Origin of the sequence: Paraburkholderia sp. J63, from assembly GCF_905220245.1 — a bacterium.
GTDB lineage: Bacteria > Pseudomonadota > Gammaproteobacteria > Burkholderiales > Burkholderiaceae > Paraburkholderia.
Genome location: NZ_CAJMZF010000013.1, coordinates 1 through 199,985, shown reverse-complemented (window position 1 = coordinate 199,985; position 199,985 = coordinate 1). Strand labels below are relative to the sequence as shown.

General features: G+C 64.2%; 200 protein-coding genes, 6 tRNA genes, 2 pseudogenes and 1 riboswitch. Of the genes and pseudogenes, 58 read left to right on the top strand and 150 right to left on the bottom strand.

The features are described from left to right. Positions 1 to 42 precede the first annotated feature (42 nt). On the bottom strand, positions 43 to 819 hold the full coding sequence (locus tag U5775_RS16955; RefSeq protein ID WP_322059235.1) for an enoyl-CoA hydratase: 777 nt from the start codon (positions 817 to 819) through the stop codon (positions 43 to 45). Positions 820 to 958: 139 nt separating this feature from the next. Here U5775_RS16955 and paaN point away from each other — a divergent pair, with 139 nt between their 5' ends. The 5 genes from paaN (at position 959) to paaK (ending at position 6,705) form a co-directional block, all read left to right on the top strand. Next, positions 959 to 2,659, top strand: a complete 1,701-nt coding sequence (gene paaN / locus U5775_RS16950) for a phenylacetic acid degradation protein PaaN (RefSeq protein ID WP_322059234.1) — start codon at positions 959 to 961, stop codon at positions 2,657 to 2,659. Positions 2,660 to 2,756: 97 nt separating this feature from the next. Next, positions 2,757 to 3,959, top strand: a complete 1,203-nt coding sequence (gene pcaF / locus U5775_RS16945) for a 3-oxoadipyl-CoA thiolase (protein WP_322059233.1) — start codon at positions 2,757 to 2,759, stop codon at positions 3,957 to 3,959. Between the two features lie 112 nt (positions 3,960 to 4,071). Continuing rightward, a complete protein-coding gene (gene paaG, locus U5775_RS16940) occupies positions 4,072 to 4,863 on the top strand; it encodes a 2-(1,2-epoxy-1,2-dihydrophenyl)acetyl-CoA isomerase PaaG (RefSeq protein ID WP_322059232.1) in 792 nt (263 codons plus the stop codon). A gap of 13 nt (positions 4,864 to 4,876) precedes the next feature. Next, on the top strand, positions 4,877 to 5,338 hold the full coding sequence (gene paaI, locus U5775_RS16935) for a hydroxyphenylacetyl-CoA thioesterase PaaI (protein WP_322059231.1): 462 nt from the start codon (positions 4,877 to 4,879) through the stop codon (positions 5,336 to 5,338). Positions 5,339 to 5,406: 68 nt separating this feature from the next. After that, positions 5,407 to 6,705, top strand: a complete 1,299-nt coding sequence (paaK, locus tag U5775_RS16930) for a phenylacetate--CoA ligase PaaK (RefSeq protein WP_322059230.1) — start codon at positions 5,407 to 5,409, stop codon at positions 6,703 to 6,705. 167 nt (positions 6,706 to 6,872) lie between these two features. Here paaK and U5775_RS16925 read toward each other — a convergent pair whose 3' ends face one another. Next, complete coding sequence (locus tag U5775_RS16925) at positions 6,873 to 7,991, bottom strand: murein transglycosylase A (RefSeq protein WP_322059229.1); 1,119 nt, start codon at positions 7,989 to 7,991, stop codon at positions 6,873 to 6,875. Between the two features lie 223 nt (positions 7,992 to 8,214). Between U5775_RS16925 and U5775_RS16920 the strand changes: the two genes are divergently transcribed. Further along, on the top strand, positions 8,215 to 8,355 hold the full coding sequence (locus U5775_RS16920; protein WP_322059228.1) for a hypothetical protein: 141 nt from the start codon (positions 8,215 to 8,217) through the stop codon (positions 8,353 to 8,355). 34 nt (positions 8,356 to 8,389) lie between these two features. Here U5775_RS16920 and apaG read toward each other — a convergent pair whose 3' ends face one another. Continuing rightward, entirely contained in the window at positions 8,390 to 8,764 is a 375-nt protein-coding gene (gene apaG, locus U5775_RS16915; protein ID WP_028208771.1) for a Co2+/Mg2+ efflux protein ApaG, read from the bottom strand. Positions 8,765 to 9,043: 279 nt separating this feature from the next. Between apaG and rpe the strand changes: the two genes are divergently transcribed. The 8 genes from rpe (at position 9,044) to U5775_RS16875 (ending at position 16,652) form a co-directional block, all read left to right on the top strand. Next, complete coding sequence (rpe, locus tag U5775_RS16910) at positions 9,044 to 9,745, top strand: ribulose-phosphate 3-epimerase (RefSeq protein WP_322059245.1); 702 nt, start codon at positions 9,044 to 9,046, stop codon at positions 9,743 to 9,745. After that, positions 9,742 to 10,449, top strand: a complete 708-nt coding sequence (locus U5775_RS16905) for a phosphoglycolate phosphatase (RefSeq protein ID WP_322059227.1) — start codon at positions 9,742 to 9,744, stop codon at positions 10,447 to 10,449. Before rpe ends, U5775_RS16905 begins: the two co-directional genes overlap by 4 nt. A gap of 531 nt (positions 10,450 to 10,980) precedes the next feature. Further along, the gene (gene trpE, locus U5775_RS16900) at positions 10,981 to 12,474 is read left to right on the top strand and encodes an anthranilate synthase component I (protein ID WP_322059226.1); all 1,494 of its coding nucleotides are present in this window, start codon (positions 10,981 to 10,983) and stop codon (positions 12,472 to 12,474) included. A 14-nt stretch (positions 12,475 to 12,488) separates the two neighbouring features. Continuing rightward, entirely contained in the window at positions 12,489 to 13,070 is a 582-nt protein-coding gene (locus U5775_RS16895; RefSeq protein ID WP_322059225.1) for an aminodeoxychorismate/anthranilate synthase component II, read from the top strand. A gap of 22 nt (positions 13,071 to 13,092) precedes the next feature. Then, complete coding sequence (gene trpD, locus U5775_RS16890) at positions 13,093 to 14,124, top strand: anthranilate phosphoribosyltransferase (protein WP_322059224.1); 1,032 nt, start codon at positions 13,093 to 13,095, stop codon at positions 14,122 to 14,124. A 47-nt stretch (positions 14,125 to 14,171) separates the two neighbouring features. Next, on the top strand, positions 14,172 to 14,957 hold the full coding sequence (gene trpC / locus U5775_RS16885; protein ID WP_322059223.1) for an indole-3-glycerol phosphate synthase TrpC: 786 nt from the start codon (positions 14,172 to 14,174) through the stop codon (positions 14,955 to 14,957). A 12-nt stretch (positions 14,958 to 14,969) separates the two neighbouring features. Beyond that, entirely contained in the window at positions 14,970 to 15,596 is a 627-nt protein-coding gene (locus U5775_RS16880) for a CYTH domain-containing protein (protein ID WP_322059222.1), read from the top strand. A 303-nt stretch (positions 15,597 to 15,899) separates the two neighbouring features. After that, positions 15,900 to 16,652: a uracil-DNA glycosylase gene (locus U5775_RS16875; RefSeq protein WP_322059244.1), complete on the top strand. Its 753-nt coding sequence runs from the start codon at positions 15,900 to 15,902 to the stop codon at positions 16,650 to 16,652. A gap of 126 nt (positions 16,653 to 16,778) precedes the next feature. Here U5775_RS16875 and U5775_RS16870 read toward each other — a convergent pair whose 3' ends face one another. From U5775_RS16870 to U5775_RS16855, 4 genes are all read right to left on the bottom strand, one after another. Next, positions 16,779 to 17,375: an FMN-dependent NADH-azoreductase gene (locus tag U5775_RS16870; protein ID WP_322059221.1), complete on the bottom strand. Its 597-nt coding sequence runs from the start codon at positions 17,373 to 17,375 to the stop codon at positions 16,779 to 16,781. Positions 17,376 to 17,596: 221 nt separating this feature from the next. After that, positions 17,597 to 19,387, bottom strand: coding sequence for a PDZ domain-containing protein (locus U5775_RS16865; protein WP_322059220.1), 1,791 nt, complete (start codon positions 19,385 to 19,387; stop codon positions 17,597 to 17,599). 166 nt (positions 19,388 to 19,553) lie between these two features. After that, positions 19,554 to 20,285: a DsbC family protein gene (locus tag U5775_RS16860; RefSeq protein ID WP_322059219.1), complete on the bottom strand. Its 732-nt coding sequence runs from the start codon at positions 20,283 to 20,285 to the stop codon at positions 19,554 to 19,556. A gap of 226 nt (positions 20,286 to 20,511) precedes the next feature. Further along, positions 20,512 to 21,684, bottom strand: a complete 1,173-nt coding sequence (locus tag U5775_RS16855) for a UbiH/UbiF family hydroxylase (RefSeq protein WP_322059218.1) — start codon at positions 21,682 to 21,684, stop codon at positions 20,512 to 20,514. A gap of 331 nt (positions 21,685 to 22,015) precedes the next feature. Between U5775_RS16855 and ychF the strand changes: the two genes are divergently transcribed. From ychF to U5775_RS16835, 4 genes are all read left to right on the top strand, one after another. Next, positions 22,016 to 23,110, top strand: a complete 1,095-nt coding sequence (gene ychF / locus U5775_RS16850) for a redox-regulated ATPase YchF (RefSeq protein WP_322059217.1) — start codon at positions 22,016 to 22,018, stop codon at positions 23,108 to 23,110. Between the two features lie 115 nt (positions 23,111 to 23,225). Continuing rightward, positions 23,226 to 23,558: a DUF3761 domain-containing protein gene (locus U5775_RS16845; RefSeq protein ID WP_415913591.1), complete on the top strand. Its 333-nt coding sequence runs from the start codon at positions 23,226 to 23,228 to the stop codon at positions 23,556 to 23,558. Positions 23,559 to 23,698: 140 nt separating this feature from the next. Continuing rightward, on the top strand, positions 23,699 to 25,363 hold the full coding sequence (ettA, locus tag U5775_RS16840) for an energy-dependent translational throttle protein EttA (RefSeq protein ID WP_322059216.1): 1,665 nt from the start codon (positions 23,699 to 23,701) through the stop codon (positions 25,361 to 25,363). Between the two features lie 182 nt (positions 25,364 to 25,545). Next, positions 25,546 to 26,715 (top strand): DUF748 domain-containing protein, encoded by a 1,170-nt coding sequence (locus tag U5775_RS16835; RefSeq protein ID WP_322059242.1) that lies wholly within the window; start codon positions 25,546 to 25,548, stop codon positions 26,713 to 26,715. A 33-nt stretch (positions 26,716 to 26,748) separates the two neighbouring features. Here the strand turns inward: U5775_RS16835 and U5775_RS16830 are convergent, their stop codons facing one another. From U5775_RS16830 to U5775_RS16820, 3 genes are all read right to left on the bottom strand, one after another. Continuing rightward, positions 26,749 to 27,372 carry an HAD family phosphatase gene (locus U5775_RS16830; RefSeq protein WP_322059215.1) on the bottom strand — a complete coding sequence of 208 codons (624 nt, stop codon included), beginning with the start codon at positions 27,370 to 27,372 and terminating at the stop codon, positions 26,749 to 26,751. Positions 27,373 to 27,441: 69 nt separating this feature from the next. Beyond that, positions 27,442 to 29,256: an aminopeptidase P family protein gene (locus U5775_RS16825; protein WP_322059214.1), complete on the bottom strand. Its 1,815-nt coding sequence runs from the start codon at positions 29,254 to 29,256 to the stop codon at positions 27,442 to 27,444. Between the two features lie 105 nt (positions 29,257 to 29,361). Next, on the bottom strand, positions 29,362 to 29,631 hold the full coding sequence (locus tag U5775_RS16820; protein WP_322059241.1) for a hypothetical protein: 270 nt from the start codon (positions 29,629 to 29,631) through the stop codon (positions 29,362 to 29,364). Between the two features lie 197 nt (positions 29,632 to 29,828). On the opposite strand from U5775_RS16820, the gene U5775_RS16815 reads away from it, so the two are divergent. The 7 genes and pseudogenes from U5775_RS16815 (at position 29,829) to U5775_RS16785 (ending at position 36,090) form a co-directional block, all read left to right on the top strand. After that, complete coding sequence (locus tag U5775_RS16815; protein WP_322059213.1) at positions 29,829 to 30,575, top strand: response regulator transcription factor; 747 nt, start codon at positions 29,829 to 29,831, stop codon at positions 30,573 to 30,575. A 27-nt stretch (positions 30,576 to 30,602) separates the two neighbouring features. After that, a pseudogene (gene hemA / locus U5775_RS16810) lies at positions 30,603 to 31,871 on the top strand (glutamyl-tRNA reductase); the annotation flags it as partial. Positions 31,872 to 32,112: 241 nt separating this feature from the next. Next, positions 32,113 to 33,195: a peptide chain release factor 1 gene (gene prfA / locus U5775_RS16805; protein WP_322059212.1), complete on the top strand. Its 1,083-nt coding sequence runs from the start codon at positions 32,113 to 32,115 to the stop codon at positions 33,193 to 33,195. A 23-nt stretch (positions 33,196 to 33,218) separates the two neighbouring features. Beyond that, positions 33,219 to 34,067, top strand: a complete 849-nt coding sequence (gene prmC / locus U5775_RS16800) for a peptide chain release factor N(5)-glutamine methyltransferase (protein ID WP_322059211.1) — start codon at positions 33,219 to 33,221, stop codon at positions 34,065 to 34,067. Positions 34,068 to 34,196: 129 nt separating this feature from the next. Next, on the top strand, positions 34,197 to 34,508 hold the full coding sequence (gene grxD, locus U5775_RS16795) for a Grx4 family monothiol glutaredoxin (RefSeq protein WP_322059210.1): 312 nt from the start codon (positions 34,197 to 34,199) through the stop codon (positions 34,506 to 34,508). A gap of 8 nt (positions 34,509 to 34,516) precedes the next feature. Continuing rightward, positions 34,517 to 35,140, top strand: a complete 624-nt coding sequence (locus U5775_RS16790; RefSeq protein WP_322059209.1) for a UbiX family flavin prenyltransferase — start codon at positions 34,517 to 34,519, stop codon at positions 35,138 to 35,140. A gap of 155 nt (positions 35,141 to 35,295) precedes the next feature. Further along, positions 35,296 to 36,090: a class III extradiol ring-cleavage dioxygenase gene (locus tag U5775_RS16785; protein WP_322059208.1), complete on the top strand. Its 795-nt coding sequence runs from the start codon at positions 35,296 to 35,298 to the stop codon at positions 36,088 to 36,090. A gap of 107 nt (positions 36,091 to 36,197) precedes the next feature. On the opposite strand, the gene U5775_RS16780 is transcribed toward U5775_RS16785, so the two are convergent. Continuing rightward, complete coding sequence (locus U5775_RS16780) at positions 36,198 to 37,793, bottom strand: APC family permease (RefSeq protein WP_322059207.1); 1,596 nt, start codon at positions 37,791 to 37,793, stop codon at positions 36,198 to 36,200. A gap of 435 nt (positions 37,794 to 38,228) precedes the next feature. On the opposite strand from U5775_RS16780, the gene U5775_RS16775 reads away from it, so the two are divergent. After that, the gene (locus U5775_RS16775) at positions 38,229 to 38,432 is read left to right on the top strand and encodes a cold-shock protein (protein WP_027797379.1); all 204 of its coding nucleotides are present in this window, start codon (positions 38,229 to 38,231) and stop codon (positions 38,430 to 38,432) included. Positions 38,433 to 38,560: 128 nt separating this feature from the next. On the opposite strand, the gene U5775_RS16770 is transcribed toward U5775_RS16775, so the two are convergent. The 3 genes from U5775_RS16770 to U5775_RS16760 form a co-directional block, all read right to left on the bottom strand. Then, positions 38,561 to 39,823 carry an Hsp70 family protein gene (locus U5775_RS16770; RefSeq protein ID WP_322059206.1) on the bottom strand — a complete coding sequence of 421 codons (1,263 nt, stop codon included), beginning with the start codon at positions 39,821 to 39,823 and terminating at the stop codon, positions 38,561 to 38,563. Between the two features lie 174 nt (positions 39,824 to 39,997). Then, positions 39,998 to 40,600, bottom strand: coding sequence for a nitroreductase family protein (locus U5775_RS16765; RefSeq protein WP_322059205.1), 603 nt, complete (start codon positions 40,598 to 40,600; stop codon positions 39,998 to 40,000). 110 nt (positions 40,601 to 40,710) lie between these two features. Beyond that, positions 40,711 to 41,997: an MFS transporter gene (locus U5775_RS16760; RefSeq protein WP_322059204.1), complete on the bottom strand. Its 1,287-nt coding sequence runs from the start codon at positions 41,995 to 41,997 to the stop codon at positions 40,711 to 40,713. 218 nt (positions 41,998 to 42,215) lie between these two features. Here U5775_RS16760 and U5775_RS16755 point away from each other — a divergent pair, with 218 nt between their 5' ends. Next, entirely contained in the window at positions 42,216 to 42,923 is a 708-nt protein-coding gene (locus U5775_RS16755) for a TetR/AcrR family transcriptional regulator (protein ID WP_322059203.1), read from the top strand. 125 nt (positions 42,924 to 43,048) lie between these two features. After that, positions 43,049 to 43,648: a DUF1415 domain-containing protein gene (locus U5775_RS16750; protein WP_322059202.1), complete on the top strand. Its 600-nt coding sequence runs from the start codon at positions 43,049 to 43,051 to the stop codon at positions 43,646 to 43,648. Between the two features lie 49 nt (positions 43,649 to 43,697). Here the strand turns inward: U5775_RS16750 and U5775_RS16745 are convergent, their stop codons facing one another. Beyond that, complete coding sequence (locus U5775_RS16745) at positions 43,698 to 44,603, bottom strand: SAM-dependent methyltransferase (protein WP_322059201.1); 906 nt, start codon at positions 44,601 to 44,603, stop codon at positions 43,698 to 43,700. 388 nt (positions 44,604 to 44,991) lie between these two features. Here U5775_RS16745 and U5775_RS16740 point away from each other — a divergent pair, with 388 nt between their 5' ends. Then, positions 44,992 to 45,312: a DNA-binding protein gene (locus U5775_RS16740; protein ID WP_322059200.1), complete on the top strand. Its 321-nt coding sequence runs from the start codon at positions 44,992 to 44,994 to the stop codon at positions 45,310 to 45,312. Positions 45,313 to 45,483: 171 nt separating this feature from the next. Here the strand turns inward: U5775_RS16740 and U5775_RS16735 are convergent, their stop codons facing one another. Further along, positions 45,484 to 46,647: a class I SAM-dependent methyltransferase gene (locus tag U5775_RS16735; protein ID WP_322059199.1), complete on the bottom strand. Its 1,164-nt coding sequence runs from the start codon at positions 46,645 to 46,647 to the stop codon at positions 45,484 to 45,486. 226 nt (positions 46,648 to 46,873) lie between these two features. Between U5775_RS16735 and U5775_RS16730 the strand changes: the two genes are divergently transcribed. Continuing rightward, positions 46,874 to 49,504: an Eco57I restriction-modification methylase domain-containing protein gene (locus U5775_RS16730; RefSeq protein ID WP_322059198.1), complete on the top strand. Its 2,631-nt coding sequence runs from the start codon at positions 46,874 to 46,876 to the stop codon at positions 49,502 to 49,504. 9 nt (positions 49,505 to 49,513) lie between these two features. Here U5775_RS16730 and U5775_RS16725 read toward each other — a convergent pair whose 3' ends face one another. From U5775_RS16725 to U5775_RS16700, 6 genes are all read right to left on the bottom strand, one after another. Continuing rightward, positions 49,514 to 51,739: a phospholipase effector Tle1 domain-containing protein gene (locus U5775_RS16725; RefSeq protein WP_322059197.1), complete on the bottom strand. Its 2,226-nt coding sequence runs from the start codon at positions 51,737 to 51,739 to the stop codon at positions 49,514 to 49,516. Next, on the bottom strand, positions 51,732 to 52,559 hold the full coding sequence (locus U5775_RS16720; RefSeq protein ID WP_322059196.1) for a hypothetical protein: 828 nt from the start codon (positions 52,557 to 52,559) through the stop codon (positions 51,732 to 51,734). The genes U5775_RS16725 and U5775_RS16720 overlap by 8 nt, the downstream gene beginning before the upstream one ends. Then, a complete protein-coding gene (locus U5775_RS16715) occupies positions 52,552 to 53,403 on the bottom strand; it encodes a hypothetical protein (protein WP_322059195.1) in 852 nt (283 codons plus the stop codon). The genes U5775_RS16720 and U5775_RS16715 overlap by 8 nt, the downstream gene beginning before the upstream one ends. Beyond that, positions 53,396 to 54,409: a DUF4123 domain-containing protein gene (locus tag U5775_RS16710; RefSeq protein WP_322059194.1), complete on the bottom strand. Its 1,014-nt coding sequence runs from the start codon at positions 54,407 to 54,409 to the stop codon at positions 53,396 to 53,398. The genes U5775_RS16715 and U5775_RS16710 overlap by 8 nt, the downstream gene beginning before the upstream one ends. Next, positions 54,361 to 56,919 (bottom strand): type VI secretion system Vgr family protein, encoded by a 2,559-nt coding sequence (locus U5775_RS16705; RefSeq protein ID WP_322059193.1) that lies wholly within the window; start codon positions 56,917 to 56,919, stop codon positions 54,361 to 54,363. The genes U5775_RS16710 and U5775_RS16705 overlap by 49 nt, the downstream gene beginning before the upstream one ends. Positions 56,920 to 57,202: 283 nt before the next feature. Beyond that, positions 57,203 to 57,294 (bottom strand) — tRNA-Ser (locus tag U5775_RS16700). Positions 57,295 to 57,434: 140 nt separating this feature from the next. On the opposite strand from U5775_RS16700, the gene U5775_RS16695 reads away from it, so the two are divergent. From U5775_RS16695 to U5775_RS16635, 13 genes are all read left to right on the top strand, one after another. Next, positions 57,435 to 58,826 carry an integrase family protein gene (locus U5775_RS16695; protein WP_322059192.1) on the top strand — a complete coding sequence of 464 codons (1,392 nt, stop codon included), beginning with the start codon at positions 57,435 to 57,437 and terminating at the stop codon, positions 58,824 to 58,826. A gap of 85 nt (positions 58,827 to 58,911) precedes the next feature. Next, complete coding sequence (locus tag U5775_RS16690; RefSeq protein WP_322059191.1) at positions 58,912 to 59,187, top strand: hypothetical protein; 276 nt, start codon at positions 58,912 to 58,914, stop codon at positions 59,185 to 59,187. After that, on the top strand, positions 59,180 to 59,449 hold the full coding sequence (locus tag U5775_RS16685) for a hypothetical protein (RefSeq protein WP_322059190.1): 270 nt from the start codon (positions 59,180 to 59,182) through the stop codon (positions 59,447 to 59,449). Before U5775_RS16690 ends, U5775_RS16685 begins: the two co-directional genes overlap by 8 nt. Further along, positions 59,442 to 59,804 (top strand): hypothetical protein, encoded by a 363-nt coding sequence (locus U5775_RS16680; protein WP_322059189.1) that lies wholly within the window; start codon positions 59,442 to 59,444, stop codon positions 59,802 to 59,804. Before U5775_RS16685 ends, U5775_RS16680 begins: the two co-directional genes overlap by 8 nt. Positions 59,805 to 59,887: 83 nt before the next feature. Further along, positions 59,888 to 60,355, top strand: coding sequence for a hypothetical protein (locus U5775_RS16675; RefSeq protein WP_322059188.1), 468 nt, complete (start codon positions 59,888 to 59,890; stop codon positions 60,353 to 60,355). Between the two features lie 121 nt (positions 60,356 to 60,476). After that, positions 60,477 to 62,006 (top strand): hypothetical protein, encoded by a 1,530-nt coding sequence (locus U5775_RS16670; protein WP_322059187.1) that lies wholly within the window; start codon positions 60,477 to 60,479, stop codon positions 62,004 to 62,006. A gap of 106 nt (positions 62,007 to 62,112) precedes the next feature. Further along, positions 62,113 to 62,325: a DNA-binding protein gene (locus U5775_RS16665; RefSeq protein WP_322059186.1), complete on the top strand. Its 213-nt coding sequence runs from the start codon at positions 62,113 to 62,115 to the stop codon at positions 62,323 to 62,325. Beyond that, positions 62,325 to 62,660 carry a hypothetical protein gene (locus U5775_RS16660; protein WP_322059185.1) on the top strand — a complete coding sequence of 112 codons (336 nt, stop codon included), beginning with the start codon at positions 62,325 to 62,327 and terminating at the stop codon, positions 62,658 to 62,660. The genes U5775_RS16665 and U5775_RS16660 overlap by 1 nt, the downstream gene beginning before the upstream one ends. Next, the gene (locus U5775_RS16655) at positions 62,654 to 64,633 is read left to right on the top strand and encodes an AAA family ATPase (protein WP_322059184.1); all 1,980 of its coding nucleotides are present in this window, start codon (positions 62,654 to 62,656) and stop codon (positions 64,631 to 64,633) included. Before U5775_RS16660 ends, U5775_RS16655 begins: the two co-directional genes overlap by 7 nt. Positions 64,634 to 64,779: 146 nt before the next feature. After that, complete coding sequence (locus U5775_RS16650) at positions 64,780 to 65,175, top strand: hypothetical protein (protein WP_322059183.1); 396 nt, start codon at positions 64,780 to 64,782, stop codon at positions 65,173 to 65,175. Beyond that, entirely contained in the window at positions 65,168 to 65,590 is a 423-nt protein-coding gene (locus tag U5775_RS16645) for a single-stranded DNA-binding protein (RefSeq protein WP_322059182.1), read from the top strand. Before U5775_RS16650 ends, U5775_RS16645 begins: the two co-directional genes overlap by 8 nt. Next, positions 65,553 to 66,257: a hypothetical protein gene (locus U5775_RS16640; protein WP_322059181.1), complete on the top strand. Its 705-nt coding sequence runs from the start codon at positions 65,553 to 65,555 to the stop codon at positions 66,255 to 66,257. The genes U5775_RS16645 and U5775_RS16640 overlap by 38 nt, the downstream gene beginning before the upstream one ends. Positions 66,258 to 66,433: 176 nt before the next feature. Continuing rightward, entirely contained in the window at positions 66,434 to 66,913 is a 480-nt protein-coding gene (locus U5775_RS16635) for a hypothetical protein (RefSeq protein ID WP_322059180.1), read from the top strand. 36 nt (positions 66,914 to 66,949) lie between these two features. On the opposite strand, the gene U5775_RS16630 is transcribed toward U5775_RS16635, so the two are convergent. From U5775_RS16630 to U5775_RS16590, 9 genes are all read right to left on the bottom strand, one after another. Then, positions 66,950 to 67,810 (bottom strand): hypothetical protein, encoded by an 861-nt coding sequence (locus U5775_RS16630; protein ID WP_322059179.1) that lies wholly within the window; start codon positions 67,808 to 67,810, stop codon positions 66,950 to 66,952. 161 nt (positions 67,811 to 67,971) lie between these two features. Further along, on the bottom strand, positions 67,972 to 68,511 hold the full coding sequence (locus U5775_RS16625) for a DUF4760 domain-containing protein (protein ID WP_322059178.1): 540 nt from the start codon (positions 68,509 to 68,511) through the stop codon (positions 67,972 to 67,974). A 360-nt stretch (positions 68,512 to 68,871) separates the two neighbouring features. After that, positions 68,872 to 68,947, bottom strand: a tRNA-Thr gene (locus U5775_RS16620). An 18-nt stretch (positions 68,948 to 68,965) separates the two neighbouring features. Further along, on the bottom strand, positions 68,966 to 69,466 hold the full coding sequence (locus tag U5775_RS16615) for a ClpXP protease specificity-enhancing factor (RefSeq protein WP_322059177.1): 501 nt from the start codon (positions 69,464 to 69,466) through the stop codon (positions 68,966 to 68,968). A 91-nt stretch (positions 69,467 to 69,557) separates the two neighbouring features. Then, positions 69,558 to 70,169 (bottom strand): glutathione S-transferase N-terminal domain-containing protein, encoded by a 612-nt coding sequence (locus tag U5775_RS16610; RefSeq protein WP_027797364.1) that lies wholly within the window; start codon positions 70,167 to 70,169, stop codon positions 69,558 to 69,560. A 114-nt stretch (positions 70,170 to 70,283) separates the two neighbouring features. Further along, positions 70,284 to 71,066, bottom strand: coding sequence for a cytochrome c1 (locus U5775_RS16605; protein ID WP_322059240.1), 783 nt, complete (start codon positions 71,064 to 71,066; stop codon positions 70,284 to 70,286). A gap of 24 nt (positions 71,067 to 71,090) precedes the next feature. After that, positions 71,091 to 72,476: a cytochrome bc complex cytochrome b subunit gene (locus U5775_RS16600; RefSeq protein ID WP_322059176.1), complete on the bottom strand. Its 1,386-nt coding sequence runs from the start codon at positions 72,474 to 72,476 to the stop codon at positions 71,091 to 71,093. Next, positions 72,476 to 73,096 carry a ubiquinol-cytochrome c reductase iron-sulfur subunit gene (gene petA / locus U5775_RS16595; RefSeq protein ID WP_322059239.1) on the bottom strand — a complete coding sequence of 207 codons (621 nt, stop codon included), beginning with the start codon at positions 73,094 to 73,096 and terminating at the stop codon, positions 72,476 to 72,478. Before petA ends, U5775_RS16600 begins: the two co-directional genes overlap by 1 nt. 296 nt (positions 73,097 to 73,392) lie before the next feature. Further along, the gene (locus tag U5775_RS16590; RefSeq protein WP_322059175.1) at positions 73,393 to 74,139 is read right to left on the bottom strand and encodes a Nif3-like dinuclear metal center hexameric protein; all 747 of its coding nucleotides are present in this window, start codon (positions 74,137 to 74,139) and stop codon (positions 73,393 to 73,395) included. A 19-nt stretch (positions 74,140 to 74,158) separates the two neighbouring features. On the opposite strand from U5775_RS16590, the gene U5775_RS16585 reads away from it, so the two are divergent. Continuing rightward, complete coding sequence (locus U5775_RS16585; protein WP_322059174.1) at positions 74,159 to 75,376, top strand: Do family serine endopeptidase; 1,218 nt, start codon at positions 74,159 to 74,161, stop codon at positions 75,374 to 75,376. A gap of 94 nt (positions 75,377 to 75,470) precedes the next feature. On the opposite strand, the gene tatC is transcribed toward U5775_RS16585, so the two are convergent. From tatC to U5775_RS16445, 28 genes are all read right to left on the bottom strand, one after another. After that, positions 75,471 to 76,253 (bottom strand): twin-arginine translocase subunit TatC, encoded by a 783-nt coding sequence (tatC, locus tag U5775_RS16580; RefSeq protein ID WP_322059173.1) that lies wholly within the window; start codon positions 76,251 to 76,253, stop codon positions 75,471 to 75,473. A gap of 57 nt (positions 76,254 to 76,310) precedes the next feature. Further along, a complete protein-coding gene (gene tatB / locus U5775_RS16575) occupies positions 76,311 to 76,880 on the bottom strand; it encodes a Sec-independent protein translocase protein TatB (protein WP_322059172.1) in 570 nt (189 codons plus the stop codon). Between the two features lie 49 nt (positions 76,881 to 76,929). Further along, complete coding sequence (gene tatA / locus U5775_RS16570) at positions 76,930 to 77,175, bottom strand: Sec-independent protein translocase subunit TatA (RefSeq protein ID WP_322059171.1); 246 nt, start codon at positions 77,173 to 77,175, stop codon at positions 76,930 to 76,932. A gap of 286 nt (positions 77,176 to 77,461) precedes the next feature. Then, positions 77,462 to 77,830: a histidine triad nucleotide-binding protein gene (locus U5775_RS16565; protein WP_322059170.1), complete on the bottom strand. Its 369-nt coding sequence runs from the start codon at positions 77,828 to 77,830 to the stop codon at positions 77,462 to 77,464. Positions 77,831 to 77,900: 70 nt separating this feature from the next. Beyond that, positions 77,901 to 78,305 (bottom strand): hypothetical protein, encoded by a 405-nt coding sequence (locus tag U5775_RS16560; protein ID WP_322059169.1) that lies wholly within the window; start codon positions 78,303 to 78,305, stop codon positions 77,901 to 77,903. Between the two features lie 20 nt (positions 78,306 to 78,325). Continuing rightward, positions 78,326 to 78,694, bottom strand: coding sequence for a phosphoribosyl-ATP diphosphatase (locus tag U5775_RS16555; protein WP_110388464.1), 369 nt, complete (start codon positions 78,692 to 78,694; stop codon positions 78,326 to 78,328). Further along, the gene (gene hisI / locus U5775_RS16550; RefSeq protein WP_322059168.1) at positions 78,691 to 79,116 is read right to left on the bottom strand and encodes a phosphoribosyl-AMP cyclohydrolase; all 426 of its coding nucleotides are present in this window, start codon (positions 79,114 to 79,116) and stop codon (positions 78,691 to 78,693) included. Before hisI ends, U5775_RS16555 begins: the two co-directional genes overlap by 4 nt. Before the next feature lie 4 nt (positions 79,117 to 79,120). Further along, positions 79,121 to 79,894 (bottom strand): imidazole glycerol phosphate synthase subunit HisF, encoded by a 774-nt coding sequence (gene hisF / locus U5775_RS16545; protein ID WP_322059167.1) that lies wholly within the window; start codon positions 79,892 to 79,894, stop codon positions 79,121 to 79,123. A gap of 131 nt (positions 79,895 to 80,025) precedes the next feature. Continuing rightward, positions 80,026 to 80,778, bottom strand: coding sequence for a 1-(5-phosphoribosyl)-5-[(5-phosphoribosylamino)methylideneamino]imidazole-4-carboxamide isomerase (gene hisA / locus U5775_RS16540; protein WP_322059166.1), 753 nt, complete (start codon positions 80,776 to 80,778; stop codon positions 80,026 to 80,028). Positions 80,779 to 80,949: 171 nt separating this feature from the next. Then, a complete protein-coding gene (gene hisH / locus U5775_RS16535; protein ID WP_322059165.1) occupies positions 80,950 to 81,591 on the bottom strand; it encodes an imidazole glycerol phosphate synthase subunit HisH in 642 nt (213 codons plus the stop codon). Positions 81,592 to 81,606: 15 nt separating this feature from the next. Next, positions 81,607 to 82,194, bottom strand: coding sequence for an imidazoleglycerol-phosphate dehydratase HisB (gene hisB, locus U5775_RS16530; RefSeq protein WP_028218451.1), 588 nt, complete (start codon positions 82,192 to 82,194; stop codon positions 81,607 to 81,609). Between the two features lie 86 nt (positions 82,195 to 82,280). Next, positions 82,281 to 83,357, bottom strand: coding sequence for a histidinol-phosphate transaminase (gene hisC, locus U5775_RS16525; RefSeq protein WP_322059238.1), 1,077 nt, complete (start codon positions 83,355 to 83,357; stop codon positions 82,281 to 82,283). A gap of 259 nt (positions 83,358 to 83,616) precedes the next feature. Continuing rightward, entirely contained in the window at positions 83,617 to 84,936 is a 1,320-nt protein-coding gene (hisD, locus tag U5775_RS16520) for a histidinol dehydrogenase (RefSeq protein ID WP_322059164.1), read from the bottom strand. A gap of 61 nt (positions 84,937 to 84,997) precedes the next feature. Next, on the bottom strand, positions 84,998 to 85,696 hold the full coding sequence (hisG, locus tag U5775_RS16515) for an ATP phosphoribosyltransferase (protein WP_322059163.1): 699 nt from the start codon (positions 85,694 to 85,696) through the stop codon (positions 84,998 to 85,000). Next, on the bottom strand, positions 85,693 to 86,955 hold the full coding sequence (gene murA, locus U5775_RS16510) for a UDP-N-acetylglucosamine 1-carboxyvinyltransferase (RefSeq protein WP_322059162.1): 1,263 nt from the start codon (positions 86,953 to 86,955) through the stop codon (positions 85,693 to 85,695). Before murA ends, hisG begins: the two co-directional genes overlap by 4 nt. Before the next feature lie 108 nt (positions 86,956 to 87,063). Continuing rightward, complete coding sequence (locus U5775_RS16505; RefSeq protein WP_028213298.1) at positions 87,064 to 87,303, bottom strand: BolA family protein; 240 nt, start codon at positions 87,301 to 87,303, stop codon at positions 87,064 to 87,066. A gap of 27 nt (positions 87,304 to 87,330) precedes the next feature. Further along, positions 87,331 to 88,086: an ABC transporter permease gene (locus U5775_RS16500; protein ID WP_322059161.1), complete on the bottom strand. Its 756-nt coding sequence runs from the start codon at positions 88,084 to 88,086 to the stop codon at positions 87,331 to 87,333. Continuing rightward, on the bottom strand, positions 88,083 to 89,009 hold the full coding sequence (locus tag U5775_RS16495; protein ID WP_322059160.1) for an ABC transporter ATP-binding protein: 927 nt from the start codon (positions 89,007 to 89,009) through the stop codon (positions 88,083 to 88,085). The genes U5775_RS16500 and U5775_RS16495 overlap by 4 nt, the downstream gene beginning before the upstream one ends. A 281-nt stretch (positions 89,010 to 89,290) precedes the next feature. Continuing rightward, on the bottom strand, positions 89,291 to 89,536 hold the full coding sequence (locus U5775_RS16490) for a lipid asymmetry maintenance protein MlaB (protein WP_322059237.1): 246 nt from the start codon (positions 89,534 to 89,536) through the stop codon (positions 89,291 to 89,293). Between the two features lie 23 nt (positions 89,537 to 89,559). Then, positions 89,560 to 90,192, bottom strand: a complete 633-nt coding sequence (locus U5775_RS16485) for an ABC transporter substrate-binding protein (RefSeq protein WP_322059159.1) — start codon at positions 90,190 to 90,192, stop codon at positions 89,560 to 89,562. A gap of 178 nt (positions 90,193 to 90,370) precedes the next feature. Further along, on the bottom strand, positions 90,371 to 91,363 hold the full coding sequence (locus tag U5775_RS16480) for a VacJ family lipoprotein (RefSeq protein WP_322059158.1): 993 nt from the start codon (positions 91,361 to 91,363) through the stop codon (positions 90,371 to 90,373). 13 nt (positions 91,364 to 91,376) lie between these two features. Then, positions 91,377 to 91,931, bottom strand: coding sequence for an outer membrane lipid asymmetry maintenance protein MlaD (gene mlaD / locus U5775_RS16475; RefSeq protein WP_322059157.1), 555 nt, complete (start codon positions 91,929 to 91,931; stop codon positions 91,377 to 91,379). 107 nt (positions 91,932 to 92,038) lie between these two features. After that, positions 92,039 to 92,815, bottom strand: a complete 777-nt coding sequence (gene mlaE, locus U5775_RS16470) for a lipid asymmetry maintenance ABC transporter permease subunit MlaE (protein WP_322059156.1) — start codon at positions 92,813 to 92,815, stop codon at positions 92,039 to 92,041. Continuing rightward, positions 92,812 to 93,633, bottom strand: a complete 822-nt coding sequence (locus U5775_RS16465) for an ABC transporter ATP-binding protein (protein WP_322059155.1) — start codon at positions 93,631 to 93,633, stop codon at positions 92,812 to 92,814. Before U5775_RS16465 ends, mlaE begins: the two co-directional genes overlap by 4 nt. Positions 93,634 to 93,801: 168 nt before the next feature. Continuing rightward, entirely contained in the window at positions 93,802 to 94,899 is a 1,098-nt protein-coding gene (thiE, locus tag U5775_RS16460; protein WP_322059154.1) for a thiamine phosphate synthase, read from the bottom strand. Next, the gene (locus tag U5775_RS16455; protein ID WP_322059153.1) at positions 94,896 to 95,711 is read right to left on the bottom strand and encodes a thiazole synthase; all 816 of its coding nucleotides are present in this window, start codon (positions 95,709 to 95,711) and stop codon (positions 94,896 to 94,898) included. The genes thiE and U5775_RS16455 overlap by 4 nt, the downstream gene beginning before the upstream one ends. Before the next feature lie 96 nt (positions 95,712 to 95,807). After that, entirely contained in the window at positions 95,808 to 96,005 is a 198-nt protein-coding gene (thiS, locus tag U5775_RS16450) for a sulfur carrier protein ThiS (RefSeq protein ID WP_028218467.1), read from the bottom strand. Between the two features lie 85 nt (positions 96,006 to 96,090). Then, a complete protein-coding gene (locus U5775_RS16445) occupies positions 96,091 to 97,248 on the bottom strand; it encodes an FAD-dependent oxidoreductase (RefSeq protein WP_322059152.1) in 1,158 nt (385 codons plus the stop codon). Between the two features lie 253 nt (positions 97,249 to 97,501). Next, positions 97,502 to 97,615, bottom strand: a riboswitch (TPP riboswitch). A 292-nt stretch (positions 97,616 to 97,907) separates the two neighbouring features. On the opposite strand from U5775_RS16445, the gene U5775_RS16440 reads away from it, so the two are divergent. The 6 genes from U5775_RS16440 to U5775_RS16415 all read left to right on the top strand — a co-directional run bounded on the left by U5775_RS16440 (position 97,908) and on the right by U5775_RS16415 (position 104,591). Continuing rightward, on the top strand, positions 97,908 to 99,665 hold the full coding sequence (locus U5775_RS16440; protein WP_322059151.1) for an ABC transporter ATP-binding protein/permease: 1,758 nt from the start codon (positions 97,908 to 97,910) through the stop codon (positions 99,663 to 99,665). Beyond that, positions 99,662 to 100,444 carry an SDR family NAD(P)-dependent oxidoreductase gene (locus U5775_RS16435; protein ID WP_322059150.1) on the top strand — a complete coding sequence of 261 codons (783 nt, stop codon included), beginning with the start codon at positions 99,662 to 99,664 and terminating at the stop codon, positions 100,442 to 100,444. Before U5775_RS16440 ends, U5775_RS16435 begins: the two co-directional genes overlap by 4 nt. A 377-nt stretch (positions 100,445 to 100,821) precedes the next feature. After that, a complete protein-coding gene (locus U5775_RS16430; RefSeq protein ID WP_322059149.1) occupies positions 100,822 to 102,129 on the top strand; it encodes an MFS transporter in 1,308 nt (435 codons plus the stop codon). Positions 102,130 to 102,181: 52 nt separating this feature from the next. After that, complete coding sequence (locus U5775_RS16425) at positions 102,182 to 103,564, top strand: D-amino acid dehydrogenase (protein WP_322059148.1); 1,383 nt, start codon at positions 102,182 to 102,184, stop codon at positions 103,562 to 103,564. 126 nt (positions 103,565 to 103,690) lie between these two features. Further along, positions 103,691 to 104,155: a hypothetical protein gene (locus U5775_RS16420; RefSeq protein WP_322059147.1), complete on the top strand. Its 465-nt coding sequence runs from the start codon at positions 103,691 to 103,693 to the stop codon at positions 104,153 to 104,155. Then, positions 104,148 to 104,591, top strand: a complete 444-nt coding sequence (locus U5775_RS16415) for a hypothetical protein (protein WP_322059146.1) — start codon at positions 104,148 to 104,150, stop codon at positions 104,589 to 104,591. The genes U5775_RS16420 and U5775_RS16415 overlap by 8 nt, the downstream gene beginning before the upstream one ends. Here the strand turns inward: U5775_RS16415 and U5775_RS16410 are convergent. The 6 genes and pseudogenes from U5775_RS16410 to U5775_RS16385 form a co-directional block, all read right to left on the bottom strand. Beyond that, on the bottom strand, positions 104,585 to 105,052 hold the full coding sequence (locus tag U5775_RS16410; protein WP_322059145.1) for a type VI secretion system amidase immunity protein Tai4: 468 nt from the start codon (positions 105,050 to 105,052) through the stop codon (positions 104,585 to 104,587). The genes U5775_RS16415 and U5775_RS16410 overlap by 7 nt on opposite strands. Then, entirely contained in the window at positions 105,049 to 105,495 is a 447-nt protein-coding gene (locus tag U5775_RS16405; protein WP_322059144.1) for a type VI secretion system amidase effector protein Tae4, read from the bottom strand. Before U5775_RS16405 ends, U5775_RS16410 begins: the two co-directional genes overlap by 4 nt. A 138-nt stretch (positions 105,496 to 105,633) precedes the next feature. Beyond that, the gene (gene thpR, locus U5775_RS16400; protein ID WP_322059143.1) at positions 105,634 to 106,182 is read right to left on the bottom strand and encodes an RNA 2',3'-cyclic phosphodiesterase; all 549 of its coding nucleotides are present in this window, start codon (positions 106,180 to 106,182) and stop codon (positions 105,634 to 105,636) included. Positions 106,183 to 106,478: 296 nt separating this feature from the next. Continuing rightward, positions 106,479 to 107,945, bottom strand: coding sequence for a glutamate synthase subunit beta (locus U5775_RS16395; RefSeq protein WP_322059142.1), 1,467 nt, complete (start codon positions 107,943 to 107,945; stop codon positions 106,479 to 106,481). Positions 107,946 to 108,056: 111 nt separating this feature from the next. Then, positions 108,057 to 112,757: a glutamate synthase-related protein gene (locus U5775_RS16390; protein WP_322059141.1), complete on the bottom strand. Its 4,701-nt coding sequence runs from the start codon at positions 112,755 to 112,757 to the stop codon at positions 108,057 to 108,059. A gap of 637 nt (positions 112,758 to 113,394) precedes the next feature. Further along, a pseudogene (locus U5775_RS16385) lies at positions 113,395 to 114,084 on the bottom strand (transposase); the annotation flags it as partial. Between the two features lie 188 nt (positions 114,085 to 114,272). Here U5775_RS16385 and U5775_RS16380 point away from each other — a divergent pair. Continuing rightward, positions 114,273 to 114,992 carry an OmpW/AlkL family protein gene (locus tag U5775_RS16380; RefSeq protein WP_322059140.1) on the top strand — a complete coding sequence of 240 codons (720 nt, stop codon included), beginning with the start codon at positions 114,273 to 114,275 and terminating at the stop codon, positions 114,990 to 114,992. Between the two features lie 424 nt (positions 114,993 to 115,416). After that, positions 115,417 to 115,794: a glycine zipper domain-containing protein gene (locus tag U5775_RS16375; protein WP_322059139.1), complete on the top strand. Its 378-nt coding sequence runs from the start codon at positions 115,417 to 115,419 to the stop codon at positions 115,792 to 115,794. A gap of 108 nt (positions 115,795 to 115,902) precedes the next feature. Here U5775_RS16375 and ugpQ read toward each other — a convergent pair whose 3' ends face one another. The 8 genes from ugpQ to pilM form a co-directional block, all read right to left on the bottom strand. Beyond that, entirely contained in the window at positions 115,903 to 116,649 is a 747-nt protein-coding gene (gene ugpQ, locus U5775_RS16370; RefSeq protein WP_322059138.1) for a glycerophosphodiester phosphodiesterase, read from the bottom strand. A gap of 52 nt (positions 116,650 to 116,701) precedes the next feature. Continuing rightward, complete coding sequence (locus tag U5775_RS16365) at positions 116,702 to 117,847, bottom strand: deoxyguanosinetriphosphate triphosphohydrolase (protein WP_415913592.1); 1,146 nt, start codon at positions 117,845 to 117,847, stop codon at positions 116,702 to 116,704. Between the two features lie 274 nt (positions 117,848 to 118,121). Then, positions 118,122 to 119,204: a 3-dehydroquinate synthase gene (aroB, locus tag U5775_RS16360; protein ID WP_322059137.1), complete on the bottom strand. Its 1,083-nt coding sequence runs from the start codon at positions 119,202 to 119,204 to the stop codon at positions 118,122 to 118,124. A gap of 42 nt (positions 119,205 to 119,246) precedes the next feature. Beyond that, positions 119,247 to 119,801 (bottom strand): shikimate kinase, encoded by a 555-nt coding sequence (locus tag U5775_RS16355; RefSeq protein ID WP_322059236.1) that lies wholly within the window; start codon positions 119,799 to 119,801, stop codon positions 119,247 to 119,249. A 152-nt stretch (positions 119,802 to 119,953) separates the two neighbouring features. Then, on the bottom strand, positions 119,954 to 121,681 hold the full coding sequence (locus U5775_RS16350; RefSeq protein WP_322059136.1) for a type IV pilus secretin PilQ: 1,728 nt from the start codon (positions 121,679 to 121,681) through the stop codon (positions 119,954 to 119,956). After that, on the bottom strand, positions 121,678 to 122,490 hold the full coding sequence (locus U5775_RS16345) for a hypothetical protein (protein ID WP_322059135.1): 813 nt from the start codon (positions 122,488 to 122,490) through the stop codon (positions 121,678 to 121,680). The genes U5775_RS16350 and U5775_RS16345 overlap by 4 nt, the downstream gene beginning before the upstream one ends. A gap of 86 nt (positions 122,491 to 122,576) precedes the next feature. Continuing rightward, positions 122,577 to 123,287, bottom strand: a complete 711-nt coding sequence (locus U5775_RS16340) for a PilN domain-containing protein (RefSeq protein ID WP_322059134.1) — start codon at positions 123,285 to 123,287, stop codon at positions 122,577 to 122,579. Then, positions 123,284 to 124,291: a pilus assembly protein PilM gene (gene pilM / locus U5775_RS16335; protein ID WP_322059133.1), complete on the bottom strand. Its 1,008-nt coding sequence runs from the start codon at positions 124,289 to 124,291 to the stop codon at positions 123,284 to 123,286. Before pilM ends, U5775_RS16340 begins: the two co-directional genes overlap by 4 nt. A 321-nt stretch (positions 124,292 to 124,612) precedes the next feature. Between pilM and U5775_RS16330 the strand changes: the two genes are divergently transcribed. Beyond that, a complete protein-coding gene (locus U5775_RS16330; protein WP_322059132.1) occupies positions 124,613 to 127,045 on the top strand; it encodes a penicillin-binding protein 1A in 2,433 nt (810 codons plus the stop codon). Positions 127,046 to 127,141: 96 nt separating this feature from the next. Here the strand turns inward: U5775_RS16330 and cyaY are convergent, their stop codons facing one another. Then, positions 127,142 to 127,459, bottom strand: coding sequence for an iron donor protein CyaY (cyaY, locus tag U5775_RS16325; protein WP_322059131.1), 318 nt, complete (start codon positions 127,457 to 127,459; stop codon positions 127,142 to 127,144). 53 nt (positions 127,460 to 127,512) lie between these two features. Between cyaY and lptM the strand changes: the two genes are divergently transcribed. Further along, the gene (gene lptM / locus U5775_RS16320; RefSeq protein WP_322059130.1) at positions 127,513 to 127,860 is read left to right on the top strand and encodes an LPS translocon maturation chaperone LptM; all 348 of its coding nucleotides are present in this window, start codon (positions 127,513 to 127,515) and stop codon (positions 127,858 to 127,860) included. Positions 127,861 to 127,896: 36 nt separating this feature from the next. Further along, complete coding sequence (gene lysA / locus U5775_RS16315; RefSeq protein WP_322059129.1) at positions 127,897 to 129,180, top strand: diaminopimelate decarboxylase; 1,284 nt, start codon at positions 127,897 to 127,899, stop codon at positions 129,178 to 129,180. Positions 129,181 to 129,284: 104 nt separating this feature from the next. Here lysA and msrQ read toward each other — a convergent pair whose 3' ends face one another. The 5 genes from msrQ to U5775_RS16290 form a co-directional block, all read right to left on the bottom strand. After that, positions 129,285 to 130,064 carry a protein-methionine-sulfoxide reductase heme-binding subunit MsrQ gene (gene msrQ / locus U5775_RS16310; RefSeq protein ID WP_322059128.1) on the bottom strand — a complete coding sequence of 260 codons (780 nt, stop codon included), beginning with the start codon at positions 130,062 to 130,064 and terminating at the stop codon, positions 129,285 to 129,287. Between the two features lie 26 nt (positions 130,065 to 130,090). Next, positions 130,091 to 131,092 (bottom strand): protein-methionine-sulfoxide reductase catalytic subunit MsrP, encoded by a 1,002-nt coding sequence (gene msrP / locus U5775_RS16305; RefSeq protein WP_322059127.1) that lies wholly within the window; start codon positions 131,090 to 131,092, stop codon positions 130,091 to 130,093. Between the two features lie 253 nt (positions 131,093 to 131,345). Next, positions 131,346 to 132,581 carry a c-type cytochrome biogenesis protein CcsB gene (ccsB, locus tag U5775_RS16300; RefSeq protein WP_322059126.1) on the bottom strand — a complete coding sequence of 412 codons (1,236 nt, stop codon included), beginning with the start codon at positions 132,579 to 132,581 and terminating at the stop codon, positions 131,346 to 131,348. Positions 132,582 to 132,637: 56 nt separating this feature from the next. Further along, positions 132,638 to 134,842 carry a cytochrome c biogenesis protein ResB gene (locus tag U5775_RS16295; RefSeq protein ID WP_322059125.1) on the bottom strand — a complete coding sequence of 735 codons (2,205 nt, stop codon included), beginning with the start codon at positions 134,840 to 134,842 and terminating at the stop codon, positions 132,638 to 132,640. Between the two features lie 135 nt (positions 134,843 to 134,977). Then, complete coding sequence (locus tag U5775_RS16290) at positions 134,978 to 135,649, bottom strand: c-type cytochrome (protein WP_322059124.1); 672 nt, start codon at positions 135,647 to 135,649, stop codon at positions 134,978 to 134,980. Between the two features lie 235 nt (positions 135,650 to 135,884). On the opposite strand from U5775_RS16290, the gene yihA reads away from it, so the two are divergent. Both yihA and hemB read left to right on the top strand, forming a co-directional pair. After that, complete coding sequence (gene yihA, locus U5775_RS16285; RefSeq protein WP_322059123.1) at positions 135,885 to 136,550, top strand: ribosome biogenesis GTP-binding protein YihA/YsxC; 666 nt, start codon at positions 135,885 to 135,887, stop codon at positions 136,548 to 136,550. Between the two features lie 297 nt (positions 136,551 to 136,847). Further along, the gene (gene hemB, locus U5775_RS16280) at positions 136,848 to 137,846 is read left to right on the top strand and encodes a porphobilinogen synthase (RefSeq protein ID WP_322059122.1); all 999 of its coding nucleotides are present in this window, start codon (positions 136,848 to 136,850) and stop codon (positions 137,844 to 137,846) included. A gap of 120 nt (positions 137,847 to 137,966) precedes the next feature. Here hemB and dsbD read toward each other — a convergent pair whose 3' ends face one another. From dsbD to rpoB, 60 genes are all read right to left on the bottom strand, one after another. Next, on the bottom strand, positions 137,967 to 139,928 hold the full coding sequence (gene dsbD / locus U5775_RS16275) for a protein-disulfide reductase DsbD (protein ID WP_322059121.1): 1,962 nt from the start codon (positions 139,926 to 139,928) through the stop codon (positions 137,967 to 137,969). Beyond that, positions 139,921 to 140,268 (bottom strand): divalent-cation tolerance protein CutA, encoded by a 348-nt coding sequence (gene cutA / locus U5775_RS16270; protein WP_322059120.1) that lies wholly within the window; start codon positions 140,266 to 140,268, stop codon positions 139,921 to 139,923. Before cutA ends, dsbD begins: the two co-directional genes overlap by 8 nt. Before the next feature lie 221 nt (positions 140,269 to 140,489). Next, a complete protein-coding gene (gene rplQ / locus U5775_RS16265) occupies positions 140,490 to 140,882 on the bottom strand; it encodes a 50S ribosomal protein L17 (protein ID WP_027797304.1) in 393 nt (130 codons plus the stop codon). Positions 140,883 to 141,020: 138 nt separating this feature from the next. Then, a complete protein-coding gene (locus U5775_RS16260; protein ID WP_028222614.1) occupies positions 141,021 to 141,998 on the bottom strand; it encodes a DNA-directed RNA polymerase subunit alpha in 978 nt (325 codons plus the stop codon). Positions 141,999 to 142,124: 126 nt separating this feature from the next. Further along, positions 142,125 to 142,748: a 30S ribosomal protein S4 gene (gene rpsD / locus U5775_RS16255; protein ID WP_322059119.1), complete on the bottom strand. Its 624-nt coding sequence runs from the start codon at positions 142,746 to 142,748 to the stop codon at positions 142,125 to 142,127. A gap of 162 nt (positions 142,749 to 142,910) precedes the next feature. Continuing rightward, the gene (gene rpsK / locus U5775_RS16250; protein ID WP_006052224.1) at positions 142,911 to 143,315 is read right to left on the bottom strand and encodes a 30S ribosomal protein S11; all 405 of its coding nucleotides are present in this window, start codon (positions 143,313 to 143,315) and stop codon (positions 142,911 to 142,913) included. A 28-nt stretch (positions 143,316 to 143,343) separates the two neighbouring features. Next, on the bottom strand, positions 143,344 to 143,709 hold the full coding sequence (gene rpsM, locus U5775_RS16245) for a 30S ribosomal protein S13 (RefSeq protein WP_027797301.1): 366 nt from the start codon (positions 143,707 to 143,709) through the stop codon (positions 143,344 to 143,346). 35 nt (positions 143,710 to 143,744) lie between these two features. Further along, complete coding sequence (gene rpmJ, locus U5775_RS16240; RefSeq protein ID WP_027819338.1) at positions 143,745 to 143,861, bottom strand: 50S ribosomal protein L36; 117 nt, start codon at positions 143,859 to 143,861, stop codon at positions 143,745 to 143,747. A 20-nt stretch (positions 143,862 to 143,881) separates the two neighbouring features. Next, positions 143,882 to 144,100 (bottom strand): translation initiation factor IF-1, encoded by a 219-nt coding sequence (infA, locus tag U5775_RS16235; protein ID WP_004521905.1) that lies wholly within the window; start codon positions 144,098 to 144,100, stop codon positions 143,882 to 143,884. A gap of 6 nt (positions 144,101 to 144,106) precedes the next feature. Then, on the bottom strand, positions 144,107 to 145,453 hold the full coding sequence (gene secY / locus U5775_RS16230) for a preprotein translocase subunit SecY (protein ID WP_028222617.1): 1,347 nt from the start codon (positions 145,451 to 145,453) through the stop codon (positions 144,107 to 144,109). Between the two features lie 59 nt (positions 145,454 to 145,512). Next, on the bottom strand, positions 145,513 to 145,947 hold the full coding sequence (rplO, locus tag U5775_RS16225; protein WP_028222618.1) for a 50S ribosomal protein L15: 435 nt from the start codon (positions 145,945 to 145,947) through the stop codon (positions 145,513 to 145,515). A gap of 29 nt (positions 145,948 to 145,976) precedes the next feature. Beyond that, a complete protein-coding gene (gene rpmD / locus U5775_RS16220; RefSeq protein ID WP_007730608.1) occupies positions 145,977 to 146,159 on the bottom strand; it encodes a 50S ribosomal protein L30 in 183 nt (60 codons plus the stop codon). Between the two features lie 11 nt (positions 146,160 to 146,170). Next, positions 146,171 to 146,689, bottom strand: a complete 519-nt coding sequence (gene rpsE / locus U5775_RS16215) for a 30S ribosomal protein S5 (protein ID WP_028206522.1) — start codon at positions 146,687 to 146,689, stop codon at positions 146,171 to 146,173. Positions 146,690 to 146,703: 14 nt separating this feature from the next. Then, the gene (gene rplR / locus U5775_RS16210) at positions 146,704 to 147,069 is read right to left on the bottom strand and encodes a 50S ribosomal protein L18 (RefSeq protein ID WP_027819343.1); all 366 of its coding nucleotides are present in this window, start codon (positions 147,067 to 147,069) and stop codon (positions 146,704 to 146,706) included. A gap of 12 nt (positions 147,070 to 147,081) precedes the next feature. Then, complete coding sequence (gene rplF / locus U5775_RS16205; RefSeq protein ID WP_322059118.1) at positions 147,082 to 147,612, bottom strand: 50S ribosomal protein L6; 531 nt, start codon at positions 147,610 to 147,612, stop codon at positions 147,082 to 147,084. An 18-nt stretch (positions 147,613 to 147,630) separates the two neighbouring features. Beyond that, positions 147,631 to 148,026: a 30S ribosomal protein S8 gene (rpsH, locus tag U5775_RS16200; RefSeq protein ID WP_124152991.1), complete on the bottom strand. Its 396-nt coding sequence runs from the start codon at positions 148,024 to 148,026 to the stop codon at positions 147,631 to 147,633. A 14-nt stretch (positions 148,027 to 148,040) separates the two neighbouring features. Next, positions 148,041 to 148,346 (bottom strand): 30S ribosomal protein S14, encoded by a 306-nt coding sequence (rpsN, locus tag U5775_RS16195; protein WP_035531713.1) that lies wholly within the window; start codon positions 148,344 to 148,346, stop codon positions 148,041 to 148,043. A 7-nt stretch (positions 148,347 to 148,353) separates the two neighbouring features. Next, positions 148,354 to 148,893, bottom strand: a complete 540-nt coding sequence (rplE, locus tag U5775_RS16190) for a 50S ribosomal protein L5 (RefSeq protein WP_069268213.1) — start codon at positions 148,891 to 148,893, stop codon at positions 148,354 to 148,356. 16 nt (positions 148,894 to 148,909) lie between these two features. Further along, complete coding sequence (gene rplX, locus U5775_RS16185; protein WP_322059117.1) at positions 148,910 to 149,221, bottom strand: 50S ribosomal protein L24; 312 nt, start codon at positions 149,219 to 149,221, stop codon at positions 148,910 to 148,912. Between the two features lie 9 nt (positions 149,222 to 149,230). Beyond that, on the bottom strand, positions 149,231 to 149,599 hold the full coding sequence (gene rplN, locus U5775_RS16180) for a 50S ribosomal protein L14 (RefSeq protein WP_027797290.1): 369 nt from the start codon (positions 149,597 to 149,599) through the stop codon (positions 149,231 to 149,233). Positions 149,600 to 149,943: 344 nt separating this feature from the next. Then, positions 149,944 to 150,216, bottom strand: a complete 273-nt coding sequence (rpsQ, locus tag U5775_RS16175) for a 30S ribosomal protein S17 (protein ID WP_322059116.1) — start codon at positions 150,214 to 150,216, stop codon at positions 149,944 to 149,946. Next, positions 150,213 to 150,407: a 50S ribosomal protein L29 gene (rpmC, locus tag U5775_RS16170; RefSeq protein ID WP_027819350.1), complete on the bottom strand. Its 195-nt coding sequence runs from the start codon at positions 150,405 to 150,407 to the stop codon at positions 150,213 to 150,215. Before rpmC ends, rpsQ begins: the two co-directional genes overlap by 4 nt. 10 nt (positions 150,408 to 150,417) lie before the next feature. Continuing rightward, positions 150,418 to 150,834, bottom strand: coding sequence for a 50S ribosomal protein L16 (gene rplP, locus U5775_RS16165; protein WP_027797288.1), 417 nt, complete (start codon positions 150,832 to 150,834; stop codon positions 150,418 to 150,420). A 2-nt stretch (positions 150,835 to 150,836) separates the two neighbouring features. Continuing rightward, on the bottom strand, positions 150,837 to 151,631 hold the full coding sequence (gene rpsC, locus U5775_RS16160; RefSeq protein ID WP_028213348.1) for a 30S ribosomal protein S3: 795 nt from the start codon (positions 151,629 to 151,631) through the stop codon (positions 150,837 to 150,839). A gap of 11 nt (positions 151,632 to 151,642) precedes the next feature. Continuing rightward, on the bottom strand, positions 151,643 to 151,972 hold the full coding sequence (rplV, locus tag U5775_RS16155; RefSeq protein ID WP_004199272.1) for a 50S ribosomal protein L22: 330 nt from the start codon (positions 151,970 to 151,972) through the stop codon (positions 151,643 to 151,645). 12 nt (positions 151,973 to 151,984) lie between these two features. Then, positions 151,985 to 152,260, bottom strand: a complete 276-nt coding sequence (gene rpsS / locus U5775_RS16150; protein WP_027797286.1) for a 30S ribosomal protein S19 — start codon at positions 152,258 to 152,260, stop codon at positions 151,985 to 151,987. 10 nt (positions 152,261 to 152,270) lie between these two features. Continuing rightward, positions 152,271 to 153,098 (bottom strand): 50S ribosomal protein L2, encoded by an 828-nt coding sequence (gene rplB / locus U5775_RS16145; protein ID WP_322059115.1) that lies wholly within the window; start codon positions 153,096 to 153,098, stop codon positions 152,271 to 152,273. Between the two features lie 2 nt (positions 153,099 to 153,100). Then, positions 153,101 to 153,415 carry a 50S ribosomal protein L23 gene (rplW, locus tag U5775_RS16140; RefSeq protein ID WP_028206513.1) on the bottom strand — a complete coding sequence of 105 codons (315 nt, stop codon included), beginning with the start codon at positions 153,413 to 153,415 and terminating at the stop codon, positions 153,101 to 153,103. Then, positions 153,412 to 154,032 (bottom strand): 50S ribosomal protein L4, encoded by a 621-nt coding sequence (gene rplD, locus U5775_RS16135; protein ID WP_028213350.1) that lies wholly within the window; start codon positions 154,030 to 154,032, stop codon positions 153,412 to 153,414. Before rplD ends, rplW begins: the two co-directional genes overlap by 4 nt. Further along, complete coding sequence (gene rplC / locus U5775_RS16130) at positions 154,032 to 154,691, bottom strand: 50S ribosomal protein L3 (protein ID WP_028206511.1); 660 nt, start codon at positions 154,689 to 154,691, stop codon at positions 154,032 to 154,034. Before rplC ends, rplD begins: the two co-directional genes overlap by 1 nt. 209 nt (positions 154,692 to 154,900) lie before the next feature. Beyond that, positions 154,901 to 155,212, bottom strand: a complete 312-nt coding sequence (rpsJ, locus tag U5775_RS16125; protein WP_017777154.1) for a 30S ribosomal protein S10 — start codon at positions 155,210 to 155,212, stop codon at positions 154,901 to 154,903. 138 nt (positions 155,213 to 155,350) lie between these two features. Then, entirely contained in the window at positions 155,351 to 156,541 is a 1,191-nt protein-coding gene (gene tuf / locus U5775_RS16120) for an elongation factor Tu (protein ID WP_129563002.1), read from the bottom strand. A gap of 96 nt (positions 156,542 to 156,637) precedes the next feature. Continuing rightward, positions 156,638 to 158,740 (bottom strand): elongation factor G, encoded by a 2,103-nt coding sequence (gene fusA / locus U5775_RS16115; protein WP_322059114.1) that lies wholly within the window; start codon positions 158,738 to 158,740, stop codon positions 156,638 to 156,640. A gap of 150 nt (positions 158,741 to 158,890) precedes the next feature. Continuing rightward, a complete protein-coding gene (rpsG, locus tag U5775_RS16110) occupies positions 158,891 to 159,361 on the bottom strand; it encodes a 30S ribosomal protein S7 (protein WP_006053291.1) in 471 nt (156 codons plus the stop codon). Positions 159,362 to 159,546: 185 nt separating this feature from the next. Continuing rightward, positions 159,547 to 159,927 (bottom strand): 30S ribosomal protein S12, encoded by a 381-nt coding sequence (rpsL, locus tag U5775_RS16105; RefSeq protein WP_027797953.1) that lies wholly within the window; start codon positions 159,925 to 159,927, stop codon positions 159,547 to 159,549. A gap of 301 nt (positions 159,928 to 160,228) precedes the next feature. Further along, a complete protein-coding gene (gene recQ, locus U5775_RS16100; protein WP_322059113.1) occupies positions 160,229 to 162,076 on the bottom strand; it encodes a DNA helicase RecQ in 1,848 nt (615 codons plus the stop codon). A 135-nt stretch (positions 162,077 to 162,211) separates the two neighbouring features. Continuing rightward, on the bottom strand, positions 162,212 to 163,273 hold the full coding sequence (locus tag U5775_RS16095; RefSeq protein WP_322059112.1) for a hypothetical protein: 1,062 nt from the start codon (positions 163,271 to 163,273) through the stop codon (positions 162,212 to 162,214). A gap of 11 nt (positions 163,274 to 163,284) precedes the next feature. Continuing rightward, a complete protein-coding gene (locus tag U5775_RS16090) occupies positions 163,285 to 164,259 on the bottom strand; it encodes an ACP S-malonyltransferase (RefSeq protein WP_322059111.1) in 975 nt (324 codons plus the stop codon). Next, on the bottom strand, positions 164,234 to 165,625 hold the full coding sequence (locus tag U5775_RS16085; RefSeq protein WP_322059110.1) for a hypothetical protein: 1,392 nt from the start codon (positions 165,623 to 165,625) through the stop codon (positions 164,234 to 164,236). Before U5775_RS16085 ends, U5775_RS16090 begins: the two co-directional genes overlap by 26 nt. Before the next feature lie 79 nt (positions 165,626 to 165,704). Then, the gene (locus U5775_RS16080; RefSeq protein WP_322059109.1) at positions 165,705 to 166,556 is read right to left on the bottom strand and encodes an outer membrane lipoprotein-sorting protein; all 852 of its coding nucleotides are present in this window, start codon (positions 166,554 to 166,556) and stop codon (positions 165,705 to 165,707) included. A 10-nt stretch (positions 166,557 to 166,566) separates the two neighbouring features. Next, positions 166,567 to 167,325 (bottom strand): SDR family oxidoreductase, encoded by a 759-nt coding sequence (locus tag U5775_RS16075; RefSeq protein ID WP_322059108.1) that lies wholly within the window; start codon positions 167,323 to 167,325, stop codon positions 166,567 to 166,569. A 40-nt stretch (positions 167,326 to 167,365) separates the two neighbouring features. After that, on the bottom strand, positions 167,366 to 168,694 hold the full coding sequence (locus U5775_RS16070) for an ABC transporter permease (protein WP_322059107.1): 1,329 nt from the start codon (positions 168,692 to 168,694) through the stop codon (positions 167,366 to 167,368). Continuing rightward, complete coding sequence (locus U5775_RS16065; RefSeq protein ID WP_322059106.1) at positions 168,691 to 169,308, bottom strand: hypothetical protein; 618 nt, start codon at positions 169,306 to 169,308, stop codon at positions 168,691 to 168,693. Before U5775_RS16065 ends, U5775_RS16070 begins: the two co-directional genes overlap by 4 nt. Positions 169,309 to 169,360: 52 nt before the next feature. Next, entirely contained in the window at positions 169,361 to 170,068 is a 708-nt protein-coding gene (locus tag U5775_RS16060; protein ID WP_322059105.1) for an ABC transporter ATP-binding protein, read from the bottom strand. 88 nt (positions 170,069 to 170,156) lie between these two features. Further along, positions 170,157 to 171,224, bottom strand: a complete 1,068-nt coding sequence (locus tag U5775_RS16055; protein ID WP_322059104.1) for a hypothetical protein — start codon at positions 171,222 to 171,224, stop codon at positions 170,157 to 170,159. After that, positions 171,205 to 172,479 (bottom strand): beta-ketoacyl synthase N-terminal-like domain-containing protein, encoded by a 1,275-nt coding sequence (locus U5775_RS16050; protein ID WP_322059103.1) that lies wholly within the window; start codon positions 172,477 to 172,479, stop codon positions 171,205 to 171,207. Before U5775_RS16050 ends, U5775_RS16055 begins: the two co-directional genes overlap by 20 nt. Beyond that, positions 172,479 to 175,037 (bottom strand): beta-ketoacyl-[acyl-carrier-protein] synthase family protein, encoded by a 2,559-nt coding sequence (locus U5775_RS16045; RefSeq protein ID WP_322059102.1) that lies wholly within the window; start codon positions 175,035 to 175,037, stop codon positions 172,479 to 172,481. Before U5775_RS16045 ends, U5775_RS16050 begins: the two co-directional genes overlap by 1 nt. Before the next feature lie 200 nt (positions 175,038 to 175,237). Continuing rightward, entirely contained in the window at positions 175,238 to 176,437 is a 1,200-nt protein-coding gene (locus U5775_RS16040) for a hypothetical protein (RefSeq protein WP_322059101.1), read from the bottom strand. 41 nt (positions 176,438 to 176,478) lie between these two features. Next, positions 176,479 to 176,784 (bottom strand): acyl carrier protein, encoded by a 306-nt coding sequence (locus tag U5775_RS16035; protein ID WP_322059100.1) that lies wholly within the window; start codon positions 176,782 to 176,784, stop codon positions 176,479 to 176,481. Between the two features lie 11 nt (positions 176,785 to 176,795). Next, a complete protein-coding gene (locus U5775_RS16030; protein ID WP_322059099.1) occupies positions 176,796 to 177,392 on the bottom strand; it encodes a 3-hydroxyacyl-ACP dehydratase FabZ family protein in 597 nt (198 codons plus the stop codon). A gap of 16 nt (positions 177,393 to 177,408) precedes the next feature. Beyond that, positions 177,409 to 178,164: a 3-oxoacyl-ACP reductase FabG gene (fabG, locus tag U5775_RS16025; protein ID WP_322059098.1), complete on the bottom strand. Its 756-nt coding sequence runs from the start codon at positions 178,162 to 178,164 to the stop codon at positions 177,409 to 177,411. A 21-nt stretch (positions 178,165 to 178,185) separates the two neighbouring features. After that, the gene (gene acpS, locus U5775_RS16020) at positions 178,186 to 178,614 is read right to left on the bottom strand and encodes a holo-ACP synthase (protein WP_322059097.1); all 429 of its coding nucleotides are present in this window, start codon (positions 178,612 to 178,614) and stop codon (positions 178,186 to 178,188) included. 395 nt (positions 178,615 to 179,009) lie between these two features. Beyond that, positions 179,010 to 179,309, bottom strand: a complete 300-nt coding sequence (locus tag U5775_RS16015; RefSeq protein ID WP_322059096.1) for a hypothetical protein — start codon at positions 179,307 to 179,309, stop codon at positions 179,010 to 179,012. Positions 179,310 to 179,780: 471 nt separating this feature from the next. Next, on the bottom strand, positions 179,781 to 180,125 hold the full coding sequence (locus U5775_RS16005; protein WP_322059095.1) for a hypothetical protein: 345 nt from the start codon (positions 180,123 to 180,125) through the stop codon (positions 179,781 to 179,783). Between the two features lie 45 nt (positions 180,126 to 180,170). Beyond that, on the bottom strand, positions 180,171 to 182,231 hold the full coding sequence (locus U5775_RS16000; RefSeq protein WP_322059094.1) for a patatin-like phospholipase family protein: 2,061 nt from the start codon (positions 182,229 to 182,231) through the stop codon (positions 180,171 to 180,173). Then, the gene (locus tag U5775_RS15995) at positions 182,219 to 182,485 is read right to left on the bottom strand and encodes a hypothetical protein (protein ID WP_322059093.1); all 267 of its coding nucleotides are present in this window, start codon (positions 182,483 to 182,485) and stop codon (positions 182,219 to 182,221) included. The genes U5775_RS16000 and U5775_RS15995 overlap by 13 nt, the downstream gene beginning before the upstream one ends. Before the next feature lie 4 nt (positions 182,486 to 182,489). Next, on the bottom strand, positions 182,490 to 184,013 hold the full coding sequence (locus tag U5775_RS15990) for an acyl-CoA-binding protein (protein WP_322059092.1): 1,524 nt from the start codon (positions 184,011 to 184,013) through the stop codon (positions 182,490 to 182,492). Positions 184,014 to 184,016: 3 nt separating this feature from the next. Next, positions 184,017 to 185,291, bottom strand: a complete 1,275-nt coding sequence (locus U5775_RS15985) for an MASE1 domain-containing protein (protein ID WP_322059091.1) — start codon at positions 185,289 to 185,291, stop codon at positions 184,017 to 184,019. Positions 185,292 to 185,741: 450 nt separating this feature from the next. After that, positions 185,742 to 190,001 (bottom strand): DNA-directed RNA polymerase subunit beta', encoded by a 4,260-nt coding sequence (gene rpoC / locus U5775_RS15980; RefSeq protein ID WP_322059090.1) that lies wholly within the window; start codon positions 189,999 to 190,001, stop codon positions 185,742 to 185,744. Positions 190,002 to 190,022: 21 nt separating this feature from the next. Beyond that, complete coding sequence (gene rpoB / locus U5775_RS15975) at positions 190,023 to 194,129, bottom strand: DNA-directed RNA polymerase subunit beta (RefSeq protein ID WP_322059089.1); 4,107 nt, start codon at positions 194,127 to 194,129, stop codon at positions 190,023 to 190,025. A gap of 82 nt (positions 194,130 to 194,211) precedes the next feature. Here rpoB and U5775_RS15970 point away from each other — a divergent pair, with 82 nt between their 5' ends. After that, complete coding sequence (locus U5775_RS15970; protein ID WP_322059088.1) at positions 194,212 to 194,499, top strand: hypothetical protein; 288 nt, start codon at positions 194,212 to 194,214, stop codon at positions 194,497 to 194,499. A gap of 3 nt (positions 194,500 to 194,502) precedes the next feature. On the opposite strand, the gene rplL is transcribed toward U5775_RS15970, so the two are convergent. From rplL to U5775_RS15915, 11 genes are all read right to left on the bottom strand, one after another. Further along, positions 194,503 to 194,877 carry a 50S ribosomal protein L7/L12 gene (gene rplL / locus U5775_RS15965; protein WP_027821097.1) on the bottom strand — a complete coding sequence of 125 codons (375 nt, stop codon included), beginning with the start codon at positions 194,875 to 194,877 and terminating at the stop codon, positions 194,503 to 194,505. A 63-nt stretch (positions 194,878 to 194,940) separates the two neighbouring features. After that, complete coding sequence (gene rplJ, locus U5775_RS15960) at positions 194,941 to 195,438, bottom strand: 50S ribosomal protein L10 (protein ID WP_028222172.1); 498 nt, start codon at positions 195,436 to 195,438, stop codon at positions 194,941 to 194,943. Positions 195,439 to 195,782: 344 nt separating this feature from the next. Next, positions 195,783 to 196,478, bottom strand: coding sequence for a 50S ribosomal protein L1 (gene rplA / locus U5775_RS15955; protein WP_322059087.1), 696 nt, complete (start codon positions 196,476 to 196,478; stop codon positions 195,783 to 195,785). Beyond that, on the bottom strand, positions 196,479 to 196,910 hold the full coding sequence (rplK, locus tag U5775_RS15950) for a 50S ribosomal protein L11 (RefSeq protein ID WP_027821100.1): 432 nt from the start codon (positions 196,908 to 196,910) through the stop codon (positions 196,479 to 196,481). A gap of 191 nt (positions 196,911 to 197,101) precedes the next feature. Next, the gene (gene nusG, locus U5775_RS15945) at positions 197,102 to 197,659 is read right to left on the bottom strand and encodes a transcription termination/antitermination protein NusG (RefSeq protein WP_322059086.1); all 558 of its coding nucleotides are present in this window, start codon (positions 197,657 to 197,659) and stop codon (positions 197,102 to 197,104) included. 1 nt (position 197,660) lies between these two features. Next, a complete protein-coding gene (secE, locus tag U5775_RS15940; RefSeq protein WP_322059085.1) occupies positions 197,661 to 198,041 on the bottom strand; it encodes a preprotein translocase subunit SecE in 381 nt (126 codons plus the stop codon). A 38-nt stretch (positions 198,042 to 198,079) separates the two neighbouring features. After that, positions 198,080 to 198,155: transfer RNA gene (locus tag U5775_RS15935), tRNA-Trp, on the bottom strand. A 71-nt stretch (positions 198,156 to 198,226) separates the two neighbouring features. Further along, complete coding sequence (gene tuf / locus U5775_RS15930) at positions 198,227 to 199,417, bottom strand: elongation factor Tu (RefSeq protein ID WP_322059084.1); 1,191 nt, start codon at positions 199,415 to 199,417, stop codon at positions 198,227 to 198,229. A 109-nt stretch (positions 199,418 to 199,526) separates the two neighbouring features. Next, positions 199,527 to 199,601 (bottom strand) — tRNA-Thr (locus tag U5775_RS15925). 33 nt (positions 199,602 to 199,634) lie between these two features. Then, positions 199,635 to 199,708, bottom strand: a tRNA-Gly gene (locus tag U5775_RS15920). 50 nt (positions 199,709 to 199,758) lie between these two features. Then, a tRNA-Tyr gene (locus U5775_RS15915) sits at positions 199,759 to 199,844 on the bottom strand. Between the last annotated feature and the right edge of the window lie 141 nt (positions 199,845 to 199,985).

Sequence of the window (199,985 nt, the reverse complement as noted above, 5' to 3'; positions counted from 1 at the left end):
ATTGCCGCCCGCTCACGCCGGCGGCGCCCACGCTATCGCTACTTACTTGTTCTTGAATACAGGCTTGCGCTTCTCCACGAAGGCCGCCATCCCCTCCTTCTGATCCTCGGTCGCAAAGAGCGAGTGGAACATACGGCGCTCGAAGTGCACCCCTTCGGCGAGCGTCGTTTCGTACGCACGATTCACCGCCTCCTTGGCCATCATGACAGCGGGCAGCGAGTACTCGCTGATCGTCGTGGCCGCGGCAAGCGCTTCGTTCAGGAGATCCGCCGCAGGAATCACGCGCGACACCAACCCCGCACGCTCCGCCTCCGCCGCATCCATCATGCGCGCGGTCAGACACAGATCCATCGCCTTGGCCTTCGATACCGCGCGCGGCAGGCGCTGCGTGCCGCCCGCGCCCGGAATCACGCCCAGCTTGATTTCAGGCTGCCCAAACTTCGCGGTGTCCGCGGCAAGGATGATGTCGCACATCATCGCCAGCTCGCAGCCGCCACCCAGCGCAAAGCCCGCGACGGCGGCAATGATCGGCTTGCGGATCGTGCGGATCGTCTCCCAGTTACGCGTGATGTAGTCGCCCTTGTAGACATCCATGAAGCTGTAGCTCGCCATCATGCCGATGTCGGCGCCCGCCGCGAACGCTTTCTCGCTGCCAGTAATGACGATCGCACCGATGCCCTCGTCCGCATCGAACGCCTTCAGCGCCGCGCCCACTTCGTCGATCAACGCATCGTTCAGCGCGTTGAGCGCCTTCGGGCGGTTCAACGTGATCAGGCCGACTTTGCCGCGCGTCTCGACCAGGATGTTTTCGTACCCCATACGTCCTCCTTCCATCAAAGAAAAGTCCCTAAAAAAATTTTTTACGCCGAAGTTTGACTAATGCTAACATTCACCAACCAACCGGTCGGTCAATTAATTGACACGGGCCTCCTCCAAACCTCTCAATCAACGTTGCGCCATGACACATCCGTTGTTCGCCAAGCACGAAGCCGTGCTGCAAAAAGCGCTTGCCGCTATCGAGACGCGTGGCTACTGGAGCCCGTTCGCCGAAATGCCGAGCCCCAAAGTGTACGGTGAATCTGCGAGCGCAGATGGTGAAGCCGCGTTCAAGGCACACCTGAATCGCACCTTCGAACTCGACCAGCCGGGCACCGGCGAAACCGTAGGCAGCGAGAGCTCGCCGTTCGGCTTCGCGCTCGGTGCCCGCTATCCGAAGTCGACGCCCGATCAACTCATCGAAGCCGCCCAAAAGGCGCAGCGCGACTGGCGCGCCGCTGGCCCGCAGGCGTGGGTGGGCGTGAGCCTCGAAATCCTCGAACGCCTGAACCGCGCGAGCTTCGAAATTGCCTTCAGCGTGATGCACACGACGGGCCAGGCGTTCATGATGGCCTTCCAGGCAGGCGGCCCGCACGCCCAGGACCGCGCGCTCGAGGCCGTGACCTACGCGTGGGACCAGCTGCGCCGCATTCCCGCCGACGCGCACTGGGAAAAACCGCAAGGCAAGAATCCGCCGCTCGCGATGCAAAAGCGCTTCACCGTCGTGCCGCGCGGCACCGGTCTCGTGCTCGGCTGCTGCACATTCCCGACCTGGAACGGCTACCCCGGCCTGTTCGCCGATCTGGCGACGGGCAACACGGTCATCGTCAAGCCGCACCCGGGCGCGATCCTGCCGCTCGCCGTCACCGTGCGCATCGCGCGCGAGGTGCTGCGCGAAGCCGGTTTCGATCCGAACGTGGTCACGCTGCTCGCCACCGATCCCAACGACGGCGCGCTCGTTCAGCAGCTCGCGCTGCGCCCCGAGATCAAGCTGATCGACTTCACCGGCAGCACGCAGAACGGCGACTGGCTCGAACAGCACGCGCACCAGGCGCAGGTCTACACCGAAAAGGCCGGCGTGAACCAGATCGTGATCGATTCCGTGGCCGACCTGAAGGCCGCCGCGCGCAACATCGCGTTCTCGCTCTCGCTCTATTCGGGCCAGATGTGTACGGCGCCGCAGAACATCTATGTGCCGCGCGACGGTATTCAGACCGCCGAAGGTCACGTGAGCTTCGAGGCCGTCGCGCAGATGATCGCCGGCGCCGTGCAGAAGTTCGTGGCCGATCCCGCCCGCGCCGTGGAAGTGCTCGGCGCGATCCAGAACGACGGCGTCACGGCGCGTATCGCCGAAGCGCGCAAGCTGGGCACCGTGCTGGCCGACAGCCAGTCGCTCGAACATCCGCAATTCGCCGGTGCACGCGTGCGCACGCCGCTCGTGCTCTCGCTCGATGCCGCGCGCGACGCCGTCTCGTTCACGCGCGAATGGTTCGGCCCGATCTCGTTCGTGATCGCCACCGACTCGACGGCGCAGTCGCTCGATCTGGCCGGCGTGACCGCACGCGACCACGGCGCGCTCACGCTCTCGGTCTACAGCACCGACGACGCCGTGATCGAAGCCGCCCACGAAGCCGCGATCACCGGCGGCGTGGCGCTCTCGATCAACCTCACGGGCGGCGTGTTCGTGAACCAGTCCGCCGCTTTCTCGGATTTCCACGGCACCGGCGCGAACCCGGCCGCAAACGCCGCGCTGGCCGACGCCGCATTCGTGGCGAACCGCTTCCGCGTCGTTCAGAGCCGCGTTCATGTTGAACCGAAAGCGGCTCCGGTTGCAGTCGGCTAAACGGTCTATGCCGTTTGGCCGAATGGCGCCCCACTCCCCGTCCCTCTAGCATGTTCGGCACGAGCGCAATTCCGCGCTCGTGCAGCAGGAATCCGAGATGACCGAAGCCTATATCTGCGACGCGGTTCGCACTCCGTTTGGCCGCTACGGCGGCGCCCTGAAAGACGTGCGCGCCGACGACCTCGCCGCCGTGCCCATTCGCGCGCTCGTCGAGCGCAATCCCGACGTGGACTGGAGCGCGCTCGACGACGTGCTCTATGGCTGCGCCAACCAGGCCGGCGAAGACAATCGCAACGTCGCGCGCATGGCCGCACTGCTCGCGGGCCTGCCCACTGAGGCGCCCGGCGGCACGCTCAACCGCCTGTGCGGCTCGGGCCTCGACGCCATCGGCAGCGCCGCGCGCGCCATCAAGGCCGGCGAAGCGCGCCTGATGATCGCGGGCGGCGTGGAAAGCATGACGCGCGCGCCGTTCGTGATGGGCAAGGCCGCATCGGCGTTCTCGCGCGACGCCGCCGTCTACGACACCACGATCGGCTGGCGTTTCGTGAACAAGCTGATGAAGCAGCAATACGGCATCGATTCGATGCCCGAAACTGCGGAAAACGTCGCGGTCGAGTTCGACATCAGCCGCGCCGATCAGGATGCGTTTGCGCTGCGCAGCCAGCAGAAGGCCGCCCGGGCGCAGAAAGACGGCACGCTCGCCCAGGAAATCGTCGCGGTCGAGATCGCGCAAAAGAAAGGCGATCCTGTGCGCGTGACGCTCGACGAGCATCCGCGCGAAACGTCGCTCGAAGCGCTCGGCAAGCTCAAAGGCGTAGTGAAGCCCGACGGCACGGTCACGGCCGGCAATGCTTCGGGCGTCAACGACGGCGCCTGCGCGCTGCTGCTCGCGAACGAAGAAGCCGCGACCCAGTACGGCCTGCGCCGCCGCGCACGCGTGCTCGGCATGACGACGGCCGGCGTCGCGCCGCGCATCATGGGCTTCGGTCCCGCGCCCGCCGTGCAAAAGCTGCTCAAGCAGCTGGGCATGACGCTCGACCAGTTCGACGTGATCGAGCTCAACGAAGCATTTGCGTCGCAAGGCCTCGCGGTCCTGCGCGCACTCGGTATCGCCGACGACGATCCGCGCGTGAACCCGAACGGCGGCGCCATTGCGCTGGGCCATCCGCTCGGCGCATCGGGCGCGCGGCTCGTCACGACGGCGCTGCATCAGCTCGAACGCACCCAGGGGCGCTACGCGCTTTGCACGATGTGCATCGGTGTCGGCCAGGGCATTGCGCTGGCGATCGAGCGCGTCTGAGCAGCGCGCCGGGGAACGGCGCAATGACCCGCCGCGCCAGGTGCGGCCGACAGCTTTGCATGGGGCCACGCCAGGCAATACAGCGCCTGGCATGGCCAACAAGGAGACAACGATGCCCTACGATGCGATCCGCGTCGAAATCGACGCACCCACGCGCGTGGCCACGATCACGCTGAACCGCCCGGACAAGCTCAACAGCTTCACGCGCGCCATGCACCGCGAACTCGCCGCGGCGCTCGACGAAGTGGCCGCAGCCGGCGCGCGCGCGCTGGTGCTGACCGGCGCGGGCCGCAGCTTCTGTGCCGGCCAGGATCTCGCCGACCTCGATTTCACGCCCGGCGCAATGACCGACCTGGGCGCGCTGATCGACGAGCATTTCAACCCGCTGATCAAGCGCCTGCAAGCGCTGCCGATGCCCATCATCGCCGCCGTCAACGGCACGGCGGCGGGCGCGGGCGCGAATCTCGCGTTCGCCTGCGACCTGGTGCTCGCCGCGCGTTCCGCCAGCTTCATTCAGGCGTTCGTGAAGATCGGCCTCGTGCCCGACTCGGGCGGCACGTGGTTCCTGCCGAAGCGCGTGGGCATGGCGCGCGCGCTCGGCCTCGCCATGACGGGCGAGAAGCTCGGCGCCGAAAAAGCCGAAAGCTGGGGCCTCGTCTGGCAGGTGACGGACGACGCCGAGCTCGCCACGACGGCCACGGCGCTCGCCGCGCAACTCGCGAAGCAGCCCACACGCGCCATCGTCGCCACGCGCGAAGCGTTGCGCGCCTCGGCCACGAATACGCTCGATGCGCAACTCGATCTCGAGCGCGACCTGCAGCGCGAGCTGGGCGCCTCGCATGACTACGCAGAAGGCGTGCAGGCCTTCATCGAAAAGCGCGCGCCGCGCTTCGAGGGCCGTTGATATGAACGCATCGATGTCAACGCCCGCCACGGCGCTCGCCAGCATGACGCCCGACGAACTCGCCCGCGCCACGGCGCAAGCCATGTACGAAGCGGACGGCTGCAGCCGCGCGCTCGGCATGGAACTGCTCGAAGTGCGCGCGGGCTACGCGCGCCTCTCCATGGCCGTGCGCCCCGAGTTCCTCAATGGTCATCAGATCTGCCACGGCGGCCTGATCTTCACGCTCGCCGACTCGACCTTCGCATTCGCCTGTAACTCGTACAACGTGAACACCGTCGCCGCGGGTTGCTCGATCGAATTCCTGCGGCCGGTTCAGCCCGACGACGTGCTCACCGCCGAAGCCGTCGAGCAGGTGCTTTCGGGACGCAACGGCATCTACGACATCCGCGTAACGAACCGCGCAGGCGAAGCCGTCGCCATGTTCAGAGGCAAGTCCGCGCAGATTCGCGGCAACGTGATTCCCGTTGCGGAGTAACGCGGCGCACCGCGATCCGCATGACCCGCATTCCATCAGTGAAATCAGTGAAGTTTCAGGAGACATCGATGACTACCACGCTGCCGCTCGAGCCCATCGAAACGGCCAGCCGCGACGAACTCGCGGCGCTTCAGCTCGAACGGCTGAAATGGTCGATCAATCACGCGTACGAGAATTCGCCCGTCTATCGCCGCAAGTTCGACGAAGCCGGCGTGCATCCATCCGAACTGAAGTCGCTCGCCGACCTCGCGCGCTTCCCGTTCACGACCAAGAAGGATTTGCGCGACAGCTATCCGTTCGGGATGTTCGCGGTGCCACAGGACCAGATCTCGCGCATTCACGCGTCGTCGGGCACGACCGGCAAGCCGACCGTCGTCGCCTACACGGCGCGCGACATCGACACCTGGGCGAATCTCGTCGCGCGTTCGGTGCGCGCGGCGGGGGCGCGTCGCGGCGACAAGGTGCACATCAGCTACGGCTACGGTCTCTTTACGGGCGGTCTCGGCGCGCACTACGGCGCGGAGCGCGCGGGCCTCACGGTGATCCCGTTCGGCGGCGGCCAGACCGAAAAGCAGGTCCAGCTGATCCAGGACTTCCGCCCCGACATCATCATGGTCACGCCGAGCTACATGCTCGCCATCGCCGACGAAATGGAGCGCCAGGGCATCGATCCGGCCACGTGCTCGTTGCGCATCGGCATTTTCGGCGCGGAGCCGTGGACCAACGACATGCGCACGGCCATCGAGCAGCGCATGGGCATCACGGCAGTCGACATCTACGGTCTCTCCGAAGTGATGGGTCCTGGCGTGGCCTCCGAGTGCGCGGAAACCAAGGACGGTCCGACGATCTGGGAAGACCACTTCTATCCCGAGATCATCAATCCGGAGACGGGCGAAGTGCTGCCCGACGGCGAGTTCGGCGAACTGGTCTTCACCTCGCTCACGAAAGAAGCGCTGCCCATCGTCCGCTATCGCACGCGCGACCTCACGCGTCTGCTGCCCGGCACGGCGCGCACCATGCGCCGCATGGAAAAGATCACGGGCCGCTCGGACGACATGCTCATCATCCGCGGCGTGAACGTGTTCCCCACGCAGATCGAGGAGCTGCTGCTCAAGCAGTCCGCGCTCGCGCCGCACTATCAGATCGTCCTGACCAAGGAAGGTCCGATGGACGTCATGACGCTCAACGTCGAGCCGTGTCCCGAAACCGCGCCCGACTATGGCGCGCTCGACGCAGCCAGCAAGGCGCTTGCCTATGACATCAAGGCGCTGATCGGCGTGACCGCGAAGATCCAGGTGCTCGATGTGAACGGCATCGAGCGCTCGGTGGGCAAGGCGAGGCGCGTGATCGACAAGCGGCCGAAGTAAGTCGCCTCGAAGTACGTCGCCTGTGTGCGCGCTCCGTGCAGGAGGTCGCGCGTCGATCGACCAATTGCACGGATTGCGCTGAAAACCCGCAATCGGCGCGCGAAAATGAAAAAGCCGGCGTCTGTTCAGATCGCCGGCTTTTTCACGTCCTCACCTCGGCGCAACGCTTACGAGTTCGGGAACAGCAGCCACATGCGGCCGCCCTGCTTCATCTTGCCGGCCAGATCGCCGGCGTCGTCGCCGAGTCCCCAGAAATAGTCGGCGCGCACACCGCCCTTGATCGCCGTGCCCGTGTCCTGCGCGAACACGAGCCGGTTGAGCGGCGTGTTCGTGAGCGGGCGCGTGGTCTGAAGAAAGACCGGCGTGCCGAGCGGAATCGACGACGGGTCGACCGCGATCGAGCGCTCCGGCGTGAGCGGCACGCCCAGCGCGCCGATCGGGCCATCGGCGCCGCCTTGCGGTGCGCTTTCGCCGGACGGCATCTCGCGGAAGAACACGAAGCGCGGATTGGTGTCGAGCAGCGCATCGACGCGTGTCGGATTCGCGCGCGCCCATGCCTTGATGCCCTGCATGGTGGCCTGGGCGGGCGTGAGCTCGCCGCGATCGAGCAGCCAGCGGCCGATCGATTTGTACGGCTGATTGTTGGTGCCGCCGAAGCCCACGCGCATCACGCTGCCATCTTCCATGACGACGCGGCCCGACCCTTGCACTTGCAGGAAGAACGCCTCGATCGGATCGTCGACCCATACGAGTTCGTTGCCGTTCAGCAGACCCGAGCGCTCGAGCTGCGCGCGCGGCGGCAGCGCGGCGCCCGCGCGATAGCCCGAAGGCCAGCGATACAGCGCCGTCTGATAGACGCCGTGACGCGTGCGCGAGCCGTGCAACAGCGGCTCGTAGTAGCCGGTCACGAGACCATCCAGCGTGCCGTCATTGTTGGCGAATTGATAGGGCGTGAAGTAGGTCTCGAAAAAGGTCCGGGTGCCGGAAGCGTCGAGATCGTCGAGTTGCGAGGCCGCCGCGCACGCGCGCTGCCAGCGCGGCTCGCGCGCGAGCCGCGTGCAGTTCTCGCGCAGCGCCGCCGTGGCACCGATCAGCGAATCGTCCTGCCAGCCCGGCACCTGCTGCCACGCAACGGGCGTGAGGCGCGCGGCGGCGATCTGCCCCGGCAGCGTGGGCGTGCCCTTGGGCGCGGTGGTGCGCACGTAGCTCGGGCCGCCGCACGCTGCGAGCAATGCCGCCAGCGAAAGCGCGCCGATCCAACCGGGAACCCGGCCGCGAAGCTGCATCGCACCGTGTCCCGCGCGAATTGCGAAAAGGCGGTGCGCACCCTCGCGCACAACCCCGCGCACGACCGTTAATCCCGGCATCACGCCGAAATGACGGGGCGATTCTGGCGCACAATCTGACGCCAACGCGCGCGCCGGCGAATGTGCCGACGCCGCGCTCATGCCAGGCCCCCGTTTGCGTCCCGAACGCCGCCGGGAATCATTGTTTTCGATGGATGCCACCATGTCAGATCTGCTCGACCAATACCCGATGCTCATATTTGGGCTGGAAGCGCTGCTCGCGCTGTTCCTGTTGATTTTCATCGTTGTGTGGACCGCGTCAGGCAGGAAAAAGCGAGCCCCGCACGACCGGCGTCAGGACTAGCAGACCGCGAATACGGGTAACGGTTCAAAGAGGTTCAGTGCAGCGTGCGCGGCATGCGCAGGACGAACTCGGGTACGGGCGCCTCGAAGCGCTCGGCGTCCTCGGCCACGCAGAAGTACTCGCCGCGCATGGTGCCCACGGGCGTGGCGATCACGGCCCAGCTCGTGTACTCGAACTGCTCGCCCGGCTTCAGAAGCGGCTGATGCCCGACGACGCCGAGCCCCTTCACTTCCTGCACGTGATTTTCGCTGTCGGTGATGACCCAGTGCCGCGCGATGAGCTGTGCGCTCACCTGGCCCGTGTTGCGAATGGTCAGCGTGTACGCGAAGGCGTATTGCCTGCGCTCCGGGTCCGATTCTTCGGGCAGGTAGCGCACCTGCGAGGTCACGCTGAATTCGTACTGGCTCATCCTTGTTCCAGGTGCCTGGCCTTTCGGCCGGTATCACGGTCGTCTGCCACGCGCACGGCGCACGCGTAGCCATCATCGTCGAGACGCCCTCCGTGCAAGGCACCGGGGCGCGCAATCCCGCCACGCGGGACATATGGAAGTGCATTCTGCTTCATGCGGACAGCACCCGCAACCCGGCACAGCCCGGGCGAACCGCGCACGAAACTGCCGCGCAGCGCCCAGCCGCCCGCCTGCCTGACGGTAAAATACGGTTTTTCCGTCAGTTTTCCGATTCCCGCCGTGACGCAATTCCGCATCGCCCCCAGCATCCTTTCCGCCGACTTCGCGCGTCTTGGCGAGGAAGTCCGCAACGTCGTCGCCGCCGGCGCCGACTGGATCCACTTCGACGTGATGGACAATCATTACGTGCCGAACCTTACGATCGGCCCGCTCGTGTGCGAGGCGATCCGGCCACACGTGAACGTGCCCATCGACGTGCATCTGATGGTGCGCCCCGTCGACCGCATCGTGCCCGACTTCGCCAAGGCCGGCGCGAACCTGATCAGCTTTCACCCCGAAGGCTCGGATCACATCGACCGCACGCTCTCGCTGATCCGCGACCACGGCTGCAAGGCCGGCCTCGTGTTCAACCCGGCCACGCCGCTGAACTACCTCGACCACGTGATGGACAAGCTCGACCTCGTCCTGATCATGTCGGTGAACCCGGGCTTCGGCGGCCAGTCGTTCATTCCCGAAGCGCTCAACAAGCTGCGCGAGGCGCGCGCGAAGATCGACGCCTACACGGCGCGCACGGGCCGCGAGATCCATCTCGAAGTCGACGGCGGCGTGAAGGTCGACAACATCGCCGAAATCGCGGCCGCGGGCGCGGACACCTTCGTAGCGGGCTCGGCGATCTTCGGCAAGCCCGACTACAAGGCCGTGATCGACCAGATGCGCGCGCAGCTCGCGAGCGTGAACGCCCCCGCCGGCAACGCGCAATGAGTGCGCCGATCCGGTTCAATGCGCCGCGCATCGAAGCGGCGCTGATCGACCTCGACGGCACCATGGTCGACACCGCCGACGACTTCGCCGCGGGCCTGAACGGCATGCTCGCGCAGCTCGACGCCGAAGAAACCACGCGCGAGGAAGTGATGGGCTACGTGGGCAAGGGCTCGGAGCATCTGATCCGCAGCGTGCTCGCGCCGCGCTTTCACGCCGGGCACGCCGAGGCGCGCTTCGACGAAGCGCTCGCGCTCTATCAGGACGAGTACGCGAAGATCAACGGCCGCCACACGCGTCTGTATCCGGGCGTGGAGGCGGGTCTTGCCGCGCTGCGCGACGCGGGCATCAAGCTCGCGTGCGTGACCAACAAGCCGCATCGCTTCGCGGTCGAGCTGCTGCAGCAATACGGTCTCGTGCAGTACTTCGAGGTCGTGCTGGGCGGCGACAGCCTGCCGAAGAAAAAGCCCGACCCGCTGCCCATGCTCACCGCGTGCGAGCGTCTCTCCGTGCCGCCGCAAGCGGCGGTGGCCATCGGCGATTCGGAGAACGATGCGCTTGCGGGCCGTGCGGCCGGCATGGCCACGCTCACGGTGCCGTACGGCTACAATCACGGCCAGCCTGTACAAAAAATTGAGTCGGATGGTATAGTTGCCACGCTGCTCGACGCCGCCAAGGCTGTCGCAGCGCACAATCTTCTGACCTGAGTCCCGTACTTACCGTCACCTTACCCTCATGTTTCTGAATAAAAAACGGAGTCTGAGCAGCATCGACCGGGGAGCCTGGCCCTGGCGTCGCTGGTCGCGCTAACCTCTCCCGAGGTTCGCTGAAGTTTCGCTGCCCTCGCGCAAGCCCTTCTTCAGCTCCGTTTTTTACTTCGCTGCGCGTTTCGCGCGTGTCTCGACTCTATAAATTGTTGCGCTAACCCGTCGGCGGGTCCGGCCGTGGTGCTTCGCTGTCCTTGCGTGTGGTTTCGTCGTTCGTAAGTTGTCCTCGACGCCGCCCACCTGCCAGGGCACGCTAACGCCTGGGCCTCGCACCCGTCGCCGCGATGCCGCAACTGGCCTGGCAAGCGCGTTTGCGATGCCGGGCAGCATGAGCAACGAGCGAGCCGCAAACGATCGCCAGCGCAATCAAGCACTCAAAACAGACGCCATCGCGCACACGCCGCGCCCCTTTTTGAGCCGCACTGGGCCCGCACCCGACGTCGCGACCGGCAGCACGCACAGGATCGGAACATGACCGAACTCGAATTCCAGTCCCTCGCCAACGAGGGCTACAACCGCATCCCGCTGATCGCCGAAGCGCTCGCCGATCTCGAAACGCCGCTCTCGCTGTATCTGAAGCTCGCGCAGCCCGAGCGCGGCGGGGCCAACTCGTTCCTGCTCGAATCCGTGGTGGGCGGCGAGCGTTTCGGGCGCTACTCGTTCATCGGCCTGCCCGCGCGCTCGCTGATCCGCACGCGCAATGGCGTCTCGGAAGTCGTGCGCGACGGCCAGGTCACGGAAACCCACGACGGCGATCCGCTCGAATTCATCGCGCAATACCAGGCGCGCTTCAAGGTCGCGCAGCGCCCCGGCCTGCCGCGCTTCTGCGGCGGCCTCGCGGGCTACTTCGGCTACGACGCGGTGCGCTACATCGAGAAAAAGCTCGCCGATACCTGCCCGCCCGACGACCTCGGCCTGCCCGATATCCAGCTGCTGCTGACCGAAGAAGTCGCGGTCATCGACAATCTCGCGGGCAAGCTTTACCTGATCGTCTACGCCGATCCTCAGACGCCCGAGGCCTACACGAAGGCCAGGCACCGCCTGCGCGAACTCAAGCAACGCCTGCGCACGACGGTGCAGCCGCCGGTTACGTCGGCGAGCGTGCGCACCGAGACCTATCGCGAGTTCAAGAAGGACGATTACCTCGCCGCCGTGCGCAAGGCGAAGGAATACGTCGCCGCGGGCGAGCTGATGCAGGTGCAGGTCGGCCAGCGCATCAGCAAGCCGTATCGCGACAATCCGCTGTCGCTCTATCGCGCGCTGCGTTCGCTGAACCCGTCGCCGTACATGTACTACTACAACTTCGGCGACTTCCACGTGGTGGGCGCCTCGCCCGAGATCCTGGTGCGCCAGGAGCAGCGCGGCGAGGACCGCATCGTGACGATCCGTCCGCTCGCGGGCACGCGTCCGCGCGGCAACACGCCCGAGCGCGACGCCGAGCTCGCGACCGAGCTGCTCAACGATCCGAAGGAGATCGCCGAGCACGTGATGCTGATCGACCTCGCGCGCAACGACGTGGGCCGCATCGCCGAGATCGGTTCGGTGGCCGTGACCGATCAGATGGTCATCGAAAAATACTCGCACGTGCAGCACATCGTGAGTTCCGTCGAAGGCAAGCTCAAGCCCGGCATGAACAACTTCGACGTGCTGCGCGCGACCTTCCCGGCCGGCACGCTCTCGGGTGCGCCCAAGGTGCGCGCGATGGAACTGATCGACGAGCTCGAACCGGTCAAGCGCGGTCTCTACGGCGGCGCGGTCGGCTATCTCTCGTTCAACGGCGAGATGGATCTCGCGATTGCGATCCGCACCGGCCTCATTCACAACGGCAATCTGTACGTGCAGGCCGCGGCGGGCATCGTCGCCGATTCGGTGCCCGAGTCCGAATGGCTGGAAACCGAGAACAAGGCGCGCGCGGTGCTGCGCGCCGCCGAGCAGGTGCAGGACGGCCTCGACAGCGACTTCTGAGCGGAGACAAGACCATGTTGCTCATGATCGACAATTACGATTCGTTTACCTACAACATCGTCCAGTACTTCGGCGAGCTTGGCGAAGACGTCCACACGTATCGCAACGACGAAATCACGCTCGACGAAATCCGCAAGCTCAACCCGGAGCGCATCTGCCTCTCGCCCGGACCGAGCAACCCGCAGCACGCGGGCATCACACTCGACGTGCTGCGCGAATTCGCAGGCAAGACGCCGATTCTCGGCGTGTGCCTCGGCCATCAGGCCATCGGCGAGGCGTTCGGCGGGCGCGTCGTGCGCGCGAAGACCATCATGCACGGCAAGGTGAGCCAGATCGAAACCGACTGCAAGGGCGTGTTCGCCGACCTGCCGAAGCATTTCAACGTGACACGCTATCACTCGCTAGCGATCGAGCGCGAGTCGCTGCCCGACTGCCTCGAAGTCTCGGCATGGACCGACGACGGCGAGATCATGGGCGTACGTCACCGCGAGCTTGCAGTGGAAGGCGTGCAGTTCCATCCGGAATCGATCCTCTCCGAGCACGGCCACGCGCTCTTCGAGAACTTCCTGAAGCAGTCGAAGGCGCGCAGCGCATAACCGGAGCAAAGGAGCCACGGCCATGTCCATTACCCCGCAAGAAGCGCTGCAACGCACGATCGAGCACCGCGAAATCTTCCACGACGAGATGCTGCACCTCATGCGCATGATCATGCGCGGCGAGCTCTCGCCCGTGCTCTCGGCGGCCATCATCACGGGCTTGCGCGTGAAGAAGGAAACCATCGGCGAGATCGCGGCGGCCGCGACCGTGATGCGCGAATTCGCGAATCACGTCGAGGTGAAGGACAACTCGAACTTCATCGACATCGTCGGCACCGGCGGCGATGGTTCGCACACCTTCAATATTTCCACGGCGTCGATGTTCGTCGTGGCAGCGGCGGGCGCGAAGGTCGCCAAGCACGGCAACCGCGGCGTCTCGAGCAAGTCGGGCAGCGCGGACGTGCTCGAAGCGCTCGGCGTGAACATCGACCTGCAGCCCGACCAGGTGGCCGCGTCGATCGCCGAAACGGGCATGGGCTTCATGTTCGCGCCCAATCATCATCCCGCGATGAAGAACATCGCCGCCGTGCGCCGCGAGCTGGGCGTGCGCACGATCTTCAACATCCTCGGGCCGCTCACGAATCCGGCCGGCGCGCCCAATCAGCTGATGGGCGTGTTCCACCCCGACCTCGTCGGCATCCAGGTGCGCGTGATGCAGCGTCTCGGCGCCAGGCACGTGCTCGTGGTGTACGGCAAGGACGGCATGGACGAAGTCTCGCTCGGCGCGGCCACGCTCGTGGGCGAACTCAAGGACGGCCAGATCCGCGAGTACGAGATCCATCCCGAAGACTTCGGCATGCAAATGGTCTCGAACCGTTCGCTCAAGGTCGAAAACGCCGACGAATCGAAGGCGATGCTGCTCGGCGCGCTTTCGAACGAGCCGGGCACGGCGCGCGAGATCGTCACGCTCAATGCGGGCACGGCGCTCTATTCGGCCAACGTCGCGAACTCGATCGCCGACGGCATCGCGCTCGCGCGCGAAACCCTCGCAAGCGGCCGCGCGCGCGCCAAAGTCGACGAACTGGTACGCTTCACGCAACAGTTCAAGCGCTGATCCGCCTGTGATCCAGCACCGTTTTTGCCCGATTTTTGCATAACACCATGAGCGACATCCTCGAAAAAATCATTGCGGTGAAGCGCGAAGAAGTGCGCGCCGCCGAGCAGAGCGCACCGCTCGAAGAACTGCGTCTGGAGGCGAGCGCGCGCGACCTGCGCGATTTCGTCGGCGCATTGCGCGCGAAGCACGACAACGGCCAGGCGGCCGTGATCGCCGAAGTGAAGAAGGCGAGCCCATCGAAGGGCGTGCTGCGCGAAAACTTCGAGCCCGCCGAAATCGCGCGCTCGTATGCCGAACACGGCGCCGCGTGCCTTTCCGTGCTCACCGACGTGCAGTTCTTCCAGGGCAGCGCCGCGTATCTCGAAGCCGCGCGCGCCGCATGCAAGCTGCCGGTGCTGCGCAAGGACTTCATCGTCGATCCGTATCAGATCCTCGAAGCGCGCGCGATGGGCGCCGACGCGATCCTGCTGATCGCCGCCGCGCTCGAACCGGGCCAGATGCGCGACCTCGAAGCGTTCGCGCATTCGCTGGGCCTCGCGGTGCTCGTCGAAGTGCACGATCGCGAAGAGCTCGAGCATGCGCTCACGTTGAAGACGCCGCTCATCGGCATCAACAACCGCAATCTGCGCACTTTCGAGACCACGCTGCAAACCACCATCGACATGCTCGACGACGTGCCCGAAGACCGCATCGTCGTGACCGAGTCGGGCATTCTCTCGCGCGCCGACGTCGAGAAGATGCGCGCGCTCTCCGTGCACACGTTCCTCGTGGGCGAGGCGTTCATGCGCGCGGAGCAGCCCGGCGCGGAACTCGCGCGCATGTTCTTCTGATCGGGCGGCGCGATGGCCATCGAACGCGAAATCAAGCTCGCGCTGCCGCGCGACCAGGTGGACGCGGCGCTGCGTCTGTTCGAGACGCGCGCCGGCGCGCCGGGCCGCGCCATCAGGCTGGAGAACATTTACTTCGACACGCCGTCGCTCGCGCTCGCACGCGCGAAAAGCGCGCTGCGGCTGCGCCGCGCGCCCGAAGGCTGGCTGCAGACGTTCAAGACCGTGGGCGCGGCGCAAAGCGGGCTGCACGAGCGCCACGAGTGGGAAATGCCCGTGGCGGGCGAGGCGCTCGAGATCGGGCGGCTGTTGCAGGAATGCGATGAGGCGGGCGTCTCGACGGCGCTCACGCAAGCTGCCGCCACGCTGATTCCCCTCTTTCGCACCGATTTCACGCGCACGCTGTGGACGCTCGAAGTCGATGGCGCGCAGGTGGAAGCGGCCGTCGATCAAGGCGAGATCACCGCGGACGTGAACGGCGAAATGCGCCGCGCGCCGATCTGCGAAATCGAGCTCGAACTCAAAGGCGGCGACGAGGCCGCGCTGCACACGCTCGCCGACGTGCTGACGAAAGCGCTGCCGGGCCTCGCCCCCGACGACATCAGCAAGGCGCAACGCGGCTACAAGCTGCGCGAAGGCTGAACGCGACGCGGCGCGCGCCGCCGTTCGCGAGCCGAGCCGAACCAAGCCCAGCCCGATTGAATCGCCGCGCGATTCTTGCGACACTTGCCGCCCATGACCTCCACGAAACACACGCGCGCCGCGCCGCCGGTGCAAGCCTCGCTCTTCGACGACGAACCGTTGGAAGCGGCGCTAGCCACGCTCGACGAAACGTCCGCGCCCGAAGTCGATCCGCGCCAGATCACGATCTTCTCGCTGTTCGACGACGACGAATTCCCCGCATCCGTAGCCAGCCCGATGTCCGCCAGCCCATCCGCAGCCGTCATGTCCTCCGAAAAGCCCGCATCGAGCGCCGCGATCACGCGTCTCGAAGACCAGTTCGCCGCGCTGCCCGCCGCGTGGCGCGAATTGCTCTCGCCGTTCGTCGCGAGCGACGCCTACGCGCCGCTATGCCGGTTCGTCGACGACGAGCGTGCCGCGGGCAAGACCGTCTATCCCGCCGATGTATTCCGCGCGCTGCGCCTCACCTCGCCCGACGAAGTGAAAGTGGTGATCCTCGGCCAGGATCCGTATCACGGCGAGGACCGCGGCACGCCGCAGGCGCATGGCCTCGCGTTCTCGGTGCCGCCCGCGGTGCGCCCGCCGCCCTCGCTGCGCAACATCTTCAAGGAGATCGCGGCAAGCCTCGGCATCGCGGCGCCCGCTCACGGCTGTCTCGATGCGTGGGCGCGCCAGGGCGTGCTGCTGCTCAACACGGTGCTCACCGTCGAGCGTGCGAACGCCGCGAGCCATGCGAAGCGCGGCTGGGAGCGCTGCACCGACACGCTGATCCACGAGCTCGCGACGCGTCACGAGCATCTCGTTTTCATGCTCTGGGGCGCCCATGCGCAGAACAAGCGCGCGCTCCTCGGCACGGGCGAACATTGCGTCCTGGAGGCACCGCATCCGTCGCCGCTCTCGGCGCATCGCGGCTTCCTCGGCTGCGGACACTTTGCGCAGGCCAACGACTATCTGACGGCGCATGGCCGCGCGCCGATCGACTGGCGCCTGCCGGACACCGCCGAAGTGCTGGCCTGAAGCGCCGCGCCCGCACACCATTCCCGCACAATAAAAAACGCCACGAAGCGATCTTCGTGGCGTTTTTTATTTACAGCATGCGATGCGGCACAACTAAACACCGCATCACAGGCAATATGCAGCCGCTTAAGCCGCCGCAATCGCCTCACGCGCGCTCGCGAGCGCTGCGCTGGCTGCCTCCGGCCCCATGTTCAGGCCTTCGGCATAGATGAAGTTCACGTCGGTCATGCCGAGGAAGCCGAGGAACGACTTCAGGTACGGCGTCTGGCTGTCGTGCGGGGTGCCATGATACTTGCCTCCGCGTGCCGAGACCACGAACACCTTCTTGCCCTTCACGAGGCCTTCCGGGCCGTTCGCCGTGTACTGGAACGTGATGCCGGCGCGTGCGATCCAGTCGAAGTACGTCTTCAGCTGCGACGAGATGCCGAAGTTATAGAGCGGCGCGCCAATCACGATGACGTCCGCGGCTTGCAGTTCGGCGATCAGCGCTTCGCTGCGCGCGGCAATGGCTTGCTGCTCCGGCGTACGCTGCTCGGCCGGCGTGAAGAACGCGCCGAGCACGGCGTCGTCGAGGTGGGGCAGCGGATCGGCTTGCAGGTTGCGCGTAACGACCTTCGCGCCCGGATTCGATTGTTGCAGCCGGCTCGTCAATTCGTTGACGAGCAGCGTCGACTGGGCGCCTTGCGAGCGGGCGGCGGAATTGATTTGCAGGATGGTGGTCATGGTGGCTCCTTCGGGTCTCAGTTGCGCAACGTTGCGCGAGTGAAGGCATTGTGATTTTTTGCCGCGCGCCGAAAAAGTAGGCCGCCGGTGACGGATTGTTGCAGCGATAGAACAATCGCGAAGCCCCCCAAAAAACCAAGGCGGCGGGGCCGGATCGCCGCGCCGCCTTTGCTGATTCCTGCTAGCCGGAAGCGGGCCGCGCGCGCCCGCCTCGCCTGCGATCAGACCGCCAGCCAGCGCTCGCGCAGCGCGCGCGGCGCCGGGCGCTTGTCGGCGACGCTGAGCTTGTAGCGCGCGATCTCGGGCGCGTCGAGCGTCAGGCGCGCGATGCGCAGCTCGTCGCGCCGGAACGCGTGGATTTCCACTTTGGCGCCCGGCTGATAGCGCGCGAGCAGCGTGTCGAGATTCGCGCCGGTCACGCGCAGGCCGTCGAGCGCGACGAGCGCGTCGCCGGCCGAGAGTCCCGCCTTTTGCGCCGCGCCGCCCTCGTAGACCACGGCGAGCGTCGCCTCGGCGCCGCCGCGCAGGCGCGCGCCCAGCGACGGCTTCGCGCCCCGTTCAGGCTCGCCGTCGAGCTTCACGCCGAACGGCTCGAACAGCGTCGCGAGCGGCAGGTCGCGCGTGCCGCGCACCGCATCGGCGAACAGGCCGCCCAGCTCCACGCCCGTCGCTTCGGCGATCAGCGCCTCGACGTCGTCCTCGCCCACGCCCACCGGCTTGCCGCGATAGAAGTCGCGGCCATAGCGCTGCCACAGGAGACGCATCACGTCATCGAGTGACTTGCGGCCGCTGGTCTCCGCGCGGATCGCGAGATCGAACGCGAGCGCGACCAGCGAGCCCTTCGTGTAGTAGCTCACGATCGCATTCGACGCGTTCTCGTCCTGGCGGTAGTACTTGACCCATGCGTCGAACGAGCTTTCGGCGACGCTCTGCTTCAGGCGCCCCGCACCGCGCAGCACGCCGCCGACGGTCTTGCCGAGGAGGCCGAAGTAATCGTCGACGGAAATCAGGCCGCTACGCACCAGCATCAGGTCGTCGTAGTACGAGGTGAAGCCCTCGAAGAGCCACAGCAGCGAGGTGTAGTCCTCGCGCGTGAGGTCGTACGGCGCGAACGCGGCGGGCTTGATGCGCTTCACGTTCCACGTATGGAAATACTCGTGGCTGCACAGGCCGAGATAGGTGCGATAGCCGTCCGTCAGCTCGGGCTTGCCCTTCACGGGCAGATCGGTGCGGTTGCAGATGAGCGCCGTGGACGCGCGGTGCTCGAGCCCGCCATAGCCGTCGCTCACGGCCTGCGTCATGAACACGTAGCGCTCCATCGGCGCGCGCTTCGTGCGCGGCTCGAACAGCGCGATCTGCGCCTCGCAGATCTTCTTGAGATCGGCGGCGAGCCGTTCGGTATCGAGCGCCACCACGCGGCCCGCGATCACGATGTCGTGCGGCACGCCATGCGCCTTGAAGCTCGCGAGCGTGAATTCGCCGAGCGTGACGGGATGGTCGATCAGCTCGTCGTAGCCCGACGCCGTGTATTCGCCGAAGCCGTAGCGCTTGGTGCCGCGCGCCTCCGCGAGCGCGGTGCCGACGCGCCAGTGGCGATACGCATGGCCGTCGGGGCGCTGGATGTCGACCACGTGCTGCGCGCCCTCGTGGCCGAGCGCCGCGAGAAACACGCTGGTGCCGTTGAAGAAGCCGACCGTGTCGTCCAGATGCGCCGCCCGCACCGACATGTCCCACGCGTAGACCTCATAGCGCAGCGTGAGCGCGCCCTTCACCGGCGCGGCTTGCCACGTGTGCTTGTCGGTCTTGCCGATACGCACCCGCCGGCCCGCTTCGTTGGTGGCGCGCACCGTGACGATGTTGCGCGCGAACTCGCGCACCATGTAGCTGCCCGGAATCCAGACGGGCAGCATGAAGCGCTGGCCGTCCGGCGCGGGATCCTCGACGGTGAGCGTCACTTCGAACAGGTGCGCGGCGGGGTTCTTCGGGACGATGGTGTATCGGATCGGCTTCATCGGCAGGATCGGTGACGGGTTCGGTGAGCGATTGCCCCGCGCGCGGCGCGTCGGGTGGCAGTGCCCGTGCGGCGCTCGCATGCGCGGCAATCGCGAACATCTGGGAAAAATCGGCTGGCAAAAAAGGCACCGGCCGCAGAAGCGGCCGGCAGGTTCGGTCAGGGCTTCAGCGCGCGGCGCTCAAGGCGCTTTCGAGCCGGTCGGCGCTAACCGCGCCCGGCAGGCGCGTGCCGTCGGCAAGGATCACGGTGGGCGTGCCGGTCACGTTCATCTTCGCGCCGAGCTTCAGGTTGCTGTCGATCGCGGCCGTGTTGCAGGTGCCCGAGGCGGTGGGCGCCTTGCGCTCGACCATCCACGACTCCCACGCCTTCGCGCGGTCGGTCGAGCACCAGATCGACTTCGCCTTCGCCGTGGAGTCTTCGGACAGCACCGGGTAGAGGAAGGTGTAGACCGTCACGTTGTCGATGGACTTGAGCGTGCTTTCGAGCTGATGGCAGTACGGGCAGTTCGGATCCGAGAACACGGCCATCTGGCGCTTGCCGTTGCCCTTCACGACCTTCACCGCGTTTTCGAGCGGCAGCTTCGCGAAGTCGACCTTGTTGAGCTCGGCGAGGCGCGCTTCGGTGAGGTTGCGGTGCGCCTTGGTATCGACGAGATCGCCCGTGAGCACGTAATCGCCGTTGGCGTCGCTGTAGATGATCTGCGTGCCGAGGTTCACCTCGTAGAGGCCGGCCATCGGCGCCTTGGTGATGCCCTTGATGTCGCTGCCGTCCACGCCGAGACGCGACTGCAGCGCCGCCTTGATCTTGTCGGTGGTCTGGTCGGCCTGCGCCGAGCAGCCGAGCACCGAGGCGGCCGCCGCGAGAACGATCGCGGCAATGCGGATACGCTTTTGCATGTGATGCTTTCCTGATTCTGGGATGCTTCGCGCAGGTTGCGCACGAAGCGTTCCGGGTGAAATTCGGGCGTGGCCTGCGGCCAGATATGTCCATTCTAAGCCGCCTGGAACGGAAGCGACCGAAATACCGGCTGTGATTACCGGCTGTGATTACCGGCTGTGACACGCGCTGCGCCGACGTTGGCAAACCTCGACGGCGCGATGCCGCGAGAACCCGCGCCGTCGCTCAGCCGAGCGCCGACGCCACCAGCCAGCGCTTGACGAGCGGCTGCGCCCCGACGAACGCCATGCCCGTGTTGCGCAGCACGCGTGCGAGCGTGCCGGGCACCGAGAAGAGCCGCTGCAAACCGTCCGTGGCGACCACGAGCTTCTGGATGTCTTCGCGGCGGCCGCGCTCGTAACGGCGCAGCAGCACGGTGTCGCCAATGTCGCGGAATGCTTCCTTTTGCGCGATCACGTCGACGAGCGCGGCCACGTCGCGCAGGCCCAGGTTCACGCCCTGCCCCGCGAGCGGGTGAATGAGATGCGCGGCGTCGCCGACCAGCGCGACACGCGGCGCGATCAGGCGGTCGACGGTCTGCAGGGCGAGCGGGAAGCCGCGCGCGGGCGTCACGCATTCGAGCGCGCCGTGCAGCTTCTGCGTCACGCGCTCGACTTCGGCGGCGAGCTGCTGCGGATCGAGCTTGAGCAGCGCATCGGCATGCTCCGTCTGCGCCGACCAGACCAGCGAGACGTGCTGATCCGGCAGCGGCAGCAGCGCGACGATCTCGCCGTCGCGGAACCATTGATACGCGCATTCGCCATGCGGACGTTCGGCGCGGAAGTTGGCCACCACGCCGGTCTGCCGGTAATCGCGCCGCTCGACCTTCGAGCCGATCTGCGCCCGCACCCACGAATGCGCGCCGTCGGCGCCCACGGCGAGATCGGCCTCGATCGTGCGGCCGTTCGCGAGACCGATCACGGCGGCGTCGGGCTTCACGTCGAGCGTCTGCGCGCGCGAGTCGATCCACGTGAGATTGGGCTGGAAATGCAGCGCGGCGTCGAGCGCGCGCTCCACCAGCGACGATTCGGCAATCCAGGCGAGTTGCGCCACCGACGCCTGATACGCGGAAAAATGCAGCTCTGCCGCGGCGTCGCCGAACACGCGCATGTCGTAGACGGGCGTGAGACGCGCGGCGTCGACCGCCTGCCAGACCCGCAGCCGCTCGAACAGCGCGTGCGAGCTGCGCGAGAAGGCGTAGACGCGCGCGTCGAAAACGGCGCCGGCGGGCAGCGGCGCGCACGGCTGCGCGAGCAGCGCCACGCGCAGGCCGCCCTGAGTCAGCGCGAGCGCCGCCGCCTTGCCCACGAGCCCGCCGCCGATCACGGCAACGTCAAAGGTCTGGTTGGTTGAAGTCATCCGCGCATTATAGCTGCGGGGGTTGATCTGACAGGGCCGGATGGGCGCCCGATTGCGGTGCGGCAAGGGCGTGGTGAGCTGTCGCAGGCCGGCCGAGACCGGCTGCATTCTCGAACGCGCCGAATGCGCCTCGCCCCAGGCGATCGGCGCCTCCGAAAGCGTTACAATTGCCACTTTTCGAGCACAAAATCCGTACGAAATCCTTGGGTTTCAGGGCCGTACGCTTTGTCTCGTCCCCGAATTCACCTTGCGGCTGTCGCGTTCCGGCCATCGCCGGACCATCAACGACACGACGACCAGCCGTAACCAACTGATTCAACAAAGGTTTCTCATGAGCCTCCAATGCGGCATCGTCGGCTTGCCCAACGTCGGCAAGTCCACCCTGTTCAACGCGCTGACCAAGGCCGGCATCGCGGCTGAAAACTATCCGTTCTGCACGATCGAGCCGAACGTCGGCGTGGTCGAAGTGCCGGATCAGCGCCTGAAGGCGCTCTCCGAGATCGTCAAGCCCGAGCGCGTCGTGCCGGCCGTGGTCGAGTTCGTCGACATCGCGGGTCTGGTCGCGGGCGCGAGCAAGGGCGAAGGCCTCGGCAACCAGTTCCTCGCGAACATCCGCGAAACCGACGCCATCACGCACGTCGTGCGCTGCTTCGAGGACGAAAACGTGATCCACGTCGCGGGCAAGATCGATCCGCTCGCCGACATCGAAGTCATCAACACCGAACTCGCGCTCGCCGACCTCGGCACCGTCGAAAAGGCGCTCACGCGCTACTCGAAGGCCGCGAAATCGGGCAACGACAAGGAAGCCGCGAAGCTCGTCGCCGTGCTCGAAAAAGTGCGCGCGCAGCTCGACCAGGCGAAGCCCGTGCGCGGGCTCGCGCTGAGCGATGACGAACAGGCGCTCATCAAGCCGTTCTGCCTGATCACCGCGAAAAAGACCATGTACGTCGCAAACGTGAAGGAAGACGGCTTCGAAAACAACCCGCACCTCGAAGCCGTGCGCAAGTACGCCGAAGCCGAGAACTCGCCGGTGGTGGCCGTGTGCGCCGCGATCGAAGCCGAAATCGCCGACCTCGAAGACGAAGACAAGGCCGCGTTCCTCGCCGACATGGGCATGGAAGAGCCGGGCCTCGACCGCGTGATCCGTGCGGGCTTCAAACTGCTCGGCCTGCAGACGTACTTCACGGCGGGCGTGAAGGAAGTGCGCGCATGGACGATCCACGTCGGCGACACCGCTCCGCAAGCAGCCGGCGTGATCCACACCGACTTCGAGCGCGGCTTCATCCGCGCGCAGACCATCGCCTTCAACGATTACATCCAGTACAAGGGCGAAACCGGCGCGAAGGAAGCCGGCAAGATGCGCGCCGAAGGCAAGGAATATGTCGTGCATGACGGCGACGTGTTGAACTTTTTGTTCAACGTTTAAGCCGCCAAACGTTCCGCCGCGCTTCGCGCAGCATGAGGGCCCGCTTTCGAGCGGGCTTTTTTTGCGGCCGCGGCCGAATAGCGACACCAGAACAACAACACGGGAGACCACAACAATGACGACGAGACTCACAGCGATTCCCCGCGCCATCCGCGCAATGGCCGCCGCGCTGCTGATGGGTGGCCTGACCTGTTGCCTGACCGCTCCGGCACCCGCCTTCGCGTTCCAGCCCTCGCCGGGCACCTACGCCACACCCGACGAAAACGACCTCGACAACCACAACGGCTACGTGAACCGCGACGGCCAGGCCGTCCACTCGCCCGCCCATTCACGCTCGGGCCGCGTGCCCGAAGGCGCGAGCGCGCGATGCCGCGACGGCACCTACAGCTTCAGCCGCCACCACAGCGGCACCTGCTCGCGCCACGGCGGCGTCGCGCAATGGCTATGATCCGGCATCGTCGCCACGCGTCACGCCCTCACCACCGGCGCCCCGTACAATAGCGGTTTGCGCATCACCCCCAATTCGCGGTTCCGACGCGGCGCACGCCGCGTCCCGCCCCTTTTTCCCCGTTTCTACGAAAAATTCTCATGGCCCAATACGTCTTCACCATGAACCGGGTCGGCAAGATCGTGCCGCCCAAGCGCCAGATCCTGAAGGACATCTCGCTGTCGTTCTTCCCCGGCGCGAAGATCGGTCTGCTCGGCCTGAACGGCTCGGGCAAGTCCACGCTCATCAAGATCATGGCCGGCGTCGACAAGGACATCGAAGGCGAAGCCACGCCGATGCCGAACCTGAACATCGGCTATCTGCCGCAGGAGCCGCAGCTCGATCCTGAAAAGACCGTGCGCGAAGCGGTCGAGGAAGGCCTCGGCGACGTATTCAACGCGCAGAAGAAGCTCGACGAGATCTACGCGGCCTATGCGGAGCCCGACGCCGACTTCGACGCGCTCGCCGCCGAGCAGGCGAAGTACGAAGCGATCCTCGCCACGACCGATGGCAGCGCCGAGCAGCAGATCGAAATCGCCGCCGACGCGCTGCGCCTGCCCGCGTGGGACGCGAAGATCGGCAACCTCTCGGGCGGTGAAAAGCGCCGCGTGGCGCTCTGCAAGCTGCTGCTCGAAAAGCCCGACATGCTCCTGCTCGACGAGCCGACCAACCACCTCGACGCCGAATCGGTCGAGTGGCTCGAGCAGTTCCTCACGCGCTTCCCGGGCACCGTGGTCGCCGTGACCCACGACCGCTACTTCCTCGACAACGCCGCCGAGTGGATTCTCGAACTCGACCGCGGCCACGGCATTCCCTGGAAGGGCAACTATTCGAGCTGGCTCGACCAGAAGGAAGAGCGCCTGAAGCAGGAAGAGTCGTCGGAATCGGCGCGCCAGAAGGCCATCAAGAAGGAACTGGAGTGGGTGCGCCAGAACCCGAAGGGCCGCCAGGCGAAGTCGAAGGCGCGTATCGCGCGCTTCGAGGAACTGTCGAGCCAGGAATACCAGAAGCGCAACGAAACGCAGGAAATCTTCATTCCGGCGGGCGAGCGTCTCGGTAACGAGGTCATCGAGTTCAAGAACGTCAGCAAGTCTTATGGCGACCGTCTGCTCATCGACGACCTGAGCTTCAAGATTCCCGCGGGCGCGATCGTCGGCATCATCGGGCCGAACGGCGCGGGCAAGTCGACGCTGTTCCGCATGCTCACAGGCAAGGAGCAGCCCGATTCGGGCGAAATCGTGCAGGGTCCGACCGTCAAGCTCGCTTACGTCGACCAGAGCCGCGACGCGCTGGTCGCCGATAAGACCGTGTTCGAGGAAATCTCGGGCGGCGCGGACGTGCTGACAGTTGGCAAGTACGAAACGCCTTCGCGCGCCTACATCGGCCGCTTCAACTTCAAGGGCGGCGACCAGCAGAAGATCGTCGGCAACCTCTCGGGCGGCGAGCGCGGGCGTCTGCATCTCGCGAAGACGCTGATCTCGGGCGGCAACGTCCTGCTGCTCGACGAACCGTCGAACGACCTCGACGTCGAAACGCTGCGCGCGCTCGAAGACGCGCTGCTCGAATTCGCGGGCTCGGTGATGGTGATTTCGCACGATCGCTGGTTCCTCGACCGGATCGCGACGCACATCCTCGCGTTCGAAGGCGACTCGCAGGTCACGTTCTTCGACGGCAACTATCAGGAATACGAGGCCGACAAGATCAAGCGCCTCGGCGAAGAAGCGGCGCGTCCGAAGCGTCTGCGCTACAAGCCGATCAGCCGGTAATCGGCCGGGCGCGCCAGCGCATCAGGCGATTCGATCTGGCGAAGGAAAGGAACGGCGGCCCACGGTGTGAACGGGCCGCCGTTCTGCTTTACGGCCCGCACGGCATGGCGGTTGCTCGAAAGCGTCTGCGTTAGTCTTGCACCGGTCCTTGCCCGTCCTTTCGTCCCCACCACCGCGAGGAGATCCCCATGGCGCGTCATCGGACTCTGTTGATCGCGGCGGTTGCCGTCGTGCTCCTCCTGCTGCTCGCGGCGCTCGGCACGCTCTATGCGCTCCAGCGCGAGGCCAAGTCCTACGTCGAGCACGCACTCGCGCCCGTCGGCACGGCGGCGCGCATCAAGGTGGCTTTCGATCTCAGTTCCGTCGAGTTGACCGACGTGCATCTGACACCACCGCCCCACTGGCCCACCGCCGACACGCTCCACGCCGCGCGCATCACGATCACGCCCGACCTGCGCGCGCTGCTCGCGCATCGCGTGCATATCCGCGACATCACCGTGCGCGATTTCACGATGACGGTGTTGCGCCGCGCGAGCGGCTCGATCCTGATCCTGCCGAATCTGCGCGAAGCGATGGCGCAAGGCGCCGCGCCCGCGTCGGGCGCAAGCGGCACGGCGCCCGGGACCAGCCTGCCGCGCGAGAAGGTCATCGACCATATCGGCTTCGAAAACGGCGTGTTCGAGTTCTACGATCGCTCGGTGAGCACCCCGGCGTGGCACGTGACGGTGAACCGCGCGCAGGCCAGCGTCGACAACATCCATCTGCCCGCGCTCACGGATCCCGCGCGCGTCTCGGTCACGGGCGACGTGGTCGGTCCCACGCATACGGGCCAGGTCAGCTTCGACGGCTGGGTGCAGATCGCGAGCAAGGACTCGCAGACGCACACGACGCTGCGCGGCGTCGACATCCGGACGATCGATCCCTACCTGCTGAAAAAGGCCGGCGCGCAGGCCAATGTGACGGGCGGCACGCTCGACCTCGATCTGACCTCGACCGTGCGCGGCTATCGCCTGCACGCGCCGGGCACGGTCACGCTGCACAATCTGCAGCTCTCGGAAAGCGCCAATCCCGTCGACACCTTCCTGTCGATCCCGACGCGCGCCGCCGTGGCCGCGCTCAAAGCGCACAAGGGCGACATCACGCTCCATTTCGTGCTCGACGGGAATTTGCGCGACCCGAAGTTCAAGCTCAACGAGAGCCTGATGACGGAGCTGCGCGCGGGCTTCGCCCAGGCGCTGGGCGTGAGCGCGGAGGGCGTCGCGAAGGGCGCGGGGCAGACCGCGAAGGGCATCGCCGACGCGTTGCGCAGCCTGCTCGGGCAACCGGCGGCGCCGGCGCCCGCATCGAAATAGGCGGCATGCGCGCGTGAGGGAACGGGCGGCGCCTTAGACCGGCAGGCCGAGCTCGCGCAGCTTCGCGTCGGTGGCCGCGTTGCTCGTGTGATGCACGCCGTGCCAGCCGAGCGCCGTCGCGGCCTGGGCGTTGTGCGCGTTGTCGTCGATGAAGACGATTTCTCCGGGCTGCACGCCCGGCAACTGCGCCTCGATGCGCCGGAACATTTGGTGGAAGATCGCCGGATTTGGCTTCACGAGCTTCACGCGCCCCGAGACGACGACGTCGCGACAGCGCCGCAAGATGCCGAAGCGCTCCCACGCCCACGGAAACGTCTCCGCCGACCAGTTCGTGAGACCGAAGATCGGCACGTTGGCCGCCTCCAGGCGCTCGAAGGTCGCCACGCCGCCTTCGAGCAGCCCGCCGATCATCTCGTGCCAGCGCTCGTAGAACGCGCGAATGAGGGCCTCGTGCTCCGGGAATCGCGCGACCAGTTCCTCGGTGCCGACGGCGATCGGCTCGCCGCCGTCCTGGCGGACCACCCAGTCCATCGCGCAAACATGGGTGAGGAACCAGCGGCGTTCGTCATCGTCGGGGATCAGCTTGCGATAGAGATACTCGGGGCTCCAGTCCACCAGCACCCCGCCGAAGTCGAACACCACTGCCTTGATCGCCATGCGTTTGCGCTCCGCTTTGCGTTCCCTTGGATGGCGCCCGTTGCCGTTGCGTCCAGGCGCCTGCACCGATCAGATCGGCTGCGTGCGCTTTTCGAGCCACGCCAGCGCATCACCCGAAACGTGCGGCGCAACGCGCACGCGCACCGTCTGGTGATACGCGTTGAGCCACTCGCGCTCGTCTTCGCGCAGGAGCGTCAGGTCGATGCAGCGCGTGTCGATCGGGCACAGCGTGAGCGTCTCGAAGTTCAGGAAATCGCCGAATTCGGTCGTTTCGGCGCTCTGGTTCAGCACGAGGTTCTCGATGCGCACGCCCCACTTGCCCGGCCGGTAGATGCCCGGCTCGACCGAGGTGATCATGCCCTCCTCCATCGCCGTCCACGGCTCAGCGGGCGCGTAGTGCGAGATGACCTGCGGGCCTTCGTGCACGTTCAGGAAATAGCCCACGCCGTGCCCCGTGCCGTGACCGTAGTCGGCGCCCGCTTCCCAGATCGGCGCACGCGCGATCGCGTCGAGCATCGGCGAGCGGATGCCGCGCGGAAACTGCGCGCGCGAGAGCGCCATCATGCCCTTGAGGACGATCGTGAAATCGCGCTTTTGCTCGGCGCTCGGCGTGCCCACGGGCACCACGCGCGTGATGTCGGTCGTGCCGTCCAGATACTGGCCGCCCGAGTCGATCAGCAGCAAGCCATTGCCTTCGATCACGCTGTGCGATTCGGGCGTGGCGCGGTAATGCGGCATCGCGCCGTTCGCGTTGAAACCCGCGATCGTCGCGAACGAGAGCGAGACGAAGCCCGGACGCCGCTTGCGCGCAGCCGTGAGCTTTTCGTCGATGGTGAGCTCGGTGATGGCCTCGCGGCCCAGCGCCGCTTCGAACCAAGCGAAGAATTCGGCGAGCGCCGCGCCGTCCTGCTCCATCGTCGCGCGCACGTGCCGCGCTTCCGTGGCCGTTTTGCGCGACTTGAAGAAGGTGCTCGGATTGATCGCCTCCACGAGCTTCACCGCCGAGGACACTGCCTGCAGCAGCCCGAACGTCACGCGGCGCGGGTCGACCAGTAAGTGCTCGCCCGCGGGCAGTGCCGCGAGCGCGCCCGCGGCCTCGCCGTAGGGCGCGACGCGCACGTTGTCGCGCGCGAGCGATTGTTCGAGCGCGGCCGGCACCTTGCCGTCGGCGACGAAGAGCGTCGCGTGATCCGGCCCGATCAGCGCATGCGCGACGAACACCGGGTTGTAGTTCACGTCGGCGCCGCGCAGGTTGAAGAGCCACGCGAGGTCGTCGAGCGTCGAAATAAAGTGCCACTGCGCGCCCTTCTCCTGCATCGCGCCGCGCACCTGCGCGAGCTTGCCGGCGCGCTGCGCGTCGGCGTGCGGCGCGACGTGCTCGTAGACCGGCTCGAGCGGCAGCGCGGGACGACCGCTCCAGACGGCGTCGAGCAGGTCGAGATCGGTGCGCAGCTTCACGCCGCGCGCGTCGAGCGCCTCGGCCAGCGCACGCGCCGACGCCACGCCGAGCACCGCGCCGTCCACGGCGACGGTGCCGCCCGCCGGCACGTTGCGCGCGAGCCAGTCGATGTGCGGCGCGCTCTGCTGGCCGCCCATCATCTTCATGAGCTCGATGCCGGTGCCCGCGAGCTGCTGCTCGGCCTGGACCCAATAGCGGCTGTCCACCCACACGCCCGCGAAATCTCTCGTCACGACGAGCGTGCCCACCGAGCCCGTGAAGCCCGAGAGCCATTCGCGCCCCTGCCAGCGGCGCGGCAGGTATTCGGACAGATGCGGATCGGCGGACGGCACGAGGGCCGCATCGGCGCCCGCGCTCGCCATCGCGGCGCGCAGCGCGGCAATGCGTTCGGGAATCGTGGAGGTTTCGGGGAGTCGGGCGTTCATGTTTTCACCTGCGAGAGAAAGAGGCGCGCCTTGTGGGAGCGCTCCATTGCGAGAACGGGTTGGTCGTTCCCGGTGGGTCATTCCGCGTGGGTCATTCCGGGCCGGTCATTCCTGGCAACGCGCGCGGAGTGCGACCGACACGGCGACAAAGACAAACGCGACCGCCGTGCAAACGGGCCATTCGAGCAGTTCGCCGTCGTAGAAGAAGCCGGTGGCGCGGCCCGCGGCCTTCGCCAGCGCCGCCCCCAACAGCGCAGCCGCGACGGCGAGCGCAAGGCCGCTGCCAGCGGGGCCGGACGCGCGGCGCAGGGGATGGAAAAGCCATCCCGCGCAGCCGATCGCGAGGCCGAGCACGACGATGCCTGGCCAGCCCATCAGCACCCAGTCCTAAGGATTTTCGGAGGAGTCCGATAGGCCTGTGGCGACGCGGCAGCTAACATTGTTTTGTCTCATTAACAACAGTTTTTTTACTGGAAAACGGTCGGCTCGGCGCTTCCCGCGTAGCGGTTGAGTGTAGGGGGCGGGGTGGCGCAAGGCAAGCGCAGCCCGGCCCCGGCGGCTGGACACTCTTTATGCGAATCGCACTTGTCGAACCGGACGCACGTCAGGCCGAAATCATCGAGCGTCTGCTCATTTCGGGCGGCCACGCGTGCCGGCATTTCCCCCATGGCACCCCTCTTGTCGAAGCCCTCGAAGACGACGCCTTCGACCTGCTGATGGCCGCCTCGTGGTGCGGCGACCAGGGCGGGGACGAACTCATCCCGCGGGCGCGCCGCCTGCTGCCGGGCCTGCCCGCCATCGTGCTGATGGCCTCGCCGCACGAAAGCGAGATCGTCGCGAGCCTGCAAGCGGGCGCCGACGACTGCATCGCCAAGCCCGTGCGCGGTCCCGAAATGCTCGCCCGCATTGACGCCCTGCTGCGCCGCGCCGGCGTGCGCCGTCCGCGCAACCGCGCGCGCCACGGCTTCGGCGAATATCTGTTCGATTCGGCGCGCTACGAAGTGTCGTTCAGGGGCCAGTCCGTCACGCTCACGCCGAAGGAATTCCACTTCGCGCTGCTGCTGTTCACCAACGCATCGCGCCCCGTTTCCAGGGCGCGCATTCTCGAAACCGTCTGGAATCTGAACCGCGACGTTCGGTCGCGCACGCTCGATACGCATGCCTCGCGGCTGCGCAGCAAATTGCAGCTCGGGCCCGAGCACGGCTGGCGTCTGACAACGCTGTACGGTTACGGCTACCAACTTGAGCGGTTACCTATAACAAACGAGGGGGAGGCTGACATGGCCGACGCGAATGTCAGAAGCGCGGAAAAGTTATAATATCCGCCTAAATCATCGCCCCACGGTATGCAGCTTCTAACGATCGGAATCAATCACCACACCGCGCCCGTCGCCTTGCGCGAACGCGTGGCGTTTCCGCTCGAACAGATCAAGCCCGCCCTCGCGCTGTTCAAGGACGCGTGGTCCGGCGGGCGGCGCAGCCTGAACGCCCCCGAAGCCGCCATCCTCTCCACCTGCAACCGCACCGAGCTCTACTGCGCGACCGACGCGCACAGCTCGCGCGATTCCGCCGTGGAATGGCTCTCGCATTACCACGGCCTGCGCACCGAAGAACTCGCGCCCCACGTCTACACGCTGCCGCAGTCCGAGGCCGTGCGCCATGCGTTCCGCGTGGCGTCGGGGCTCGACTCGATGGTGCTCGGCGAAACCCAGATCGTCGGCCAGATGAAGACTGCGGTCCGCACCGCGACCGAGGCCGGCGCGCTCGGGACCTATTTGAACCAGCTGTTCCAGCGCACCTTCGCGGTGGCCAAGGAAGTGCGCAGCACGACCGAAATCGGCGCGCAATCGGTTTCCATGGCCGCCGCTGCCGTGCGCCTCGCACAGCGCATCTTCGACAAGATCGCCAACCAGCGCGTGCTGTTCATCGGCGCGGGCGAGATGATCGAACTGTGCGCCGCGCACTTCGCGGCCCAGCAGCCGCGCGAGCTCGTGGTGGCCAACCGCACGGCCGAGCGCGGCAAATACGTTGCCGAACGTTTCGGCGGCCATGCCATTCCGCTCTCCGATCTGCCCACGCGCATGCACGAATTCGACATCATCGTGTCGTGCACGGCGTCCACGCTGCCGATCATCGGTCTGGGCGCCGTCGAGCGCGCAGTGAAAGCGCGCCGTCACCGCCCGATCTTCATGGTCGACCTCGCGGTGCCGCGCGACATCGAACCCGAAGTCGGCCAGCTCGAAGACGTGTTCCTCTATACCGTCGACGATCTCGGCACGATCGTGCGCGAAGGCAACGCCTCGCGCCAGGCCGCCGTGGCGCAGGCCGAGACCATCATCGAAACGCGCGTGGCGAACTTCATGCAGTGGCTCGACTCGCGCAGCATCGTGCCGGTCATCCGCCACATGCACACCCAGGCCGACGCCCTGCGCCGCGCCGAACTCGAGCGCGCGCGCAAGCTGCTCGCGCGCGGCGACGACCCGGCGGCGGTGCTCGAAGCGCTCTCGCAGTCGCTCACCAACAAGCTGATTCATGGCCCGACGCACGCGCTCAACACCTCGAGCGGCGATCAACGCGATTCGCTCATCGAGCTGATGAGCGGCTTCTACCGCCATGGCCAGCCCGCCAGGGGCGGCGATGCGGCGTCCAGCCCTGCGGAATCAAGCGCAGCGAACGCAGCGCACGAATCAAACGCAGAGAACACGCCGGACGCCTCCGAGGGCTCCGCCGACCGTTAGCGGCGGCTCCCGCCGCCCGCGCCCACCGCGCACGCTTCGTGCGCACCCGCAAGTCTGGGTTATCATCCCGCCGCCCCCTGTCCCGCAGTCCTTTCCGGAGTCCGCTCCGTACCGCCCGATGAAAACGAGCATGCAATCGAAGCTCGACCAGTTGACTACGCGCCTGGCCGAGCTGAACGACCTGTTGAGCCGTCCCGACGTGACGTCGAACCGCGACCAGTACCGCAAGCTCACGCGCGAGCATGCGGAATTGGGGCCGGTGGTCGAACACTACGCGCAGTGGCGAGGTGCGCTCGCCGACGAAACGGCGGCCAAGGAGCTGCTTTCCGATGCGTCGATGCGCGACTTCGCCGAAGACGAGGTGAAGGCGGCGCGCGAGCGCATGGTGCAATTGCAGCACGAGCTGCAGATGATGCTGCTGCCCAAGGACCCCAACGACGAGCGCAACGTGTTCCTCGAAATCCGCGCGGGCACGGGCGGCGACGAGTCGGCGCTGTTCGCCGGCGACCTGCTGCGCATGTATCTGCGCTACGCGGAGCGCAACCGCTGGCAGATCGAGATGATGTCGGCGAGCGAGTCGGACCTCGGCGGCTACAAGGAAGTGATCGTGCGCCTCGCGGGCGAGGCCGCGTATTCGAAGCTCAAGTTCGAATCGGGCGGCCACCGCGTGCAGCGCGTGCCCGCGACCGAAACGCAGGGCCGCATCCACACCTCGGCATGCACAGTCGCGGTGATGCCCGAAGCCGACGAGATCGGCGAAGTCGAGATCAATCCCGCCGACCTGCGCATCGACACGTTCCGCGCCTCGGGCGCGGGCGGCCAGCACATCAACAAGACCGATTCGGCCGTGCGCGTGACGCACTTGCCGACCGGCATCGTGGTCGAGTGTCAGGACGACCGCTCGCAGCACAAGAACAAGGACCGCGCGCTCAAGGTGCTCGCCGCGCGCATCAAGGACAAGCAGTATCAGGAGCAGCACGCGAAGGAAGCGGCCACGCGCAAGAGCCTCGTGGGCTCGGGCGACCGCTCGGAGCGCATCCGCACCTACAACTTTCCGCAGGGGCGTCTCACCGATCACCGCATCAATCTGACGCTCTATCGCCTCGAAGCGATCATGGACGGCGACCTCGACGAGCTGATCGGCGCACTGGTTTCCGAGCATCAGGCCGAGCAGCTGGCCTCGCTCGGCGACGCCGATTAACGCGCGATGAGCACGAACGCATCGTGAGCGCCCCCGCCCTGACCGCCGATACCCTGCTGCGCGCCTCGCCGCTGCCCGCGCTCGAGGCGCGCGTGCTGCTCATGCACGTACTGGGCTGGCGCCGCACCGAGCTGATCACGCGCGGCGAGCGTCCGCTCGAAGCCGCTCAGATCGACGCATATCGCGTGCTCGAAGCGCGCCGCGCAGAGGGCGAGCCCATCGCGCAACTCGTGGGCGCGCGCGAGTTCTACGGCCTGAACTTCGAGGTCACGCCCGACGTGCTGATTCCACGCCCCGAAACCGAGCTCCTCGTCGAAACGGCGCTGGCCGCGCTGGAAGGCCTCGCGCAGCCGCTCGTGCTCGACCTGGGCACGGGCAGCGGCGCGATCGCCGTGGCCATCGCCTCGGCGCGGCCCGATGCGCGCGTGTGGGCCGTCGACCGCTCGCAGGCCGCGCTCGACGTGGCCGCGCGCAACGCCGGCAAGCTGCTCGACGCGCGGCGCCCCGGCGGCGCGCTCACCTTCGTGGCCGCGAGCTGGTACGACGCGCTCGATCCCGCGCTGCGCTTCGAAGTCATCGTGAGCAATCCGCCCTATATCGCGAGCGGCGACCCGCATCTCGCCCAGGGCGACCTGCGCTTCGAGCCGCGCGGCGCGCTCACCGACGAAGCCGACGGCCTCACGGCGTTGCGCGCGATCGTCGCCGGCGCCCCGGCGCGCCTCGTGCCGGGCGGCATGCTCTGGATGGAGCACGGCTACGACCAGGCGGCGGCGGTGCGCGCGCTGCTCGACGCACAAGGTTTCGCCGATGTCGGCTCAAAAACAGATCTCGCCGGCATCGAGCGCATCAGCGGCGGGCGCCGGGCGAGCTAGCGCGAAGGCCGACGGGACGCGACGAAGCGGCGGCGGCCGCCTTGGCGCGCCCCGCCCGCGCAGGCGAAATCCGCTATCATTTCACTCTGCATTCATCGTTTTCAGCATCTATCAATCCCAAGGTCAGACATGGACACCCAACAGCGCATCAAGCAGATCGTCGACGAAAACGCCGTCGTCCTTTTCATGAAGGGCAACGCGCAGTTTCCGATGTGCGGTTTCTCCGGCCGCGCCGTGCAGATCCTGAAAGCCTGCGGCGTCGAGCAGTTCAAGACCGTCAACGTGCTCGAGGACGACGCGATCCGCCAGGGCATCAAGGAATTCTCGAACTGGCCGACCATTCCGCAGCTCTACGTGAAGGGCGAATTCGTCGGCGGCTCGGACATCATGATGGAGATGTACCAGAACGGCGAACTGCAGCAATTGTTCGCCGCGGCTTAACGCCCTTCGTGAACGCCACGCCTCCCGCCCCGCCCTCACAGCCGCAGAACGCGCAGCGCCGCCTGATCGTCGCGATCACCGGCGCCACGGGCGCCCTCTACGGCGTGCGCATCCTCGACACGTTGCGGCGCCTCGGCGGCGTGGAAACGCATCTGCTGATTTCGCCGGCGGGCTGGCTCAATATCCAGCACGAGCTGCAGCTCGCGAAGGAAGACCTCCACGCGCGCGCCGACGTCGTGCATTCGGTGCGCGATGTGGGCGCCACGATCGCCTCGGGCTCGTTCGCGACCGACGGCATGATCGTCGCGCCCTGCTCGATGAAGACGCTCGCGAGCATCGCGCACGGCCTCTCCGACAACCTGATCGCGCGCGCCGCCGACGTCACGCTCAAGGAGCGCCGCCGCCTCGTGCTGCTCGTGCGCGAAACGCCGTTCAACCTCGCGCATCTGCGCAACATGACCGCCGTGACCGAGATGGGCGGCGTGATCTTTCCGCCGCTGCCGGCGTTCTACAACCAGCCCGCCAGCATCGACGAGATGGTCGATCACACGGTCGCGCGCGTGCTCGATCTGTTCGCGCTCGGCCCGGCGCTCTCACCCGCGTGGCCGGGCCTGCGCGGCGGCGCCGACTGACTGTCGCGCAGCGCTTTGATATCGGCGCCAGGGCGGGTCGATTATCAATGTCTGCGACACAATCAATTCTCCTACGCCCCGTTTAATTCTCGACGGTAGGGTCTTATATTGATCGCAATCCCAAATTTTCAGGCCGCCTCACGCGGCCCGCGATCATGACCACCCGTACGCCCACCCTGTTCCTCTCGCACGGCGCGCCCACGCTGCCGATCGACCCGTCGCTGCCGTCCGGCGGCTTTGCAACGCTCGCGCAGCACCTGCCGCGTCCGAAGTCGGTGCTGATGCTCTCGGCGCACTGGAACACGCACCGGCCCACCGTGAGCACGGCGGAGCAGCCCGAGACCATCCACGACTTCTACGGCTTTCCGCGCGCGCTCTACGAGATCCGCTATCCCGCGCCCGGCGCGCCCGAGACCGCGCAGCGCGCGGCAGCGCTGCTGCGCGCGCAAGGCGTGCCCGTGGACGAAGAGGCGCACGGCCTCGACCATGGCGCCTGGGTGCCGATGCTGCTGATGTTTCCGGAAGCCGACGTGCCCGTGGCGCAGCTCTCGATCCAGCCGCACGCCGACGCCGCCCACCACTTCGCGCTCGGCCGCGCGCTGCGCGAGTTGCGCGAGGAAGGCGTGATGGTGATCGGCTCGGGCCAGATCACCCATAACCTGCGTGCCGCGGACTTCTCGGCGCGCCCCGAAGACGCCGATCCGCGCGTGGCCGAATTCACCGACTGGTTCGAGGCGCGTCTCGCCGCGCGCGACATCGACGCCTTGCTCGATTACCGCCACCAGGCGCCGCACGCGGTGCTCATGCACCCCACCGACGAGCATCTGCTGCCGGTCTTCGCCGCGCTCGGCGCCGCCGACGACGACTACACGCTGGGCGTCCAGTCGCTCGGCACCTACCAGCGCGCGCTGGCCATGACGAACTACGTGTTCGGCTCAGCGCCCCAATAACACTCGCAGCACCATGCAACAAGGCCCGCCTGAATCGCTTCAGGCGGGCCTTGTGTTTTGTGGCGGCGCCGCTTCAGCAGGCCGCTCAAGCTGGCATGGTGCGCTGCTTAATGCGCGCCGATGCCTTCGAGCACTTCGTCGTGCTCCGTGCGCTCTTCCAGATACGGCGTGCGATAGCCCGAGTTCACGCCCCAGTAGTAGAAGCCGAGCGAGATGATCGCGACCACCAGCATGTCCCAGCCATACGGAAGGATGTTGTAGCCGCCGAATTGCTTGCTGCCGATCAGCGAGAGGATAGCCATCGTCGGCAGGTACGCACACAGCCACCATGCGGCCTTCAGGTCCTGGCCCCAGCCCGCCCAGCCTTCCTTGCCCTGGAAGTAGAAGTACACCGGCAACGCGACAATCATCAGCAGGATGATTTCGCCGGTCAGCGGCCACTTCGCCCAGTACAGGATCATCGACGCGCACACGAACGCGAACGGTGCGATCACGCGCATGAACGGCACCGAGAGCGGACGCTCGAGATCCGTCGCGGCGCGCTTGAGCGCCATCAGGGCGATCGGGCCGGTGAGGTACGAGATGACCGTCGCCACCGAGATCACCGCCGCGAGCGAGCTCCAGCCGCGGAAGAAGAACATGAAGATGAACGAGACGAGCAGGTTGAACCACATCGCCTGGCGCGGCACGCCGTAGAACGGGTGCACGTTGCCGAACATCTTCGGCATCGTGTTGTTGCGCTCCATCGCGTAGATCATGCGCGAGGTCGTGGCCATGTAGGTCGTGCCGGTGCCGCTCGGGCTCACGAACGCGTCCACGTAGAGCAGGATCGCCAGCCAGTTCAGGTTCAGCGCGATCGCGAGCTCGGCGAACGGCGACTTGAAGTTGAAGGTGTTCCAGCCCTTCATGACGTCGGCCGGGCTAACCGCGCCGATGTACGCGATCTGCAGCAGCACGTAGATCACGAGCGCGCAGAGGATCGAGCCGATCACCGCGAACGGCACGCTCTTCGATGGATTGCGCGCCTCGCCGGCGAGGTTGATCGGACTCTGGAAGCCGTTGAACGCGAACACGATGCCGCTCGTCGCAACCGCCGTGAACACCGCCGACCAGCCATAGGGCGCGAAGTCGGTCGACTGGCCGAAGTTCTCGTGGTGGAAGCCCGTCGCCATCAAGCCGGCGATCGTGAGACCGGGGATGATGAACTTGAAGATCGTGATGGCGCTGTTGGCTCGCGCGAAGAGCGTCACGCCCCAGTAATTGAGCATGAAGTAAATGATCACGAGCAGCGCCGAGAGGAATAACCCTGAATGCGTGAGGGATCCATCAACGAACAATGCGTGCGCCCAGGGATAGGGCCAGGTGCTCATGTACTGGATCGAGGCTTCGGCTTCGATCGGAATGACCGAAACGATGGCGATCCAGTTGGCCCAGGCGCTGATGAAGCCCACCAGCGCGCCGTGCGAGTAACGCGCGTAGCGGACCATGCCGCCCGATTCGGGGAACATTGCGCCGAGCTCGGCGTAGGTCAGCGCAATGGCAAGAATGACCACGGCGCCGATGATCCAGGCGCAAATGGCGGCGGGACCGGCAATCTTGGCAGCCTTCCACGCGCCGAACAGCCAGCCCGAACCGATGATCGAGCCGAGGCCGGTAAACATCAGCGCGAAGGGCCCGATGTTCCGTTGAATAGAACTTTTCACGTCTTCTCCTGTTTCAAGAGCAGTTCAACACCGCTTGCCCCGTCTGTTGTGCGGGCAGGGCTCGGGCGGCAGTCGCACCTGCGCGCAGTCGGATTGCGCCCGAAGGCGCAACTCCTGCGCGGCGCGTAGTTTAACGGTTGCACCATCAAAAGGCGTCAAAAATCTTTACTCGCACTACAAAAAAAACAATTATTTAGCAAGCTTTGTAAGGATTTGTTTCGACCCCGTTGTAAAAATATATGGAGATTCCCTGGGTCCTAGTTGACCTTCCTTCCGATTCGCCGTATAAAGTTCGAGCAGGATTTCAAGCGGCGAGTGTGAATAGGTCTTTCGTAGTTCGCCCATCAACGGTACTCCGGCTGGTCCCATACCCCTTCCTTGATTTTCGTGCACCTCTTTTTGGCTTCGGCCTTCATTCATTTTTAGGAAAGTAATATGGAAACCGGTACCGTCAAGTGGTTCAATGACGCTAAGGGCTTTGGCTTTATCACCCCGGACGGCGGTGGCGAAGATCTGTTCGCACACTTCTCGGAAATCAAGGTTGACGGCTTCAAGACGCTGCAAGAGAACCAAAAGGTTCAATTTGAAGTGCGCACGGGCCCGAAGGGCAAGCAAGCTGCAAACATCAAGCCGGTCTAAGGATCTGCTCTGACCGTCGGGACTCCAACCTCTGGTCCTGACTGGCAAGCTTACCGAAAAACCCCACGCTTCTCCTCGAAGGTGGGGTTTTTTATCGCCTGCTGCTTTTGCGCCGTCGCGCGGGCCATTTAGCCGAACAGACGTTGCGCGTGAATGCCGAGTCCGGTCGCCACGCTGGCGAGGCGATCGCCGAAAACCGGCTGCGCCTGCGGGAAGGCTTCGGCGAGCGCCTGGGTCAGGAACCGCAAGCCTGTGGAGCCGCCCGTGAAGTACAGCGCGTTCACCGCGCCCGGCGCCACGCCGGCCGCCTGGACGGTATCGCGCGCGGCCTGCACGATGCGGCGCGTTTCCTCGCGGCCGGCATCGATCAGTTGCGCGTCGTCGAACGCGAGACGCAGGTCGGCTTCCACCTGCTCCAGATCGATCATCGTTTCCCCGCCCGCCGACACACCGATCTTCGCTTCCTCCGCATGCGCGGCCAGCGCGTGGCCCAGACGCCATTCGACCACGCGTATCAGACGGTCGTGATACGCGGTGTCGCAGTACAGATGGCGCATGAGCTTGAGCTCGGCCGCGCGCTTGGGCGTATAGACCGTGTTGATGAGGTGCCAGGTCGCCAGATCGAAATAGACGCGGTTCGGCACTTCGCGCCCTTCCGGGTCGAGCGACTGGTAGCCGAGCTCGCGCAGGATCGTCACCAGCTCGACGCGGCGGTCGAAATCGGTGCCCGCCACGTGCACGCCATGGTGGGCGAGCACGTCGTCCTTGCGCTCGAGGCGCGTCATGCGCTGCGGCCCGACGCGCACCAGCGAAAAGTCCGACGTACCGCCGCCAATGTCGGCCACGAGCACGAGGCCCTCGTCGGTCAGGCGCGACTCGTAGTCGAACGCCGCCGCAATCGGCTCGTACTGGAACTCGATCTCCTGAAAACCCACCGAGCGTGCGGCCGCTTCGAGCTGATCCTGGGCGAGCTGGTCCGCGCGCGGATCTTCGTCGACGAAGAACACCGGGCGCCCCAGCACCGCGCGCGTGATGGATGCGCCCGCGCACCGCTCGGCGCTGCGCTTCAGGTGATCGAGAAAGATCGCGATGATTTCCGTGTAGCGGATTGCGCTGCCGTCGCCGAGATCGGTCGTGCTTTCCGCGAGCGGCGAGCCGAGGATGCTTTTCATCGAGCGCATCAGGCGCCCGTCAAAGCCGTCGATATAGGACGCGAGCGCGGCGCGGCCGAATTCGCGGGTGTGCTCGTCGGTATTGAAGAACACCGAGGTGGGCAGCGTGGTGTGCGTGCCTTCCACGGGCGCGAGGCGCATGGCCTCGCCCGGTGCGGCGCCTGGCAGCGCCACGGCCGAATTGGAAGTACCGAAGTCGATCGCGCAAAACGGGGTCATGGCAATGACGCGCAGCGGACGCGCGCGAGGAGGAAGGCTGGGAGGACCGGCTTTGTATCACGAAAGCGCGGCGCGGGGCAACCGAAGGGAGGGGATGCGGCCCCCGCCAGGAAAAACGCGCGGGCTGTGCCGCGCGTCTCGTTTGCTGCCGGGCTCAAGGCCGGCTTTGACGCATCAGCCCTTGAACGGCTGCTTCCAGGCGTTCGCGTAAGCGATGTCGCCCACGGCCGAGCGCGTGCGCTCCGCCTTCTCGCGGTCGCGCAGCACCGGATCGAGCTTTTCGGATTCGCCGTAATGGCCGATCGAGATGATCGCGAGCGGCTCCACGTCGTTCGGCAGCGCGAACTCCTTGCGGAACGCGTTCACGTCGAAGCCGCTCATCTGGTGCGCGGCCAGTCCCAGCGCATGGGCCTGCAGCACCAGCGACATCGCCGCCGCGCCTGCGTCGTACTGCGCCGTGCGGTTCACTTCGCCCTTGGCGTTGAGCGTCTGCGCCGTGACCGCGATCAGGATCGGCGCGGGCGCATTCCATTGCTGGTTGAACGGCACGAGCGTCGAGAAGGCGCGCTTGAACGCGACTTCGTCGGCCGTGCGGTCGAATACGATGAAGCGCCACGGCTGGAGGTTGTAGCCCGACGGCGCCCAGCGCGCAGCCTCGATCACGGCGTGCAGCGCCTCGCGCGAGACCGGCTCGCTCGAATACGCGCGCGGGCTCCAGCGGCCAGCGATCAGTTCGTGGATGGGCACGGCTGTCGGTGCGGGTTTGTGCTTCGTCATGCCTTGTCTGTCCTTGAGGGTTGCGGGCGCTCGCCCGGGCCCAACAGCATACCCGCGCCCGGTGAAACGCGCTTAAGCAAAGAAAGTGCCGCCCGAGCCGCCAGCGCCGCTCAAGCCGCCGTCTGCACGCCAACTGCGCGCGGCCCGCGGTTGATGCGCAGCACGAGGAACGAGGCGATCAGGCAGAGCCCGCCCGAGATCATCGAGGCCACCGTGTACGTGCCGAGGCTCGAGCGCAGCAGCCCTGCGCCAAACGCAGCAAACGCCGCGCCCAGTTGATGGCCCGCGACCACCCAGCCGAAGATGATCGGCGCGCGCTCCTTGCCATAGACGTCGGTGGCAAGCCGCACGGTCGGCGGCACGGTGGCGATCCAGTCGAGCCCGTAGAACACGGCGAAGATAGGCAATCCAAAGAAGTCGATGCCGAAGGCGTGCGGCAGATAGATCAGCGACAGGCCGCGCAGCCCGTAGTACCAGAACAGCAGTACGCGAGCGTTGAAGCGGTCGGAGAGCCAGCCCGAGAGCGTCGTGCCGAACAGGTCGAAGATGCCCATCGTCGCGAGCAGCGAAGCGCCCTGCACTTCCGTCATGCCGTAGTCGCCGCACATGGCGATCAGGTGCGTGCCGACATAGCCGTTCGTGCTCGCGCCGCAAATGAAAAAGCTGAAGAACAGCAGCCAGAAGTCGCGCGTGCGGCTGGCCGACGTGAGTGCGCCGAACGCGAGCTTGATGGGATTTTCCTGCGGCGCGGGCGGCGCGATGGGCGCGTCATGCGGCTCGCCGTACGGGCGCAGCTCCATGCTGGCCGGCCGCTCCGGCAACAGGAACGCCACCAGCGGCAGCACCACGGCGGCCGCCAGCGCGACCACGAGCACCACGGGCTGCCAGCCGTGCTTTTCGGCGATCGCCGCAAGGAAAGGCAGAAACACGAGCTGCCCCGTGGCCGAGCTCGCGGTGAGCACGCCCATCGCGAGGCCGCGATGCGTGGTGAACCAGCGCGTGACGACCGTCGCCGAAAGCGAGAGCGCCGCGACACCCGTTGCGCCGCCCACCATCACGCCCCAGATCAGGATCATCTGCCACGGATGCGTCATCAGCGCGGACAGCGCCACGCCCGCCGCCATCGTACCGAGCGCCGCGAGCAGCGTGGGCCGCACGCCGAAGCGCTGCATCGCCGCCGCCGCGAACGGGCCCATGAGCCCGTACAGCGCGATGTTCACCGAAATCGCCAGCGAGATCGTCGCGCGGCTCCAGCCGAATTGATGCTCGAGCGGCACCATCATCACGCTTGGCGTCGCGCGCGTGCCGGCCGCGGCCAGCAGCACGAGAAACACCACCGCCACGACGATCCACGCGTAGTGAAAACGCCCGCCGACCATCCTCGCTGCCCAGTTCATCCGTGCTCCTTGTCGATCCCGAGTTAGCTCGCGGATCCCATGCATTCTGGTTGCCGGCTCCGTCTGGAGCCAGCTTCGTTGACGTTCTTCTGCCGTGCCTTTCGTCCCTGCCAACCCGCGGATCACACGGATTGTTACCGATCGGTCACAAGTGTGTTGCGATAGTAGTGACCGCTCGGTAACATGTCAAGCGTAACCCCGATGACGAGATGCCTACCATGTCCAACCTGCCCAAACGCGAGGACGACGCCCCAACCCAACCCGCCGCGCCGGCCACCGCGCGCCCGAGCCGCGCGCGCACCCAGACGGCCGGCCCGCGCGCCCACGAGCATCTGCTGCGTGCCGCCGATGAGCTGTTCTATCGCGAAGGCGTGCGCGCGGTGGGCATCGAAGCCGTGGTCGAGCGCGCGGGCGTCAACAAGATGAGCCTGTACCGGCAATTCTCGTCGAAGGACGATCTGGTGGTCGCGTATCTGAAGCGCTGCGACGAGCGCTTCTTCGACCGCCTCGAGGCGAGCATCGCGAAGCATCCCGGCAATCCCGCAAGGCAACTGGTCCAGTATTTCGAGGATCTCGCGCAGCGCGCGTCGGCACCCGATTATCGGGGCTGCCCGTTCGTCAACGTCGCGGCCGAGTTTCCGGACGCCACGCATCCGGCGCGGCAAAGCGTGATCGACAACAAGTCGAAGCTGATCGCGCGGCTGAACGAGCTCGCGCGCGCCGCCAACGCAGCCGACCCCGCAGCGCTCGCCGACGAACTCGCCTTGCTGATCGAAGGCATCTACGCGGCAAGTCAGACCTACGGGCCCGGCTGCGGGCCGATACTCGCGGCGCCGCGCATGGCGAAACTGCTGATCGACGCCGCGTGCGGGGCGCCGGGTATCGCCGCAGGTGGTGCTGCACACGCGAACGAGGGCGCGGCCTGAGGATAGTTCTGCGCAGACGAATCAGGACACGGCCCGAGCCCACGCATGCCCCACGTTACCCACGCGCCGATACACCGCGCACGACGCCTGCGTGGGCCGCGCCGGCGCACCGGTAAAATGCCGCCATGACCGACACCGCCGCTCCCCGCGCCCCAGGCGCCCAGCCCGAACACGCCGAGATCCTCGCCGCCACCCGCCACTGGCTCACGCGGGCCGTGATCGGCCTGAACCTCTGCCCGTTCGCGAAGAGCGTGCATGTGAAGGGCCAGATTCGTTATGCGATCAGCGAGGCAACCGACCTCGAAGGCGTGCTCGCCGATCTGGAAACCGAACTGCGCACCCTCGCCGATGCCGACCCGGAACAGATCGACACGACGCTGCTGATCCTCCCGCACGCATTCGCCGACTTCCTCGACTACAACGACGCGCTCCATTTCGCCGACTTGCTGCTCGCCCAGTTGCGTCTCGAAGGCACGCTGCAGATTGCGAGCTTCCACCCGCACTATCGGTTCGAAGGCACCGAGCCCGACGACATCGAGAACTACACGAACCGCGCGCCGTATCCGATCCTGCATCTGCTGCGCGAGGCCAGCATCGAGCGCGCCGTGGACGCGTTCCCCGACGCCGCCGATATCTACGAACGCAATCAGGAAACGTTGCGGCGCCTCGGCCTCGAAGGCTGGCGCGCGTGGATGGCAAAGCGCGACGAGGGCGACGAGGATTGAGCCTCGCCGCGTGATTGATGGTCGCCTGAAGAACGTTTAGTCGGCGCGCTTAGCCGGCTTTCGAAGGATCGGCCGGCTCGCCCGCATCGACAGAGCCCACGGGCGCGACCTGATCGGCTTGATCGACCTGATCGACGAAAAAGCGCTCACGCATCTCGGCCAGCCCGAACGTATCGAGAATTTCATTGAGCCGCTCCGTAGGCCGGCGCCGCGGCAAATTCTTGTACTGGGCGATGATGAGCTCGTTCTTCATCGAGTGCTCCCAGCCCACCAGCTCCGTCACGCTCACCTGATAACCGTGCGCCTCCAGTTGCAGGCAGCGCAGCACGTTGGTGATCTGGCTGCCGAACTCGCGCGTATGCAGCGGATGGCGCCAGATTTCCGTGAGCGCCTGACCGAGCGACTTGCCCTTGTTCCGGCGCAGCACGCCCGCCACTTCAGCCTGACAGCACGGCACCACGACGATATAGCGCGCGTGCTTCTTGAGCGCGAAGCGCAGGGCGTCGTCGGTGGCGGTATCGCACGCGTGCAGCGCCGTCACGATATCGACCGTGGGCGGCAGTTGCCCCGACGTAATCGAATCGGCCACCGAAAGATTGAGAAACGACATGCCGGGAAAGCCAAGCCGCTGCGCCAGCTCGCGCGAGCGCTGCACGAGCTCGTCACGCGTCTCGATGCCGAAGATGCGCGACTGGTCCTTCAGCTCCTTGAAAAAGAGGTCGTAGAGGATAAAACCAAGATACGACTTGCCCGCGCCGTGGTCGACGAGCGTCACGTCGTGGCCGTCCTCCTTGAGATCCTTGAGCAGCGGCTCGATGAACTGGAACAGGTGATAGACCTGCTTGAGCTTGCGGCGGCTGTCCTGGTTCATCTTGCCGTCGCGCGTCAGGATATGGAGCTCCTTCAGGAGTTCGATCGACTGGTTCGGGCGGATTTCGTAAGTCTTGCTTGACATCGGGGCGGCACACAAATGAGGCGTCAATTACCGCGAAACGTGCGGCAGGCGACGGAACGGGGCAGATGGATATGACATTTTACGGAAAAAGCTGAAAGAGGCCGCAGTCCTGAGGGGACGGCCCGATTGTCTGACCGTTGAAAGGCTCAAGCGCCCGGATCACTGACCCACGTCCGGACGGCAGGGAGGGGTTGATTAAAAGAGACGCGGCAGCGCAGTGCTGCCGCTGTCCAGAAAGGACCAATTTGGGGCGCGACTCACCGGCGACGTACCGGGAAAGCGCGCATGGGAGGTCGCTCCGGGTTCACAGGAAGCGATGACAAAGGTACGGCGCAGACCCCGCTGCGCGATGACGCACGGTGCTGCGCGACCCTGCATGGGGCATGCAATGAACACGATACCGGACGGTAATGCGGAACAAAAATTCCAGGCACTGCTTGCCAAGCTCATAGAAGTACCCGAGTGGACGGAAAAGCAGCAACTGGAGCTGGAGATGGCCCGCGACATCTCGGTCGAGATGCTGCGGCTTGCCGAGGAAATGCGCGATGGCGCGGCGGATCTGGAGAGCTGCCTGATCTTGCTGAAGTACGCCAAAGTGCTCGATTTCGTGATGTCCGCGCTGGCAGCGCGCAGGGACATCAAGCCACAAACGCTCAGAGTGATCTTCAAGCTAGCCGGCCTGAGAGTCGATGAGGCTTATCCAGGCTAGTCCGGCCAATCCGGCTAGCCGCCGCTGAGATGGCTTTCGGGCAGGCGCTGCCGCCTGCCCCCCAGTTGGGCCCGGCACCTCGCCGGGCCACCTCCTTTTTTGCCGCCGCAATATGCCACCCCGATTGACGGCTCGCATGCGCCACCCGAGGCGCAGGCGACAGGTTGCCTTTTACGACCCGGCGCGCGGCTTCAGGCGCCACAACGAGGTGAGTTCCGCCGCGCGGGCCCGGTGCAGCGGGTCGGCGGGATCGCTCGCCTTCGGATGGCGCGGCCGGATGTCTTCGCGCCCGGCCACTTCGAGCCCCGCCTGCACGATCATCTCTATCAGCGCCTCGCGCGTGCGCAGGCCCAGATGCTCCGCAAAATCGGAGAGGATCAGCCAGCCCTCGCCGCCCGGCTCCAGATGGTCCTTCAAACCGGCGAGAAAGCCGCGCAACATGCGGCTGTCGGGATCGAACACGGCATATTCGATGGGCGACGCCGGCCGCGCCGGCACCCAGGGCGGATTGCAGACCACGAGCGGCGCGCGCCCCGGCGGGAACAGGTCGGCCTCGACCACCTCCACGCGTTCGCCATAGCCGAGTTGCGCAAGGTTCTCGCGCGCGCAGGCGAGCGCCCGCGCATCCTGATCGGTGGCGACGACGTGCTTCACGCCGCGCGCAGCCAGCACGGCGGCAATCACGCCCGTGCCCGTGCCGATATCGAACGCGCGCTCGAGCGACGGCAACGGCACGCGCGCCACCAGATCGAGGTACTCGCCGCGCACCGGCGAAAACACGCCGTAGTACGGATGAATGTGCGCGCCGTCGAGCGCGGGAATCTCCACGCCCTTCTTGCGCCACTCATACGCGCCGACCAAGCCGAGGATCTCGCGCAGCGACACCGCCGACGGCTCACCGTCGGCCGCCCCCCATGCCTGCTCGCACGCGAGCTTGACATCGGGCGCGCGGCGCAACGGGATCGAATAATCGCCTTCGAGCGGCAGCAGAATCATGCCGAGCGTGCGCGCACGCTGCGCCTGCGCCTGGCGATGCAGATGAAACGCCTCGAGCGGCGTAGCCACCGGCTTCGGCGTGGCGGAGGCCTTGCGCGACTTGCCCGAGGGACGATCGGCGCGCCGCGCCATGGCCAGCAGCAATTGCCGCGCATTCTGATAGTCGCCGCGCCACAGCAGTGCGGTGCCTTCGCAGGCGAGATGGTAGGCCGTGTCGGCCGTGGTGCGGTCATCGGCAACCACGACACGCTTCGGCGCCGGCACGCCCGCCTCCGAACGCCAGCGGACGGTGCGCGGGCCGTCCGTGTCGGGCCAGCTCAAGGTGGGAAAGTCGGTCATAGGATTCGAGTGCTTGACGGCTCGCCGTGACGGCGCGCCTCGATATGCGGCGCCATGATATAGCAGAGCATGGCCATACGCCGCGCCGGGACGCCCATCGTGCCGGCATGACGGCATCATCGCGCACCGCCGCCCGAACGTCGACCCGTCCGGATGGCATAGGCCGAATGGCAGCGCGCGGCCAGTAAAATGAGCGGCAATCCGCGCAGGGGCGCACAACCAGAACATGGCAGAGACGAATCAGACGAGTCGTGCAAAACGCGCAGGCGGCGCCGGCACGCGACGCGCCCGCGCGAGGCGCGATGGACTCGACGCGGGCTTCTATGCCGGGTTGCTGCATATCGCCGGCCTGCGGGAAAGCGTGGCGGGCGGCAAGACCGTCGTTGCGCGCTGTGCGCCGGATGAACGTAGACCCAGCGCGCTTGTCGAGCTCGTAATCGCCTGCATGAAGGGGTGCGAAACGCCTGCGCTGAATGCGCTCGATCAGTCCTGCCCACCTGATCTGGAAGCGCTCGCTTTTCGCACAGCGCTGCAGCTTTGCATCGCCTGGATCGGCCGCGTCATGTTCCTCAAGCTGCTCGAAGCGCGCCTCCTCGTGCTGCACGAGCGCGATCCGGCTTATGCCTTCCTGCGCAGCGAGCGCATCCGCACTTTCGCCGAGCTCGATGCGCTCTGCCGCGAAGTCCTCGGCAATGGTCCTGCCAAAGCCGGATCTGCGCGCCGCTACCCGCATTTGCCGCGCTTCGACGGCTCCATGTTCGAGCCCGCCGATCTCGTGGGGCACGCGATCACACTCGGCTCGCTGGATTCCGCGCAGGCGCCGCACGCGCGCAATACGGTCAGCGATCTGCTCGACTTCCTCGATGCGTTCGAATTCGGATTCGACGCCAATGAAGACGCAAACGCGCGCGCGGAAAAAAGGCGCGTCGACGCCGCGACGCTCGGCCTCGTCTTCGAAAAACTCAACGGCTATCGCGACGGCGCATGGTATACGCCGGGCAGCGTGGCCACGTTTCTCGCGCGCGAGGCCATCGCGGGCGCGGTGCTCGGACGCTTCAATCACATCAAGGGTTGGCAGTGCACGACTATCGATCAGTTATCCAAAACAATTGCTGACCGCGAAGAAGCACGCACGATACTAGCCACACTGCGCGTGTGCGATCCGGCGGTGGGCACCGGACATCTGCTCGCCTCCGCGCTTGACGAACTGCTCGCGATAAAGTCGCGCCTCAGATTATTCGACGATCAGGAAAATCACGCTCTCGCGGGATTGCGCGTCGAAGCGATGGAGGACCGCCTCGTCATCGAAGGCACGAAGGATCTCGCGCGCACGCAGCAACAACACATCGACACCGCGCTTTATCGCGAGAAGCGCGCGATCGTCGAACGCAATCTCTTCGGCGTGGACATCGATGCTCAGGCGCTGGGCCTGGCACGCCTGCGCCTTGCGTTTGAATTGCTCGCCCACTCAGGGTACGACGACCAAGGCGTCTTCGCCACGCTACCGGATTTCACGGTCCATCTGAAGCAAGGCAATGCGGCGCTCAGCGACATCGCCTTAGACGCAAAGCAGAACGAAACAATAATTGCCCACGCCGATGCTTTCGACTGGCGCCACGAATTCCCCGAGATTTACGCTGGCGATAACGCGTCCGCAGGCTTCGATGTCGTCATTGCCAACCCGCCGTATATCGATTCCGAGCGCATGATCAACGAAGGCCAGAAGCCGCTGCGCGAAGCGCTCGCGCAACGCTGGCCGAGCGCGCGTGGCAACTGGGACCTTTACATCGTCTTCATGGAGCTTGGCCTCGCGCTTACCGCACAGCACGGAACGATGGCCTTCCTCACGCCCGACAAATGGCTCGCGAAGCCCTTCGGCGCCGCGTTCCGCTCGCATCATCTCGACAAGATCGCGCGTATCGTCGTGCTGGGCCGCGACGTGTTCGAGCGCGCGCAGGTCGATTCGATCGTGACGGTTTATCGCAAGTCCTGCACAGACTGTATCGAAACGGCTCGCCTCGATGGCACAGCACTGACACAGCTCGCGCGCGTGCACAAGCGCGACATCGAAGCGCCATGGACGCTCGATGCGCTGCTCTCGCCGCACTATGCGTTCGTGCAGCGGCTCATGCGCGGGCATCCAGCGCTGGGCTCGCTGCTGCGCTGCGAGAACGCGTGCGCGACTTCGGACGCCTACCGGCTCGCGCCGTTGATCGACGAAGCGCAGGACGGCTTCGACGCGCATCGTCACTATCGCGTGGTCAACACCGGCACGCTGGGCCCTTATGCTTCGCGCTGGAACAGCAAGCCCATGACCTATCTCGGACGCCGCTACGCGCAGCCCGTGGTCGAGAGAGCGCGTTTCACGGGGACGTTTTCGAACAGCTACCGCGCCAAGGCGGATGCGAAAAAAGTGATCGTGAAAGGCCTCACGCATCTGCACGCGACGCTTGATCTCGCCGGCGACACGATACCCGGCAAGACGACACTAATCCTGCGTTCCGACGATGAAGACCTGCTGAAATTCGCGGCCGCGGTACTCAACTGTCCGCTCGCGGGGTTCGTTACGCGCGCGCGCTATGGGGCATCGAGCTATAACGGTGGCGTGGCATTCACGAAGGCGATGATCGACGCATTACCGGTGCCTGCGGATGCGGCCGTGCGCATGGAGATCGCGCGCATGGTGGACGCGTTGCTGCGGTTAAAGCGGGCGGGCGTTGAAGAAGCGCAATGCGAGGCGCTTGCAAGGGAGATCGATTTCGCACTTTATGCGGCGTATGGGCTGGGGCACGCAGAGATCGCGTTGATGGACGAACGCGCGCCATGGCCATTGGAATATGAAGGCATGACGCGTTGACCTGAAGTGTCACGCGCCCGGACGCGCGGTCGGCAATGCGGAATTAGCGGACTGATTCATGCTGTCGATCCGTTTCGCCACGCGATCATCGTGAATGTGCTGCTTCTTCTCCGCCGCAAAATCCGTCGTGCCGAACGAATCGGTCGCGCGCGTCTGGAAGTACAGCGGCCCGGACAGCAAGTGATCGTGCCAGCTCGTCAGCATCGTGTCGTGGACGAGGAAATCGAACAACGCCATGACCTCGGCGGGCAGCGGATTCTTGCCGGCCGAGGCGTCGCTCCAGGTCTTCGCGAGCGCGAGCTGATCCGCTGGCAGCATCGACTCCTCGATCACCCGAACGCTCGTGTCCAGGTCCGTTCCCCACGGCTGGATGCTCTGCTTCTTCACCCTCTCCTCGGTATGCTTGAGGCTGTCCTGCCGCGCCGCGCGCTGGGTCATCCCGGCCGACTCGTTCTGGAGCCGCTCCCATACGCTCTCGGTTGGCCTGGAGAGTTCGAGACGCGTCTTGCGCAGCGCCTCGTCCTCGGCCTCGCTCGCGTTGTCGAGCCGGATCTTCGCTTCGGCAAGCTGCCTTGTAGTGCTGAAGAACCGGTTTCGTACCGCATCGTAGTTTGCCTGCGCGTCCTGCTTCTCCTTCAACAAGCGCTGATGCTCGGCCTTGAACCGGTCGCCCGCGCGCATGACCGAAGCGCGGAACGCCGGCGACTGGTAGCGTACGGCCAGCCATCGGATAAATATCTGCATGTGGGACACGAAATCCAGTCCCTGCTTGTATGGCACGAGCTTTTGATAAGCCTTGATGAGGTCGGGCATCGTGTAGGCGCCGGTGCCTTCGGTGATGCGTCGGGCCAGCGAAAATTTGGCAAACGTATCGCGCTTGTATTTGGCCATCTGCTCCATTGCGTCGATGGCTACGCCAGCTGCATAGGCCGCGTTGAGCATGTCGCGAAGCGGAATGCGCTGCAGTTCGGACCGGGCGCCGAGCGACCCGGGCGGTGAACCGCCCGTCACGTCCTCGCTCGTCCCCGGATACAGGTATTGCTCGCCGCGTGTCTTCTCGAGACTGTCGAGCCGCTGATAGAAACGCAATTCGTGTCCCGCCGCCAAGTGAACACAACGCTGCACAGCCTCCGGCACGGCAAGATTCAGATCGCCGAAGTTCTGCTTGAGCAGATCGAAAACCGGCAGTGCGCTCAACAGCTTGTTTTCCTCCATGATCGACGACACCGCATCGAACAACCCCATGAACTTGATCTCGATTGGCACGCCCTGCACTACGAGATCGGTCGCGTCGCGTCGCTTGTATTTGTTGACCAGTTCGTTGGCGAACACGCGCGCGATGACCGCGCCTCGATCGGCGCCGAAGATCGATACTTGAATACGTTGCAGTTTGTCGCGTGCCGACATCGCGTCCTTGAACGCATTCTCGAACTGTCGCAGTGCTGCATCGACCCGGTCCTGCACGCCGGTTCCCATCAACGCCGCCACGGCGCGATTGTCGCGACACCACGGAATCGTATCTAGCGCATAGCCCACTGCCACGCCCTTGATGACCTCCCAGCCGGCTTTCCACGGATGGGTAGCGGCTTCGTAGAGCGTCGATCGCAATACGGCACGACCGCGTCGCACGAGCCGGTCACCCGAAACGATCCGATACATGCGCACCGCTTCTTCTGGCATCTTTTCGGCGGCTTTCATGATGTCATTGAAGGCCTGCACCACCGGCCTGACCGAAAACTCCGTGAGGCTCTGCTTGATGCCATCCTGAACCTTCTTCTCGGGATCGAGCTTAAGGCGGTCGGCGCCCGTGATCTTGCCGGGCAGATCCTTCAGTTTGTCGCCTGCGGCGCCCATCGTCGTCTTCAGCGCTTTCATGCCGGCGCCCTGGATTGCGCCTGTTTTTGCTTCCTCGTTCAGCTCGGTACCAAGGCCGGAGTAGTAAAACGGATACCAGAGCTGATTTTCATAATTTGACGTTCGCCGACGCCCATCCCTGTTATCGCGATGTGCCTCCCACAAGCGGCAAATATTTGAATATCGCGACGTGGCTGGATCGTCGTAGTGACGATGGCGGCCGAAGCCATCGAAAAAGAATCCCATATGTACGATTCCGCCGCACGGAATGCAGTGGTCTTTCGGATAGGCGTTTTCGCTTTTCCCGCGTGCGGTCTGGATCATGACGGGCGTCCGGTCAACCGGATCCATCTTGCTGTTGTCGATCACCTCATCATCCATGGCTGGCCTCCTCATGCTCCGGACGGAAACGTTTGATCTCGTCCACGACGTTCGGCGGCAGCTTTTGCATCGCCTTACCGAATGCGTCCGGCTTGTCCTGAGTTTCGGCGAGGATCTTTTGAACCGCAGGGTACGCATCGAAATGCGGATTCACGACCAGCGCATAGTAGACGTACTGCTCCATGTCCTTCACGCTCGTCAGGCGGTACTTCTTCCATCCATCCGCAGCAATGCGAGCAGTAAGGCGGAAAGACTGCGCGTCGTCGAAGTTCGACGGAAAAGCCTCCTTGCGATAGTTATTCCAAAGCCAACCAAAGACCTCAGAATAATCAATCCGCGATCCGTGCAGATCATGTCTGAACTCGAACTCAACGTGATCGTCGGGGTAAAAATGGAGGCCCAGCACCACATCACCCGCTTCGCCTGTGACTTCGGTGGGCGGCAGATGCACCTGCGCGGTCTTCCTGATTTTCTTGAGCGGAGCGTAAAGATCGGGGTTGTCGTCGATATCGTAGACTTCCCAATCAACCGTGAAGTCAGTCCCCTTGAGCTTGTAGCAGCAACTCAGTCGCCCCTCCCCAGCACCTGGCATCAGGTCACCACCACCGCTTGCCGTATTTCCGTATTTGTCATGCACCACGAAGTACGTGAGGTTGTACGGCATATAGTTGAATCCCTCGACGCTCAAGCCGCTGTACACCGGCTCCGAAGACAACTTGTTGCACCCCGACAGTACGATGACCGTAGCAATCGTCATCGCGACATGGGCTCGGCGCATGATTCGCGCGACCGACGCGAAGGTCATGAATTCGTTAGCCATTCTTTGAAATTTCCCGGGTGTTGGTTTCCGCCTGTTGAGGACAGAAGTGCTTGATCTCATTTACGACGCTCGGCGGCAGTCTCTGCATCGCCTCACCGAATGCGTCCGGCTTGCCTTTGGTTTCGGCGAGAATCTTTTGAACTGCTGGATACGCGTCGAATTGGGGATTCACGATCAGCGTGTAATAGACGTACTGCTTCATGTCCTTCACGCTCGTCAGGCGATATTTCTTCCACCCATCCGCACCAATGCGGGCAGTCAGGCGAAAAGCCTGGGCGTCGTCGAGGTTCGACGGAAAAGCCTGCTTGCGGTAATTATTCCAAAGCCAACCGAAGACCTCCGAATAATCAATCCGCGAGCCGTGCAGGTCATGCCTGAACTCGAACTCGATGTGATCGTCGGGGTAGAAATGCAAGCCCAGTACCACATCGCCCGCTTCGCCAGTAACCTTGGTGGGCGGCAGATGCACATGCGTCGTCTTGTGAATTTCCTCGATGGGTGCGTACGGTCCCGAGCGCGCGTCCATATCATAGACTTCCCAATCGACCGTGAAGTCCGTCCCCTTGAGCTTATAGCAGCAACTCAAACTGCCCTCCCCCGCTCCCGGCATCAAATCACCGCCACCACCCGCCGTATTACCGTATTTATCGCGCACCACGAATCGATCGAGGTTGTACGGCGTGTAATTGAAACCTTCCATGCTCAAGCCGCCATACACCGGCTCCGACGACAACTTGCTGCACGCAGGCAGCAACGCGAGAGCCAGCGCCACGGCGCAAATCGGCGCCCGACCTGTCGAGAACGAGAACAAGAGCGGCACAAACGTTTCGAAGTATTTACCCATTACCCGTCAACTCGTCCACATGTTGCTCGACTGCCACCTCAACCGCATCGATCACCGCTGACGCATCCCCCCCGTCAGCCAGTCGCCGCAAGACCGGCTGCACGGCCGGATGCTCGTCGAATGTCTGCGAGACCAGCACTCCCAGCGTCGTATATCGCGCGAGCGCCCGTTCGTCCTTGAACCCATAAGCCTGCGCACGCGCGAGCTGCACCTCGACGCGCTCGATCCAGTCCGCTTCCGGTACTTCATCGTCGTCCACGTCGCAAATCCGTCTGATCTGCATCGCGAGCTTGTCTGGATAGCCCACTGCGAGCAGCCGTTCATACTGCGCGTCGCTCAACTTCAGCGGCGCCGGATCGGCTGCGTACGACGGCGGCAGCGGATTGCGCCACACCACCGGCCGGTTCCGGCGATCGCGAGTACTCAGCGCGTAACACGGCGCGATGAACGCCTGCCACAGCGCCGGCTCGAATCCCTGGTGCAGGCGCGTCAGCACACGGTTGTCGCAAAAGTGCAGATAGAAGAGCCGCGACGCCGAATTGCGAAACGTACAGAAATGCTGAAAGTGCTGCGCAAGCGCATCCAGCCCGAACGGCGAGGCGGCCCACGTCAACATCGGACGATCAGCCGTATCCGCCCACAACTCTCGGAGCAGTGTGTGACGGCTATCGGTGCCCTCGAGAACGCCGGGCTCGATCGCGATCAGGTAGGGCGCAATGTCGTGATAAGACGACGTCGAGAGGTTCTCCCACAACGATACGTACCGCCAGCCACGATCGTCGGCCCATCGCTTGTGCAGGTCCGGTTCGCCGCGCGTATCGATCAGCAGATAAAGAAACCGCTCGCGCTCGCCCGGTGGCGCAAGCAGCGACGCGCGAAGCTGCGCGACGTGCTGCGCCCAAGGATCGACGGCATCGACGGCATCGGCCTGTGCGCCAGTTCGCATCTCGTTCATCGTCAGGCCCCCGTGAACATGTCCTGACCGTGATAGGCGCCGAGCAGACATTCCTTGTAGACGCTATTGGGCAACTGCGGCATCGGATACGGCAGACTCGTGGGGCCCGAAAAATTGTGCTGTGCGCCCTTCACGTCGATCTTGCCCGGCGCGTGAATTTCGATGTTGCCGTCCTTGAGGCGGATATAGGCGCCGCCCGAAGTCAGCAGGATTTCCTGCTTCGCGGCGGCCTCAATGTTTTCTGTCGCCGAGATGAGCTTGACGCTCTTTTGCGCGGTCGCTTCGATGTTGTCGGTGTGCGCCTGGATCTCCACTTTGCCGTTGCCCGCGAACAGCTTCATGCCGGCGTTCTGGACGAAGAGGCTCAGCTTCTGCGCCGCGCTCACGATCAGCGACTTGCCCGTCGCCACGTATGTGTTTTGCCCGCTAACGAGGTTGATCTGTTCGTTGGCCGCGATGTGCGTCGACTGCTGCGTCGAGAGCGCGAGGCCAGAAGGACTCGCCATCAGCATCACGGGCTCGCTGAACGCATTCACTTTGCCGGTGCCGCCGCCTGCGGTATTACCGCCGCTCGCCGCCGCGCCCTGCGCAATCGATTGCGTTGCACTCGCGAATGTTTTGAGCGCATCGCCGCCGTCCTTCAACGATTCGGCCTGATGCGTTTCGCTCGCCTGCGAGAGCGCGTCCAGCGCATCCTGCGCGCCGGTGAGTTGCGCATGCGCTTCGCTCACGTCGAGCTGCTGGCTCGCTGCGCCCTTCGCATAGGTGCTGACATAAAGCCCCTGGCCCGCGCGGATCGCGCCATACGCATCCGACTTCAGGTCAAAGCCGCTGCCCAGATATGCGCCGCGCGCATTCGCGTTTTGCGCGATCAGATAGCCCAGATGAAGCTGTGAATTCGCGCTCGTGCTGTAGAGCTGCATGCGGTTCTGGCCGGTGGCGTCGTCCATCACCATCTGGTTGTAGCCGCTGCCGCCGTATTCCTTCGACTTGTAGCCCGAAAGAATGCCGTTCGAGTGCCAGTGCGGATTCGTCGAGCTGTTGTAGGCACGTCCGGTCACGATGGGCCGGTCGCAGTCGCCGCCGAGCCAGTTCACGATCACTTCCTCGCCCACGCGCGGCACGTGCACGCCACCGTATCCGCCACCCGTATCGGACATCGCCACGCGCACCCAGCACGAGGCTTTTTCGTCGCCGGCATTCAGGCGGTCCCAGTGGAATCGCACCTTGATGCGGTTCAGCGAATCGGTATAGACCTCTTCGTTCGCCGGGCCGACCACGATCGCCGTCTGCATCTGCATTTCCGGCTTGTGATGCTCGAACGGGCTGCGGTACGGCACGGCTTTGCGCTGCGCCTCGATCTGCACGAGGAGGAAGCCTTCGCTGCCGTCCAGGCCCGTGACGGTCAGCGCATCGCGTTCGCCCTGATGCGACGCCCTGATCGCCGCCAGCTTGCCCTCCAGACTGTAGGGAAACGCCTGCTGCATAGCCGAGACGGGCAAATTGTTCTCGATGAACCACTGCGCCTCGATCACCGCGAACTGGCGGTTCTGCGCGCTGTCCGTATCGTGTTCCGGGTGTCCATCGAGCTCGAACGAGTAGCCTGCATCGAGGCGGCGCGCCGCGCCCGCGCCTTCGAAACGCTTGGCGCGCGACTCCCACTCCTCCATGCGGATTTCCGAGAGCGCGTCGCCGCGCGACTGGTCATCGTGGGTGTAGGCGCCCGTGTATTCGTAGACTTCCGCCTGCTGCGGCAGGTCGCCCTGGGTCGCGAGCGTGGAAACCGAGGTGCCTTTTGGATTGGCGGCGGTCGAAGGGGATTTGTAGTCGAACGTACGCGTGGTCAGCGCGACGCTCTGCAAAGTGCGCGTGCCACTCCATTGCACGAGCGCATCGGTTTCGCTATTGACACCCGATCGGTAAAAATTAACCGCCTGCGGATTTAATGCGGGCAATGAATCGATATTATCGGTAATAACGACCGCGTGTGATTTACCGTCCTCTGCCTGTTCGAAATAACTGAATAAACCCTCGGACTCCATAATCCGCTGGCAGAAATTCCAGTCGTCTTCGTATTGCATGCAGAACGAGCGCTGTGGCAAAGCATTTTGAATCGCAAATCGAAATGCGCCCTGCGCTTGCGGATGGGCGTTGAAGACGTCGGTGAGAATGGTGTCGGCGGACTTGTCCTGCCAGATGCGGGCGTCCTTGCGGAATCGCAGGAAGTGCAGCCACGAGGCGAACTGAAGCTGGTAGCTCGTAAGGCCGCCATCGGCGCCCAGGCGCCGCGCCGTATGGACGTAGCCGTGATGCGGGAGATACGATCGGTCGGTCTGCTGGAGCCAGAGCGTGACTGGCTGCGCGATGAGTTGCTTCAGCTCGATATGGTCGTCGGTGGAAACGGCGTCGAGCGTAAAGCCATAATCGCGGCCAATACGTGAGTGGCCAATTACGCGTTGCGGCAACAGGACATTATCGCCGAACGGTGTATCGAGTTTGAGCAGTCGATCGGTCTGTGCAAGGCCCCCGGTGATGGCCGTTATCAGATCCTGCGCCCCCATTTTCAATCCTTTTATCGTTTCGCTTTAGTACTTGCTTTAGTCATCGGCGATATTCTACCTATCTTCCCAGGCGGGCATGGCATTTTGGCGTAAATACCGGATTTATGCGTCGCGCATTTAGAGTCGCATTAATTAAATGGAGGGCGGGCGCAAGCTGGGGGCGTGGAGGGGACAACGGCGCGAGAAACCGCCAATGGACAAATGCCGGCGCAAAACGAAGTTTTCACCGCCCCAAAACGCACAAGGGGTTACGTGAGAATCTCACGTAACCCCTTGGTCTGACTGGTGCCGGCTGCAGGACTCGAACCCGCCACCTGATGATTACAAATCATCGAAAGTCGGCATTTTTCGGCGTTGACCGAAATTTACTCCAGCCAGAAAAATTCAATATATACAGCAGCTTGGAGTGAAAACCCAATAGATTGACGTTGACATAGATTGGTCTACGGTTACACAATCGGGTTACATGGTGGTTACACGAATGGCCGTGTAACCCCTGCTCGAAGGTGGGAACTGTGGCCAAGGTCAATTTCACGGCGGGACGGGTCAACGGGCATCGATGCCCTGCTGGCAAGTCTCAAGCCTTTCTCTGGGATAGCGGTGCGTCCGGCCTTGGCGTTCGAGCCACGGCAGCGGGTGCGCTGGCCTATATCTATCAGGGCAAGCTGAACGGGGCGACGGTGCGCGTCACGATTGGTGCACCGAAGGATTGGGGCATTGATGACGCGCGTGACGAAGCGCGCCGCCTGCAGCGCCTAATTGATGCCGGCAAGGATCCGCGCGAGGAGGCCGCCGAGCAGCGTGCAGCCGGAGCCGCTCGAAAGGCCGAAGCGGTGCGTCAGAACGTGATTTTTGCCGAGGCATGGGCGGCTTACCTGACAGACCTCGAAACGAAACCCTCTCCGAAAACGAAGCGTCCCCGGAGCGCCCAGTACATTGAGGACCACCACAAATTGGCCGCCCCCGGTGGTGCGAAGAAGAAGCGCGGAAAGGGACTGACTAGCCAAGGTCCGCTGTATGCGCTTATGCCGGTGAAACTGCCCGATATGACCGGCGACCGCGTTGCCGACTGGATGGAGGATGAGGTTGCCGAGCGACCAACTAGCATCGCCTACGCGTACCGGATGTTCAAGGCCTTCGCCGGCTGGTGCGAGGGTCAGCCCAGATTCAAGGGACTTCTGCCGGACGATTGCCATTCATCCCCGAAGGTCACAGCCCTGCTGCCAAGTGTGAATACGCCTGAAGGCGATTGCCTCGAACGCGAGCAACTGTCGGCATGGTTCAAAGCGGTGCGCGCCCTGTCCAATCCTGTGGTGTCTGCCTATCTGCAAGGTGTTCTCATCACCGGCCCACGCCGTGAGGAGCTGGCTGAGCTTCGCTGGGACAATGTCGACTTGCGCTGGAACAAGGTGAAGCTGCGCGACAAGATAGAAGGTACCCGCACCATTCCACTGACGCCCTACTTCAAGTCGCTGCTGCTCGAACTGAAGCGCATCAACGACACGCCACCGAACGTCACGCAACTGCAGACAATGAAAGCAGCCGGCACGCCGTGGCAACCATCGCCATGGGTGTTTCCGAGCAGTGCATCGGAGAGCGGGCACATTGAGGAACCGCGCTACGCACACGGGGCTGCTATTGAAGAAGCAGGCCTGCCCCATGTGACGCTGCAGGGTCTGCGCCGCTCGTTCGGCACGCTCGCGGAATGGCTGGAAGTACCAGCCGGTATCGTGGCTCAAATTCAAGGGCACAAGCCGAGCGCGCTGGCCGAGAAGCACTACCGCCGCCGCCCGCTTGACCTGCTGCGCCAGTGGCACACCCGAATCGAAGCGTGGATGCTGGAAGAAGCTGGAATTGAGTTTAAGGCCGAGGAAGCGTCCGGCCCGAAGGAGGCAACCGCTGCCTGACGGCTTCAGGCAGAAGCGGCGGCCAGGGTGCTACCAACACCGTGACCGCCTGACCGAAACACGACCTGTTATGGAGGTTCGTATCATGGCTACAGTCGATTTTACCGAACGCATCCTCATAGACGGATTTCAGCCCGTTTCCGTCGATGACATCGAAGGCATCGCAAACATCACCTACGAGCAGGCTGAGGCGATGAGTGCAATCTTTCGCAGCATTTCTCGGCTGACGGACGACCGCGACATCAAGGCGCTATGTGAGCATGGCGCTTTGCAAGCTGACCTACAAGCGAACGACATCGATGTGATTCGCGAGAGAGCAGTAAAAGCGGGTCTCGACGCACGCGGGGTTCGTCATGGCTAACGCCAATTCTACCCGGGCCGCAGAGGCCCCCAAGGACGCGGCTTGTGTGCTGGAGCGAGTCGAGGCTTTGCTAAACCAAAAGGCGTCTCTCGCGTGGAGGGTTTATAACACGCTGGCGTTTATGGTCGAGGCGGTGCCGTATGACGACCCTGAAGACCCCAGAGGATTGCCGGTGCATTGCACGCTTATTGATTTGAAGGCGGATATGGACAATCTGGCTACCAGCCTTGGGGCCCTGGTGCACGAGGCACGCCATGAATAGCGCACAGGTCCTGACGCACCCGGCTTTTGACCGGCCGCCCGTGCTGAATGCCAGACGCCATGGGCCGACCCCGCGCGGCGTTCCTATGCTCAGCACGGTGCGCCACTCGCGTCGTGACGATGAGGCGAACTTGCGGGCCTGGGCGCGCGAGCACGCCAACGCATATTGGACCCTCGACCAGATACGTCGAGCGAAGCAATGGAGCGACGCGAAAGACCTGCTTGAGAAGCGCAATGACGCCATCTGGCAGGAGGTCGAGCAGTTACAGGAGGATGCCGCTGCACTCCTCCATGAGGCATCCCGGTTGAAATGTCTGCTAGTCGAGCGGCAACTCGGCGAGCTTGCGCACGAATGATGGAACTCAACACTCGTCCCCATAACATGACCTGAAATCACCGCGCGCCGCGCCGCCGTCGCGCTCTTACCTTGGAGCTGACTATGAGGCTCGAACAATACGACGTGCGCGACCGCGCCTATGGAGCTTGGCATCGAGCGCCCTCGATTCGCAGATATTTGCATGCGACGCAGGCTGAATCTCTGACGATGGTGGACCTCGATTCTGTCCTGTTCACCGAATACGACCATGGCGCCAAGGTTCCGCTGGCGCTGGTTGAAGTGGCGATGGATATTGGCCAGGAGAAGCCCGCAGGGGTATTGCAGCAGCTCGCGAGGCTGGCGGACGTACCGGCGTATGTTGCCTTGTACACGCCCGCGGCGTCCGACAATCCGGCGAACCCCAATTGGGCGGACATTGAGTCCTTTCGGGTAAAGCGGATGTGGCCACGGCCGGAATTTGGCTGGCGGATCCTCACGCCGACGCAATGGGCGCGTGCGCTTGTCCAGATTCGCGGCTGGCAGATGCGACGGTTCGAGGCCCGAGAGGCGGCGAACGACGCCCGTTATTGATTGGCGCGTTGGCTGTAGCATCGTGGTTTGCTCCTGCCTAGCTCGACGGGGCGAAGAGCCGGACACCTTCACCGGCCTGGCAGGGGCTCCAGATTGAAGGTTTGCGCTTGAAGGCGTGCAAATGGCTGATAGGGTCAGTTTTTGGTCCGACGACGGGCATTCGCCCATCAACTGCGAAGAATTCATTGCGGCGCTGGTTCGCGAAAAATATAAGGACGGTCTGGACCTGGCGCCCGAAGAAAACGAAGCAATTCGTATCGACCGTGCAGAAGTTCTCCGGCGCTTTGTTGAAGCGGCTTGCCAAGCCGGGAAGCTGATACCGCGTGGACGTGACTTCCTCCCGATTAGCAGCATTCCAACGCGGGATACTTTTGAACCGTTCCACGCCCTTTTTTTCGAGCGCCAGTCATTTCTCGCATTCGCTGAGGATACATGGCTCGTGAGTCCAGCCCCGGACGAGGCTCCTGAGCAAGCGCAGCGCATCACCATTGAAGACCTGGCGTGGATGATTGCGGTACAGCGTGCCGACCAGGGCATCAATCACGCGCACGGCCTTGACGAGCGGGACGGTCTGCGCCGCACAATCGAAATTGCCCTGCATGTACGAGGATGGTCCCCCGATGGCATTCCCGGCGTTATTCCACAGATAGCCGAAATGGCCCGAGCCAAACAAATCACTTTGCACGGTCCTATCGAAGCCGAAGTGCCAGAGGCCCATGAGATTTCAGCTTCCCCGGCTGCCTGGTCGCTTACTGCCGACGACGCACAAAGAGTGCTGGCTTCCTTGTGCCACTCCGTTCGCCGCTATACGGCCGCGGACGCTGCGGACATCCTTGCCAAGCTGGCTCACCCGAACGATTACATCGCCGAGTACGCACTGAAGACCTCGCTGATTGCGCGCATGGAAGGCGCCATGCAGAAAGACGAGTTGGTTCCGAACGAGCGGCGAAAAGACGGTGAGGTGCTGCTGAACGAGTACAGCATTGACGAGTGGCTGGCGCGCGAACAGATACCAATGCGCCTGAACCCGGCCACGCAGGCGAATTGCGAGCAGGCCGAGATGGAAGCCGCGGGCCGGCGCCTGATTGATGAGGTGGTCGGGATCCTCGCCAAGGAGACAGGCACCGAGGCGGCGCGCTGGGAGTCCACGCTTGTGGCCGAAATCAAGGGCGGCGCTCTGCCATTGAAGAATCCGCGCGACCTTGGGGACTTCCTGCCATACGCCGTGCCAAAGAACCTCCGCACGTTCTATGACCGTGTGGACATTGCCGACGTTAACAAGCTGCTCGACTCGCATCCTGATTGGCGCGTGACATATCGCTTTCCAGTTGAGCCGCCGCCAGCATTGCCGGAAGAGCCAGACCGCCGGCTTAACGGCGCGGGTGCGCTCAACGCCACGAAACACTCCCTTGGAACGCGCAGCAATCCGCTCAAGGCAGTCATCGACAAGGCAAAGTCCTTGGCGGAAGACCCGAGCGACACCCATTCGGTTTGGGCGGCGCTCTCGAAATTGGCGCAGGAGATTAGTCGACCGGCTCCATTGCTAGGCTATGCCGAGGCCGAGGGAGTCAAGTGGGACGATAACGGGACCGTCAAATTCTTCACGAAGAAGAACCTCACCGACCGCCTGCGGCGCGCGAACACTCGTTAATGCGCGCCAAGGCTCGCTAAGGCGCGCGTCTATCGGATAACGCAAAGACACGCCAAAAAATCCGTATCACCTCAATTCAACGCCGCACGGCGGGAAGGTGATACACATGACCACGCAGCAAGTTACGGCGGTGCCTGCGAGCCGCCAATTCATCACGACCGAAGAACTCGCATCGGCGCTGTCCCTGCGCCCGCAGAGCATCCGCAAGCGCTACATGGAGACCGGCAGCTACCACGGCGTGCGCCCCGTGAAATTGCCGAACCGCTTTCTCGCGTGGCCGGCTGACGCGGTCCAGCAGTTGATGCGCGGAGTGGCGTAATGAAAAAGAAAAACGCCCGCCAGCCGGAGCAGACGAGCGCGAACAAGCAACGCCATTTTGCCGGAACCGACAATCCGCGTCATCTGCGCGTCCTTCAAGCACTCATGCGGCGCTCGATGCCGCGCGAGGAAGTTGACCGCGTGGCCGGCGCGTCGAATGGCCCTGACTTGATTTTCGACCTGCGCGGCAAGGGGTTGGAAATCCCGTGCGCCAAGGTGCCTTGCATCGACCGTGACGGTATCGAGGTCGAACGCGGCATCTACGCCCTCAGCGCGCTCGACCGTCGCCAGATTGCACGCTGGCTCGCGAAGCGCAGCAAGGGGGTCGCATGGTAAACGGTCACGACGCCGCGCGTGCCCGTGACGCCTTGTTTGCGCTCGACGCCGGTTGCCCGCGCAATGAGTGGGTGAGCGCCGGCATGGCTGCGAAGGCGGCGGGCCTGTCCGAGGATGATTTTCTTGAGTGGTCGGCCGGCGGCGCCAACTACGGCGGTGAGCGCGACGCCCGTTCAGTATGGCGCAGCATCAAGCCGGAAGGGGGCATCGGGTCGGGCACGCTGTTCAGGATGGCGATGGATGTTGGTTGGCGCGATCCACGCGCGCGCAACGGCACGCCGGCTGCGCGGGTGCCCGTCGCGAAATCGCCGAAGGCTGACGCGCCTCGGAAGCCGCGCACCGACTTGGCCGCGACGTTCGATGGCTATCCGGCCGCCAGCGCCGACCATCCCTACATCGTGGCGAAGCGCGGAAGCCCTGATGGCCTGCGTGTGGTGCCAGTCGATGACGCGTTGACCATCGGCGGCGAACGCGTGTCAGGCTGGCTCGCGGTGCCGGTGCGTTCGTTCGATGGGATGTTCTGCACGGTGCAATTCGTCCCGCCGCCGGGTGCCGGGAAGAAGCTCAACGCTCCGGGAGCATCGTTCAATGATGGCCTGTTCGTGGTCGGGGACATTACGGCCGACGGCACGCTATACGTCTGCGAGGGAATCGGGCAGGCGTGGGCGTGCGCCAAGGCCGACTATCACGCCGCCGCGGTGGTCACGTTCGGCGCCGGCCGTACTCGCGCCATCGCAAAGGTGCTGCGCAAGCGGTTTCCGGCCGCGCGCATCGTCATCGTGCCCGACTGCGGCAAGGAGACGGACGCCGAAGACATTGCCCGCGAAATCGCGGGCGCGTGGGCCGAACTGCCCGCCAGCAAGCCGGCGAACTATGACGCCAACGACTACGAGGCCGAGCACGGCACCGAAGCGCTGGCGGACCTGCTGCGGGCCGCGAGGACGCCGCCCATGCGCTACCGGCTGCAATCGGCCGCTGACTTGCTGGGCGCGCCGCCACTGCGCTGGATGGTGCACGGCGTGTTGCCCGTTTCCGGCTTTGCTGCCATCTACGGACCGTCAGGCTCGGGGAAGTCGTTTCTGATGCTCGACCTTTGCGCCGCCATCGCGGGCGGCTCCGAATGGTTCGGCAGGCGTGTGCACGCCGCCCCTGTGACCTATGTGTGTCTCGAAGGCGAAGCGGGCCTCGGCAAGCGCGCGAAGGCGTGGAGCATCCGCCAGCGGTGCAATCTGCCGGAGAGGCTGCGCTTTGTCACGCAACCGCTCGACCTGCAACAGCCGGAAGACGTGGCCGACTTGTGCGCGGCGGTGCTGGCGGCCGGCGGTCGCGACGGACTGCTTGTCATCGACACGCTCAACCGCGCTGCGCCGGGCACTGATGAAAACTCCAGCGCGGACATGGGCCAGCTCATCAAGGCGTGCAAGGAGCTACAGCGCCGCGTTGGCGGTCTGGTGCTGTTGGTCTCGCACACGGGGAAAGATAGCGCAAGGGGCCTGCGCGGCCATAGCAGCCTGTACGCCGCGCTCGACGCCGCTATTGAAGTCACACGCAGTGACGCGCGCCGCGAATGGAGCGTCGCAAAGAGCAAGGACGATGCAGACGGCGGGCGCCATGCCTTCGCGCTGCGCGTTGTCGAACTCGAGGACGGCGAGCTTGGCGAGCCGGTGACTTCGTGTGTCGTGGAGCCGGACGACAGCGCCGGCGAGGTGCGACGCGTGAAGCTCCCGCAGGGCGGCAATCAGCGTATCGCGCTCGATGCACTCGCCGAGCCGCTGCGCCAGTCTCGCGACTTCGGCAAGGGTGACGCTGCGCCGAACCAGCCATGCCTCGAAATTGAGACCGCTGTACGGGTCGTCGCCTCGTGCCTGACCTGTGAGCCGCGGAAGCGAAACGAGCGTGCCAGGGCGGCCGTAACCGGCCTCGTTGCCAACGGTGTGTACGGTTCCAAGGACGGCTGGCTATGGCGCAAGTAACCCACTTCCCACCCATCCCGGAGTCCCTCCCGTTCCCGCCCGTATCTATATATACGGAGCGGGAGAAAACGGGACCCAGAAGCTCCCGAAACGGGAGGAAACGGGACAAAACGGGACACCGACCGAAGCATACCGAGAGGGCTTGCATGGGACTGAAATCGAGAACGAAGGGCAACGTGGGCGAGCGCGAGATTGCTGCTCTGGTACGCGAGCTGACCGGCTGGGACGTAAAGCGCCGTGTCCGCCAGCACGACGGCGACGCTGACCTCGATGGTGTGCCGGGGTGGTGCGCCGAGGTGAAGCGGTACGCAACGGCAACGCGCGGCGACATTCGCGAGTGGTATGCACAGGCGGCTCGCCAGGCAACGGCGGAAAGCAAGCTGCCGGTGCTGTTCTATCGCCGTGACCGCGACGAATGGCGCGCCGTGTGGCCGCTGGCGGTGCAGCACGGTTGCATGTGGAGCGGGTACGAGTGGACCTGTGAGGGTTCGATTGAAGCCTGGGCGGCGGTCGCTGCCGATTGCGAGGTGAAACATGATTGACGGACTTGTGAGCGGAAAGCTGTACGGCACGGCGACGAGCCGGACGAGTCAGAACGGCAAGACGTTCGTGACCGCCAAGGTACGCGCGGCGGCAGGCGATGGCGAAGCGCTGTTCGTGAACGTGATTGCGTTCAGCACGACGGCCGGCGAGGCGTTGCTCGCACTCGCTGACGGCGATTCCGTGGCGCTGGCGGGCACGCTGACGCCGAAGGCATGGGTGGATCGCTCAGGCGATGCAAAGCCCGCTCTCGACCTGGTAGCGCACGCAGTGCTAACCGCGTACCACGTGAAGCGCAAGCGCGCCGCGGTGCAGGGCGAAGGTAATAGCGCAGAGCGTAGCGGCAGCCGTCCCGCGAACGGTGGCCGACAGGGGGCGCATGAGCCTGCGTTCGCCGATGACGACATTGCATTTTGAGGCTGCCATGACCGAGAAAACGAAACGCCAGTCAAAAGCACCGGAATCGGGCAATGGCAACAGGGTCATGAATGTCCCGCAGTTGCCTGGAGAGACGGACGACACAAGTATCGCGCGGGAAATTACCAGACCCGAAGTCGGTGCCGCTGCAACCGCCAGCTACTTCATGCCGCTTGCAAAAGGCGCTGACATCAATGCGCTTGCAGACGAGCTGAAACGTCAATCGACGTTCGCGAACGACGGCAACCTTGACCGTGCAGAGGCGATGCTCATGAGTCAGGCGCATTCGCTGGACGCCATGTTCAACGAGTTCGCCCGGCGTGCCGCGCTCAACATGGGCGAATACCTCACGGCAACCGAGACCTACATGCGCATGGCCCTGAAGGCTCAGGGCCAGTGCCGGGCCACGTTGCAGACGCTGGGTGAACTCAAGGCGCCGCGCTCAATCGCGTTCATCCGGCAGGCCAATGTCGCGAATGGGCCGCAGCAGGTCAATAACTGCCCTGCGCCGGTTGCGCGCGAGAAAACGCCGGATTCAACGAACGAACTTTTGGAGGCGAGCAATGGCGAATGGCTGGACGCCGGAACGGCGGGCGCGTCAGGCGCAGTTGATTCAGCAATGGCAACCGTGGGCAACGTCGACGGGGCCGAGGACCGAAGAGGGTAAGCGCGCGGCCTCGCGCAACGCCTTGAAGCATGGAATGCGCTCGGCGCAATGGGAAGCCGAGCGGCGAGCCGTAACCGAGGCGTTTCGGGAGCTGCGGGGTTACCGTCGTGAGTTGCCTACCGCTTAATGTCAGTGACTTAACTTCGTCGGCAACGACATTCACAGGAGTAGATGAAATGGCAGTCTTTGGCTTTGGAAGCGACCCAAACAGTGGTCCGGGCGTTGGCGGGCTCAACGGATTCTTCAACGGCCCTGCGGCCTACGGATATTCGGGCATGACGGGAGGCGTTACGCCGAACGGCTCGGGGCTCAACTCGGGGATGGCGGGCAATCTCGGCGGCGCGTTCGGCTTTTCGCCTACGGGCATGTTCAGCGGCCTGCAGCCCGGCGGTGGGATGACAGGAACGCAAAGCGGCCCACTCGGTGGCGGTCTCTCGGGTGCAGTGAATGGCGCTGCCCCGATTGGGGGCGCAACGATGGGCGGGTTCGACTGGGCGCCCTGGGCGCTGGGTGCCGGCGCCGCCCTGCTCGCGAAGAGGGGAAATCAGCAGGGCACGATGGGCGGTGACCCGGTGCCGCATTTTGGCTTCGGCAATCCTTCCGTGAAGTTCGCGCCGCCGCAGAACCAACTTCCTTACATGCACATTGGAGGATGAGCGCCCGGCTTTGCTAAAGGAGTGGGCTCGCCGGGCTCACTTTTTGGAGTTGGCGATGATGAGCGCGCCGATGATGATTGCGGCGCCGGTGGGAATCCCCGCGAGCATACCGGCGACCGCCCACACGATGCCTCCAACGATTGCGGCGAGGATCAGCGCTCCGGTCAATTCGCGGGCTAGAGCTGCGGCGATGACGACTGCCGCTGCGGCGAACCATCCACCGTGCTGGACATTGGCCTGTGTGACAAGGTAATACGCACCGTAGAGCGCGAGCGCCGCGGCGGGATAGCGGACGAAGGGCGATTCCAGCTGCTTGTCTGTCGCTGCACTGCGCGCCGCCTGAACGCTTCGTTTCGCGGCGTCGTCCCGCTTCATTGCTTCGCTGGCTGCGGGTGAAGGCACCGTCGAATAGCGCACGAGATAGAGGCAGAAGCCGATAACGAACAACGGGGTAGCTGGCCACGCCTGCCACCAATACGCGGCGAACGGTTCCCCTTGTGGTTGGGTCTGCCAGATGACCGCTACCACTGCCGCGCCAACCAGCCACCAGACGGCGAGAATGGCCAGCCGTCGGCGTCGGCTGTATTCGAGTTTCCTCGTGGCGTAATGACGGACGCTGTCTTTCTGATACGCGAGCCAGCCGAACAGGCAACCGACGAGCATCGGTGCGGTTCCTGCGGCCAGAGCACCAACGCTGACGTTGGTGCTGCCCACGCATTGCATTGTCCAGATGACGATGGAGAGCAGAAGTCCAGCGCCGGCGCGCCACATGAACGCCTCGCGCCGCTTCGATTGAGGAACGGCCTCCAGCCATCTCGCTGACGCGCTGTCATCGTTTGTGTCGGACAGTCCGCTGAGTTGCCGCGCCTCAGGTCCACCAGGGCGCTCAAGTGACATGGCGTCACCCCCTTGTGTCGTTCGTCTTTTACGCGGATGGTAGCGGATAGCGAGCGCGTTGCGTCGATAGCATCGGCGACCTCTCCGACGTTAGAGAAGAGTCATGCAGGGTGCTTGAGTAGTCCGATTTCAATGACTGGCGAAGGCAGCCGGTTTCATGCTCAGTGGAGTTTGTTGAGATGCCTCAATGCAATCTTGAGGCGACGCAAGTTTCGTGCATCACCATCTCCGTTTCGCCGAATCATCCAGCGGATAGCCAGCCAATCGAAGTTCATATAGAGGCGAGGATTTTTCGCCTGACGCTTTCGCATATAGGGAACCATCGACTTCCACATCCAGATAACCGATGTCCCGTAGGCGTTGTATAGCAAGTTCTCGTCGTAAACCTTTCGCCTCACTGCAATTGACGCCCGCTCCCAAGTATTCAGCATCTCCCGAATATGGCCGACCATCTCATGCTCGGCTGTATCCGCCAAGGCTTCGGTCGCAGCCCAACCTGGATTCTGCTCCATCCACAACAGCATGGCCTTCATCGCGCCGCTGAGTTTCTCTGACTGGTGGTATGACGATTCAAAGTCAATAGAGTGCTTGGACCGCGTCAAATGACGTGTGGTGTAAAACCCGATGAGTGCCACGATGGCAGACGCCAGCACAACTGGAAACGTGGGGTTCTTCAGCAACCAGCAAACCAATGGCGACATAAAAAAAGCGCCCTAATGGGCGCTCCAGTTAAAAGTTCAGTGGTCGAGATTAGACGCCGAGGTCTTCTTCGCTGGCAGAAAACATACGAACATTCATCATTGTTCCCCCTTTATAACGAAGTTTCCAAGAAGCACTGTAAAGATATGGTTAGCGTAACAACTCTTCAAGGACTATCTATGACTTTTCGCTATCGAACCAACAGAGCACTTAGAGTCCCTATCAGACGATGCATCGAAGTCACGCACTTTCATCTCGGCCCCCGCCAAACCAAATTGAGCCAATCTGGTTACACAGCGGTTACATGAAGCCAATAGTGAAAAGTGGTCACAAGAAAATTTTCTGTAACCCCTTGATTTTATTGGTGCCGGCTGCAGGACTCGAACCCGCCACCTGATGATTACAAATCAACTGCTCTACCAGATGAGCTAAGCCGGCGTAGCCCGCTATTCTACTTCATTTCACGATCTTGAGGTGGCCCTTTCCGCCCTTCGCGGCGCCGTCGTCGCCCTTGTCCTTCTCGGGAGCAGCGACTGCCGGCTCCGGCGCCGATGCCTCATGCGCCGCACCCGCATCAACGGGCGCCGCCTCTTCGTCATGCCCTTCCTGCGCCGAGGGCAGCACGTCGTCGGCATCGCCCGGCGGGGCGTCGACGGGAAACGCCATGCCCTGGCCGTTCTCGCGCGCGTAGATCGCGAGCACGTTCGAGATGGGCACCTCGATCTTGTGCGACTTGCCGGAGAAACGGGCGTGGAACTCGATCATCTCGTTGCCCATCTGCAACTGGCTCGTGGCCTCGAAGCTGATGTTCAGCACGATCTCGCCGTCGCGCACGAACTGGCGCGGCACGCGCGTCCGGTTGTCGACCCGCACCGCGATATGCGGCGTGAAGCCGTTGTCGGTGCACCACTCGTACAGCGCGCGCAGCAGGTACGGCTTGGTGGAAATCTCTTGCATCAACAATCCTCTGACGAGGCGGCACGCCCAACTGCCAGTAATTGAACCGGCCATTCAGCCAGCGCCGGCCGCCTCCTGTTACAACACCGGCTTAGCGGCGCATCACCTTTTCCGAAGGCGTCAGCGCTTCGATATAGGCCGGACGGCTGAAGATACGCTCGGCGTACTTCATGAGCGGCGCGGCGTTCTTCGACAGCTCGATCCCGTAATGATCCAGACGCCACAGCAGCGGCGCGATCGCGACGTCGAGCATCGAGAACTCTTCGCCGAGCATGTACTTGTTCTTCAGGAAGATCGGCGCGAGCTGCGTGAGGCGGTCGCGAATCGCGAGGCGCGCCTTCTCGTGGTTCTTCTCGGCCGCCTTGCCCTTCTCGTTTTCGAGCGTGCTCACGTGCACGAACAGTTCCTTCTCGAAGTTGAGCAGGAACAGGCGCGCGCGGGCGCGCTGGACCGGATCGGCCGGCATCAGCTGCGGGTGCGGGAAGCGCTCGTCGATGTACTCGTTGATGATGTTCGACTCGTACAGAATCAGGTCGCGCTCGACCAGAATCGGCACCTGACCGTACGGATTCATCACGGCGATGTCTTCCGGTTTGTTGAACAGGTCGACGTCGCGGATTTCGAAGTCCATGCCCTTTTCGAACAACACCAGCCGGCAGCGCTGGGAGAACGGGCAGGTAGTGCCGGAGTACAGAACCATCATGATTTACATTTCCTCAATAAACCCAAAAGGCCGGCGGGCAAAAACACCGTCTGACGGTCGCTGGACTGTCAGGCGGAGTCTCGTCTCACCGGCCCCACGTCGGTCAGGACGTGATTATTTGATATCTTTCCAGTACGCAGCGTTCAGTCGCCACGCGAAAAAGCTCAGCACGCCAAGGAACAGGAGCACCCAGACGCCAAGCTGCTTGCGGGTTTTCTGCTCCGGCTCGGCCATCCAGCCAAGGTAGGCAACCAGGTCGGCCACGTCAGAATCATAATCCACCGGTGAAAGCTGTCCCGGTGTGACCTGTTGGTACCCCACAAAACGGTGGACCTTCTCCCCCGTTTCCTCGTCCACCGTGTCCTCGAACTTCGCCGTGCGCACGCCCTGCAATTGCCAGAGCACGTTGGGCATGCTCACGTTCTCGAACACCATGTTGTTCCAGCCGGTCGGACGCGTGTCGTCGCGGTAGAAGCTGCGCAGATACGTGTACAGCCAGTCGCGCCCTTTCGCGCGCGCTTCCACGGAGAGGTCCGGCGGCGCCACGCCGAACCACGCCTTGGCGTCGTCCGGGCGCATCGCGATGGACATCGTGTTGCCGACTTTGTCGGTCGTGAACAGGAGATTATCTTCGATCTGCTTCTGCGGGATGCCAATAGCTTCCAGCCGGCTGTACCGCATCAGGTTCGCGCTATGGCAATTCAGGCAGTAGTTTACAAACAACTGCGCGCCATGTTGCAGCGAAGCAAGATTTTCCCCGTTATCGGGTGCGCGGTCGAGCGGAATGTTTTCCTGCGCCGCCGCCGATCCCGCCCCCAATCCCAGTGCGCATGCCAGCGCCAGGCCGGCGACACCCGTACCGGTTGCCCGTGCGAGCGTCGAAAAGAGAGATTTCATCATCATGTCTTCCTCGCTCGCTGATTAATGGGGCTTGAACCGCACGCGTTCGGGCGGCTGCTTGAAGGTGCCAAGCCGCGTCCAGAACGGCATGCCGAGGAAGAATGCGAAATAGACGAGCGCGCAGATCTGGGCGATCAGCGTCGCCGCCGGTGACGGTGGGCGGGTGCCGAGGAAGCCGAGCGTCAGGAACGCGAGCACGAAGATCCCAAGAAACACTTTGTGGAACAGCGGCCGGTAGCGGATCGACTTCACCGGCGCGCGGTCGAGCCACGGCAGAAAGAAGAGCGAGATCACCGCCGTGCCCATCACCACGACGCCCCAGAACTTCGACTCGGTGAAGAACATGGCGAGGATCACGAGTATCGCCAGCACCGGGAGCCCTGCCTTCCACTTGCCGCGCGCGCGCACGAGCGCGAGCAGGCCGAGCAGCGCGATCACGATCATCAGGACGATCTTGAACGGGTCCGTGGTGGCGCGCAGCATCGCGTAGAACGCGGTGAAGTACCAGACCGGCGCGATCTCGGGCGGCGTCTGCAGCGGGTTGGCCGGGATGAAGTTGTTCGCTTCGAGGAAGTAGCCGCCCATTTCCGGCGCGAAGAAGATGATCGCCGCGAAGATCATCAGGAAGATGCACACGCCCATGAAGTCGTGCACGGAGTAGTACGGATGAAACGGGATGCCGTCGAGCGGAATGCCGTCCGCATCCTTTTTCTCCTTGATCTCGATGCCATCGGGGTTGTTCGAGCCCACTTCATGGAGCGCCACGACGTGCGCGATCACGAGCCCGATCAGCACGAGCGGGATCGCGATCACGTGGAACGCGAAGAAGCGGTTGAGCGTGACGTCCGAGACCACGTAGTCGCCGCGAATCCACAGCGAAAGATCCGGGCCGATGAAGGGAATCGCCGAGAACAGGTTCACGATCACCTGCGCGCCCCAGAACGACATCTGGCCCCACGGCAGCAGATAGCCGAAGAACGCTTCGGCCATCAGGCACAGGAAGATCGCGCAGCCGAAGATCCAGACGAGTTCGCGCGGCTTGCGGTATGAACCGTACAGAAGCCCGCGGAACATGTGCAGATAGACGACCACGAAGAACATCGAGGCGCCCGTGGAGTGCATGTAGCGGATCAGCCAGCCCCACGGCACCTCGCGCATGATGTACTCGACCGACGCGAACGCGAGCGTCGAGTCGGGCTTGTAGTTCATGGTGAGGAAGATGCCGGTGACGATCTGGTTCACCAGCACCAGCAGCGCGAGCGAGCCGAAGAAGTACCAGAAGTTGAAATTCTTCGGCGCGTAGTATTCGGAGACGTGCGCTTTCCAGGTCGACGTCATCGGAAAGCGCTTGTCGATCCAGCCGGCCAGACCCGTCGTCGTGACCTCTTTGTCGTGTCCCGTGGCCATCACGCTTCTCCTTTTTCGTCCTTGCCGATCACGATCTGCGTCGGGGACGTGAACATGTAGCGGGGGATGTCGAGGTTCTGCGGCGCGGGCTTGTTCTTGAACACGCGGCCGGCGAGATCGTAGGTGGAGCCGTGGCACGGGCACAGGAATCCGCCGGGCCAGTCGTCGGGCAGGTTGGGCTGCGGACCCTCCTGGAAGCGCGGCGTGGGCGTGCAGCCCAGATGGGTGCAGACGGCCACCGCCACGAGGATGTTCTGGTGCTCGGCGCGCGAGCGGTATTCGTTCTTGCAGTAATCCGGCATCGGCATGGAGAACGGATGCTCGGAGTTCGGGTCCGCCAGCTCGGGGTCGGCCTTCTTGCAGTCGGCCAGCATGCGCTCGGTGCGGTTCAGGATCCACACGGGCTTGCCGCGCCAGGCCACGGTCATCATCGAGCCGGGTGCGAGCCCGGTGATGTCGACTGCGACCGGCGCGCCGGCGGCGCGGGCTTTTTCGGATGGTGCAAACGAAGCTACGAACGGTACGACAGTGGCTACGCCTCCTATGCCACCTGCTACGGACGTCGCAATCAGCCAGGTACGGCGGCTGCCATCGACGCGGTCGTTCTCATTGTCTCGCATCACATCGCCCCACTTCTGAGTTGGATTTTTCCGTCACGCCAGCTTACCCGCGGTGCTGCCGAACGCTAGTTTGCGCGAATGGAGTTGGCATTTACAAGGGGCGTTTGCCCAAAAGCGCGCGAAGTCCTTGATAACTCGGGGTTTTCCCCCAGAAAACGGGGTCATTTTCTTTTCGTTTTTTAAATACCCGTTGAACAAGTTGAGCCGATGCGCGTCGTCGCGCATCGTTCGGGCAAAGCGAAAAAGGCGGCCGCTTGCTCAAGCCGGCCGCCTGCTGGATGAGCGATGAGGCTCGCTCAAACCGGATTGTGGATATCAATGAAAAGATGCTCGATGTCGAACGCCTCCGCGAGATGCGCGCCCACCGCCTGCACGCCAAAGCGCTCGGTCGCGTGGTGGCCCGCGGCAAGGAACGCCACGCCGCTTTCGGCTGAGGTATGCGTGGTCGGCTCGGAAATCTCGCCGGTCAGGAAGACGTCGGCGCCCGCCTCGATCGCCGCGTCGAAGAGGCCTTGCGCCGCACCCGTGCACCAGGCCACGTGGCGCAGCTCCCAGTCGGGGTCGCCGAGCACGAGCGGCGTGCGGCCCAGCGTCTGCTCAACTTGCGCCGTGAAGTGCGCGAGCGTGATGGGCATCGGCAGCGTGGTCATCCAGCCGAGATCCTGGTCGCCGAAGCGTTTTTCGCCGATCCAGCCGAGCTTGGCGCCCAACTGCGCGTTATTGCCGAACTCGGGATGGCTGTCGAGCGGCAGATGGTAGGCAAAGAGATTGAGGTCGTTCGCCATCAGCGCTTTCATGCGGTGGTACTTGCGCCCCGTGATCTGGGGCGGCTCGTTGCGCCAGAAATAACCGTGGTGAACCAGTACGGCGTCGGCGCCCCATTCCAGCGCCGCCTCGAGGAACGCGAGCGAGGCCGTCACGCCGGTCGCGATTTTCTCCACGCGCCGCCGGCCCTCGACTTGCAGGCCATTCGGACAGTAGTCCTTGAACCGCGCGGATTCCAGAAGATTGTTCAGATACAATTCCAATTCGATCCGATCCATATAATCCTCTAATCTTCAGATGCTTAGACGCTTTTGGCTGTTCTTCGCCCAGGCGGTGACGGTCCTGCTGGCGTTGATGTTCATCATCGCGACGCTCAAGCCGCAATGGCTCCAGCATCAGGGGCAACTCGGCAAGCAACTCGCGGAGCCGATCGTTGCGCTGCGCGAGGTGGCGCCGGGCATCGGCGGCGGTCCCGCCCAGGGGTCCTATGCGGACGCCGCCCAGAAGGCCATGCCCGCGGTCGTCAACGTGTTCTCGAGCAAGGACGGGTCGCTGCCGCCCGATCCGCGCCAGAACGACCCGCTATTTCGCTACTTCTTCGGCAATCCCAACAACAACCGCAAGCAGCAGGAGCAGCCTGCCGCGAACCTGGGCTCGGGCGTGATTGTCAGCCCGGATGGTTACATTCTAACGAACCAGCACGTGATCGACGGCGCGGATCAGATCGAAATCGCGCTCTCCGACGGCCGCACCACCAACGCGAAGGTGATCGGCATCGACCCGGAGACCGATCTCGCCGTGCTCAAGATCAACCTGCCGAACCTGCCCACCATCACGCTCGGACGCATGGACCAGGCGCGCGTGGGCGACGTCGTGCTCGCGATCGGCAACCCGTTCGGCGTGGGCCAGACCGTCACGATGGGGATCATCAGCGCGCTCGGGCGCAATCATCTCGGCATCAACACGTTCGAGAACTTCATCCAGACCGATGCGCCCATCAACCCGGGCAACTCAGGCGGCGCGCTCGTGGACGTGAACGGCAACCTGCTCGGCATCAACACGGCCATCTATTCGCGCTCGGGCGGCTCGCTCGGCATCGGCTTCGCCATTCCCGTCTCCACGGCGCGTAGCGTGCTGGAGAGCATCATCACGACGGGCTCGGTCACGCGCGGCTGGATCGGCGTGGAGCCGCAGGACGTGACGCCCGAGATCGCCGAATCGTTCGGGCTGAACCAGAAGCAAGGCGCGATCGTCGCCGGCGTGCTTCAGGGCGGTCCCGCCGACAAGGCCGGCATCAAGCCCGGTGACGTCCTGACCGCGGTGAACGGCGAGGAGATCACCGACACCACGCGTCTCCTGAACGTCATCGCGCAGATCAAGCCGGGCACCAGCGCCAAGGTCCACCTCGTGCGCAAGAACAAGGACATGGACCTCGACGTGATGATCGGCAAGCGCCCGCCGCCGCCGAAGCAGCCCGCGAACCAGGACGACGAAGGCGACGACGACGGAGGCTGAGCCTTCACGAATACACAGTCCCCAGAAGCGCAAAAGGCCGCGAACGTCACCGTTCGCGGCCTTTTCTTTCGGTCTTTGGTTTAGGAGCGTGGCTTCAGCTAGTTGCCTCGCTCTCGTCGCTGGCTTTCTTCTCGCCGCTCCCGACGAACAATCGCGCCGCAATAATCCCCGCCTCGTACAGCACGATCAGCGGCAGCGCGAGAATGAGCTGCGAGAACACGTCCGGCGGCGTGACGACGGCGGCAACAATGAACGCGCCAACGATCACATAAGGACGAATCTCCTTGAGCTTCTTCACCGTGAGCACGCCCATGCGCACGAGCAGCACGACGATGATCGGCACCTCGAAGGTCACGCCGAACGCCAGGAACATCGTGAGCACGAAGCTCAGGTAATTGTCGATATCGGTCGTCATCTCCGCGCCGAGCGGCGCGTTGTAATGCGCCATCACGCGGAAGATGGTCGGAAACACGACGAAGTACGCGAACGCCATGCCGCACAGGAACAGCGTGTAGCTGCTCCCCACCAGCGGCGCGACGAGCTTCTTTTCGTGCTGATAGAGGCCCGGCGCCACGAACGCCCAGATCTGGTAGAGCACGAATGGCAGCGCGATCACGAAGGCGACGAGCATCGTCACTTTCATCGGCACGAAGAACGAGCCGGTCACGTCGGTGACGATCATCTTGCCGTCGCGCGGCAGGTTCTGCATCAACGGGCGCGCGAGCAGCCTGAAGATGTCCGGCGCCCAGTACACGAGCCCGACGAACACGACGATCACGGAAATGCCCGCGCGAATGATGCGGTCGCGCAGCTCGACGAGGTGCGAGATGAAGGTCTCTTCAGTGCCCTCGTCCTGTGTTTGTTGGGGGTCGCTCACACCGGCCCTCGGGGGTTGGAGATGGACAAGTTCACACTCGACTGCGGTATGGGGGCATCAGAAGAAGCGCGTAGGCCGGCGCAGGCTGGCCGGCGTATGCTGCGCGACGCGCGCGGCGCCAGATTGCACGCGCGTGCGCCGCAGCGTTGCACGCTTGTACCATGTGGGCGTTGCCGTTTGCTTCACGCGCCAGTTCTTGCGTTTGACGCCTGCCGCGCCCGCGTTGCCCGTGCGCCATGACGTGACGCCCGAACCGTCGGCAATGCCGGACGCGTCCGGCACAGCGCCCGGCGCTCCATCGGCACCTGCGACGCCGCCCGCGATGCTGGGCGCCCCGCCCATACCCACGTTCCAGGCCTCGTTCAGCTCGGTTTCCTGCTTGCGCAGGTTGTCGTGCACGGTCTTCTCGACGTTATGCGCGGCCTGTTCGAATTCGCCCTTCATGCGGCGCAACTCGTCCAGTTCGATCTCGCGCGTGACTTCCGCCTTGACGTCGTTGATATAGCGCTGCGCGCGGCCGAACAGGGCGCCGGCCGTGCGCGCGACGCGCGGCAGCCGCTCCGGTCCGAGAACGACCAGCGCGACGACGCCGATCAGCGCCATCTTGGTTAGACCCAGATCGAGCATGAATGGAGCTTTCCGTCAGCCTTGGGGCGGGAAATGACGACTGCCGCGCTTAGCGGTAGTCGTTCGAACGCGGGGTCTTGTCCTTGGCGTCGACATCGACCGTGCCGCCGTTCTTCGGCAGTTCGCGCTTTTGCGTATCGGCGCCGGCGGACTCTTCGCCTTCGCGCATGCCTTCCTTGAAGCCCTTCACCGCACCGCCCAGATCGCTGCCGATATTGCGCAGCTTCTTCGTGCCGAAGACAAGCGCCACGATCAACAACACGATCAGCCAGTGCCAGATGCTCAACGAACCCATGATCAAAACTCTCCTTAACCCCGTTGCCGCGCCTCATGCGCGGCGAATAAACATTGGCGCGCGACCGCGCGTCATGACGCCCCTGCCCGCCGGTCGTATCGACCATGTCGACCGCATCGGCTGGTCCGGCGCGGCGCCATGCTTGTGGTGCCAGCCGGGTTGCCGGACTGTGTGCCCGGTATGCTACCTGTAAGGTATGGCGGCTGCGTGGCAATGCGCCCTTTTTTCAGCCGCCCCTTCGTGTTCCGCCGTCTTGCCGTGCAAGCGCCCGGCCTGGCTCACCCCACTACCCCATGCGCTGCCACGGACGCGGTCCGGCCAGCAAATGCGCATGCAGGTGATAGACCTCCTGGCCGCCGCCGGGCCCCGTGTTCACCACGGTGCGGTAGCCGGTCTCGCCGCCCGTGTACGACACGCCCAGCTCCCTCGCCAGCCGCGCAACCAATACAAACATTCTACCAAGCAGCGGGGCCTCGTTTTCACCGCAGTCCGCGAGGGTGGGTATATGTCGGCGCGGAATAACCAGCACATGAGTTTGCGCCGCGGGCCGGATGTCCCGGAACGCGACGAACTCGTCGTCTTCGTAGACGCGCGTGCTGGGAATCAGGCCGTCGGCGATCTTGCAAAAGAGACAGGTGCTGCGGTCGTGACTCATGGTGCTCCTGGGCAGCCGTACGAGGAGAGAGCGTACCGGGTTCCGCGCGCGGTTCCGGTGCGCCGCAGCGTCAGAGCCAGGCGCGCGGATCGGCGAGCGGCTTGTTGTCGTGCAGGTACAGCCAGCCTTTAATGATACGGTACAACGTCCAGATTGCGACAGCCCACAAAATCGGAATGCCGATCACCAGAAGAAACAGCGCGATGCCGATCAGATGCCCGGCCAGCCCGAGCCAGAACGTGCGGATCTGCCACGTGAAATGCTGCTCGTAGGGCGTGCCCGCCGCTTCGTCGCGCTTCACGTAATTGATGATGATCGCTATGAGCACGGTCACGCCGCCCGTGAGCCAGTAGAACGCGTAGAGCCCGTAAAGGACGTGCGTGAGGGTGCGCAGGCTGCGCAGACGATCCGCGTCGAGCGGATCGCGCTCCGGCGTGCGGCAGGCAGGAGGCGGATAACCGTCGGGCGTGGACATGGGGGGCGCCTCCCTGAGGCTCAGTCGCCGTTCTCTTCGCGCTCGCGGCTCTTGCGCAGTGCCTTCTCTTCGAGGCCCGAGAGCCCTTCGCGGCGCTCCAGTTCCGCCAGCACGTCGGCGGGGCTCAGGTCGAAGTGCGAGAGCGTCACGAGGCAGTGAAACCACAGATCGGCCATTTCGCCGACCAGCGCCTTGGGCGCGCCGCCCTGACGCACGTCCTTCGCGGCCAGCACGACTTCGGTCGCCTCTTCGCCCACCTTCTTGAGCACGGCGTCATCGCCCTTGTGAAACAGGCGCGCGACGTAGGAAGCGTCCGGGTCGCCGCCCTTGCGGCTGTCGATCACCGCCGCGAGGCGCAGCAGGGTGTCGTTGGTGTTCAGTTGCGTCATTTGTAGATGTGTTCGGGGTCTTTCAGCACGGGATCGACGGTGACCCAGCGGCCTTCGTCGACGGTGCCTTCGAATTGCTGGAAAAAGCACGAGTGACGGCCCGTGTGGCAGGCGATGCCCGATACCTGCTCGACCTTGAGCAGCACGACGTCTTCGTCGCAGTCGAGGCGGATGTCATGCACGTGCTGCACGTGGCCCGACTCCTCGCCCTTGAACCACAGGCGCTGACGCGAGCGCGAAAAATACACGGCGCGGCGCAGCTCCACGGTCTTGGCAAGCGCTTCGCGGTTCATCCACGCGAACATCAGCACGTCGCCGGTGTTGAATTCCTGGGCGATCACGGGCACGAGGCCGTTGGCGTCCCAGTTGACCTGGTCGAGCCAGCCGGCCTTGGCAAGATCGTTCGTTTCAGCGTTGCTCATGGCCTCAGATCCTCACCGAAATGCCCTGGTCGGCCATGAAGCGCTTGGCCTCGCCGACGGTGTGCTCGCCGTAGTGGAAAATGCTCGCCGCCAGCACGGCGTCGGCGTGGCCCTTGACGATGCCGTCCGCGAGATCCTGCAGGCCGCCCACGCCGCCCGAGGCGATCACGGGAACCGACACCGCGTCGGACACCGCGCGCGTGAGATCGAGATCGAAGCCGCTCCTGGTGCCGTCGCGGTCCATGCTCGTGAGCAGGATCTCGCCCGCGCCGAGCTCGGCCATCTTGCGCGCCCATTCGATGGCGTCGATGCCGGTGGCCTTGCGCCCGCCGTGCGTGAAGACTTCCCAGCGCGCGGTTTCGCCCGGCGCCGAGGTGCGCTTCGCGTCGATCGCGACGACGATGCACTGCGAGCCGTATTTGTCGGCGGAATCGCGCACGAGCTGCGGATTGGCGACCGCCGACGAGTTCATGCTGACCTTGTCGGCGCCCGCGTTGAGCAGGCGCCGCACGTCGGGCACGGCGCGCACGCCGCCGCCCACCGTCAGCGGAATGAAGACCTGCGAGGCCACCGCTTCGATGATCGGCAGGATCAGGTCGCGCTGGTCCGAGGTGGCCGTGATGTCGAGAAAGGTGAGCTCGTCGGCGCCCTGGTCGTCGTAGCGGCGCGCGATTTCGACGGGGTCGCCCGCGTCGCGCAGCTCGACGAAGTTGACACCCTTGACGACCCGTCCGGCCGTCACGTCGAGACAGGGAATGATGCGTTTGGGTAGAGCCATGATCTTGCCGATATTGCCGATGTTCCGGGGCGTGCCGGGGCCGCAAGCTACGCCCATTGTCGCGCGATAGCGGTTATCGCGAAATTAGCCGGCGAACGAACCGCCGGGAGCGGCGGCTCGCCGCCCGACGCTTACGCGTCGTCCGATTCGCGCAGGCTGTCCGCGTGCGTTTGCGCCTGGGCGAAATCGAGGTCGCCCGAGTAGATCGCGCGGCCGCAGATCACGCCTTCGATGCCTTCGTCCTCGACTTCGCAGAGCGCGTCGATATCGGCGAGATTCGAGAGGCCGCCGCTCGCGATGACCGGAATCTTCACCGCGCGCGCGAGGCGCACCGTGGCTTCGATGTTGATGCCCTGGAGCATGCCGTCGCGGCCGATGTCGGTGTAGATGATCGACTCGGCGCCGTAGTCCTCGAACTTGCGCGCGAGATCCACGACTTCGTGGCCCGTGAGCTTGCTCCAGCCGTCGGTGGCCACCTTGCCGTCCTTCGCGTCGAGTCCGACGATGATATGGCCCCCGAACGCCGTGCAGGCTTCCTGGAGGAAGCCCGGGTTCTTGACCGCCGCCGTGCCGATAATCACGTACGAGAGGCCGTCGTCGAGATAGCGCTCGATGGTGTCGAGGTCGCGGATGCCGCCGCCAAGCTGCACGGGGATCTGGTCGCCCACTTCGCGGATGATCTCGCGAATCGCGTCTTCGTTCTTCGGCTTGCCTGCGAACGCGCCGTTCAGGTCGACGAGGTGCAGACGCCGCGCGCCGCGCTCGACCCAATGTCGGGCCATGGCCGCCGGTTCCTCGGAGAAAATCGTCGCCTGGTCCATATCGCCTTGTTTGAGGCGTACGCAGTGACCGTCTTTGAGATCGATGGCCGGAATCAGCAGCATAGCAATCGGGTGATGTCTGGGAAGGGGTTGAAATCAGCCGGCAACGATCGGGAAATGCCCTCGATCCGACGCCGTTTCGCTAGTTTAGTACAACTCTTTCGGCGGCCTTGCTGATGTAAATCGGCTGGGGCACACATGCGCGTGAGCCCTGCCGGCAACGCCGCGCGTGAATTACGGGTTCCAGTGGACGAAGTTGCGATAGACGCGCAAACCCGCCGCGGCGCTTTTTTCCGGGTGGAATTGGGTGGCGAAGATGTTATCCCGCGCCACCGCCGAGGTAAAGGCCGCGCCGTAAGGCGTTTCGCCCACCGTGTGGGCCGCGTCGGCCGGCACCACGTAGTAGCTGTGCACGAAGTAAAAGAAGCTTTCGTCGGGCACGCCGTCCCACAGCGCGTGCGCGCGCGACTGGCGCACGCGGTTCCAGCCCATCTGCGGCACCTTGAAGCGCGAGCCGTCGTCCTGGAGCCGGCCTTCGAGCTCGAAGCGCACGACCTTGCCCGGCAGGAGGCCCAAGCCCTTCGTGTCGCCCTCGGCGCTCCAGTCGAACAGCATCTGCTCGCCCACGCACACGCCCATCAGCGGCTTGGTGCGCGAAGCTTCGAGCACGGCGTCCTGCAGGCCCGATTCGGCGAGGCTGCGCATGCAGTCGGGCATCGCGCCCTGGCCCGGCAGCACGACGCGGTCGGCTGCGCGGATCGCCTCCGGACGCTCGACGATCTGCACGTCGGCTTCGGGCGCGGCCTGCTTCAGCGCCTGGGCCACCGAACGCAGGTTGCCCATCCCATAATCCACAATCGCAATTGAAGTTTTCATCTCGATAAGCGCCGCTTACAGGCTGCCCTTCGTCGACGGAATCTTGCCCGCCTGACGCTCGTCCAGCTCGGCGGCCTGACGCAGCGCGCGGCCGAAAGCCTTGAACACGGTTTCCATCTGATGATGCGCGTTCAGGCCGCGCAGATTGTCGATATGGAGCGTCACGCCCGCGTGATTGACGAAGCCGCGGAAGAATTCGATCGAGAGGTCGACGTCGAACGTGCCGATGCGCGCGCGCGTGAACGGCACGTGGAACTCGAGGCCCGGACGGCCCGAGAAGTCGATCACCACGCGCGAGAGCGCCTCGTCGAGCGGCACGTAGGCATGGCCGTAGCGGCGGATGCCCTTCTTGTCGCCGATCGCCTGCGCGACCGCCTGGCCCAGCGTGATGCCGACATCTTCCACCGTATGGTGGTCGTCGATATGGGTATCGCCATGCGCCTCGACTTCCAGATCGATCAGACCGTGTCGCGCGATCTGGTCGAGCATGTGGTCGAGAAACGGCACGCCGGTCGCGAGCTTTTGCTCGCCGGTGCCGTCCAGATTGAGTTTCACGCGGATTTGCGTTTCGCTGGTGTTGCGAACGACTTGCGCGACGCGCATGGCAATTTCCTTCAAACAGCCCGTAACAGGAGGGTTTTAGACAACGAAGTCCGAAGCGCTGCACGCTTCGGACCGGCAGGGACGATTCACTTGAGCACGAGCTTCAGCGCGGCGAGCAATTGCGCGTTTTCGTCGGGGGTCCCGACGGTCAGGCGCACGCAATTCGTCAGCAATGGGTGCATTTTACTCACGTTTTTGATCAAAACCCGCGCCGTCAACAGCGTATCGAACACGGCGGAGGCATCGGGCACGCGCACCAGCAGGAAGTTGCCGGCGCTTTCGAACACTTCGGCGCCCGGCAATTTCGCCACGGCGGCGGCCAGCAGCGCCCGATCAGCGCGCAACTGGGCGGCCTGCGCGTCGAGCACGTCGATGTGATCGAGCAGGAAATCGGCGGCCGCCTGGGTGAGCACATTCACGTTATACGGCGGGCGCACCTTGTCGAATTCGTTGAGCCAGGCGGTGCGGCCCGCGAGGTAGCCCAGGCGGATGCCCGCGAGCCCGAGCTTGGACATCGTGCGCATCACGACCACGTTGTCGAACGCGCCCGCGCGCGGCATCCAGCTCGCCTGCGCGAACGGCTGATAGGCCTCGTCGATCACGACGAGGCCGCCCACGGCGCCCGCGGCTTCGATGATGCGTTCGATGTCGGCGTCGGCGAACAGCGTGCCGGTCGGGTTGTTCGGATACGCGAGCCAGATCACGGCCGGCTTGTGCGCGGCGACGGCGGCCAGCATGGCCTCGGTGTCGAGCGCGAAATCGGCCTTGAGCGGCACGCCGACGAACTCCAGCTGCGCGAATTTCGCCGCCATCGCATACATCACGAAACCCGGCACCGGCGCGAGTACCTTCGCGCCCGGCTTCGCGCACGCCGTCGTGATCATGCTGATGATTTCGTCCGAGCCGTTGCCGAGCAGCACGTCACACTCGGGCGGCACGCCCATCGCGGTCTTGAGCTTCGCCATGAGCGCCTCGGGGCGCGGCGCGGGATAGCGGTTGAGCGCCACGCCCGCGAGATGCTCGCCCAGTTGCGCCGCGAGCCCGGCGGGCAGCGAGTACGGGTTCTCCATGGCGTCGAGCTTCACGAAGCCGGCGGCGTCGGGGACCGGATAGCTCGTCATGGCGAGCACATCGGGGCGGATGATGTCTTGTGGTGTCGTCATTGTCGATGGGCTCGCGCGCGAGGCGCGGAGCCGGCACGGACGGCCCGCGGGACCGGGGCGCGAGGGCCACAGGGCTGCGGGACCGTCCTGGTTGGCGCCCGTTTCGGTGTCGGGCGCTCGGGTTACTTCGGTGTTCCAGGCATCGGGCTCTGGCGTGCGGCGCGGCGCGCGCTCGCCTTCCTTCTGCATCGATGCCTGCAAACGTCTCCTCAGGGGGTGCGGCGCACACGAAGCTGCGCCGCCGCGTCTCCGTTCTGCTTCAGCCCTGCTTCATGCGGTACTCGGCGCTGCGCGCGTGGGCCTGGAGGCCTTCGCCGTAGGCGAGTTCCGCGGCGATCTCGCCGAGCGTCTGCGCGCCTTCCGCGCTCACCTCGATGAGGCTCGATCGCTTGATGAAATCATAGACGCCGAGCGGCGATGAGAAACGTGCGGTACGAGACGTAGGCAGCACGTGATTCGGTCCCGCGCAGTAGTCGCCGAGGCTCTCGCTCGTATAGCGGCCGAGGAAGATCGCGCCCGCGTGGCGGATTTCGGCGCCCCACTTCTGCGGCTCGAGCGCCGAGATTTCGAGGTGCTCGGGCGCGATGTCGTTGGCGATCGCGCAGGCTTCGGCCATGTCGCGCACCTTCACGAGCGCGCCGCGGTTCGTGAGCGAGGTGGCGATGACTTCGGCGCGCGGCATGCTGGGCAGGAGTTCCTGGATGGCGTCTTCCACGCGCTTGATGAACGCTTCGTCGGGGCACAGCAGGATCGATTGCGCGAGCTCGTCGTGCTCGGCCTGCGAGAACAGGTCCATCGCGACCCAGCGCGGATCGGTCGTGCCGTCGCACAGCACGAGGATTTCGGAGGGACCGGCGATCATGTCGATGCCGACCGTGCCGAACACGCGCCGCTTGGCCGAGGCCACATAGGCGTTGCCGGGGCCGCAGATCTTGTCGACGGCCGGAATCGTGCGGGTGCCGTAGGCGAGCGCTGCAACGGCCTGCGCGCCGCCGATCGTGAACACGCGGTCGACGCCGCCGAGCAGCGCCGCGGCCAGCACGAGCGGGTTCTTCACGCCGTCGGGCGTGGGCACGACCATGATGATCTCGCGCACGCCCGCGACGCGCGCGGGGATCGCGTTCATCAGCACGGAAGACGGATACGCGGCCTTGCCGCCGGGCACGTAGAGACCCACGCGGTCGAGCGGCGTGACCTTCTGGCCGAGCACGGTGCCGTCGGCTTCGGTGTACTGCCAGCTATGCGAGCCGCACTCGATGCGCTGCTTCTCGTGGTAGCCGCGCACACGCGCGGCCGCCGCTTCGAGCGCCGCGCGCTGCTTCGGTTCGAGACTTTCCAGCGCCGCCTCGAGTTCGCTGATCGGCAGCTCCAGCGCATCGACGCTCGTGGCGTTCAGGCGGTCGAAGCGGTTCGTGTAGTCGAGCACGGCGGCGTCGCCGCGCGCCTTCACATCGGCGAGGATTTGCGCGACCGAGCGCTCGATGGCCTCGTCTTCGCTCGCCTCGAAGGCGAGTACAGCGTGCAGCGCCGCCTTGAAGCCTGCGGCGCTGGAGTCGAGTTTGCGCATCGTGATAGCCATGCTGATATCCATCCGTAACGGTTGTGTGCGCGGCGCATCGGGCGCCGCGCGGGCGCATCGATCACGCCGACTGCATGCCTCGCGACGCGCGTTCGAACGCGTCGAGGAACGGCCGCAGCGCGGCGCGCTTCAACTTGAGCGCCGCCTGGTTCACGACGAGGCGCGAGGAAATCTCCATGATCTCCTCGACCTCGACCAGATTGTTCGCGCGCAGCGTGCCGCCCGTGCTGACGAGGTCGACGATCGCATCGGCAAGGCCGACGAGCGGCGCGAGCTCCATCGAGCCATAGAGCTTGATGAGGTCGACGTGCACACCCTTGGCCGCGAAGTGCTGGCGCGCGGCTTCCGTGTACTTGGTCGCCACGCGCAGGCGCGCGCCCTGGCGCACGGCGTTCGCGTAGTCGAAGCCCGACTTCACGGCCACCGAGAGACGGCAGCGCGCGATGTCGAGATCGATCGGCTGATAGAGCCCGCCGCCGCCGTGTTCGAGCAGCACGTCCTTGCCCGCCACGCCGAAGTCGGCCGCGCCGTACTCCACATAGGTGGGCACGTCGGTCGCGCGCACGATGATGACGCGCAGGTTCGGGTCGGTCGTCGGCAGGATCAGCTTGCGCGAGGTTTCCGGGTCTTCGGTCACTTCGACGCCCGCGGCCGCGAGCAGCGGCATCGTCTCTTCGAAGATGCGGCCTTTCGAAAGCGCCAGCGTGAGCGGCGCACCGGCGGCGGCGGCCGGCGTGGGCCTGGATTCGACCGTGCTCATGCCGCGTTCCCCTTGATGCGCTTCACGTTGGCGCCGAGCTTGTTGAGCTTCGCTTCCATACGGTCGTAGCCGCGATCGAGGTGATAGATGCGGTCGATCAGCGTCTCGCCTTCGGCGCACAGGCCGGCGATCACGAGGCTCGCCGAAGCGCGCAGATCGGTGGCCATCACCTTCGCGCCCGAGAGCTTCTCGACGCCAGCAACCAGCGCCGTCTTGCCGTCGATCGTGATGTGGGCGCCCAGGCGGTTGAGCTCCTGCACGTGCATGAAGCGGTTCTCGAAGATCGTCTCGACGACCTGCGAGGTGCCGTCCGCGATCGCGTTGAGCGCCATGAACTGCGCCTGCATGTCGGTCGGGAACGCCGGATATTCCGCGGTGCGCAGATTCACGGCGCGCGCGCGCTCGTGCATGCGCACGCGCATCCAGTCGTCGCCCTCTTCGATCGTCACGCCCGCTTCGCGCAGCTTGTCCGTGACGGCGTCGAGAGTGTGCGGGCGCACGTGGCGCAGCGTAACGTCGCCGCCCGCGGCCGCGACCGCGCACAGGAACGTGCCCGCTTCGATACGGTCGGGAATCACGGTATGCGTCGCGCCGTGGAGCTTGTCCACGCCCTGGATCACGAGGCGGTCGGTGCCGATGCCTTCGATCTTCGCGCCCATCGCGACGAGCAGATGCGCGAGGTCGCCCACTTCGGGCTCGCGCGCGGCGTTCTCGATCACCGTTTCGCCTTCAGCGAGCACGGCGGCCATCAGCAGGTTTTCCGTGCCGGTGACCGTGATCATGTCGGTGACGATGCGCGCGCCCTTCAGGCGCTTCGCGCGCGCCTCGATGAAGCCGTGCTCGATGTTGATCTCGGCGCCCATCGCCTGCAGGCCCTTGATGTGCTGATCCACGGGACGCGCGCCGATCGCGCAGCCGCCCGGCAGCGACACCTTTGCCTCGCCGAAGCGCGCGACGAGCGGCCCGAGCACGAGGATCGACGCGCGCATGGTCTTCACGAGCTCATAAGGCGCGACGAGGTTGTCGACCTTCGAGGCGTCGAGCTGCACGCGGTTGCCGTCCTGCTCGCTGCGCACACCCATCTGGCCCAGCAGCTTGAGCGTGGTGCGCACGTCCTGGAGGTCGGGCACGTTGTCCAGATGAACGGGCTCCGCGCTCAAGAGGCCGGCGCAGAGAATGGGCAGCGCCGCGTTCTTCGCACCGGAAACGGTCACTTCCCCCGCGAGCTGCTGCCCGCCGACGATGACGAGTTTATCCATGCCTGAGGTTTCCTGATCGGTGCGGCCGGCTTGCGGGGTCGCGTCGTGTTGAGGGGCGCCGCTCGCGGCGGCGCCATTGTCCTGGGTGATTCGCACTGAGATTCCAGATTATGCGTTCTGCCATTCGGCGGGCGTGAGCGTCTTCATGCTGAGCGCGTGGATTTCCTCGCGCATGCGCTCGCCGAGCGCCGCATAGACGAGCTGATGGCGCTGGATCAGGCGCTTGCCGTCGAACGCCGACGAGACGATCGTCGCGAAGAAGTGCTGACCGTCGCCCTCGACTTCGAGATGCTCGCACGCGAGTCCTGCCGAGATGTACTGCTTGACCTGTTCCGGAGTCGGCAACATGGTGTGGGGCTCCTGCCTGAATTGCATTTAGTGGCGCAGCTTGTAGCCGCTCGCGAGCAGACGCATCGCGATAACGGCCAGCACCACGAAAAAGACGAAAACGATCGCGAGACTTGCGAACGGATTAATGTCGGACAAGCCGAAAAAACCGTAGCGGAAGCCGTCGATCATGTAGAAGAACGGGTTCAGCCGCGACACCTCGCGCCACACCGGCGGCAGCGTATGCGTCGAATAGAACACGCCCGAAAGGAACGTGAGCGGCATGATGAGGAAGTTCTGAAACGCCGCGAGCTGGTCGAACTTCTCGGCCCAGATCCCGGCGATCAGGCCGAGCGTGCCGAGGATCGCCGAGCCCAGCACCGCGAAGCCGATGATGTAGAGCGGCGCGGCGAAGCTCATCGGGATGAACCAGATCGTCACGACGAACACGCCCGCGCCAACGGCGAGGCCGCGCACGATCGAAGCGAGCACGTAGGCTCCAAACATCTCCCAGGCGGCCAGCGGCGGCAATAGAACGAATACGAGATTGCCCGTGATCTTCGACTGAATGAGCGACGACGACGAGTTCGCGAACGCGTTCTGCAGCACGCTCATCATGACGAGGCCCGGAATCAGGAAGCTCGTGTACTCGACGCCCGGATACACCTCGACGTGGCCGCGCAGCGCGTGGCCGAAGATCGTCAGATAGAGCAGCGCGGTAATGACCGGCGCGAGCACGGTCTGGAAGGCGACCTTCCAGAAACGCAGCACTTCCTTGTAAAACAGCGTACGGAAGCCGCTCATGCAAGCCCCTCGATCACTTCAGGACCATTCATCACCTGCACGAAGACATCCTCCAGATCGGCCTTGCGCACTTCCATTTCTTCCAGTTTGCAGCCGTTCGCGCGGCACAGCGCGAGGATACGCTCGACGTCGTCGTAGCTCGCGAGGCGCAGCAGATGGTGGCGCTCATTGACGTTCGACGGATCGACTTCGAGCGCGCGCAGCTCGGCCGGCAGCACGCCTTCCGAGAAACGCACGAAGAGCTGCGTGCCCGCGAAGCGCTGCAAGAGCGTGCTGGTGCGCTCGAGCGCCACCACCTCGCCGCGCCTGAGCATGGCGATGCGGTCGCACAGCTCCTCGGCTTCTTCGAGGTAGTGCGTCGTGAGCACGATGGTGTGGCCTTCGCGGTTCAGGCGCGCGATGAACTTCCAGAGCGTCTGGCGCAGCTCGACGTCCACGCCGGCGGTGGGCTCGTCGAGCACGATCACGGGCGGGCGATGCACGAGCGCCTGCGCGACCAGCACGCGGCGCTTCATGCCGCCCGAGAGCGCGCGCATGTTCACGTCGGCTTTTTCGGTGAGGTCGAGATTGGCCATGACCTCGTCGATCCACGCGTCGTTGTTGCGCAGACCGAAATAGCCCGACTGGATGCGCAGCGTCTCGCGCACCGTGAAAAACGGATCGAACACGAGTTCCTGCGGGACGACGCCGAGATTGCGGCGCGCGTTGCGATAGTCGCGGACGACGTCGTGGCCGCGCACTTCGATCGAGCCTTCGTCGGCTCGCGCGAGGCCGGCGAGAGCGCTGATGAGCGTCGTCTTGCCCGCGCCGTTCGGGCCGAGCAGCCCGAAGAACTCGCCTTCTTCGACCGTGAAGCTGACGCCCTTGAGCGCCTGGAGCTCTTTATAGCGCTTCTTGACGTTACGGATTTCTATGGCTGGCATGACTCGGGCGCCGCCCGTCATGGACGGCGCGGCGGATAAATGCATCAATGCTGCGGGGAGGACCGGAATTTGGGGACGGCTCGTACCGCCTTCGAAGCCCCCGAAAACCGGGGCAACGCCAAAAAACGTTTGATTATAGGCCAAGTCGCAAAGCCCGGCCTGGGCTCAGTCTGGACTTGAAAGCGGAAGCGGCGGCGTGCGGCGATCGGGCCCGAGCGGCGGCGCTCGACGGACGGGGTCCGGTGTTGTGGCCGCGGTGTAGCCGTGAAGGCCGCCGCGCGTCAATGTCGCTCGTGAAGGAGCGATTCGACGCCGTAAGCGCGCGCGAGGGACGCGAGCGCGGCAGGAAGATTGAGCACGCTGAGGGTGACGCCGCGCTCGTGCGCGGCGCGCTGCCAGGCGATCAGCACGGCAAGCGCCGAGGAGTCGAACTGCGTGAGCGCCGCGCAATCGACGGCGCTGGCACCCGCCGAGATCTGCGCGAGCCCCGCCGAGAGCGCGGCCGTCGCGCTCTCGTGGGTCAGCATGGCGCCGGTGGCGAAGCGCTCGCTCACGAAGCAGCCTTGCCTGCGGCGAGCTGCTGGTTACGCTGCGTGAGGAAGGTGATGAGGCCCTGCACGCCGCCCTGCTGGATCTTTTCCTGGAATTGCTGCTGGTACGCCTGGATCAGCCATGCGCCGAGCACGTTGATGTCATAAACGCGCCAGCCTTGCGGCGTCTTGTACAGACGGTAGTCGAGCTCGATCGGCTGGCCGTTGTTCGTGACCGTCGAACGGACCACGACATCCGTGTCGTCCGGGTTCGCGCGGAACGGCTTGTACTGGATCTGCTGGTCGCGCACCTGGGCGAGCGCGCCCGAGTACGTGCGGATCAGCAGCGTCTTGAACTGCTCGATGACCTGCTGCTGCTGCTCAGGCGTGGCCGTGCGCCAGTTGCGGCCCATGGCGAGCTGCGTCGTGCGGCGGAAGTCGGTGTACGGCAGGATCTTTTCGTTGACGAGATCGGTGATCCGGTTGATGTCGCCGGACTGGATCGACTTGTCGCCCTTGATCTGGTCCATGACCTGCTGCGTGATCGTTTTGATCATCGCGTCGGGATTGCTGGTGTCGACCGTTTGCGCGGAGGCTGCACCGGCAAACGCAAAAAACATGGCAAAAATCGGGAACAGAAAGAATTTTTTCATAGCGAGTCCTGCAAGTTGGGGAACAACGCCCCGTTGGAGGTCAACGATATCACGCGAGCCCCGGCACACCGAGTCAAAGAATGCCAGGAAACTGCGACAAGCGTTTCAGCTTGTTACGTCAGATTTAAGCGCCGTCGAAGTCCCGGCGCAGCGTCACGCGCCGCGCCGGATAGCACGATCAATGCAAACGCAGCAGCCCAGGAGCGCCGATACCGATACGCGCCGGCGGAACGTACTGCTCGCCCGGCACGGCGGTCTCGGACGCACCGGCCGGAGCCGTGGCGCCGGCCGGGCCTTCGAGCGTGGCCGGGGCGGACGCCGCTCCGCTGGGATACGCCGGCGCCATGCTGGCCGCAGTTGGGGCACCCGCATGCGCAGTGCCTGATGCAGCAGCCGCGCCGCCAGCGGCCGCTGCCGCGCCCTCTTCGGGCTCGCCGTAGTTCGGCGGCGGCGCGCCTTCGCCGTAATCGGGCAGGTTGTTCGACGCGTGGCCGTCCGAAAGCTGGTACTGGCGGCGCTGCAGGTAGGCGTTACGCACGAACGAGTACTTGTCGATCGCCGCGCCTTCGAGCAGATTGCTCGCGCCCAGCAGGTTCGCACGCGTGCTGACGACGTTCAGCCCATAGAGGCCCCAGGACACGGCCGCCGGGTCCACATAGGTGAGCGGATTGATGAAGTAGTTGCCGAGCAGGCCAACGCCGTCGCGCACCGTGCTCGGACCGAACAACGGCAGCACGAGGTACGGACCGGGCGGCACGCCGTAGTGGCCGAGCGTGAGGCCGAAGTCCTGGTCGTGCTTGGGCAGCTTCGCGAGCGTCGCCACGTCGAACAGGCCGCCCACACCGAAGACCGTGTTGATCACGATCCGCATGATGTCCTCGACGCCGTCGGCGATCTTCAACTGCAGCAGGTTGTTGGCCGCGTTGTAGACGTCGCCGATGTTCGCGAAGAAGTTCGTCACACTGTCGCGCACCGGCTGCGGCGTGACCTTGACGTAGCCCTGCGCAACCGGCTTGAGCGCGTACTGGTCGACCTTGTCGTTGAAGGTGTAGACGGTGCGGTTGAAGCCTTCCCACGGATCGTCCTTCGACGGGGTCTGTACCGTCGAGCACGCCGTGAGCGCGAGCGCCGCAACCCCGACGGTTATGGCCCGCATGCGAGTGGTCATCATCTTTTTTTTCTCCTTATTGCGCCGCCGCGCCCGAGCCGGCCGCGGCCGGTGCGGGTGCCGGGGCCGGCGCGGCGCTCCCGCCGCCCGCGCCGCTGCCGGACTTCGCGGCGCCCGAATCGGCCGCCTTGCTATAGAGGAACTGGCCGATCAGGTTTTCGAGCACGATCGCCGACTGCGTCATGGAAATGGTGTCGCCGGCCTTGAGCATTTCGGTGTCGCCGCCCGGCTCCAGCCCGATGTACTGCTCGCCGAGCAGGCCCGAGGTCAGGATCTTCGCCGACGTGTCCTTCGGAAACTGGTACTGCTGGTCGAGGTTGATCGTGACGAGCGCCTGATAGGTGTTCGTGTCGAAGCCGATCGACGCCACCCGGCCCACGGTCACGCCCGCGCTCTTCACGGGCGCACGCGGCTTGAGGCCGCCGATATCGTCGAATTTGAGCTTGACCGGATAGGTCGCCTGGAACGAAAGCGAACTCATGTTGCCGGCCTTCAGCGCGAGAAACAGCAGCGCAATGAAGCCCAGCACCACGAACAGGCCGACCCAGAAGTCGAGAGCAGTCTTTTTCATCGTCATCCCAATGAGAATCCATTGCGGCGGCGCCCTGCACGAGGCGCCTGCCGCGCGGCCCGGATGCCGCGCCCGCCGTTGCTCCGGCGGGCACCCGGGCTCAATCCTTAGCTGAACATCAGCGCGGTGAGCAGGAAGTCGAGGCCCAGCACCGCGAGCGATGCGTACACGACCGTCTTCGTGGTCGCGCGCGATACGCCTTCGGGCGTGGGCTTGGCTTCATAGCCCTGGTACAGCGCGGTGAACGTCACGGCGAAGCCGAACACGATGCTCTTGATCACGCCATTGCCCACGTCGGTCCAGACATCGACGCCGCCTTGCATCTGCGACCAGAACGCGCCCGCGTCCACGCCAATCAGCAGCACGCCCACCACGTAGCCGCCCAGAATGCCGACCGCGCTGAAGATGGCCGCCAGAATGGGCATGGCGATCACGCCCGCCCACATGCGCGGCGCCACGACGATGCGCACCGGGTCGACCGCCATCATTTCCATGGCCGTGAGCTGCTCGCCCGCCTTCATGAGGCCGATTTCGGCCGTGAGCGAGGTGCCCGCGCGGCCCGCGAACAGCAGCGCCGTGACGACGGGGCCGAGCTCGCGCACGAGCGAGAGCGCGACCAGCAGCCCGAGCGCCTGCTCGGAGCCGTAGCGGTTGAGCGTGTAGTAGCCCTGCAAGCCCAGCACGAAGCCGACGAACAGGCCCGACACCGCAATGATCAGCAGCGAATAATTGCCGACGAAGTGGATCTGCTTCGTGACAAGGCGCGGGCGGCGCAGCAGCGGGAAGAATTCCAGCACAAGGCGCACGAAGAAGCGCGTGGCGTGGCCCGCGCGCGCGATCGCGTCGAGCACCGCGCGGCCGAGCGAACTGATGGCGCCGGTCATGAGCGGCCTCCGCCAATGCCGAAGTCCGCGTCGAGCGGCACCTTCGTCGGATAGTGAAAGCGGAACGGGCCGTCCGGCGCGCCGTCGATGAACTGGCGCACGATCGGGTCGGTCGAGGCGCGCAGCTCGGCGGGCGTGCCTTCCGCCTGCACGCGGCCGTTCGCGAGGAAATAGACGTAGTCGGCGATCGCGAACGATTCGGGCACGTCGTGCGTGACGAGAATCGAGGTGGCGCCGAGCGCGTCGTTCAGCGTGCGGATCAGGTTCGCGGTGATGCCGAGGGAAATGGGGTCGAGACCGGCAAACGGCTCGTCGTACATCATGAGCTCGGGGTCGAGCGCGATGGCGCGCGCGAGCGCCACGCGCCGCGCCATCCCGCCCGAGATCTCCGAAGGCGCGAGGTCGCGCGCGCCGCGCAGGCCCACGGCATTGAGCTTCATGAGCACGAGGTCGCGGACCAGCTCTTCGGGCAGATCGGTGTGCTCGCGCAGCGCGAAGGCGACGTTCTCGAACACCGACATGTCGGTGAAAAGCGCGCCGAACTGGAACAGCATGCCCATCTTCCGGCGCAGCGCGTAAAGGCCTTCGCGCGATTGCGCGCCGACGTCCTGCCCATGAAACAGCAGCTGGCCACGCCGGGCATGCACGAGACCGCCGATCAGGCGCAGCACCGTGGTCTTGCCGCCGCCCGAGCCGCCCATGACCGCGACGACCTGACCGCGCCGAAAGCGCATGTTCAGGCCGGACAGGACGAGCTGGTCGCTATAGCCGAAGTCGACGTCGCGCAGCTCCAGAAGGGTCTCAGAGTTCGAGGGCACGTGGCAGACAGTCCATTTACACGAAGGCGGGATTATAGGGCCATCGTGAGAATGCTGCCGTGACACGCCCAGGCCCCTTGACGCAAGTCGGGCAATCCCGGGGGGGCTCCGCGGCTCGCGCCTCGCCCCCAGTCGCGCTGGGGCGCGACCAAAGGCGAGGCGGGCTAATTATTGCGTAAACGCGTTGCGCAACGCAGCAGCCGCGGCAGCCGGCTCGGCGGCCTCGGTGATGGCGCGCACGACGGCCGCGCTGGGCGCGCCCGTCGCGAGCACTTCGGGCAGCACGGCAAGATCGATGCCGCCGATCGCGACCATCGGCACCACGCCGTCGAGCAGCTTCACGTAGCGCGCGAGGCGCGCGAGGCCCTGCGGCGCGGTCGGCATGGTCTTGGTCGTGGTGGCGAACACGGCGCCGCACGCGATATAGCTCGGCCGGAAATGCAGCGCGGTCAGCATCTCGAAGTAGCCGTGGGTCGAAAGGCCGAGGCGGATGCCCGACGCGGCAAGCGCGTTCAGATCCGCCTCGCGCAGGTCCTCCTGGCCCAGATGCACGCCGTACGCGCCCGCGGCCATCGCGGCCTGCCAGTGATCGTTGATGAAAAGCCGCGCGTCGTGCTTGCGGCCCGCCGCGACAGAGCGCTCGATCTCCTCAGTGAGCGCTGCCGATTCCGGCTGCTTGCTGCGCAGCTGCACGGTCTTCACGCCGTAGTCGAGCACGCGCTCGACCCAGTCGGCGGTGGGCAGCACGGGGTAGAGGCCGAGCTTCGCGGGACACGGCGCGAACGGCTGCGCGGGCGCTGCCGGCAAGCCGAGCACGCGCGGAAAGCGTGCGATGTCGACGGGCCACGCGTCGGCCTGCTGCTCATCGCCGTCGCGCCAGGCGAGCGCGAGCACCAGCGCGTCGTGCGGGTCGAAGCCGCAGTCGAGGAACGCGGCCAGCGCCGGGATCCAGTCTTCGGCGAGCGTGCCTTCGAGCGCATAGCGCTCGCCGCCCAGATGCAGCGTCGCGCGGCCCGCCGCGGCCTCGACCACGCCGGCGCCATCGGTCATCCAGCGCGCGATGTTCGCGAGATGCGGTCCCGCGTCGGTCACGACGATCAGGTCGCCGCCATTGGGCGTATCGGGCGGCGTCAGGCAGATCCGCCACGGCGCATGCGTGGGCTGCCAGTCGCCGAGGCTTGCGCGAATGCGCTCCGCCGTTTCGGTGAGCTCGTCGGCGGGCGGCCAGAACAGCTCGCGGTCCTTGAGTCGTAGCGTTTGGGTCATTGCTTGCCTCCGTCCTGGTGCCAGAACGGCATGCCGACCACGGGCGTGCTCGCCACGGCCGCCTCGCGCTCGGCCATCGGCCCGGCGAGAAATGCGGCGCGGCCCGCCTCGACGCCCAGCGCGAACGCGCGCGCCATCGCCTCGGGGTGCGTGGCCTGCGCCACGGCCGTGTTCAGCAGCACGCCGTCGAAACCCCATTCCATCACTTGCGCCGCGTGTGACGGGAGACCGAGGCCCGCGTCGACGATCAGCGGCACGTCGGGCAGCCGCTCGCGCAGCACGCGCAGGCCGTACGGATTGATCACGCCCTTGCCCGTGCCGATGGGCGCGCCCCACGGCATCAGCGCCTCGCAGCCCGCGTCGAGCAGACGGCGGCCGATCACGAGGTCCTCGGTGCAGTACGGCAGCACCTTGAAGCCGTCGTTCACGAGGCGCGAGGCCGCTTCGATGAGGCCGACCGGGTCGGGCTGCAGCGTGTAGTCGTCGCCGATCAGCTCGAGCTTGATCCAGTCGGTCTCGAAGACTTCGCGCGCCATGTGCGCGGTCGTCACCGCCTCGTTGACGGTGAGGCAGCCCGCCGTGTTCGGCAGGAACGGCACGCCGTGGCGCTTGAGCAAATCGAAGAAGCCGGCAACCGCCGTGCCGTCGTTCATCTGGCGGCGCAGCGCGACCGTGATCATGCCGGGGCGCGCGGCTTCCATCGAACCGGAAAGCGCTTGCAGCGACGGATAGCGCGAGGTGCCGAGCAGCACACGGCTCGCGAAGGTTTCGCCGTAGAGCGTGAGGGCATCGGCGGTCTGGGTGGTAGTCATGGCATGAGTCCTGATCGGGTGGCGACGGTCGGGCGGCACGTGGTAACTAAAGCTGCGACAAAAGCCGCGAGCAAAGCGGACGGATCGCGCATGCGATCAGCCGCCGGCCACCGGGCTGACGACGTCGAGGCGGTCACCCGCCGAAAGCGTGCGCGCGCCGTGCTGGGTGCGCGTCACGAAATCGCCGTTCACGGCGACGGCAAACGGCGGACGCGCGCCGAATGCGGCGAGCGCATCGGCGACGGTCGCGCCTTCGGGCAGCGTGAGCGGCTTCTGGTTGATCTGAATATCCATGGCAATTCGTCTGACTACGTTGTTTCCGGCAAGGCGTAAACGGTGCGCCTCGTCTCCTGTTTGGGGTGTCGTGCTCGCGGCCCGGTCAAGCGGGCTCGTGCGCGCCTTGCGTGTGGCCGGCGTGCAGCATCGAAGCCCAGCGCGATTGCTGGCGCAGCGACTCGAAGCTGTCGGCATCGGTGAGATGGCCCGCCAGCAGCGCCTCTGCTACGCGCACCGCCTCGTCGGCCACGGCGGGCGCGATCATGAAGCCGTGGCGATAGAGGCCGTTCACGCGCAGCGTGTGGCCGGCACCGTGACCGTCACCCTGGCCGCCGTCCCAGATGAGCGCGGGACGATGGTCGGGCAGCGTCGGTCGGCACTGCGAATTAAGTTCCAGAATGCGCGCCTCGCCGAACGCCGGATGCACCGCGAACGCGGCGCTCAGCAATTCGAGCGCCGAGCGCACACTCACGGGCGAGCGGTCTTCGCCCTCGATCTCGGTCGCGCCGATCACGTAGACGTCGTTCTGTTTCGGCGCGATATAGAGCGGATAGCGCGGATGCAGCAGGCGCACGGGGCGCGTGAGGCCGATGCCCGGCGCGTGCACGCGGGCCACTTCCCCGCGAATGCCGCGCAGCGCCGGCAGCGCGGGCTTGGCGCCGAGGCCGCGGCAGTCGATCGTCACGCGGGCGCGCGGCGGGTTCGCGTCGTCGACGCTCGTGTGCCAGTGCGTTTCCACGCCGCGCTGCGCGAGGCCCGCGGCCAGCGCCGCCAGCGCCTGGCGGTTGTCGAGCTGGCCTTCGCCGGCGAGCAGCCAGCCGCGCGCGAAGCGCCCGGCGAGCGCCGGCTCGGCGGCGTCGAGCTGCGCGCCCTGCAGCGTCGTGAAGTTGGCTTCGGCCAGCTCGCGCGGCGCGTTCGCGCGCACGCGGCGCTCGAACAAGGGAGCCTCGGTGCGGTCGGCGTGATGCCAGACCACGAGCGTGCCGTTGCGCTGGAAAAACACGGGCTCGGGCAGCTCGGCTAGCATTTGCGGCCAGGTCTCGAGCGAGGCGACGCCCAGCTCGGTAATCAGCAATTCGGCGACGGCGGCCTCGGCGAGCGGCGCGAGCATGGCCGCCGCGATCCAGGCGGCCGATTCCTCGCCTTCGGGCCCACCACGCTCGTAGAGCGCCACGCGATGGCCCGCGCCCGCGAGGCGCCACGCGACGAGGCGCCCGCATAGGCCGCCGCCGATTACGGCGAAATCGGGCATCGCGGACATGGCGCGCGTAGGCGCCTGAGCGCCGGCCGAAACCGGGGAATGATCTGAATAAGGTGCAGAAGAGACGGTCATCGTATCCTTTCCGTACGGCAAACAAGCATGCGTACCCAAGGACGAAACCGGCTGGCAAGGCCGGCCGTGCAAACGACGTGAAGCGCAAATTCGACATGCGCCGCACATGCTGCCCGGCGGGAATCTGGACGCCCGAACGAATTCAGCCGAATCGACTGAACAATATGAACTGTGGCGCCAGCAAGACTTTCCGGAAACTTCCCGCGCCGGTATTACCCGGATCGGGTGCGAAGGGTCTCTCTCAGCCTCACTTTGGCATGCCCGGCATACCGGTGAAGCACCCCTGTTTCGTCAGCGGTCATTAGACCACAAAAGACGCGCGGGCCGCAAACCGCGGCGGCGGCGCGTAATTTCTGCTCTGGCACAATGCCCGGACGGAGAGCGAGCCGCCCGGTGCGCGCGGGCAGTGAGACAATGTCGCACCCCACACGCAGTCGCTTGCAAGACCTCGCGCAAGGCGCCCGAACGCCACGCGCGGCCCATTAAGTCTCGCTTAAGCGGTTCGGACCACAATCGCAGCGCCACGGCGCCGCAAACGGCGGGTATCGTCTATTCCGGCCGCGGGCCGGCACAACATCAGGACGCACATGACCAACCTCACTCCCCGCGCCACGCCGGATCAGAACGAGCATCACAAGATCACGGCCTGGAGTCTGATCAAGCCCTACTGGGTGTCCGAGGAACGCTGGATCGCCTGGGGCTTGCTCGTCACGATCATCGCGATGAATCTCGCCGTCGTCTGGATCAACGTGCGGCTCAACAGCTGGAACGCGGACTTCTACAATGCCCTGCAAAGCAAGGACGTCAAACAGTTTCCGCACCTCTTGATGATCTTCACCGTGCTCGCGTTCGGCTTCATCATTCTCGCGGTGTACGGGCGGTATCTGCGCCAGATGCTCGGCTTTCGCTGGCGCCAGTGGCTCACCACGCGCTTCCTGAGCGAATGGCTCGGCCATGGCGCGTTCTACCGCATCGAGCGCGACCGCCTCGCCGACAACCCCGACCAGCGGATCAGCGACGACCTGCAATCGTTCGCCACCACCACGCTCTCGCTCACGCTCGACCTGCTCTCGACGGTCGTCACGCTGGTCTCGTTCATCACGATCCTGTGGTCGCTCGCGGGCGCGCTCACCTTCGCAGTGGGCGGCACGCCCATCACGATTCCGGGCTACATGGTCTGGGCCGCCGCGCTCTACGCCGTGTTCGGCTCGCTCGTGATCCAGAAGGTCGGCCATCCGCTCGTGTCGATCAATTACCAGCAACAGAAAGTGGAGGCCGACTTCCGCTTCGGCCTCATCCGCCTGCGCGAGAACGCCGAGCAGATCGCCCTCTACGACGGCATGGACACCGAGCGCAGCAACACGCAGGGCCTGTTCCAGCACATCCGCGACAACTGGTGGCGCGTGATGAAGTACACGAAGCGCCTCACCTTCGTGCTGAGCTTCTATGGCCAGATCGCCATCATCTTCCCGCTCGTGGTGGCCGCGCCGCGCTACTTCGCGGGCGCCTTCACGTTCGGCGTGCTGATGCAGATCTCGCAGGCGTTCGGCACCGTGAGCGACTCGTTCTCGTGGTTCATCAACAGTTACGCCACCCTCGTCGAATGGCGCGCCACGATCAACCGTCTGCGCGAATTCGTGCGTGTGGTGCAGTCGCCGCGTCTGAAAGAGTCGGTCTCGCCCGCCACCGAGCACGGCGGCATCAATCTGCACTACATCGACAACAATGCCCTCTCCACCGCGCATCTGAAGCTCGCGCTGCCCAACGGCACGCCGCTCTCCGAGGTGCGCGACATCGCCATCAAGCCCGGCTCGCGCTGGCTCGTGCGCGGGCCGTCGGGCGCGGGCAAGAGCACGCTGATACGCGCGCTCGCGGGCCTCTGGCCGTTCGGCGAGGGCTCGATCGACGCGCCCGTGGACGCGCGCATGATGTTCATTCCGCAGCAGAGCTATCTGCCGATCGGCACGCTCAAGGCCGCGCTCACCTACCCCTCGCCCGCCGACGACTACAGCGACGAAGACTGCCGCGAAGCGCTGCGCGCGTGCCGCCTCGAAGACTACGCGGACCGCCTGCACGAGTCGGCGCACTGGACGCGCGTGCTCTCGCCGGGCGAGCAGCAGCGGCTTGCGGGCGCGCGCGTGCTGCTGCACAAGCCCGACTACCTGTTCCTCGACGAAGCGACGAGCGCGCTCGACCCCGACAACGAAAGCCGTCTCTACAAGCTCTTCATGGAGCGCCTGCCGAAGGCGGCGATCGTGAGCGTGGCGCACCGCGAGTCGCTTGCGGCGTACCACCACGAGACGCTCGAGATCGCGCGCATGCCTGAAGAGCGGGTCGCGGCGTGAGCGCGGGCCGCGGTGCCGATGCCGGGCGCGTTGTCTTGATCACGGGCGCGGGCTCCGGCATCGGCGCGGCGCTGGCCCGGCGCCTGGCGGCCCCCGGCGTCGCGCTGATGCTCCACGCGCGCGGCGCCGACGAGGCGGCGCGCTCGCGCCTCGCCGCCGTCGCGGCCGCGTGCGAGGCGCAAGGCGCCACCTGCGCGACGGCTTGTGCCGATCTGGCCAAAGCGGGCGCAGCCGCGCAGCTCGTTCAAACCACGCTCGCGCGTTTTTCCACGCTCGATCAACTGGTCGCCAACGCCGGACACGCGCAGCGCCAGGCGCTCGCGGCGCTCGAGCCCGAAACGCTTGCCGCCACCTTCGCCGCGATGCCTGCCGCATTTGCGGCGCTCGTGCGGCAGGCCCAGCCCGCGCTCACGCGCTCGGCGCACGCGCGCGTGGTGGCGGTGAGTTCGTTCGTCGCGCACCGCTACCGTGCCGACGCGCCGTTCGCGGCCACCGCGGCCGCCAAGGCCGCGCTCGAGTCGCTCGCGAAAAGCGCCGCCGCCGAGCTCGCGCCGCACGGCGTCACGGTGAACTGCGTGGCGCCCGGCTACACGCGCAAGGACCAGGGGCCGACGCCCGAAAACGCGCCCGCGTGGGCGCGCGCCGCCGAGGCGACGCCGCTTGGCCGCGTGGCCGAGCCCGCCGACATCGCCGAGCTCATCGCCTTTTTGCTGTCCGATGCCGCGCGCCACATCACCGGCCAGACGATCCATGTCGACGGCGGCCTGACGCTGGGCTGAGCGCCAGCGAAACGAGCGCGAGCGAGTTCGCAAACCAGCCGCAAGGCGCACCAGACCGCGCGCGCCGAAGCCCCTCCGAAGCACAGAACGGCGCACGCCCAGGCGGGCATCGCCTGCCTCACGACAGGCCCAGCTTTCATCTTCCCTGGCCGCAGCGGCGCATCGCAACGTAAAATAGCGCGGTTCGAGCGCCTGCAGCGGCGCCCCACGCGGGCCGGAACAGGCCCCGGCGGGCCCAGGCGTGCCTCACAGGCACGTCGTGCACGTTGTTGCACCGTGTGCACCACCCCTCCCCGCTGCCCGAGCTGCCGGACACCGCATGCGCGACCCGCTGTTTCATGGGTCGTTGCGCGCACAACAAACATGGGGACGACGCGATGGGATCTTTTCAGTGGTTCAGGGAGCTCAACGAGCGCGAGCGGCGCACGCTCTACGCCGGCTTCGGCGGCTATGCGGTCGACGCCTTCGACTTCATGATCTACTCGTTCCTGATCCCGACGCTCATTGCCGTCTGGGGCATGAGCAAGAGCGAAGCGGGCATGATCGCGACGAGCTCGCTGATCTCCTCGGCGCTCGGCGGCTGGCTCGCGGGCATCCTCGCCGACCGTTACGGCCGCGTGCGCGTGCTGCAGTGGACCATCGCCACCTTCGCGGTCTTCACCTGCCTGTCCGGCTTCACGCACTCGTTCTGGCAACTGCTCGCCACGCGCACGCTGCAGGGCATCGGCTTCGGCGGCGAATGGTCGGTCGTCACGATCATGATGGCCGAGACGATCCGCTCGCCGCAGCACCGCGCGAAAGCCGTGGGCACCGTGCAGAGCAGCTGGTCGTTCGGCTGGGGCGCCGCCGCCATTCTCTACTGGGCGTTCTTCGCGCTGCTGCCCGAGCAGTACGCGTGGCGCGCGTGCTTCTGGATCGGCATTCTGCCCGCGCTGTGGATTCTCTATGTGCGCCGCAATGTGAGCGATCCCGAAGTCTTCCTGCAGACGCGCCGCGCCCGCGAGCGCGGTGAAATGCACGGCCATTTCCTGCAGATCTTCGCGCCCGCGCACCTCGCCACGACGCTGCTCGGCAGCGCGTTGTGCACCGGCATGCTGGGCGGCTATTACGCGATCACCACCTGGCTGCCCACCTATCTGAAAACCGTGCGCCATCTCTCGGTGTTCAACACGAGCGGCTATCTGATCGTGCTGATCGTCGGCTCGTTCACGGGCTATATCGTCGGCGCGATCCTCTGCGACAAGATCGGGCGGCGCGCGTCGTTCATCCTGTTCGCCATCGGCTCGTTCGCGCTCGGCATGGCCTACACCATGCTGCCCATCACCGACGCCGCCATGCTGCTGCTCGGCTTTCCGCTCGGCATCGTCGTGCAGGGCATTTTCGCGGGCGTCGGCGCCTATCTCTCGGAGCTCTACCCAAATGCGATCCGCGGCTCGGGCCAGGGCTTCTGCTACAACCTCGGGCGCGGCCTCGGCTCGTTCTTTCCGATCCTCGTGGGCACGCTCGCGCAGACCACGACGCTCGTGAAGGCGATCGGCGCCGTGGCCGGCGCGGGCTATCTGCTCGTGATCGTTTCCGCGCTGTGCCTGCCCGAAACCAAAGGCAAGGTGCTGGCCGACGCCGATGCAACGGCGGCGACAGGCGGCGCGCCTGCCCGCCCCTCTGCGGACTCCACTGCACAATGAACCCGAACGTGCTGCAATACCGACCGTCCCCGTCTCACTCACTACGACCGGCATGAAAACGATCGTCCTCGGCGCCGGTGTGATCGGCGTCGCTACTGCGTATTACCTGAGCGAACGGGGCTGCGACGTCACGGTCATCGAGCGCGAGCCCGGCGTCGCGCTGGGCACGAGCTTCGGCAACGCCGGCGTGATCGCGCCGGGATACGTCACGCCCTGGGCCGCGCCGGGCATGCCGGCCAAGCTCGTCAAATACCTGCTCAAGCCCACCTCGCCGCTCATTTTCCGGCCCACGCTCGACGCCGCGCAGTGGCGCTGGATCGCGCGCTGGCTGCGCGAATGCGACCTCGAACGCTTTCGCGTGAACAAGCAGCGCATGCAGCGCATCGCCTACTACAGCCGCACCTGCCTGCACGCGTTTCGCGCGCAGCATGCGTTCGAGTACGGGCGCAGCCAGGGCTACCTGCAGCTCTTTCGCAGCGACTACGACGTCGAGCTCGCGCAACCGGCGCTCAACGTGCTGCGCGATGCGGGCATCGTCTACCGCGAGCTCGACGCCGCGGGCTGCGCGCAGATCGAGCCGGGCCTCGCGTTCTCGCGCACGAAGCCCGTGGCCGGCGTCTATCTGCCCGATGACGAGGCCGGCGATTGCGCGCGCTTCACGCGCGAGCTGCGCGCCGTGTGCGAGCGGCAGGGCGTGAAGTTCGTCTTCGACACCGAAGTGCTCGCGCTCGAAGCCGCGGGCGGCAAAGTGAGCGGCGTGCGCGTGCGGCCCGTGCCGGGGCGGCGCACCGCGAACAACCGCCGCGAGCTGCGCGAGCAGCGGCGCGAGCAACGCCGCGCGCCCGCCGAAGTGCTGCGCCCCGCCGACTTGAACGAGGTCGCCGACACCGAGCCGCAGACGCTCGCCGCGGACGCCGTCGTGGTCGCGCTCGGCGTGGAAAGCGCGGCGCTCGTCGCTTCGCTGGGCGTACGGGTGCCGCTTTATCCGGTCAAGGGCTACTCGGCCACGCTGCCTGTCGTCGACGAACAGAAAGCGCCGCGCGCCGCGCTCATGGACGAGTCGCTCAAGACGGCCATCACGCGCTTCGGGCCTTACCTGCGCGTGGCCGGCACGGCGGAGCTCGGCAATCACCGCACGACGCTGCGCGAGCAGGCGCTGCACACGCTCATGAAAGTGCTCGACGACTGGTTCCCGCACGCGGCCACGCCCTCTTCCGCGCAGTTCTGGGTCGGGCGCCGGCCGATGGTGCCCGACGGAGCGCCGCTGCTCGGCCACTCGGGCGTGCAGGGGCTCTGGCTCAACGTCGGACACGGCTCGACCGGCTGGGCGATGTCGATGGGCTCGGGACGCGTGGTCGCCGATCTCGTCGCGGGGCGCGCGCCCGAGATCGATCTCGATGGGCTGACGCTGGAGCGGTATCGGCGGCGGGGTTGAGCGTGGATTGTGTCCGTCATCCGGAGAAAGACTGCGCCAGAGCAAGCGCGAAACACGGATGACGGCGCCGGGCTGGCCATTTGAACTTACCTTGGCCGCCCCATCGGTTCACGGGGACTACCCGAAATGTCCAAACTGAAGTTCGACGGCGCCCAGCATCAAATCTCTCTCGTTGATTCGACGGGTAATACGGTCGGAACGTGGGCGGCCTACAACAATGTCGACAGCCATGCATCAATCCGCTCCCTGGAAAACGGCATTTACACCGTGCAGGACCGGGTCGCACCGCATCCTCACGTGCCGGCCGTGAACGGCCCCTACGGCTTGCATGGCATCGTGCGCTTCAGTGTGCCGGGCCACCCCGGAATCGGCGTCCATGCCGGACGCGCCAACGCCACCTGGCTTCCGGGTCCCCAGCACCCGACGATGGGCTGCATCCGCACCTCCGACAATGCGATGAGTGTGATCGGGAACCTGATGCGCCGCGACGCGCTTACGACCATCGAAATCACGAACAACAACGCCGCCGCCACCCAGGCAGCATCGCGGCGCAATCGCCACACAGGTCTGCGGGGACGTCGCCGTGGGTAATCGCACTTTCGCAGCCACGCTGTTTCGCGTGACGGTCATCGCCATGTTGGTCTGGATGCCGGTGGCTTACGGCAAGGTCTGTACCCCGCGCGACGCCAACGCGGCAGACGCGATGGTCGACCACCTCGATAGCTGGGCCAAGATGAACCTTGCGCTCACGAAATACGGCCACTGCGACGATGGCGCGATCGCCGAAGGCAATAGCGAAGCGATCGCCCGCCTGCTCGTCGATCACTGGACTGCCCTGCCGCAACTCAATGCGCTCATCAAACGTAATCTACCGCTGAAAGCGTTCGTGCTACACCATATCAATTCCACGCTCGACAGCGACGACCTCGCCAAAATCTCCCGGCTATCTACCGCGTCCTGTCCGGCGAGGATGGCGGCATTGTGCAAAGAGATTGCAAGCACCGCGTCGGCGGCCCGACCTCACTGAGCGTCAGGCTTCGCCGGAGGCGGATTATCCTGGCGATACGTGTGATTCGGGTTGCTAACCAGCCGCCTCGCCTGCGCATCCAGTTCCTTGCTGTGGTACAGGTCAAAGCATTTGAGCAAGTCGAATTTGACGCCCTTTATTTCCGCATCGGCCAGCGGATTGTGATAATCGCGCGCCAGGTAACTATCGACCATTTTCCTGATTGCATCCGGCGCTTTATCCAGGTCGTAATAAGTCCAGTCGCGCAACGCGCTGACGCTACTCCCGGCATCGATTGCCGCCTCTTTGTCGTTCTTGTAGGCATTCGCTATGCACGTGGCCAGAACCATATCCTTGAAGTTCTGGACATAGGTCCGCGTAGCAGCCTGTGGCGATTCAGGCGTTTCATCCTTTGCATGGCCGATTGAAGCCCAGAAAGCGAGGGTTGAAATGGTTAGCAGCCCAATCAGCGACTTCTTCACGGCAAGCTCCAGAAGTTTGCCCGGTCCGTGCGATATTTCGCTTCTGGTTCGTTGAAATAGCAATGGTCGTAGCAGGTGCTACCGTTGAATAACGTTGCATGACCCGCCGCATCGGACCATCCCGAAACCTCGAACAAGATTACGCCTTTCTTTCCGGCGAGCGTCCCGCCGCCTGAGGGAGGATATTTGACGACTTCAGGTTGCCCCCATAATTGCTTCAAGAAAGCGATGAGGTCTTTTACGCGGAAGAAATACTGGCGCTTGTCCGCGCCGGAAACGGTTTTCCCCTTGATAGCAGGAAACGTGAGTCCCGACTGACTCAGGATATAGCTCATACGGACCGCACAGGTATTACTCCATCGCAGCGCCGGATCGGGATCCATGCGGCAAAAAAAGACGGTCGACTCATTTTTCATCCTCGTTTTTGATTGAGCGATATTCACGCTCAATCTTGACGTCGACTTTCCGCATCGACAAAAGCGCATCATAAGCCTTTGTCTGAATATCTGATCTTTAAATACCGCTCTCCATTCTGGCAATCCCGGGCCGATATTCGATTGCCCGGAAATCCTCTATGCGCACTAGATAACCGGCACGCTCGCGAGCGCTTCGTAACGCGCGCCCTGCCGCGCCAGCGTGCTCGAATACAGCACCAGCGACGTAAACCGCAGCGGCGGCAGCGCCTGCGCACCGCCATCGGGCGGCGCACCGTGCGCATCGCGCGTAAAACGCGCCAGCGTAATATGCGGCCGGAACGCACGCGCATCGAGCGGCAAGCCCACTTCGCCCATCACAGAGCGCACCCGCCAGTCGAGTGCCGTGAACGCATCCGACATGGCCAGCACGGCCACCATCAGGCGCGGCTGCGCGCGCCCCGGCCAGCATTCGATCTTCGTGACCGGCGCGGGCGGCAGCGGCGCCGCGTGCTCGGCAAGACGCTGCGCCAGCGCTTCGCCCTGCACGAACGACATCGCGCCGATGAAGGCCACCGTCAAATGCAGTTGCGCGTAGGGCACGCGGCGCGCATTGACGGGGACGTCGAGCGCGGCGAGCGCATCGCGCGACGGCACATCGGGGGCGAGGGCGACGAAGCAGCGCCGCCATTGATCGATCTCGCGGGCTTCGGACATGATCGGCAGGCCTCGGGATGAGGAGCAACCGTCCCATGGTAACGCGACAGCGTGGCGCGGTGCGCCCGTGACAACCCGCAGCGAAGCGCGCACAACGCGCCATATCGGCGAACATCGGCGCATTTGAGGCGCTCGCCGACGAAAAAAAACCGGGCCACCCTCGCGGGCGCCCGGCTTGACGTGTCGACCTGAGTTAGCGCAGCGCTTACCCGGGTCCCATGCACAAACTACTGCGTGTTGCTCCACTACGGCCCACGAGACGTGCTCGCGGGCTTGAACCAGACTTGGCGCTCACCTCAGCGCGGCAGCTCCGAGCTACCCATCAGATACGCATCGACGGAACGCGCGCACTGACGGCCTTCACGGATCGCCCACACCACGAGCGACTGCCCGCGGCGCATGTCGCCGGCGGTGAAGACCTTGTCGACCGACGTGTAGTACGCCTTCTCGCCTTCGGTCGCGGCGCGCACGTTGCCGCGCGCGTCCTTCTCGACACCGAACGCTTCGAGCACCGGCGAGACCGGCTGCGTGAAGCCCATGGCGAGCAGCACGAGATCGGCCTTCATTTCGAACTCCGAACCCGGCACTTCGACCATCTTGCCGTCCTTCCACTCGACGCGCGCGGCGATGAGCTTCTCGACCTTGCCGTTCTTGCCTTCGAGGCGCTTCGTGGCGACCGCCCAGTCGCGCGAGCAGCCTTCCTCGTGCGACGACGAGGTGCGCAGCTTGACCGGCCAGTACGGCCAGACGAGCGGCTTGTTCTCTTCTTCGGGCGGCTGCGGCAGCAGTTCGAACTGCGTGACGCTCTTCGCGCCATGACGGTTCGAGGTGCCCACGCAATCGGAGCCCGTATCGCCGCCGCCGATCACGACCACGTGCTTGCCCTTGGCCACGAGCTGGTCCGCCAGCTTGTCGCCGGCGTTGACCTTGTTCTGCTGCGGCAGGAACTCCATCGCGTAGTAGATGCCTTGCAACTCGCGGCCCGGCACCGGCAGATCGCGCGGCGTTTCCGAGCCGCCCGCGATCACCACGGCGTCGAACTGTTCCTTCAGCTCGTCGGGCGTGATGGTCTGCTTCGCGGTGTTGCCGATGTACGCGGGCAGCTCGCCCTTGCCGATGAACACGTTGGTGCGGAACGTCACGCCTTCGGCTTCCATCTGGCGCATGCGGCGGTCGATCAGCCACTTTTCCAGCTTGAAGTCGGGGATGCCGTAACGCAGCAGGCCGCCGATGCGGTCGTTCTTCTCGAACACGGTCACGTCGTGACCAGCGCGCCCGAGCTGTTGCGCGGCGGCGAGGCCCGCGGGACCCGAGCCCACGACGGCCACTTTCTTGCCCGTCTTGTGCTTCGCGACTTGCGGCGCGACCCAGCCTTCGGCCCAGGCCTTGTCGATGATCGCGTGCTCGATCGACTTGATGCCGACGGGATCGTTGTTGATGCCGAGCGTGCACGCCGCTTCGCACGGCGCCGGGCAGATGCGGCCCGTGAACTCGGGGAAGTTGTTGGTCGAATGCAGGACGTCGATCGCGCTCTTCCAGTCCTGGCGGAACACGAGGTCGTTGAAGTCCGGAATGATGTTGTTGACCGGGCAGCCGTTGTTGCAGAACGGAATGCCGCAGTCCATGCAGCGCGCGCCCTGGACCTTCGCGTCGGCGTCCGAGAGCGCCGCCACGAATTCCTTGTAATGCTTCACGCGCGTGAGCGGTGCTTCGTACGCCTCATGCTGGCGCTCGAACTCGAGAAAACCGGTTGCCTTGCCCATGTGGTTCTCGTCTATCTCTATATCTATTCGGTGAGGGGACCGCGCCCGCCGCCGCACTTTTTCGTATCGCGCGGCGGGCGCTTCATCGTCGTTCAGTCGTCGTCGCGGGAATTACGCGGCCAGTTCTTCCTGGCTCGCCTTCTTCGCGCCGATCTCGCCCAGTGCGCGCTTGTATTCCGTCGGGAACACCTTCACGAACTGGCGGCGCGCCGCATCCCAGTTTTCCAGCAGCGCCTTCGCACGCGGCGAGCCGGTGAACTGGAAGTGACGTTCGACGAGTCCCTTGAGCAGCGCTTCGTCGGTCTGGCCCGTGTGCCACAGTGCGCGGTCCACGGTACGCTCCTGCTCGGCCTGTTGCAGGACCGGGTCGAGCGCGACCATCGACTTGTTGCACTTGCCGGCGAACGCGCCGTCCGGGTCGTAGACGTAGGCGATACCGCCCGACATGCCCGCCGCGAAGTTGCGGCCCGTCTCGCCGAGCACGACCACCGTGCCGCCCGTCATGTATTCGCAGCCGTGATCGCCCGTGCCTTCGACGACCGCCGTCGCGCCCGAGTTGCGCACGCAGAAACGCTCGCCGGCCACGCCGCGCAGGAAGGCTTCGCCTTCGAGCGCGCCGTACATCACCGTGTTGCCGCAGATGATGTTTTCTTCGGACTTGCCGCGGAAGTCGTTGGTCGGACGGATGATGATGCGGCCGCCCGAGAGGCCCTTGCCCACGTAGTCGTTACCGTCGCCGACCAGGTCCAGCGTGATGCCGCGTGCGAGGAACGCGCCGAAGCTCTGGCCCGCCGTGCCCTTCAACTGGATATGGATCGAGTCGTCGGGCAGACCGTCGTGGCCGTACTTCTTCGCCACCACGCCCGAGAGCATCGCGCCCACCGTGCGGTTCACGTTGCGCACCGGCTGGATGAACGAGACGTGCTCGCCGCTTTCGATCGCGGCCTTCGCCTTCTCGATCAGCGTGTGATCGAGCGCGCGGTCCAGGCCGTGGTCCTGCGTATCGACGTGCTTCTTCGCGACTTCGGCGCCCACCGTCGGCTGATAGAACACGCGCGAGAAGTCGAGACCCCTCGCCTTCCAGTGCTCCACGCCGCGGCGCGTATCGAGCAGATCCGCGCGGCCGACGAGGTCGTCGAACTTGCGAATACCGAGTTGCGCCATGATTTCGCGCACTTCTTCCGCGATGAAGAAGAAGAAGTTGACGACGTGCTCGGGCTGGCCCGAGAACTTCGCGCGCAGCACCGGATCTTGCGTCGCGACGCCGACCGGGCAGGTGTTCAGATGGCACTTGCGCATCATGATGCAGCCCTCGACGACGAGCGGCGCCGTCGCGAAGCCGAATTCATCGGCGCCGAGCAGCGCGCCGATCACCACGTCGCGGCCCGTCTTCATCTGGCCGTCGGCCTGCACGCGGATGCGGCCGCGCAGCTGGTTCAGCACCAGCGTCTGCTGGGTTTCGGCGAGGCCGAGTTCCCACGGCGTACCCGCATGCTTGAGCGACGAGAGCGGCGAAGCGCCCGTGCCGCCATCGTGGCCGGCGATCACGACGTGATCGGCCTTCGCCTTCGCGACGCCCGCGGCCACCGTGCCCACGCCCACTTCCGAAACCAGCTTCACCGAGATCGACGAAACCGGGTTCACGTTCTTCAAGTCGTGAATGAGCTGCGCGAGATCTTCGATCGAGTAGATGTCGTGGTGCGGCGGCGGCGAGATGAGGCCCACGCCCGGCACCGAGTAACGCAGCTTGCCGATGTACTCGGAAACCTTGTGGCCCGGCAGCTGGCCGCCTTCGCCCGGCTTCGCGCCCTGCGCCATCTTGATCTGGATCTGGTCCGCCGACGACAGGTATTCGGCCGAGACGCCGAAGCGGCCCGACGCCACCTGCTTGATCTTCGAGCGCAGCGAGTCGCCATCCTTGAGCGGGATGTCCGTCACGACTTCGGGGCCGATGATCGAGCGCATCGTGTCGCCGTTCTTGATCGGAATGCCGCGCAGCTCGTTGCGATAGCGCTTCTCGTCTTCGCCGCCTTCACCCGTGTTCGACTTGCCGCCGATGCGGTTCATCGCGACCGCCAGCGTGGCGTGCGCTTCCGTCGAGATCGAGCCCAGCGACATCGCGCCCGTAGCAAAGCGCTTGACGATTTCCTTGGCCGGCTCGACGTCGTCGATCGAGATCGCGCGCGCCGGGTCGAGGCGGAACTCGAAGAGGCCGCGGAACGTCATGTGGCGCTTCGTCTGATCGTTAATCAGGTGCGCGTATTCCTTGTACGTCTGGTACGAGTTGCTGCGCGCCGAGTGCTGGAGCTTGGCGATCGCGTCCGGCGTCCACATGTGGTCTTCGCCGCGCACGCGGAACGCGTATTCGCCGCCCGCGTCGAGCATGTTCGCGAGCACCGGGTTGTCGCCGAATGCGTCGCGGTGCATGCGGATGGCTTCCTCGGCCACTTCGAACAGGCCGATGCCGCCCACCTTCGAGGCCGTGCCCTTGAAGTACTTCTTCACGAGTTCGTCGGCCAGGCCGACTGCTTCGAAGATCTGCGCGCCCGTGTACGACATGTACGTCGAGATGCCCATCTTCGACATCACCTTGAGCAGGCCCTTGCCCACGGCCTTGGTGAAGTTGTAGACGGCCTTGTCCGCCGACAGATCGCCCTTGAGGCCCTGGGCCATCTGCGCGAGCGTTTCCATCGCGAGGTACGGGTGCACGGCTTCCGCGCCGAAACCGGCGAGCAGTGCGAAGTGGTGCGTTTCACGCGCCGAACCCGTTTCCACGACGAGACCCGTGCTCGTGCGCAGACCGTGCTGCACGAGGTGCGAGTGGATCGCCGAGGTGGCGAGCAGCGCCGGAATCGCGACGTTGTCGCGGTCCGCGCGACGGTCCGAGACGATCAGGATGTTGTAGCCCGACTTGACCGCGTCGACGGCTTCCGCGCACAGCGACGCGAGACGCGCCTCGATGCCTTCCTTGCCCCAGGCCACCGGATAGCAGATGTTGAGCTCATAGGAGCTGAACTTGCCGCCCGTGTACTGCTCGATCGCGCGGATCTTCGCGATGTCCTTGAAGTCGAGCACCGGCTGCGACACTTCGAGACGCATCGGCGGGTTGATGTTGTTGGTGTCGAGCAGGTTCGGCTTCGGGCCGATGAACGACACGAGCGACATCACCATGTTCTCGCGGATCGGGTCGATCGGCGGGTTCGTGACCTGTGCGAACAGCTGCTTGAAGTAGTTGAAGAGCGTCTTGTTCTTGTTGGACATGACCGCGAGCGGCGAGTCGTTGCCCATCGAACCGACGGCCTCTTCGCCCGACATCGCCATCGGCGCCATCAGGAACTTGAGGTCTTCCTGCGTGTAGCCGAACGCCTGCTGACGGTCGAGCAGCGCGGCGGCTTCGGCGCGCGCCGTGGCGACGTCCTCGGCCTTCGGCTCGATCTCGTCGAGCTTGATGCGCACGGCGTCGATCCAGCTCTTGTACGGCTTCGCGTTCGCGAGGTTGTCCTTCAGTTCCTTGTCGTCGATGATGCGGCCGTGCTCCATGTCGATCAGGAACATCTTGCCCGGCTGCAGACGCCACTTCTTGACGATCTTCGACTCGGGGATCGGCAGCGTGCCCGCTTCCGATGCCATGATGACGAGGTCGTCGTCGGTCACGATGTAGCGCGCCGGACGCAGGCCGTTACGGTCGAGCGTCGCGCCGATCTGGCGGCCGTCCGTGAACGCGATGGCGGCGGGGCCGTCCCACGGCTCCATCATCGCGGCGTGGTATTCGTAGAACGCCTTGCGGTTTTCGTCCATCAGCGTGTGCTGTTCCCACGCTTCCGGAATCATCATCATCATCGCGTGGACGAGCGGATAGCCTGCCATCACGAGCAGTTCGAGGCAGTTGTCGAACGAAGCCGTATCGGACTGGCCCGGATAGATCAGCGGCCAGAGCTTGGGCAGATCGTCGCCGAGCACGTGCGAGGCGATCGCGCCGGTACGCGCGTTCAGCCAGTTCACGTTGCCCTTCACGGTGTTGATTTCACCGTTGTGGGCGATCATGCGGTACGGGTGAGCCAGTTCCCACGCCGGGAACGTGTTCGTGGAGAAGCGCTGGTGCACGAGCGCGAGCGCCGAAACCACGCGCTCATCCTGCAGGTCGCGGTAGTACACGCCCACTTGACCCGCGAGCAGCAGGCCCTTGTAGACGATCGTGCGCGCCGACATCGACGGTACGAAGTATTCCTTGCCGTGCTTGAGCTTGAGCGCCTGGATGCGGTGGCTCGCGGTCTTGCGGATCACGTAGAGCTTGCGCTCGAGCGCGTCCGTGACCATCACGTCCTTGCCGCGGCCGATGAAGATCTGGCGGATCAGCGGCTCGCTCGCCTTCACCGTGGGCGAGATCGGCATGGCGTGATCGACCGGCACGTCGCGCCAGCCCAGCACGACCTGGCCCTCTGCGCGCACCGTGCGCTCGAGCTCCTGCTCGCACGCGAGACGCGAGGCATGCTCCTTCGGCAGGAAGATCATGCCGACGCCATATTCGCCAGCCGGCGGCAACGTCACGCCCTGCTTGGCCATTTCTTCGCGATAGAACGCGTCCGGAATCTGGATCAGGATGCCCGCGCCGTCGCCCATCAGCGGATCGGCGCCGACGGCGCCCCGGTGGTCAAGGTTTTCGAGAATCTTCAGGCCTTGCTGAATGATTTCGTGGCTCTTCTTGCCCTTGATATGGGCGACGAAGCCGACGCCACAGGCGTCGTGCTCGTTTTGCGGGTCATAGAGACCTTGCGCGGCGGGCACCGCCGCGCGCTGCGGGTGATCGTTCATGGGGACACCGTCCAAGAAAGGCCTGGCTGGCCGTTGATTCCGTACTTTTATAGTTTCCGCCGCTTGCGTGACCGCTGTACGGCGTTGCGCGGGCGATGCTGGCTTCCCGCGTTGTGCGTAGAGGAGAGCCGAAAGGCGAATATACGCGACGAATCAAGCACATGCAAATAAATTCATATGATAGAACCCTAATTACCATCATGGTGCATCGCACACTTATTTTATTGGGGCCGCACCAAAAAAGGGCAAAATAAAACGGCATCTGCAGATGCCGTTTTATCACCTAAGCCCTTGATCTGAAAGCCGATTAATGCGTGCCGGTGCCGGGCTTGTGCTCATGGTGAACCGGCGATGAACTGGCCCCACTGCCAGAACCGGACGACGCCGAACCCGACGAATGCCCCCCGCCGCCACCCGTATTTGTCCCTGGCGTTGCGCCGGAACCACTTCCCGAATGGGTGCCGGCATGGCTTCCCGAATGCGCATCCGACTGCGCGCCGGCTGGAGGCGAAGAATTGGGGCTCGATTGATTGCCGGCATGAGATGCACTCTGCGGCGCAGCCGCGCTGCCGCTCGCAGCAGCGGTCGCCGCGGCGCCGAGCGCGCCGGCTCCCGGCGCTCCAGCCGCCTGGGGCGCTTCGCGCACCTTGCGCGGCCGTCCGCGCGGCAGCGGCGAGACGCGCCGGTTCGCCGTGCGCGAAGCCCATTCGCGATAGGTGTCGCTGCCGAGCACCCAGCCCTTGAGCGTGGCCTGCATGAGCTGCGTGGTCTCGCGCTCGTCGAACGGCTGCTCGCAGAGCTCGCGATAGGCGCGCTGGCGCTCGAACGGCGTGTTGCCGAGCGCCCAGTAAAGCGGGTGATCGGTAATGAGGCTGTCGACGGTGAGACCGATGTGATGCCGGTAGCTCGACCATCGATAGTCTTCGGCCGCCGTCACGAGATGATTGCGCACCGGCGCAAGCTCGACGACGCGGCTCGCTAGCAGGAAGAAACGCTCGCCCTCGATGACCGTGGCGCGATAACGCCCCTCCCAGAGCGTGCCGCGCCGCGCGTAGCGACGGTTGAAATGCGCCACGTAGCGTCTGCCGACCGCCTGCATCGCCTTGGGAAGGCTCGATTCGTCAGAGGGCGTGACGAGCAGTTGCACCGCACCGGGCATCAAGACCCAGGCATGAACCGCCAGATGATGATCGCGCGCCGCCGCCTTCAGGCAGTCGATGAACAGTTCGTAATCCTGGTCGTCGACGAAAGCGGGCTGCTGGTCCAGTCCGCGCAGAATCACATGCTGCGGCTGGTCGGGAACATAAAGACGTGCAAGCCGTGCCATGCTCGATTTTCCTGGTACGTTAGTAAATACCCGCATGCCCGCCAGGCCGCGCCAGCGCTCGTTCTCGCGGGCTTTGCGACTCGGGCGGAACGCTCGCGGCGCTTAGGGAAAAAGCTCTAGCGGTCTTGTATGGTTTGTTGCAAACGTTGTGTTCATAATGAGCGGGCCTTTAATGGAGGAGCACATATATGAAATTAAAACAGGCGCTGGCAGCTACCGCCGCGCTCGCCTGCATGTCGGGGGCTTACGCGCAATCGGCCAACACCTTCTACGTGACAACGGGGTGGTTCCGTTTCATGCCTCAGGACAGCAGCGACCCGCTGAAGATCGATAGCGCAGGCGGCACGCCCGTCAACATGAGCATTCCGAACACGGGCGCCAGTGTCGACTCTGCCGACACCCTGGGTCTCTCCATCGGTTACTTCATTACCGACCACATCGCAACCGAAGCCGAACTGGGCATCCCGCCGAAGTTCGATCTCTCCGGCGGCGGCAGCTTCAGCCAGTTCGGCAAGGTTGGCGAAGCGCGCCTGTGGAGCCCGGCACTGTTGCTCAAGTACTACTTCAACAAGCCTGAAGCAAAATTCCGTCCCTACGCCGGTATCGGTTTCACCTATGCCTGGTTCTCGGATGCGCACATCACGAACACGGCATTCGAGCAAGGTGTACTTGGGGGTCCGACCAGCACTTCAACGGATCGTTCCTGGGCGCCCGTATTTAATGTGGGTTTCAACTACAACTTCACGAAGCACTGGTTCGCCGGCTTTTCGCTTTCGTACATCCCGATCAGCGTGATCGCTTCGTTCGATACGACGGTCAACAACCAGTTGGGCACGGAGCGGCGCTCGGAGGCCAAGATCCATCTGAACCCACTCGTCACCTACCTGAAGGTCGGCTACAACTTCTGAGCGCCGCCGCGCTTCGCAGAATCCGCCTCAGCCTTCCTCGGCCTGCTCTCCGTCCCGCCCTCGCGGCGCCCGACGGAGAGCCGCATCTCTGCTCCGCCCCTACCTTCCCTGACTTCCACAGCCACGGTTCCTGACATTGCGATCGGCTTTTCTTGATTCTATGCCTCTCGGAAAAACCGTGCTGTCCCCGTAATCATTTGTCGCAAACAAGGCGCGTCGAAACGGTGCTCAAACGCCGCTCGCCGGCCGCAAACCCTCGCCGAATGGGCCCGGCCGGGCGGGTCTGTGCAAGATTTCGCCTGCGCATCCTGGCGCGCCGGGCATCGAAAATGCGCAATACTCGACTTCCTGTCCTCGTTCGCCCCGCTTTTTTGTGCGGACGCGGCGAGCCCTTTACCCTGTGATTTCAATGACGGAGCCATTCATGAGCGCATTTCCGAATACGCGAGACGCCATCGGAGAATCCTGGACGCGCACGGGCCGCCACGCGCGGCGCATTGCGCGCCGCGGCCGCAGCGCAGCGTCCGACATCGCCGACGAACTGCGGGACCTGCTCGCCGAACTGGAAACCACGCTGGGCGAAGGCACGCAAGCCGACGCCGCGGTGCTACGCGCCGATATCCGCAAGCGCCTCGACTCCGCGCGCGAACGCCTCGAAGTCGCGCGCGCAGCCACGCGCGAGCGCGCCGACGCAGCCATGACCCAAGCCGACGACTACGTGCACGCCAATCCGTGGCAAGCGATCGCGATCGTTGGCGGCGTCGCGCTGGTCACGGGCGCGCTGCTTTCGCGCCTGCGTTAAGGCCCGCGCCGCAAGCCCGCTCGCTGGTCAGGACGAATGGCGGATGGGCTGGTGGGTCCTCTCTCGAGCCAGTTCACGAGAAGACACTGAAGCGGGCCGCACGCCGCGCTACCCGTCGAGCGCGTGCGGCCCGATCAGGTCGATGCGGTCGGTGCAGACGGTGTCCACGCCCCAGCTCACGAGCAGACGCGCGCGTTCGAGTTCGTTCACCGTATAGGCGAGAACGAAAAGGCCGGCGTCCTTGATGCTGCGAACGAGCGCCTCGTCCAGATGCCGGTGGCTCGCATGCAGCGAAACGCAGCCGAGGGCGGTTGTCTGCTCACACCAGTCGTCGGGCACACGCTCGAACAGCAGGCCGCGCGGCAGGTCGGGCGCGGCCTCGCGCGCCGCCGCGAGCGCCTCGAACGAGAACGAGGAAAGCAGCGGCGGAGGCAGGTTGCCCCGCCACAGCCGCGCCGTCTCCGTGCCAACGATGCGCCCCGTCTCCGCGTCCCGCCCTGGGCACGGCTTGATCTCCACGTTCGCCGCCAGCCCTTCCTCACGGCAGCATTGCGCGGCCTCGGCGAGCGTCGGCATGTGCTCGTCTTCAAAGCGCGGATCGCACCAGCTACCCGCATCGAATGTCGCGATCTGCGCATAGCGCAGCTGCGCCGCCGCGCCACGCCCGTTCGAGGTGCGCTCGACGGTGTCGTCGTGCAGCAGGAACGCGATGCTGTCGGCCGAAAGCTTGGCGTCGAACTCCACCATCGTGTGTCCGAAGCCGGCGCCGACACACAGGCCCGCCAGCGTGTTCTCGGGCGCGAGCGTGCCGCCGCCACGGTGCGCGGCAACGCGCGGATACGGCCAGTTTTTCATCGTTTGGACTCCAGACAAGAGGGTTCGCCGGCTCAGACGCAGCGACCTCGGCTCAAACGTCGTCGGAAACCACGAACAGGCGCCGGTACTCCTTGAGCGCGTAACGGTCGGTCATGCCCGCGATGTAGTGCGCGATCTGGCGCGGCTGGGACGCTTCGTCATGCGTCTGATAAGCAGGCGGCAGCAGGCGCGGATCGTCGGAAAACGCCTCGAACAGCCCCTTCACGACGCGCCGCGCCTTGTTCGCCATGCGCATCACGCGGTAATGCCGGTACAGGTTGCGGTACAGGAACCGCTTGAGCGCGGCCGCCTGCGCCGCAACGCCCTCGCTGTGCGCGACGATGGGCGGCGCGGCGCGCACGTCGTCGAGCGATTGCGGCGCGTATTTGGCCAGATTGCGGCTCGTCTCCTCGATCAGGTCGACGATCAGCGTATTGATGATGCGCCGCACGGTCTCGTGCACGAGGCGCCGCCCTTCGCCTTCTATGCGCGGATACTCGGCGCGCGCGGCTTCGTAATGCGTCTGCCAGAGTTCGACCTCGGCGAGCTGCCCGATGATGAGCAGACCCGAGCGCAGCCCGTCGTCCACGTCGTGGTTGTTGTAGGCGATTTCGTCGGCGATGTTGGCGATCTGCGCCTCGAGCGAAGGCTGACGCCCGAGCAGGAAACGCTCGCCCAGTTCGCCCAGATGCCGCGCGTGCTCGCGCGAGCAGTGCTTGAGGATGCCTTCGCGCGTCTCGAAGCAGAGATTCAGGCCGTCGAACGCGCCGTAGTGCTCCTCAAGCTCGTCGACGACGGCGAGACTCTGAAGGTTGTGCTCGAAGCCGCCGTGCTCGCGCATGCATTCGTTGAGCGCGTCCTGGCCTGCATGGCCGAACGGCGTATGGCCGAGGTCGTGCGCGAGCGAGATGGCCTCGACGAGATCCTCGTTCACGCGCAGGTTGCGGGCGACCGAGCGCGCGATCTGCGCGACTTCGAGGCTGTGCGTGAGCCGCGTGCGAAACAGATCGCCTTCGTGGTTCACGAACACCTGAGTCTTGTATTCGAGGCGCCGGAAGGCCGTGGAATGGACGATGCGGTCGCGGTCGCGCTGAAATTCGCTGCGCGCGGCGGGCGGCGGCTCGGCAAAACGGCGCCCGCGCGATTGCGAGGAATGCGCCGCGTAAGGCGCGAGTCCTGCTTCGAGTTCGGCCAGCAAGGTGCTCGCACGCGGCGCGTGGACGCCAGCTTGCGCGTCTGTCTCGTGGCCAGGTTTCTTGTCGCTTCGCGCGCCGGTGTGAGCGGCTGCGGAGCCGGCAGCTTCGGCGCCTGCTTTCGGCGCCGCGCCGCTGCCTGCGTGGTTGTCTTCGCGCTTGCCAGCGCTACGGACTGGGGAGACGCCTCGAATGTCGCTGCGGGTGTCGCTCAACGGTTCCTCCGCAAGGATCGAAATTAGGAGCGAGTGACCTCGCGGGTGCGGGCCGTGCTCGTGTTCAGCCCTTCACTGTAGCGGCGAGCGTCGCCTGCACCGCTTCATCGGGCGCACGGCCGATATGCGTCTGGCCGAAGCGCTCGAGCAGGATGAACTTGATCGCCCCGCCTTCGGCTTTCTTGTCGACCTGCATGAGCTCGACGTAACGTCCGGCACCCAGCGCAGGTGCCTCGACGGGCAGATTCGCCGCCTTCACCACGCGCACGAGCCGCTCCCGCGACGCTTCGTCGAGCTTGCCGACGCGCACCGAGAGATCGGCCGCCATCACCATGCCGCAGCCCACGGCCTCGCCGTGCAGCCACTCACCATAGCCGAGGCCCGCTTCAATCGCATGACCGAACGTGTGGCCGAAGTTGAGGATCGCGCGCAGACCGCCTTCGCGCTCGTCGGCGGCCACCACCGATGCCTTGATTTCGCACGAGCGCTTCACCGCATGCGCGAGCGCCTCGGGCTCGCAGCGGTTGAGCGCCTCGACATTGGCCTCGATCCACTCAAAGAATTCGGCGTCGGCGATCGCGCCCGTCTTGATGACTTCGGCCACGCCTGCCGCCAGCTCGCGCGCGGGCAGCGTGGAAAGCGCGCCGATATCGGCGATCACCGCTTGCGGCTGATAGAACGCGCCGATCATGTTCTTGCCGAGCGGATGGTTGATGCCCGTCTTGCCGCCCACCGACGAATCGACCTGCGAGAGCAGCGTCGTGGGCACCTGGATGAACGGCACGCCGCGCATGTAGCAGGCGGCCGCGAAGCCCGTCATGTCGCCGGTCACGCCGCCGCCCAGCGCGATCAGCGTGGTCTTGCGATCGGCGCGCGCGGTGAGCAGCGCGTCGAAGATCTGATTGAGCGTTTCCCAGTTCTTGAACGCCTCGCCGTCGGGCAGCACAACCGTGTGCACGTCCTTGCCGAGCGGCGCGAGCGCGGCGCGCAGCTTCTCGCCGTAAAGCGGCTCGACGACGGTATTGGTGACGATGGTCACCGACTTGCCGGCGATATGCGGCGCAAACAGCGCCGTCTGGCCGATCAGGTCGGTGCCGATGTGGATGGGATAGGCGCGGTCGCCCAGTTCGACGTTGACGGTAATCATGCGAGGCTTTCGTTCAGAATGGGTGGCGCGTAGAGGAGTGCCCTACTCGCGCGCCGGGGTTCGGGCGACGCCGGCCATGTCGAGCTGCATCAACACCATGTTGACGAGGCCGTTCACCGACGGCCGGCCGGTCTCTATCACGAAGTCGGCGACCTCGCGATAGAGCGGGTCGCGCTGCTCATAGAGCGCTTCGAGACGCCCCTTGGGGTCTTCGGTCTGCAGGAGCGGCCGGTTCTTGTCGCGGCGCGTGCGCAGCCAGAGGTCGTGCGGATGCGCGCGCAGATAGACGACGAAGCCGCGCTCCTTGAGCGCCGCGCGGTTCTCGGGCCGCAGCACGGCGCCGCCTCCCGTCGCGAGCACGATGCCGTCGCGCGCGCTGAGCTCGTCGATCATGTGCGCCTCGCGCTCGCGAAAGCCCGTCTCGCCTTCCAGTTCGAAGATCACCGGAATGCGCGCGCCCGTGCGCGCTTCGATCTCGTGATCGGAGTCGAAAAACGGACGCTCAAGCCGGCGCGCGACCGCCCGGCCCACGGTCGTCTTGCCGGCGCCCATGAGCCCTACGAAAAATACATTGGCGTTTGCGTCCCGCACTTGCAGCGTTTCCTACGAAAGGTTGGTGCCGCAGCTTACTGGCAAAGCGGCGGCGTTGTCGAGCCTGCGGCGCCCATGGTCGGGCCCTTTTAAGGAGCCCCCGCGGCGCTGCATTAATATTGCGGCCAAACCCCATATCTTACGCCCGCGCCCGCCATTCAATCCCCGCTGACCACGCGCGGCGTGATGAACACCACCAGTTCGCTGCGTCGGTCGCGGTGCGCGCGATGCGAAAAAAGCGCACCCAAAAAAGGTATTTTGCCCAGGAGCGGGACCCGCGTCACATCGTCCCGGTCGTCGGTCGCGTCGATGCCCCCGATCGAGACCGTGCCGCCGTCCTCGATCTCCACGCGCGTCTGCACGTGCTTGGTGTGGATCGCCGGCCCTGCCGCGGTCTGCTCGCCGACGCTGTCCTTGGCCACGTCGAGGTCGAGGATCACGCGGCCGTCGGGCGTGATCTGCGGTTCGACTTCCAGTTTCAGCGTGGCGCGGCGAAATTGCACGCCCGAGACGCCCTGCCCGACCTTGGCCTGATAGGGCAGCTCGGTGCCCTGCTCGACGACGGCCTTGGTGCGGTCGGCGGTCACGACGCGCGGACTCGACACCACCCGCCCACGCCCCTCGGCTTCCAGCGCGCTCAGCTCGACGTCGAGCAGGCGCGTCGCGCCCGCGGCCAGCAGCGTGAGGCCGAGCTGCGCGGCGTCGAAGCCGGAAAGCGGCCCCGCGGGCAAATCGTAGACGGTACCGGCCGCGTTGCCGTGCAGCCCGCGCGGCACGCCATCGGGGTCGGTCGGATAGAGCCCGAGCCGCACGCCCAGTTCACGCGACAGGCCTTCGTCCCCTTCGACGATGCGCGCCTCGATCAGCACCTGGCGCGCGGGCGCGTCGAGCCGCCGGATGAGCTCGGCGATCTGCTCGATGCGCGCGGGCAAATCGGTCACGAACAGCAGATTCGTGCGCGCATCGGCCACGGCGGCGCCGCGCTTCGAGAGCGCGCGCTGCGTGCCGGAGCCGGTGAGGAGCCGGCGCAGGTCTTCGGCGCGCGCGTACTGGAGCTCGAACGCGCGGCTCGCGAGCGGCTCCAGCTCGGCGGCGCGCGCATGCGCTTCGAACCGTTGGCGCTCGCGCGCCGCAAGGTCCGCTGCGGGCGCGACCCAGAGCACACGGCCCGTGCGCTCCATGGCGAGGCCGTTGGACGCGAGCAGCAGGTCGAATGCCGCGCGCCACGGCACGCGGTCGAGGCGCAGCGTGACCTGGCCGCGCACGCGCTCGCTCGCGACGATGTTGAGCTTCGTGAACTGCGCGAACGCGTGCAGTACGGCCGTGAGCTCCGCGCGCTGGAAGTTGAGCGAGATCGGGCGATCGGGCGGCAGGCCGTCGTCGTCAGACCTGGCGTCGCTCAGGCGCGCCGGCGCGCGCATCGGCACGGGCGGACCTTCGAGCGGCGGGGAGGCTTCGGGTGCGGGCGCGGGGGCGACTGAAGTGGGAGCGGACGTCTCGCGCGACGCCGCTGGATCGGCGCTCTCCTCCTCGGCGGCGCCGGGTGGCGAACCCGCCCCTGCGCCGTTTTCGGCCAGGAACGGATTCGCGACCCAGCCTGTCGGGGCATCGGCTTCCGCGCCTGTTCCATTCGACGGCAGCGGCGGTACTTCGTAGCGCGCAACCGGCGCGGCAGCCTGGCGCCATGCCGGCAGCGACGGCGGCACAGCGCCTTGCACGCTGGTGGCGATCGACGCGACGACCGCCACCAGCGCGACCGGCACGGCCTGCGCGATCGATACGAGTACGCAATTGAGCACGCGAATCGTGCGGCGCGCTGGCGCCGAAGCTCGACGCAGACGCCACGGCAAGCACGCGTCAAAGCGCGCCGATTGCCCGAATTTCATTTGGCGTCCTCCGCCCACTTCAGGGTATGCGTCGCGCCATCGAGCGAGAGCACGACGCGCGCGGCATCCACGCTCGACACGTGCGCACCCGCCAGCGTGGCGCCGGTCTGCACGGCCATCGTGCCTTCGGCGGTTTCGACGAGGGCAACGGCGCGCCCACGCTCCATCAGCACGCCGGCGAGCCGCATCGCCGTGCCGCCCTGCGTTCCCGCGGCACCCTGCGCGCCGGCAAACCGGCTCGCGAACGGATCCGCTAGCGCGCCGCCTTCTTCGTCACTGCGCGCAAAGGAGACAGCGGCGACGGCAGGCAGTCCGTCGAACACCTGCAACATGGCCGAGACCGCAAGGCCGCCGCCGCTGCGCCGGACCGTGAGTTCCGCGGGCACGGCAAGCTCGGGCAGCGCCGCGAGTCCTTCGAGGAAAGCGCGTAGTTGTCCGAAGTTGCCCAGCGCCACCAGCTTCGTTGCACGGTACGCCTGCGCCCGGGCGCCGCCCGACGCCGCCGGCTCCAGCGCGATCAGCACGAGCCCGGCCTGCGCGGCAAGCTGCGAAACGCTGCGGATGTCATCGGCGGCACTGCCGTTGCGCATGCGCTGCGGCCAGTCCTGCGCGTCGCGTTGCAGGGCCGGCAGACGCGCCAGCGTTTGCCGTGCGCCTGCGAGCCGCGCCTCGGCATCGGCCAGCGCGGATTGCGCCTCCTGCCCGCCGCCCAGGTCCATGAGCACGCAAGCGCCGCCCATCAGTCCCGCGGCGAGCAAGCCCAGCGCCGCGGCAACAGCGGCACGCCGCCGGCCGCTCCACGTGTGCAACGGCAGCCATCCGTGCAAGAACCCAAGCGCACTGCCATCCGCGTGTGAGCGGCCAGCAGAGCGCGCGCGTACTCCAAACGCAGCATTCATTTCGCCCCCTTCGCGCCCACGCTGCGCATTGCGCCGGCTGCGTTTGCCGCCGCGCCCTTCCAGGCGAGGCGCACCGCCACGCGGATCGGCGCGCCATGCGGCGCGCGCTCACGCGCAAGCGCGCCCTCCTGCGCACGCTTCAGTTCGCGCACGTTGACCGCCTCGATTCCCGGGAGCGCATGCAGGCGCGCGAGCCACGCGGCGGCCGCGGCTTCGTCGGACGCGCTCGCCTGCAGCTCGGTTTCTTCGGCCCGCTGCGCAAGCTGATCGAGGACCACGCCCTCGGTGCGCGTCCGCGACAACGCCTCGACGAGCGTGAAAACCTGGGTGAGCGGCTTTGCCCGTTGCTGCGCCTCGGCGCGCGCGGCGCTGCGCTCGCCAGCTTCGTGCGCGAGCTTGCGCGCCTGCGCCAGCGGCGCGTCAAGACGCGTGAGCTCCTGCTCCACCGTCTCGCGAGCCGCCTCGGCACGCGTGCGCTCGAGCAGTTGCCATCCGGCGACGGCGCTCCCGCATAAGCCGCCCACGATCAGCGCCGCCAGCCATTCGATTGTGCGGCGCCTGCGCAGCCGCCGCATCGCGCCCTGCCGCCAGGGCAGCAGGTTGAAGCCGCCGGTTGTGAGTCCATCGACTGCCGATCCCCGCGCGGCCTTCCCGTTGCGCTCGCCTGCCGGTGCCGCGTACCCGCTGCTGGCCGCCCGCGCGCTCATTCGCTCACCCCGCGCATGGCGAGACCGAATGCAACGGCGCACGACGGGTCGTGCAGCAGATTGACATCGAGCGGACGGTCAGCGTCGGCGAGCGGCGCGCATTCGAATGGCAGCACGGGACAGCCCAGCACGTCGCCGATATCGGCGAGCGAGAAATGCACGCCGTGCAGCATCGCGACATCGCCCGCCACGAGCGCGCAGCCGGTCTGTTCGGCGTCCGCCAGATCGCGCAGCGCCTCGACGAGATCCACGTGCTCGAGCGCCGGAAAGCGCATGGTCCGCGCGACGGACTCGTCGGCGATGAACCAGCCATGCACGCCCTCCGCGCCGATCCACAGCGCCACCCAGGCCTCGTGCGGCGGCAGCTCGAACGCCGCGGCATGGCGCATCGCGCGCAGCGCCGCATGCGCTTCGTCATCCACGGCACACAGCGCAATGCCCGCCATCGCGGCACATTCGATGCGCGCTTCCAGATGGGCGCGCGCGGTGGCCGCGATCATGACCCGCGTCTCGTGCACGGACGCCGCGCCGCACTCGAGCGCAAGCGGTCCGACGCGCCAGTCCACGGCCAGATCGGTGCGCTCGACGCCGGAGACGCGCTCCGCCTCGGCCAGCACGAGCGGTTCGAGATCGGTGTAGAAGCCCGAAATGTCGGGCCTTCGTGCAGATGCCGCAGGCGCCGCGAGCCGCGCGAGCGGCAGGGAAGCAAGCAGCGTCGCGCCCGGCGGCAGCGCCATCGCGCAACGCAGCGCGGCTTGCGCACAAGCGGGCGGCAGCGCGCCGAACACTTCCTGCAACGCGCCCACCAGCGCCTGGCGATCGACGATCTCGGCACCCGAGAGCGCCTCGCGCGCGAGCGGCACGCGCCCCAGCCATTCGATGCGCAGCGGGCCGCCGCCAAAGAGCCGCTGGCTCACCACCACCAGCGTGACGCCGCGCGCGCCCACGTCGATGCCCGCGCCAAAGCGGCGGGCGCCCAACAATAGCGGATTGAGCAAGCTCATCGCATTCCTCCCTTGTGCATGGTTATGCCTGGCGCCGCGAACCCTTCGTGACGCGTTCAGGGGGAAATTGTGCGAAGTGGCGCGTGCGGCGCACACTCGGCCAGATGGCCAATTCGCGCATGCGATGCCCTCATGCGACCTTCTCGCGCATTCGAGACACGACTAGAGTGCTTCTATGCGTCCACGCCGTTCCGCCGGCAGCGCCGCACCGTTCCTCGCCCCGTCATGCCCGTCATGCTTCGCCAAGCAGCGGACGTAAGCATTCCGAAAGCACACCAGGGCGGGCGGCTATAATCGCGGGACTGTTTTTCCGGTGTCCGTATGCAAGAAGCTCAGCCTCCCTCGTCTGTTCCGCCGCCCACGCCGAGCGCGCCGCAAAAGCGCAAGCGGCCCTGGTGGCTCAAGCTGCTCATCGGCTTTTTCGGGTTGATCGTGGGCGCCGCCGCCTGTGTGGCGCTCGTGCTCGGCTATGCGCTCATCGTCGCCACGCCGAACCTGCCCTCGCTCGACGCGCTCACCGACTATCGCCCCAAGGTGCCGCTGCGCATCTACACGCGCGACCATGTGCTGATCGGCGAATTCGGCGAGGAGCGGCGCGACATCGTCCATTTCCAGGACGTGCCCGAGAACCTCAAGAACGCGATCCTCGCGATCGAGGACGCGCGCTTCTACGAACACGGCGGCGTCGACCTCACGGGCATCGCGCGCGCGGGCATCGTCGCGCTCACCAATGGCCACGCCTCGCAGGGCGCGAGCACGATCACCATGCAGGTGGCGCGCAACTTCTTCCTGTCGAGCGAGAAGACCTACACGCGCAAGATCTACGAGATGCTGCTCGCCTACAAGATCGAGTCGAAGCTCTCCAAGGATCAGATTCTCGAGGTGTACATGAATCAGATCTATCTGGGGCAGCGCGCCTACGGCTTTGCGAGCGCGGCGCGCGTCTACTTCGGCAAAGATCTGAAAGATCTCACGCTCGCCGAATGCGCGATGCTCGCGGGTCTGCCCAAGGCGCCCTCGGCGTATAACCCGGTCGTCAATCCGAAGCGCGCCAAGGTGCGCCAGGAGTACATCCTCGAACGCATGCTCGAACTGCACTACATCACCCAGCAGCAATACGACGAGGCCGCGCAGCAGCCGCTCGTCGTCAAGGGCGCGGGCAAGGAGTTCAGCGTGCACGCCGAGTACGTGGCGGAAATGGTGCGCCAGATGATGTACGCGCAGTATCACGAGGAGGCGTACACGCGCGGCCTGAACGTGGTCACGACCATCGATTCGGCCGATCAGGACGTCGCCTATCGCGCGCTGCGCAAGGGTTTGATGGACTATGAGCGGCGTCATGGCTACCGCGGGCCCGAGGCCTTCATCGACCTGCCCGACGACGCCGACGACCGCGAGCAGGCCATCGACGACGCCCTGCTCGAGCACCCGGACAACGGCGAACTGGTCGCGGCCGTGGTCACCTCGGCGAGCCCGAAGCAGGTCCAGGCGACCTTCATGGACGGCAACACGGCCACCGTCACCGGCGACGGCCTGCGCTTCGCGCAATACAACCTCTCCGCGCGCGCGCAGCCGAGCCAGCGCATCCGGCCCGGTGCGATCATCCGCCTCGCGCGCAATAACGCCGGCGCCTGGTCGATCACGCAGTTGCCGCAGATCGAAGGCGCGTTCGTCTCGATCGTGCCGCAGGACGGCGCGATCCGCGCGCTGGTGGGCGGCTTCGACTTCAACAAGAACAAGTTCAACCACGTCACGCAGGCGTGGCGCCAGCCGGGCTCGAGCTTCAAGCCGTTCATCTACTCGGCCTCGCTCGACAAGGGGCTCGGGCCGGCCACCATCATCAACGACGCGCCGCTCTTCTTCAGCGCCGCGGAGACGGGCGGCCAGGCGTGGGAGCCGAAGAACTACGGCGGCGGCTTCGACGGCCCCATGACCATGCGCACCGCGCTCATGAAGTCGAAGAACCTCGTGTCGATCCGCATCCTCAACCACATAGGCACGAAGTACGCGCAGCAATACATCACGCACTTCGGCTTCGACGCGGACCGTCACCCGGCCTATCTGCCGATGGCGCTCGGCGCGGGCCTCGTCACGCCGCTGCAGATGGCGGGCGGCTATGCGGTGTTCGCGAACGGCGGCTATCGCGTGAATCCGTATCTGATCGCCGAAGTCACCGATCAGCGCGGCATGGTGGTCGCGCAGGCGCAGCCGCTCGTAGCGGCCCAGAACGCGCCGCGCGCGATCGATCCGCGCAATGCGTACATCATGAACAGCCTGCTGCAGAGCGTCGCGCAGCGCGGCACGGGCGCGAAATCGAACGTCCTGAAGCGCACCGACCTGGGCGGCAAGACCGGCACGACCAACGACTCGCGCGACGCCTGGTTCGCGGGCTATCAGCACACGCTCGCGGCCATTGCGTGGATCGGCTACGACAATCCGCGCAGCCTCGGCGACAAGGAGACCGGCGGCGGCCTCGCGCTGCCCGTGTGGATCGAATACATGCAGAAGGCGCTCAACGGCGTGCCCGAGTACAAGATGCCGATGCCCGATGGCATCGTCACGCTCGGCGACGAGCTCTATTACGCCGACGCCACGCCGGGCCGCGGCTTCGTTTCGACGGTGGGCATCAGCCAGGCCGCGCTGGAGGCCCAGGCGAGCGGCGCTTCGGGTGCGGGCGGCCAGGCCGCTCCGGCGCCCGAGCAGGTCAATGCGCAGGAAAAGGAAGACATCATGAACCTGTTCCGCGGGCATTGAGCGCGGCCGCGTTCAGGCGCCACCATGAAAAATGGGCACCCGAGGGTGCCCATTTTTACGTTGCGCGTTTTATCACGTCACGGCGGCATTACTGCATCACGGCGCGAACGTGACCGGCTCGCCGGCCTGCTCGCTCGCGTACGCGGTGAGCGCCGAAAAGAATTCGGTGCCCGTGCGGGTGTCGCGCCACTCGTCATCGATATAGCGATAGTGGAATCCGCCCGCTTTCGCCGCGATCCAGATCTCTTTCATCGGCGGCTGCAGATTCACGATGATCTTCGTGCGGTTCTCGAATTCGAGCGTCAGAACGTTGCCGCTACGCTCGAGTTCGATATCGGCTTCGGCCTCGTCCACGGCGCGCTCAACCGCCGTCAGTACGGCCTCCGCGCGGCTCAGGTAGTCACTATCTGCCATGCTAAACTCCACCGGTTAATCATTCAGGGACAATTATGCGTGTCAATTTCAGGATGCGCGCACCGACGCCCCGCGCAATTCTAGCCGCTTTCGCGATCGGCGCCGTCACCACGCTTTCGTTGGCAGGCTGCGGCCAGAAGGGCCCGCTCTACATGCCCAACGTGCCGCCGCTCCCGCAGAAGCCCAATTTCGAGACGCAGCCCGGCGACACCGTGCAGCCGACGCCCGAAACGGCATCGGGCATACCGGCATCGGGCGTACCGGCATCGGGCGTGCAGGCCGGCGAGCTTCCCGACACCTCGGGCACACCGCTCATGTTGTCCCCTGATGCAGAACTCAAGTCCGCGCCCGCGGCCGCCAGCGACGCGCAACCGGCTTCGGCCGCAGCCCCGGCTCAGTAAAGCCGCACCCAAGCACCGACTCAACCAGACGCCCGCATGACCCAGCCCGCTTTTCACCGCGCCCCTCACAGCGACAACGGCACGCTCTTCGTCGAAGGCGTGTCCGCCGCCGATCTCGCCGCGCAGTACGGCACCCCGCTCTACGTCTACTCGCGCGCGGCGCTCACCGCCGCATGGCACGCCTACGCGGACGCCTGCGCGGGCCGCCGCGCCTCGGTGCACGTCGCGGTCAAGGCGAACAGCAATCTCGCCGTGCTCAACGTGTTCGCGCGCGAGGGCGCGGGCTTCGACATCGTCTCGGGCGGCGAGCTCGCGCGCGTGCTGGCCGCGGGCGGCAAGGCGCAGAACACCGTGTTCTCGGGCGTGGGCAAGCACCCCGACGAGATGCGCCTCGCGCTCGAAGCGGGCGTGAAGTGCTTCAACGTCGAGTCGATTCCCGAGCTCGACCGCCTGAACGCCGTCGCGGGCGAGCTGGGCAAGAAGGCGCCGGTCTCGCTGCGCGTGAACCCCGACGTCGACGCGAAAACGCATCCGTACATCTCCACGGGCCTGAAGTCGAACAAGTTCGGCGTCGCCTTCGACGAGGCGCGCGCGACCTACCGCGCGGCGGCGGCCATGCCGCATCTGGACGTGGTCGGCATCGATTGCCATATCGGCTCGCAGATCACCGAAGTCGCGCCGTATCTCGACGCCGTCGACAAGCTGCTCGAACTCGTCGACCAGATCGAGTCGGACGGCGTGCACATTCACCACATCGACGTGGGCGGCGGCCTCGGCATCCGCTACGACGACGAAACGCCGCCCGATATCGGCGAATTCGTGCGCACCGTGCTCGATCGCATCGAGGCGCATGGCGCGAAGACGGGCAAGACCCGCGAGGTGTTCTTCGAGCCGGGCCGCTCGCTCGTTGGCAACGCGGGCATCCTGCTCACGACCGTCGAGTTCCTGAAGCCCGGCGCGGAGAAGAACTTCGCGATCGTCGACGCCGCGATGAACGACCTCGCGCGCCCGGCCATGTACGAGGCCTATCACGCGATCGAGCCCGTTACGCCGCGCACGGGCGCCGCGCAGACCTGGGACATCGTCGGCCCCGTGTGCGAAAGCGGCGACTGGCTGGGCCGCGAGCGCACGCTCGCAATCGAGCCTGGCGACGTGCTCGCGATCCGCTCGGCCGGCGCCTATGGCTTCGTGATGAGCTCGAACTACAACACGCGTCCGCGCGCGGCTGAAGTGATGGTCGACGGCACGCGCGTGCACGTCGCGCGCGAGCGTGAGACGGTCCAGCAACTGTTCGCGGGCGAGCATCTGCTGCCCGATTGAGACCCGATTGGCGGCGCCAAGCGCCATGCGCTTGCGATGAATGCGAAAAAGCGACGCTTCGTGCGTCGCTTTTTTCATTTCTGCAGAATGCGCAGCGCAGCCGATTACGAGCGCATTGCCGGACGCGCCTTCAGACGCGCGATCAGCCACGCGCCCAGCCGCCAGCCGAGCAGCACGACCATGATCGCGCCATAGAGCTTCGGCAACACGAGATCGTGCTTTCCCGCCTTCATCCACCAGAAATGCAGGATCGCGAACACGCCGATTGCATAAATCAGCCTGTGCAGCGTCTGCCAGCGGCGGCCGAGCTTGCGCGCCATCGCACGCGTCGAGGTGATGGCGAGCGGAATCAGCAGCACGAAGGCCGCGAAGCCCACCGTGATGAAGGGCCGCTTGCCGACGTCCTTGAGCATCGCGGCCACGTCGAACCATTTGTCGAACCAGATGTACGTCGTGAAATGCAGCGCGGCATAGAAGAAGGCATACAGTCCGAGCATGCGCCGAAAGCGGATCAGCACGCTCCAGCCCGTGAGGCGGCGCAGCGGCGTGACCGCGAGCGTGATGCAGAGGAACACGAGCGTCCAGAGGCCAGTCGAGCGCGTGATGAACTCGATCGGATTGGCGCCGAGCCTGTCCGTCACGCCGAACAGCACGATACGCGCGAGCGGATACCACGCCGCGACGAACACCGCGGCCTTCGCCCACGGCAGCCAGCGCGGGCCGCCGGCTGCGGGCCTCGGCTGGGCGGCGCGCGCGGCCGTACCCTTCGCCGTGCCCTTCGCCGTGCCCTTCGCCGTGCCCTTCGCCGTAGTGCTGCCCGTGCTGCCTGCCGGCGCTTGAGCGTTCACACGCGGCGTAATCGCAGGCGCGGTCGTCGATTCCATCGGTTGCTCCATTGCCGCCTCAAGCATCAAAAGTTCTTGCGCAGATCCAACCCCTGATACATCGACGCCACGAACTCGCCGTAGCCGTTGTACATGAGCGTCTTGCGCTTGGGCGTGAAAAAGCCGTCCTCGCCGATGCGCCGCTCGGTCGCCTGACTCCAGCGCGGGTGATCGACGTTCGGGTTGACGTTCGAATAGAAGCCGTACTCGTTGGGCGCGTAAGTGTTCCAGCTCGTGGACGGCTGCTTCTCCACGAAGCGGATCTTCACGAGCGACTTCGCGCTCTTGAAGCCGTACTTCCACGGCACCACCACGCGCACCGGCGCGCCGTTCTGGTTCGGCAGCACCTGACCATAGAGCCCCACGGTGAGCAGCGTGAGCGGGTTCATCGCCTCGTCCATGCGCAATCCTTCGGAGTACGGCCAGTCGAGGATCGGGTCGGCGAGACCCGGCATCTGCGAGCGGTCGTCGAGCGTGATGAACTGCACGTAGCGCGCGTTGCCGGTAGGCTGGGCGCGCCGGATCAATTCGGAGAGCGAGACGCCGATCCACGGAACCACAATCGACCAGCCTTCCACGCAACGGTGCCGGTAGACGCGCTCCTCGAGCGGCGCGAGCTTGAGAATCTCATCGATGTCGTAGACCTTCGCGTTCTTCACCTCGCCTTCCACGCTCACCTTCCAGGGGCGCGGCCGCAGCGTATGCGCATTCTCGGCGGGATCGCCCTTGTCGGTGCCGAACTCGTAGAAGTTGTTATAGGTCGTGATGTCCTTGTAGGGCGTGACCTTGTCGAGCGCAACGAACTTCGTGTTGGTCTTTGCGCCGAGCTTGAGCGCGTGCGCATCCGGCGACGAATATTCCGCGAAGGCGTCGCGCGCGCCGAACGCCCCGGCCACGCCGCCGAGCGCGAGCGCCCCCGCCGCCTTCATGAGCCGTCGACGCTGTTCGAACACCTTTTGCGGCGTGATCTCGCTTGCGGCGATGTCGTCGCCGTTGAGGATGATCCTGCTGCTGCGCTTGATCCACATAATGTTGCTCCCGTTGACCCCGGTTCGCTCCAGTGCGTGACCGGGGTCCCATGCATGCAAGGCTGTTGCCGTGTACGGCACCCGAAACACCCGCGCGCGCTTGCGCCGTTCGCGGCCCTCCGCTACCAGGCAAACGCGCGCGATCCGCAATCCTTCCCGCCACGCCAATAAAAAAACCGCCGGAGCGCGAGGCATCCAGCGGTTAGTTCGTTGCATGGGCGGCTGCGGTTACACCGCGCGCCATTACCGGGTATTACAGCTTGCCGTAGCTATGCAGGCCCGAGAGGAACATGTTCACGCCAAGGAACGCGAAGGTCGTGACGAGCAGGCCCGTGAGCGCCCACCAGGCGGCCACGCCGCCGCGCAGCCCCTTCATGAGGCGCATGTGCAGCCAGGCCGCGTAGTTGAGCCAGACGATCAACGCCCAGGTTTCCTTCGGGTCCCAGCTCCAGTAGCCGCCCCAGGCCTGCGCGGCCCACAGCGCGCCGAGGATGGTCGCGATGGTGAAGAACGCGAAGCCGACGGCGATCGACTTGTACATGACGTCGTCGAGCACGTCGAGCGCGGGCAGGCGGTCCGCCAGCACACCGCGCTCCTTCATGATGTAGGCCACGCCCACCATCGCCGAAAGCGCGAAGCTGCCGTAGCCGATGAAGTTCGCCGGCACGTGGATCTTCATCCACCAGCTTTGCAGCGCGGGCACGAGCGGCTGGATCTGCTGCGCGTCGCGCGAGATCGAATACCACATCAGGAAGCCCACGGCCGCGCTGATCACGAGCAGCACGAACGCGCCGAGCGCGCGCGTGTTGTAGTGCTTTTCGTAATACAGATAGAAGAGCGCCGTGATGAGGCTGAACAGCACGAACACTTCGTAGAGGTTCGAGATGGGAATATGACCGACGTCCGCACCGATCAAATAGGACTCGTACCAGCGCACCATCAGGCCGACGAAGCCCATCAGCACCGCGGCCCATGTGAGCTTCGAGCCGATCGCGCCGCCCGACGGCGAGCGCGAGAGCAGACCGACCCAGTAGAAGAACGTCGCGAGCACGAACAGCGCGCTCATCCACAGGATGGCCGACTGGCTCGAGAGGAAGTATTTGAGGAAGAACGCCTGGTCGGCGCGCGCGAGGTCGCCTTGATAGATCTGGATCGCGCCGATCGACATCACCGCGATGGCTGCCATCAGGAGGCGCGCCGGCTTCCAGCGCCAGCCCAGCACGACGAACGCCGGCACGGCGCAACACAGCACCAGCTTGTCGTAGTAGTTCATGTGCGCGTGATAGCGCGAGAGCGCGAAGCCCGCGCCCACGACCAGCGCCAGCGCGAACAGCCAATCGAGCGCCGTGAGGCGGCGCAGGAAGGGGCGCTCGTCGAAGAACGCATCGGCATGGGGATCGTGCGCGAGTGCTGCGTCGCGCGCCGCGACGGCGGCCGCGCGGTCGGCGCGGCGGGCTTGGGCGGAAGAAGTAACTTGAGTCAGGTCCATGGGCTTACCGGTGTCGATCGTGAGTTTCCGTGGATCGCGCAAAAAACGCGCGTGGATCAAGGATTACGGTCCGTCCCGCCGTCGCCTGCGCCGGTGGCCTCGGGTTTCGCACCCAAGGCACGGGAGACCGCTTCGCGGGTACGGGCAAACTCTTTCTCGAAGTCGAGGGTACGGCGCGCAGTCGACATCGCCATGATGACGTCGACGCCCTTGCCGTCTGCCCCGCTCCGGTCCTTCAGCCAGAACCACAGACGCCGCTCGCGCACATAGAACATCGAGAAGATCCCGAGCACGAGCAACAGGCTGCCAAGATACACGACTTTTTTGCCCGGTGCGCGCGTCAACTGAAATACCGAAGCTTGCACCTGCTTGAATGAATCGAGCTGTAGATAGACGGGCGATCCGTACAGGAAGCTGTCCGAAACCGCGTTGATCGAATCTTGCACGAAGCGTGCCGATTGCGCGTCGGGCGTGAGCGCGGGCTCGCCGGCCTGGGTGCGCGCGAGCTGCCAGAGGTCCCACGTCGCACCTTCGAGCATGCGCAGGAGGAGCCCGGCGGCCTTCTCCTGCTGATCCTTGGGCACGGATTTGTCGATGAACACCGCCACCGCCTGGAAGCCGCCCGCCTGCGCTTTGGGCGCGCCTTGCGTCGACGGATCGGCGCCCGCGAAAAGGGTCAGGACGCGCAGCGCGCTGTCTTCGAGATGCTGCTGCAGTTCGCGGTTCGAATCGGGGACCGAGCGCTGGGCGAAGCGATGCGCGGCCTGCGCGCGCAACGCCGGGTCCTCGAACGCGGCGCGCAGCATCATCCACTCCTTCATCGTGCCGCCCGTGTCGGCGGGGATGCGCAGGTAGCGGAACGGCTCGTCGGGGTTCTCGCGCATGCCGGCGAGGAACATGCGCTCGCCGTTCACATCGACGGGCAGCATGTAGTTGTTGTACTCGCGCGCCTGGCCGTCCTTGTTGCGCACCTTGTACTGCACCGACGGCCCGACGTTATGCAGATCGAGCGGCTTCGAGGTCTTCGCACCGGAGCCCAGGCGCTCGTCGAATTCCTCCTTGAGGGTCTGATGCGCGACGCCGCGCGCGTCGGTCTGGCCGCTGCCGTTCGAGATGTTCTCGACGTTGATCGCGCGGAAGTCGGCGAACTCGATGGTCTGGCCGTCCACGCCCGGCACGCTCTCGCCCGCGGGCAGCGCGAGCGGCGCCGAATTGCCGATCGTGCCGCCGAACGGGAAACTCTTCGCACTCGCGCCGGCCATGGGCCACGCGGTCATGTGCATCTGCGAGCCGCCATCCTGGAAGCTCGACTGATAGATCGACACGCCGTCGTACTCGAACGGCTCGTTCACCTCGACGCGCGCCGGAACGCGCTTGCCCGTCTTGTGATCGATCACGACGATGTCGCTCGCGAAGAGCTTGGGCATGCCGGTCGAGTAGTAATCGACGATGAACTTGTTGAGCTGGATCGAGAACGGCAGATCCTGGATGAGCGAGCCGTTGGGCTGGTTCAGGATGGCCGTGGAGACGTACTGGCCCTCGGGCACCCAGGCGTAGCCGCGGAAGGTCGGGTTCGATGTGGAGAGCCGATGCTCGGGCGCAATGTCGTTGATGACGGCGTTGCTCTGGATCGGCGTCTTGTTGAAGAGCCACATCTGGAATTTGATCGGCAGATTGCTGTCGAGCAGGCCGCCGAGGCAGATCACCACGATGGCCAGATGCGCGAAGATGTAGCCGATCTTCGTGAGCGCGCCGCGCTTGGCCGCGATCAGCGTCGCGCCCTCGGTCTCGCGCGTGACGAACTTGTAGCCGAGGCGCTGCACGAGCTTGCCGAGCGTCGCGGCCGTCTCGCCGCGCGAGCCGCCCTCGAGCACGAACTCGCCCTTGTGATGGAACGCGCGCAGGCTGCCTTCGCGAACTTTGTCCTTCCAGCTCTTCATGTCCGCGATCATCTTCGGACCGTTGCGGATCACGCACAGCGAGATCGACACCACGAGAAAGCCGAGGATGGTCATGAACCACCAGGCGCTATAGACCGTGTAGAGGCTCAGCGAGCGGAAGATGTCGGCCCAGAACGGGCCGAACTGGTTGACGTAGTTGGGGTACGGGTCGTCCTGCGTGAGCACCGTGCCGATGATGCTCGCAATGGACAGCACCACGAGCAGCGCGATGGCAAAGCGCATCGAACTGAGCAGCTCGACGGCGCTTCGGACCGCTCTCTGGCGGATATTCAACTGCAAACCCTGCGTGGTGACGCTCATTCAAACTCCGCTTCTCATCGCGCTTTTCAGGCGCGCACTACAGCAAAAAAGGGTGCGGGACCACCGCATCCACGCGGCGCCCACACCCTTTTCTTGTTCTTCGACTGCCCGACTCTGCCCGACGCCAGGCCAGTATCAGTGGAGACCGGCCGCGTAATCGGCGACAGCCTTGATTTCGTCGTCCGAGAGACGGTGCGCGATATCGTGCATCGGCTCATTGTTGTTGCGCGTGCCCTGCTGGAACGCCTGGAGCTGCGCAACGATGTATTCCGACCATTGGCCCGACAGGCGCGGATACTGGATCGGAATCCCCTGCCCCGTTGGCCCGTGGCAGGCCGCGCAGGCAGGCACACCCCGCTCGGCGATGCCGCCGCGCCAGATCTTCTGGCCAAACGGCACGGTCTTCGCGTCGTGCGCGTAGCCGGGCTTGGGGGTCTGCGATGCGAACCAGGCCGCGACGTTGATCATATCCTGATCGGAAAGCGCGCTGGCAAAGCCAACCATAATTGGATTATTACGCGCAGGGGGCTTGCCACCGGGCTGTGGCTTGAAATCCTTGAGCTGCTTGACGAGATATTCGGGGTGCTGGCCGGCGAGTTTGGGATAGGCGCCGCCGCTGCTGTTGCCGTCCGCTCCATGACAGGCCGCACAGACCTGCCCCGCAATGGCCTGTCCCCGGGCGAGATCGGGCTTGGCCGGAGTGGGCTCGGCCGCCGCCGCCATCATCGAAACACCTGCTGCAAGACCTGCCGTTGTCGCAACTATCGCAAATTGGAGTAACTTGAAGGACTTGCCCAGTCGATTCATTCGCGCACCTTGTTTCGTCTTGTGGGAATCAGGTTCTGCAAATACGACAGCGACCGATCTACCTGAGAAGGCCCGCGCTGGCCTCGCCGGTATTCAGTAAACCATCGCATTGTACAATAGCGCGCAAGGCGCCAAGGCGCCAGTCGGGCCTCTCCCCGATATCTCCAAGATCCTTCCCGGCACCTCCGGGTCTGGCGGCCCCGCCGCCTAGCTATTTCATATTGTGGTCCTGCCGATGGCCTTCCTGCTGCATCAAGCCCGTTTCTTCACGACGGTGAATCATTTGCGCGACCTGCCCGCCACCGCGCGGCCCGAGGTCGCGTTCGCCGGGCGCTCGAACGCAGGCAAATCCACGGCGATCAACCTGCTGTGCAACCAGAAGCGTCTCGCCTTCGCGTCGAAGACGCCTGGCCGCACCCAGCACATCAACTATTTCTCGGTGGGCCACGCCGACGATCCCGCTGGCTATCTGGTCGACTTGCCCGGCTACGGCTACGCCGAAGTGCCCGAAGCCGCAAAGGCGCACTGGGAACAACTGCTCTCGCTCTATCTGCAAACGCGGGCGCAGCTCGTCGGCCTCGTGCTGATGATGGACGCACGCCGTCCGCTCACCGAGCTGGACCGGCGCATGATCGAGTGGTTCGCGTCGACCGGCAAGCCGATCCACGCGCTCCTCACGAAATGCGACAAATTGACGCGTCAGGAAAGCGTTCTTGCGCTGCGCACGACCAATAAGGCTTTCGACGAGTATCGCAAGGAAGGCTATGAGGGCAAGCTGAGCGCGCAGCTCTTTTCGGCGCTCAAGCGCGTGGGGCTCGACGAAGCGCACGCGGTCATCGAAAGCTGGATCCAGCCCGAGGCCCAATCCGGCGACGATGCCGCCGCCACGCCCGCGCCGTAAGACCGAGCCGGGGGCGCCGCCCATCTGCGCGCCCCGTACAGCAGGACGTTCGCCCCGCTTACACCCCCGCTTGCACCCCCTTGGCGGGCGCGCAGCGCCCATTTCGGCCGCACATAAAAAAACCCGCCGTAAATGCCGGCGGGTTAAACAGCCTTATCGAAAAACGACAGGCACCCGCTCAGGGAGGAGAAGCGGGGAGTCTGGCGCCAGGCGCCTCGCTCGATCGGTATGATATACCATTGTCCTGAAAAGTTTCCTGTGCGCCCAGACGCGCTCCGTTTCAAGATATCTTCCGACATGAGCTTCTATCCGCATCATCGTCCGCGCCGCATGCGCCGTGACGACTTCTCGCGCCGCCTGATGCGCGAAAACCTCCTCACCACCAACGACCTGATCTACCCCGTATTCGTCGTCGCGGGCACCAACGTGCGCGAAGCCGTGCCGTCGATGCCCGGCGTCGAGCGCGTCTCGATCGATCTGCTCATGGGCGTGGCCGAGCAATGCGTCGAGCTGGGCATTCCGGTGCTCTCGCTGTTCCCGGCCGTCGATCCGGCGCTGAAGACGCCCGACGGCATCGAGGCGACCAACCCCGACGGCACCATTCCGCGCGCCGTGCGCGAGCTCAAGAAGCGCTTCCCCGAGCTGGGCGTGCTCTGCGACGTCGCGCTCGACCCATACACGAGCCACGGCCAGGACGGCGTGCTCGACGAAAACGGCTACGTCATCAACGACGAGACCATCGAGATCCTCGTCGCGCAGGCGCGCGCGCAGGCCGAAGCGGGCGTCGATATCGTTGCGCCTTCGGACATGATGGACGGCCGCATCGGCGCGATCCGCGAGATGCTCGAGAGCGAGAACCACATTCATACACGCATCATGGCGTACTCGGCGAAATATGCTTCGGCGTTCTACGGACCGTTCCGCGACGCCGTGGGCTCGGCGTCGAATCTGGGCAAGGGCAACAAGATGACCTACCAGATGGACCCGTCGAACTCGGATGAGGCGCTGCGCGAAGTGCGTCTCGACATCGAGGAAGGCGCGGACATGGTGATGGTCAAGCCCGGCATGCCGTATCTCGACATCGTGCGCCGCGTGAAGGACGAGTTCCGCTTTCCGACCTACGTGTACCAGGTAAGCGGCGAATACGCGATGCTCAAGGCCGCCGCGCAAAACGGCTGGCTCGACCACGACAAGGTGATGATGGAGTCGCTGCTCGCGTTCAAGCGCGCGGGCGCGGATGGCATCCTCACGTATTTCGCGCTCGACGCCGCCCGCCTGCTGCGCGCGCAGAAGTAAAAGCCGCGCGCGGCGTTTCGTCGGCGCTCATGCGAAAAAGGCACGTCATTGCGACGTGCCTTTTCTGCTTCTGGGCCTCGCTACGCTGCTGCTGCGTGCGGGGCAGTGCGATCGGTGTGCTTACGATTTGCCGGTAAGCGACGAAAGGGCCGACCGCGGTACCGGCGCAACCGACGCCGAAGGCGTTTCCTGAGCGTGGCCCTGCGCCGCCACACGGTCGAGCCGCGCGAGGAATTTGTCCGCGTTTTCGTAGCCCACCACGCGCAGCACTTCCTGGCCATTCGCATCGAAGAAGATGATGCCCGGCGGCCCGAACAGACCAAAGCGCTTGAGCAGCGCCTGATCGTCGGGGCTGTTGGCCGTCACGTCGGCGCGCAACAGGCCCAGTTGCGCGAGGCGCGCCTGCACGCGCGGGTCGCTGAACGTGAACTTCTCCATCTCCTTGCAGCTCACGCACCAGTCGGCGTAGAAGTCGAGCATCGAAGGCTTGGCCGCCGCCTTGAGCGCCGCGTCGAGCTGGGCCGACGAGCGCACCGACGCGAAGCTCAGCGCATCGGCTTCGGCCGCCGCGGCCGGCGTCGCGCCGTTGCCGACCGCGCCGCCCACGTGCGCGGCCAGCACGGCGAGCGGACGCAGCGGGTCGGTCGAGCCCGCCGAAAGGCCGACGATGAGCGTCGCGGCCCAGATCGCGAACGCCGCGCCCACGCCACGGCCCAGACGCCGCCAGACGTTGGACGCACCCGCGTTCGGCGTAAAGAGGCCCAGCGCGGCGGCGGCGAGCAGCAGCCAGAGCGCGGCCAGCAGCATTTGCGCGCTCGCGCCGAGCACGGGCCATACGATCCAGAGCGCGGCCGCGAGCAGCACGACGCCGAAGAAGACCTTCACGCCGTCCATCCACGTGCCCGCGCGCGGCAGCAGCGTGCCGGCGCCGAACCCGATGATCATGAGCGGCACGCCGAGACCGATGCCCATCGCAAAGAGCGCCGCACCGCCGAGCACCGCATTGCCCGTATGCGCGATGAACGCGAGCACGGCGAAGAGCGGCGCGGTCATGCAGGCGCCCACCACGAGCGCGGAAAGCGCGCCCATCACGCCGACGGCCACGAACTTGCCGCCCGAACGGCCCTGCGAGGCGCGCGACGCCCCGTCCTGCCAGCGCTGCGGCAGCGCGATGTCGTAACCGGCGATCAGCATGAGCGCGAAGGCGGTGAGCAGTATGGCGAACGCACCGAGCACCCACGGATTCTGCAGCCACGCGCCGAGGCTCTGTCCGACCAGTGCGGCGGCAATCCCGAGCACCGTGTAGACGAGCGCCATGCCGAGCACATAGACGAACGACAGCGTAAAGCCGCGCGCGCGCGTGACCTGCGCGCCTTCGCCCACGATGATGGCCGAGAGGATCGGGATCATCGGATACGAGCAAGGCAAGAGGCTCAGCACGATCCCCGCGACGAAATACAGGCCGACCACGGCGAAGAAGCCGCCGCCCTGGAGCAGCGATTGCGCGTAGTCCGCGCTCGTCGCGCGTTCGTACCAGGGCTGCTGCGCATCGTCCGCCGGCGCCGAAGGCGCAACCGACGCGGTCTGCCCGCCTGCGGCGGCCTGCAGCGCCGCGCCGCTCACATGATAGACATGCTCCGCGGGCGGATAGCAGATCCCGGCGTCGGCGCAGCCCTGCGAGGTCACGGCGAGATCGAACGCGCCGCTGGCCTGCTTCACAGGCACGCGGATCGTGATTTCCTTGCGGTAGGTTTCGACGTTCTTGTTGAACGTCGGATCGAATTTCACATGGCCGGGAGGAATCTGCGCATCGCCGAGCGTGGCCGTGCCGTTGCGCGTCGCGAACGCGAAACGCTCGCGATACATGTAATAGCCATCGGCGATCTTGAAATGGACGTCCACGACGCCCGGCTCTTCGCTCGCGCTGAACACGAACGCCTGGTCGGGCGGCAGGAAGTCGTCGTCGGCATGAGCCGGCGCTGCGCCGAACAGCAGCGGCAGCAGGCAGCAAACCAGTGCAAGGAAAGCGTAGAACGAGCGGTACGGCGCGGCGCGCAGGCGCCGATCGAAGCGGTTAGACATGAATGGGGCGCTGTGTCTCGGCATTGACCCATTGGCCGTAGGCGTGGGAAGCCGTGACCTGCCACGAGAGTATCTCGGGCGTATCGTAAGGATGCTGGGTCTGGATGAACTGTTCGAGCTCGGCCGCGCGCGCGAGACTCGTCTTGAAGAGCAACTGGATCTCGTCGCCGGACTCGATCCTGCCTTGCCAGTGATACTGCGAATGCACGGGGCCGAGGCGCGTCACGCAGGCCGCGAGGCGCGCTTCGAGCGCCGTCGACGATAGTTTCTCGGCGGCGTCCTCATCGGGCACCGTGGTGAGCATCAAGGTTACATTGAGGGTCACGACGAACTCCAGCATGGCACCCCGCACCCGCGGCGCGAGAGCCGGGGGCGCCTGAGGCAGAACGTTATCGTACCACCGGCGCCGATTGGCTTCGCTCATGCGCCATCGCCCTGCGCAGGGGCGACAGACTGCAAACGCGCGTGCTCGCGCATTAATCCGTCGCTGAAAACAAAAAAGCCAGGCTAGGCCTGGCTTTTTCGCGCGCCGCTCGATCCTGGGACCCAGCGACTGAAAGCTTATTCCGCTTCCTGGACGTTCTCTTCCGCGACTTCCGGACGGTCGAGCAGTTCGACCAGTGCCATCGGCGCGTTGTCGCCAACACGGAAACCGAACTTCAGGATACGCAGGTAGCCGCCCGGACGGTTCGCAAAGCGCGGACCGAGCACGTCGAACAGCTTCGTGACCGAGTCACGATCGCGCAGGCGGTTGAACGCCAGACGACGGTTTGCGAGCGACGGCTTCTTGCCCAGCGTGATGAGGGGCTCGACAACCTTACGGAGTTCCTTCGCCTTCGGCAGCGTCGTCTTGATGACTTCGTGCTCGATGAGCGAGTTGGACATGTTACGGAGCATTGCCAGACGGTGGCTGCTCGTGCGGTTCAGTTTCCGCAGACCATGACGGTGACGCATTTCAATTTCCTTGAAACAAAGTTTTGGTCCAGCTCTTCTATCGCCTTGCCGGGATTGTTCCCTTTAAAGCACGGGCCGGTACGTGAAAAAGGCAAGACGCGGATTTTAAAGGAAAATCCGCGTCCGTGCCAACATTACTTACTTGTCGAGACCAGCGGGCGGCCAGTTTTCGAGCTTCATGCCGAGCGTGAGACCGCGCGAAGCGAGCACTTCCTTGATCTCGTTGAGCGACTTGCGACCCAGGTTCGGGGTCTTGAGCAGCTCGTTCTCGGTACGCTGGATCAGGTCGCCGATGTAATAGATGTTCTCGGCCTTCAGGCAGTTCGCCGAGCGAACCGTGAGTTCGAGATCGTCCACCGGACGCAGCAGGATCGGATCGATCTGCGGTGCGCGCGACGGGGCTTCCGCCGCCGTTTCCGTGCCTTCCAATGCAGCGAACACCGACAGCTGATCCACGAGGATGCGCGCCGACTGGCGGATCGCTTCCTCAGGCGAGATCACGCCGTTGGTTTCGATGTTCATCACGAGCTTGTCGAGGTCGGTACGCTGCTCGACACGCGCGCTTTCGACGGCGTAGCTCACGCGGCGAACCGGCGAGAACGACGCGTCCAGCACGATGCGGCCGATGATCTTGGCCGACTCGTCGCCGTAGCGGCGCACATTGCCCGGCACATAGCCACGGCCCTTCTCGATCTTGATCTGCACGTCGAGCTTGCCGCCCTTCGTCAGATGCGCAACCACGTGTTCCGGGTTGATGACTTCGCAGTCGTGCGAGAGCTCGATGTCGCCCGCGGTGACAACGCCTTCGCCTTCCTTGCGCAGCGTAACCGTCACTTCGTCACGGTTATGCAGCTTGAACACCACGCCCTTCAGGTTCAGCAGCAGGTTGACCACGTCCTCTTGCACACCATCGAGCGTCGAGTATTCGTGCACGACGCCCGCGATCGTCACTTCGGTCGGCGCGTAGCCCACCATCGACGACAGCAGCACGCGCCGGAGCGCGTTACCCAAGGTGTGGCCATAACCGCGTTCAAACGGCTCCATGACCACTTTCGCGTGGTTCTCGCCGAGCGATTCCACAGCGATGATCTTGGGTTTCAACAAACTGGTTTGCATAGGTTTTCCTTTTCAATACCCTCGGCTCGTTACACCGATAAGGCTGAGAATGGCAACAACCTGAAAAAAACAGCCGAGGCCACCTCCTGCGCGAAGCGCGAGAGGCTACCCCGGCCGTCAATCCGATTAACGCGAATACAATTCGACGATCAGGCTTTCGTTGATGTCGCCAGCAATGTCGCTGCGCTCCGGCATGCCCTTGAACGTGCCTTCAAACTTCTTCGCATCGACCGACACCCAACCTGCCATGCCGCCTTGCTCTGCGAGCGAGAGGGCTTCGACGATACGCGCCTGCTTCTTCGCCTTTTCGCGAATCGCGACGACGTCGCCAGCCTTGATTTGCATCGACGGGATGTTCGAAACGACGCCGTTCACCGTGAGAGCCTTGTGGCTCACGAGCTGACGCGCTTCAGCGCGGGTCGATGCGAAGCCCATGCGGTACACGACGTTGTCGAGACGCGACTCGAGCAGTTGCAGCAGGTTTTCGCCGGTGTTGCCCTTGATACGGTCAGCTTCCGCGAAGTAGCGGCGGAACTGGCGCTCGAGCACGCCGTAGATGCGCTTCACTTTTTGCTTTTCGCGAAGCTGCGTGCCGTAGTCGGACGTGCGGGCGCCCGAGGTACGGCCGTGCTGACCCGGCTTGCTGTCGAGCTTGCACTTGTCGGCGAGCGAGCGGCGTGCGCTCTTCAGGAACAGGTCGGTGCCTTCACGGCGGGACAGCTTGGCCTTCGGGCCGATATAACGTGCCACGTTGCTTTCCTTCGATAATTGATCACGCGAGAGCCGGTTGGAAAACCCTGCCTACGCGCTAGTCCGGCTCTTTGAACCGAACGGTGGGCTTAGTCAATTCAATAGCGCCGAGAGCCTGGGACGCCGTTTCCGGCGGCTCAGGCAGTCGGCAAACGCGACGCCTTAGATGCGGCGGCGCTTCGGCGGACGGCAGCCGTTGTGCGGGACCGGCGTCACGTCGGAGATCGCGGTGATCTTGATGCCAAGACCATGCAGCGCGCGCACCGCCGATTCGCGGCCAGGACCGGGGCCCTTGATACGCACTTCGAGGTTCTTGACGCCGTATTCCATCGCAACACGGCCAGCCGACTCGGCTGCGACCTGAGCTGCGAAGGGGGTCGACTTGCGCGAGCCCTTGAAGCCCTGACCGCCCGAGGTTGCCCAGGCAAGCGCGTTGCCTTGACGATCGGTGATCGTGATGATGGTGTTGTTGAACGACGCGTGAACGTGAACCACGCCCTCGGCGACGTTCTTCTTGACCTTCTTGCGAACGCGTTGCGCCGCGGAGTTGTTCGAAGCCTTAGCCATTACGTTTTCCTGTAACTGTCAGATCCGCTTACTTCTTCAGCGACTGTGCTGCGCGGCGCGGACCCTTGCGCGTACGTGCGTTGGTGCGCGTACGTTGGCCACGCAGGGGCAGGCCCTTGCGATGGCGCACGCCGCGGTAGCAGCCGAGGTCCATCAGGCGCTTGATGTTCATCGTCACTTCACGGCGCAGATCGCCTTCGACGACAAACTTGCCCACTTCCTCACGCAGCTTTTCGAGATCCGCGTCGTTCAGGTCCTTGACCTTCTTGTCAAACGGCACACCCGCGGCAACGCAGATGTTGCGCGAACGCGTGCGGCCAACACCGAAAATTGCCGTCAGGCCGATTTCAGTGTGCTGGTGGTTCGGGATGTTAACCCCTGCAATACGAGCCATTGTTTTTCCTCAAACAAAAAGCGCAAGCGCGCTAATCAGCCTTGACGCTGCTTGTGGCGCGGGTCCGAGCTGCAGATCACGCGAACGACGCCGTTGCGCTTGATGATTTTGCAGTTGCGGCAAATGCGCTTTACCGATGCCATCACTTTCATGATATTACCCTTTTTCTAAATCACTTCGCCCGGAACACGATCCGCGCACGCGACAGATCGTAAGGCGTCAACTCAACCGTCACCTTGTCGCCCGGGAGAATGCGGATGTAGTGCATCCGCATTTTTCCGGAAATATGCCCTAGAACGACATGGCCGTTTTCCAGCTTCACCCGGAAGGTTGCGTTGGGGAGGTTTTCGATGACCTCACCCTGCATCTGGATTACATCGTCTTTGGCCATAGGTCCTTACCGCATCGGGACTCCGCCGCCCTTGAAGTTGGCCTTCTTGAGCAGCGATTCATATTGTTGCGACATCACGTACGACTGCACCTGCGCCATGAAGTCCATTGTGACGACGACAATGATCAGCAGCGACGTTCCACCAAAATAAAACGGCACATTCCAGCGCAGCACCAGAAACTCCGGCAGCAGGCAGACGAACACGATATAGATCGCACCGGCCAGCGTCAGACGCGTGAGGATGCGGTCGATATAGCGAGCCGTCTGATCGCCCGGGCGGATGCCAGGTACGAACGCGCCACTCTTTTTCAGGTTGTCGGCCGTTTCCCTGCTGTTGAACACCAGTGCGGTGTAGAAGAAGCAGAAGAAGACGATCGCCAACGCGTACAGCAACACGTACACGGGCTGGCCAGGCTTGAGGGCTTCGGCCACGTTGTGCAGCGTGTCTGCGAACCAACCGGATCGCGATCCCGAACTGAACCAGTTCAGGATGGTTGCCGGGAACAGGATGATCGACGATGCGAAGATCGGCGGAATCACGCCCGACATGTTCAGCTTGAGCGGCAGGTGCGACGACTGCCCACCGTAAATCTTGTTGCCAACCTGACGCTTCGCATAGTTCACGAGGATCTTGCGCTGGCCGCGTTCGATGAACACCACCAGGTACGTCACGGCCGCGATCAGCGCCACGATGATGATCGCCGAGACGGGGCCCATCGAACCGGTGCGGACCAGTTCGAACAGACCGCCGATCGCGTTCGGGAAACCCGCTGCGATCCCGCCGAAGATGATGATCGAAATGCCGTTGCCAAGCCCGCGTTCCGTGATCTGCTCACCGAGCCACATCAGGAACATCGTGCCGGTCACGAGCGTCACGACCGTCGTCAGACGAAACACCATGCCCGGATCGATCACGAGGCCAGGCTGGTTTTCCAGCGCGACCGCGATGCCGAAGGCCTGAAAGGTCGCCAGCACCACCGTGAAGACCCGCGTGTACTGCGTGATCTTGCGTTGTCCGGCCTGCCCTTCCTTCTTCAGCGCCTCGAGCTGCGGCGAGACGATCGCCATCAGCTGCAGGATGATCGACGCCGAGATATACGGCATCACACCCAGCGCGAAGATCGTGAAGCGAGACAGTGCGCCACCCGAGAACATGTTGAACATGCCAAGGATGCCGCCCGACTGGCTCTGAAAGAGCTTCGCCAGTTGGTCCGGGTCAATACCGGGAACCGGAATATGCGCACCGATACGATAAACGACCAGCGCCAGCAGCAAGAACATTGCACGCCGGCGCAGGTCGCCGAACTTCGGAGCGCTGCGACCGGTTTTTGCGAGACTCGGGCTGTTAGCCAAGTAGCTTCTCCGATGCAGATGCTAGTGACGGCGGGCAAGCCCGCACGCACCACTCACAATCACTCGGCAAAAGAACCGCCCGCTGCTTCGATCGCAGCGCGCGCGTTCTTCGTCGCACCCAGGCCCTTGACCACGACCTTGCGCTTGATCTCGCCGGTGGCGATGATCTTCGCGCTCCGGGTCATTTCGCCAACGAGGCCTGCCTGCTTGAGAGCCAGCAGATCGATTTCGTCGACCGGCAGCTTCTCGATATCGGCGAGGCGCACTTCACCGACGAATTCCTTCGTCAGCGAGGTGAAGCCGCGCTTCGGCAGACGACGCTGCAGAGGCATCTGACCGCCTTCGAAGCCGACCTTGTGGAAGCCGCCCGAACGCGATTTTTGACCCTTGTGACCACGGCCAGCGGTCTTGCCGAGGCCGGAGCCGATGCCGCGACCGACGCGACGCTTTGCGTGCTTCGCGCCTTCTGCCGGCTTCAGGTTATTCAATTCCATTTTCAACTCCTGGAGTCCTGGTCGACCGCTTAGCCGATGACCTTGACGAGGTACGAGACCTTGTTGATCATGCCGCGCACAGCCGGCGTGTCCTGCAGCTCGGAAACCGAGTTCAGGCGGCGCAGGCCGAGACCGCGCACGGTGGCACGGTGCGATTCGCGGGTCCCAATCAGGCTCTTGACGAGCTGAACCTTGACAGTTTTATCAGACATGGTGCCCACCCTTAGCCCAGAATGTCTTCGACGGACTTGCCGCGCTTCGCCGCGATGTCTGCCGGGGTCGACTGCTTGCGCAGGCCGTCCAGCGTTGCACGCACGAGGTTGTACGGATTCGTCGAACCGTGGCTCTTGGCCACGACGTTCTGCACGCCCATCACGTCGAACACGGCGCGCATCGGGCCGCCGGCGATCACGCCCGTACCTGCCTTCGCCGGAGCGAGGAGGACGACCGATGCGCCATGCTTGCCGTGCACTTCGTGTTGCAGGGTGCCGTTCTTCAGGGGCACCTTGAACATGTTGCGACGAGCTTGTTCCATCGCCTTCTGGACAGCAACCGGCACTTCCTTCGACTTGCCCTTGCCCATACCGACGCGGCCATCACCATCGCCAACCACGGTCAGTGCGGCGAAGCCGAGAATACGGCCACCCTTCACGACCTTGGTCACGCGATTGACCGAAATCATTTTTTCGCGAAGGCCGTCGTCGCGTTCGTCAGCCTGAACTTTCGCTTGCATCTTTGCCATGACGAATTCCTTCCTTAGAACTTGAGCCCGGCTTCGCGCGCAGCATCAGCCAGCGCCTTGACGCGGCCGTGATAGCGGAAACCCGAGCGGTCAAAGGCGACGGATTCGATGCCGGCGGCCTTAGCCTTTTCTGCAATACGCTTGCCGATCAGCGAAGCAGCAGCGACGTTGCCGCCTTTGCCCGACTGGTCTGCGAGTTGCGCACGCACTTCGGCTTCGAGCGTCGACGCGCTGGCCAGCACCTTGGTGCCGCAGGGCGAGAACACTTGCGCGTAGATGTGCGTGTTCGTGCGATGCACGGCCAGACGCGCGACCTGCAGCTCAGCGATCTTGAGACGCGTCTGACGAGCGCGGCGCAGGCGAGATTGAGTCTTATCCATGATTGCGCACCCTTACTTCTTCTTCGTTTCTTTGAGGATCACAACCTCGTTGGCGTAACGCACACCCTTGCCCTTGTAGGGCTCCGGCGGGCGATAACCGCGCACTTCTGCTGCGGTCTGGCCAACTTTCTGCTTGTCGATCCCCTTGATCACGATTTCCGTTTGCGACGGGGTTTCGGCCTTGACGCCTTCGGGCATCTGGTGCACCACGGGGTGCGAGAAACCCAGCGACAGGTTCAGCTTGTCGCCTTGCGCCTGAGCACGGTAACCGACGCCAACCAGCGTCAGCTTGCGCTCGAAGCCCTTCGTCACGCCTTGCACCATGTTCGCGACGATCGCGCGCATCGTGCCCGACATCGCATTCGCTTCGCGGCTTTCGTCGGCCGGCTCAAACTTCAGCGTGCCGTTGTCGTTCACCACCTTTACGAGGCGGTTCGCTGCCTGCGAAATCGTACCCAGCGGGCCCTTGACGGTAATCTTCTCGTCGCTGAGCGTCGCCTCTGCGCCTTGCAGCGCGATCGGGCTCTTACCTACTCGAGACATGTTTCTTCTCCTTCGGCGTTAAGCGACGTAGCAGATGACTTCGCCGCCCACGCCATTGGCGCGAGCCTTGCGGTCCGTCATCACACCCTTCGGCGTCGACACGATCGCAACGCCGAGGCCATTCATGACCTGCGGGATGTCGTTGCGGCCGCGGTACACGCGCAGGCCCGGCTTCGAGACGCGTTCGATGCGCTCGATAACGGGACGGCCAGCGTAGTACTTCAACGCGATGTTCAATTCCGACTTCGCACCTTCGGTTTTCACCGCGAAGTCGTCGATATAACCTTCGTCCTTCAGAACCTGCGCAATCGCAATCTTCACTTTCGACGAGGGCATAGCAACCGAAACCTTCTCGACCATCTGCGCATTGCGGATGCGAGTCAGCATATCGGCGATAGGATCACTCATGCTCATTTATGTTTCTCCTATTACCAGCTCGCCTTGGTGATGCCAGGGATCTCACCACGGAACGCGATTTCACGAATCTTGTTACGTGCGAGACCGAATTTGCGGAACGTACCACGCGGACGACCCGTGATCGCGCAGCGGTTACGCTTGCGGGTCGGGTTCGAGTTGCGCGGCAGTTGTTGCAGTTCGAGGCGAGCTGCGTAGCGCTCTTCTTCCGACTTGCTTTGGTCGTCGATGATCGCCTTCAGCGCTGCGCGCTTCGGCGCGAACTTCGCTGCCAGACGAGCGCGCTTCTTTTCACGTTCAATCAGTGCCAGTTTAGCCACGGTAACCTCAGTTTCTGAACGGGAACTTGAAGCCGGCGAGCAGTGCCTTTGCTTCTTCGTCGGTCTTCGCAGTCGTCGTGATGCTGATGTTCAGCCCACGCAGCGCGTCGATCTTGTCGTAGTCGATTTCGGGGAAAATGATCTGCTCTTTCACACCGATGTTGTAGTTACCACGGCCGTCGAACGCCTTGCCCGACACGCCACGGAAGTCGCGCACGCGGGGCAGCGCAACCGTCACGAAACGGTCCAGGAATTCGTACATGGCATTGCCACGCAGGGTAACCATCGTGCCGATCGGGTAGCCTTCACGGATCTTGAAGCCGGCGATTGCCTTGCGCGACTTCGTGATGACGGGCTTCTGGCCGGCGATCTTCGTGAGGTCGCCAACGGCGTGCTCGAGGACCTTCTTGTCAGCGACGGCTTCACCGACACCCATGTTCAGGGTGATCTTTGTGAGGCGCGGCACTTCCATGACCGACTTGTAACCGAACTTCTCGATCAGGCCGGGAACGACCTTCTCTTTATAAAATTCTTGCAAACGTGCCATTTTTTACTCCGCAGCGTCAGGCGCTCAGGACAGCACCGGTCGTCTTCAGGAAACGAACCTTCTTGTCCCCTTCGACCTTGATGCCCACGCGCGACGGCTTGCCGTTCGCGTCGACCAGTGCGACGTTCGAGATAGCCAGCGGCATTGCCTTGGCTTCCACGCCACCCGTCGTACCCTTCATGGGGTTCGGCTTCACATGCTTCTTCGCAATGTTGATGCCTTCGACGGTAACGCGCTCGTCGTTGCCGATAGCCAGCACGACACCGCGCTTGCCCTTGTCTTTGCCGGTGATGACGATGACTTCGTCACCCTTGCGAATCTTGTTCATCGCGACTCCTTACAGCACTTCCGGCGCCAGCGAAACGATCTTCATGAATCGTTCGCTACGCAGCTCACGCGTCACCGGCCCGAAAATGCGGGTGCCGATCGGCTCAAGCTTGGTATTCAAAAGCACGGCGGCGTTGCCATCGAACTTGATCAGCGAGCCGTCTTGACGGCGCACGCCCTTCGCGGTGCGAACCACAACAGCGTTGTAGATTTCGCCCTTTTTCACGCGCCCACGCGGCGTTGCTTCCTTGACGCTCACCTTGATGATGTCGCCAATGCTGGCATAACGACGCTTCGAGCCGCCGAGCACCTTGATGCACATGACTTCACGCGCACCCGTGTTGTCGGCTACTTCAAGCCGAGATTCGGTCTGGATCATGGTTTATCTTTCCCAACTTAATCCGGTTGCGCCACCATGGCACATCCGGTCAGTCTTGGTCCCGTCAGCCGCGCCGCCACTAGAACGACCGCTCAGCTGCTTGGGTTAGAACAGCAGCGACGGCAAACGAAACCGGCCATCGCATTCCGGTGAATCTTGCAGATCCGGACTGGCGCCCGAACCACTCCCCTCACTACTTCACCCGCTGCTTTGCCAACAACGAGCCCATAAAGAGGGAAGACCAAGACTATAACTCGATAATCTTGGTCTAGCAAGCGAAATCTTTAGCGATTTCAACAACTTCTACACCCCGGAGAAAGGCTCTCCGGGATGCTGCATCACTTTTAGATGATGCGTGCCGCTTCGAGCAGCTTCGACACGGTCCAGGCCTTCGTCTTCGAGAGAGGACGGCACTCCTGGATTTCAACGAGGTCACCCTCGTTGTACGTGTTCGCTTCGTCGTGAGCGTGGTACTTCTTCGACTGCACGACGTACTTGCCGTAGATCGGGTGCTTGACGCGGCGCTCGACCAGGACGGTGACCGTCTTGTCCATCTTGTTGCTGACGACCTTGCCGACCAGCGTCCGCTTAAGCGAGGTTTTCACGCTATCGTTCATTTCTGGTTCGCCTTCTGAGTCAGGACGGTCCGCACACGTGCGATGTCACGACGAACCTTCTTCAGCTGGCTCGTGTTCGTGAGCTGCTGGGTCGCGAGTTGCATGCGCAGGCCGAATTGCGCCTTCAAGAGGTCCGACAGCTCTTGGTCGAGCGCGGCCTTGTCTTTCTGAAGAAGTTCAGATGCCTTCATCAATCACTCCTTAGGCGCCGAGCTGGCGAACCATGAAGACCGTCTTCAGCGGCAGCTTGGCTGCAGCCAGACGGAAGGCTTCACGGGCCAGTTCTTCGGACACACCATCCATTTCATACAGCATCTTGCCCGGCTGGATCTCAGCGACGTAGTACTCCGGGTTACCCTTACCGTTACCCATACGCACTTCCGCCGGCTTTTGCGAGATCGGCTTGTCCGGGAAGATACGGATCCAGATGCGGCCGCCACGCTTGATGTGACGCGTCATTGCACGACGCGCCGCTTCAATCTGACGCGCGGTCAGGCGACCACGACCGATAGCCTTCAGACCGTATTCACCGAACGAAACTGCGTTGCCGCGCGTTGCGACGCCGGTGTTACGACCCTTCTGCTCTTTGCGATACTTCCTGCGTTTCGGTTGCAGCATCGTTATTCTCCACTCTTGCCGTCACCGCCGGCAGCGCCGCGGCGCGGTGCGCCACGACGGGCACCCGGTGCGCCTTCACCATCACGGCGCGGACGACGATCGCCCGGGCGCGCGTTGCGGCGCGGACGCTTTTCTTCGGCGACTTCTTCCACCACCGGTGCGTCGTTGCGGCCGAGCGTGTCGCCCTTATAGACCCAAACCTTCACGCCGATGATGCCGTAGGTCGTCTTCGCTTCCGAGGTTGCGTAGTCGATGTCGGCACGCAGCGTGTGAAGCGGCACTCGACCTTCGCGGTACCACTCGGTACGTGCGATTTCGATACCGTTCAGACGGCCGGCGCTCATGATCTTGATGCCCTGGGCACCCAGACGCATTGCGTTCTGCATCGCGCGCTTCATGGCGCGACGGAACATGATGCGGCGCTCGAGCTGCTGCGTGATCGAATCGGCGATCAGTTGAGCATCGGTTTCCGGCTTGCGGATTTCTTCGATGTTCACGTGAACCGGAACGCCCATGCGCTTTTGCAGTTCGGCCTTGAGGAGTTCGATGTCCTCGCCCTTCTTGCCGATCACCACACCCGGGCGCGAGCTGTAAATCGTGATGCGAGCGTTCTTTGCCGGACGCTCGATCACAACACGGCCCACCGAAGCGTTCTTCAGCTTCTTCTTCAGGTATTCACGAACACCGATGTCTTCCTTCAACATCGCCGCGAAATTGTTGTTGTTCGCGTACCAGCGCGAAGCCCAATTGCGGCTGACGGCCAAACGGAAGCCAGTCGGATGAATTTTCTGTCCCATCGTATGGCTCCTTAATTCCCGACCGTCACAGTGATGTGACAGGATTGCTTCTCGATGCGGTTACCGCGACCCTTTGCGCGTGCGGTGAAACGCTTCAGCGAAGCCGCCTTGTCGACGTAGATGCTCTTGATCTTGAGCTCGTCGATGTCAGCGCCTTCGTTGTGTTCCGCGTTTGCGATCGCCGAGAGCACAACCTTTTTCACGATGCCAGCCGCTTTCTTCGGCGAGAACGTCAGGACGTTCAGCGCCTTGTCGACCGGCAGACCGCGGATCTGGTCAGCCACAAGACGCGTCTTCTGCGCCGAGATGCGGGCACCGCGATGAATTGCCTTCACTTCCATCTTGATTGCCCCTTATTTCTTGGCCTTCTTGTCGGCCGCGTGACCCTTGAACGTACGGGTCAGTGCGAACTCGCCAAGCTTGTGGCCGACCATGTTTTCCGTGACATACACCGGAACGTGTTGACGGCCGTTGTGAACGGCGATCGTCAGACCGATGAAGTCCGGCAGGATCGTCGAACGACGCGACCAGGTCTTGATCGGTTTCTTGTCGCGCGTAGCTGCAGCCGCCTCAACCTTCTTCAGCAAATGGGCGTCGCAGAACGGACCTTTCTTAATAGAACGTGCCATTGCCTACTCCTTAACGCTTGTGACGGCGCTGGACGATCATGCTCGTCGTGCGCTTGTTGCTGCGGGTGCGATAGCCCTTCGTCGGCGTGCCCCACGGGCTCACCGGGTCGCGACCAGCCGCAGTCTTGCCTTCGCCACCACCGTGCGGGTGGTCGACCGGGTTCATTGCAACGCCACGGACCGTCGGGCGGATACCGCGCCAGCGGTTCGCGCCAGCCTTACCGATTTGACGGAGGCTGTGCTCTTCGTTGCCGACTTCACCGATCGTCGCGCGGCACTCGACGTGCACGCGGCGGATTTCACCCGAGCGCAGACGAACCTGCGCGTAGATGCCTTCACGGGCCAGCAGCATGGCCGACGTACCAGCCGAACGCGCCATTTGCGCGCCCTTGCCTGGCAGCATCTCGATGCAGTGGATCGTCGTACCGACCGGAATGTTGCGGATCGGCAGTGCATTGCCCGCCTTGATCGGCGCTTCCGAACCCGACATCAGCGGTGTGCCAACCGTCACGCCCTTCGGCGCGATGATGTAGCGGCGCTCGCCGTCTGCGTACAGAACCAGCGCGATGTTCGCGCTACGGTTCGGGTCATACTCGAGACGCTCCACCTTCGCGGGGATGCCGTCCTTCGTACGACGGAAATCGATCACACGATAGTGTTGCTTGTGACCGCCACCCTGGTGACGCGTGGTGATGTGACCGTTGTTGTTACGGCCCGCCTTCACGGATTGCTTTTCGAGCAGCGGTGCGTACGGCGCGCCCTTATGCAGATCCTTGTTGACGATCTTCACCATCGCGCGGCGACCCGGCGAGGTCGGCTTAACTTTCACGATTGCCATGATTACTTGGCCTCCGCTTCAAAGTTGATTTCCTGGCCGGGCTTCAGGCAGACGTACGCCTTCTTCACATCCTTGCGCTTGCCGTTGAAGCGGCCAAAGCGCTTGGCTTTACCCTTCTGGACCAGCACGTTGACGGACTCGACTTCCACCTTGAACAGCAGCTCGACAGCAGCCTTGACTTCCTGCTTGTTCGCGTCCGGCGCGACTTCGAAGACGACTTGCTCGTTCTTCTCCGCAACCAGCGTCGCCTTTTCGGAGATCACCGGCGCGAGCAGGACCTGCATCAAACGATGATCGTTCTTGCGAATCTCGCTCATGACAGCAACTCCTCGATCTGGGCGACCGCTGCCTTCGTGATCAGGATCTTCTTGAAGTAGATCAGCGAGAGCGGGTCGGCAAAGCGCGGCTCAACGACTGCCACGTGGGGCAGGTTGCGCGACGCGAGATACAGGTTCTCGTCGACCGTGTCGGTGATGACCAGCACGGATTCGAGACCCATGGCCTTGAACTTTTCGGCCAGCAGCTTCGTCTTCGGCGCTTCGAGCGAGAGCTCTTCGACAACCGAGATGCGGCCTTCGCGGGCCAGCTGCGAGAAGATCGAGCAGAGACCTGCGCGATGCATCTTCTTGTTGACCTTGTGCGAGAAGTTTTCTTCCGGCGAATTCGGGAAGATGCGACCACCGCCACGCCACAGCGGGCTCGACGACATACCGGCACGAGCGCGGCCCGTACCCTTCTGACGCCACGGCTTCTTGGTGGTGTGCTTGACCTGCTCGCGGTCCTTCTGCGCGCGGTTACCGCTGCGCGCGTTCGCCTGGTAGGCGACAACGATCTGGTGAATCAGCGCTTCGTTGTAGTCACGGCCGAACACGACGTCCGACGCGTTAACGGCTGCGCCTTCCTGACCATTAGCATTCAGGAGCTTCAGTTCCATTATTGCGCTCCTTTCTTGGCGCGCGCCTTGACGGCCGGCGTCACGAAAACCTTGCCGCCCTTCGCACCCGGCACGGCACCCTTGACCAGCAGCAGCTTGCGCTCTGCGTCGATACGGGCGATTTCGAGGTTTTGCACCGTCACGGTTTCGTCACCCATGTGACCGGTCATGCGCTTGCCCGGGAACACGCGACCCGGATCCTGCGCCATACCGATCGAGCCCGGCACATTGTGCGAGCGCGAGTTACCGTGCGAGGCGCGACCCGAAGCGAAGTTGTAACGCTTGATGGTACCGGCGTAGCCCTTACCGATCGAGGTGCCTTGCACGTCGATCTTCTGGCCTTCTTCGAAGAGTTCCACACCGATCACGGCGCCAGCGGACAGTTCGGCAGCCTTGGCGGCGTCGATCTGGAATTCCTTGAGGATTTCACCGGCTTGAACGCCAGCTTTGGCGAGATGACCTGCGAGCGGCTTCGTCACGCGCGATGCACGGCGCGTACCGAACGTAACCTGAACGGCCGTGTAGCCGTCGGTTTCAACAGTCTTGATCTGCGTCACGCGGTTGTCGGACACGTCCAGCACGGTCACGGGAATCGAATCCCCTTCGGCCGTGAAGATACGGGTCATGCCAACCTTGCGACCTACGAGTCCAAGGCTCATCGTTTTCTCCATTCCCGACTGCGATTGGTCGGGGCTAATTTACAAAGTACCGGCATGCTTTCAGGGTAAAGGCCCGAAAGAACACACCGATTTTTTGCGCAAATGCGCGAAAAGACGTCAAGTATAACGTCCCCTCACGTTTTCCGCAAGCAATCAAAGACTTAGCGCTGTCAGACCATGAAAACGGTGCCAGACAGCGCCCGAGACCCTTACTGCAGCTTGATTTCGACGTCCACGCCAGCCGGCAGATCCAGCTTCATCAGCGCGTCAACGGTCTTGTCCGTCGGGTCAACGATGTCCATCAGGCGCAGGTGGGTGCGGATTTCGAGCTGGTCGCGCGACGTCTTGTTGACGTGCGGCGAACGCAGAATGTCGAAACGCTGGATACGCGTCGGCAGCGGCACCGGACCGCGGACGATGGCGCCCGTGCGCTTCGCCGTATCGACGATTTCAGCAGCCGACTGGTCGATCAGGCGATAGTCGAAAGCCTTCAGGCGGATACGGATTTTTTGGTTCTGCATGACAATTCCTTGAAAAGAGCGAGGCGGACTTGCGCCGCCAGACGATATAAAGAGCGCAGGACCGCCCTGCGACAAGGCGTCGCGAGAGCAGTCCCAGGGAACATCAACTTCTACAGCAAGCCGGGTATTCTACCCGATTTACTCGATGATCTTCGCAACAACGCCGGCGCCGACGGTACGGCCGCCTTCGCGGATTGCGAAACGCAGACCTTCTTCCATCGCGATCGGAGCGATCAGCTTCACCGTGATCGACACGTTGTCGCCCGGCATGACCATTTCCTTGTCCTTCGGCAGCTCGATCGAGCCCGTCACGTCCGTCGTACGGAAGTAGAACTGCGGACGGTAGTTGTTGAAGAACGGCGTGTGGCGGCCGCCTTCGTCCTTGCTCAGCACGTACACTTCAGCCGTGAAGTGCGTGTGCGGCGTGATCGAACCCGGCTTGGCCAGCACCTGGCCGCGCTCCACGTCTTCACGCTTCGTGCCGCGCAGCAGGATACCGACGTTGTCGCCTGCCTGACCCTGGTCGAGCAGCTTGCGGAACATTTCCACGCCCGTGCAGGTCGTCTTCACCGTCGGCTTGATACCGACGATTTCGATTTCCTCGCCGACCTTGACGATGCCGCGCTCGACGCGACCCGTCACCACCGTGCCGCGACCCGAGATCGAGAACACGTCTTCCACCGGCATCAGGAACGCGCCGTCAACTGCACGCTCCGGCGTCGGGATGTACGTGTCCAGTGCGTCGGCCAGGTTCATGATCGCCACTTCGCCCAGCTCGCCCGTGTCGCCTTCCAGCGCCAGCTTGGCCGAACCCTTGATGATCGGCGTGTCGTCGCCCGGGAAGTCGTACTTCGACAGGAGTTCGCGCACTTCCATTTCGACGAGCTCGAGCAGCTCGGCGTCGTCGACCATGTCGCACTTGTTCAGGAACACGATGATGTAAGGCACGCCAACCTGACGGGCGAGCAGGATGTGCTCACGCGTTTGCGGCATCGGGCCGTCAGCGGCCGAGCACACCAGGATGGCGCCGTCCATCTGCGCCGCGCCCGTGATCATGTTCTTCACGTAGTCAGCGTGGCCCGGGCAGTCGACGTGTGCGTAGTGGCGGTTAGCCGTTTCGTACTCGACGTGCGCGGTGTTGATGGTAATACCACGCGCCTTTTCTTCCGGTGCTGCGTCGATCTGGTCGTACGCCTTGGCTTCGCCGCCGAACTTCTTGGTCAGAACCGTCGTGATCGCTGCCGTCAGCGTGGTCTTGCCGTGGTCAACGTGACCGATCGTGCCCACGTTCACGTGCGGCTTGGTCCGTTCGAATTTACCTTTTGCCATGTTTCTCTTCTTTCAAAAAAGTGATGAATCGGTGACTTGTGCAAAGTGAGCCAGACCCATGCCCGGCCCACCGCGTGCTCAAATGAGCGCCGATGCTTACTTCGCCTTCGCGCTGATGATCGCGTCGGCCACGTTACGCGGTGCTTCTGCGTAGTGCTTGAATTCCATCGTGTACGTTGCGCGACCTTGCGTGAGCGAGCGCAGCGACGTCGAGTAGCCGAACATTTCCGACAGCGGCACTTCGGCGCGAACGATCTTGCCGCCGCCAACCATGTCTTCCATGCCCTGGACGATACCGCGACGGCCCGACAGGTCGCCCATCACGTTGCCCATGTAGTCTTCCGGCGTTTCGACTTCGACAGCCATCATCGGTTCGAGGATGACCGGCTGAGCCTTGCGCATCGCTTCCTTGAACGCCATCGAACCGGCCATGCGGAACGCGTTTTCGTTCGAGTCAACGTCGTGGTACGAACCGAACGTCAGGTGAACCTTGACGTCGACGACCGGGAAGCCCGCCAGCACGCCGGCCTTCAGCGTGTCCTGGATACCCTTGTCGACCGCGGGGATGAATTCGCGAGGAATCACACCGCCCTTGATCTCGTCCAGGAACTCGTAGCCCTTGCCCTGCTCGTTCGGCTCGAGCGTGATGACCGCGTGACCGTACTGGCCGCGACCACCCGACTGCTTGACGAACTTGCCGTCCACGTCCTTCGCCGTCGAGCGGATCGTTTCGCGGTAGGCAACCTGCGGCTTGCCGACGGTCGCTTCCACGTTGAATTCACGCTTCATACGGTCGACCAGAATTTCGAGGTGGAGCTCGCCCATACCCGAAATGATGGTCTGGCCCGACTCCTCGTCCGTCTGGACGCGGAACGACGGGTCTTCCTGTGCCAGGCGGTTCAGGGCGAGGCCCATCTTTTCCTGGTCAGCCTTGGTCTTCGGCTCGACGGCCTGCGAAATCACCGGCTCCGGGAAAATCATGCGTTCCAGGATGATCGGGTTCGCCGGGTCGCACAGCGTGTCGCCCGTGGTCGCTTCCTTCAGGCCCACTGCCGCAGCGATGTCGCCTGCACGAACTTCCTTGATTTCTTCACGGTTGTTCGCGTGCATCTGCAGAATACGGCCGAGGCGTTCCTTCTTGCCCTTGGTCGAGTTCAGCACCGTGTCGCCCGAGTTGACGACGCCCGAGTACGCGCGGAAGAAGATCAGCTGGCCGACGAACGGGTCGGTCATGATCTTGAACGCGAGTGCCGAGAACTTCTCGTCGTCGGCTGCGCGGCGCTCGGCCTTCTCGCCGTTTTCGAGTTCGCCCGTGACCGGGGGAATGTCCACCGGCGACGGCAGGAAGTCGATCACGGCGTCGAGCATGCGCTGCACGCCCTTGTTCTTGAACGCGGTGCCGCACAGCATCGGCTGGATTTCGCACGCGATCGTACGGTCACGCAGCGCCTTGACGACTTCGGCTTCCGAGAGCTCTTCGCCGCCGAGGTACTTTTCCATCAGCTCTTCGCTGGCTTCGGCTGCCGACTCGATCATCTTTTCGCGCCACTCGTTGCACGTGTCAACGAGTTCAGCCGGGATCTCGACGTAGTCGAACTTCGTGCCTTGCGAGGCCTCGTCCCAAATGATCGCCTTCATCTTCAGGAGGTCGACGACGCCCTTGAAGTTTTCTTCGGCGCCGATCGGCACCACGACCGGAACCGGGTTCGCCTTCAGGCGGTTCTTCAGCTGGTCGTAGACCTTGAAGAAGTTCGCGCCGGTACGGTCCATCTTGTTGACGAACGCGAGACGGGGAACCTTGTACTTGTTCGCCTGACGCCACACGGTTTCCGACTGGGGCTGCACGCCGCCCACTGCGCAGTAGACCATGCACGCGCCGTCGAGCACGCGCATCGAGCGCTCGACTTCAATCGTGAAGTCGACGTGGCCCGGGGTGTCGATGATGTTGATGCGGTGCTCGGGATAGTTGCCGCCCATGCCCTTCCAGAACGCGGTCGTAGCAGCCGAGGTGATCGTGATGCCACGCTCCTGCTCCTGCTCCATCCAGTCCATGGTCGCGGCGCCGTCGTGAACTTCACCAATCTTGTGGTTCACGCCGGTGTAAAACAGAATGCGCTCGGTCGTCGTCGTCTTGCCGGCGTCGATGTGAGCGCTAATACCGATGTTGCGGTAGCGCTCGATAGGAGTCTTGCGAGCCACTTTGATCCTCTATGGGGAGGTGCGCGCCGGAGTCGATCCCGACCGGGACGATCCCAACACGCCTGAACACAAACGGGCGAGGCGCTCGATAAGCGCACCCGCCCGGAATTTTTTTCCGCTCTTTGAGCAAACCCCGGTAGGGGTTTTCTCTTAGAAGCGGAAGTGCGAGAACGCCTTGTTCGCTTCTGCCATCCGGTGAACTTCGTCGCGCTTCTTCATCGCGCCGCCACGGCCTTCGGCCGCTTCGGAGAGTTCACCTGCCAGACGCAGGGCCATCGACTTCTCGCTGCGCTTCTTCGCGGCTTCACGCAGCCAACGCATCGCCAATGCCATACGACGCGACGGACGCACTTCGACCGGAACCTGATAGTTCGCACCACCAACGCGACGGCTCTTCACTTCGACCACCGGCTTCACGTTGTTGAGCGCGACAGTGAACACTTCCAGCGGGTCCTTGCCACCCTTGGTCTGGATCTGTTCGAAAGCGCCGTACACGATGCGCTCGGCAACCGACTTCTTGCCGGAGAGCATCAGCACGTTCATGAACTTGGCTACATCAACGTTGCCGAACTTCGGATCCGGCAATACTTCCCGCTTGGGGACTTCGCGACGACGCGGCATGTTTCTTCCTTTAACTTTTCAGTTGAAGCGTGGATGGAACCCTACGCTCCGCGGCCACCAACTAACCCGATTCATCTCACGACTTACCAGCCTGGTCGGGTGACCACTTACTCGACAGCACCGGCCAATCCGGCACCTGTCGCTTCTATCGCCTGCTCCCGAAGAAGCGAGACGACGCTTGACTCTTACTTCGCAGCCTTCGCGCGCTTTGCGCCGTACTTCGAACGAGCCTGCTTACGATCCTTGACGCCCTGGGTATCCAGCGAGCCGCGAACCATGTGGTAACGCACACCCGGCAAGTCCTTCACACGGCCGCCGCGAATCAGCACGACCGAGTGCTCTTGCAGGTTGTGGCCTTCACCACCGATGTACGAAATGACTTCGAAGCCGTTCGTCAGACGAACCTTGGCGACCTTACGAAGTGCCGAGTTCGGCTTCTTCGGCGTCGTCGTGTACACGCGGGTGCACACGCCGCGACGCTGCGGGCAGTCCTGCAGGGCCGGCGACTTGCTCTTCGTAGCTTCCGAAGCGCGGCCTTTGCGAACCAGTTGATTGATGGTTGGCATTGTTTATTCCTGAAATTGAACAAAATCGACGCATTTATTTCCGGGCAAAGCGGAAAACCATGCGCCTTATACTCCTACGGAACTCCGGATCCCGAAAAACTGCTCGTGAGTTGCGCAGATCAGCCGATGAATTAGTCAAACTAACCGACGCGCGCGAGCATTCCAGAAACCGGAACCCAGCATGATATTCCGAAAATGCCAAGCGAGTCAACGGCTTGCGACATTTCGGACGACAGAGAATATGACGGCGCCGTGACGCGCCGTGCGTTGCCGATCTGGCGGCAATGAAAAAGCGACGCGATCAGTCCTCGCCGACGACTTCGACCAGTTCCTCGCCAAAGCGCTCGAGCTTGCGCGCGCCGATACCCGCGATATCGCGCAGTTCGTCGACCGACTCGGGGCCGTTGCGCGCAATCTCCGCCAGCGTGGCGTCGTGGAAGATCACATAGGCGGGCACGCCCTCGCTCTTCGCGGTTTCCGTGCGCCACAGCCGCAGACGCTCCCAGCGCGCGCGCTGGCGCGGGCTCATGCCAAGGGTCGGATCGGCGCGCTCACTGGTGCGGCTCGACGAGGTGCGCGTGCGCGTGGGCTTCACGTAGCGACGCATCGTGACCGTCTGCTCGCCCTTGAGCACGGGCTTGCTGGCCTCGGTGAGCACGAGCGCGCCAAAACCGTCGTGATCGACGGTCAGATAGCCGAACGCCACCAGTTGCCGGAAGATCCCGCGCCATTCGGCTTCCGAAAGCGCCGAGCCGATGCCGAAAGTCGAGATCTTCTCGTGCCCGCGCTGCATGATCTTCTCGTTGCGGTTGCCGCGCAGGATGTCGATCAGATGGCCGGCGCCGAAGTTGAAGCCGCTCGCGCGCTGCGCGCGGAACACGCAGGAGAGCGCCATCTGCGCCTCGCGCGTGGCGTCCCAGGTGGCCGGGGGCTCGATGCAGGTGTCGCAATTGCCGCACGGCTTGCTCTCTTCGCCGAAATACGCGAGCAGGCGCACGCGCCGGCAGGCGGCCGTCTCGCACAGGCCCAGCAGCGCATCGAGCTTGCCGGTCTGGACCCGCTTGTGCTGATCGTCGGCGTCGGACTCGTCGATCATCTTGCGTTGCTGCACGACGTCGCCGAGGCCGTAGGCCATCCACGCATTGGCCGCCAGCCCGTCGCGGCCCGCGCGGCCGGTTTCCTGGTAGTAGCCCTCCACGCTCTTGGGCAAGTCGAGGTGGGCGACGAAGCGCACGTCGGGCTTGTCGATGCCCATGCCGAACGCGATGGTCGCGCACATCACCACGCCCTCTTCGCGCTGGAACATCTCCTGGTGCTTCTGGCGCACCTCGAACTCCATGCCGGCGTGGTACGGCAACGCGCGGATGCCCTGCCCCTTGAGCCATTCGGCGGTCTCTTCCACCTTGCGGCGCGAGAGGCAGTAGACGACGCCCGCGTCGGTCGTGCCGTCGGCGCGCGTGTGCTCGGCGCGGATGAAGTCGAGCAGCTGCGTGCGCGCGTTGTCCTTCTCCACGATGCGGTAGCGAATATTCGGCCGGTCGAAGCTCGACACGAAGATGCGCGCGTCGTCGAGCGCGAGACGGTGCACGATCTCGTCGCGCGTGATCGCGTCCGCGGTGGCCGTGAGCGCGATGCGCGGCACGTTCGGGAAACGCTCGTGCAGCACCGAGAGCTGAATGTACTCGGGCCGGAAATCGTGCCCCCATTGCGAGACGCAGTGCGCCTCGTCGATGGCGAACAGGCCGATGCGCGCGCGCTCGAGCAGATCGAGAAAACGCGGCGTCCTGAGACGCTCGGGCGCGACATAGAGCAGGTCGATGTCGCCCTCGCGCAGCGCGCGTTCGGTGGCGGCGGCTTCAGCACCGCTCAGCGTGGAATTCAGATAGGCGGCGCGCACGCCGACTTCGGTGAGCGCGGCCACCTGGTCCTGCATGAGCGCGATGAGCGGCGACACCACGATGCCGGCACCCTGACCCGCTTCGTGGCGCACGAGCGCCGGAATCTGGTAGCAGAGCGACTTGCCGCCGCCGGTGGGCATGAGCACCAGGGAATCGCCGCCCGCCGCGACATGCTCCACGATCTCGGCCTGCTGCCCTCTAAAGGCGGGATAACCGAAGACTTCGTTGAGAATTTCGAGGGAACGGGACATGAAGGCGACACTTGACGAGGCGGGGTTGCCGCATTTTACCAACCCGCACCCGCCTCGACCGCCAATCTCCGCGACATTGGCCGAACGGCAGTGGGACGGGCTGTCGCGCGGACCGCCGAGGAGCCGCGGGTGCGGTTACGCCGTGCGCTCCTCGGCTGCCATGGGAAGCCTCACGTCCTTGAACGTGAACAGGACGCGCTGCTCGATATCGCGCGCCGCGGCCAGATCCCGACGCATCGCCACGCAGCGCTCGCCGGCATACATGAGCATCAGCGGCACGAGGGCAACGCAATAGAGCGGCACAAACCCCGATACGGGCGCCCATTTCGCGAATGCCGCGCACACGAGCGCCCCCCAGACGACCGTCGACACGAAGTAGAGCGTGTAGCGGCTGGCTCTGGACATGCCCAGCAGCCGCGACGGCGCCGCGACGAGCGAGGCGAAGCGCTCATCGGCCTTGCCCATCAGCAGCTCGCCCGTGAGGGCGCCACGGCGCGAGCGCGCCGCGAAGCAAATCATGAACGCACAGACGATCAAGAGCAGGACGATGAAGGCCACGACGAACGGCACATAGCCGTAACCATGGTCCAGCGAGTACGCCAGCTTGTGCCGGACCGGCAGCACGAGCGCGAAGTTGGTGACGATGGCCAGCAGCAGGTCGGCCGCGACCAGCTCTGCCGCGCGATGCTGCGACTGACCGGAGCTGCGCTTGCCGCTCAGGATCCGCAACGCATTCTGCGCGCCCGCGCGCGCGGCCATGAGCGCAAAGCCCAGCGTCGCCGCGGGAAGCAGCACGATCGCGTAGCACCACGCAAACAGGACGAGATGCCCGGGAACGAGGGCGCCCGCGAGAAGGCAGACGAGCGCGGCAAGCTCGAAACCCACGACCGCCGCCATCCAGGGGTTGCGGACCAGCGCGCCCTGCCAGGTCCCGTCCCGCGCATCGGCCGGCCACTGCGGATTCGGGTCGAATACCTTGCCGGCGCGGACCACATAGAACCAGTAGCCGCCACTGTCCCGGGCAATGGCGAAGAAAACCGACGCTGAAATCATGCCAAGCCCCGCGATCGCTTCGACGAGCGAGAGGCCAGGCGCATTGCGCGTCAGCGAGGACACCAGCAGGGTCGCGATCGCGCCTGTCACGACGGCGGTCGCCACCATGCGGCGCCGGATGTATGCAGAAGAACTCGGCAGCATGTCGATCCCGTTCAGCAGACCGGCTCGGCCGGCGCGCACTGCGCGCACCAGTCGTCGAAACAGGAAACCTCCAGCTGCGAACCGGCGGGGTAATGCGAGGTGAGCATGTGCGTGAGCATTCTTTTCGCACCCATTTCGGTGAAGCGCGTATGGCCGCGCGCGCACAGCGTATCCATCGTTTCGCGCCAGCGCACCGTCTGGGTCAGATGCCCGCACAGATTTTCGACGATGACGTCCACGTCCTCTTCAGCGCCCGCGCTCAGGTTCATGTAGACCGGATGCCGGGGCTTGCGCACCGCAAGCGCGCGCAGCGCCTCGCGCAAATGCGGCACGGCCGGCGCCATCAGATGGCTGTGCCATGCGCCGTTGACCGGCAATTTGATGGCCTCGTAGCCGGCGCGCTGCAGTTCCACGTTCATCGCCTTGACATCCGATGCGGCGCCGGAAAGCACCTGCTGACGCGGCGAGTTGTCGTTGGCGATCTGCACGCTGCCGCTCATGCCGGACTCGTCGAGCAGGCGCTCGAGCGTGGACCGGTCGATGCCCTTCACCACGTACATCGCCCCGTCGCTCGCCTCGGCCATTTCCTCCATCAGATTGGCGCGCGCGGTAATGGCCTTGAAAAGCGTCGGCATATCGAAGGCGCCCGCGGCGTAGAGCGCTGCGTATTCGCCCGCGCTGTGCCCGGCGAATACCGGCCGCTCGATCGCCATGAACTCGCGCAGCCGCTCGAACATCGCGACACTCACCGTAGTCACCGCGAGTTGCTGAAAGCGCGTGCGCGTGAGCCGGGTCATCGGCCCTTTGCGGCACAGCTTGCGCACGTCGACGCCCGAGTAATCGCTCGCGCAATCCCACACGGCGATCGTGGCGGGCGACACGTCGCAGACCTCGGCGCCCATGCCGATGGCCGGATTGCCCTGCCCCGGAAACAGAAAAACGTGATCGGCGATCACGCGCTCAAACGATGATTCGTGTTCCTGCATAAACATATCCCCTCCTGCCGAATTGCCCGAATTCCGAGTTGCTCGAACCGAAACTCATGGATGCGCCCGTATAGAGCTCCACGCGCTCGGTCGCGTAGGTACTGATGCGCGCGTTGATGTACGCGCTGCCGTCGACCAGATTGGTGGTTGCCGAAGCGGTCCAGTCGAGCTTGTGAAGCGCCGACTTCTTCGAGCTGACGAACACGGTCAAATAGTGCTTGCCGAGCAGGTTGCCCGCCCGATTCGCGTTGTCCGTCTCGGAGCCGAAGAGGCTTTCATACTGGTTGTAGCCCGACGCCAGGTTTGCGGCGACCGACGAAGGCAGGCCTTTCGCATAGCCGCTGCTGACGAAGGTCACCGTATCGAAGTAGTTCTTCCATTCGTTGCGGCTGTAGCCCTGACTCTGGCCGTAGTATTCGATGCCGTATTCCCTGCGCGCGGAATCGGTATAGCGCAGGCCGACGGCGATATCGGTGCGCGCGCCGTCGCGGTCGATCGAGAACGGATCGCCCACGTCCTGATACGCGCGGATGGCCGCCGCCTTGGCCATGTCCAGATGGCGCCAGCGCTCGCCCTTGCTGACCGACGCCTGCACGCCCAGCATCAGGTTGTCCATCAGGTAGCCGCTCGTTCCGAGGCCGAGCACGTTGTAATCGCCGGCCACGACCGCGACGGTGGGATTGAAATTGCTGAGCGCCGAAGACGTGAACGACGCGTAGAAACGATTATTGGCGTTCGTGCGCTGGAGGGTGCTCCACTTTTCCGCCGATTGCGCCTGGTCGTCGTTGGTCGCGAGCTTGGGCAGATACGCGAGGTCGATCGTGCCGTGATCGGTGTACGCGGTCACGCCCGCGCCCACTGACCCTTCGCGATAGAAGCCGTAACGGTTGGTGTCGCCGTTGTTGGCGAACGTGGAGCGCAGATTTCCCGCCGTGTTGCGCACCACGTCGAGCGGATTCTGCGCGAACAGGTTGCCGTTGCTGCGCTCGATCTTGCCGACGTCGACGAAGACCTGCTCCGAGGGCTTCCAGGTGACGTAGCCCTCGTTCAGGACGGCAAGGCCGCTGTCCTTCTTGCCGTCGAGCGTGCCGGGATCTTCCGTGGACGCCGCATACTGCGCGCCGCCCGACGCCTTCACGCTGAACTGATCGGAGAACTGGCACGAGACTGTCCCGCTCGCGTAGCTGTCCACGGTGAAATTGCCGCGAAACGCATTGCTGCCCCACAGGCTGTCACGCGCGAGGGTATCGACGCCCTCGAGCCCCACATAGCCGCGCACGGAAGCGCATTCGAACGCGTGCGCGGGCATCGCGACCCACTGCGCTCCCAGCGCGGCAAAACACGTCAGTGCAAACCGGTTCTTCACTACCCTGTCCTGTCATGTCAAACGATGACGCCTCTGTCGGCGAATCCACGCTCCACCCGAACCCAGCCGCTCGAATGGATCAGTTCAGCCGCATGAGATAGTCGACCTGGAAATAGCTTTCCGGCAGCGACTCGAGACGCAGATTGGAATATTCCATCGTCGTGTAGTTGTCCTTACGCATCGAATCCTCGACGACGATCCGGTGCGGACGCATCTGCCCGAGCTCCGGCCGATAGTCGCTGTAATACGAGCGCTTGATGAGCACGCCCGAATCGGACATGAAATCGGCGCGGTACGGATAGAACGTGTCCTTCTCGACCCAGTACATGATCTTCGGGTAGGTCACGAACGGCCAGCGCCTTTGCAGCGCGAGGCGATAGCACACCGTCTTGCCGCAAGGCTCTTCGCCCTGCAACTGCGAGACATACGAATAGTCGAAGTCGGCCGCGACGACGTCGCCGTTCGAGATCTGTCCGATCAGGCGCTGCTGCTTCGAGATGGGAATGGGCCGGCGCAGGTCCGGCGCGTAGTACCACATCTTTTCGTAGTCCGAAAGCATGGCCTTGCCCTTGTCGCGCACCGGCTCGACAAAGCGCACGAGCGCACGCGCGTCGCCCTTCTGTGCGCGCTCCTCGGCCTTGTAGAAGCGCATGGAGATATCGAGCGTCTGCTCGTTCACGCTCTTGCCAGCCTGAAACTCGTTCATCTTCACGGTGTAGCGGAACGGCTGGTCCGGTGCGCGCACGCGATCGGCCATGCGAATGATGTGCTGGGCCTGGGCGTCCTGCTGCACGGGCGCTGCGCTGGCACTGGCGTTGGCCGGCGCAGCGGCGGACGCCGGCATGGCAAGCGGGATCGCGTCGTCTGCGACCGCAACGGCGGCCACCGTCGCGAGCAGCGCCCCGGCGAGCACCCTTCTGGTCTGTCTCATCGGCGGCCTCCTATGCGCTCAGGCCGCCGCCAAGATCGGCGAGCACCGTGGCGCCGCGGATGGCGGACGACTTCGGCGAGATAAGGAAGGACACGACTTCCGCGACTTCCTCGGGCTCGATGGCCCAGCGGCGATTGCCCGCCTCGAAGCGCGCGACGGCCTCCGGCCACAATTCCTTGAGAATCGGCGCCATGTCCGTGTTGACGAGTCCCGCGCAAACGCCGTTGACCCGCACGTTGCGGTCATAGAGCTCGACCTCGAGATAGCGCACGAGATTCTCCAGTGCGGACTTCATGACGCCGAGCGGATAGTTCGGCATCACGACGCGGCTGCCCGAGCTCGAAAGCGCGACGATCGTGCCGCCGTTCGTCATCATCGGAACCACTTCGCTCACGCACGCGACGTTGCCGACCAGATTGCTGTTGAGCAGCAGTTTCCAGTCGAACTTGTTCATGTCGAGGAACGGCTTGAACGGCGCCGCGGCGGCGTTGAGGACCAGATGGTCGATACGGTCGACGCCGTCGGCGCGCAACGCTTTCATCATGTTTTCGACATCGCGCGTCTCGGCAATGTCCCCCTTGGCGAGGCGGACATCGATGCCCTTGACCTCATCGCTCTGCATGAACCGTTGCAGATTCGCAATCGACTTGCCCTGGTCCGACCGGTAGTTCAATACCAGGTCGTAGCCTTCCGCAGCCAGTTGCTGTGCGATCGCGAAGCCGATACCGCGGCCCGCACCCGTAATCAGAACGCGTTGCGACTTTTTCATAGGTTTCTCCCTGAGTCGTTGATAAATATTGATATGTAGTTCAAACGAACCTGAATGCTTCGGCAATGACGAGATTCGCGGCGCGCCGCGCCGGCATGATCGAGGCAATCACGGCAGTGACGAGCGGCAGTGCGCAGGCGAACCAGAACAGCCGGTAATCGCCGGTCCACTTCACGAACGCCAGATAGCCCTGCGTGTAGCCCGGCGAGGGCGGCATGGGCACGCCGTTTATGTTGATCAGGCCGGCAATGCCGATCCCGAGCACGACGCTGATCATCGCGCCGAGCAAGCCGATCACGATGCCTTCGAGCATGAAGAGCCGGCCCACGTGGCGCCTGGTAAGGCCGAGCGCGCGCAAGGTGGCGATTTCCCGTGTGCGCTCGACGACGCTCATCATCAACGTGTTGCCGATCATGAAGACGACGATCACGCTGACGAGTGCCTTGATGAAGAAGAAAATGCCTTCGAACAGATTGACGACCTGGTGATAGAACACGGCAAGATCGCTCCACGAACGCGCTTCGAGCGGCAAGTTGCGCGCCTTGATGATCTCGTCGATGCGCCGCATGGCGGCGTCTGTATAGTCCGTGTCGTCGAGCAGGATGATGATGCGGCTCACGTTGGAAGTCTGCAGCAGCCGCTGCACGGTCTTGAGCGGCAGCTTGATGGTGGTGTCGTCGTACTCCTTGATGCCCGACGAGAAAACTCCGCGAACCTGCACCGACATCGCGTTCTGCCCGCCCCCGGGGGTCACGACGAGCAGGTCGGTATAGTCGTCGTACTGCGCCTTCAGCGCGGCGGCAATGCCCGAGCCGACCGTCACGCCCTGTGCCTGAATACGCGAGAGGTCGCTTCCGGACACGACGCGATCGAGTGCGCCGAGCTCGAGGGAGGTTTCGGGCTCCACGCCTACGCCCGAAAAGAAGGTCGACACGCCGCTTTCATAGCGGGAAATGATTCCCGAGAATTCGATGCGTCCAGTCACGGTCTTGATATGCGGCCCGATCACCGGATCGGTTCGCAAAATGCGCGCGACTTCGTCATAGTTAGCAATGCTATACGTCATGGTGCCGACTGCGGCTCCGCTCTCGAGATAGCCTTTCTGATAGAGCTGGATGTGCCCGACGTTGGTGCGGATCGTCTGCTCGCGCAACGCCCAAAAGGAATAGTCGACGAAACCGCCGAACAGGAAGACCGCCACGCCGCCCAGCACGATGGCGAGCAGTGTCATGCCCGAGCGGCGGCGCTGACGAAAGAGATTCAGGAAAACATACTGAAGATCGGTGCGGCGCCACAGGCAAGCGCCCAGCGCCACGACGAGCGCATAGGCCATGATGGCGTTCGAAATGTAGAACAATGCAGTGCTCACCGCTGCTCCTTCACAATGGGTTCCAGCACGTCGGCAATCTCGGCCGGCGTCAGTGGCGGTGGGGGCAAGACGGCGGCGGCCTGTTCCGGATTGCCGCCCGCGAGCGACCAGCCCTGCCGGCACGCATCCTGGGCGCGGCCGCGCATGAACCCGATCATCGGCATCAGATCGCGCGGCACGGCCGCACTCGCCTCGAGGTAGGCGATGTCCTTGAGCGCAATCACGCACCGCCCATTCGAAGGCGGCGAAAACGCGTCTACGCGCGTGCGCAGATAGCGCAGCCGCCAGCTATCCGGCGCGCTCTCGGCTGCCTCGTCGACGTAGAAAAATCCCTGCTTGGCGCGCTCGGCTGCCTGCATGAAATTCTTGTTGGCGAGATAGTTCAGCGCCATGCGCAGCAAGCCGTATCCGTAGTACATCTTCGCGTCCAGGTCCGCCGGATCGCGCGTCAGCGTCGTTCTGAGCACCGACACGGCATGATCGAGGTCGGAGCCCGACGCACGCTGGGCGATCGTGAGGATCGCTTGCGCACGGGCCACGCCCGCGCTCTGCGTACCCAGAGTCGCGAGCATCGCCTCGCTTCGCGCTGCGTCGCTCGCAGGGGTATTCGCCATGACCTGCGCGCCGGCGAAAATCGACACGAAAACGGTGCCCCACAAAAGCGCCTTAATTTTGCTGCCCATCCCGTTTGAGCCTCCCATCCTCGATCTCGATGACACGTCGCGCCCGATCCTTCAATTGCAGCGAATGGGTGGAGATCACGAACGTGGTCTGCAGTTCTCTATTCATGTCGAGCAGCAAGTCGACGATTTCCTCGCCGGTGTGCGTATCCAGATTGCCCGTCGGCTCATCGGCGACGACCAGCGCCGGGCGCTTCACGAGCGCACGCGCAATGGCCGCACGCTGCTGCTGCCCGCCGGAAAGCTCCCCCGGCCGCCGCTTGTAATGCTCGATCAGGCCGACGCGCTCGAGCATCGACATCACGTCGTCGCGTGCCTCGGCGCGGCTGTGTCCATTGAGCATCAACGGGTAGTACACGTTGTCGAAAATGCTGAGGACGGGCAGCAGGTTGAAGAACTGGAACACGAAGCCAATCGTCTTCGCGCGCAGCGCCGCCGCGGCAACATCGCTCAGGCTCCCGAAATCGTGATTGAGGAGCAGCGCGCGACCTTCGGTTGGCGCGTCGATGCCGGCCATCAGATTGAGCAAGGTGCTCTTGCCGCTGCCCGACGGCCCGCACAGCGCGACGAACTCGCCCGGCCGTATCGCGAGGTCGATGCCCTGTAGCGCATGCACCGCCCCGGCGCCGGTTCCGTAACGCTTGCCCGCGCCTTGCATCTGGACGATCGGCAGCGGTTGTGCGGCAATCGTCATGACCGTGCCTCCCATGCCGCGTGCCGGCCGCACAGTGCGGCGGCATGCAGACCGCGCATCGCATCAAGCGCGAAATCATCAGGATTCTTCATTCAAGCTCCTCCGCTTCATGCGGACCGTTCCAGCACTCGAGCGCCCAGACGCCGCCCCGCCCGTCGTCCACGCTGATCAGCGCGTGGCCGCGCTCATCCCAGTCCGGCGCGCCGGACAGATGGGAGAGCGCGAGCATGGGGTTCAGGCATCCGCTGTCGCCATACACATCGCAAACGGAGAGATAGCGCTTGCCGAGGGCGGACGCCGCATAGGCCTCGCGCTCGAGCTCGCGCATGGCGCCGCTCGGATGCAGACCGGCCATCACGTAGGCGGTGCGTTCGTTGCAGCGCGCCTGCCATTCGCGGGCGAGATCGTCGCTCGCAGCCGGCGGGTTTTCAGGTAGTTGGTTATACGAAGTAATTGCGAGCGACATGCCTTGCGCAGGGTGCTTGCGCAGCACGACGCAGCCAGCGCGCTCCACGCTCGGGCAAGGATTGGCCAGTTTCAAGCGCGCCTTGCCGTGCAGCGCCACGCGCGCCGCCGCCGAAGAGAGCACCATGACGGGCAGGCTTCGAAACAGACCGGCCAGCACGACCGTATCCATCTCGTCCGAATTCAGCAGATCGGAGGCCAAACGGATCGCGTGCATGAAGCCGTTGCGTTCCCCGCGCACCTTGCAGGAGAAATTGCGGAATCCGTAGTCGCGAAGGATGGCCTTCGGAAGCATGTCGAGACCGATGACGTCCCGCCAGCTATTCGCACCTTCGAGCGTGGCGGTCTCGCCCCACGCATCGAAGTAGATGAACGCCGATCGCTGCTTGCGGATGCGGGATTCCAGCTTGCGGCCGACCTGATCGAATGCGTTGCGGCAGACCATCGCAACCGCATTGAGCGCCTCGCGATAGGCCGCCTGCCGCATCTGCTCGCTGTCCACGCCCGCACCCGACATGCCGAACCGGCTGAAGAGCCAGTCGCGCTGCGCGTGGCGCCGCTGCGCCTCCTTGAAATGGCGCGCCTCGTTGGCGTTGAACCCGCTCGGTGTGAAGGGGACAAGTGAATGACCGCTTTCCACCGTGCTTATCCCGACCACGCCGATCGCGCTATCAGGAACCGCGCATATCATGCAAACCTCCGGACTGGGTTTCCTGCGTCAGGACACAGGCGACAATGGAGCCGTCGAGACCGAGTGTGCTCTTCAGAATGGCGCCGCCGGCGAGCGGCAACGCGGCACGGTTGGCGTGGACATCGATCTGCAATGCGTCGTCCAAAGGCAGCTTCGTTTGGGCCGGAAGCACCTCCTGCTTCACGATCGCATCGGCAATCGCGAACAGATCCAGCAGACCGCTGCAAACCGACATGTAGCCGGTCTGCCCTTTGTACGTCACGACGGGCACGCCGTTTTTCCCCCATATCTTCAGGATCGCCATGGCCTCGGACTTGTCGCTCGTCGGCGCGCCGTTGGCGTGCGGAACGACGCATGCGATATCGCCGGGCGCGAGCGAAGCCGCTTCGAGCGCGCGTTCCATCGTCGCGGCAATCGCGCGAAAATCGGCCGACATGGCGCCGCTCGCCTCTCCGCTGCTCTGATACGCCACGCAGCTGGCGACGCGTACCCGGGCCTGCGTTGCAGACCCCGAGACATCGCCCTCGGCCTGGAGTATCAGCGCGCAGGCACCGTCGGCCGGCAACATGCCGCCGCTCTGCGCGGAAAACGGCTGCGAATCGCCGACGCTCAGCACGCCCTGTCCGCCCATGAACACGATGTCCTGCAACGTGTATTGCATCCACCCGACAACGAGTGCCCGGCGTGCGAAGCCCGCGCGTATCGCCTGCCACGCGAGGTAAAGCGAGGACATGGCGGAGCAGCTGGCCGTATAGACCGGCACGGGCGGAGAGGCCAGCCGATACCTTGCAGCGAGCCGATGCGCGAGCTCGTCCTGCGCGTAGTTCGCGACACACAGCTGCTTGAGCTGCGGGAAATACAGCAGATCTTCTTCGTCGTTGCGGTTCTCATAGCCGGCAAAATCGGCAACGTCGGGACGCATGCCATGGCCAGCCAGATAAACGCGCACGTCGGGGCCGCACAGGCTGGTCTCGTCGAGGTTCGAGCCCCGCAGCGCCTGCGCGATGACACGCTCGAGCACTTGCTGCACACGCTCCATCACAGGCATCCGCGCGGCGTCCCCGACGAAGAACCTCGCGTGATGAGGGTTACCGGGAAGGCGCAGGTCGGCGGCTTCCCGATCGCTCGCGAACCAGGGCTGCGCTGCGACACTCTCGCGAGCCGCCAGCCGGCGAACGAGTTCGTCGGGACTGCCCGCGTAAGCGCATTCGAGCCCGGCGCCCCCCAGCACCACCGGGACGTTGCGTACGCCCATCAGGCACCTGCCCGGATCACGTAGGCGTAGTGATTGCCCCCTTCCGTCGAGCCCAGAACGAGCGCGGTGCGGACCGGCTTGCGCTGGAGCGTCGTGACGAACTGGATATCGTCGGCGATGAAGGTCTTCGTATACGGGATGGGCGGGATTTCGCCGCGCCGCATGATCTCCAGAACGACAGTCATGTTCAGGATCCCGATACATGATTCGATATTGCCGAAGTAGCCGTTGTAGTTGACGACCGGCACCTGTCCCACACGTTCGCCCCAGATCGTGCGAATTGCGCCCAGCTCGGTCTGGTTGCTGACCGCGGTTCCGTCGCTGCTGCCGCACACGAGGTCGATTTCGTCGCAGCCGATTCCGGCTTCGTCGAGTGCCTGGCGAATCGCAGTCGTCATCGACGCGCATCTCGGCTCGATGGCTTCGCGGTCGAAATAGCTTGCGTCGCAGGACTTGCCGTAGCCGAGGATCTCCGCGAGCACCGGTACGCCCCGTGCCTTGGCATGCTCGATGTCCTCGAGGAACAGCATGCCCGCGCCCTCACCCATCAGATAGCCGGCGCCGCTCTTGCCGTAGACCTCGAATGCCTCGGGACGGTCGGCCAGTTGCAGGCCATCGTTCATCGCTTGCAGATATGACCAGAACTGCATGGGCCTTTCGTCGGCGCCACCGGCGATCACCTGCGGCTGCAGACTCTGGCGGATCAGCTCGTAGGCGTAGCCCACGGCGCCGAAGGCCGCGTTGTTGCCCGTCGCCAGCGTCGTGTTGTAGCCCTTGATGCCTTCCGTGATCGAGCAGAAGGTGGCAATCGCGTTCATCAGCGCACCGGGAAACTCCGACGTGCGCACTTTCGTGGGGTCGGGAATCATGCTGCGCATGTACGTTTCGGTCGCCGTGCGCGGGCCCTTGGCCATGCCGAGCACCAGACCGAGGTCGTGGCCGTCGCGGCGGATCTTGCGGCTCGCGCCTTTGAGCGCCTGAGTCAGGGCGAGCAGCGCAAAGGTGCAAATGGGGTTGGCCCTGCGCTCATCGAAGCGACGCAGATATTTGCGCGGATCGAGATCGTCGACCGTATGCACCCAGATCTGGCGCTCCCCGAGCGAGTGGACGATTTCGGGGCTGAAAATGTTCAGCAGATACTGCGTCACCTCGTTACGCACGGACGGGTGGTCCACGAGCCCCGCAAACGAATGGCTATCCTTGACCTCGCCGGTGAGCTTGACCTTGCGGCCGGAGTCCTTTCCGCCCCACACGGCGTCGAAGATCTCCTCGATGTCGTGCCCCGCCGACGCGACCGCGCCCATGCCCGTGATGCCGACTCGCTTCGGCTCGTACGACGTCGTGGGCACGATGCCCGCACGGGTGCTCGAAATCACGCAGCAGTTGTTGCCGCCGAACGCATAGTTGTTCTTCATGAACACGCCGACATCCGCGGACTGAAACTCGTTGGGCACGTAGTTCAGGTCGCAGGTGGGCCGCGGCACCGTGAAGTTGAGCGTCGGCAGGATCTTCTTTTCAGGCAGCGTCAGGTAGCAGGCGATCAGCTCGATGATGCCGGCCGACCCGATGTTGTGCCCAACGTAAGCCTTCGTCGAGCTCACGGGAATATCCGCGATGCCCGGGAATACTTTCTTCATCGCCAGCGTCTCGGACCGGTCATTGGCGTCCGTTCCGGTTCCGTGCGCGTTGATGTACTGGATGTCATGGGGCTCGAGGCCGGCGTTGTGCAACGCCGAGCGCATCACCTGGACCGCGCCTTCCGCGCGCGGATCAGGCGCGGTCTCATGGAACGCGTCACCCGAGGTTGCATACCCAACGATCTCAGCGTAGATGGGCGCGCCGCGCGCAACGGCGTGCTCATACTCCTCGAGCATGAGCGCGCCGGCGCCTTCGCCGATCGACATGCCGGGTTCGCCCGAGAACGGGCTTGCCGGACCGCGCTTCATGGCATGCAGCGCGTAGAAGCCGGCAAAGGTCGGCAGATAAAGCGGCTCGGTGCCAATCACGAGAACGGCCGGATTCTTGCCGTTCTGGATCTGGTCGAAGCCCATGCCGATTGCGTTGGTACTGGCGGTGCAGGCCGTGGCGACCAGCTCGAAACCGCCTTTGAGGCCGAGCAGCGCCGAAACGATCGCGCTCGACGAAGCAAAGCTGCCGGAAACGACAATCTTCTTGAGAGAGAACGTTTCGTAGTTCTCTTCGAGAATGGGCATATAGGCTTCGGTGCCGGCGGACGAGACACCAATGACGAGGCCCGTCTTCGCCCGCAGCTCGGCAGACGATGCATGCGCACGCTTGAGCGCTTCATGGCCGACCCGGTAGGCCCAGAGCGCCGCCTTGTCGAGCAATTCCACGCGCTCGTCCGACAGGTCCTCATAGACGACCTCCCGCAAGACTTCGGACGCATTCGCGCCATCGAACCAGGGCTGATAGTGCTCGCTTGGGCGAATGCCGCAGACCTTGTTGAAAAGCGCTTCCTCGAATTCGTCCACGTTATCGGCGATCGAAGACAGATGCCCCATCCCCGTGACTACGACCCGCTTGCGCTGCGTTGGCATGTGTTTATCCACCTTATCTCTATCCGGCCCAATAACGCCCGGGTTCACCGTCTGGACGTCAATTTGTATGTAGTCCGATTTAATATCGCCAGCCGGCTGGCCGCCGAGGCTCCTGGAGCCGCCCGCATTCCCCGGCGGACGGCTCCGATCGGGCGGCTGCTCTACCGCCCGCTGCTTGCGTGTGCTGCGTCGCGCGGCTCTCAGCCCGCCTCGGCCAGCGCCTTCTTCTTTCTCTCGATTTGCTCGAGCAGATGCTTCGGCTTCGAGGGATCGACGTAGCTGTGCTCCGACGGGTTGACCATGAAGCTGAAGTTGCGCAGGAACGGAATCGCGCTGGTCCTGAGCTCGGCGTCACCCTTTGCCGTCACCAGACGCAGCGGGCCGATGTCCGCGTAGGCAAGCGCTTCGCTCAGCATCGCGCGACCCACGTGCCGGCCATCTTCGGTGACCGTACCGCACACCATGATCTCGCCGACTTTCTGATCGCGCAGGTAGATCGCGTCGCCCTTCGCTGCGCACGCTGCATGCGCGCCATGAAGCTCGAAACCGACAGCGCGTTGGGATACGCCTTGCTCGAGACGTTTCTCGATCGCGCGCTTGCCGATGAAATCGTCCTTCGTATAGCGCAGTGTCCACTGCATCTGAAGCTCCACCGGACAGCGCGAGAAGTCGGCGAGGACCGTGGGATCCCAGCACGGGTTTTCGATCCGCACCTGGCGCTGGTAGTCGAGGCCGCCCACGACCATGTCGTACTTCTTGCCGGCTTCCGGGGCCTGTTGCCATACCTCTGCGAGCCGTTCGACCGGCACGATGAGCTTGTACGAGAACTCGCCGTGCTTGCCCGCGCGAAACAGGATTTCATCCTTTTCGACGTACATGTATTCGTGGAACGGCAACCCGATCACGTCCATGCCAAACATCTCGGCCATCAGCTCCCATGCGTAGGGGCCTTCGAAATGCAGCACGCCGCGCTCGCCGTCCAGCGATTTCACGCCTTCGATCTCGCTGAATTCGTCCTTGCAGAGATCGACGGCTTCCTGCATCAGGTCGCGCAGCTGATTTCCACTCAGCCATTCCGACACGACGATGAAGCGCTCTTCGTCGCACAGGATGTAGACGTCCGTGATGATCTTTCCTGCCTCATCCAGCAGCACCGTGTACATGCCCTGCTCGTCGCGCAACGCGGAGACGTCGCCCCCGACGATCGTGTTGAGCACTTCGTAGGCGTCCTCGCCCGCGATTTCCGCAATACCCAGATGGGAATAATCGGTCAGCAGAATCGTCTTCCGGGCAGCGTCGACTTCACGCGCCGTGTCGCCGTAGCTCAGCGGAATTTCAATGCCATTGCGCACGCCCATCTTCGCGCCATGACTGATATGCATCTCTTTCAGGCTTGTCATGATTGCTCGTTTCCTTGCATCGAGTTTGGATCGGTCGGCCCTCAGGCCGCCGTGGCGTGCGCGTCTTCGCGCCGGGAGAGAATGAACGAAGCAAGCGTGTTGATACTGCGCAGATAGGAAGGCTCATCGCCCTCCGACACGCGAATTCCGAAGGCTTCGTCGAGAAGCACGAAAACTTCGGTTGCATCGACGGAATCGAGGCGCAGGCCGCTGCCGAAGAGCGGCGTGTCGTCGTCGATCTGCGCGACGGTCTGAGGGAGATTCAGACGCTGGATCAGCCCGGCCTTGAGCTTTTCGAGTACCGCTTTGCGTCGATTTACGTCATCCAGGATCGTTGTGCTGGTCATGTTTTCGCTCTTTATCGTGAGATTCCGGCGGTCACATCACCGCCGATCTTGTCCCGGTCAGTCCGGAAATTGATGATGGTCCCCTCGGTAACCACATGGCGCCCGACGCGCGCCTCCACGTTGAAGTGATTGAAGCCTTGGGCGTCGACAAAAGCCACCCTGCACTCTGCGTAGATGGTGTCGCCCGGATAAACGACCTTCTTGAACTTGAGGTTCTGGGCCGCGAGAAAGCCAATCGCCTTTTCACGCTTCTCGTGCATGATGCGTTTGCCTTCGGGCGTGGCAATGATTTCGGCCACGTCGTCGAAGCGCTTCGCGACGCGTCCCGTTTCCTGTTCGTATGCTGCGCAGATATCGCTGAAGAAGCGGCAATACTCGCCGGCCTGACCAAATATCTCGGCAATCATCACGCCCGGCATGATGGGATTGTCGGTAAAGTGGCCGGCAATATAGGGCTCGTTAAACGTGACGTGTTTGACGACGGTAATACACCCCTTTTCGCCCGGCACAATATCGGTGATGCGGTCCACCATGAATATCGGGGACCTCCATACACCAATTTCAAATAACTGCTGCGCAGGCATCAGACTTCGATCTAGCTTGGACATGAAAAATTTCCGCAAATTAGCGCATTACAAGACCACCGTCGGCCACCAGCGTCTGCCCGACGATGTAGCTTGAGGCGTTGGAACCAAGAAACGCGACCACCTCGGCGATCTCTTCGGGACGCCCAAAGCGGTTGAGGGGGATGGCATCGAAGATGGTGCGTGCGATGTGGCGCGGCACCTTCTTGACCATTCGTGACTCGATCATGCCCGGTGCAATGGCATTGACCCGGATCCCTTTCGAGGCGAGTTCCTTGGCAATCGAGCGCGTAAAGCCGGAAATACCCGCTTTGGCCGCGCTGTAATTGGACTGACCGAAGCTCGCCGTCACGCCCGCAACGGACGTCACGTTCACGATGCTGGCCTGTTGCGCGTGCCTCATCAGCCTCATCATTCCCTGGGTCATATTGAAGGTCCCATGGAGATTGACGCGCACCACTTCGTCGAACTCTTCGAACGTCATGGCCAAAACCAGGTTATCCTTACAGATGCCCGCGTTATTGATGAGAACATCGACAGCTTCGACGCGCTGCTCCAGTTCACTGCGCAGTTGCTCGACCTCGTCCCGATTTCCCACATCGCATTTCGCGATGGTCAGGCGGCCGGCGCTATCCGGCTCGGACGCAAGCGCCTCGAGGCCAGCTTTCGCGGTGTTGTAAAGCGCGTGCACATTACTGCCGAGCGCCAGGTATTTCCGGCAAATTGCCATACCGAGATCGCCACTGGCGCCGGTCACCACTACGGTCTTGCCTTCAAGATCCGGATAGATAGCCATGATTCTTCACTTTCGAGCTGGTTAATCGAGTACGGCGGCTGCCACCGCATGTGTTCTGCAATGCGAAATAGTTAAAAGCGAGGTTTGCAGATTCTCGGCCCGCATGACCTTCTCGAATTCGCCGGAAAATGCGAAATACGGCTTACCCAGCTCGTCATGAAGAATCTGGATGTCGTGAAAGGTAATGCCATTGCGAAAGCCCGTTCCGAGGGCTTTAACGGCCGCTTCCTTGGCCGCCCAAATGCCGGCCACGCGCTCGACATTGGTCGGCTGGTCGAGGCCATGCATTTCTTCGGCTGAGATCAGGCGCGCGACGAAGGCGTCGCCTGTGCGCTCGATTGCTTGAGCAATCCGGCCCGTTTCTACGATATCAATTCCAATTCGCATATCTAACGATATACCCCGTACGCTTTTTTCATTTGAAGCTGCAGCACCACCAGCACTGTTCAATGTTTTTGCGCGATGCTCCCGAAACACAACCCGAGCCGATGCTCAAAGGCTGCATATCTGAAAACCCGCGCTTTTCATCTGGTGTGAACTACAGCGTTGCGCAACTTTAGTCGCTAGATGAAATTGAGAGGACTGGTATTTGTGAAATTTGTGCGATTCGGCCCGTGCCTTGATTTTTCTCAACGGAATCGAGTCCGTAAAGATGGGCCTGCACTTAGGAATAACGAGGAGGGAGAGTGAATAAATTCAGACGTATCCGAAACAGCACATGCCGGAAGCGGCGTCACCAAACGTAATTGAATGATTTTAATTCGGATAACGATATATTTTGGCGGTACGAATTTCTTCAGAAAAGTTCGATGCCACGAGCGTGGCATCGAACACGAATTACAAACTCAGAGGGTACGGCCGCCAGCCGCGAGCGCGCCTTGCCGGCGCGCCACCCGAATACTGCCAATAATCGCGACGAGCCCAACGGGCACGAAAACCAGTGAGCCGATCGAAATCAGCAGCGCACCCATACGCGTTTTTCCCGCGAGCTGCATGATGAATCCGATGATGATGAAGGCCCACACGACCAGGAAGATCGCAAAGAACGTTGCGGCAGGCTGGATGCCAACATGGTGTAGCAAGTACGAGAAGATCCCGACCGACGCCACCAGATTCAATATCAGACCGACTCCAACAACCCACATGATTCACGCCTCCGGAATGGGTAAAAGTTACACGACAAAGCCCGTCCGACAGACGCGCGGGCCGCGCGAGGCGCCACATTAGCATGGGCGGCCACCCCGTGCAGGGAAGTTGCGTGTACGAACGTTTGCCATGACAAAATACCGCGCCTCGATTGGCGCGATCGGCATAGGGGATAGCCAACAGGCTACGCCCCTGCCACACCACCCGGCATGCGGGTCCGCACCGGGCGGTTCGGGAAGTTGAGGTTAGAAGAGACGGGGTAAGCCGAGTCGGTCGAACCAGGCAATGGGCAGCGCGCCGTTGAGCAGCTTGCTGCTGTTGCGCCACCAGCGATGGCTGTTGGCCGCCACCCGTTTGACCGCCTGCCGCAGGTTCTCTCTCGTCGGCGCCGCTTCCAGCAGCGCCGACCCTGTGCCCTCCGTCTCATGCCGCGAGTTCCAGGCTTCGCGCTCACGGCTTCACGCGCGGCTTCACCGCGCGCCGCCACCGCTCGCGCGGGCATCTGGCTCGCCCTGCCCGGCAGCGCCTTCTATGCAGTTCTTGTCCATCGGCTCGCGATTTACGCTCCACGCTTCCTCCCCACACTCGGTCGCCCTCATGCAGTTGCGCTTCACTTCATTCGCCGTGACCAGCTTATGGCGGGACTTGCACCCGCAGGAGGGCGCCCATGCTGGGCGCACGGCAAAAAATCCGCCCGGTTGACCCAGGCGGATTTCATCCAACACTTTCAACTGATAGCGAACCAGGTTCGCCAGAAGCTTACTCGTCCGTCGTGTGCGGCTGATCACTTCGATGTGCTTGTCGTTGATCTTCACGCCTTGCAGACGGGCAACAAGCACCTTTCTTGAAATCCAGCGAGTTCAAAAGCGGTTGCCGAGCTGAAAGTACACGCTGTGCACGCCGCGCGGCGCCACTGCCGCGCCGAAGTACAACGGGCCGATCGCAGTCGTCGTGCCGACGAAAGCGCTCACGCTGCTCAACCAGGGTCCGTGGGCGAACTGCTGCGGACTGTTCCATACGTTGCCGCCTTCCACGCTCATGCCGGCGAAAATCCCGCGCAGCGGCCCAGAGTCGCCTTTGGACAGCTGTGCGAGCCCGGTCACGCGCCCGTACAGGATGCAGGGGCCACTGAACTGGTCCTGACCGTAGGCCGAGAGCCGCTGAAACCCGCCCAGGCTGAACAGGTAACTCGGCGAGGTGCGATTACCGCCGATCTGGCCGCCGACTTCGACCGCCGCATTCATGCTGACGACGCCGCGACTCGCCGCCCACAGGCCGCGCAAATACGCGATGTCATAACGGTCGTCGGCACCGCCGAGGCCCAACTCCGCCCGCGTGTCGACGTACAGGCCATGACGCGGAAACAGCGAATCGTCGAGCTGGTCGATCTTCACGCCGATGCCCGCAACGGTCTGCGTCACCGCGAAGGCCGCCAGGCTGCCGACCGTCAGCATGCTCGAACCGTCGCCGCTGTCGACTTGTGTCAGTATCGACGACTGCGGTTGGTATGACGTGCGCACTTTCGCAATGCCGGCTCGCGCCTCGCCCCAGTTGCCGAGCGGCACGCCCACGTCGAGCCCTGCACGCAGCTCCTGCTGCACGTACGCCGCCACCGGGCGCTCCTTCACGTCGTTGTCCGCATAAAAGTTCACGTCGTTGCGCAGGATCGACGCATACGGTGCCAGATACACCCGCCCCAGGACCGGCTGGCGCAACTCGGTGCGCCAGCCGAGATCTCGACTGCCAAGCACCACGTCGTTGCGCCAGGAAAGACCGCTTTGCGTGATCCAGGGCAGACGGTGGCCAATCTGCAGCGTGAACGCCCCGTTGCCGTTGAAATCGGTCGACACGCCCAGCCCGAACAGGAGGAAATTCGGTCCCCAGCTCTTTTCGCTAGCGTCCACTCGCAACACACGCTCGCCCGGCGGCCCGGTGAGCGTCTGCGAAACGCTTTCGAGATCGGCGGTGCGCGCCATGTCGGCGAGCGCGCCCTCGACGCGCGGCGGGTCGTACACGTCGCCGGGCTTGACGTTCAATGCCTCCTCGATCCAGCCAGGCGGCACACGCCCGTACGTCGTCACTTCGATGCGGTCGATGCGCGTATCAGCAGGCAGCGAATCGGCATGCGAAAGGCCCGCGCGCCAGGATACATACTGCGCCTCGCTGAGCGAAATGGCCGCCAGTTGCCCGCTGCTATACCTCACCGCCGCGGCGCCCGCCGTAACGCCTTGCTCCATCGCGCCGAAGTCGGTGAACGAAAGCGAGCCGAGCTCGGGTTCGAGCAGGACATCGGTCGGGCGCAAGGTCGCCTTCTGCGCGGCGACATTGCGCGCCATCATGAAGCGAATCATTTGCGATGTGACGGCCGCCATCGAATCGAGTTGTTCGGCGCGGGCAAGGCGCGTCCCGATATCGACGGCGATCACAACGTCCGCACCCATTTCACGCGCGACGTCGATCGGCAGATTCGACGCGGCGCCGCCGTCGATCAACGTGCGGCCGTCGAGCTTCACCGGCGCGAAGAGGCCGGGCACCGCCATGCTGGCCCGCACCGCCAGCGCAAGCGAGCCGTTGCGCAGCACCACGCGCTCGCCGGTCTCGAGGTCGGTCGCGACGGCGCGAAATGGAATCGGCAGATGGTCGAAATCGATGTCGCCCGGGTACTGCCCGGTATAGGTGCGCAACAACGCAGTGAGCTTCGTACCCTGCACCAGTCCTGAGGACATCTTAAGACGACCGCCGCCAAAACCCATTGGCACGCCGATCGGATACATGAGATCGTCTTCGCGCAACGCTTCGGGCAAGTCCCGCCGGGCATCGCGATCGAAAGCGACATCGCCCAGCTTCTGCGTGGAAAGCGCCTGTTCGATGGCGTCTGCGGACATGCCGCTCGCGTAGAGCGCGCCAATCACGGCGCCCATGCTCGTTCCCGCGATGCAGTCGATCGGCACATGCAGGCTTCGAGTTCTTTCAACACGCCGAGGTGCGCATACCCGCGCGCGCCCCCGCCTGACAGGGCGAGGCAAATGCGCGGATGCGGTGTGACGGTCGCCGTCTGGGCCACCGTCTGGCTGCCCGGCGGCGCAAGCGACGCGATCACGGCTTCAGCGCGCGCGCCGCTCGCCAGTACACTGCCGACGATCAGGGCGACAGCGCAAGCAGAACGAAGCCACATAACGCTACTCGTCCATCAGACTGCGCGCGAGCGCCACATACTCGCCCATCGCGGCCTCGCGCGACTTGCCACGCATTTCGGCCCAGGCGTCGTGCTTCGCGCGTCCGATCACGTCCGTCATGCCGGGCCGTGCACCGACGACATCGCCCGAACGTGCCTGTTTGAAGAGCGCACGCAACTTCAGCAGCGTCGCCGGCGCGAGCGGACGCGCAATCGCGCTGACCCTGGCGGCCGCCTCTTCAAACGCCATGTCGAGTGCCGCACCGGTCGGCAATGCCTCGCCCCTGCCTGGCCCGGCCAGCGTCTCGCGGGCATCGCCGCCGACCGCCGCGGCGGCCTCGCTCCAAAAGGCGTCTTCCAGGGCGCGGCGATCCGGCTCGTACACGACGGCACGAATTCGACCGTTGCCGAATGTCATCTGCAGCACGCCGCTCGCCATCAGCGTCGCTCCGGCCGCCCTGGCCTCGCTGTGCAGGCGAACATGCACGGCATCGGCGCCGAACACCGGATCGTCGAAGCCCGTCACGCGAAACGAATTCGCGGATAACGACACAAACTGCGAGAAGAGATCGATCAGCGCGTTACGGTCCTCGTAGACACGCGCCACCGGGCTCGCGCCGCGCTGGTCCCAGCGAACATCGGCGGAAAAGAGCGGAAACACGTCTTCGTAGCGCTGCTCGCACATGGCACGCGTGAAGCGCTCGACGATTGACCGTATATCCGCGGCCGAACACGGCTCGAAGGCGACCGCCGGGCAGCCCGCCTGCTCGGTCACGCCGAGAAAGTCGAGCACGCCGCCGAAGACCTGTTCGCGATCGTTGTCGATACAGATCATGTGATAGCTGTTTTCGAGCACCACGACGCGCGCGTCCTGCACGTTGCGCGCGATGAACGCCGCCGACTTCAGGCTCGTCAGTTCGTCTTCGCGCGCGTGCACGACCAGAGTCGGGCATGGGATCAAATGCAGATCGCGCATAACCCGGCGCCGCAAACGGTCCACTTCGCGGATGCACGCGAGCGGCACCCATGGGTAGTGGAATTTGTCGCCGCGCGCGAACTTCGCCTTGACGATGTTGCGCACCAGTGCGTTCTTGATGCCGTACGGCTCGCCCTCTTCGATTTTCATTTTCGAAGGCAGCAGCGGCAGTCGGTAGGCGACGTGCCGCGCGGCGCGCCACCACGGGGTGCTCCATCCGTCGATATAAATCGGCGGGGCGAGCGTAACGAGCCGACCCGTGGCATGACGCTCCCGCGCGCATAATGCGGCCGCGAGCAGCGCGCCCATGCACATGCCCATCACGTGGAAGACTTCGTATTGATCGACGAGCTCGCGGTACTTCTGCGTGACGGCTTCGATCCAGGCCTCGGCCCGGACCGACACCAGGGCCTCCGGCGTCTCTCCGTGGCCCGGCAGTGTCAAGGAATGCGTCTCGACGCCGGAGCGCTTCAGATGCCGGTGCATCGAGCCGAGGTCGTACTGGGTACCACCCAATCCGTGGATCAGAAGTGCGCCAATGCGGGTAGCCATGACTCACTTCACCGAGGACGAAGGGTATTGCCAGACGCCGGCAATGAACGCGACGTGCCCGTTGCCATCGGAAAGCGGCGAACCGATGTCGGCCAGTTCGATCGAGACGTTGGCGGAAAGCGAACTCGTCAGACGCAGTGCGAAATACGCCGGCGCTTGCGACGTGGAGACTTCCTGCGTGTTCCAGCGCTCGCGCAAGCGTCCGCGATCGTGCGGGTGCACGATCGCGAGAACTTCCTCGACCGTGGACAGCGATGTCGCGGGATACCCCGTCACGCGCCGGACGTCGCCGTACCACTGCACGCTTTGCGTCGCGCAATCGACCGTGTAGGCAATCGAGGCACTCCCGGCAAGCGCGAGTTCGATATCTGTGCGCCACCGGTCGGCCTGGACATACGCCTGTGTTTCGGCATCGCGCAGCGCGTGCACGATCAGCACGAGCATCGCCGAAATGCCGATATAGAGTTGCGCCTGCAACAAGGACAGCGAGGCGGGCGCCGAAGGGGACGCAAAGGGGCCCTCGCCGCGCGCGGTGTGGCCGAGACAGATCAGCGTCAGCACCAGCACTGCGAGCGTGCCTCCGCGCACGCCGCCGACGATCGCGACGATCACGACGCAGAACATCGGCAAATAAAGCGGGCAAGTGACGCCGGTCTCGCTGAGGCGCGTGGCCGTCGCGCTGTCGAACAACCACCACGTCATGCCGGCCATCGTGGCGAACGAGAGATAGCCGACCAGCTCGCGGCTGTCGTTACGCTGCGAGGAGCGCCGGGGCCGGAATTGCGCCCAGACCGTGAGCAACGGCAGCGTAATGCATACGCCGACAAAGATCGCGGCGCTCCACGGGAGCCACTGCGTCGTGAACGACATGCCCTTCGTCAGCGCGAAGTAGAGGGCACCGCCACCGCCAAGCAGCACTGCGCTCACCAGTGCGGCAACGACAACCGCCTCCAGCAGATGCAAGCCCTCGAGCGGTACGCGCATCCAGCGAACGATCGTCGCGGCGGCTAACGGCGCGGCGCCGGCCAGCGCGCCGAGCACGAGCGATGACGGAACGTCGCGGCCGCCCAGATGCGAAAGTACGGACTGAAGCACCGCGAACGCGATGGCAAGCGGAATGCTCGAACTGCTGCGAGACAACAGCATGGCCGCGAGGCTAACGCCGGCAGGCAACCAGACGTAGGGGGCAAGCGCGGCCGTATTGACGTTGAACTGGCCCGACAAGGCGCCCGTTGCAAGGTAAAGGCAAAGCCAGAATGCCGCGTGAGACAGCGGCATCTTTCGAATATCAGCATCCATTCCACTACCCAGGCTTGAGCGGATGCGAAGGGTCGTTGCAACTGCGCATCGCTCCGATCTGCGAGATGTCGACGCGATTTCCAGCCCGCAGCTACGGGGGAGGCGACGACGCTAGCGCATGCTATCGAGCGTGCTCGCGCCTGAATGTAGGACAAATCCGAAAAGCAATATGAAAGTCCGTCGCCGTATGAGACTTGGAGTTTTCAGCTTAATACTCAGGATGCCATATTTATTGGAATACGAAATATCTACTTTGACGCGCATACCTCCTCTGAAGCAAGCAGCACCAGCGTCGGAACTGGACAAACGAAGCGCTCGTCGGACGCTCTTGCCCGAACCAATAAAAAAAAGCCGCCTGGCTTATTACCAGGCGGCTTTGCGAAGCCATTCCAGCAAGGACGGCACGAAGCGGCTTGCGCCGCCCCGCGCTTACTCGTCCGTCGTGTGCGGCTGGTGCGGCGTTTCCGGCACTTCTGCAGCCGGGGTTTCCGGCGTGCCGAACTCGAACGCTTCTTCCGCTGCGATCTGGTCGAAACGCTCGCGATCCGACGACTCCTTCGCACGGCGCGCCTTGTGGAACGCGAGACCCGTACCGGCCGGAATCAGACGGCCGACGATCACGTTTTCCTTCAGGCCACGCAGATCGTCGCGCTTGCCCATGATCGCCGCTTCGGTCAGCACGCGGGTCGTTTCCTGGAACGATGCCGCCGAGATGAACGAGTCGGTCGAGAGCGATGCCTTCGTGATACCGAGCAGCACGTTCTCGTACGTCGCCGGACGCTTGTCTTCCGCGATCATCTTGTCGTTCTCGTCGAGCATGTCCGAACGCTCGACTTGTTCGCCAGGGATGAAACGCGTATCGCCGTTGTCGGTGATCTGCACGCGGCGCAGCATCTGACGCACGATCACTTCGATGTGCTTGTCGTTGATCTTCACGCCCTGCAGACGGTACACGTCCTGCACTTCGTCCACGATGTAGCGCGACAGCGCCTCGATACCCTGCAGACGCAGGATGTCGTGCGGATCGGCCGGGCCGTCCACGATCATTTCGCCCTTGTTGACGACCTGACCGTCGTGGACCAGCACCTGCTTTTCCTTCGCGATCAGGAACTCGTGCTGGTTGCCCTCGAGGTCCGTGATGACGAGACGCTGCTTGCCCTTCGTGTCCTTACCGAACGACGTCGTACCCGTGACTTCCGCCAGGATACCGGCGTCCTTCGGCGAACGTGCTTCGAACAGTTCCGCCACACGCGGCAGACCACCGGTAATGTCACGCGTCTTCTGCGCTTCAGTCGGGATACGTGCGAGCACTTCACCCACCTGAACCTGCTGACCGTCCTTCACGGTGATCAGCGCGCCGACCTGGAAGCCGATCTGCACCGAATGCTCCGTGCCCGGGATCTTCACTTCGTCGCCGTTCGCGTCGATCAGCTTGACCTGCGGACGCACGCTCTTCGCCGCCTGCGAACCGCGGCGCTTCGCGTCGATCACGACGAGGGTCGACAGACCCGTGACGTCGTCGATCTGCTTGGCCACGGTCACGCCTTCTTCGACGTTCTCGAACTTCACCGTACCGCCGTACTCGGTGATGATCGGACGCGTGAGCGGGTCCCACGTGGCGAGCTGCGTACCGGCCTTGATCGCCGCACCGTCGAGCTGCAGCAGCGTCGCGCCGTACGGCACCTTGTGACGCTCGCGCTCGCGGCCGTGATCGTCGGCGATGATGGCTTCGCCCGAACGCGAGATGACGATCTGCTCGCCCTTCGCGCTCGTGACATAACGCATCGTCGCCGTGAAGCGCAGCGTACCGTTCGACTTGGCTTCCACCGACGAGGCCACTGCCGCACGCGATGCCGCACCACCGATGTGGAACGTACGCATCGTGAGCTGCGTGCCCGGTTCGCCGATCGACTGTGCCGCGATCACGCCGACGGCTTCGCCGACGTTCACGCGCGAGCCGCGGCCGAGGTCGCGGCCGTAGCACGAGGCGCACAGGCCATAGCGCGTTTCGCAGGTGAGCGGCGTGCGCACGCGCACTTCGTCGATGCCGAGGCTCTCGATCGTCTCAACCGCGTCTTCATCGAGCAAATCGCCCGACGCGTAGATGGTTTCCTGCGTTTCCGGATTGACGACGTCAGCCACCGCCACACGGCCGAGAATACGGTCGCGCAGCGCTTCGACGACTTCACCGCCTTCCACGAGGGCCTTCATCGCCACGCCGTTCGACGTGCCGCAATCTTCCTCGACGACCACGAGATCCTGCGTGACGTCGACGAGACGACGCGTCAGGTAACCCGAGTTCGCGGTCTTCAGTGCCGTATCAGCCAGACCCTTACGTGCACCGTGGGTCGAGATGAAGTACTGCAACACGTTCAGACCTTCGCGGAAGTTCGCGGTAATCGGCGTTTCGATAATCGAGCCGTCCGGCTTCGCCATCAGGCCGCGCATACCCGCCAGCTGGCGAATCTGGGTCGCGGAACCCCGCGCGCCCGAGTCGGCCATCATGTAGATCGAGTTGAACGATTCCTGACGCGTTTCCTTACCGTCACGGTCGATGACCGGTTCCGTCGAGAGCTGCTCCATCATCGCCTTGCCGACCGCTTCCGACGTGTTCGACCAGATGTCGACCACGTTGTTGTAGCGTTCCTGCGCGGTAACGAGACCCGACATGTACTGACGGTCGTACTCCTTCACCTTCTTCGCGGCTTCGCCGACGATGGTTTCCTTCTGCGGCGGCACGAGCATGTCGTCCACGCAGATCGAAATACCGGCGCGCGTTGCGAGGCGGAAGCCCGACTGCATCAGCTGGTCAGCAAAAATCACCGTCTCGCGCAGACCGCACTTGCGGAACGCAGTGTTGATCAGACGCGAGATTTCCTTCTTCTTCAGCGGCTTGTTCAGCACCGAGAACGGCAGGCCCGGCGGCAGAATTTCCGAGAGGATCGCGCGGCCGACCGTGGTCGCGTACAGCGAGATCTTTGGCACGAATGCCGGTGCGCCTTCCGACTTGTCCTCGTTGTGGACCATTTCGGTAATACGCACGTTCACGCGCGAGGCCAGCTCGACTTCCTTGTTCTCGTACGCGCGGATCGCTTCCGACACGCCCGTGAACGTCATGCCTTCGCCCTTGCCGTTGATCGCTTCACGCGTGGCGTAGTACAGGCCCAGCACGATATCCTGCGACGGCACGATCGACGGATCGCCGTTGGCCGGGAACAGGACGTTGTTCGACGCGAGCATGAGCGTACGCGCTTCCATCTGCGCTTCGAGCGACAGCGGAACGTGAACAGCCATCTGGTCACCGTCGAAGTCGGCGTTGAACGCCGCGCAAACGAGCGGGTGCAGCTGGATTGCCTTACCTTCGATCAGCACCGGCTCGAAAGCCTGAATGCCAAGACGGTGCAGCGTAGGTGCGCGGTTGAGCATGACCGGATGCTCGCGGATCACCTCTTCCAGAATGTCCCACACCACCGGCGTCTGGTTCTCGACTTCCTTCTTCGCAGCCTTGATGGTCGTCGCAACGCCCATCGTTTCCAGCTTGTTGAAGATGAACGGCTTGAACAGTTCGAGCGCCATCAGCTTCGGCAGACCGCACTGGTGAAGCTTGAGCGTCGGACCCACCACGATGACCGAACGGCCCGAGTAGTCGACGCGCTTACCCAGCAGGTTCTGACGGAAACGACCGCCCTTACCCTTGATCATGTCGGCGAGCGACTTCAGCGGACGCTTGTTCGCGCCCGTCATCGCCTTGCCGCGACGACCGTTGTCGAGCAGCGAGTCAACCGCTTCCTGGAGCATCCGCTTTTCGTTGCGGACGATGATCTCCGGCGCCTTGAGCTCGAGCAGACGCTTCAGACGGTTGTTACGGTTGATGACGCGGCGATACAGGTCGTTCAGGTCCGAAGTCGCGAAACGGCCACCGTCCAGCGGCACGAGCGGACGCAGTTCGGGCGGCAGCACCGGCAGCACTTCGAGCACCATCCATTCGGGCTTGATGCCCGAACGCTGGAAGGCCTCGAGCACCTTCAGGCGCTTCGCGTACTTCTTGATCTTCGCTTCCGAGCCCGTGTTCTTGAGCTCGGTGCGCAGCGTCTCGACCTGTTCGTCGATATTGATCGCGCGCAGCAGTTCGCGCACGCCTTCCGCGCCCATCTCGGCGCGGAATTCGTCGCCGTACTCTTCGACCTTGTTGTAGTAATCCTCTTCGGTCATGATCTGACGCGCCTTCAGCGGCGTCATGCCCGGTTCGATCACCACGTACGCTTCGAAGTACAGCACGCGTTCGATGTCGCGCAGCGTCATGTCGAGCACCATGCCCAGACGGCTCGGCAGACTCTTCAGGAACCAGATGTGCGCGACTGGCGACGCCAGCTCGATGTGGCCCATGCGTTCGCGGCGCACCTTCGCCAGCGTGACTTCAACGCCGCACTTCTCGCAGATCACGCCACGGTGCTTCAGGCGCTTGTACTTGCCGCACAGGCACTCGTAGTCCTTGATCGGCCCGAAGATCTTCGCGCAGAACAGGCCATCCCGTTCCGGCTTGAAGGTACGGTAGTTGATGGTCTCCGGCTTCTTCACTTCACCGAACGACCACGAGCGGATCTTGTCCGGCGAGGCCAGACCGATCTTGATCGCGTCAAAAACTTCTTCTTGTTGGACTTGCTTGAATAGATCGAGCAGAGCTTTCATTGCCTTCTCTCCGTAGTCCGATTAGTTGCGGTCGAGGTCGATGTCGATACCGAGCGAGCGGATTTCCTTCACCAGCACGTTGAAGGATTCCGGCATGCCTGCATCGATCACGTGATCGCCCTTGACGAGGTTCTCGTACACCTTCGTGCGGCCCGTCACGTCGTCCGACTTCACCGTCAACATTTCCTGCAGCACGTACGAAGCGCCATACGCTTCGAGCGCCCACACTTCCATTTCACCGAAACGCTGGCCACCGAACTGCGCCTTACCACCCAGCGGCTGCTGCGTGACGAGCGAGTACGGCCCCGTCGAACGCGCGTGCATCTTGTCGTCGACAAGGTGGTGCAGCTTCAGGTAGTGCATGTAGCCCACGGTCACGGTGCGCTCGAACATCTCGCCCGTGCGGCCGTCGTACAGACGCACCTGGTTCTTCGACGGCGTCATGCCGAGGTTGTGCGCGATGTCGTCCGGGAACGCCAGATCGAGCATCTTGCCCATTTCCTCTTCGGTCGCACCGTCGAACACCGGCGTCGCGAACGGCACGCCTTCGCGCAGGTTCTTCGCGAGTTCGAGGATCTCGTCGTCGCTGAAGCTGTCGAGGTCTTCCTTGTGGCCCGATTCGTTGTAGATCTTCGTGAGGAACTCACGCAGCTCCGCAACCTTGGTCTGACGGGCGAGCATCTCGCCAATACGCCAGCCCAGACCCTTCGCGGCCCAGCCCAGGTGCACTTCGAGAACCTGACCCACATTCATCCGCGACGGCACGCCGAGCGGGTTCAGCACGACGTCTGCCGGACGGCCATCGGCCATGTACGGCATGTCTTCGATCGGAACGATCTTCGAAACGACACCCTTGTTACCGTGACGGCCTGCCATCTTGTCGCCAGGCTGCAGACGGCGCTTGACCGCGAGGTACACCTTGACCATCTTCAGCACGCCCGGCGGCAGTTCGTCGCCTTGCGTGAGCTTCTTGCGCTTCTCTTCGAACGCCAGATCGAACTGGTGACGCTTTTCTTCGATCGAGTTCTTGATCGCTTCGAGCTGCGCCGCTGCTTCTTCGTCCGCGAGGCGGATGTCGAACCAGTGGTAGTGGTCGAGGTCTTCCAGGTAAGCCTGGTCGATCTTCGTACCCTTCGCGAGCTTCTTCGGACCGCCGTTCGCGACCTTGCCGTCGAGCATGCGCGCGAGACGCTGGAACGCGTCGCCCTCCACGATGCGCAGCTGGTCGTTCAGGTCGAGGCGATAGCGCTTCAGTTCATCGTCGATGATCTGCTGTGCACGCTTGTCGCGCGTGATGCCTTCGCGCGTGAACACCTGCACGTCGATGACCGTGCCGCTCATGCCCGAGGGCACGCGCAGCGACGTATCCTTCACGTCCGAAGCCTTCTCGCCGAAGATCGCGCGCAGCAGCTTTTCTTCCGGCGTGAGCTGGGTTTCGCCCTTCGGCGTGACCTTGCCCACCAGCACGTCGCCCGCTTCGACTTCCGCGCCGATGTACACGATGCCCGACTCGTCGAGACGGCCAAGCTGCACTTCCGCGAGGTTCGAAATGTCGCGCGTGATTTCTTCCGGTCCGAGCTTCGTGTCGCGTGCAACGACATTCAGTTCTTCGATGTGGATCGACGTGTAGCGATCGTCCGCAACCACCTTCTCCGAGATCAGGATCGAGTCTTCGAAGTTGTAGCCGTTCCACGGCATGAACGCGATCAGCATGTTCTGGCCGAGCGCGAGCTCGCCCAGATCGGTCGATGCGCCGTCAGCCAGCACGTCGCCGCGCGCAACCTTGTCGCCCATCTTCACGATCGGACGCTGGTTGATGTTCGTGTTCTGGTTCGAACGCGTGTACTTGATGAGGTTGTAGATGTCCACGCCGACTTCACCGGCGACCGCTTCATCATCGTTCACGCGAATCACGATACGGCCCGCGTCGACGTAATCGACCACGCCGCCACGCAGCGCCTGAACCGTCGTACCCGAGTCGACCGCAACGGTGCGCTCGATACCCGTACCGACGACCGGCTTTTCCGGACGCAGGCAAGGCACGGCCTGACGCTGCATGTTCGAGCCCATCAGTGCGCGGTTCGCGTCGTCGTGCTCGAGGAACGGAATCAGCGAGGCTGCAACCGAGACGATCTGCGACGGCGCCACGTCCATGTACTGGATGCGGTCCGGCGTGACCATCAGCGTTTCGCCGGCTTCACGCGACGAGACGAGTTCGTCGGTCAGCGTGCCGTCGTCGGCCACTGCCGCGTTCGCCTGAGCGATCACGTAACGGCCTTCTTCGATCGCCGACAGGTAGTCGATCTGGTCGGTCACCTTGCTGTCCACGACCTTGCGATACGGCGTTTCGAGGAAGCCGTATTCGTTCAGGTGCGCGTACAGCGCGAGCGAGTTGATCAGACCAATGTTCGGACCTTCCGGCGTCTCGATCGGGCACACGCGGCCATAGTGGGTCGGGTGCACGTCGCGGACTTCGAAGCCTGCGCGCTCACGCGTCAGACCGCCCGGGCCCAGTGCGGAAACACGGCGCTTGTGCGTGATTTCCGAGAGCGGGTTGGTCTGGTCCATGAACTGCGACAGCTGCGACGAACCGAAGAACTCGCGAATCGCCGACGAAATCGGCTTCGAGTTGATCAGGTCGTGCGGCATCAGGTTTTCGCTTTCGGCCTGGCCGAGGCGTTCCTTGACTGCACGCTCGACGCGCACGAGACCCGCGCGGAACTGGTTCTCCGCGAGTTCGCCCACGCAACGCACGCGACGATTGCCCAAGTGGTCGATGTCGTCCACTTCGCCCTTGCCGTTGCGCAGCTCGACGAGGATCTTGATGGTCGCGAGGATGTCGTCGTCCTGCAGCGTCATCGGGCCGACGATTTCGTCACGGCCCACGCGGCGGTTGAACTTCATACGACCCACCTTCGAGAGGTCGTACGCTTCCTCGCTGTAGAACAGGCGATTGAACAGCGCCTCGACCGCTTCTTCGGTCGGCGGCTCGCCCGGACGCATCATGCGATAGATCGCGATGCGCGCGGCCATCTTGTCGGCGGTTTCGTCGATACGCAGCGTCGACGAGATGTACGGACCCTGGTCCAGATCGTTCGTGTAGAGCGTCTGGATGTCCTTGATCTTCGCCTCGCGCAGCTTGTCGAGCACGCTTTCGGTGATTTCGTCGTTCGCGTTCGCGATCACTTCGCCCGTGTCGCCGTCGACAACGTTCTTCGCGAGAACGCGGCCGAGCAGATAATCTTCGGGGACCGAAATAAACGTCGTCTTCGCGTTTTCGAGGTCGCGGATGTGCTTCGCGTTGATCCGCTTGTCCTTCTGGACGATGACCTTGCCGTCGCGATCCGAAATGTCGAAGCGCGCGACTTCACCACGCAGACGCTCGGGCACGAACTCCATCTGCGCGCCTTCCGGCATCAGCGAGAAGTTGTCGAACACGAAGAAGTTCGCGAGGATCTGTTCCGGCGTGAGGCCGATGGCCTTCAGCAGGATCGTGACCGGCATCTTGCGGCGGCGGTCGACGCGGAAGTACAGCACGTCCTTCGGGTCGAACTCGAAGTCGAGCCACGAACCGCGGTAAGGAATGATACGTGCCGAAAAGAGCAGCTTGCCCGAGCTGTGCGTCTTGCCCTTGTCGTGCTCGAAGAACACGCCAGGCGAGCGGTGCAGCTGCGAGACGATGACACGCTCGGTGCCGTTGATGACGAACGAGCCCGTCGGCGTCATGAGCGGAATTTCGCCCATGTACACTTCCTGCTCCTTCACTTCCTTCACGACCGGCTTGCTCGGCGATTCCTTGTCGAGCAGCACGAGACGGACCTTGGCGCGCAGCGCCGAGCAGTACGTCAGGCCCCGCTGCTGGCATTCCTTGATGTTGAATGCCGGCGGCGAGAGCATGTAGCTCACGAACTCTAGACGAGCAAAGCCGTTATGGGAAACAATAGGAAAAACGGACGTAAACGCAGCCTGCAGACCTTCCGGTTTGCGTTGTGCGGTCGCCGTTTCTGCTTGCAGAAACGTGCTGAATGATTCAAGCTGGGTAGCCAGCAGGAAAGGAACTTGGTGAACGATGGGGCGTTTCGCGAAACTCTTGCGAATACGCTTCTTCTCGGTGAAGGAATATTGCATACGATCTCCGAATCACGGCGGGTAGGACGACCCGAGTGTTCACCGACTGAGACCCGATGGCTGCGCGAGCCCTGGAAGCTTGGTGGTTGGCCTCTACCAACCGCTGGCTGACGGCAGCGGATACCGGCTTGTCATAACTTGCCCGCTGCCCGACCAAACTTGCCTTCTGCAGTCGCTTCAGAAGACAAAGAGAAGCGTCGTGCGCACAGACGGCGATCAAAATCCCACCCTGCACAAGACGTTTTTCTTTGGCTTCTGGGTCCCGCATCCCGCCTCCGATCTTCAAAAAATCGAACACAAAAACGCAGAACCCACAAAGCACAAAAAGGCCGGCGGTGTAAAAACCGCCAGCCTTCGCACAGCGCGCTGAAACTTACTTGATTTCAGCCTTCGCGCCGGCTTCTTCCAGCTTCTTCTTCGCTTCTTCAGCAGCAGCCTTGGGCACCGCTTCCTTCACGGGCTTCGGTGCGCCGTCGACCAGGTCCTTCGCTTCCTTCAGGCCGAGACCCGTCAGTTCACGAACGGCCTTAATGACCGAAACCTTGTTCGCGCCTGCTTCGAGCAGGTTGACCGTGAATTCGGTCTGCTCTTCAGCAGCAGCTGCTGCGCCGCCGCCTGCCGGGCCAGCGACTGCCACAGCAGCTGCCGACACGCCAAACTTCTCTTCGAAAGCCTTGACCAGTTCGTTCAGTTCGAGAACCGACATCGAGCCAACGGCTTCGAGGATGTCTTCTTTTGCGATTGCCATTTGAAATTACTCCAGATTTGAATTCGGAAACAGCTAGCGATCTTTCTCGCTTGCCTGTCGTTATTACGCAGCTTCGGCTTGCTTCTTTTCCGCCAGCGCTGCCAGAGCACGCGCCATGCCGGAAACCGGGGCTTGCATAACGAACAACAGCTTCGAGAGCAGTTCTTCGCGGCTCGGGATGCTGGCCAGCGCTTGCACGCCTGCCTTGTCCATCACCTTGCCTTCGTAGGAACCAGCCTTGATGACCAACTTGTCATTGCCCTTCGCGAAGTCATTGACGACCTTCGCGGCAGCAATGGCATCTTCCGAGATGCCGTAGATCAGGGGGCCAGTCATCTGCTCTGCCAGCGGAGCAAACGGGGTACCTTCAACGGCGCGACGCGCCAGCGTGTTCTTCAACACGCGGAGGTACACCTGCTGCTCACGCGCTTTCGCGCGCAGCTTGGTCAGATCGCCAACCGCGATTCCACGATACTCGGCCAACACGACGGTCTGAGCCTTCGCGACTTGCGCGGAGACTTCAGCCACGACGGCCTGCTTACCTTCTTTGTTCAGTGGCACGGTTAACCTCCAGATTCGACACCCAACGCTTACACGCCAGATGCCGCGTTCAACAACGGCGACCGACCAGTCCGGAGTAACTCAGTTTGCTTCGTCAGACGTTACCGCCCGCTTCCACTCACTACAGCACTTCAAAACCTTTTCGGGTTCGCCATCTGCGTTGGCTTTACATTAAGGAAGCACCCAACTGCTGCACCTCCGCCAACGGTCTTTGACAACCGGTTGTGCGATGCGGAACTGCCACCACCCAACCGCCCAAAGCCCTTTAAATCCGCGCCGCGGTCCGACCCAGCTTCGCTTCGGACCTCAGCGCGGCAAAACTGTTGCGACGCTTACCGCGGCACTCAGGCTGCCAGCGACGACTGGTCGACGCGAACGCCAACGCCCATCGTGCTCGAGACAGCGATCTTGCGCAGGTACACGCCCTTGCTCGTTGCCGGCTTCGCCTTGGTCAGCGCTTCGAGGAGCGCGTCCAGGTTGCTGCGCAGCGCGGTCGGCTCGAACGATGCACGGCCGATGGTCGCGTGAATGATACCGGCCTTGTCGACACGGAATTGCACCTGACCCGCCTTCGCGTTCTTGACCGCGGTAGCGACGTCCGGCGTCACGGTGCCGACCTTCGGGTTCGGCATCAGGCCGCGCGGGCCGAGGATCTGGCCGAGCGTACCGACGATACGCATCGTGTCCGGCGAAGCGATCACGATGTCGAAATTCAGGTTGCCGCCCTTGATCTGCTCAGCGAGGTCTTCCATGCCGACGATTTCGGCACCAGCAGCCTTGGCTTGCTCAGCCTTCTCGCCTTGCGCGAACACTGCGACGCGAACCGACTTGCCGGTACCTGCGGGCAGCACGACCGAGCCGCGAACGACCTGGTCCGACTTCTTCGCATCGATGCCGAGCTGGACTGCGACGTCGATCGACTCGTCGAACTTCGCCGTGGCGCATTCCTTCACGAGCGACAGTGCGTCGACGATCGGGTACAGCTTCTGGCTGTCGACCTTGGCGGCGAGTGCCTTTTGACGCTTCGAAACCTTAGCCATTTACACGCCCTCCACGACGATGCCCATCGAACGGGCGCTACCAGCGATCGTGCGGACCGCTGCGTCCATATCCGCTGCCGTGAGGTCCGGCATCTTGGTCTTGGCGATTTCTTCGGCTTGCGCGCGCGTGATCGTAGCGACCTTATCGGTGTGCGGCTTGGCCGAACCCTTGTCGACCTTCGCTGCCTTCTTGATCAGGACCGTAGCCGGCGGCGTCTTCAGGACGAACGTGAAGCTCTTGTCCGCGAATGCCGTGATGACGACCGGAATCGGCAGACCCGGTTCCATCGCCTGGGTCTGCGCGTTGAACGCCTTGCAGAACTCCATGATGTTCAGGCCGCGCTGGCCCAGTGCCGGACCGACCGGCGGCGACGGGTTGGCTTTACCTGCAGGAATCTGCAGCTTGATAAAGCCAATGATTTTCTTTGCCATGTTGAAAACCTCATTGGAACGCGTAAGCGTTCAGGTGAGTGGTAGCGCGCGTTCGCTGCAATCTTCGCTGTGCCAACTGCTTTGGCGACATCTACAGCCGACTGAACTACTGACGCTCCTCTACGGCCATAACGCGGACCGTAAGCGCGGAAAAACGGACCGCACCAAAGATGCGATCCGTCGTATTCGATTTACAGCTTTTCGACCTGGCCGAATTCGAGTTCGACCGGTGTGGCGCGACCAAAAATGGTGACGGAGACCCGAACGCGCGATTTTTCGTAGTTGACTTCTTCGACGCTGCCGTTGAAGTCCGTGAAGGGACCTTCCTTCACGCGGACCATCTCGCCGACTTCGAACAGGGTCTTGGGGCGCGGCTTCTCAACGCCTTCCTGCATCTGCGACATGATCTTTTCGACTTCGCGCGGCGAAATCGGGCTCGGGCGATTACGCGCCCCGCCAACGAAACCGGTCACCTTTGCCGTGTTCTTCACGAGGTGCCACGTTTCGTCCGTCATTTCCATCTCAACCAGGACATAGCCCGGGAAGAAACGACGTTCAGTCACCGATTTGTGACCACCCTTCACCTCGACCACTTCTTCAGTCGGCACGAGGATCTGGCCAAACTTGTCCTGCATGCCAGCACGGTCGATGCGCTCCTGAAGCGCACGTTGCACGCTCTTCTCCATACCGGAGTAGGCGTGCACCACATACCAACGTTTTCCGCTCGGGGATACCGGTGTATCGCTCATATCATTTCCAACCCAGAATCGCCGAGAAAATCACCCACTCAATGGATTTGTCGCAAACCCAGAGAAAGATGGCCATTACCAGCACAAAACCGAAGACCACCAGTGTCGTTTGCGTGGCCTCTTTGCGAGTCGGCCAGACGACCTTGCGAACTTCCTTGTACGAGTCTTTGGCAAACGCGATGAAGCTCTTGCCGGGCGCCGAAAGAAGACCGACTACCACCCCCGCGATCACGCCCACTGCGAGCGCCGCACCGCGGACATACCACTCCTGGCTACCGAGCCAGTAGAACCCTACGAACCCGGCCACAACCAACAATACGCCCGCCACAAGCATCAGCTTGTCGCTGGAAGTATTAACAGTTTCGACGGAAGGATTCGCCATAACACCTTAAAGAACAACGCGCCAGAGGCGCGAGAAGTTGGCAGGGGCAGAGGGAATCGAACCCCCAACCTTCGGTTTTGGAGACCGACGCTCTGCCAGTTGAGCTATACCCCTAAACCATTTTGGGGTTGGCGGCATCGCCAACCCCGAAACCACTTAGTCGATCAACGAGACTGGCAAAAAACTTACTCGATGATCTTTGCGACCACGCCGGCGCCGACGGTACGGCCACCTTCGCGGATTGCGAAACGCAGACCTTCTTCCATCGCGATCGGAGCGATCAGCTTCACCGTGATCGACACGTTGTCGCCCGGCATGACCATTTCCTTGTCCTTCGGCAGCTCGATCGAGCCCGTCACGTCCGTCGTACGGAAGTAGAACTGCGGACGGTAGTTGTTGAAGAACGGCGTGTGGCGGCCGCCTTCGTCCTTGCTCAGCACGTACACTTCAGCCGTGAAGTGCGTGTGCGGCGTGATCGAACCCGGCTTGGCCAGCACCTGGCCGCGCTCCACGTCTTCACGCTTCGTGCCGCGCAGCAGGATACCGACGTTGTCGCCTGCCTGACCCTGGTCGAGCAGCTTGCGGAACATTTCCACGCCCGTGCAGGTCGTCTTCACCGTCGGCTTGATACCGACGATTTCGATTTCCTCGCCGACCTTGACGATGCCGCGCTCGACGCGACCCGTCACCACCGTGCCGCGACCCGAGATCGAGAACACGTCTTCCACCGGCATCAGGAACGCGCCGTCAACTGCACGCTCCGGCGTCGGGATGTACGTGTCCAGTGCGTCGGCCAGGTTCATGATCGCCACTTCGCCCAGCTCGCCCGTGTCGCCTTCCAGCGCCAGCTTGGCCGAACCCTTGATGATCGGCGTGTCGTCGCCCGGGAAGTCGTACTTCGACAGGAGTTCGCGCACTTCCATTTCGACGAGCTCGAGCAGCTCGGCGTCGTCGACCATGTCGCACTTGTTCAGGAACACGATGATGTAAGGCACGCCAACCTGACGGGCGAGCAGGATGTGCTCACGCGTTTGCGGCATCGGGCCGTCAGCGGCCGAGCACACCAGGATGGCGCCGTCCATCTGCGCCGCGCCCGTGATCATGTTCTTCACGTAGTCAGCGTGGCCCGGGCAGTCGACGTGTGCGTAGTGGCGGTTAGCCGTTTCGTACTCGACGTGCGCGGTGTTGATGGTAATACCACGTGCCTTTTCTTCCGGTGCTGCGTCGATCTGGTCGTACGCCTTGGCTTCGCCGCCGAACTTCTGCGTCAGAACCGTCGTGATCGCTGCCGTCAGCGTGGTCTTGCCGTGGTCAACGTGACCGATCGTGCCCACGTTCACGTGCGGCTTGGTCCGCTCAAACTTACCCTTGGCCATTTTCGACTCCTAAGAGGATTTTTCCGTACGTTGCGCGGGGCGCGCAAACAATCACTGGCTTGCTGCTGCCTGCTCGATGCGAGGCCTCTGAGGCTCGCTAGAAACCGGCTGGTGCCCATGGGCAGGATCGAACTGCCGACCTCTCCCTTACCAAGGGAGTGCTCTACCACTGAGCCACATGGGCGAAAACTGCTCTGGCACTGCTTTATTGCTTTGCTGGAGCGGGTGAAGGGAATCGAACCCTCGTCGTAAGCTTGGAAGGCTTCTGCTCTACCATTGAGCTACACCCGCGAAGTTTGCCGACTATTGCCGATTCCCGACACTTAACTTCAGCTGAATTCTGGTGGAGGAGGTTGGATTCGAACCAACGTAGGCGTAAGCCAACAGATTTACAGTCTGCCCCCTTTAGCCACTCGGGCACCCCTCCGCAGAGAACTGATGATTATGGGGGAACATCCGGAAAGTGTCAAGCACTTTGTTCGGAGCCGAACCCACAACGCTCTCACTTATAGGGAGAGCGAAAAAGCAAAAACCCCGGCTTTTTAGGGCCGGGGTTTGCTCGTAGAGA

What these genes read in the sequence shown, in the direction of transcription:
- U5775_RS16955 (WP_322059235.1), bottom strand. Translation starts at nt 819, where the DNA reads ATGGGGTACGAAAACATCCTGGTCGAGACGCGCGGCAAAGTCGGCCTG.
- paaN (WP_322059234.1), top strand. Translation starts at nt 959, where the DNA reads ATGACACATCCGTTGTTCGCCAAGCACGAAGCCGTGCTGCAAAAAGCG.
- pcaF (WP_322059233.1), top strand. Translation starts at nt 2,757, where the DNA reads ATGACCGAAGCCTATATCTGCGACGCGGTTCGCACTCCGTTTGGCCGC.
- paaG (WP_322059232.1), top strand. Translation starts at nt 4,072, where the DNA reads ATGCCCTACGATGCGATCCGCGTCGAAATCGACGCACCCACGCGCGTG.
- paaI (WP_322059231.1), top strand. Translation starts at nt 4,877, where the DNA reads ATGTCAACGCCCGCCACGGCGCTCGCCAGCATGACGCCCGACGAACTC.
- paaK (WP_322059230.1), top strand. Translation starts at nt 5,407, where the DNA reads ATGACTACCACGCTGCCGCTCGAGCCCATCGAAACGGCCAGCCGCGAC.
- U5775_RS16925 (WP_322059229.1), bottom strand. Translation starts at nt 7,991, where the DNA reads ATGCAGCTTCGCGGCCGGGTTCCCGGTTGGATCGGCGCGCTTTCGCTG.
- U5775_RS16920 (WP_322059228.1), top strand. Translation starts at nt 8,215, where the DNA reads ATGTCAGATCTGCTCGACCAATACCCGATGCTCATATTTGGGCTGGAA.
- apaG (WP_028208771.1), bottom strand. Translation starts at nt 8,764, where the DNA reads ATGAGCCAGTACGAATTCAGCGTGACCTCGCAGGTGCGCTACCTGCCC.
- U5775_RS16905 (WP_322059227.1), top strand. Translation starts at nt 9,742, where the DNA reads ATGAGTGCGCCGATCCGGTTCAATGCGCCGCGCATCGAAGCGGCGCTG.
- trpE (WP_322059226.1), top strand. Translation starts at nt 10,981, where the DNA reads ATGACCGAACTCGAATTCCAGTCCCTCGCCAACGAGGGCTACAACCGC.
- U5775_RS16895 (WP_322059225.1), top strand. Translation starts at nt 12,489, where the DNA reads ATGTTGCTCATGATCGACAATTACGATTCGTTTACCTACAACATCGTC.
- trpD (WP_322059224.1), top strand. Translation starts at nt 13,093, where the DNA reads ATGTCCATTACCCCGCAAGAAGCGCTGCAACGCACGATCGAGCACCGC.
- trpC (WP_322059223.1), top strand. Translation starts at nt 14,172, where the DNA reads ATGAGCGACATCCTCGAAAAAATCATTGCGGTGAAGCGCGAAGAAGTG.
- U5775_RS16880 (WP_322059222.1), top strand. Translation starts at nt 14,970, where the DNA reads ATGGCCATCGAACGCGAAATCAAGCTCGCGCTGCCGCGCGACCAGGTG.
- U5775_RS16875 (WP_322059244.1), top strand. Translation starts at nt 15,900, where the DNA reads ATGTCCTCCGAAAAGCCCGCATCGAGCGCCGCGATCACGCGTCTCGAA.
- U5775_RS16870 (WP_322059221.1), bottom strand. Translation starts at nt 17,375, where the DNA reads ATGACCACCATCCTGCAAATCAATTCCGCCGCCCGCTCGCAAGGCGCC.
- U5775_RS16865 (WP_322059220.1), bottom strand. Translation starts at nt 19,387, where the DNA reads ATGAAGCCGATCCGATACACCATCGTCCCGAAGAACCCCGCCGCGCAC.
- U5775_RS16860 (WP_322059219.1), bottom strand. Translation starts at nt 20,285, where the DNA reads ATGCAAAAGCGTATCCGCATTGCCGCGATCGTTCTCGCGGCGGCCGCC.
- U5775_RS16855 (WP_322059218.1), bottom strand. Translation starts at nt 21,684, where the DNA reads ATGACTTCAACCAACCAGACCTTTGACGTTGCCGTGATCGGCGGCGGG.
- ychF (WP_322059217.1), top strand. Translation starts at nt 22,016, where the DNA reads ATGAGCCTCCAATGCGGCATCGTCGGCTTGCCCAACGTCGGCAAGTCC.
- U5775_RS16845 (WP_415913591.1), top strand. Translation starts at nt 23,226, where the DNA reads ATGACGACGAGACTCACAGCGATTCCCCGCGCCATCCGCGCAATGGCC.
- ettA (WP_322059216.1), top strand. Translation starts at nt 23,699, where the DNA reads ATGGCCCAATACGTCTTCACCATGAACCGGGTCGGCAAGATCGTGCCG.
- U5775_RS16830 (WP_322059215.1), bottom strand. Translation starts at nt 27,372, where the DNA reads ATGGCGATCAAGGCAGTGGTGTTCGACTTCGGCGGGGTGCTGGTGGAC.
- U5775_RS16825 (WP_322059214.1), bottom strand. Translation starts at nt 29,256, where the DNA reads ATGAACGCCCGACTCCCCGAAACCTCCACGATTCCCGAACGCATTGCC.
- U5775_RS16820 (WP_322059241.1), bottom strand. Translation starts at nt 29,631, where the DNA reads ATGGGCTGGCCAGGCATCGTCGTGCTCGGCCTCGCGATCGGCTGCGCG.
- U5775_RS16815 (WP_322059213.1), top strand. Translation starts at nt 29,829, where the DNA reads ATGCGAATCGCACTTGTCGAACCGGACGCACGTCAGGCCGAAATCATC.
- prfA (WP_322059212.1), top strand. Translation starts at nt 32,113, where the DNA reads ATGAAAACGAGCATGCAATCGAAGCTCGACCAGTTGACTACGCGCCTG.
- grxD (WP_322059210.1), top strand. Translation starts at nt 34,197, where the DNA reads ATGGACACCCAACAGCGCATCAAGCAGATCGTCGACGAAAACGCCGTC.
- U5775_RS16785 (WP_322059208.1), top strand. Translation starts at nt 35,296, where the DNA reads ATGACCACCCGTACGCCCACCCTGTTCCTCTCGCACGGCGCGCCCACG.
- U5775_RS16775 (WP_027797379.1), top strand. Translation starts at nt 38,229, where the DNA reads ATGGAAACCGGTACCGTCAAGTGGTTCAATGACGCTAAGGGCTTTGGC.
- U5775_RS16770 (WP_322059206.1), bottom strand. Translation starts at nt 39,823, where the DNA reads ATGACCCCGTTTTGCGCGATCGACTTCGGTACTTCCAATTCGGCCGTG.
- U5775_RS16765 (WP_322059205.1), bottom strand. Translation starts at nt 40,600, where the DNA reads ATGACGAAGCACAAACCCGCACCGACAGCCGTGCCCATCCACGAACTG.
- U5775_RS16760 (WP_322059204.1), bottom strand. Translation starts at nt 41,997, where the DNA reads ATGAACTGGGCAGCGAGGATGGTCGGCGGGCGTTTTCACTACGCGTGG.
- U5775_RS16755 (WP_322059203.1), top strand. Translation starts at nt 42,216, where the DNA reads ATGTCCAACCTGCCCAAACGCGAGGACGACGCCCCAACCCAACCCGCC.
- U5775_RS16750 (WP_322059202.1), top strand. Translation starts at nt 43,049, where the DNA reads ATGACCGACACCGCCGCTCCCCGCGCCCCAGGCGCCCAGCCCGAACAC.
- U5775_RS16745 (WP_322059201.1), bottom strand. Translation starts at nt 44,603, where the DNA reads ATGTCAAGCAAGACTTACGAAATCCGCCCGAACCAGTCGATCGAACTC.
- U5775_RS16740 (WP_322059200.1), top strand. Translation starts at nt 44,992, where the DNA reads ATGAACACGATACCGGACGGTAATGCGGAACAAAAATTCCAGGCACTG.
- U5775_RS16735 (WP_322059199.1), bottom strand. Translation starts at nt 46,647, where the DNA reads ATGACCGACTTTCCCACCTTGAGCTGGCCCGACACGGACGGCCCGCGC.
- U5775_RS16730 (WP_322059198.1), top strand. Translation starts at nt 46,874, where the DNA reads ATGGCAGAGACGAATCAGACGAGTCGTGCAAAACGCGCAGGCGGCGCC.
- U5775_RS16725 (WP_322059197.1), bottom strand. Translation starts at nt 51,739, where the DNA reads ATGGATGATGAGGTGATCGACAACAGCAAGATGGATCCGGTTGACCGG.
- U5775_RS16720 (WP_322059196.1), bottom strand. Translation starts at nt 52,559, where the DNA reads ATGGCTAACGAATTCATGACCTTCGCGTCGGTCGCGCGAATCATGCGC.
- U5775_RS16715 (WP_322059195.1), bottom strand. Translation starts at nt 53,403, where the DNA reads ATGGGTAAATACTTCGAAACGTTTGTGCCGCTCTTGTTCTCGTTCTCG.
- U5775_RS16710 (WP_322059194.1), bottom strand. Translation starts at nt 54,409, where the DNA reads ATGTCTGCTCGGCGCCTATCACGGTCAGGACATGTTCACGGGGGCCTG.
- U5775_RS16705 (WP_322059193.1), bottom strand. Translation starts at nt 56,919, where the DNA reads ATGGGGGCGCAGGATCTGATAACGGCCATCACCGGGGGCCTTGCACAG.
- U5775_RS16690 (WP_322059191.1), top strand. Translation starts at nt 58,912, where the DNA reads ATGGCTACAGTCGATTTTACCGAACGCATCCTCATAGACGGATTTCAG.
- U5775_RS16685 (WP_322059190.1), top strand. Translation starts at nt 59,180, where the DNA reads ATGGCTAACGCCAATTCTACCCGGGCCGCAGAGGCCCCCAAGGACGCG.
- U5775_RS16680 (WP_322059189.1), top strand. Translation starts at nt 59,442, where the DNA reads ATGAATAGCGCACAGGTCCTGACGCACCCGGCTTTTGACCGGCCGCCC.
- U5775_RS16675 (WP_322059188.1), top strand. Translation starts at nt 59,888, where the DNA reads ATGAGGCTCGAACAATACGACGTGCGCGACCGCGCCTATGGAGCTTGG.
- U5775_RS16670 (WP_322059187.1), top strand. Translation starts at nt 60,477, where the DNA reads ATGGCTGATAGGGTCAGTTTTTGGTCCGACGACGGGCATTCGCCCATC.
- U5775_RS16665 (WP_322059186.1), top strand. Translation starts at nt 62,113, where the DNA reads ATGACCACGCAGCAAGTTACGGCGGTGCCTGCGAGCCGCCAATTCATC.
- U5775_RS16660 (WP_322059185.1), top strand. Translation starts at nt 62,325, where the DNA reads ATGAAAAAGAAAAACGCCCGCCAGCCGGAGCAGACGAGCGCGAACAAG.
- U5775_RS16655 (WP_322059184.1), top strand. Translation starts at nt 62,654, where the DNA reads ATGGTAAACGGTCACGACGCCGCGCGTGCCCGTGACGCCTTGTTTGCG.
- U5775_RS16650 (WP_322059183.1), top strand. Translation starts at nt 64,780, where the DNA reads ATGGGACTGAAATCGAGAACGAAGGGCAACGTGGGCGAGCGCGAGATT.
- U5775_RS16645 (WP_322059182.1), top strand. Translation starts at nt 65,168, where the DNA reads ATGATTGACGGACTTGTGAGCGGAAAGCTGTACGGCACGGCGACGAGC.
- U5775_RS16640 (WP_322059181.1), top strand. Translation starts at nt 65,553, where the DNA reads ATGAGCCTGCGTTCGCCGATGACGACATTGCATTTTGAGGCTGCCATG.
- U5775_RS16635 (WP_322059180.1), top strand. Translation starts at nt 66,434, where the DNA reads ATGGCAGTCTTTGGCTTTGGAAGCGACCCAAACAGTGGTCCGGGCGTT.
- U5775_RS16630 (WP_322059179.1), bottom strand. Translation starts at nt 67,810, where the DNA reads ATGTCACTTGAGCGCCCTGGTGGACCTGAGGCGCGGCAACTCAGCGGA.
- U5775_RS16625 (WP_322059178.1), bottom strand. Translation starts at nt 68,511, where the DNA reads ATGTCGCCATTGGTTTGCTGGTTGCTGAAGAACCCCACGTTTCCAGTT.
- U5775_RS16615 (WP_322059177.1), bottom strand. Translation starts at nt 69,466, where the DNA reads ATGCAAGAGATTTCCACCAAGCCGTACCTGCTGCGCGCGCTGTACGAG.
- U5775_RS16610 (WP_027797364.1), bottom strand. Translation starts at nt 70,169, where the DNA reads ATGATGGTTCTGTACTCCGGCACTACCTGCCCGTTCTCCCAGCGCTGC.
- U5775_RS16605 (WP_322059240.1), bottom strand. Translation starts at nt 71,066, where the DNA reads ATGAAATCTCTCTTTTCGACGCTCGCACGGGCAACCGGTACGGGTGTC.
- U5775_RS16600 (WP_322059176.1), bottom strand. Translation starts at nt 72,476, where the DNA reads ATGGCCACGGGACACGACAAAGAGGTCACGACGACGGGTCTGGCCGGC.
- petA (WP_322059239.1), bottom strand. Translation starts at nt 73,096, where the DNA reads ATGCGAGACAATGAGAACGACCGCGTCGATGGCAGCCGCCGTACCTGG.
- U5775_RS16590 (WP_322059175.1), bottom strand. Translation starts at nt 74,139, where the DNA reads ATGGATCGGATCGAATTGGAATTGTATCTGAACAATCTTCTGGAATCC.
- U5775_RS16585 (WP_322059174.1), top strand. Translation starts at nt 74,159, where the DNA reads ATGCTTAGACGCTTTTGGCTGTTCTTCGCCCAGGCGGTGACGGTCCTG.
- tatB (WP_322059172.1), bottom strand. Translation starts at nt 76,880, where the DNA reads ATGCTCGATCTGGGTCTAACCAAGATGGCGCTGATCGGCGTCGTCGCG.
- tatA (WP_322059171.1), bottom strand. Translation starts at nt 77,175, where the DNA reads ATGGGTTCGTTGAGCATCTGGCACTGGCTGATCGTGTTGTTGATCGTG.
- U5775_RS16565 (WP_322059170.1), bottom strand. Translation starts at nt 77,830, where the DNA reads ATGAGTCACGACCGCAGCACCTGTCTCTTTTGCAAGATCGCCGACGGC.
- U5775_RS16560 (WP_322059169.1), bottom strand. Translation starts at nt 78,305, where the DNA reads ATGTCCACGCCCGACGGTTATCCGCCTCCTGCCTGCCGCACGCCGGAG.
- U5775_RS16555 (WP_110388464.1), bottom strand. Translation starts at nt 78,694, where the DNA reads ATGACGCAACTGAACACCAACGACACCCTGCTGCGCCTCGCGGCGGTG.
- hisI (WP_322059168.1), bottom strand. Translation starts at nt 79,116, where the DNA reads ATGAGCAACGCTGAAACGAACGATCTTGCCAAGGCCGGCTGGCTCGAC.
- hisF (WP_322059167.1), bottom strand. Translation starts at nt 79,894, where the DNA reads ATGGCTCTACCCAAACGCATCATTCCCTGTCTCGACGTGACGGCCGGA.
- hisA (WP_322059166.1), bottom strand. Translation starts at nt 80,778, where the DNA reads ATGCTGCTGATTCCGGCCATCGATCTCAAAGACGGTCACTGCGTACGC.
- hisH (WP_322059165.1), bottom strand. Translation starts at nt 81,591, where the DNA reads ATGAAAACTTCAATTGCGATTGTGGATTATGGGATGGGCAACCTGCGT.
- hisB (WP_028218451.1), bottom strand. Translation starts at nt 82,194, where the DNA reads ATGCGCGTCGCGCAAGTCGTTCGCAACACCAGCGAAACGCAAATCCGC.
- hisC (WP_322059238.1), bottom strand. Translation starts at nt 83,357, where the DNA reads ATGACGACACCACAAGACATCATCCGCCCCGATGTGCTCGCCATGACG.
- hisD (WP_322059164.1), bottom strand. Translation starts at nt 84,936, where the DNA reads ATGGCTATCACGATGCGCAAACTCGACTCCAGCGCCGCAGGCTTCAAG.
- hisG (WP_322059163.1), bottom strand. Translation starts at nt 85,696, where the DNA reads ATGAGCACGGTCGAATCCAGGCCCACGCCGGCCGCCGCCGCCGGTGCG.
- murA (WP_322059162.1), bottom strand. Translation starts at nt 86,955, where the DNA reads ATGGATAAACTCGTCATCGTCGGCGGGCAGCAGCTCGCGGGGGAAGTG.
- U5775_RS16505 (WP_028213298.1), bottom strand. Translation starts at nt 87,303, where the DNA reads ATGTTGCCGACTCCGGAACAGGTCAAGCAGTACATCTCGGCAGGACTC.
- U5775_RS16500 (WP_322059161.1), bottom strand. Translation starts at nt 88,086, where the DNA reads ATGAGCGGCTTCCGTACGCTGTTTTACAAGGAAGTGCTGCGTTTCTGG.
- U5775_RS16495 (WP_322059160.1), bottom strand. Translation starts at nt 89,009, where the DNA reads ATGCCAGCCATAGAAATCCGTAACGTCAAGAAGCGCTATAAAGAGCTC.
- U5775_RS16490 (WP_322059237.1), bottom strand. Translation starts at nt 89,536, where the DNA reads ATGCTGACCCACGAGAGCGCGACGGCCGCGCTCTCGGCGGGGCTCGCG.
- U5775_RS16485 (WP_322059159.1), bottom strand. Translation starts at nt 90,192, where the DNA reads ATGAAAAAATTCTTTCTGTTCCCGATTTTTGCCATGTTTTTTGCGTTT.
- U5775_RS16480 (WP_322059158.1), bottom strand. Translation starts at nt 91,363, where the DNA reads ATGATGACCACTCGCATGCGGGCCATAACCGTCGGGGTTGCGGCGCTC.
- mlaD (WP_322059157.1), bottom strand. Translation starts at nt 91,931, where the DNA reads ATGAAAAAGACTGCTCTCGACTTCTGGGTCGGCCTGTTCGTGGTGCTG.
- mlaE (WP_322059156.1), bottom strand. Translation starts at nt 92,815, where the DNA reads ATGACCGGCGCCATCAGTTCGCTCGGCCGCGCGGTGCTCGACGCGATC.
- thiE (WP_322059154.1), bottom strand. Translation starts at nt 94,899, where the DNA reads ATGACCCAAACGCTACGACTCAAGGACCGCGAGCTGTTCTGGCCGCCC.
- U5775_RS16455 (WP_322059153.1), bottom strand. Translation starts at nt 95,711, where the DNA reads ATGACTACCACCCAGACCGCCGATGCCCTCACGCTCTACGGCGAAACC.
- thiS (WP_028218467.1), bottom strand. Translation starts at nt 96,005, where the DNA reads ATGGATATTCAGATCAACCAGAAGCCGCTCACGCTGCCCGAAGGCGCG.
- U5775_RS16445 (WP_322059152.1), bottom strand. Translation starts at nt 97,248, where the DNA reads ATGTCCGCGATGCCCGATTTCGCCGTAATCGGCGGCGGCCTATGCGGG.
- U5775_RS16440 (WP_322059151.1), top strand. Translation starts at nt 97,908, where the DNA reads ATGACCAACCTCACTCCCCGCGCCACGCCGGATCAGAACGAGCATCAC.
- U5775_RS16430 (WP_322059149.1), top strand. Translation starts at nt 100,822, where the DNA reads ATGGGATCTTTTCAGTGGTTCAGGGAGCTCAACGAGCGCGAGCGGCGC.
- U5775_RS16425 (WP_322059148.1), top strand. Translation starts at nt 102,182, where the DNA reads ATGAAAACGATCGTCCTCGGCGCCGGTGTGATCGGCGTCGCTACTGCG.
- U5775_RS16420 (WP_322059147.1), top strand. Translation starts at nt 103,691, where the DNA reads ATGTCCAAACTGAAGTTCGACGGCGCCCAGCATCAAATCTCTCTCGTT.
- thpR (WP_322059143.1), bottom strand. Translation starts at nt 106,182, where the DNA reads ATGTCCGAAGCCCGCGAGATCGATCAATGGCGGCGCTGCTTCGTCGCC.
- U5775_RS16395 (WP_322059142.1), bottom strand. Translation starts at nt 107,945, where the DNA reads ATGGGCAAGGCAACCGGTTTTCTCGAGTTCGAGCGCCAGCATGAGGCG.
- U5775_RS16390 (WP_322059141.1), bottom strand. Translation starts at nt 112,757, where the DNA reads ATGAACGATCACCCGCAGCGCGCGGCGGTGCCCGCCGCGCAAGGTCTC.
- U5775_RS16380 (WP_322059140.1), top strand. Translation starts at nt 114,273, where the DNA reads ATGAAATTAAAACAGGCGCTGGCAGCTACCGCCGCGCTCGCCTGCATG.
- U5775_RS16375 (WP_322059139.1), top strand. Translation starts at nt 115,417, where the DNA reads ATGAGCGCATTTCCGAATACGCGAGACGCCATCGGAGAATCCTGGACG.
- ugpQ (WP_322059138.1), bottom strand. Translation starts at nt 116,649, where the DNA reads ATGAAAAACTGGCCGTATCCGCGCGTTGCCGCGCACCGTGGCGGCGGC.
- aroB (WP_322059137.1), bottom strand. Translation starts at nt 119,204, where the DNA reads ATGATTACCGTCAACGTCGAACTGGGCGACCGCGCCTATCCCATCCAC.
- U5775_RS16350 (WP_322059136.1), bottom strand. Translation starts at nt 121,681, where the DNA reads ATGAAATTCGGGCAATCGGCGCGCTTTGACGCGTGCTTGCCGTGGCGT.
- U5775_RS16340 (WP_322059134.1), bottom strand. Translation starts at nt 123,287, where the DNA reads ATGAGCGCGCGGGCGGCCAGCAGCGGGTACGCGGCACCGGCAGGCGAG.
- pilM (WP_322059133.1), bottom strand. Translation starts at nt 124,291, where the DNA reads ATGAGCTTGCTCAATCCGCTATTGTTGGGCGCCCGCCGCTTTGGCGCG.
- U5775_RS16330 (WP_322059132.1), top strand. Translation starts at nt 124,613, where the DNA reads ATGCAAGAAGCTCAGCCTCCCTCGTCTGTTCCGCCGCCCACGCCGAGC.
- cyaY (WP_322059131.1), bottom strand. Translation starts at nt 127,459, where the DNA reads ATGGCAGATAGTGACTACCTGAGCCGCGCGGAGGCCGTACTGACGGCG.
- lptM (WP_322059130.1), top strand. Translation starts at nt 127,513, where the DNA reads ATGCGCGCACCGACGCCCCGCGCAATTCTAGCCGCTTTCGCGATCGGC.
- lysA (WP_322059129.1), top strand. Translation starts at nt 127,897, where the DNA reads ATGACCCAGCCCGCTTTTCACCGCGCCCCTCACAGCGACAACGGCACG.
- msrQ (WP_322059128.1), bottom strand. Translation starts at nt 130,064, where the DNA reads ATGGAATCGACGACCGCGCCTGCGATTACGCCGCGTGTGAACGCTCAA.
- msrP (WP_322059127.1), bottom strand. Translation starts at nt 131,092, where the DNA reads ATGTGGATCAAGCGCAGCAGCAGGATCATCCTCAACGGCGACGACATC.
- ccsB (WP_322059126.1), bottom strand. Translation starts at nt 132,581, where the DNA reads ATGGACCTGACTCAAGTTACTTCTTCCGCCCAAGCCCGCCGCGCCGAC.
- U5775_RS16295 (WP_322059125.1), bottom strand. Translation starts at nt 134,842, where the DNA reads ATGAGCGTCACCACGCAGGGTTTGCAGTTGAATATCCGCCAGAGAGCG.
- U5775_RS16290 (WP_322059124.1), bottom strand. Translation starts at nt 135,649, where the DNA reads ATGAATCGACTGGGCAAGTCCTTCAAGTTACTCCAATTTGCGATAGTT.
- yihA (WP_322059123.1), top strand. Translation starts at nt 135,885, where the DNA reads ATGGCCTTCCTGCTGCATCAAGCCCGTTTCTTCACGACGGTGAATCAT.
- hemB (WP_322059122.1), top strand. Translation starts at nt 136,848, where the DNA reads ATGAGCTTCTATCCGCATCATCGTCCGCGCCGCATGCGCCGTGACGAC.
- dsbD (WP_322059121.1), bottom strand. Translation starts at nt 139,928, where the DNA reads ATGTCTAACCGCTTCGATCGGCGCCTGCGCGCCGCGCCGTACCGCTCG.
- cutA (WP_322059120.1), bottom strand. Translation starts at nt 140,268, where the DNA reads ATGCTGGAGTTCGTCGTGACCCTCAATGTAACCTTGATGCTCACCACG.
- rplQ (WP_027797304.1), bottom strand. Translation starts at nt 140,882, where the DNA reads ATGCGTCACCGTCATGGTCTGCGGAAACTGAACCGCACGAGCAGCCAC.
- U5775_RS16260 (WP_028222614.1), bottom strand. Translation starts at nt 141,998, where the DNA reads ATGCAAACCAGTTTGTTGAAACCCAAGATCATCGCTGTGGAATCGCTC.
- rpsK (WP_006052224.1), bottom strand. Translation starts at nt 143,315, where the DNA reads ATGGCTAAGGCTTCGAACAACTCCGCGGCGCAACGCGTTCGCAAGAAG.
- rpsM (WP_027797301.1), bottom strand. Translation starts at nt 143,709, where the DNA reads ATGGCTCGTATTGCAGGGGTTAACATCCCGAACCACCAGCACACTGAA.
- rpmJ (WP_027819338.1), bottom strand. Translation starts at nt 143,861, where the DNA reads ATGAAAGTGATGGCATCGGTAAAGCGCATTTGCCGCAACTGCAAAATC.
- infA (WP_004521905.1), bottom strand. Translation starts at nt 144,100, where the DNA reads ATGGCCAAAGACGATGTAATCCAGATGCAGGGTGAGGTCATCGAAAAC.
- rplO (WP_028222618.1), bottom strand. Translation starts at nt 145,947, where the DNA reads ATGGAATTGAATAACCTGAAGCCGGCAGAAGGCGCGAAGCACGCAAAG.
- rpmD (WP_007730608.1), bottom strand. Translation starts at nt 146,159, where the DNA reads ATGTCTGATAAAACTGTCAAGGTTCAGCTCGTCAAGAGCCTGATTGGG.
- rpsE (WP_028206522.1), bottom strand. Translation starts at nt 146,689, where the DNA reads ATGGCAAAGATGCAAGCGAAAGTTCAGGCTGACGAACGCGACGACGGC.
- rplR (WP_027819343.1), bottom strand. Translation starts at nt 147,069, where the DNA reads ATGGATAAGACTCAATCTCGCCTGCGCCGCGCTCGTCAGACGCGTCTC.
- rplF (WP_322059118.1), bottom strand. Translation starts at nt 147,612, where the DNA reads ATGTCTCGAGTAGGTAAGAGCCCGATCGCGCTGCAAGGCGCAGAGGCG.
- rpsH (WP_124152991.1), bottom strand. Translation starts at nt 148,026, where the DNA reads ATGAGCATGAGTGATCCTATCGCCGATATGCTGACTCGCATCCGCAAT.
- rplE (WP_069268213.1), bottom strand. Translation starts at nt 148,893, where the DNA reads ATGGCACGTTTGCAAGAATTTTATAAAGAGAAGGTCGTTCCCGGCCTG.
- rplX (WP_322059117.1), bottom strand. Translation starts at nt 149,221, where the DNA reads ATGAACAAGATTCGCAAGGGTGACGAAGTCATCGTCATCACCGGCAAA.
- rplN (WP_027797290.1), bottom strand. Translation starts at nt 149,599, where the DNA reads ATGATCCAGACCGAATCTCGGCTTGAAGTAGCCGACAACACGGGTGCG.
- rpsQ (WP_322059116.1), bottom strand. Translation starts at nt 150,216, where the DNA reads ATGAACGATAGCGTGAAAACCTCGCTTAAGCGGACGCTGGTCGGCAAG.
- rpmC (WP_027819350.1), bottom strand. Translation starts at nt 150,407, where the DNA reads ATGAAGGCATCTGAACTTCTTCAGAAAGACAAGGCCGCGCTCGACCAA.
- rplP (WP_027797288.1), bottom strand. Translation starts at nt 150,834, where the DNA reads ATGCTGCAACCGAAACGCAGGAAGTATCGCAAAGAGCAGAAGGGTCGT.
- rpsC (WP_028213348.1), bottom strand. Translation starts at nt 151,631, where the DNA reads ATGGGACAGAAAATTCATCCGACTGGCTTCCGTTTGGCCGTCAGCCGC.
- rplV (WP_004199272.1), bottom strand. Translation starts at nt 151,972, where the DNA reads ATGGAAGTGAAGGCAATTCATCGCGGTGCCCGCATCTCGGCGCAGAAG.
- rpsS (WP_027797286.1), bottom strand. Translation starts at nt 152,260, where the DNA reads ATGGCACGTTCTATTAAGAAAGGTCCGTTCTGCGACGCCCATTTGCTG.
- rplB (WP_322059115.1), bottom strand. Translation starts at nt 153,098, where the DNA reads ATGGCAATCGTGAAAGTTAAGCCGACCTCGCCGGGTCGCCGCGCGATG.
- rplW (WP_028206513.1), bottom strand. Translation starts at nt 153,415, where the DNA reads ATGAGCGAGATTCGCAAGAACGATCATCGTTTGATGCAGGTCCTGCTC.
- rplD (WP_028213350.1), bottom strand. Translation starts at nt 154,032, where the DNA reads ATGGAACTGAAGCTCCTGAATGCTAATGGTCAGGAAGGCGCAGCCGTT.
- rplC (WP_028206511.1), bottom strand. Translation starts at nt 154,691, where the DNA reads ATGAGCCTTGGACTCGTAGGTCGCAAGGTTGGCATGACCCGTATCTTC.
- rpsJ (WP_017777154.1), bottom strand. Translation starts at nt 155,212, where the DNA reads ATGCAGAACCAAAAAATCCGTATCCGCCTGAAGGCTTTCGACTATCGC.
- tuf (WP_129563002.1), bottom strand. Translation starts at nt 156,541, where the DNA reads ATGGCAAAAGGTAAATTCGAACGGACCAAGCCGCACGTGAACGTGGGC.
- rpsG (WP_006053291.1), bottom strand. Translation starts at nt 159,361, where the DNA reads ATGCCGCGTCGTCGCGAAGTCCCCAAGCGGGAAGTATTGCCGGATCCG.
- rpsL (WP_027797953.1), bottom strand. Translation starts at nt 159,927, where the DNA reads ATGCCAACCATCAATCAACTGGTTCGCAAAGGCCGCGCTTCGGAAGCT.
- recQ (WP_322059113.1), bottom strand. Translation starts at nt 162,076, where the DNA reads ATGTCCCGTTCCCTCGAAATTCTCAACGAAGTCTTCGGTTATCCCGCC.
- U5775_RS16095 (WP_322059112.1), bottom strand. Translation starts at nt 163,273, where the DNA reads ATGCTGCCGAGTTCTTCTGCATACATCCGGCGCCGCATGGTGGCGACC.
- U5775_RS16090 (WP_322059111.1), bottom strand. Translation starts at nt 164,259, where the DNA reads ATGCAGGAACACGAATCATCGTTTGAGCGCGTGATCGCCGATCACGTT.
- U5775_RS16080 (WP_322059109.1), bottom strand. Translation starts at nt 166,556, where the DNA reads ATGAGACAGACCAGAAGGGTGCTCGCCGGGGCGCTGCTCGCGACGGTG.
- U5775_RS16075 (WP_322059108.1), bottom strand. Translation starts at nt 167,325, where the DNA reads ATGAAAAAGTCGCAACGCGTTCTGATTACGGGTGCGGGCCGCGGTATC.
- U5775_RS16065 (WP_322059106.1), bottom strand. Translation starts at nt 169,308, where the DNA reads ATGGCGAATACCCCTGCGAGCGACGCAGCGCGAAGCGAGGCGATGCTC.
- U5775_RS16060 (WP_322059105.1), bottom strand. Translation starts at nt 170,068, where the DNA reads ATGACGATTGCCGCACAACCGCTGCCGATCGTCCAGATGCAAGGCGCG.
- U5775_RS16055 (WP_322059104.1), bottom strand. Translation starts at nt 171,224, where the DNA reads ATGATATGCGCGGTTCCTGATAGCGCGATCGGCGTGGTCGGGATAAGC.
- U5775_RS16050 (WP_322059103.1), bottom strand. Translation starts at nt 172,479, where the DNA reads ATGGGCGTACGCAACGTCCCGGTGGTGCTGGGGGGCGCCGGGCTCGAA.
- U5775_RS16045 (WP_322059102.1), bottom strand. Translation starts at nt 175,037, where the DNA reads ATGCCAACGCAGCGCAAGCGGGTCGTAGTCACGGGGATGGGGCATCTG.
- U5775_RS16040 (WP_322059101.1), bottom strand. Translation starts at nt 176,437, where the DNA reads ATGACAAGCCTGAAAGAGATGCATATCAGTCATGGCGCGAAGATGGGC.
- U5775_RS16035 (WP_322059100.1), bottom strand. Translation starts at nt 176,784, where the DNA reads ATGACCAGCACAACGATCCTGGATGACGTAAATCGACGCAAAGCGGTA.
- U5775_RS16030 (WP_322059099.1), bottom strand. Translation starts at nt 177,392, where the DNA reads ATGTCCAAGCTAGATCGAAGTCTGATGCCTGCGCAGCAGTTATTTGAA.
- fabG (WP_322059098.1), bottom strand. Translation starts at nt 178,164, where the DNA reads ATGGCTATCTATCCGGATCTTGAAGGCAAGACCGTAGTGGTGACCGGC.
- U5775_RS16015 (WP_322059096.1), bottom strand. Translation starts at nt 179,309, where the DNA reads ATGTGGGTTGTTGGAGTCGGTCTGATATTGAATCTGGTGGCGTCGGTC.
- U5775_RS16000 (WP_322059094.1), bottom strand. Translation starts at nt 182,231, where the DNA reads ATGGGCGCCGTGATTGGCGCGCTCTACGCGAGCGGCATGTCCGCAGAC.
- U5775_RS15995 (WP_322059093.1), bottom strand. Translation starts at nt 182,485, where the DNA reads ATGTGGCTTCGTTCTGCTTGCGCTGTCGCCCTGATCGTCGGCAGTGTA.
- U5775_RS15990 (WP_322059092.1), bottom strand. Translation starts at nt 184,013, where the DNA reads ATGGCTACCCGCATTGGCGCACTTCTGATCCACGGATTGGGTGGTACC.
- U5775_RS15985 (WP_322059091.1), bottom strand. Translation starts at nt 185,291, where the DNA reads ATGCCGCTGTCTCACGCGGCATTCTGGCTTTGCCTTTACCTTGCAACG.
- rpoC (WP_322059090.1), bottom strand. Translation starts at nt 190,001, where the DNA reads ATGAAAGCTCTGCTCGATCTATTCAAGCAAGTCCAACAAGAAGAAGTT.
- rpoB (WP_322059089.1), bottom strand. Translation starts at nt 194,129, where the DNA reads ATGCAATATTCCTTCACCGAGAAGAAGCGTATTCGCAAGAGTTTCGCG.
- rplL (WP_027821097.1), bottom strand. Translation starts at nt 194,877, where the DNA reads ATGGCAATCGCAAAAGAAGACATCCTCGAAGCCGTTGGCTCGATGTCG.
- rplA (WP_322059087.1), bottom strand. Translation starts at nt 196,478, where the DNA reads ATGGCTAAGGTTTCGAAGCGTCAAAAGGCACTCGCCGCCAAGGTCGAC.
- rplK (WP_027821100.1), bottom strand. Translation starts at nt 196,910, where the DNA reads ATGGCAAAGAAAATCATTGGCTTTATCAAGCTGCAGATTCCTGCAGGT.
- nusG (WP_322059086.1), bottom strand. Translation starts at nt 197,659, where the DNA reads ATGAGCGATACACCGGTATCCCCGAGCGGAAAACGTTGGTATGTGGTG.
- secE (WP_322059085.1), bottom strand. Translation starts at nt 198,041, where the DNA reads ATGGCGAATCCTTCCGTCGAAACTGTTAATACTTCCAGCGACAAGCTG.
- tuf (WP_322059084.1), bottom strand. Translation starts at nt 199,417, where the DNA reads ATGGCCAAGGGTAAGTTTGAGCGGACCAAGCCGCACGTGAACGTGGGC.